General features: G+C 57.5%; 212 protein-coding genes and 27 pseudogenes (1 of these 239 running past the window's edge). 133 read left to right on the plus strand and 106 right to left on the minus strand.

Going from position 1 to position 229,106, the window contains the following annotated elements:
• From BLR13_RS28805 to BLR13_RS28815, 3 genes and pseudogenes are all read right to left on the minus strand, one after another.
• Positions 1-1,561, minus strand: the 5' portion of a protein-coding gene (locus BLR13_RS28805) for a putative bifunctional diguanylate cyclase/phosphodiesterase (RefSeq protein ID WP_143039628.1). It extends 50 nt beyond the left edge of the window; 1,561 of the gene's 1,611 nt are visible here — the first part of the coding sequence; its start codon is at positions 1,559-1,561; its stop codon lies beyond the left edge, outside the window.
• Between the two features lie 243 nt (positions 1,562-1,804).
• Positions 1,805-2,032 (minus strand): annotated as a pseudogene (locus tag BLR13_RS28810) (transposase domain-containing protein); the annotation flags it as partial.
• 669 nt (positions 2,033-2,701) lie between these two features.
• Positions 2,702-3,628, minus strand: a complete 927-nt coding sequence (locus BLR13_RS28815; protein WP_079585649.1) for a PEPxxWA-CTERM sorting domain-containing protein — start codon at positions 3,626-3,628, stop codon at positions 2,702-2,704.
• Positions 3,629-4,390: 762 nt separating this feature from the next.
• On the opposite strand from BLR13_RS28815, the gene istA (BLR13_RS28820) reads away from it, so the two are divergent.
• The 10 genes and pseudogenes from istA (BLR13_RS28820) (at position 4,391) to ligD (ending at position 12,397) form a co-directional block, all read left to right on the plus strand.
• A complete protein-coding gene (istA, locus tag BLR13_RS28820) occupies positions 4,391-5,929 on the plus strand; it encodes an IS21 family transposase (RefSeq protein ID WP_079587813.1) in 1,539 nt (512 codons plus the stop codon).
• Positions 5,930-5,940: 11 nt separating this feature from the next.
• A pseudogene (locus BLR13_RS28825) lies at positions 5,941-6,408 on the plus strand (ATP-binding protein); the annotation flags it as partial.
• 67 nt (positions 6,409-6,475) lie between these two features.
• A complete protein-coding gene (locus BLR13_RS28830) occupies positions 6,476-7,546 on the plus strand; it encodes a hypothetical protein (protein ID WP_157793735.1) in 1,071 nt (356 codons plus the stop codon).
• 163 nt (positions 7,547-7,709) lie between these two features.
• Complete coding sequence (locus BLR13_RS28835) at positions 7,710-8,243, plus strand: hypothetical protein (protein WP_143039627.1); 534 nt, start codon at positions 7,710-7,712, stop codon at positions 8,241-8,243.
• Positions 8,244-8,245: 2 nt separating this feature from the next.
• Entirely contained in the window at positions 8,246-8,776 is a 531-nt protein-coding gene (locus tag BLR13_RS28840; RefSeq protein ID WP_074816857.1) for a hypothetical protein, read from the plus strand.
• On the plus strand, positions 8,773-9,432 hold the full coding sequence (locus tag BLR13_RS28845; protein WP_197679489.1) for a hypothetical protein: 660 nt from the start codon (positions 8,773-8,775) through the stop codon (positions 9,430-9,432). The genes BLR13_RS28840 and BLR13_RS28845 overlap by 4 nt, the downstream gene beginning before the upstream one ends.
• Positions 9,356-9,526 (plus strand): annotated as a pseudogene (locus tag BLR13_RS42305) (hypothetical protein); the annotation flags it as partial. The gene BLR13_RS28845 and the pseudogene BLR13_RS42305, both read left to right, overlap by 77 nt.
• Before the next feature lie 60 nt (positions 9,527-9,586).
• Positions 9,587-10,333 (plus strand): hypothetical protein, encoded by a 747-nt coding sequence (locus tag BLR13_RS28855; RefSeq protein ID WP_143039626.1) that lies wholly within the window; start codon positions 9,587-9,589, stop codon positions 10,331-10,333.
• Between the two features lie 74 nt (positions 10,334-10,407).
• Positions 10,408-10,674 (plus strand): hypothetical protein, encoded by a 267-nt coding sequence (locus BLR13_RS28860; RefSeq protein ID WP_244524955.1) that lies wholly within the window; start codon positions 10,408-10,410, stop codon positions 10,672-10,674.
• Positions 10,675-11,521: 847 nt separating this feature from the next.
• Entirely contained in the window at positions 11,522-12,397 is an 876-nt protein-coding gene (gene ligD / locus BLR13_RS28875; protein WP_074816846.1) for a non-homologous end-joining DNA ligase, read from the plus strand.
• Between the two features lie 83 nt (positions 12,398-12,480).
• Here the strand turns inward: ligD and BLR13_RS28880 are convergent, their stop codons facing one another.
• Complete coding sequence (locus BLR13_RS28880; RefSeq protein ID WP_074816843.1) at positions 12,481-13,455, minus strand: helix-turn-helix domain-containing protein; 975 nt, start codon at positions 13,453-13,455, stop codon at positions 12,481-12,483.
• A 603-nt stretch (positions 13,456-14,058) separates the two neighbouring features.
• On the opposite strand from BLR13_RS28880, the gene BLR13_RS28890 reads away from it, so the two are divergent.
• The 5 genes from BLR13_RS28890 (at position 14,059) to BLR13_RS28910 (ending at position 19,892) form a co-directional block, all read left to right on the plus strand.
• Positions 14,059-14,664, plus strand: coding sequence for a TetR-like C-terminal domain-containing protein (locus tag BLR13_RS28890; protein ID WP_074816836.1), 606 nt, complete (start codon positions 14,059-14,061; stop codon positions 14,662-14,664).
• A gap of 28 nt (positions 14,665-14,692) precedes the next feature.
• Positions 14,693-14,908 (plus strand): hypothetical protein, encoded by a 216-nt coding sequence (locus BLR13_RS28895; RefSeq protein ID WP_074816832.1) that lies wholly within the window; start codon positions 14,693-14,695, stop codon positions 14,906-14,908.
• 833 nt (positions 14,909-15,741) lie between these two features.
• Positions 15,742-15,933 carry a hypothetical protein gene (locus BLR13_RS28900; protein ID WP_143039625.1) on the plus strand — a complete coding sequence of 64 codons (192 nt, stop codon included), beginning with the start codon at positions 15,742-15,744 and terminating at the stop codon, positions 15,931-15,933.
• A gap of 648 nt (positions 15,934-16,581) precedes the next feature.
• The gene (locus BLR13_RS40555; protein ID WP_143039624.1) at positions 16,582-17,499 is read left to right on the plus strand and encodes a hypothetical protein; all 918 of its coding nucleotides are present in this window, start codon (positions 16,582-16,584) and stop codon (positions 17,497-17,499) included.
• Complete coding sequence (locus tag BLR13_RS28910) at positions 17,496-19,892, plus strand: hypothetical protein (protein WP_143039623.1); 2,397 nt, start codon at positions 17,496-17,498, stop codon at positions 19,890-19,892. Before BLR13_RS40555 ends, BLR13_RS28910 begins: the two co-directional genes overlap by 4 nt.
• Positions 19,893-20,001: 109 nt before the next feature.
• Here the strand turns inward: BLR13_RS28910 and BLR13_RS28915 are convergent, their stop codons facing one another.
• The 6 genes from BLR13_RS28915 to BLR13_RS40570 form a co-directional block, all read right to left on the minus strand.
• Entirely contained in the window at positions 20,002-20,457 is a 456-nt protein-coding gene (locus tag BLR13_RS28915; protein ID WP_074816821.1) for a hypothetical protein, read from the minus strand.
• A gap of 586 nt (positions 20,458-21,043) precedes the next feature.
• Complete coding sequence (locus BLR13_RS40560) at positions 21,044-21,193, minus strand: hypothetical protein (protein ID WP_154070736.1); 150 nt, start codon at positions 21,191-21,193, stop codon at positions 21,044-21,046.
• Positions 21,194-21,244: 51 nt separating this feature from the next.
• Entirely contained in the window at positions 21,245-21,556 is a 312-nt protein-coding gene (locus BLR13_RS40565; protein WP_143039622.1) for a hypothetical protein, read from the minus strand.
• 283 nt (positions 21,557-21,839) lie between these two features.
• A complete protein-coding gene (locus tag BLR13_RS42470) occupies positions 21,840-22,259 on the minus strand; it encodes a DNA-directed RNA polymerase subunit alpha C-terminal domain-containing protein (protein WP_074816818.1) in 420 nt (139 codons plus the stop codon).
• Entirely contained in the window at positions 22,256-22,447 is a 192-nt protein-coding gene (locus BLR13_RS28925) for a hypothetical protein (RefSeq protein WP_074816815.1), read from the minus strand. Before BLR13_RS28925 ends, BLR13_RS42470 begins: the two co-directional genes overlap by 4 nt.
• 43 nt (positions 22,448-22,490) lie before the next feature.
• Entirely contained in the window at positions 22,491-22,661 is a 171-nt protein-coding gene (locus BLR13_RS40570; RefSeq protein ID WP_154070735.1) for a hypothetical protein, read from the minus strand.
• A 233-nt stretch (positions 22,662-22,894) separates the two neighbouring features.
• Here BLR13_RS40570 and BLR13_RS28930 point away from each other — a divergent pair, with 233 nt between their 5' ends.
• Positions 22,895-23,848 carry a hypothetical protein gene (locus BLR13_RS28930; RefSeq protein WP_074816812.1) on the plus strand — a complete coding sequence of 318 codons (954 nt, stop codon included), beginning with the start codon at positions 22,895-22,897 and terminating at the stop codon, positions 23,846-23,848.
• 48 nt (positions 23,849-23,896) lie between these two features.
• On the opposite strand, the gene BLR13_RS28935 is transcribed toward BLR13_RS28930, so the two are convergent.
• A complete protein-coding gene (locus tag BLR13_RS28935) occupies positions 23,897-24,175 on the minus strand; it encodes a hypothetical protein (RefSeq protein WP_074816809.1) in 279 nt (92 codons plus the stop codon).
• Positions 24,172-24,345 carry a hypothetical protein gene (locus BLR13_RS40575; protein WP_154070734.1) on the minus strand — a complete coding sequence of 58 codons (174 nt, stop codon included), beginning with the start codon at positions 24,343-24,345 and terminating at the stop codon, positions 24,172-24,174. The genes BLR13_RS28935 and BLR13_RS40575 overlap by 4 nt, the downstream gene beginning before the upstream one ends.
• A 563-nt stretch (positions 24,346-24,908) precedes the next feature.
• Here BLR13_RS40575 and BLR13_RS28940 point away from each other — a divergent pair.
• On the plus strand, positions 24,909-25,838 hold the full coding sequence (locus tag BLR13_RS28940) for a hypothetical protein (RefSeq protein ID WP_074816806.1): 930 nt from the start codon (positions 24,909-24,911) through the stop codon (positions 25,836-25,838).
• A 211-nt stretch (positions 25,839-26,049) separates the two neighbouring features.
• Here the strand turns inward: BLR13_RS28940 and BLR13_RS42700 are convergent.
• From BLR13_RS42700 to BLR13_RS28960, 3 genes and pseudogenes are all read right to left on the minus strand, one after another.
• Positions 26,050-26,157, minus strand: a pseudogene (locus BLR13_RS42700) (PEPxxWA-CTERM sorting domain-containing protein); the annotation flags it as partial.
• A gap of 59 nt (positions 26,158-26,216) precedes the next feature.
• The gene (locus BLR13_RS28950; protein ID WP_074816804.1) at positions 26,217-26,756 is read right to left on the minus strand and encodes a hypothetical protein; all 540 of its coding nucleotides are present in this window, start codon (positions 26,754-26,756) and stop codon (positions 26,217-26,219) included.
• Between the two features lie 2,153 nt (positions 26,757-28,909).
• Positions 28,910-29,152, minus strand: coding sequence for a hypothetical protein (locus tag BLR13_RS28960; RefSeq protein WP_074816801.1), 243 nt, complete (start codon positions 29,150-29,152; stop codon positions 28,910-28,912).
• Positions 29,153-29,506: 354 nt separating this feature from the next.
• On the opposite strand from BLR13_RS28960, the gene BLR13_RS28965 reads away from it, so the two are divergent.
• From BLR13_RS28965 to BLR13_RS28975, 4 genes are all read left to right on the plus strand, one after another.
• Positions 29,507-29,689 carry a hypothetical protein gene (locus BLR13_RS28965; protein WP_074816799.1) on the plus strand — a complete coding sequence of 61 codons (183 nt, stop codon included), beginning with the start codon at positions 29,507-29,509 and terminating at the stop codon, positions 29,687-29,689.
• 83 nt (positions 29,690-29,772) lie between these two features.
• Positions 29,773-30,024 carry a hypothetical protein gene (locus BLR13_RS40585; protein WP_143039621.1) on the plus strand — a complete coding sequence of 84 codons (252 nt, stop codon included), beginning with the start codon at positions 29,773-29,775 and terminating at the stop codon, positions 30,022-30,024.
• 678 nt (positions 30,025-30,702) lie between these two features.
• A complete protein-coding gene (locus BLR13_RS28970; protein WP_074816797.1) occupies positions 30,703-30,960 on the plus strand; it encodes a PilZ domain-containing protein in 258 nt (85 codons plus the stop codon).
• An 11-nt stretch (positions 30,961-30,971) separates the two neighbouring features.
• Positions 30,972-31,268 carry a PilZ domain-containing protein gene (locus tag BLR13_RS28975; RefSeq protein ID WP_074816795.1) on the plus strand — a complete coding sequence of 99 codons (297 nt, stop codon included), beginning with the start codon at positions 30,972-30,974 and terminating at the stop codon, positions 31,266-31,268.
• Here the strand turns inward: BLR13_RS28975 and BLR13_RS41160 are convergent.
• The 3 genes from BLR13_RS41160 to BLR13_RS28985 all read right to left on the minus strand — a co-directional run bounded on the left by BLR13_RS41160 (position 31,220) and on the right by BLR13_RS28985 (position 35,207).
• Entirely contained in the window at positions 31,220-31,426 is a 207-nt protein-coding gene (locus BLR13_RS41160) for a hypothetical protein (RefSeq protein ID WP_171944900.1), read from the minus strand. The two genes, BLR13_RS28975 and BLR13_RS41160, sit on opposite strands and share 49 nt — an antisense overlap.
• A gap of 1,506 nt (positions 31,427-32,932) precedes the next feature.
• The gene (locus BLR13_RS40590) at positions 32,933-33,127 is read right to left on the minus strand and encodes a hypothetical protein (RefSeq protein ID WP_143039620.1); all 195 of its coding nucleotides are present in this window, start codon (positions 33,125-33,127) and stop codon (positions 32,933-32,935) included.
• A gap of 247 nt (positions 33,128-33,374) precedes the next feature.
• On the minus strand, positions 33,375-35,207 hold the full coding sequence (locus BLR13_RS28985; RefSeq protein ID WP_074816786.1) for a hypothetical protein: 1,833 nt from the start codon (positions 35,205-35,207) through the stop codon (positions 33,375-33,377).
• Between the two features lie 309 nt (positions 35,208-35,516).
• Between BLR13_RS28985 and gspG the strand changes: the two genes are divergently transcribed.
• A complete protein-coding gene (gene gspG, locus BLR13_RS28990; RefSeq protein ID WP_074830988.1) occupies positions 35,517-36,005 on the plus strand; it encodes a type II secretion system major pseudopilin GspG in 489 nt (162 codons plus the stop codon).
• 176 nt (positions 36,006-36,181) lie between these two features.
• Here gspG and BLR13_RS28995 read toward each other — a convergent pair whose 3' ends face one another.
• Genes BLR13_RS28995 through rfbF form a run of 4 tightly spaced genes read right to left on the minus strand, consistent with a single transcriptional unit; the run spans position 36,182 to position 39,528 of the window.
• Positions 36,182-37,117: an NAD-dependent epimerase/dehydratase family protein gene (locus tag BLR13_RS28995; RefSeq protein WP_074816781.1), complete on the minus strand. Its 936-nt coding sequence runs from the start codon at positions 37,115-37,117 to the stop codon at positions 36,182-36,184.
• The gene (rfbC, locus tag BLR13_RS29000) at positions 37,114-37,680 is read right to left on the minus strand and encodes a dTDP-4-dehydrorhamnose 3,5-epimerase (protein WP_074816779.1); all 567 of its coding nucleotides are present in this window, start codon (positions 37,678-37,680) and stop codon (positions 37,114-37,116) included. The genes BLR13_RS28995 and rfbC overlap by 4 nt, the downstream gene beginning before the upstream one ends.
• 16 nt (positions 37,681-37,696) lie before the next feature.
• A complete protein-coding gene (locus BLR13_RS29005) occupies positions 37,697-38,740 on the minus strand; it encodes an NAD-dependent epimerase/dehydratase family protein (RefSeq protein ID WP_074816776.1) in 1,044 nt (347 codons plus the stop codon).
• Between the two features lie 17 nt (positions 38,741-38,757).
• Positions 38,758-39,528: a glucose-1-phosphate cytidylyltransferase gene (gene rfbF, locus BLR13_RS29010; RefSeq protein WP_074816773.1), complete on the minus strand. Its 771-nt coding sequence runs from the start codon at positions 39,526-39,528 to the stop codon at positions 38,758-38,760.
• A 403-nt stretch (positions 39,529-39,931) separates the two neighbouring features.
• On the opposite strand from rfbF, the gene BLR13_RS41165 reads away from it, so the two are divergent.
• Positions 39,932-40,234: a hypothetical protein gene (locus tag BLR13_RS41165; protein WP_171944899.1), complete on the plus strand. Its 303-nt coding sequence runs from the start codon at positions 39,932-39,934 to the stop codon at positions 40,232-40,234.
• An 18-nt stretch (positions 40,235-40,252) separates the two neighbouring features.
• On the opposite strand, the pseudogene BLR13_RS42705 reads toward BLR13_RS41165, so the two are convergent.
• Both BLR13_RS42705 and BLR13_RS42710 read right to left on the minus strand, forming a co-directional pair.
• Positions 40,253-40,366 (minus strand): annotated as a pseudogene (locus BLR13_RS42705) (PEPxxWA-CTERM sorting domain-containing protein); the annotation flags it as partial.
• A gap of 831 nt (positions 40,367-41,197) precedes the next feature.
• Positions 41,198-41,311: pseudogene (locus tag BLR13_RS42710) on the minus strand (PEPxxWA-CTERM sorting domain-containing protein); the annotation flags it as partial.
• Between the two features lie 1,145 nt (positions 41,312-42,456).
• Here BLR13_RS42710 and tnpA point away from each other — a divergent pair.
• From tnpA to tnpC, 3 genes are all read left to right on the plus strand, one after another.
• On the plus strand, positions 42,457-42,885 hold the full coding sequence (gene tnpA, locus BLR13_RS29025) for an IS66-like element accessory protein TnpA (RefSeq protein WP_074816761.1): 429 nt from the start codon (positions 42,457-42,459) through the stop codon (positions 42,883-42,885).
• Positions 42,882-43,238 (plus strand): IS66 family insertion sequence element accessory protein TnpB, encoded by a 357-nt coding sequence (tnpB, locus tag BLR13_RS29030; RefSeq protein WP_083387555.1) that lies wholly within the window; start codon positions 42,882-42,884, stop codon positions 43,236-43,238. Before tnpA ends, tnpB (BLR13_RS29030) begins: the two co-directional genes overlap by 4 nt.
• 78 nt (positions 43,239-43,316) lie before the next feature.
• Positions 43,317-44,840, plus strand: coding sequence for an IS66 family transposase (gene tnpC / locus BLR13_RS29035; protein WP_074816759.1), 1,524 nt, complete (start codon positions 43,317-43,319; stop codon positions 44,838-44,840).
• A 281-nt stretch (positions 44,841-45,121) separates the two neighbouring features.
• Here tnpC and BLR13_RS29040 read toward each other — a convergent pair whose 3' ends face one another.
• From BLR13_RS29040 to BLR13_RS40610, 3 genes are all read right to left on the minus strand, one after another.
• A complete protein-coding gene (locus tag BLR13_RS29040) occupies positions 45,122-46,150 on the minus strand; it encodes an IS110 family transposase (protein WP_074816757.1) in 1,029 nt (342 codons plus the stop codon).
• 398 nt (positions 46,151-46,548) lie between these two features.
• A complete protein-coding gene (locus BLR13_RS40605) occupies positions 46,549-46,941 on the minus strand; it encodes an outer membrane protein (protein WP_074816754.1) in 393 nt (130 codons plus the stop codon).
• Positions 46,942-47,236: 295 nt separating this feature from the next.
• Positions 47,237-47,578, minus strand: coding sequence for a hypothetical protein (locus tag BLR13_RS40610; RefSeq protein ID WP_143039617.1), 342 nt, complete (start codon positions 47,576-47,578; stop codon positions 47,237-47,239).
• Positions 47,579-47,943: 365 nt separating this feature from the next.
• Between BLR13_RS40610 and BLR13_RS40615 the strand changes: the two genes are divergently transcribed.
• The 3 genes and pseudogenes from BLR13_RS40615 to BLR13_RS29055 all read left to right on the plus strand — a co-directional run.
• Positions 47,944-48,168: a hypothetical protein gene (locus BLR13_RS40615; RefSeq protein ID WP_143039616.1), complete on the plus strand. Its 225-nt coding sequence runs from the start codon at positions 47,944-47,946 to the stop codon at positions 48,166-48,168.
• A 540-nt stretch (positions 48,169-48,708) separates the two neighbouring features.
• The gene (locus BLR13_RS29050; protein WP_244524956.1) at positions 48,709-48,915 is read left to right on the plus strand and encodes a PilZ domain-containing protein; all 207 of its coding nucleotides are present in this window, start codon (positions 48,709-48,711) and stop codon (positions 48,913-48,915) included.
• A 7-nt stretch (positions 48,916-48,922) separates the two neighbouring features.
• Positions 48,923-49,156, plus strand: a pseudogene (locus tag BLR13_RS29055) (transposase domain-containing protein); the annotation flags it as partial.
• A gap of 89 nt (positions 49,157-49,245) precedes the next feature.
• On the opposite strand, the gene BLR13_RS41975 reads toward BLR13_RS29055, so the two are convergent.
• The 8 genes and pseudogenes from BLR13_RS41975 to BLR13_RS29095 form a co-directional block, all read right to left on the minus strand.
• The gene (locus BLR13_RS41975) at positions 49,246-49,527 is read right to left on the minus strand and encodes a hypothetical protein (protein WP_244524957.1); all 282 of its coding nucleotides are present in this window, start codon (positions 49,525-49,527) and stop codon (positions 49,246-49,248) included.
• 32 nt (positions 49,528-49,559) lie between these two features.
• Positions 49,560-49,682 (minus strand): hypothetical protein, encoded by a 123-nt coding sequence (locus BLR13_RS42310; RefSeq protein ID WP_283808256.1) that lies wholly within the window; start codon positions 49,680-49,682, stop codon positions 49,560-49,562.
• A 436-nt stretch (positions 49,683-50,118) separates the two neighbouring features.
• Positions 50,119-50,235, minus strand: a pseudogene (locus BLR13_RS42715) (PEPxxWA-CTERM sorting domain-containing protein); the annotation flags it as partial.
• A 2,250-nt stretch (positions 50,236-52,485) separates the two neighbouring features.
• On the minus strand, positions 52,486-53,478 hold the full coding sequence (locus BLR13_RS29075) for an SGNH/GDSL hydrolase family protein (protein WP_083387553.1): 993 nt from the start codon (positions 53,476-53,478) through the stop codon (positions 52,486-52,488).
• Positions 53,479-53,948: 470 nt separating this feature from the next.
• A complete protein-coding gene (locus BLR13_RS29080) occupies positions 53,949-54,188 on the minus strand; it encodes a hypothetical protein (RefSeq protein ID WP_074816742.1) in 240 nt (79 codons plus the stop codon).
• Positions 54,189-54,581: 393 nt separating this feature from the next.
• Positions 54,582-54,689, minus strand: a pseudogene (locus BLR13_RS42720) (PEPxxWA-CTERM sorting domain-containing protein); the annotation flags it as partial.
• Positions 54,690-55,494: 805 nt separating this feature from the next.
• On the minus strand, positions 55,495-56,250 hold the full coding sequence (locus BLR13_RS29090; protein WP_074816737.1) for a hypothetical protein: 756 nt from the start codon (positions 56,248-56,250) through the stop codon (positions 55,495-55,497).
• Between the two features lie 347 nt (positions 56,251-56,597).
• Positions 56,598-57,221, minus strand: coding sequence for a PEP-CTERM sorting domain-containing protein (locus BLR13_RS29095; RefSeq protein ID WP_074816734.1), 624 nt, complete (start codon positions 57,219-57,221; stop codon positions 56,598-56,600).
• A gap of 713 nt (positions 57,222-57,934) precedes the next feature.
• Here BLR13_RS29095 and BLR13_RS29100 point away from each other — a divergent pair.
• Entirely contained in the window at positions 57,935-58,891 is a 957-nt protein-coding gene (locus BLR13_RS29100; protein WP_074830238.1) for an IS481 family transposase, read from the plus strand.
• Between the two features lie 286 nt (positions 58,892-59,177).
• On the opposite strand, the gene BLR13_RS29105 is transcribed toward BLR13_RS29100, so the two are convergent.
• From BLR13_RS29105 to BLR13_RS29140, 8 genes are all read right to left on the minus strand, one after another.
• The gene (locus BLR13_RS29105) at positions 59,178-59,477 is read right to left on the minus strand and encodes a hypothetical protein (protein WP_074816731.1); all 300 of its coding nucleotides are present in this window, start codon (positions 59,475-59,477) and stop codon (positions 59,178-59,180) included.
• Positions 59,477-59,686 carry a hypothetical protein gene (locus BLR13_RS29110; protein WP_433994234.1) on the minus strand — a complete coding sequence of 70 codons (210 nt, stop codon included), beginning with the start codon at positions 59,684-59,686 and terminating at the stop codon, positions 59,477-59,479. Before BLR13_RS29110 ends, BLR13_RS29105 begins: the two co-directional genes overlap by 1 nt.
• A gap of 1,105 nt (positions 59,687-60,791) precedes the next feature.
• Positions 60,792-61,061: a hypothetical protein gene (locus BLR13_RS29115; RefSeq protein ID WP_074816726.1), complete on the minus strand. Its 270-nt coding sequence runs from the start codon at positions 61,059-61,061 to the stop codon at positions 60,792-60,794.
• Between the two features lie 885 nt (positions 61,062-61,946).
• Positions 61,947-62,711, minus strand: coding sequence for a PEP-CTERM sorting domain-containing protein (locus BLR13_RS29125; protein WP_083387552.1), 765 nt, complete (start codon positions 62,709-62,711; stop codon positions 61,947-61,949).
• A 297-nt stretch (positions 62,712-63,008) separates the two neighbouring features.
• On the minus strand, positions 63,009-64,001 hold the full coding sequence (locus BLR13_RS29130) for a glycosyltransferase family 2 protein (protein WP_074816710.1): 993 nt from the start codon (positions 63,999-64,001) through the stop codon (positions 63,009-63,011).
• A gap of 510 nt (positions 64,002-64,511) precedes the next feature.
• A complete protein-coding gene (locus tag BLR13_RS29135; RefSeq protein ID WP_143039614.1) occupies positions 64,512-64,895 on the minus strand; it encodes a hypothetical protein in 384 nt (127 codons plus the stop codon).
• A 22-nt stretch (positions 64,896-64,917) separates the two neighbouring features.
• Positions 64,918-65,040: a hypothetical protein gene (locus BLR13_RS42315; protein WP_283808257.1), complete on the minus strand. Its 123-nt coding sequence runs from the start codon at positions 65,038-65,040 to the stop codon at positions 64,918-64,920.
• Positions 65,041-65,162: 122 nt separating this feature from the next.
• Positions 65,163-65,414 (minus strand): transcriptional regulator, encoded by a 252-nt coding sequence (locus BLR13_RS29140; protein WP_074830985.1) that lies wholly within the window; start codon positions 65,412-65,414, stop codon positions 65,163-65,165.
• An 87-nt stretch (positions 65,415-65,501) separates the two neighbouring features.
• Here BLR13_RS29140 and BLR13_RS29145 point away from each other — a divergent pair.
• The 4 genes and pseudogenes from BLR13_RS29145 to BLR13_RS41980 all read left to right on the plus strand — a co-directional run.
• Positions 65,502-66,333 (plus strand): annotated as a pseudogene (locus tag BLR13_RS29145) (YqaJ viral recombinase family protein).
• Entirely contained in the window at positions 66,317-67,513 is a 1,197-nt protein-coding gene (locus BLR13_RS29150) for an ERF family protein (protein WP_074816702.1), read from the plus strand. The pseudogene BLR13_RS29145 and the gene BLR13_RS29150 overlap by 17 nt, the downstream one beginning before the upstream one ends.
• 736 nt (positions 67,514-68,249) lie before the next feature.
• Complete coding sequence (locus BLR13_RS29160) at positions 68,250-68,444, plus strand: hypothetical protein (protein WP_433994295.1); 195 nt, start codon at positions 68,250-68,252, stop codon at positions 68,442-68,444.
• Positions 68,428-68,723 (plus strand): annotated as a pseudogene (locus BLR13_RS41980) (ERF family protein); the annotation flags it as partial. The gene BLR13_RS29160 and the pseudogene BLR13_RS41980, both read left to right, overlap by 17 nt.
• Positions 68,724-69,040: 317 nt before the next feature.
• On the opposite strand, the pseudogene BLR13_RS42725 reads toward BLR13_RS41980, so the two are convergent.
• Both BLR13_RS42725 and BLR13_RS29175 read right to left on the minus strand, forming a co-directional pair.
• Positions 69,041-69,154: pseudogene (locus BLR13_RS42725) on the minus strand (PEPxxWA-CTERM sorting domain-containing protein); the annotation flags it as partial.
• Positions 69,155-69,842: 688 nt separating this feature from the next.
• Positions 69,843-70,334: a hypothetical protein gene (locus BLR13_RS29175; RefSeq protein WP_143039613.1), complete on the minus strand. Its 492-nt coding sequence runs from the start codon at positions 70,332-70,334 to the stop codon at positions 69,843-69,845.
• Positions 70,335-71,177: 843 nt separating this feature from the next.
• Between BLR13_RS29175 and BLR13_RS29185 the strand changes: the two genes are divergently transcribed.
• The 4 genes from BLR13_RS29185 (at position 71,178) to BLR13_RS29195 (ending at position 77,173) form a co-directional block, all read left to right on the plus strand.
• The gene (locus tag BLR13_RS29185) at positions 71,178-73,238 is read left to right on the plus strand and encodes a hypothetical protein (protein ID WP_143039612.1); all 2,061 of its coding nucleotides are present in this window, start codon (positions 71,178-71,180) and stop codon (positions 73,236-73,238) included.
• 196 nt (positions 73,239-73,434) lie between these two features.
• Entirely contained in the window at positions 73,435-74,862 is a 1,428-nt protein-coding gene (locus tag BLR13_RS29190; RefSeq protein WP_074816684.1) for a hypothetical protein, read from the plus strand.
• A 119-nt stretch (positions 74,863-74,981) separates the two neighbouring features.
• Positions 74,982-75,722 (plus strand): glycosyltransferase family 25 protein, encoded by a 741-nt coding sequence (locus BLR13_RS40620; protein ID WP_074816681.1) that lies wholly within the window; start codon positions 74,982-74,984, stop codon positions 75,720-75,722.
• A 77-nt stretch (positions 75,723-75,799) separates the two neighbouring features.
• Positions 75,800-77,173: an oligosaccharide flippase family protein gene (locus BLR13_RS29195; protein WP_074816677.1), complete on the plus strand. Its 1,374-nt coding sequence runs from the start codon at positions 75,800-75,802 to the stop codon at positions 77,171-77,173.
• Positions 77,174-77,201: 28 nt separating this feature from the next.
• Here BLR13_RS29195 and BLR13_RS29200 read toward each other — a convergent pair.
• The 4 genes and pseudogenes from BLR13_RS29200 to BLR13_RS29215 all read right to left on the minus strand — a co-directional run.
• Positions 77,202-77,538, minus strand: a pseudogene (locus BLR13_RS29200) (transposase domain-containing protein); the annotation flags it as partial.
• A gap of 1 nt (position 77,539) precedes the next feature.
• Positions 77,540-78,571, minus strand: a complete 1,032-nt coding sequence (locus BLR13_RS29205; protein ID WP_074816674.1) for an acyltransferase family protein — start codon at positions 78,569-78,571, stop codon at positions 77,540-77,542.
• A 585-nt stretch (positions 78,572-79,156) separates the two neighbouring features.
• Positions 79,157-79,395 (minus strand): annotated as a pseudogene (gene tnpB, locus BLR13_RS29210) (IS66 family insertion sequence element accessory protein TnpB).
• 48 nt (positions 79,396-79,443) lie between these two features.
• Positions 79,444-79,680 (minus strand): annotated as a pseudogene (locus BLR13_RS29215) (transposase); the annotation flags it as partial.
• Positions 79,681-79,779: 99 nt separating this feature from the next.
• Here BLR13_RS29215 and BLR13_RS29220 point away from each other — a divergent pair.
• A protein-coding gene (locus tag BLR13_RS29220; RefSeq protein ID WP_091976806.1) for an IS3 family transposase occupies positions 79,780-80,879 on the plus strand; the annotation gives its coding sequence in 2 pieces (ribosomal slippage) (positions 79,780-80,032 and positions 80,032-80,879; 1,101 coding nt in all).
• 108 nt (positions 80,880-80,987) lie between these two features.
• Here BLR13_RS29220 and BLR13_RS29225 read toward each other — a convergent pair.
• The 5 genes from BLR13_RS29225 to BLR13_RS29245 all read right to left on the minus strand — a co-directional run bounded on the left by BLR13_RS29225 (position 80,988) and on the right by BLR13_RS29245 (position 87,494).
• Positions 80,988-81,698, minus strand: coding sequence for an FkbM family methyltransferase (locus tag BLR13_RS29225; protein WP_074816665.1), 711 nt, complete (start codon positions 81,696-81,698; stop codon positions 80,988-80,990).
• A 242-nt stretch (positions 81,699-81,940) separates the two neighbouring features.
• A complete protein-coding gene (locus BLR13_RS29230) occupies positions 81,941-83,002 on the minus strand; it encodes a glycosyltransferase 61 family protein (protein WP_074816662.1) in 1,062 nt (353 codons plus the stop codon).
• A 69-nt stretch (positions 83,003-83,071) separates the two neighbouring features.
• Positions 83,072-84,286 (minus strand): glycosyltransferase family 4 protein, encoded by a 1,215-nt coding sequence (locus tag BLR13_RS29235; protein WP_083387550.1) that lies wholly within the window; start codon positions 84,284-84,286, stop codon positions 83,072-83,074.
• Positions 84,283-86,460: a Gfo/Idh/MocA family oxidoreductase gene (locus BLR13_RS29240; RefSeq protein WP_074816656.1), complete on the minus strand. Its 2,178-nt coding sequence runs from the start codon at positions 86,458-86,460 to the stop codon at positions 84,283-84,285. Before BLR13_RS29240 ends, BLR13_RS29235 begins: the two co-directional genes overlap by 4 nt.
• A complete protein-coding gene (locus BLR13_RS29245) occupies positions 86,457-87,494 on the minus strand; it encodes a glycosyltransferase (RefSeq protein WP_083387549.1) in 1,038 nt (345 codons plus the stop codon). Before BLR13_RS29245 ends, BLR13_RS29240 begins: the two co-directional genes overlap by 4 nt.
• Positions 87,495-87,806: 312 nt before the next feature.
• On the opposite strand from BLR13_RS29245, the gene BLR13_RS41985 reads away from it, so the two are divergent.
• From BLR13_RS41985 to BLR13_RS29260, 3 genes are all read left to right on the plus strand, one after another.
• Positions 87,807-88,262 (plus strand): hypothetical protein, encoded by a 456-nt coding sequence (locus BLR13_RS41985; RefSeq protein ID WP_244524958.1) that lies wholly within the window; start codon positions 87,807-87,809, stop codon positions 88,260-88,262.
• A 284-nt stretch (positions 88,263-88,546) separates the two neighbouring features.
• Entirely contained in the window at positions 88,547-89,716 is a 1,170-nt protein-coding gene (locus tag BLR13_RS29255) for a WecB/TagA/CpsF family glycosyltransferase (protein WP_074816650.1), read from the plus strand.
• Positions 89,717-89,777: 61 nt separating this feature from the next.
• Entirely contained in the window at positions 89,778-92,162 is a 2,385-nt protein-coding gene (locus BLR13_RS29260) for a tetratricopeptide repeat protein (protein WP_074816647.1), read from the plus strand.
• 3 nt (positions 92,163-92,165) lie between these two features.
• On the opposite strand, the gene BLR13_RS29265 is transcribed toward BLR13_RS29260, so the two are convergent.
• From BLR13_RS29265 to BLR13_RS29275, 3 genes are all read right to left on the minus strand, one after another.
• Positions 92,166-93,401: a hypothetical protein gene (locus BLR13_RS29265; RefSeq protein ID WP_083387548.1), complete on the minus strand. Its 1,236-nt coding sequence runs from the start codon at positions 93,399-93,401 to the stop codon at positions 92,166-92,168.
• A 31-nt stretch (positions 93,402-93,432) separates the two neighbouring features.
• Positions 93,433-94,017 carry a polysaccharide biosynthesis/export family protein gene (locus tag BLR13_RS29270; protein WP_074816644.1) on the minus strand — a complete coding sequence of 195 codons (585 nt, stop codon included), beginning with the start codon at positions 94,015-94,017 and terminating at the stop codon, positions 93,433-93,435.
• A gap of 108 nt (positions 94,018-94,125) precedes the next feature.
• The gene (locus tag BLR13_RS29275) at positions 94,126-94,962 is read right to left on the minus strand and encodes an ExeA family protein (protein WP_074816641.1); all 837 of its coding nucleotides are present in this window, start codon (positions 94,960-94,962) and stop codon (positions 94,126-94,128) included.
• 266 nt (positions 94,963-95,228) lie between these two features.
• Here BLR13_RS29275 and BLR13_RS29280 point away from each other — a divergent pair, with 266 nt between their 5' ends.
• Together BLR13_RS29280 and BLR13_RS29285 are read left to right on the plus strand one after the other, a co-directional pair.
• On the plus strand, positions 95,229-96,575 hold the full coding sequence (locus tag BLR13_RS29280; RefSeq protein WP_074816639.1) for a GumC family protein: 1,347 nt from the start codon (positions 95,229-95,231) through the stop codon (positions 96,573-96,575).
• A gap of 16 nt (positions 96,576-96,591) precedes the next feature.
• Entirely contained in the window at positions 96,592-97,404 is an 813-nt protein-coding gene (locus tag BLR13_RS29285; RefSeq protein WP_074816636.1) for a CpsD/CapB family tyrosine-protein kinase, read from the plus strand.
• A gap of 6 nt (positions 97,405-97,410) precedes the next feature.
• Here the strand turns inward: BLR13_RS29285 and BLR13_RS29290 are convergent, their stop codons facing one another.
• Together BLR13_RS29290 and epsI are read right to left on the minus strand one after the other, a co-directional pair.
• Positions 97,411-98,073: a serine protease gene (locus tag BLR13_RS29290; RefSeq protein ID WP_244524959.1), complete on the minus strand. Its 663-nt coding sequence runs from the start codon at positions 98,071-98,073 to the stop codon at positions 97,411-97,413.
• Positions 98,074-98,203: 130 nt separating this feature from the next.
• Positions 98,204-98,908 (minus strand): exosortase-associated protein EpsI, V-type, encoded by a 705-nt coding sequence (epsI, locus tag BLR13_RS29295; protein ID WP_074830979.1) that lies wholly within the window; start codon positions 98,906-98,908, stop codon positions 98,204-98,206.
• A 261-nt stretch (positions 98,909-99,169) separates the two neighbouring features.
• Here epsI and BLR13_RS29300 point away from each other — a divergent pair, with 261 nt between their 5' ends.
• From BLR13_RS29300 to fcl, 5 genes are all read left to right on the plus strand, one after another.
• Positions 99,170-100,060 carry a SurA N-terminal domain-containing protein gene (locus BLR13_RS29300; protein WP_244524960.1) on the plus strand — a complete coding sequence of 297 codons (891 nt, stop codon included), beginning with the start codon at positions 99,170-99,172 and terminating at the stop codon, positions 100,058-100,060.
• A gap of 44 nt (positions 100,061-100,104) precedes the next feature.
• Complete coding sequence (locus tag BLR13_RS29305) at positions 100,105-100,335, plus strand: XrtV sorting system accessory protein (protein WP_074816631.1); 231 nt, start codon at positions 100,105-100,107, stop codon at positions 100,333-100,335.
• Positions 100,336-100,386: 51 nt separating this feature from the next.
• Positions 100,387-101,307: an exosortase V gene (gene xrtV / locus BLR13_RS29310; protein WP_074816628.1), complete on the plus strand. Its 921-nt coding sequence runs from the start codon at positions 100,387-100,389 to the stop codon at positions 101,305-101,307.
• A gap of 169 nt (positions 101,308-101,476) precedes the next feature.
• Positions 101,477-102,562, plus strand: coding sequence for a GDP-mannose 4,6-dehydratase (gene gmd, locus BLR13_RS29315; protein ID WP_074816626.1), 1,086 nt, complete (start codon positions 101,477-101,479; stop codon positions 102,560-102,562).
• On the plus strand, positions 102,543-103,499 hold the full coding sequence (gene fcl, locus BLR13_RS29320; RefSeq protein WP_074816624.1) for a GDP-L-fucose synthase: 957 nt from the start codon (positions 102,543-102,545) through the stop codon (positions 103,497-103,499). The genes gmd and fcl overlap by 20 nt, the downstream gene beginning before the upstream one ends.
• An 841-nt stretch (positions 103,500-104,340) precedes the next feature.
• Here the strand turns inward: fcl and BLR13_RS29325 are convergent.
• Positions 104,341-104,532 (minus strand): annotated as a pseudogene (locus BLR13_RS29325) (integrase core domain-containing protein); the annotation flags it as partial.
• A gap of 49 nt (positions 104,533-104,581) precedes the next feature.
• Between BLR13_RS29325 and BLR13_RS29330 the strand changes: the two are divergent.
• Positions 104,582-105,307 carry a metallophosphoesterase gene (locus BLR13_RS29330; RefSeq protein WP_074816621.1) on the plus strand — a complete coding sequence of 242 codons (726 nt, stop codon included), beginning with the start codon at positions 104,582-104,584 and terminating at the stop codon, positions 105,305-105,307.
• Positions 105,308-105,371: 64 nt separating this feature from the next.
• On the opposite strand, the gene BLR13_RS29335 is transcribed toward BLR13_RS29330, so the two are convergent.
• Both BLR13_RS29335 and BLR13_RS29340 read right to left on the minus strand, forming a co-directional pair.
• Positions 105,372-106,478 carry a glycoside hydrolase family 5 protein gene (locus BLR13_RS29335; RefSeq protein ID WP_083387546.1) on the minus strand — a complete coding sequence of 369 codons (1,107 nt, stop codon included), beginning with the start codon at positions 106,476-106,478 and terminating at the stop codon, positions 105,372-105,374.
• Positions 106,479-106,626: 148 nt separating this feature from the next.
• The gene (locus BLR13_RS29340) at positions 106,627-107,826 is read right to left on the minus strand and encodes a glycosyltransferase (protein ID WP_074816619.1); all 1,200 of its coding nucleotides are present in this window, start codon (positions 107,824-107,826) and stop codon (positions 106,627-106,629) included.
• Between the two features lie 197 nt (positions 107,827-108,023).
• Between BLR13_RS29340 and BLR13_RS29345 the strand changes: the two genes are divergently transcribed.
• The 5 genes and pseudogenes from BLR13_RS29345 to BLR13_RS29365 all read left to right on the plus strand — a co-directional run bounded on the left by BLR13_RS29345 (position 108,024) and on the right by BLR13_RS29365 (position 113,024).
• Positions 108,024-108,962, plus strand: a complete 939-nt coding sequence (locus BLR13_RS29345) for a polysaccharide deacetylase family protein (RefSeq protein ID WP_074816616.1) — start codon at positions 108,024-108,026, stop codon at positions 108,960-108,962.
• 76 nt (positions 108,963-109,038) lie between these two features.
• Positions 109,039-110,241 (plus strand): glycosyltransferase family 2 protein, encoded by a 1,203-nt coding sequence (locus tag BLR13_RS29350; RefSeq protein WP_074816613.1) that lies wholly within the window; start codon positions 109,039-109,041, stop codon positions 110,239-110,241.
• A gap of 127 nt (positions 110,242-110,368) precedes the next feature.
• Positions 110,369-110,920, plus strand: coding sequence for a DUF4118 domain-containing protein (locus tag BLR13_RS29355; protein ID WP_157793737.1), 552 nt, complete (start codon positions 110,369-110,371; stop codon positions 110,918-110,920).
• Positions 110,921-111,974: 1,054 nt separating this feature from the next.
• Positions 111,975-112,079, plus strand: a pseudogene (locus BLR13_RS42730) (PEPxxWA-CTERM sorting domain-containing protein); the annotation flags it as partial.
• Between the two features lie 276 nt (positions 112,080-112,355).
• Positions 112,356-113,024 carry a PEP-CTERM sorting domain-containing protein gene (locus BLR13_RS29365; RefSeq protein ID WP_074816607.1) on the plus strand — a complete coding sequence of 223 codons (669 nt, stop codon included), beginning with the start codon at positions 112,356-112,358 and terminating at the stop codon, positions 113,022-113,024.
• A 207-nt stretch (positions 113,025-113,231) separates the two neighbouring features.
• Here BLR13_RS29365 and BLR13_RS29370 read toward each other — a convergent pair whose 3' ends face one another.
• The gene (locus BLR13_RS29370) at positions 113,232-113,414 is read right to left on the minus strand and encodes a hypothetical protein (RefSeq protein WP_074816604.1); all 183 of its coding nucleotides are present in this window, start codon (positions 113,412-113,414) and stop codon (positions 113,232-113,234) included.
• 1,333 nt (positions 113,415-114,747) lie between these two features.
• Here BLR13_RS29370 and BLR13_RS40625 point away from each other — a divergent pair.
• The 15 genes and pseudogenes from BLR13_RS40625 (at position 114,748) to BLR13_RS29445 (ending at position 126,149) form a co-directional block, all read left to right on the plus strand.
• The gene (locus BLR13_RS40625; protein WP_143039611.1) at positions 114,748-114,954 is read left to right on the plus strand and encodes a hypothetical protein; all 207 of its coding nucleotides are present in this window, start codon (positions 114,748-114,750) and stop codon (positions 114,952-114,954) included.
• A 686-nt stretch (positions 114,955-115,640) separates the two neighbouring features.
• Positions 115,641-115,916, plus strand: a complete 276-nt coding sequence (locus tag BLR13_RS29380) for a hypothetical protein (protein ID WP_143039610.1) — start codon at positions 115,641-115,643, stop codon at positions 115,914-115,916.
• A 219-nt stretch (positions 115,917-116,135) separates the two neighbouring features.
• Positions 116,136-116,807, plus strand: coding sequence for an Npun_F0296 family exosortase-dependent surface protein (locus tag BLR13_RS29385; protein WP_143039609.1), 672 nt, complete (start codon positions 116,136-116,138; stop codon positions 116,805-116,807).
• Positions 116,808-117,033: 226 nt separating this feature from the next.
• Positions 117,034-117,663 (plus strand): PEP-CTERM sorting domain-containing protein, encoded by a 630-nt coding sequence (locus tag BLR13_RS29390; RefSeq protein WP_074816593.1) that lies wholly within the window; start codon positions 117,034-117,036, stop codon positions 117,661-117,663.
• 688 nt (positions 117,664-118,351) lie between these two features.
• Positions 118,352-118,465: pseudogene (locus BLR13_RS42735) on the plus strand (PEP-CTERM sorting domain-containing protein); the annotation flags it as partial.
• 226 nt (positions 118,466-118,691) lie between these two features.
• On the plus strand, positions 118,692-119,360 hold the full coding sequence (locus tag BLR13_RS29400; protein WP_074816586.1) for a hypothetical protein: 669 nt from the start codon (positions 118,692-118,694) through the stop codon (positions 119,358-119,360).
• Positions 119,361-119,992: 632 nt separating this feature from the next.
• Positions 119,993-120,118 (plus strand): annotated as a pseudogene (locus tag BLR13_RS42740) (PEPxxWA-CTERM sorting domain-containing protein); the annotation flags it as partial.
• A gap of 862 nt (positions 120,119-120,980) precedes the next feature.
• A pseudogene (locus BLR13_RS42745) lies at positions 120,981-121,115 on the plus strand (PEP-CTERM sorting domain-containing protein); the annotation flags it as partial.
• 27 nt (positions 121,116-121,142) lie between these two features.
• Positions 121,143-121,820: a choice-of-anchor C family PEP-CTERM protein gene (locus BLR13_RS29415; protein WP_074816578.1), complete on the plus strand. Its 678-nt coding sequence runs from the start codon at positions 121,143-121,145 to the stop codon at positions 121,818-121,820.
• 180 nt (positions 121,821-122,000) lie between these two features.
• Entirely contained in the window at positions 122,001-122,645 is a 645-nt protein-coding gene (locus tag BLR13_RS29420; RefSeq protein ID WP_143039607.1) for a choice-of-anchor C family protein, read from the plus strand.
• A 660-nt stretch (positions 122,646-123,305) separates the two neighbouring features.
• Positions 123,306-123,416: pseudogene (locus tag BLR13_RS42750) on the plus strand (PEP-CTERM sorting domain-containing protein); the annotation flags it as partial.
• 113 nt (positions 123,417-123,529) lie between these two features.
• Positions 123,530-124,195: a PEP-CTERM sorting domain-containing protein gene (locus BLR13_RS40635; protein WP_143039606.1), complete on the plus strand. Its 666-nt coding sequence runs from the start codon at positions 123,530-123,532 to the stop codon at positions 124,193-124,195.
• A gap of 212 nt (positions 124,196-124,407) precedes the next feature.
• Positions 124,408-124,671, plus strand: coding sequence for a hypothetical protein (locus BLR13_RS29435; RefSeq protein ID WP_349532566.1), 264 nt, complete (start codon positions 124,408-124,410; stop codon positions 124,669-124,671).
• Between the two features lie 175 nt (positions 124,672-124,846).
• Complete coding sequence (locus BLR13_RS41415; protein ID WP_074816571.1) at positions 124,847-125,662, plus strand: PEPxxWA-CTERM sorting domain-containing protein; 816 nt, start codon at positions 124,847-124,849, stop codon at positions 125,660-125,662.
• Positions 125,663-125,861: 199 nt separating this feature from the next.
• On the plus strand, positions 125,862-126,149 hold the full coding sequence (locus BLR13_RS29445) for a hypothetical protein (protein WP_074816568.1): 288 nt from the start codon (positions 125,862-125,864) through the stop codon (positions 126,147-126,149).
• Positions 126,150-126,323: 174 nt separating this feature from the next.
• Here the strand turns inward: BLR13_RS29445 and istB are convergent, their stop codons facing one another.
• Together istB and istA (BLR13_RS29455) are read right to left on the minus strand one after the other, a co-directional pair.
• The gene (istB, locus tag BLR13_RS29450; protein WP_074816565.1) at positions 126,324-127,133 is read right to left on the minus strand and encodes an IS21-like element helper ATPase IstB; all 810 of its coding nucleotides are present in this window, start codon (positions 127,131-127,133) and stop codon (positions 126,324-126,326) included.
• Positions 127,130-128,638, minus strand: coding sequence for an IS21 family transposase (gene istA, locus BLR13_RS29455; protein WP_074816562.1), 1,509 nt, complete (start codon positions 128,636-128,638; stop codon positions 127,130-127,132). The genes istB and istA (BLR13_RS29455) overlap by 4 nt, the downstream gene beginning before the upstream one ends.
• 1,273 nt (positions 128,639-129,911) lie before the next feature.
• On the opposite strand from istA (BLR13_RS29455), the gene BLR13_RS41170 reads away from it, so the two are divergent.
• The 3 genes from BLR13_RS41170 (at position 129,912) to BLR13_RS29465 (ending at position 131,389) form a co-directional block, all read left to right on the plus strand.
• Positions 129,912-130,100: a hypothetical protein gene (locus BLR13_RS41170; RefSeq protein WP_074816556.1), complete on the plus strand. Its 189-nt coding sequence runs from the start codon at positions 129,912-129,914 to the stop codon at positions 130,098-130,100.
• A 207-nt stretch (positions 130,101-130,307) separates the two neighbouring features.
• Positions 130,308-130,598 (plus strand): pilus assembly protein PilZ, encoded by a 291-nt coding sequence (locus BLR13_RS29460; protein ID WP_074830971.1) that lies wholly within the window; start codon positions 130,308-130,310, stop codon positions 130,596-130,598.
• 323 nt (positions 130,599-130,921) lie between these two features.
• Positions 130,922-131,389 (plus strand): hypothetical protein, encoded by a 468-nt coding sequence (locus BLR13_RS29465; RefSeq protein WP_074816553.1) that lies wholly within the window; start codon positions 130,922-130,924, stop codon positions 131,387-131,389.
• Here the strand turns inward: BLR13_RS29465 and BLR13_RS29470 are convergent.
• Positions 131,371-131,790, minus strand: coding sequence for a hypothetical protein (locus BLR13_RS29470; protein ID WP_143039605.1), 420 nt, complete (start codon positions 131,788-131,790; stop codon positions 131,371-131,373). The genes BLR13_RS29465 and BLR13_RS29470 overlap by 19 nt on opposite strands.
• Before the next feature lie 640 nt (positions 131,791-132,430).
• Between BLR13_RS29470 and BLR13_RS40645 the strand changes: the two genes are divergently transcribed.
• Entirely contained in the window at positions 132,431-132,628 is a 198-nt protein-coding gene (locus BLR13_RS40645) for a hypothetical protein (RefSeq protein ID WP_143039604.1), read from the plus strand.
• A gap of 1,904 nt (positions 132,629-134,532) precedes the next feature.
• A complete protein-coding gene (locus BLR13_RS29485; protein WP_074816542.1) occupies positions 134,533-134,790 on the plus strand; it encodes a hypothetical protein in 258 nt (85 codons plus the stop codon).
• A 550-nt stretch (positions 134,791-135,340) separates the two neighbouring features.
• Here BLR13_RS29485 and BLR13_RS29490 read toward each other — a convergent pair.
• On the minus strand, positions 135,341-135,586 hold the full coding sequence (locus tag BLR13_RS29490; RefSeq protein ID WP_244524961.1) for a helix-turn-helix domain-containing protein: 246 nt from the start codon (positions 135,584-135,586) through the stop codon (positions 135,341-135,343).
• 135 nt (positions 135,587-135,721) lie between these two features.
• On the opposite strand from BLR13_RS29490, the gene BLR13_RS29495 reads away from it, so the two are divergent.
• The 4 genes from BLR13_RS29495 (at position 135,722) to BLR13_RS29510 (ending at position 137,359) form a co-directional block, all read left to right on the plus strand.
• Positions 135,722-135,994, plus strand: a complete 273-nt coding sequence (locus BLR13_RS29495) for a DUF2285 domain-containing protein (RefSeq protein ID WP_074816536.1) — start codon at positions 135,722-135,724, stop codon at positions 135,992-135,994.
• 164 nt (positions 135,995-136,158) lie between these two features.
• The gene (locus BLR13_RS29500; RefSeq protein ID WP_074816532.1) at positions 136,159-136,353 is read left to right on the plus strand and encodes a transcriptional regulator domain-containing protein; all 195 of its coding nucleotides are present in this window, start codon (positions 136,159-136,161) and stop codon (positions 136,351-136,353) included.
• A gap of 136 nt (positions 136,354-136,489) precedes the next feature.
• The gene (locus BLR13_RS29505; RefSeq protein ID WP_244524962.1) at positions 136,490-136,930 is read left to right on the plus strand and encodes a DUF2285 domain-containing protein; all 441 of its coding nucleotides are present in this window, start codon (positions 136,490-136,492) and stop codon (positions 136,928-136,930) included.
• 129 nt (positions 136,931-137,059) lie between these two features.
• Positions 137,060-137,359 (plus strand): helix-turn-helix transcriptional regulator, encoded by a 300-nt coding sequence (locus BLR13_RS29510; RefSeq protein WP_074816529.1) that lies wholly within the window; start codon positions 137,060-137,062, stop codon positions 137,357-137,359.
• Here BLR13_RS29510 and BLR13_RS41990 read toward each other — a convergent pair.
• Together BLR13_RS41990 and BLR13_RS40650 are read right to left on the minus strand one after the other, a co-directional pair.
• Positions 137,277-137,633, minus strand: a pseudogene (locus tag BLR13_RS41990) (transposase); the annotation flags it as partial. The gene BLR13_RS29510 and the pseudogene BLR13_RS41990 sit on opposite strands and share 83 nt — an antisense overlap.
• Before the next feature lie 150 nt (positions 137,634-137,783).
• On the minus strand, positions 137,784-138,113 hold the full coding sequence (locus BLR13_RS40650) for a hypothetical protein (RefSeq protein ID WP_143039603.1): 330 nt from the start codon (positions 138,111-138,113) through the stop codon (positions 137,784-137,786).
• A gap of 1,691 nt (positions 138,114-139,804) precedes the next feature.
• On the opposite strand from BLR13_RS40650, the gene BLR13_RS29515 reads away from it, so the two are divergent.
• The gene (locus tag BLR13_RS29515) at positions 139,805-140,008 is read left to right on the plus strand and encodes a cold-shock protein (protein ID WP_074830967.1); all 204 of its coding nucleotides are present in this window, start codon (positions 139,805-139,807) and stop codon (positions 140,006-140,008) included.
• Positions 140,009-140,333: 325 nt separating this feature from the next.
• Positions 140,334-140,798 carry an addiction module antidote protein gene (locus BLR13_RS40655; RefSeq protein WP_157793738.1) on the plus strand — a complete coding sequence of 155 codons (465 nt, stop codon included), beginning with the start codon at positions 140,334-140,336 and terminating at the stop codon, positions 140,796-140,798.
• Positions 140,799-141,249: 451 nt separating this feature from the next.
• Here the strand turns inward: BLR13_RS40655 and BLR13_RS42755 are convergent.
• The 6 genes and pseudogenes from BLR13_RS42755 to BLR13_RS29545 all read right to left on the minus strand — a co-directional run.
• A pseudogene (locus BLR13_RS42755) lies at positions 141,250-141,345 on the minus strand (PEPxxWA-CTERM sorting domain-containing protein); the annotation flags it as partial.
• 72 nt (positions 141,346-141,417) lie between these two features.
• Positions 141,418-142,392 carry a UDP-glucose 4-epimerase GalE gene (galE, locus tag BLR13_RS29525; protein WP_074816522.1) on the minus strand — a complete coding sequence of 325 codons (975 nt, stop codon included), beginning with the start codon at positions 142,390-142,392 and terminating at the stop codon, positions 141,418-141,420.
• A gap of 312 nt (positions 142,393-142,704) precedes the next feature.
• Positions 142,705-143,064: a VanZ family protein gene (locus BLR13_RS40660; RefSeq protein WP_074816518.1), complete on the minus strand. Its 360-nt coding sequence runs from the start codon at positions 143,062-143,064 to the stop codon at positions 142,705-142,707.
• 140 nt (positions 143,065-143,204) lie between these two features.
• Complete coding sequence (locus BLR13_RS29530; protein WP_074816515.1) at positions 143,205-143,372, minus strand: RNA polymerase sigma factor region1.1 domain-containing protein; 168 nt, start codon at positions 143,370-143,372, stop codon at positions 143,205-143,207.
• Positions 143,373-144,409: 1,037 nt separating this feature from the next.
• Entirely contained in the window at positions 144,410-144,739 is a 330-nt protein-coding gene (locus BLR13_RS29540; protein WP_083387691.1) for an H-NS family nucleoid-associated regulatory protein, read from the minus strand.
• Between the two features lie 874 nt (positions 144,740-145,613).
• Complete coding sequence (locus BLR13_RS29545) at positions 145,614-147,179, minus strand: winged helix-turn-helix domain-containing tetratricopeptide repeat protein (protein ID WP_074830962.1); 1,566 nt, start codon at positions 147,177-147,179, stop codon at positions 145,614-145,616.
• Positions 147,180-147,349: 170 nt separating this feature from the next.
• On the opposite strand from BLR13_RS29545, the gene mddA reads away from it, so the two are divergent.
• The 3 genes from mddA to BLR13_RS29560 all read left to right on the plus strand — a co-directional run bounded on the left by mddA (position 147,350) and on the right by BLR13_RS29560 (position 150,122).
• Positions 147,350-148,081: a methanethiol S-methyltransferase gene (gene mddA / locus BLR13_RS29550; protein ID WP_433994236.1), complete on the plus strand. Its 732-nt coding sequence runs from the start codon at positions 147,350-147,352 to the stop codon at positions 148,079-148,081.
• A 36-nt stretch (positions 148,082-148,117) separates the two neighbouring features.
• Positions 148,118-148,540, plus strand: coding sequence for a GFA family protein (locus BLR13_RS29555; RefSeq protein WP_074816504.1), 423 nt, complete (start codon positions 148,118-148,120; stop codon positions 148,538-148,540).
• Positions 148,541-148,859: 319 nt separating this feature from the next.
• Positions 148,860-150,122 (plus strand): CaiB/BaiF CoA transferase family protein, encoded by a 1,263-nt coding sequence (locus BLR13_RS29560; RefSeq protein ID WP_074830960.1) that lies wholly within the window; start codon positions 148,860-148,862, stop codon positions 150,120-150,122.
• A gap of 122 nt (positions 150,123-150,244) precedes the next feature.
• Here BLR13_RS29560 and BLR13_RS41175 read toward each other — a convergent pair whose 3' ends face one another.
• Positions 150,245-150,676 (minus strand): hypothetical protein, encoded by a 432-nt coding sequence (locus BLR13_RS41175; protein WP_172805573.1) that lies wholly within the window; start codon positions 150,674-150,676, stop codon positions 150,245-150,247.
• Here BLR13_RS41175 and BLR13_RS29565 point away from each other — a divergent pair.
• A complete protein-coding gene (locus BLR13_RS29565; protein ID WP_074816501.1) occupies positions 150,675-151,808 on the plus strand; it encodes an alpha-hydroxy acid oxidase in 1,134 nt (377 codons plus the stop codon). The genes BLR13_RS41175 and BLR13_RS29565 overlap by 2 nt on opposite strands.
• 166 nt (positions 151,809-151,974) lie before the next feature.
• Positions 151,975-152,178: a hypothetical protein gene (locus BLR13_RS29570; protein ID WP_074816499.1), complete on the plus strand. Its 204-nt coding sequence runs from the start codon at positions 151,975-151,977 to the stop codon at positions 152,176-152,178.
• Positions 152,179-152,244: 66 nt separating this feature from the next.
• On the opposite strand, the gene BLR13_RS40665 is transcribed toward BLR13_RS29570, so the two are convergent.
• Positions 152,245-152,430, minus strand: a complete 186-nt coding sequence (locus tag BLR13_RS40665; RefSeq protein WP_143039601.1) for a hypothetical protein — start codon at positions 152,428-152,430, stop codon at positions 152,245-152,247.
• Between the two features lie 262 nt (positions 152,431-152,692).
• Here BLR13_RS40665 and BLR13_RS29575 point away from each other — a divergent pair, with 262 nt between their 5' ends.
• On the plus strand, positions 152,693-153,046 hold the full coding sequence (locus tag BLR13_RS29575) for a phasin (RefSeq protein WP_074830959.1): 354 nt from the start codon (positions 152,693-152,695) through the stop codon (positions 153,044-153,046).
• A 3-nt stretch (positions 153,047-153,049) separates the two neighbouring features.
• On the opposite strand, the gene BLR13_RS29580 is transcribed toward BLR13_RS29575, so the two are convergent.
• Entirely contained in the window at positions 153,050-153,271 is a 222-nt protein-coding gene (locus BLR13_RS29580; RefSeq protein ID WP_244524963.1) for a hypothetical protein, read from the minus strand.
• Between the two features lie 260 nt (positions 153,272-153,531).
• Between BLR13_RS29580 and BLR13_RS29585 the strand changes: the two genes are divergently transcribed.
• Complete coding sequence (locus BLR13_RS29585) at positions 153,532-153,771, plus strand: hypothetical protein (protein ID WP_244524964.1); 240 nt, start codon at positions 153,532-153,534, stop codon at positions 153,769-153,771.
• A 406-nt stretch (positions 153,772-154,177) separates the two neighbouring features.
• Here BLR13_RS29585 and BLR13_RS29595 read toward each other — a convergent pair whose 3' ends face one another.
• Both BLR13_RS29595 and BLR13_RS29600 read right to left on the minus strand, forming a co-directional pair.
• A complete protein-coding gene (locus tag BLR13_RS29595; protein WP_074816494.1) occupies positions 154,178-154,363 on the minus strand; it encodes a hypothetical protein in 186 nt (61 codons plus the stop codon).
• An 830-nt stretch (positions 154,364-155,193) separates the two neighbouring features.
• Positions 155,194-156,786, minus strand: coding sequence for an NAD-dependent malic enzyme (locus tag BLR13_RS29600; RefSeq protein WP_074830955.1), 1,593 nt, complete (start codon positions 156,784-156,786; stop codon positions 155,194-155,196).
• A 300-nt stretch (positions 156,787-157,086) separates the two neighbouring features.
• On the opposite strand from BLR13_RS29600, the gene BLR13_RS29605 reads away from it, so the two are divergent.
• On the plus strand, positions 157,087-157,458 hold the full coding sequence (locus BLR13_RS29605) for a hypothetical protein (protein WP_244549396.1): 372 nt from the start codon (positions 157,087-157,089) through the stop codon (positions 157,456-157,458).
• Between the two features lie 7 nt (positions 157,459-157,465).
• On the opposite strand, the gene BLR13_RS29610 is transcribed toward BLR13_RS29605, so the two are convergent.
• Positions 157,466-157,930, minus strand: a complete 465-nt coding sequence (locus BLR13_RS29610) for a GNAT family N-acetyltransferase (protein ID WP_074816492.1) — start codon at positions 157,928-157,930, stop codon at positions 157,466-157,468.
• A 61-nt stretch (positions 157,931-157,991) separates the two neighbouring features.
• On the opposite strand from BLR13_RS29610, the gene BLR13_RS29615 reads away from it, so the two are divergent.
• From BLR13_RS29615 to BLR13_RS29655, 9 genes are all read left to right on the plus strand, one after another.
• On the plus strand, positions 157,992-158,420 hold the full coding sequence (locus BLR13_RS29615; RefSeq protein ID WP_074816489.1) for a GNAT family N-acetyltransferase: 429 nt from the start codon (positions 157,992-157,994) through the stop codon (positions 158,418-158,420).
• 273 nt (positions 158,421-158,693) lie between these two features.
• Positions 158,694-160,082: a 3-isopropylmalate dehydratase large subunit gene (leuC, locus tag BLR13_RS29620; protein ID WP_091977635.1), complete on the plus strand. Its 1,389-nt coding sequence runs from the start codon at positions 158,694-158,696 to the stop codon at positions 160,080-160,082.
• Position 160,083: 1 nt separating this feature from the next.
• Positions 160,084-160,719 (plus strand): 3-isopropylmalate dehydratase small subunit, encoded by a 636-nt coding sequence (gene leuD / locus BLR13_RS29625; RefSeq protein WP_074816483.1) that lies wholly within the window; start codon positions 160,084-160,086, stop codon positions 160,717-160,719.
• The gene (leuB, locus tag BLR13_RS29630; protein ID WP_074816480.1) at positions 160,716-161,855 is read left to right on the plus strand and encodes a 3-isopropylmalate dehydrogenase; all 1,140 of its coding nucleotides are present in this window, start codon (positions 160,716-160,718) and stop codon (positions 161,853-161,855) included. The genes leuD and leuB overlap by 4 nt, the downstream gene beginning before the upstream one ends.
• Positions 161,855-162,901, plus strand: a complete 1,047-nt coding sequence (locus BLR13_RS29635) for an ABC transporter substrate-binding protein (RefSeq protein ID WP_074816478.1) — start codon at positions 161,855-161,857, stop codon at positions 162,899-162,901. Before leuB ends, BLR13_RS29635 begins: the two co-directional genes overlap by 1 nt.
• Positions 162,898-163,731, plus strand: coding sequence for an ABC transporter ATP-binding protein (locus BLR13_RS29640; RefSeq protein WP_074816475.1), 834 nt, complete (start codon positions 162,898-162,900; stop codon positions 163,729-163,731). The genes BLR13_RS29635 and BLR13_RS29640 overlap by 4 nt, the downstream gene beginning before the upstream one ends.
• The gene (locus BLR13_RS29645) at positions 163,728-164,603 is read left to right on the plus strand and encodes an ABC transporter permease (RefSeq protein ID WP_074816473.1); all 876 of its coding nucleotides are present in this window, start codon (positions 163,728-163,730) and stop codon (positions 164,601-164,603) included. Before BLR13_RS29640 ends, BLR13_RS29645 begins: the two co-directional genes overlap by 4 nt.
• Before the next feature lie 112 nt (positions 164,604-164,715).
• A complete protein-coding gene (locus tag BLR13_RS29650) occupies positions 164,716-165,942 on the plus strand; it encodes an acyl-CoA dehydrogenase family protein (RefSeq protein ID WP_083387540.1) in 1,227 nt (408 codons plus the stop codon).
• Positions 165,943-165,952: 10 nt separating this feature from the next.
• Entirely contained in the window at positions 165,953-166,501 is a 549-nt protein-coding gene (locus BLR13_RS29655) for a flavin reductase family protein (protein ID WP_074816467.1), read from the plus strand.
• Positions 166,502-166,554: 53 nt separating this feature from the next.
• On the opposite strand, the gene BLR13_RS29660 is transcribed toward BLR13_RS29655, so the two are convergent.
• Together BLR13_RS29660 and BLR13_RS29665 are read right to left on the minus strand one after the other, a co-directional pair.
• A complete protein-coding gene (locus tag BLR13_RS29660; RefSeq protein WP_074816464.1) occupies positions 166,555-167,430 on the minus strand; it encodes a polysaccharide deacetylase family protein in 876 nt (291 codons plus the stop codon).
• A 25-nt stretch (positions 167,431-167,455) separates the two neighbouring features.
• Positions 167,456-168,562, minus strand: coding sequence for an LLM class flavin-dependent oxidoreductase (locus tag BLR13_RS29665; RefSeq protein ID WP_074816462.1), 1,107 nt, complete (start codon positions 168,560-168,562; stop codon positions 167,456-167,458).
• A 169-nt stretch (positions 168,563-168,731) separates the two neighbouring features.
• Here BLR13_RS29665 and BLR13_RS29670 point away from each other — a divergent pair, with 169 nt between their 5' ends.
• From BLR13_RS29670 to BLR13_RS29685, 4 genes are read left to right on the plus strand one after another with little or no spacing between them, the layout of a single operon-like run.
• Positions 168,732-169,613 carry an FAD binding domain-containing protein gene (locus BLR13_RS29670; protein WP_074816459.1) on the plus strand — a complete coding sequence of 294 codons (882 nt, stop codon included), beginning with the start codon at positions 168,732-168,734 and terminating at the stop codon, positions 169,611-169,613.
• Complete coding sequence (locus tag BLR13_RS29675) at positions 169,610-170,095, plus strand: (2Fe-2S)-binding protein (RefSeq protein WP_074816457.1); 486 nt, start codon at positions 169,610-169,612, stop codon at positions 170,093-170,095. Before BLR13_RS29670 ends, BLR13_RS29675 begins: the two co-directional genes overlap by 4 nt.
• Positions 170,092-172,485 carry a xanthine dehydrogenase family protein molybdopterin-binding subunit gene (locus BLR13_RS29680; protein ID WP_074816454.1) on the plus strand — a complete coding sequence of 798 codons (2,394 nt, stop codon included), beginning with the start codon at positions 170,092-170,094 and terminating at the stop codon, positions 172,483-172,485. Before BLR13_RS29675 ends, BLR13_RS29680 begins: the two co-directional genes overlap by 4 nt.
• A 46-nt stretch (positions 172,486-172,531) precedes the next feature.
• Positions 172,532-173,347 carry an enoyl-CoA hydratase/isomerase family protein gene (locus tag BLR13_RS29685; RefSeq protein ID WP_074816452.1) on the plus strand — a complete coding sequence of 272 codons (816 nt, stop codon included), beginning with the start codon at positions 172,532-172,534 and terminating at the stop codon, positions 173,345-173,347.
• Between the two features lie 6 nt (positions 173,348-173,353).
• Here BLR13_RS29685 and BLR13_RS29690 read toward each other — a convergent pair whose 3' ends face one another.
• On the minus strand, positions 173,354-174,508 hold the full coding sequence (locus BLR13_RS29690) for a zinc-dependent alcohol dehydrogenase (protein WP_074816448.1): 1,155 nt from the start codon (positions 174,506-174,508) through the stop codon (positions 173,354-173,356).
• Positions 174,509-174,697: 189 nt separating this feature from the next.
• Between BLR13_RS29690 and BLR13_RS29695 the strand changes: the two genes are divergently transcribed.
• From BLR13_RS29695 to BLR13_RS29715, 5 genes are all read left to right on the plus strand, one after another.
• The gene (locus BLR13_RS29695) at positions 174,698-175,705 is read left to right on the plus strand and encodes an ABC transporter substrate-binding protein (protein ID WP_074816446.1); all 1,008 of its coding nucleotides are present in this window, start codon (positions 174,698-174,700) and stop codon (positions 175,703-175,705) included.
• Positions 175,706-175,861: 156 nt separating this feature from the next.
• Positions 175,862-176,677: an ABC transporter permease gene (locus BLR13_RS29700; RefSeq protein ID WP_074816444.1), complete on the plus strand. Its 816-nt coding sequence runs from the start codon at positions 175,862-175,864 to the stop codon at positions 176,675-176,677.
• 4 nt (positions 176,678-176,681) lie between these two features.
• Complete coding sequence (locus tag BLR13_RS29705; protein WP_074830953.1) at positions 176,682-177,467, plus strand: ABC transporter permease; 786 nt, start codon at positions 176,682-176,684, stop codon at positions 177,465-177,467.
• Positions 177,464-178,525 (plus strand): ABC transporter ATP-binding protein, encoded by a 1,062-nt coding sequence (locus tag BLR13_RS29710; RefSeq protein WP_074816441.1) that lies wholly within the window; start codon positions 177,464-177,466, stop codon positions 178,523-178,525. The genes BLR13_RS29705 and BLR13_RS29710 overlap by 4 nt, the downstream gene beginning before the upstream one ends.
• An 8-nt stretch (positions 178,526-178,533) precedes the next feature.
• The gene (locus tag BLR13_RS29715) at positions 178,534-179,373 is read left to right on the plus strand and encodes a phosphodiesterase (protein ID WP_074816438.1); all 840 of its coding nucleotides are present in this window, start codon (positions 178,534-178,536) and stop codon (positions 179,371-179,373) included.
• Between the two features lie 9 nt (positions 179,374-179,382).
• Here BLR13_RS29715 and BLR13_RS29720 read toward each other — a convergent pair whose 3' ends face one another.
• A complete protein-coding gene (locus BLR13_RS29720) occupies positions 179,383-180,468 on the minus strand; it encodes an amidohydrolase family protein (protein ID WP_074816433.1) in 1,086 nt (361 codons plus the stop codon).
• Positions 180,469-180,645: 177 nt separating this feature from the next.
• On the opposite strand from BLR13_RS29720, the gene BLR13_RS29725 reads away from it, so the two are divergent.
• Together BLR13_RS29725 and BLR13_RS29730 are read left to right on the plus strand one after the other, a co-directional pair.
• Positions 180,646-181,614, plus strand: coding sequence for a Bug family tripartite tricarboxylate transporter substrate binding protein (locus BLR13_RS29725; protein ID WP_074816429.1), 969 nt, complete (start codon positions 180,646-180,648; stop codon positions 181,612-181,614).
• A gap of 542 nt (positions 181,615-182,156) precedes the next feature.
• Complete coding sequence (locus BLR13_RS29730; RefSeq protein WP_074816427.1) at positions 182,157-182,891, plus strand: Crp/Fnr family transcriptional regulator; 735 nt, start codon at positions 182,157-182,159, stop codon at positions 182,889-182,891.
• A gap of 266 nt (positions 182,892-183,157) precedes the next feature.
• Here the strand turns inward: BLR13_RS29730 and BLR13_RS29735 are convergent.
• The 3 genes and pseudogenes from BLR13_RS29735 to BLR13_RS29745 all read right to left on the minus strand — a co-directional run bounded on the left by BLR13_RS29735 (position 183,158) and on the right by BLR13_RS29745 (position 186,793).
• Positions 183,158-184,182 (minus strand): annotated as a pseudogene (locus BLR13_RS29735) (IS110 family transposase).
• A 135-nt stretch (positions 184,183-184,317) separates the two neighbouring features.
• Positions 184,318-185,052: a hypothetical protein gene (locus tag BLR13_RS29740; protein ID WP_143039600.1), complete on the minus strand. Its 735-nt coding sequence runs from the start codon at positions 185,050-185,052 to the stop codon at positions 184,318-184,320.
• Between the two features lie 268 nt (positions 185,053-185,320).
• Positions 185,321-186,793, minus strand: coding sequence for an ABC transporter substrate-binding protein (locus tag BLR13_RS29745; protein WP_244525292.1), 1,473 nt, complete (start codon positions 186,791-186,793; stop codon positions 185,321-185,323).
• 910 nt (positions 186,794-187,703) lie between these two features.
• On the opposite strand from BLR13_RS29745, the gene ltrA reads away from it, so the two are divergent.
• On the plus strand, positions 187,704-189,035 hold the full coding sequence (gene ltrA, locus BLR13_RS29750) for a group II intron reverse transcriptase/maturase (protein ID WP_143039567.1): 1,332 nt from the start codon (positions 187,704-187,706) through the stop codon (positions 189,033-189,035).
• A 264-nt stretch (positions 189,036-189,299) separates the two neighbouring features.
• Here the strand turns inward: ltrA and BLR13_RS29755 are convergent, their stop codons facing one another.
• A complete protein-coding gene (locus tag BLR13_RS29755) occupies positions 189,300-189,548 on the minus strand; it encodes a hypothetical protein (protein ID WP_074816423.1) in 249 nt (82 codons plus the stop codon).
• Between the two features lie 372 nt (positions 189,549-189,920).
• Here BLR13_RS29755 and BLR13_RS29760 point away from each other — a divergent pair, with 372 nt between their 5' ends.
• From BLR13_RS29760 to BLR13_RS29780, 5 genes are all read left to right on the plus strand, one after another.
• The gene (locus BLR13_RS29760) at positions 189,921-190,382 is read left to right on the plus strand and encodes a hypothetical protein (RefSeq protein WP_244524965.1); all 462 of its coding nucleotides are present in this window, start codon (positions 189,921-189,923) and stop codon (positions 190,380-190,382) included.
• A gap of 270 nt (positions 190,383-190,652) precedes the next feature.
• Positions 190,653-191,336 carry an SOS response-associated peptidase gene (locus BLR13_RS29765; RefSeq protein WP_074816419.1) on the plus strand — a complete coding sequence of 228 codons (684 nt, stop codon included), beginning with the start codon at positions 190,653-190,655 and terminating at the stop codon, positions 191,334-191,336.
• On the plus strand, positions 191,333-192,004 hold the full coding sequence (locus BLR13_RS29770) for a hypothetical protein (protein WP_074816416.1): 672 nt from the start codon (positions 191,333-191,335) through the stop codon (positions 192,002-192,004). Before BLR13_RS29765 ends, BLR13_RS29770 begins: the two co-directional genes overlap by 4 nt.
• A 148-nt stretch (positions 192,005-192,152) precedes the next feature.
• Positions 192,153-192,689, plus strand: a complete 537-nt coding sequence (locus tag BLR13_RS29775) for a hypothetical protein (protein ID WP_074816413.1) — start codon at positions 192,153-192,155, stop codon at positions 192,687-192,689.
• Between the two features lie 52 nt (positions 192,690-192,741).
• Positions 192,742-193,218, plus strand: coding sequence for a thermonuclease family protein (locus BLR13_RS29780; RefSeq protein ID WP_074830952.1), 477 nt, complete (start codon positions 192,742-192,744; stop codon positions 193,216-193,218).
• Between the two features lie 753 nt (positions 193,219-193,971).
• On the opposite strand, the gene BLR13_RS29785 is transcribed toward BLR13_RS29780, so the two are convergent.
• The 5 genes from BLR13_RS29785 to BLR13_RS41180 form a co-directional block, all read right to left on the minus strand.
• Positions 193,972-195,189 (minus strand): IS91 family transposase, encoded by a 1,218-nt coding sequence (locus BLR13_RS29785; protein ID WP_074814607.1) that lies wholly within the window; start codon positions 195,187-195,189, stop codon positions 193,972-193,974.
• A gap of 10 nt (positions 195,190-195,199) precedes the next feature.
• Positions 195,200-196,078: a tyrosine-type recombinase/integrase gene (locus BLR13_RS29790; RefSeq protein WP_074816409.1), complete on the minus strand. Its 879-nt coding sequence runs from the start codon at positions 196,076-196,078 to the stop codon at positions 195,200-195,202.
• Between the two features lie 221 nt (positions 196,079-196,299).
• A complete protein-coding gene (locus tag BLR13_RS29795; RefSeq protein ID WP_074830951.1) occupies positions 196,300-196,494 on the minus strand; it encodes a hypothetical protein in 195 nt (64 codons plus the stop codon).
• A gap of 89 nt (positions 196,495-196,583) precedes the next feature.
• Positions 196,584-196,985, minus strand: coding sequence for a hypothetical protein (locus BLR13_RS29800; RefSeq protein WP_079587730.1), 402 nt, complete (start codon positions 196,983-196,985; stop codon positions 196,584-196,586).
• Between the two features lie 55 nt (positions 196,986-197,040).
• Positions 197,041-197,286: a hypothetical protein gene (locus BLR13_RS41180; RefSeq protein WP_172805574.1), complete on the minus strand. Its 246-nt coding sequence runs from the start codon at positions 197,284-197,286 to the stop codon at positions 197,041-197,043.
• On the opposite strand from BLR13_RS41180, the gene BLR13_RS29805 reads away from it, so the two are divergent.
• The 3 genes and pseudogenes from BLR13_RS29805 to BLR13_RS29815 form a co-directional block, all read left to right on the plus strand.
• Positions 197,285-197,533, plus strand: coding sequence for a hypothetical protein (locus BLR13_RS29805; protein WP_074816405.1), 249 nt, complete (start codon positions 197,285-197,287; stop codon positions 197,531-197,533). The two genes, BLR13_RS41180 and BLR13_RS29805, sit on opposite strands and share 2 nt — an antisense overlap.
• A 399-nt stretch (positions 197,534-197,932) precedes the next feature.
• Positions 197,933-198,577 carry a DedA family protein gene (locus BLR13_RS29810; RefSeq protein WP_074816403.1) on the plus strand — a complete coding sequence of 215 codons (645 nt, stop codon included), beginning with the start codon at positions 197,933-197,935 and terminating at the stop codon, positions 198,575-198,577.
• Between the two features lie 203 nt (positions 198,578-198,780).
• Positions 198,781-199,842 (plus strand): annotated as a pseudogene (locus BLR13_RS29815) (IS110 family transposase); the annotation flags it as partial.
• Positions 199,843-200,512: 670 nt separating this feature from the next.
• Here the strand turns inward: BLR13_RS29815 and BLR13_RS29820 are convergent.
• On the minus strand, positions 200,513-200,740 hold the full coding sequence (locus tag BLR13_RS29820) for a hypothetical protein (protein ID WP_074816401.1): 228 nt from the start codon (positions 200,738-200,740) through the stop codon (positions 200,513-200,515).
• A 279-nt stretch (positions 200,741-201,019) separates the two neighbouring features.
• Here BLR13_RS29820 and BLR13_RS29825 point away from each other — a divergent pair.
• Together BLR13_RS29825 and BLR13_RS29830 are read left to right on the plus strand one after the other, a co-directional pair.
• Positions 201,020-201,261 (plus strand): annotated as a pseudogene (locus BLR13_RS29825) (transposase); the annotation flags it as partial.
• A gap of 188 nt (positions 201,262-201,449) precedes the next feature.
• Positions 201,450-201,704: a hypothetical protein gene (locus BLR13_RS29830; protein ID WP_143039598.1), complete on the plus strand. Its 255-nt coding sequence runs from the start codon at positions 201,450-201,452 to the stop codon at positions 201,702-201,704.
• A gap of 51 nt (positions 201,705-201,755) precedes the next feature.
• Here BLR13_RS29830 and BLR13_RS29835 read toward each other — a convergent pair whose 3' ends face one another.
• The 9 genes from BLR13_RS29835 to BLR13_RS29875 form a co-directional block, all read right to left on the minus strand.
• On the minus strand, positions 201,756-202,442 hold the full coding sequence (locus BLR13_RS29835) for a cyclase family protein (RefSeq protein WP_074816395.1): 687 nt from the start codon (positions 202,440-202,442) through the stop codon (positions 201,756-201,758).
• Between the two features lie 74 nt (positions 202,443-202,516).
• Positions 202,517-203,806 (minus strand): TRAP transporter large permease, encoded by a 1,290-nt coding sequence (locus tag BLR13_RS29840; RefSeq protein ID WP_074816393.1) that lies wholly within the window; start codon positions 203,804-203,806, stop codon positions 202,517-202,519.
• Positions 203,807-203,821: 15 nt separating this feature from the next.
• Positions 203,822-204,346 (minus strand): TRAP transporter small permease, encoded by a 525-nt coding sequence (locus tag BLR13_RS29845; RefSeq protein ID WP_074816390.1) that lies wholly within the window; start codon positions 204,344-204,346, stop codon positions 203,822-203,824.
• A 29-nt stretch (positions 204,347-204,375) separates the two neighbouring features.
• Complete coding sequence (locus BLR13_RS29850) at positions 204,376-205,389, minus strand: TRAP transporter substrate-binding protein (RefSeq protein ID WP_074816388.1); 1,014 nt, start codon at positions 205,387-205,389, stop codon at positions 204,376-204,378.
• 46 nt (positions 205,390-205,435) lie between these two features.
• Positions 205,436-206,179 (minus strand): GntR family transcriptional regulator, encoded by a 744-nt coding sequence (locus BLR13_RS29855; RefSeq protein ID WP_074816385.1) that lies wholly within the window; start codon positions 206,177-206,179, stop codon positions 205,436-205,438.
• 144 nt (positions 206,180-206,323) lie between these two features.
• Positions 206,324-207,031: a molybdate ABC transporter substrate-binding protein gene (locus BLR13_RS29860; protein ID WP_074816383.1), complete on the minus strand. Its 708-nt coding sequence runs from the start codon at positions 207,029-207,031 to the stop codon at positions 206,324-206,326.
• The gene (locus BLR13_RS29865) at positions 207,028-209,169 is read right to left on the minus strand and encodes a xanthine dehydrogenase family protein molybdopterin-binding subunit (protein ID WP_074816378.1); all 2,142 of its coding nucleotides are present in this window, start codon (positions 209,167-209,169) and stop codon (positions 207,028-207,030) included. Before BLR13_RS29865 ends, BLR13_RS29860 begins: the two co-directional genes overlap by 4 nt.
• On the minus strand, positions 209,166-209,636 hold the full coding sequence (locus BLR13_RS29870) for a (2Fe-2S)-binding protein (RefSeq protein WP_074816372.1): 471 nt from the start codon (positions 209,634-209,636) through the stop codon (positions 209,166-209,168). The genes BLR13_RS29865 and BLR13_RS29870 overlap by 4 nt, the downstream gene beginning before the upstream one ends.
• 24 nt (positions 209,637-209,660) lie before the next feature.
• On the minus strand, positions 209,661-210,638 hold the full coding sequence (locus BLR13_RS29875) for a Bug family tripartite tricarboxylate transporter substrate binding protein (protein WP_091977638.1): 978 nt from the start codon (positions 210,636-210,638) through the stop codon (positions 209,661-209,663).
• Positions 210,639-210,966: 328 nt separating this feature from the next.
• Here BLR13_RS29875 and BLR13_RS29880 point away from each other — a divergent pair, with 328 nt between their 5' ends.
• The 13 genes and pseudogenes from BLR13_RS29880 (at position 210,967) to BLR13_RS29940 (ending at position 226,673) form a co-directional block, all read left to right on the plus strand.
• Complete coding sequence (locus tag BLR13_RS29880) at positions 210,967-212,055, plus strand: hypothetical protein (protein ID WP_074816369.1); 1,089 nt, start codon at positions 210,967-210,969, stop codon at positions 212,053-212,055.
• Positions 212,056-212,082: 27 nt separating this feature from the next.
• Positions 212,083-214,857, plus strand: coding sequence for a xanthine dehydrogenase family protein molybdopterin-binding subunit (locus tag BLR13_RS29885; RefSeq protein WP_074816366.1), 2,775 nt, complete (start codon positions 212,083-212,085; stop codon positions 214,855-214,857).
• On the plus strand, positions 214,854-215,378 hold the full coding sequence (locus BLR13_RS29890; RefSeq protein ID WP_074816363.1) for a (2Fe-2S)-binding protein: 525 nt from the start codon (positions 214,854-214,856) through the stop codon (positions 215,376-215,378). Before BLR13_RS29885 ends, BLR13_RS29890 begins: the two co-directional genes overlap by 4 nt.
• Positions 215,379-215,400: 22 nt before the next feature.
• Positions 215,401-216,018, plus strand: a complete 618-nt coding sequence (locus BLR13_RS29895) for an Isoquinoline 1-oxidoreductase subunit (protein WP_074816361.1) — start codon at positions 215,401-215,403, stop codon at positions 216,016-216,018.
• A 34-nt stretch (positions 216,019-216,052) separates the two neighbouring features.
• Positions 216,053-217,045, plus strand: coding sequence for an ABC transporter substrate-binding protein (locus BLR13_RS29900; RefSeq protein ID WP_074816358.1), 993 nt, complete (start codon positions 216,053-216,055; stop codon positions 217,043-217,045).
• Positions 217,046-217,151: 106 nt separating this feature from the next.
• Positions 217,152-218,182: pseudogene (locus BLR13_RS29905) on the plus strand (IS110 family transposase).
• A gap of 321 nt (positions 218,183-218,503) precedes the next feature.
• Positions 218,504-219,535, plus strand: coding sequence for an IS110 family transposase (locus tag BLR13_RS29910; protein ID WP_074816356.1), 1,032 nt, complete (start codon positions 218,504-218,506; stop codon positions 219,533-219,535).
• A gap of 478 nt (positions 219,536-220,013) precedes the next feature.
• The gene (locus BLR13_RS29915; protein ID WP_244524966.1) at positions 220,014-221,108 is read left to right on the plus strand and encodes an ABC transporter substrate-binding protein; all 1,095 of its coding nucleotides are present in this window, start codon (positions 220,014-220,016) and stop codon (positions 221,106-221,108) included.
• A gap of 5 nt (positions 221,109-221,113) precedes the next feature.
• On the plus strand, positions 221,114-222,487 hold the full coding sequence (locus BLR13_RS29920; RefSeq protein WP_074816354.1) for an MmgE/PrpD family protein: 1,374 nt from the start codon (positions 221,114-221,116) through the stop codon (positions 222,485-222,487).
• Positions 222,488-222,493: 6 nt separating this feature from the next.
• A complete protein-coding gene (locus BLR13_RS29925; RefSeq protein ID WP_074816351.1) occupies positions 222,494-223,246 on the plus strand; it encodes a 3-oxoacyl-ACP reductase family protein in 753 nt (250 codons plus the stop codon).
• An 85-nt stretch (positions 223,247-223,331) separates the two neighbouring features.
• Positions 223,332-225,422, plus strand: a complete 2,091-nt coding sequence (locus tag BLR13_RS29930; RefSeq protein ID WP_074816348.1) for a molybdopterin-containing oxidoreductase family protein — start codon at positions 223,332-223,334, stop codon at positions 225,420-225,422.
• A gap of 116 nt (positions 225,423-225,538) precedes the next feature.
• A complete protein-coding gene (locus tag BLR13_RS29935; RefSeq protein WP_074816346.1) occupies positions 225,539-225,736 on the plus strand; it encodes a hypothetical protein in 198 nt (65 codons plus the stop codon).
• 154 nt (positions 225,737-225,890) lie between these two features.
• Positions 225,891-226,673, plus strand: coding sequence for an enoyl-CoA hydratase/isomerase family protein (locus BLR13_RS29940; RefSeq protein ID WP_074816343.1), 783 nt, complete (start codon positions 225,891-225,893; stop codon positions 226,671-226,673).
• A gap of 50 nt (positions 226,674-226,723) precedes the next feature.
• Here the strand turns inward: BLR13_RS29940 and BLR13_RS29945 are convergent, their stop codons facing one another.
• Positions 226,724-228,019, minus strand: a complete 1,296-nt coding sequence (locus BLR13_RS29945; RefSeq protein WP_074816340.1) for a hypothetical protein — start codon at positions 228,017-228,019, stop codon at positions 226,724-226,726.
• On the minus strand, positions 228,016-228,297 hold the full coding sequence (locus BLR13_RS29950; RefSeq protein ID WP_143039597.1) for a hypothetical protein: 282 nt from the start codon (positions 228,295-228,297) through the stop codon (positions 228,016-228,018). Before BLR13_RS29950 ends, BLR13_RS29945 begins: the two co-directional genes overlap by 4 nt.
• Positions 228,298-229,106 lie beyond the last annotated feature (809 nt).

The following is a 229,106-nucleotide window of genomic DNA, read 5'->3' on the forward strand; positions in this document are numbered from 1 at the left end:
CCTGAGCTGGCATGGCTTTGCCAAACAGGTAGCCCTGACCCTCCGTGCACCCATTTGCCTTGAGGTATGCGAGCTGTTCGGCGTCTTCGATGCCCTCGGCGGTCGTGATCAAACCGAGACCGCTTGCGAGCCCGAGGATCGCCCTGACGATCACCATGCTTTCATTGTCGCCGCTGACGCGATCCACAAAGCTGCGGTCGATCTTGATCTTGTCGAGGTGCAGCGTTTGCAATTGCCGCAGCGTCGCGTAGCCGGTGCCGAAGTCATCGAGCGCGATTCGAATCCCGGTCTGCCTTAACTGGTCGATGACGCGCTGCGCAACCTCGAGATTGTCCACCAGCGCGCTCTCGGTGATCTCGATTTCAAGTCGATGGGGATCAAACCCGGTATTTTCAAGGATGTTTAGAATGCGCAGCCCCAAAGAGGCGTTGCGCAGCTGAACTGGTGAAATGTTAAACGCAAGCTTTATGTCGGCGGTCCAGGTCGCGGCATCCATGCAGGCGCGGCGCAACAGTTGATCCCCCAGTTCGCCAATGAGCCCGCATTCTTCGGCAATCGGGATGAATACCCCGGGCGCTATGACACCCAGTTCCTCGCTCTGCCATCGGGCCAGCGCCTCGAAGCCAATGATGCGGTTTTCGGCCATCGAAACCAGCGGCTGATAGTACGGAACGATGGTCTGAGCCGCGAGAGCGTTGCGCAGTTCTCGCTCGATCCGCATCCGCTGTTCGACGTGTGCGTCCATCTCTTGTTCGAAAAACCGGACGGTCGATTGGCCCTCAGCCTTGGCACGATAGAGGGCGAGATCGGCGCGGCGCACGAGCGCGTCGTGGTCCGTTCCATCATCAGGGGAGACCGCGATGCCAATACCGATCCCCAGCGCTGTCGCCGTGCTTCCAATCATGAAGGGTTCGGCAACGGTGCTGATGATGCGTCGCGCGAGCCCGGCCGGGTCGTCGAGTGAGGTTACATTCGGTAATACAATTCCGAACTCGTCGCCGCCTAACCGGGCCAGCAGGGTGTCCGCGCGCATCACGTTGGACATCCGTTCGCCCACCTCGAGCAGCGTGCGGTCGCCGACCGCATGACCGTAAGTATCGTTGATCGCCTTGAAGCCGTCGAGGTCGAGCATCATCACGACCGTCCGGCACCCCTCGGACGTCGTTCGCTGCAGGGCGTCATCGAGTTTTTCGGTGAAGAGACGCCGGTTGGGCAGACCAGTGAGCGGATCAAGGCGTGCAAGCTTGCGTGCCTGATCCTCGGCGGCAGCGCGCCCCTTCATCTCTTTGGCAAGATCCTGCAGCCGGCGAAAGCTGTAGACGATCAGGCTTATGCACAGCATGAACGACATCAGGACGAGGTCATCCGCTCCCCAGTCTTCGTACTCCTTGGCGAAATCCGCGACTTTCAGGAAAAGATCGCCTGTGTCGAAAAACACAAATTGGGCGGCTAGAATAATAACGATAATAATGGCATCTCTGACATCACGCCGACGCCAGGCAGTTCGGCGCAGGCGCGAAAACAGGATTCCTCGCGGGGACAGCGATATCAACCACTTCACTTGGTGCTTCCTCGGAGGGGGGCAACCGGTGTTGCAAGCCGCGCCATCATGGGAGTGGCACCTTAACCGGAAGACAACTTCAAGTACCGGGGAAATACGGGCGTCGTGCTATGTCCTTAAGGAAGCCTTACCTTTGAACGCTCATTTGCCTGGATATGAAGGCTCGATAGCAACGATCTATACGAAGTCGAATGGTTAGCATCCGGTGAGGACCGCGGCTGGATTGCTCGCAGGATGTAACGGTCAAGCCGCCTGACGGTTTCTGACATTGAGCTGGCACCAAATCCAGGGCAGGAGCTCATCTAGTTTTTGGACGGGATGCTCGGCGATGCGAGCGAGAACGTCGGCGAGCCACGCCTGCGGATCAATATCGTTCATTTTGGCCGTGACGATCAGGCTGTACATCACCGCGGCCCGCTCGCCGCCACGATCGGATCCGCAGAACAACCAGGATTTTCTGCCCAGAGCGATCTCGCAGTTAGGCAATGACAACGAATAGCGGCAGATAAAGACCGTCCGAAGGGGTGACATGAAAGCGGGGCCATCTCACCAAACTGTGAGGGAGAAGCCCCCTGTAAACGGCCCGCCGGCTGCCGACGTTTCTACTTTGTGTCGTGGCGCGAAGTGGATGCAAAAATGAGAGTGATAAGATTACTGCTAGCAATCACGCTAACGGCATTGCTCGTTAGTCCAGCTGGGGCGCAGGATGTAGGCCGTGCCCAGGATGGCTTCTATTCCGGCCAATCAAATGGCCAGTACAGTGGTCAATGGTACGGACAAGTTAACCCAAGAGTAGATGGGCGACCGAACCGAAACGAGGGCCTTCCACCAAGTGCCGGGGATAAGGATAACCGACGATTCGATAACCCCATCGATCCTGGAGATTGCGCAGAGGCCCAAATGCTAAAGCCGGACGCTCGCCCCGGATGGCAAAGGCGGGTAGCTAGAGCGTGCGAATAACCCCGTTCGTCGCAGGCGGTCTTTATGATGTTTTTCGTTCAATTAATGCTGCGAAGATCTACGGCGCTGATAACGATGACAGTCAGCACCGCAAGGATTCCAACTCCAATCATCATGACTTCGCCAGCACAAACTAAAAGACCGCCCGAAGGCGGTCTCCGTGCAGATACTGATAGGTGATCAGGCTGCGCTAGGTTCTGCGCTCTGCTTGCGACGACGGTAGGCCATGAATCCGACGCCCGCGAACCCGAGGATCATCATCGCCCAGGTTGAGGGTTCGGGGACGTCCGAGACGTTCGGCGACGAACGATAGTCGGTACCGCTCAAGAAAGTCAGGGAGCCACCGCCGGGTGTGAGCACGTCTATTGTAAGCCGGCCGGTATGACTGAGATCGGCGCTCGAGGACGGAAGCGCGCTGTATTCACTGCTGCCCGAATCAGCTTCGGCTTCCATCGTCCAGTTAAACAGGAATGTGTGCCCTGCCGGCAAAAGAACGTTCATTGTATAACTTGAGGAGGGACTGTTCTTGTAGGTGAATAGCTCGGAGTCATAGACCGCTAAACTGTTGGTCGTTAGGTCATCAAGATTGAAGGCTGTAGCGCCGGTGCCTCCGCCCGTATAGGACCCTGATATTGAGGAAACAAAGCTAACCAAGAGGTCGGTGGCTCCTACCTTAAAACCATCGACAAAGCCTATGTCCGCTCTCGAACTTGCCCCACTTTGCGAGTTAAAACCGGCAGGATAGGAGGTAAACGAAGAAACGGATATGTGCGCGGTTCCGTAATTTCCTGTGGCTGTGGCAAAAGTGCCGACCCCTGTTCCTGCACCGGCTCCGCCGACGCTCACAGCAGTGCTGTTGATTTGATTCAACGCCGGAGTGGCCGTAACCGTAAATGGCTGTGCAGTGGGATTATAGCCAACTGCAGAAACTGCGCCACAAACAGCAGGAGCGGCCGCGAACCAACCTTGGCATCCACCGACAAGTGACGCGTGGCTTGCTGAAGAGGCTAGAACTGTAATTGCCGTGGCGAAAAAAACAGATTTGGTCATTATCCGTCGCTGGTTATTCCAAGCTGCGCCGGTCTCTCGCTCGAATAAAACACCCATTTCCCCCCCTTTCAATTATTTCCTTCCAATATTCCAATCATTAGATCTTCGAAGCGAATTGGAGGTCAAGGCCATTCTTGGTGCGCAACTATTCCCCGGCAGACGGACGTCATGGAGCCTATACGATGCGCAAGCTTTTCACGCACTGGATTGCACTAGCGGCCATCGCTCTGGCGAGTGTGAAACCACAGCTTATTTTGGCCCAAGTGGAAAGGCCTCACCGTCGAAGAAAATTTGGCCGGATTACGAACTGTTCGCCTTCCCTTGGCATCAGCCGTTCGGCTGAGGCAGGCAAATAATCTGCGCTGGATCCGCGCTGCACCGCATCCAGCCCGGTGACTAGCAGGGAGAGCACGACAAACAAAAGACCGCCCGGAGGCGGTCTCTAATTCTCAATTCAGACCTGGATCAGGCCGTTCTATAAATCGCCAGAAACAGTCCGGAGACCGCGCAACACAACTGTTAGCGCCAGGCTTGACTGAGCCGCCAAGCAATTGATGCAAGTGCTGACGATTTCCATTCGATCAAGCCGCAAACATTGCTGGCTTTGACTTCCGGCTGCTGATTCCGCTCGATGTCGCCCACCATTCCGGAATGATCTCGCCCACCGTTCCGATTTGATGTCGCCCGCCATTCCGAGATGATCTCGCCCACCATTCCGGGATGATGTCGCCCGGGGTGACGCGGCCTCTTCTGGCTCCGCTACGGTCCCGCCTTTCGGCTTTGCGAAGGGGGACCTGGATGCCGACGGAGAGGCTTGCGATGCGCCATGTGCGCGATGTGATCAGATTGAAGTCGGCCGGGATGCCGACCCGCGAGATAGCGCGGCGGGTGGGGACGGCCCCTTCGACGGTGCGGTTGACGATCCGCCGGTTCGAGGCATCGGGGCTAACCTGGCCGTTGCCCGACGACATCACCGACACTGAGCTGGAGGCCCGGCTGTTCGCCAGCGCGGGAGCCGGTCCCGGCACCCGGCGGGGCCATCGCCGGCAGGCCGAGCCGGACTGGGCGGCGGTGCATCGCGAACTCCGGCGCAAGCACGTGACGCTGTCGATCTTGTGGGAGGAATACATCGCGGGCGAACCCGGCGGGTATCGCTATTCGCGCTTCTGCGAGCTTTACCGCGCCTGGGAAGGCCGGCTGTCGGTGACGATGCGCCAGTCGCATACGGCCGGCGACAAGCTGTTCGTCGACTATGCGGGCGACGGGGTGCCGGTGGTGATCGACCGGTTCACCGGCGAGCGGCGCGCCGCGCAAATCTTCGTCGCGGTGCTCGGCGCATCGAGCTTTACCTACGCGCAGGCGACCTGGACGCAGGGGCTCGCCGACTGGATCAGCGGCCATGTCGGCGCCTTCGAGGCGATCGCCGGCGCGCCCGCGCTGCTGGTGCCGGACAACACCAAGGTCGCGGTGATCAAGGCCTGCCTCTACGATCCGCAGATCAACCGCAGCTACGCTGACATGGCGGCGCATTACGGCACCGCCATTCTGCCGGCCAGGCCGCGACGGCCACGGGACAAGGCCAAGGTCGAGCAGGCGGTCCTCATGGTCGAGCGCTGGCTGCTCGGGCGGCTGCGCCACCGCACTTTCCACAGCCTCGCCGAGGTCAACGCGGCGATCGCCGAGTTAATGACCCGGCTCAACGAGGAGCGGCCGATCCGGCGGCTCGGCGTGACCCGCCGCAAGCTGTTGGAGGAGATCGACCGGCCGGCACTCAAAGCCTTGCCGGAAAGCCCTTACGTGTTTGCCGAGTGGCGGATCTGCCGGGTCAGCATCGACTATCACGTCGAGGTCGAGGCGCATTACTACAGCGTCCCGCATCGCTTCGTCCGCGCCGAGGTCGAGGTGCGCTTCACCGCCCGCACCGTCGAGATTTTCCACAAGGGCGAGCGGATCGCCGCGCATCAACGCATGAGCGGCAACCACAAGCACACGACCGTGCCGGAACACATGGCGTCCAGTCATCGGCGCTACGCCGGCTGGACCATCGAGCGCATCCGCCAGGATGCCGCCACGATCGGGCCGGCCACCGCGGCGCTGTGCGATCTGATCCTCGACGAGCGCGCGCATCCGGAACAGGGCTTCCGCGCCTGTCTCGGCATCATCCGGCTCGCCCGATCCTACGGGCACGAGCGGCTCGATGCCGCCGCCACGCGGGCGATCGACATCGGCGCGCGCACCTACGGCTCAGTCAAATCGATCCTCGCCAACAATCTCGATCGGCGCCCTTCACCCCAGCGCTCCGCGGACGACGCGCCGATCCTCCATTCCAACATCCGCGGGCCGCGCTACTACAATTAGGAGATCGTGTCTTGCTCACTCATCCGACCCTCGATCAACTCCACGCGCTCGGCCTTCACGGCATGGCCAAGGCCTTCGCCGACATCGAAGCCGGCGGCGACGCCGCGAGCCTCGGCCACGCCGAATGGCTTGCACTGCTGCTCGAACGCGAAGCGACACTGCGACGCGACAAGCGGCTGTCGAAGCGGCTGCAATACGCCAAGCTGCGCCAGCAGGCCTGTGTCGAGGACATCGACTATCGCACCCCGCGCGGCCTCGACCGCAGCCTGCTGACGATGCTGGTCGAAGGCCAATGGATCGACGACCACGCCAACCTGCTGATCTGCGGGCCCTCCGGCGTTGGCAAGAGCTGGCTTGCGTCTGCGCTCGGCAACAAGGCCTGCCGCGACAATCGCTCGGCGCTCTACCAGCGCGTCCCACGGCTGTTCACCGATCTCGCTTTGGCGCGCGGCGACGGCCGCCACCGCCGCAATTCCCGCGGCGGCAGGAGCCACGGGCGCTACCATAAACCGTTTGCTCGGCACCGTGGACCCGCACACTGCGCTGTTGGCGCAGACTGCGCGCAACAATTTCGGAATCCCCGTTGGGGCTGGCGAGATATCATCAAATCCAACCGTTCGGTTTGCCAATTCCGTCATCAATAAGCTGCCCGGTAGTGGCGGCTCAGCAGCCCGAGAGGCTGGCCAGACCGCGTTCAATCGATCGGTTGCGGAAACCTTCGGAGAAAATGCGGAGCGCATCACGCCGCAAGTCATGGCTCGCGCTCGTGACCGGATTGGCAACGTCTTCGAGGATGTCGCGAACCGTACCCCGGTGATCCAGGCTGATCCGCAGTTCGCATGGGAATTGCGGCGGACCATCCGCGATGCTCAATCCACCATGTCCGCTGGCGAAGTGGAGCCGCTGATCCGTCAGGTGCAGAATATCGCGGGGCTGGTCGATCCGCGGACCAATACCATTACGGGCGAAATCTACCAAAATCTGACCAAGCGCGGGACGCCGCTCGATCGCGCGATGCAGTCTGAGAATCCGAATATCAGAAACGCAGCGCGGGATATCAGGGAGGCTCTTGACGATGTCATGGAGCGTTCGGCATCCCCCGATGTCATCGCGGATTTGCGGCAGGCGCGGGGCCAATGGCGCAATCTGCGTACCGTTGAACCGCTAGTAGCCAAGGCGCCGACCGGAGATATCAGCCCCGCTCTGCTTCAGGGGCGCGTGAACACCAGTTTCAAGGGCACGCACGGCAGCGCCTACGGCGGCGGCGGCGACCTCAAGCAATTGTCAGACATCGGGCAGCGGTTCATGAAAGAGCCGCCCAGTTCGGGCACGGCAGAACGGGGGCTGATTATGCACTTGCTCGGCGGTGCAAGCGCAGCTGGGGCGGGCATGGCATCTGGCGAGTTGCCCCTAACGACGGCTCTCATGGGGCTCGGTGCGACCGCAGGTTCAGCCGCTCTTGCCCGTGGTGTCGGTGGTGCGCTGAGAAGCGATACTCTTACGAACCGGCTGATCAATAACAGCCTCGGGAATCCGACGCAGACCGCTTTCGGGAATTATCTCCTGAACTCCACGCTGCCGGCGACGGTGCAGGGGAACAACCTTCTCCGGCCATAAGAGGCCGTGCAGAAAAAAAAGGAAAACTATCATCCCGAGCAGTGCCCAAGTGTTGTTTTCCAACTCCGTCCAAGCTGCCAAGTACCAACAGACCGCCAGCGCAGTCGTAAACCAAAGCCCTCTGCGACTAACTTTCGCCCAAGTGGAAACGAGGAACGAACCCATGACTGCGGCCTCTCCGTTGCCGATGACTCCTTTAGGCGAACTCCCGTCCTTTGTGAAGGATGTGAGGGCCGCCGGCTCACCCTTTCCGGCCGTCCATTACTGGGTGCCGGAGCGGACCGGGGATGCCGCGACCGATTATGAACGCGGCCGGCTGCATTTCGGTGACGCGGTTGCATTCTCTCTTCGGCCGAACGCGCCGCTATTCTTGGCGTACGTAGTGGTGGCGATGTTCGCAAATATCGGCCCCATGGAGCGCGGGTTTCTGGAAGCGATGATTCAGGCGGCCCAGGTCGGCAGGGCAGCGCCTCGCCTGACCGACGAGGAAGTGGCCGTGATTGAGGTTGAACCAAGCGATCAGGCGCGCCTACGGGAAATTGAAGCCGAAATGGCCGAAGCACTGGCAGCGAGGTGTTGGCTCCCAGATTTGCTGTTTTTCACAGTCTTCAACCATCTCGGCGGCGCGGAGGGTGAATTTGTCGGTGGCTCGATGACAATGTTTGCGCGCACTGCACTCAACGGAAAAAGGAACTAGAGATGTACGCCAATCGAGAGAAGAACGAATACGACGCCATGGTTGCGCGCGTACGGAAGTATTACGGCCATGGCGTTGAGATCGGCGGCTACAATAGCCACGACCTCATAAAGCTGCGGGCGCTCGATGCGAAGCGGGAAGCAGATGAGGTGCGAGCCGAAGCGGCCAGACCCATGAACGAGGCTGCGGGGCGGCTCAATGCCACTTACATGCGAATCATGAATGCCTGGCGAACTATCACCGATGCTCAGGAGCAAATTGCCAAACAGCGGCGCCTGCACCTCTTGAATGGCATAAACCCGGAGTTCTTGACGCCTGTCGAGATGCCGGCCGCAATGCAATCTCACCCGACCGTCGAAGAATACGACGCGGCGAACACGGAAGCGGCGGCGCTGGCAACCGAACTAGAAACCCGGGCCCAGAAAATGGCGAGCTACGTAAACGGCTGGGAGCGATCCACCCCCGATCAGCGGAACCTGTCGCTCATCCTCGCGCTGGCTGCCCGCCTGGAGCAATTGGAGACCGGGGTGTGACGAGGAAGGACACGCCGCCCAAACAGGCTGTAACGGTCGACGTCGCGGCGATGAAAGGCGCTTTGAAGCCTATCGGGGGCTCGCAGTCCGACGACTGGAACGATGTGATCGCCTCGCAGGCGAGCAACTCGATCTGGAAGAGTTCGAACCCGGAGGTTGCGGAAAATCAGCTCAACGCCGTGGTCGCCGGCCTGTACTTCATCAGCCCGAAGGACGAGTTAGAGGGAATGCTGGCGGCCCAGCTGATGGCTTCCCATAACGCGGCAATGAAGTGCTACCGCCGCGCCATGATTGAGGGCCAGACATTCGTGGGACGATCTGAATCCCTTACCCAAGCCAACAAGCTATCCCGCACCTATGCCGGCCTCCTCGATGCCCTGAACCGCCATCGTGGCAAGGGTCAGCAGAAGGTCACCGTAGAGCATGTCCACGTCTACGACGGCGGGCAGGCCATTGTGGGAGCAGTAGGAGGGGGCGGGGGACCTGACAAAATGGAGCATCAACCTCATGCTATTAGACATGCAGAAGGCGCCCCGTTGCGGTGCCAAGACCCGAAGCGGGAAGCCGTGCCGATCGCCCGGGATGCCGAACGGCCGATGTTGGATGCACGGCGGTCCGTCAACCGGAGCACCCAAGGGAAATCAAAACGCGTTTAAGCACGGGTACTATTCGAGGGCTTCCAAGATGCATCGTCGGGAGGTCTCGGCGCTATTGTCCGCCGCTCGCGATCTGATTTGCAAAGAACAGTAGACGAATAAGTTGATGCGCCTTATCTCCAGCAAAGCGAACTTTCGGAGATTGTCATCAGCAATGAAGAAGCTCCCGCCGCCGAGATATCGACGCAAGCCAATGGACGGACAAGATCCGGCTCCTCAGGCAAAAGCGCGTTATCCCAAACCCCCGATCGGTGCTGAAATGTCGAATGCAGTAGCCAAAATCTGTGCCGAGCTTGGTGTCGAGATATGCAAACCCAATGAGCACCAGGCCGTACCGGGAAAAACTACCGCCAAGGCCACCTTGGAGCGCATCTATCGCGACCACGGGGAGGGGCATCTTATCCTCGTGCTTCGAACCATCACCGAGACCGAGAACGCCTATATCCGGATGGACGCGTTCATTTTGCACGCCATTAGCGACCTCATTGCCGCGCATCCTGAATGGTCTAATACCGGGCTTCGCTGGCTCGAGGTCTTCGACAAGATTGACCTGGCCGAAATGCAGGCCCACGCGAAGTTCAATCGCAACGTGGTGTCGCAGCGGAGCGCCATTGCGACCATGCTGTATCAGGAACTGTCCAGGGCCTTTGAAGAGGACACTGGCCCACAAACCCCGGAGGAGGGTGGAATGCCGATCGACAACGACTTGCTGTACGGGACGCGGGCGATTGCCAACTATCTCGAGCTTCCGGTTCAGAAGTGCCGGGACCTGATCAATCTGGCCGGCATTCCAACCTTCACGATGCCGGGCTCCACAACGCGCTGCGCCCGGAAGTCGTCCCTGAACGCCACCTGGCAGAAATACGAACAGGCGGCCCAACCGCGCGCCGTGGCGGGGTGATCTGGATGACCGGGGCCTCGGCACTTGGGGTGACACGATTGCCAAGGCTCTCGGAGTCGCCGGGGCGCCAAGTCTTGGTTCCTTTCGACAAGCGCGAATGCATCAGCTTAAAGGAAGCCGCGGGCGTCGCCGGCAAGTCGGAATCGACAATGCGGGCCTGGGTTGAAGAACATGGGCTGGGCCGCCGTATTGGGGGAGGGACCTGGTCCGTCAGCCGGGTCGCATTGGCGATGTTCCTGGATGGCGACGATAGGGCGCTGCGGGCGTATCATGCTGGCGACCGCAGCAGTGAGATCGTGATGGGCTATTACGAGCGGAGCGGCTGTCCGCTGGTAGCTTGATGAACCGCAGCGAGTAGCCCTGGCATCGTCGGTTCGGCCTACGCCGCCATTCCAATCCGAGTTCTTGCTTCGGCTTGTTGGCGTCGAATTGCGAGTGTGAGGACCAAAAGTCCAGGCATTGCAAGCGCGTCGTGTTCGTCAACGAGGCCCCTCGCCCGTAGCGCTTGTACGACTTCGGGGTGGTCGAAGCGCAGACTGCCACCGCCAAATAGCTTGATCAGCGCGCGTCGCTCGAACTTGGTGAGTCCGTCCCAAAGCAAGGTCTCAGACATCGGTGAGAATCTCCTTGGCCATCGGCACCTGAGCATCGCGCCAAGGAGGTTAATGAAAGGTTAATTGCCGCTTCACGGGCGCCTGGCGCGGATTTGCGACCGGCATGAAGCACCAACGGTGGAACTAACTAAGATGGATCTGGGAGGTGGGCGTTTGGTGATGGCTGCTTGCGATGGCGATCCGTTCTGCCTGCTCCCGGCATTCTCGCGCATACTCCATCAGAGCGTTACTCGCATAAGCGTCCATGATGGACTTCGCCAAACGGTCGGCTCGGACGGCTTGCTCTAATAGTTGCTTGGCTGTCATCGCTGCACCTCATGGGCACAAGTTGATACAAATGCCATCGTTCCGACCGACCTCCCTTCAGGGTTAAGGCTATGTAAATCAGGTCACTGAGCGTCCCACTTGGGTGGATCGACCGGCTTCGATTGGCGGCAGCCGTAGGAACTCCGACGTTCCCTAGCCGTTAGACTCTCACTACTGAGTGGTAAACTGTACCCTATCGTCCGCTTTCCTCCCCGGGGCGGTCGGCGGGGTCTTTTTTGTGAGTAGCGTTGTGCGTAGCAAAAATGAGATGCCGGGGTTCATTAAACCCCAGCTCGCCACCTTGAAGGCCAGGGCGCCTCAAGGTCAGCAATGGATTCACGAAATCAAATTGGACGGCTACCGCGTCCAGGTTCACGTCAACAAGGGAAAGCGCAAGGTCTTCACCCGCAATGGGCTGGACTGGACCAAACGCTTTTCCCAGTTTGCGGGCGCCCTGGACATCTCGGGCCAAGCCATCCTCGATGGGGAGGTGGTCGTCATCCACGAGGGCCGGACCAACTTCTCTGAACTCCAGGCGGACCTGGCGGCCGGCAGGCAGGACAGGCTCGTCTATTATGCTTTCGACCTTCTCTGGCGGGACGGCGACCTCCGCAAGCTGCCGCAGATTGAGCGCAAGCAAGCCCTGCGCGGCCTGATGGGCGAGAACGGCATTGAGCCACCCATCGTCTACAGCGAACACCTCATTGGCGACGGGCAGGAGATGTTCGAGCACGCCGCCAAACTCAACTGGGAAGGCATCATCTCCAAACGTGCAGACGCCCCGTATCGATCGGAGCGGACCGAAGCCTGGCAGAAAATCAAAACCGTCCAGAAGGGGAAATTCCCGGTCATCGGGTTCGTAAAGGATCCCACGGGCGTTGCCGCACTCTATCTCGGCAAGCGGGAAGGCAAAGATCTGGTCTACATGGGGAAGGTCGGCACCGGTTGGACTCGTACGGTCTCCAGCCAAATCCGCAAACAGCTCGATACGGTCGTGAGCCCGAAGTCGAAGCTCACCAAGCCGATCAAAAAAACCAAGGCCGTTTGGGTCGAGCCATCATTTACGGCTGAGGTTGAGTACCGGGATATCACCTCGGAAGGCCTGCTTCGGCAGAGCTCGTTCAAAGGCCTCGAACCAAAATAGGCGCCCCGGCGGCAGCCCCACTTGCCCCATATCAAGCCCAGCATTAGGTTGCCCGCTGGTAGAGGGCGAAAGCGCGCCCAGGGTCAGAGCCGATTACCTCGCCGGGATTGCGCCGCCGCTTTCCGATACTCGCGGGGGGAAACCCCAAACGCCGCTCTAAAGCAGCGGCCAAAATGCGTCATGTCCGAAAACCCCCATCCCTGTGCAATTTCGGCTATGGTTCGAGGGACTTGGTTGGGCTCTTCAAGAGCAAACCGGCAACGCGAGAGCCGTCGGGACAGAATGAGACGGTGAAGCGAGGTATCCTGTTCGGCAAGAAGCGCATTGGCGTATCGGACGCTTATTCCAACGATATCGGCGACCTTCTGTCCATCGAGCTCGGAATCGGTGAGCCTCGCTTCCACCACTGAACGAATCTGTCCCAGCAATAACGCTTTTGCATTCGAGACGCGAACGGTAGCGCTCCCAATTGTTCTCGCAATGGATAGTCCGATTAAGTCGAGCATGTGATTGCCGACCATTTCTTCCGTTATAGAAGCTGTTCTCCCAGCGAGCGATGGCAGTTTTGCGGCGACCGAAAGCGCCAGATCATCGTCCGCCCGCTCGGCCGTCACGCGACGCCCGATCAACTCGCGGTTTCCACCGATTCGTGCGCGTAGCTCACGACGCGGAACCTTGATAAGGAGGGTTTTCGAGTCTCGCGAAAACCTGGCATCATAAGGCAACACCGGCTCAAGCAGCATCAGCGAACCGACGTCCAGGTTAACCTCACGCGCGTTCTGGACGATAAGGACGCTGCCCGACAACTGGTAACACAGGAACACCGTGTCGGATCTGGTGCGCTCGACGTGGGCCAAGGTGTGAGAGACCTGCATCGGCGAGTTGCTGAACTCAACAAGGTCCAGGTTGCCGAAGTTCGCGGCTTTGATCTCAGCTTGAAACGTCTGCCGATTTTCCGGCACAGAGTCATGACCTACGATCTTCTTGCAGGCGAGGCTGTGCCAATAATCAAATCGGTCCCGGGGGTGAACCGAGGAGGTCGAGAAGATCGTTTCCACGTGTTTGCCGTTCCTTAACCGTAGGTAAGCCGACGAATTGGTCCATGGCGGCCGATTGAAAGCACAGAGCGTCTGCTAGAAACAGACTAAGTCGAAACTGCGTTGTTGCACGTTCACTTTAAGGGAACTTTGTAGCTTTTTCGCCGGAATCCGCAAAAACACGGGGCTGCAGATGCGACGACCCACGATGCATCACCGTCAGGCGACTCGACAGACAGAAGCACTGCCAGTAGAGCCCGGAAACGTTTCGCTCCCGCGAGCCATTGTCCTCCACAGCAAGGATGGGAACAAGCAAACGCTGGGGTTCCCGCCCGTTAATCTAGCGGAGCCGAAGCGCGTAATTTTCTCCACCCCACTTTACGCGACATGCATGTCGGTCGATGGTTTGTGGTCGACAAACTGCTTGGTCTTGAGCGTTTGGGACACCGGCGCCCAACTTGAGGTAAGTCTTCCGGGTGACCTCACCGAATTTTATCTTTTATTCACGTCCCCTCCAAGGTCGGTCTCCAGGCAATGTAGAAGAGTCAGCACACGCGGCAAAGTGATCGAAGTCGCGTATCTGCGGAAGCAACCGGCCTTCCAGCTGAATGCGGGGTTGGTGTTATGAACCACGAACGTAGCTTTGACGTCGATAATATGTTGTCGGCATCCTGGGATCAGCTGCTTGCAATAGATCTCGCCTCAGAGGTAGAATATTTCTCCTCCGACAAGCGTTGTACGATTCAGGAATTGCGAAGATTCTTCGCCATCAAGTGCTATCGCGACCTGCTCGTTAGGTTGAAGACAGCACGCGAGGGCAAAACGTCTTTTGACGCCCTGAGGTCAGTTGCCCGAGAAATGCGACAATATGCGTTGGAGCGTCCCGCCTTGTGGGCTGCCGCATCGAGAACGCTCACAAGCGATTGCGCCGAGTGGCGGGCGGGCCACAAAGAACTTTGCGACCTCATCAAATCGGTTTTCGCCGAATGTGGGGTGCATGGACAACACGCAGAAGACGCCTTGTATATGCTTCGGAGCTTGGTGCGCGGCTTTGCCGTGCATCAGATCCTGGGCTCATTCCTGCACGTCCATTCCTATGACGAGAGCTTCGAAAGAGTGCTCGAGATATACGTGGCTGGGGTACGCTCGGTCGGGGCTGCTGCTGCTAAGGCTGCCGTCGAAGGGCCTGGCCTCATCAGCCCGGGCCTTAGGAACCTTTCGAAACCATGAGGGTTGGACCGTTTGGGAGGAGACTCCGATGCCCAATCGCCTATGGACCCATAGTGAGATCGACAAATTGAAGAGCCTCGCAGGTACGATCCCCACCGCCCAAATTGCAAGTGAGATTGGGCGCCCCACTTCAGGTGTTATAATGAAGGCTTTCGAGCTGAAGCTATCCCTGAAGTTGAAGCCTAATCAGGCGCGCTCGCCGGCAAACGATCCCGGCCCTGCGGGTATGGACCTTACCATCTGAATGTTTGGTTAGGTAAGCGGCTGCCGAGTGATGGAGATGTAATGTCGGCTCAGATTATCAAGCTATCCGACCGCCGCAAGACGCGCCCTATATCGTCTTCAAGCCTCATTGGCTTGTCGGTCGCGATTTTCGTAGCGTACGCTGATTTGGGCCTCATGATTTATAGGTCGATATTCGATGCTGCGAAGCAAGGTGTGAAGTCTAATTCTGAGTAGTTGTTCAGCGATCACTTGAAATACGACGATGATAGCGCACTCGAATGATGATCGAAGCCCTCTGCCGAATCTAATAACCTGCGTCGAATGTCAGCAAGCGATGAAGATTGAAGGGGCGTCCCCGGACGGTAACGGCAGTGACCTTGTTCGGTATAGATGTAAGATTTGCGGGGCCCTTGAAATCGTCCGGCTTAATCGCCGTACCTACTGACGTCGTGCAAGTGTTAGCGCAGGACCTCGCACACAGTAGGGCCGAAACGGTTAGGAAGTGGGCTCCCGCCGATTTCCTGTGCGTGCGCGCTTAAGTAACGGTGCCCCCTCGGCCGATGACAGCCTGCACCTGAACGTGAGTCCAGACCCCACCCCGAGCTGTGGGCACTCGGCGTTCATTCAGCTTGGTGACAATGGCGGCATTGCTCTTGGTGCCAGTTTGCCTGGATCTCGCGAATGACCGGCAGCACATTGGCTGCAAACTTCCCGGCGGTGCGTTCTTTCAAGTAACAGAATGTATTCCTATATGCCCTCCATGCGATGCGCTGGGCGTGGCAGACAAGGCGGGGCGGCGTGCCGTGCCAATGCACGCGCAGGAACTTTCAGCGTCACAAACCGTTGGTGGTCATGGATTACGAAGTTCCAGAGAAACGGCTGCCCACAAAGGAAGAACGTGAGGCAAAGAAAGCGAAGGCCCGCTGGGATGCGGAGCAGAACCTTGCCGTGCGAAAGAAGTCGGATGATGCATTCCACGAAAACTTCGAGCGGTTGAAGGCTGAGCGGCTCGCCCGGGAAAACAATTCATTGAAGTGTCGCTGAGGGCGGATGTACCCCTCGTGACAGTGAAGACCTCCAGCTTCGGCTCGGAGGTCTTTTGCGTTTGAGCTACTAATCCAGGATCACGATACGCTGCGCCTTTCCGAAAACCCGAGCTGCTCAGCGTGCGCCCTTTAACGTGCATGACGTCGAGCAGGTGGTCGCGGTCCCATGATCACACTTAATGCAAACATCAACGCACTGAACCATAGCCTTGGGATTGTATGAGCGATATAGGTCAGTTGCACACTTGCTGACTGATCCCGTCGCCTGCTCTTCGGGCGAGCAGGAGGTCACAAGGGCCGCGACGGTGAGCAAAATGGCCAGGTGTCGCATGAGCCCTCCCTTTGAGTATTGATGTTCGAATTTGCAAAAGTGAGCAATAAACAACCCGATTATCAAGCAAGAGTTTTAACGATCTCCGGTTCGCGCCGAAGGGCGTTGACGCAAGAATCTTCGCAGAACCAGCAACCTCCGCAACATCAACAGCCTTGCTGTAGCGGTCTCCACATCGCGCTTTCATGATCCCCGCATTGTTCGCCCGGAAGCGAACGACGCGGATGCCTAATCTCAAATCCATGGCGTCCGGCGATCTAACGATCACCCTTAGCCGCGTCGGGTCTTTCCGGGCCGGGCGCCATGGAGACCTAGATGCGTATTCTCAAGCTTTCGATCTTGCTGGCGGTGTGGCTCGGGGCGGTGGGGCCTGTGTCGGGGCAGATGTCGCCAATCCCCGGATTCCCGCCGGGGGCGTTTCAGAGTAGGGCGGCGTTGGATGCTGGTTCGGCAGGCGGCTGTTCCCAAGCAACGACGTTTCTCGCTCGGACGTCTGGTTTGAGTGGTACAGAAACAACAGCGTACACCAACCTCATTTGCGGGTTGGTAACTGATGGCATTATCACTGGCACGCTCTCGGGTGCGGCAGCGTGCGGGACAAAGCTCGATGCGTTGTGGATTTTTGCGACGAATACGACAACCACAGCCAATCTCAACCTTTGCGGCACCAGCGCTACCGTCACGATAAACGGTGCCCCAACCTTCAGTACAGACCTTGGCTATACGACCGATGCCGCAGGAAACAATACGCTCAATTCTAATTTTACCGCATCGACTGCCGGTGGGAATATGGCGCTTAATTCTGCGCACGTCTCGGCATGGAATATAACGGGCGGTGCTGGGTCGTCTGATCGACTAATCGGAAATAATGTCGCTACATCAAACAGGGTCACATTGCGTCCTCTGGACGGGACAAGCAACACAGGCTTCACCATAAATAACAACACACAGGATGCTGTGGCGGGCAGCGTCAGGAACGGGCATTTTCTAAGCAATAGGTCTGGTGCATCGGCGCTGCAGATTTACCTCAACGGAGCTTCTCTTGGCACAGGAAGCTCGGCCTCCGTGGCGCTGACAGATCAAGCGTTGCAATTTGGTGGGGATTCTACTGGTGGAAACGGCTGCGCTTGCCAAATCGCATCCGCTTCAGCAGGCGCGTCTTTGAGCTCGACAGACGCTGCTAATTTATACAGCCGCCTTAGAACCTACATGACCGCTGTTGGTGTACCGTGAACGATTGGGCGAACATACGCATCCTCCAAATTGCCGCTCTGGTCGTATCGCTTGTCGCATCCGCTGATGCGCGCTCCATTCATGGCGGAGGCGGCGGCTTTAATGGCGGCAGGTCGCAGGTAAATCTGAATTTCGTCCAGACCGGGGGCGACTTTGTTTTCGCCAACGGGCTTTTAACAGCGCAAGGCTGGTCCCTCGGTGACAATAGCGGCTCTCCGGCAGCGAACGAGTTGGACAGCAATGGGTATCCGCTCCCTGGCGCTGGTTTATTCAGCCACGGCGGCGTCTCCACGGTCTTTTTCGAGCCCGCTATCGTCAACGGTGGCAGCCAGTATGTTATTCCGGTAACCGGGAAGTGCACCTTCTCCAGCGAAGGAACGGTCGTTACCAAGACCATCTCTACCGCCACAGGCGGAGCTACCACAGCCGTCATTGATTTTGGATCGGCGCACAATTTCACGTCTGGGATGGAAGCGCCGATTTCCGGCGTGAGCGGGACGATCGCGGGGTCGCTCAACGGGAACAAATTTGTGGTCGCCTCGACCACCACCAACACAATCACGATCACCGTTGGCAGCAGCACGACGGGACTGTCGGGGACGGGCGGAACCGCTGCGTATGGCAGTAAAACGGTTGGTGTCGCCACCGGGGGGCGTGTGATTGTCGACATCACGGCAGCCGCGATCCCCCACAATGCTGGGTATTTGCAAGTTGGGTTTGGCATCTCGGCGACCGACGCTACCACACCTTGCACCAAGATGGCGTTCGTGGCGTTGCGCGACGAGGCCCGGTACAATGCCGACAGCAACGCGCGCGGCTCCGATTTCCTTGCAAAAATGCGAGAGGGAAACCAAGGCGTTTTTCGTGACCTGAATATCGCCAACACCAATATCTCGACCGAGACGACGTGGGCGACACGCAAGCCGCAGACCTATTGTTCATTCCAGTCGGGCCACTATTATGCTCCGATCTACGCAGGCACCGCGACCGGATCGGGGAACGACTACTCGGTCACGCTGGGCAGCGGGCCGCCCGTCGACAAGACGCAAGTCAACATGGCCATGCCTGCACACGCGCTCGCGTGTTCGACAGGGGCGGCATCGCAGCTAACTTTCACCGGCAATCACGGGATGTCGGCGGGGGACCCGTTCAACATCTTCGCATCGGCCACCGGCAGTCTGCCGGTCGACAGCGGGACCGGCAGCGCCATCAACCTATGGACCGGCACGAGCGGCACGATTATCTACTACGTCAAAACGGTCATCAGCCCGACTGTCGTCACCTTTGCCCTGACGCAGGGAGGTATAGCGCTCAATCTTTCCAGCTGCGGGACAGCAACGCTGTTTGCCCAGCCGACCGTTGTCGATCAGGCGGTGACGTTCACGAACGGATCATCCACGGTTTTGTGGACGGGCCACCCATCCCTGCACGTCAACGATCCGATCTCGTGCACCGGAACCTCGTTGCCGAGCAACATTTCCGATTATGCCTCATCCTACTATGTAAAGAGCGTCATCGACGCCAACAACATCACCATTTCGGCCACGCCGGGCGGGACTGCGATCACCAGCAGTGGCAGTGGTTCGGCCACAAACTGCATTCGTCAGCCGACGCTGGCGCTCAATGGGGGCACGGCCTACCCGATCAAAACCCCTGGGGCTAAAGGCTTGAGCGTCGCCGGGAACCGCATCCCGCACGCGCGCTGTTTTGGCATCAATGTTTGCCACGGCACCGCGACGTTTGACGCGACGCTTTCGGTCTGGCTGTTCGATGGAGCTCAGGATGCGGCGGAGGACCGCGTCATCCTCGCTGGCTGGCCGCCTGAAGTAGTATTGGCCACCGCCAAAGAGCTCGGGATGCACGTCTACTATACGTTGCCGCCCTATACGCTGGACAGCGTGACGGACTATCTGCCGTCGCTTGTCGCCTACACCAAAAGCTATATCGCAACCAACGCGGCATGGATGATCCCTCGGTTTGAGGGCTCCCCGAACGAGTGTTGGAATGGCAATTTTTACGGCACTGCGATCGGTCTTGCCAAATCCTTCGTGCTGTGGGGCGCAGCGGATTACGACCAGTGGTGCGGAAAAGTCGCCTCAACATCCGGGCAGGTCGTCAAAGCGGTCTATGGCGGCACGCCGGGGGTAAGCTACCAGACCCTGCAAGGCGTGCAGACGGGACCATTCTCGTCACCTACAAATAATCCGGCCACGCGGCTCTCGGCGGCGGCGTATGTCTCTGCCGCCGCCGTGCAGTCGCCGCTCTCTGGCAGTTGGGGGACGATTACCTTTACCGCGACTGAGGCCTATAAGTGGGTAACCACGGTCGTCGCCGCCCAGTATTACAGTACTGCCGCAGAAAACACGTCAATTCCACCTTCCCGCGCCGGTTGAGTCAATCGGGCAGGGGCGAAAGATGGGGATTGACTCGCGGCGCGAGCCTTGGGTGCTATAGCCGTATTTAATCCAAGTGCGGTGTGTAGGCGCAAGTCCAATTTCCACGTTAGAAAAGCGTCGGCAATAGGCCGTTCAAAAGATTGACTGCGTCCGAGAGATTTTCCTTAGCCACTAACGCATTCGAGCCCGGCTTGTGAGCCACGTTGTCAAACGTATCCTTCTGCCCACCGGTTAGAAAGCGTTTGAGTAGCCGTTCTTCGGCGCCATCAAAGATCTTTGGATGACCACTACCAAGCGATTTTTTTATACTAGGTTCGAGCGACAGATCGGTCGCGGTGGCTAGTGAATCGGTGGGCGCTTTAATTTTGGCTCTTTCCTGTAAGACAAGTGCGAGAATCGTTCGAAACAGCACCGCGGCAGCGTTCGGGGCCGCTTCCTTAATTGCATTGAACTCATTCAGCAGCGCAGCGAGCTTTGTGTCTTTTACCTTCTTGATATTCGCCTCATAGATCGTCTCTACAATTTGGGTTGAGTCGATTCCCCGAATATTTTCGTCCAGCATTCCGACTACTCTCGCGCGCAAGTCTTGTACGACCGGCAGCGGAGCCTGCTGGGGAACTGCCTGGATGACAAAAACAAAACGAGTTGCAAAAATGGACGTGACCGGGCAATCGGCTTGCAGGAACTAGCGCCAACTCCCAGTACTTTGTCTTCCATTCAGTTATGCGCTCATAGGTCAATTCGTCGTTCGCGATTGCGAGTAACTCCTCGCGCGAGGCGCGCAGCTGCTCGATCACGTAAGCAGTCAGTACCTTCATTGGAAAAATCCGGCGCCATAAGAAAGGAGCAATGAAGCGACTTTGCAACCCGGAGTCAATCGGCGTGCCGGGATCGGGCGAAAGGCCGTTCGTTCGCTAGCTTCAACGCGATCCTCCGATGCTGTGACCCTGCGCGTGCAGCGCGCGCCGATCTCCGGTCAGCTTCTCGGCATAGTCGTCGATCGCATCGATCAAGTCGCGGCGACCCATCGCTTGTAAATATCATGGTTCGTGAATCGGCTTAGATCAAATGCCGCTACGATGAGTTGACTGACCATCGATGCAGAGGGCGTATTGTTCATTGGGCTCACTCAACTCATGGGTTTCGGTTCAATCCTGCCCTTTGGCAGGGCCACAGGGCTTCACACCCGGCCCCATGATTTCGCGCATGCCACCCGGCTGGATCTTCGGGTGCAGCTTCCACGACCATCTGCCGTCCGCTTCGCCGAACAACGAATAATCGATCTCACGATATTGCATTGTGCGATCCCCCATTGCTGTAGCGGACTCACAGAGAAATCACCTGATTGCTCAGCACAACCGTCCATTTTGGGCACAGTTGAATTTCTTGGCCGCATCGTTGAAACGATCGATGATCGCGCTGTTCTCACTCTTTAGGCAATCGACGTAGGCGCGAACCTCGATCTGGTAGAGATCCATGAGGGGCTGGCAAATCTCGATTGATACTCGGTCAACGAGATAATCCAGGCATGGCGGTCGCGCAGGCTGCACCAAATCGCCTTGAGGAAAACTCGTGAAGCCGCGGCACGCCGACGGATATTCCCCGGCCTGACTGGCTGCCGAGACCAACGCGAGAAGCGCTGCAATTGCTGGAATACGCATTTCACAGCCTCCGACCCGCGAGAGAAATTGCTGTACTGCAACCGCATCCAAGCCGATGACTAGCGGGGAGAGCAGGGACGCAGCAAAAAAGCCGCAGGCATTCGCGCGCCGCGGCTCGCCGGGTTCGAAAATTGATGCTTATGAAATTGTCCAGCCCCGGTGAGCAGAGCTAAGGCCACATATTACTAAGGGTAAATTAAAATGCGCTGTTCCCGAACAGGAACAAAAAATCTGTTGCTGAGTGGTCACTGCGCCCCGAAAGGGGATGGATTTTTAACGCAAATTAGGTCGGCTTTTTGGTATGGGGTCGAACGCCGTCAGTCGATGGCAGGCCCAACGTGTCTCTTAAGTGGGACACGGATCCTTTTCCTAGATCCTGTAGGCTCAACAGCGTTTCGTCGGAAGCCTCGCGGATCTCGCCGACTGTTCTCCACCCAGCCGCCGATATCGCCTTCCGAATCCGGGTAGAGAATTTGACTTTGTCGAGCGGCGTATCATCCGGCAATTCGGGCGCGGGGTAGAGCATTGGTCCTTCTGCAGCCTCTCGCTCTAAGCGCTCTGCCCGCAATCGTTTGCGGTTTTCGTGGAACGACTGCTGCGCGTCCTCATGTTCGGTCATCGCGTCTTTTGCTTCGGCTCCCCTAAGAACCTTCCGTTCTGCGGTGGAGAGACCAGGATCGGTGCTTTTCTCTTTGCGGATCATTTCCCCTTCGCCTTCTTAGATGGATCGACCGGTGACCGCTCGCCGTCCAACCAATCTTGCTCTTCAGCCAAAGCGCGCCAGGCATCTTCCATCCGCTTGAACCGATTCCTGTCCGGTTCATTTTCAGCCGTTTCCGCCATCTGAGCGCAGTTGGCAGCATTCAAACGGTATTGGTCAGCCGTCGTCATTTCTTCACCCTCAGCGCCAGCCCTACAAGGCCGGGGGCATTGGCTAATATGTCAGCGGCAGCACTCGTTGCACAATCGCGCCAAGGCAAACGAGCACCACGAGCAACTTGAGCAAATTTGCTAGCCGACCGTCGGTGGCGAACTTGTCGATGGCCCAAAAGCAGATTGCGCCGATGACGACGATGATCAAAACCCCAATCAAAACTGAGATCATGGCAACCTCGTTGTGCTGTCGATCTTCATTTCCCCTTCGCCTTCAGCCCGAGTCGACCAGCCGGCGGTCATTCTGCACCGCATCTCAGCCCGTGACCAGCGCGGTTGAGTAAGGAGCCGACTCAAAATCGGTCCTCTTCGACTATGGAAAGGCAATGGCGTAGGCCGCCACCGGCCCGCCGCGACTCGGGTTCTGCATCTGTCGGCGCAATTCCGCGCTGATGGAGCGGAGACATGGAGAACGAACGCTTATCTTATGGGCAGTCACGCGCTGAGAAAATGCGGGCGGCCCACTACAAATGGGTAGGTATGCCGCCAGGGCTCACGCCAGAGTTGGCCAGCAAGTTCATGCTCGGACTTTACGGTGGCAAAACGATCACAAACATGACCAGCGCGGGCGAGCATTACATTTGCTCGTTCGATCGATTCAACAAGCATTGCGAGTTAAACCCGCAGTGGGGATCTGAAGCGCGCAAAGCCAGCAGAGCTAGCTTCATCGCTAAAGAAAAAGCTTCCAATCCAAAGAAGCGTGCAACACAGATAATGTGTCTGAAGGGCTTGCACGCGATGATGCCAGACAATGTGATGATGCACAAAGGCCGCCGAAATTGTCTGGCGTGCTGGCGTCACGCATTCAAAAACCCACCGACGCATACGATATTGCCTGTACTCGACCAGATCAAAGAGAAGTTGAGCCGAGGTGTTTCTCTAGGCGAGATTACCAATGGCAAGGTGACCGGCGGCGGGAAGGTAGACCGGTCATTGGTCCTTGTGCGGTCGAACGTGCTATATCGCTATAGAGAATTAAATCCGGACTTCGACGAATTCGTCAGGCGGGCGACCAGCAAAAGTAATAGTCGCGGCCAGCGCATTCGACAGACGCGCGTTCGCACGGCCGCACGACGCAACTCGAACAACGACTATCAGGCGATCCGCAGTCTGATCCCGGCAGGCAACCCGCACAGAGACGATATCGTGGCACGCATTTTCGAAGATCTGCTCGGCGGTACTCTGAAGCGCGAGGAAGTTCCTGCGCGCGTCAAAGGCTATATCGCAGAGCTAAATAGGCTGTACCCAACGAAATACGTTAAGTTCGGTGATGCCACCTTGGTATCACTGGACGAGGTTCTATTTGACGACGGGTCGATGACCAGGGGTGACACGGTCACCTGCGGGCTTTGGGACTAGACGCGCCGAGGCGCGCCCCAAAAGGGGGATAACCAAATCAGCGCTGCGTCAGAGAAAATCCCGAAGCCGCGCGAGTTCAGCGACGATCTCACCCGACAAGACGGCATCCACCAACGGGGGCTGTGGTGAAGTATGAATCTCATATAGGTGTCGCATGGGAGCCGGCTTGGCCACGAGCTCCCGGATGCACTCATCCAGCGTGCCGTCGAACAGCAAATACGGGCCGGTGCGTGCGGTGCGCCGCTGATTGTTGAGTGAAGGCCATTTCCGAAGGATGGCCGGCGCATCGAAATTGACGTGCGCGTCGGGACTCGCGGGCCTTGTCATGTGCGGGCCTCCAGAGTGAGGCCATGCGACCACGTTTTCCCCGGGGTGGGGAATTGCTTTTTTAACCAAATCAGCGCTCGAACCTCGGCTTTTTTGACCGCGGCTTCCCGGCTCTCCCGTCGCAGTGTGATGCCGCCCGCAGCATCCCGGGCATGGATGAAATACGCCATTTGCCACCCCCCGAAAGATGCGAAAAGTAGGCGCCACTTCCGGTTCCGACAATAGGAACTGGGGGGCTAGGTTGGGGCCGGTGAGCGCTTGCCTCTGCTCGGCCTGTACCGCGCCGTTGACTCGCCCATCGGATTAGACCGACGGCGTGGCTATCCCCTCGGGCAAGGCGCTAAACGCACTAAAGCCAGCACAGCGCGGCGCGGGGCTAATGTTGAGCCGCGGAGTGGCTGGTTCGCCCTTACGTAAAGAACAGTGCCAATAGGCCCGACGCCAGCAGGGCGATGCCCGCCACCGTCACGGCAAGAAATCCGTATGAAGTAAATTCGTCGCGCATAATGACCACCTAGGACCGCAGAGGCCGGTCATCATAGGCAGCCGGCCCAGCGGACAATTTAGCCTTGTGGCGTGTCCGGACGACTTCAACTTGGTGGTAAAATGGCTTCAGGACTGTTTCGTTCGAACGACAGTCCGCCCATTTGTCGGAAAAACCCGACCTTGGTTGTCTTGCCGGAGAGAGATCAACTGGATGATGCTCCCCCGTTGACCTGACAGGAGGCTCCGGATGGGTTTGGGAGTACGTTTCTATCTCTTCGTGGAGGATGGTCTCCAACGTATCTCGCACCGCCTCATGGAAGGACTCGCGCACGGCAAGGACGCGATGCCGCAGTTCGCCGGCACGAAACAGAAGGTCGCCAATGTCCTCGTGGCAATGGAGGCCGGGAAGCCGGTCAAGGTTGAGAGGGCCGACGGCTCTTTCCTGACGTTCGATGAGAACGGTGAGGTGCACAAAGACCTCATAGCCTCCGGCTTTGCTGCCATGGAGACGTACCGCGCGCTTGAACGGGCGCAGCGCAACCCAGAGCCCGGGAAGGTCGTTGATCTTTCGCCAAAGCTCAATCGCGAAAAGTGGGAGCGGGAGAACCGGTGGACGCTTTCAAAGGAAGACCTGGACCTGATTGCCGACGATATTTGGAATAGGAAGCGCGCGGGTGCGCCCAAGGTTCAGCGAGCAACTGGAATCGCCCCGAAGCCTCCGTCCATGACGTGGGAGGCGAAGGAGGCGGTCAAGGAAATCCAAAGCAAGGTTTGGAGCATAGGTGGCCAGTTAGAACGCCTTGCGGAACCATCTCTCAAGGGAGTTTCATTCGAAGCGCTTCAGATGGCGAAGGCCGATCAGAATAGCCCCCTCTGGCGCGCCGTAAGCGAAACCGCCGAGCTGCGGCGGGAGATCCTGAAGCGGCATCGCACCGGCGCGGGCATATGGCATGCGACCGTTGAAATCCTGCGCTGGGACGTGACCCACCACAGCGGCGAGTCCGTAAGCAGCTTTCACGAAAAGTGTAATTCCAAGAAAGAAGCAGAAGAGGCCGCCCGTCGAATGCTGGCAGAGAATGCCAAGCACTTCAGCGCTGAGTTTTCAGTGGAAGCGAGCGTGGTTTGTGAGCTTGAGTGGTACGAGGCCGCCTCAGATGACCTGCAGCCGGGTAGCTAGGGCTTCAGCGACTAAGGAGAGGGGTACCGACAAAGCCGCCAGGCGTAATATGATCGCCTGACGGCTTCGCTGGTGTGGGCCCGGACGCTTGGGGAAAATGTCCGGTGCGTTGATCGTAGATAATTTTACCGGAGCCGCCACTAGACTCGTTTGTTAAGCTGAATGTCAAGCGCGCGGGCGGTCCCCGTGCAGATACTGATCGGGCTGGTGATCAGGCGGCGCTAGGTGCGGCGCTCTGGTTACGCCGGCGATACCTGATAAAGCCCACGCCAAAGAAGCCAAGGATCATCATTGCCCAGGTCGACGGCTCGGGAACGCCGGATCCAATTTGAACGAAAGATTCGATCTTCAGAGAAGTGGCCCCAAGGTCACCCCCGCTCAGGTAAAGTCGAACTTGAAGGTGTCGTTGACATTCGGGTTGTAGCCGATTGGACCACCAAAGGCCGCGAAGATGAGATTTTCGCTGTTTTGATAACCGCCGGGGGCGCCAAGTGAATGAGCGTTGTCAATAATCCCAGCCGGATCGAAGGACATCGAGAGGCCGGTGCGAAGGTCTTCGATAGTGATCAGGGCCGTGGCGCCGCTCAGTGAGTGACCGCCGGGGTTGACCGAAAAGTCGAAATTCCAGGCAGCCCGGGTTGATTTCAGCGGAGAGACACCGACAGGGGCGAAGTACACATTATTGCTCGGTGTGAGAATGCCGGTCGGATCGACGACACCGTACAATTTCGCGCGAAAGCCGATTTCAATGCCGCCTTCGGTATCGGTGATAAAGCCACCATTGACGTTGCCCGCTCCGTAATAAACACCGGGAGCGGCCAAATTTGTGTTGTTGACGACATCTGCGCTGGCAGGCGCGATGGCAAGCGCCAACGCCGCCGCGGTGATCGATACGGCTAAGAACGACTTCAATTTCACGGAAACTCCCCACGTTGATCGAGCGACCTGCTCTTTTTTGTTCTAGTCAAGGTAGTTGCTACCGAAACATTCAACCTTTCACAATGAAAATGTACCCACCGGCGATTTCACCCACACCTAAACCACCGTCTTTTGCTGCGCAGGTGCGGAGGGCTTCACGCCTTGACCAAGCAGAACGAGCGTGGGTGATGTCCACTCTCGCGCGCGAAAGCCGCCCTGAGGGGCAATCGTTGACGGCCGCGGTCGCGCGGGTTCGGGCTGACGGCGCGGGAAGGCGGCACTGCGGGTCGTTCCAAATGATGTCCGGCCGACACCGTGAATCTGGAAAAAAGTCGGGAACAGAATGAGAATTAATGAGCGTCCCCACTTAACTTGGAATGGACCAAACGGGCACTATCGTGATCGGGCGGCGACGTCCTCACAGATTGCACTAAAGGCAAGGCGTATGGACCAAATCGGGCCGGGTGCAGACCGGCGCACCATCAAGGCACAGCAGCGCGCGAAGTTGACGACCGAGCCCTACGACGCGGGCTATCTCGCGCACAAGCACAGCATCAGTCTGGAGCAGGCGCGGGAGCTCATTCGCGGATCGGCAAAGATCGCGAAAAGCTCAACACTGCTGGAGCGAAGTTGTTCTGGAAATCGAAGAGGCCGCCAACTAAGGCGCCCTTACTCGTCCCAAATACGCTCACCGCAATCGCATTCGAACGCCCGAATGACTGCTTGCCTGTCCGGGAAGTGCACGACTCTGATTAGCTTCAGCGTTGCGCCGCAAGCGCGGCATTCCCGGCTTGAATTGCCTGCAGTCTCTCCAATTTTCTCAGCTCTGAATATCTCCATCGGTCATCCCCCAGTGCCCATTCCTGAGTTTCGGGGAAAAGTGGTAATTGTCAAATTAGGCCACTGCCAAAATCAAAATAAATCACAGAGGGTCGAACTAGGCCAGTACCCGGCCGTTGCCGTGGTGGGGGGCACCACGCATTAGAAGGGGGGGCTAGGTGTATTTTGGGGCAAAAAAACCAGGCCGTTCCCTATTCCAGCGACCGGAGCCCCAAGATGCGGTGTCTATCTGCCTGATCTTCTTGTCTAGGGCGTCCGTCTCGGGGCCAGGTTTCAGCGTGGCAATCTGGGCTCCCAGCCTGGCTTTCTCGGGCGCTATATTCTCTTCAAAGGTGTGAGAAGCGGATCGGCGACGCTGCTTGACACGCCTCCTGCTACGGGTCCTGACCGTCGGGTTTGCAGGCCGGTGATAATTTGCCGAAGGGCCTTCTTCGGTTCCGAAGTGAACAGTTCAAAGTAGGCCACTGTGGAGACGAGGCCACCGCGGGTCGAAACAGGCCAGTCCCGCTTCCTCCGGTATTAGCCGAATAGGTCACTCGCTGAATCAAATTAGGTCACTGAAAAGGGCAGCGCCGCTCAAGCGGAATATGTTCGCTTGGGCGGCGCGGGTCAGTCACCGAGAACCCTGAAATACCCTCAGCCAGACTGGATGAGCCATACGATCTTTTGGAAGTCATCCCCCAAATGGGGTACGATTTATCGGTACCGGCTCCAGATTCCCTCCTGAGGATAGGGCCGTTTCTTTGCCACTCGCAGATTCAAAACAGTTACTCGATGGAACCCGCTGGCGAGCAGCAAATTGAGCTAGTGTGCGTTGGTTGATAGCTCCGCAACACCTGCCGCCCACGCTTCCTTCCTGAAGCTTGGACCGTTTTCTTGCGGTTCCTGCAGTCGCGCGAGGGCCGCCGATCGCGCCGATCGTCGGACTGGCGGGCGCTTACGTCGATTGAACGACGTCCCCGTTCAGCTATGCCATCAATTCGAACACCGTTGATTGGACGGGTCGACCCTGAAGCTCCGAGCACTGCTTGCACCGCAAATATCGCTCCAGTTCATGGATCGGCGTGGTCTTCGGCCGGCGAATGATGTCCAGCGCCACAGTCTGATGAGTGCCGCAGCCGAGGCATCGCACCTCGAGATAGCCGTAGCAGCGCCGTAGCGCTGGCACGCCACGACTTAATCGCGACCGATGGGGCCGGCGGAACAGGAGGCGCGGCAGTATTCGGATCGGCATCGCGTAATCGAAGTGTGGTCTGACGACCATCGGTACGAGGCGCGGGTCGCGCGGAAAGGTCGAACTGAAAGGCCGGCTATCATTCTTCGCCTTCCGAATAATTGGAATTGGTTCGCAGTTCGAACGTCCCCAGTCTAAATTCTTCGGCTTCGGTCTGTCCGTTCAGGTTCGTACCGACCAGGGTGAAAGCTGCGTTTGGGTATCTCTCCCAAATATAGAGATCGTCAGCCGCAATCGTCAGCAAGCCGAACTTGAACATGTAGCGGCCAGGTTCTGTAACGCGCCCAACTTGAGCCCAGGCGAGCTTATTGATGTCTGCCATTCAACCTTTGCTTTCGTGAAGCGCGTCTCAACGGGCGGGGAATTGTTTGGTTCCCTGACCAGATTCGTGGGAGGCGTTGGTAGCCTAGTGCGCGTCGTGGCTGTGGGAGGACCAGCGGCGTGCTGCACGAATATTGAAGAAGTCCGACTAGCGGGGGATTGACTCCCGGCTCACTGCGGGGCCGTAATTGGGTCAGTGCCGGTTGAATAAATGGGCGCGCGTATGGGCCCACGCTTCGTGTTTTCGGTTATGTCGATCGCCTTTGGCGTCGCCGTGATTTTCGCGACGATCACCACCGTCAGACACTTGTCGCACCGTGCGGATGCGACCATCGTCAGAAATGGCTAGTCGATCATGGAAGACATATTCCCCCAATTCGGACCCGAGAAGAATACAAGCGGCCGCTGGTTCGTGGCGGTAAAAACCGGAAAGGGTCCGGATTCTCATATCGGCGACTTCGGCACGGAAGCAGAGGCGAAGGATTGGATTTCGACCAAAGCGAAGTACTGGCCTCGCGCCCCTAAATCGGCGCCCTGATTGTCATCACTTGAGCTGGTTAAGGAATCTTTAGGAATCAGGATTATGGATTAAGCCCGCTGACAATCGAGCGGGGCGAAACCATGACTGACATGGATATTCTAAGTCGCAAAATAAGTGACTTAAAGGATTGGCAAACACAAGCATGGCGTCGGATTGCAGATCCGGCGGTCACTACTTTTGAACGCCGCGAGGTTCGAAATCATCTTAAAGATAGTGACGCGGAGCTGCGGCGCTGCTTGGGCATGATGTCCGATCGCTTCCGTTTCAATGTTCGGCCTGAAAAAAGTGTAGGCAATTCCCTGGCAAATATTAAATTCAAAATTCTCGCCTGAGACGAGTGTGACGTCAGCCGAGGCAAGCGGCTACCGGGAGTTGGAAGGCGAATTGATGCCCGAGGCGCGACTCTCCAAAAAGCGGCTCAACGCATTGCGGTCGTGAACGCGAGAGGCGCCGCTTCAGGCACGTGCAATAGCATTCACTCTTGGAGTGATGGGGCGCGGCGCTAGCGAGCGCAAACAACTCCACGGCAGCTAAGAAAAGGCCGACGGGCGCGACGCCGTCGGCTCCTTCCTTGCGACTGCCGGCCCCGGCGTCCGGTTCCGTCGCAATTCCGAGACGAAGGGTGCACCCGGATGGTTAATCAAAGATTAACGCGGCTTAAAGCTGGTTCGGGTGCCTGCATGAGCCGAGCAAATATTCGCGAGATTTGGTGCCCATCAGCCTCATGAAAGCGTGGTTTGGCGCCTACCGCAAGTTATCAATGCCTTGGAACGGGACTGGCCGCAAGGCACAGGCCGTCGTTGGTGGTGATAAGCTGCGCGCCGCTCAAGCTGCTACGCGGGATCTTGGTGTACCCTCAAAATTACCAACTCGTTAGGCTTAAACGGGTCGTCCCGATATAGATTTAAGCAGCGGTTCACATACTCAGGGCAGCGTTCGTGATGCCAAGAAAGCCGACGGGCCCCGTCTCACTTTTGCTTTGCATCGGACGGTCGTCATAGGTGCCTTCAATGACAGTAGTTGAAGTAAAAGAGATCCGAAAAACCAAGCGGCAGCGTGTGCTCGTAATGGCACTAATAAGATTTGGCGATATGTCGATAAGCTGTACGCTTCGCAACATATCGGAAGAGGGCGCGGCGCTTGATGTCAGCACGCAGGTTGGCATTCCAGATTGCTTTACGCTGATAGCTGCCTCGCAGAAGAGGAAGGTGTATTCATGCAAGGTGGTTTGGCGCGATAAACGCCACATCGGCGTGGCGTTCCATTAGCAGGACAGCCGATGGAAGAGCGACGAAAGCACGTACGCACAAAGATCGAGGAAACGGCATATATTTCCGTTTCCGGATCGAGCATTTGCTGTCAGGTGAGCGATATTTCCCGACAGGGTGCCGCCATCGACGTTCCCGACGTGGCCTATATCCCAGAGCACTTCGACCTGATGTTCAAGAGCGATCGCATAGTCCGGAACTGTAGGATCGTATGGATCATGAAAAATCGGATCGGCGTCGTATTCAAGGATGACGCCGGCTATCTTAAATCGTTCGCGACCAGCACCACATCCGCTCCTTCACAGTAGGCCTGATCATACTTCGCGCTCGCGGCGGCTTCTATCTCATCGCGATAGAAATTGTAAAGTAGCCGCTGGTCAGCGTTGTTCCGACCGTCACGCTCAGCGCGCTTCTTCACCCAGTAAGTTGCAATATGCACCGTAACGTATTTCGTACCGTCTTCCATCGGAAATCGAATGTAGTGGGAGTTCGCGACGGGTACGGTCAGGCTCGTTGGCATCAACGGCAATCGACGGCCCCTGAAGCTGCGGCTTCCGAGCGCTTGCTCAACGATGCGCTCGCGGAATATTCATTGATCAACGATTGTAGCATGCGTAACGCGCCGGGGTTCGTTGTGTGCCGAGCCAGGCTGCGGCACGTCTCGATCTTATCCAAAAGGGCGCGAGCGTTCTGAGTTGCCATGCTTCAAAGTCGGTCAAACCCCTGAACGAAATGGTAACGACGCCTCCCAGGCGCGAAGATGGTTAAGTGAGTTTTAATTCAATTGCGCTGCGGCCAGACGGCAAGGTGTTAGCGCCGGGTCGTCCTCACGTAAACATCAGGGCCAATAGCCTCGACGCGAACAGGGCGATCGCTACGACCGTTACGGCAAGAATCCGCATGAAGCAAATTTCGTCGCGCATGGTGCGCACCTGTGATCGCAGAGTCCGGTCTTCATGGGCGACCCGCTCTGGAAACAAGTTAGCTTGGCCTCGTGTCTGGACAGTTTCGACCCAGCGGCAAAACGGCTTCAGGACTGTTTCGTTAAATCGCCCAAGATGAGCCTGTGGCCGCTATATTCAACAGCGATCAAACATGCGAATCGTGAAAGCCGCGATCATGAGGTAGGCAGGTGACTGGCGTTTGCTGTTCAGCCAAGCATATTGCGGTCCGGCCTTAGCCGCCAGACGTGGAATGGCAACGTCGTTAGGTGCGCTCCCAGCTGGTCAAATAACTCGAGCTTGGCCTGATCCGTGGCAAGATGGCTGATCAGCCGGTACTCGGCGGCGTCGAGAAATGCGTCGCCCGTTGCTTGGTAAACAAGGCGACAAGCAAGCGCCAACATTGCGACACGTGCGATTAGACTGTTCCCAATCAATTTCCGCTAGAAAGGCTATACGCGGGAAGCCAAAGAGATTTTGTCGACGGCCCCGACGTTCTAAGACCGATAACTGCGGGATCAAATTGATGCTTTTATCAGCGATGCGTCTTGGAATTTCAACCCTTTGCGCTCTACTGTTGGCTGGGTCGTTCCTACCAAACGCAGTGTTAGCGAGAGGCGGGCTCTATTCGACAACTAGATACAGTTACGGATTATTCCGGCCGGCTTATGGACCTGTCGCGATCGGGATTGGTTACAGATATTACGGCTATCCGCTGGACGACTCCTTCGACTATCCGCGTGGATACGGTGAGTATGCCGAATATGGCCCGTGGGCCTCGCAGGGATATTCCGGTGGCTGCCAGTTAACGTGGCGACGCGTACGCACCCATTATCGCCTGAGTTGGCGAGCGGTCCGGTTTTGTTACTAAGCATCTCCGGTGCGGGCGCCAGGAATTGTGCCGCCTCATGCGGGACGAATGCGCTGCTGTTTGACGCTTGGCCTCTCAGCCGAACGCCCAGCCCAATCCCAACATAAGCATCCAGGACCAACCCAGTGTCGCGATAGCTATCGCGACGAGGTAGATCAATCTAATGATATGAGAGCGCACGATTTGCCTTCGCGCCAGCGCTTTTTACATTCGCTGAATGCCTCATCAACTCGGACTGGCTTCTCGAGACAGCTTCGCGCAGCTTTAAAAGTTCTGCATAGCGATCGCGCAGCGATTTCGTCTTTTCCGGCGTGTTGCCGTTAGGCTTTGTATTGGCTGATTTCTGACGTCTCACGCGTCACTCCTGCCGACATAAATTAAAAATGACCAACCTGCTATTCAAAGTTGAACGCCAAAAAAACCTATCTGGTTTCAGCCAATTCGCAACAAAACGTAGATATTAAGCTTGATAGCGCTGCAAAAGGTTAAATCTGGAACACATATGTCTGTTCCGCGCTGCTTTGATGACAAAGGGTTCACATCCCGGGCCTGGCGGAGGTTTAATAAGGCCGAAGTAACAGTGAATGGAGCCTGAATGGAGTTCACTTGGCCGCAGGGCCTGACGTGGTTCCGGTAGCGGGATGCCATGGCCAAGTCGACAGGATACGCATGGCATCGGCCTCAAGCATCTGCTTTCTGGCTTTTACTTCCTCGGTTACCACTCTTAGATCCTCGTCCAGAAAATAGAAATTGGAGCAACGGGAATTATAGTCGTTTGCAAACATATTATAAGCCTGGATATCCAGAGGTCCCTGAACATATTGCTTGAGTACACGCAACCGTTCTTCCTGAAAATGACAGTAGCGAACAAACTCTCGCTTAAATCGCTCGCCCTTGCTGGCTGGGGGAACGGCTTCCTGCTCCTCCTTAAAATTCGCCTGGAGCACTGGGGCGTTTGAAGGGAAAAGCAGATTGTGATTTCGGTAGGCAAGGAATGTGCAGATCGTCGCAATGAGCACCAGACCTATGAACAGGGCGGCCTTCGCGTATGAAATCGGGCGGCTCCGTCCGGTCTGTATCGGTCCGTTGGTTGCCTCCAATCTATTCAAGTCCTCGCGCAGGGCATCCAGGGTGGTAGGGGTAGCCGGCAGGGTCTCGCCAAATCGCAGCAGATCCGAGGCCAGCCTGCTGGCAGCTCCCTTTGATTCCGGTCGGGCATCAAGTCTAAAAGCGAAATCGCGGATCAATATCCAGGGTTGCTCGTGCAGGTCGGTCGCGTGGGTGTCGGAAACCGCCTTTGAAAAGGTCTCCCAAAGAGCGCGGCCGTCGCTGTCGGCAAATCCCTTCTTCTCAATCGGCAGAGCGATCAGCTTGGGCTCGCGATCCAATTGTTCAATCAGAGTCTCTAATGGCTTGATCCTGGCTTCCAGCGACAGTTTCCGAAGAGCCGTCGCGGCTCCCTTGAAAGGTTCTATGTCATCGGGCAGCAGGCTCAACGCATCGAGATAGATGGCGGCGATCGTTTGTGCCGTCTCATATTTGCCAATTGCAATGAGGTCTGCTGGCAGCCGACGCAGGTCGGCGATTATTCTATTGACCCCTTCATTGCGCAGCTTCTGATGGGCATCGAACACGATCAAAGGTGCGTTTATTGATATCCAATCCGAAAATGTGTTTTTGAGTTGCGCAACGGCGGACACATCGTCGGGCTGGAGTTTGATCGCGTCACAGGCGGCGTCGATCTCCTGCAGCGCTGGTTTCAGTTTGGCCAAAGACTGGCGATAGGCATCCAGAAAATTGGTCAAGGCCTCGCGGTGATGTCGATCGTTGCTCACCAGAACTTTGCGGATACATTGCTCGAGCGGCACCGCTGCGTCCTGGATTGCGCCATACGCAGCAACGACGGCTTCGGCATGTACCGTAAAAAGCTCCTGCAAGCCCTGACGGATGCCGAGCAATGGTGGCATCGGAAAGCCTGCACAGGTTAGCTGGTCTTTCAGAATCTCGAAAATGGTCGCGGCATCGACCGAGGCATGGGCGCCAACGAGCGCGAACATCAGACTGGCATCGGCGGGCTCTCTGGTAGCGAGATGAGCCAAAAAGTTGGCTCTCGATAGAGGGGGTAGATCATTTGCGGCGGCCATCATTTCGGACATGGGCGCGTTGCCGGACAGGCCATCATAGAATGCGGTGAGCTGTTCTGCGCTACAATCCAAGGGATACGTGAGTTCGCACAACAAGCGTCGCGCGGGGTCGAGGATGGCGCTGCGCGCCTCGGTCAGCTTGTGCTCCGGTGCTCCGCGCTGCTGCCGTGAGGCAGCATAGGCTTGTTCGACCTCTGCAAGCGTTGCGGTTGGGTCGATACCAAGCAAGCGGAAATGGCCTGCGAATTGATCGCACGACGCAGCGCTAGTGCTCGTGGGCTGATCCTGCATGCTGTGTCGTGCCCCGCGTCAACTTAATTTCCGGCTGGCACCCCGCTTTAGCCAATCCTCAACCAACATCCCATGCCGGCGGGAGGGCCGGCAACAAAGCGTTAATCAACCGATCTCGATCAATCAAGCGTTTGGCACGGCAAAAGGGCTCACAAGCGTGAAAGGGTCAAACATTATGTGCAATCCTCCGGAATACGTTACCTCGTATTTACCGCCTCCCGAGGGGGATAGATCCGTCAACTGTTTGGATAGGACTGGCCGACAATATCGCAAGTGAAATTCACGAAGATGAATTCAGAGGCGATCAAAATGTCCACGAACACCGCCGAGAATCTTACCAAGCGTCTCCCAAGCCAGCGACGGTCACTCCGGCGCCGCGGCCGAAGAGACGCGGGCTATACGCTGCTCGAGCTACTGGTCGTCATGGGCATTTTGGCCGTGCTGACTGCGGTCGCCACGCCACAGCTGATGGGTTATTTCGGCAAAGCCAAAACCCAGTCGGCTCAGCTGCAGATCGAGAATATCGGCACCGCGCTCGAGCTTTATTACATGGAGAACGGCTCCTATCCGAGTGCAAGCGTCGGCCTCAAGGCATTGGTCGAAGCGACACCCGAAGCGCCAAGGTGGAACGGCCCCTATCTGAAGAAAGCCAAGAATTTGCTCGACCCGTGGGGGCGTCCCTACCAGTACAACTATCCAGGTTCAAACGGGGAATATGAAGTCTATTCGCTCGGTCCGACCGGAAAGTCGACCACTGCGTCCGCTGCCCCCTCATCATTTCGAAGCTCAGGAAGCTAGGCCGCTTTCACTATAAATGGTCATTTGCGCAAGTGGCCGCGCTGGCGCGATTTGCTTGTGAACTGCCTGCGGATCCGGAACAGGTAGCAGAATTAAGAGGCCGGTACGGGAATTGCGAGCTTACCTGCGTCCCCCGCCATCCTGACAACCGTCCGGTGAAGCCTGTTACGATCGTGTCAGCGCCGAGCACGCGCCATGTAGAATTCCGCTTCCGCATCCCAGGCCGCTGCTTCCTTCCAGCCGAGCGCCTCACCATCGATCCGGTCGGTATTGAGCCGCACCATGGGTTCTGTGAATTCGCTCTGCTGGAGCGGCGTAACGGGGCAGGCGATCCCGAGGCGGGGCGCCATTTCTGCTGCGAACCGATTTGCAAATGCCCCCTGACTTTCGACGTAGAAGCTCGGATTAAGCTTGATCACGCCGTTCTGGGCCGGGACTATGCTGGCGAAGGCTGCATAGGAGGCCGCCAGCAGATCGACGTGAATGTTATCACGTACGTAAAGCGGGGTGCGGACGGTCGGCACCTCGCCCTTGAACCAGGTCTGAATCAGATAGTTGCAGAAGCGCGGCTCCTCGAACGGCCCGAACGGGTTCGGGATAACGAACTTGCCGAGCGGGAAGCCCCTGGTTTGGCTGAGATAGCGGTAGTACTGCCAGGTCAGTCCCTTTGACAGCCCATAGGGCGAAAACGCACGCAAGGGCGCATCGCCGGCGCCTTCATCCTGCTCGAAAACGGTGCCCGTCAGCACCACGCCTGCTAGCCCTCGGGTCAAAAGCGTCTCGAGCACCTCGACCAGCTGCTGCGTGTTATCAGCGACCGCGCCCAGAATGTCGAACTCGGGGTTGCGATAGTCGCCAGTACGGGCGGCATGCTGGCACAACAGGTCGAAGGAACCCTGCGAGGCGATATTCATAAAAGCGGCCGAGCCGAATGGGCAGCCTTCAGCTACTTCCGCGACAGACTTTAACGCCGCTACGCGTTCGCCGCGCAGGCCGGAATAGTCGGCGATCATTCCCTTTAACGGGGCGACCACGCTATGACCTGCCGCTGCGAGGCTACGGGCGAACCAAAGACCCGTGAAAGAGCTGCCGCCGGTAAGAAGGATTTTCACACCAGGTCCCGCAGCTGTTCGGCGCCATGGAATTGCGGATTGTAGTCAGGCCAGGTTTTATCCTTTGGCGAAACATCAATAGGGGCTATCGGCCAGACCACGCCGAAGCGGGGGTCGTCAAAGCGGATACCACGTTCTTGCTCCGGGCTGTAGAAGGCACTCGACAAATAGAACGCCTCGGTGTCATCGGTGAGCGTTATGAACCCGTGTGCACAGCCCTGCGGCGCATACATCATGAGACGGTTCTCGGCCGTGAGTTCGGCGCCGAACCATTGCCCAAACGTCGGAGAATCCGGCCGCAGATCGATAATCACATCGTACAATGCGCCGCGAATGCAACGTACCACCTTGGTCTCGGCCGCCGGCGGCAACTGGTAGTGCATTCCGCGCAGCGTGCCGGCCTTGGCGGTCAGCGAATTGTTGATTTGAACGATCGGCATCGCAAGGCCGGCCGCTTCGAATTCACGCTCGCAGTAGAAGCGGGCAAAGAAGCCGCGATCATCGCCGCGCTTTTCCAGCTCGATGGTGTGGGCGCCCTTAAGCGGTGTGGCGTGGAATTTCATGCGATGTCCCTGTAGCTTACTGCCAACGCAGGTCGAGCGACAACCGACCCTGCTGGATATGGTGTTTAAGCGTGCGAAGCCGCATCAAGGGGGAGGCACGGAAGTCGCCGTCGGCAAATCCCATTCCGCGCAGACCCGACGCCAGGTTCTGGACCGACGTCTTGAGCGGTACGGCCGGTATGTGCTCGGGCGCCAGCGAGGCGAACATGGAGAAGTCGACCTGGTAGGATCGCTTGTCGGGGGGAGCATCGCGGTTGATGCTAACCTTGGTACCCGGCAGTTCAGTGGCGACGACTTCCGCGAGCTCCCGCACCTGGTAGTTGGCGGCCTTGTTGCCGGCATTGACGACCAGGAAGCGTCCGCCGTGGTCGGGGGATCGGCCGATCGCCCATTCGATGGCGCGAGCCATATCGGAAACATCGATCAGGGGTCGCCAGGGGGTTCCGTCGCTGAGCACGGTGATCTCACCGGTCGCGAGCGCACTGGCCACGAAATCATTGAGAACGAGATCAAGCCGCAACCGGTCCGACATGCCGCAGGCGGTGGCAAAACGCAGGCAAGTCACCGTCATCCGTCCAGCATTGCTGGAGCGAAGCGCGTTTTCCATCGCGACCTTGGATCTTGCATAGGCCGTTAACGGATTGAGTGCATCGGTCTCGCGCCGGGGGTTACCTTCTGCCGCGCCGTAGATGCTGCAGCTGGAGGCAAAAACGAACGTGGTGACGCCGCGTTCCTGCGCCATCTGCGCCAGGGCAATACTGGCTTTCTCGTTGATGGCCTCCGTGACGGCTTCAAACTCCTTGCCCATCGGGTCGTTGGAGATGGCCGCGAGGTGTACGACGGCATCGACGCCATCGAGTAGGTCGGGCGGAAAGTCGCGGATGTCACCGAAATGCAGACGGTCCAGCAGTGCTTCGGGAAGCCGCGACGCGCCAGTCAGATTGTGGGCAAAGTATCCGCTGTCGAAACCGATCAGCTCGGCGTCCGGATAGCGCGCGCGCAACTGGCGGATGACGCCGGGGCCGACATAGCCCATCGGGCCGGTAACGAGAATGCGCATAGGGGGATTGATCCTGTCTACCATTTTTTCCAGGGGGCCTTGCCGCTTGACCAGAGGTCCTCGAGGTAGCGCTTGTCACGCAGCGTATCCATCGGATGCCAGAAGCCTTCGTGAAAGAAGACGCTCAATTGGCTATCCTTGGCCAGGTTGATCATGGGCTCTTGTTCCCAGACGGTCTGGTTGCCTTCAATGTAGCTGCCGACCTTGGGGGAAAGTACGAAGAAGCCGCCATTGATGAAGCCGCCGTCGCCGCTCGGTTTTTCCTGAAAGCTAGTGACGCGGTTGCCTTCGAAATTGATGGCGCCGAACCGGCCCGGCGGTTGCGTTGCGGTCACGGTCGCAAGTCGACCCTCGCGGCGATGGAAAGCGATGCTTTCGGTGATGTTGATATCGCCCACACCGTCGCCGTAAGTCAGGCAGAAGTCCTGGTCGTCGCCGAGATAGGGAAGGATCTGCTTGATGCGGCCACCGATCATGGTGCTTTCGCCGGTATCGATCAGGGTGACCGTCCAGGGTTCGGCATCCTTGCGCAGCACGTGCATCTTGTTTTCGCGCATGTCAAAGGTGACGTTGGACTGGTGCAGGAAGTAATTCGAGAAATACTCCTTGATCACATAGCCCTTGTAGCCGAGGCATACGATGAAATCATTGATGCCGTGGCTCGCGTAGATCTTCATGATGTGCCACAGGATCGGCTTGCCGCCGATCTCGATCATTGGCTTGGGGCGCGTATCGGTCTCTTCGGAGAAACGGGTTCCAAGACCCCCGGCCAACAAAACCGCCTTCATATAAACCTGCCGTCGTTTAAGGATTGCGCCGCGAACTTGCCCACGGCCTATTGAAAAAATTGCTATCAGCTTGTCCCTACAACAACATGCGTTGCTTCGCGAGTGCACCGGCGCGGGTTCATAACAATTTGGTTTATTCATCGACTGCTCGGCGTTTGCCTTGCGGTCCCAATGATTGATATTGCGCCGCACCAAACGGCTTCGTTCTGCAGAAATTAAAAGGCTGCAGTATCATAATACCATCACAGAATAAATAGGCGTCCGTTTAACAGGTCTCTGAGTAATTGACCGGTTGTATTTTTTCGGCTGCGGCGGCATTCCCGCACGAGTGCTCGGATCCGAGGCATTGGAGCAAGCGGCGCGGCGACAAGCGGGAGTTGCTGCTGGCCGAGAGCCCCCGTGGGTGGCGCACGAAACCGGCGCGTGCCGCGGCCAGTATCAACTCCACGGTGCAGCCCAAGGGCATCACCTTTGGACCGATGCCTCAGCGCGGCTGGAAGCTTCATTCTTTCCGTGCCCCGGAGTGGAGTGCAACTGCGAGGGCACCCTGATCGGCACGAAGGTTGATCAGATCATCGCCAGCACCATCACCGCCCGGTCGATTGCGGCGGAAGGTCAGCGTCGGCGAGACTGGGCGCAGCGTGAGTGTAATGCCGCGGCGTTCCGGAGTTACCAAAATAAAGAGCCGCCCGAAGGCGGCTTCTAAATTCAATCGCTTTTTGGATCAGGCCGTCATTAACGCTGGCTTTGACTTGCGGCGATAGGCCATGAAGCCGAGCCCGCAGAAGCCGAGGATCATCATCGCCCATGTGCTAGGTTCGGGGACACCACCAACGGTCGGGGGCGGTGGAGTGTACGATTGCTCATTTGTTAAAGGTCCGCTGACAAAGCCATTGACCAAATGCTGGAATGTCGGGAATCCATTGACGATTGGTACGATGTCCAAAGAGCCTCCTTGAATCTGCAGCTCATAAGGATTTCCCAAGTAATTGAAATCTGAAATATAGAACAGCCCAGCAAAGACGCCGTTATTATATTGAATTGCAGCCTCACCGAACTGCGCATCAGCTAGAGTGAACGCTGGCAAACCGCTGAACGTTAAGCTAAGCGCGGTCGCAGGTGGGATCGCACCGATATCTGCGAAACTCGAAAAGAAGACGTTCTGTAAACCCGATCCGCCACCCGGTACCAGATTGTTGTCAAATACCAAGCTGCCAGTGAATGTACCACCGGCAGGCCAAGGTGCAATCACTCCCCGAAATGGTGGCTTCGAATTGGCATTACCGCCATTTACACCAAAAGAAAAATTTGCAGTGGTGTAGGTATCTGCCATCGCACAGGTGGCGCTCAGGCCCAAAACGAGAATCGCTGCGGCGAGACTGGAATTAACTCTCATTAAACTCTCCACTGTTTTAACCGCTCCATTATTCTTATTCTCAACTTGCGACCATCGCATGACGCGAGTGGATGAATAATAAGAGAGCACCCTTATTTCACGGGTACGTCAATATGTCAGGAATGCTGTCATGTCTGGCGCGCGTCGCAATAGTTTAGTTTCGCGTTTGCTCAAACATTATTCCCCATACCCATCAGCGGCATCGCGCCTGCAATTCATGACAAAGAGAAAGCTGCCCGGAGGCGGCTCTCGATTTCAATTCTGATTATTAGATCAGGCCGCCATCAATGCTGGCTTCGACTTCCGCCGATAGGCCATGAAGCCGACGCCAGCGAAGCCGAGGATCATCATAGCCCATGTTGAGGATTCGGGGACGGCCGTAGCGACGTCGAAGACGCCGGGGCTATAGATGAAATGTCCACCAACTATGTCCGTCGAGAACACAGGATCTATTGAACCGCTGATCTGTACTCCGCTCGACGTAGGATCGAGCAACACAGTTAGTTGGACAAGATACGGTGTATTGGCGACCATCTGAACTTCATTGTTCGGTATAAATGCCCCGGTAGGATTGGGCGCAGCGGACGGGCAGCCATTTACGCATTGCGTCTCCTGAAAGGTCAAAGATGCAAAGTTATTGAAATAAGCCGTCGAAGTTCCCGCCTGCCCAAAAAGCAAAGAAGCGGATACTGCCGAGTGATCCGGCGCAAAAATGCTGTCCGTAGCGTGCAGGTTTACGGCGTAACTTCCCGCTACTGGATTCACATATTCCACGTAGTAGGCAAGTTTAGCTTGAACCTCTCCGCCACCAGTATGAAAGATATCGAAGTACACCTGATTGACTGTCGCTGAGACTGACGGGCTTGAACCAAGCTGGGTCGTCGCGCTACACGTGCCGCCACAGCCTTGTCGGCCCGAGTAATCAAGCGTTCCTAGCGTATCGCTAGTCAGGATTGCACTTGCGTATCCGATCCCAAAGTATTCGTAAGAGATCGCGTTGGGTAGAACCTCAGCACTAGCTGGCGCAACGCCTGTTGCCAAAAGCAATGGGGGAATGACAAGCATCATGAATTTTTTCATCAAAACCTCCACCTTGGTAAATCGCCCATCTAATCGCTTAAATAGGTCGGGGACGGGAGATACGAAATTAACAACATACTGCTCGTTACGTTCATCGGACTTCCAAAGAGCCCCGAACGCTGAAATTAAGTTGAGCTTAGATAACTGGGCAACCGATACAAGCCCTCTTTAAAGCAAAAGTCGCGATATTTTTCGTTTGCGTCATTTAATTGAGAGCGGCGCTCGCGATCTTAAATATTCAATTTAAATGCCAGCGCGCCGAGGGCTGGTTAGCGATGCCATGTCCGTTGCGGTCGCGTCGTTTTGGACGTTGGCCGGCGACTTCCGCTCTTCCTTCGCGAACAGACATCGTTAGCGGCGATCTGTATGTCGTAAGCGGTGTTCCGCGACCACCTTCCGGATGATGTCGTGATCTGCGAGTCTGCGGTCCGGTTTTGACCGTTAGGCTTAGAATGGACACTGAACATATTGCTATCACGGAGCCAGTCCGCCGGCTGGAAGTGTTCACCGGCGCCGGGCGGCGGCGGACATGGCGCGATGAAGACAAGGCCCGGATTGTCGCTGAGATCGCGACGAGCGGAGACTCGGTCTGTGCCGTGGCTCGACGCCATGGATTATCACCGCAGCAGTTATTTGGCTGGCGACGTCAATTGCGAGATTCCGAAGCTGAACGTTCAGAGGCTGACGGGCTGCAGTTCGTGCCGGCGGTTGTGGATGGGGGATCGTCTCCTGTTCCGCAACGGAGGACACCGCGGAGCAAGGCTGAGGCCAGTGCCGGAACGATCGAGGTCGAGATCAGCGGCGTGACGGTCCGGGTCGGCCGTGGTGCGGACGCAAAGACTTTGATGGCGGTGCTGCGTGCATTGATGGCCGGCGCGTGATCGGCCCGACCGGCGCGGTCCGGGTGATGGTGGCGACCAAGCCTGTCGACTTCCGCAAGGGGGCGGAGGGACTTGCGGCGCTGGTGCGCGAAATCATGACGGCGGATCCATTCTCGGGCGCGGTTTACGTGTTCCGAGCCAAGCGGGCGGACCGGATCAAGCTGATCTTCTGGGACGGTACGGGCCTGTGCCTGTTCGCAAAACGGCTGGAGGACGGCATCTTCCGCTGGCCGAAGATCGAGGATGGTGTGATGCGTTTGTCGGCTGCGCAATTGTCGGCGTTGCTCGAGGGGCTGGACTGGCGGCGCGTTCATGAAGCCCGAGAGACGGTAACGCCGACGCAGCCTGGCTGACGATTTGTTCCTGCGGCGAAGTGAATCACGTGCAACGGGATCGTCGCAAAATGCGACTGAATATGATCTGATTTGGTGATGCCGAGCGACGCACTGCCTGACGATCCCGAGATGCTGAAAGCGATGCTGCTCGCCGAGCGGATGCAGAACGAGCGGCTGCGCCAGATCATCAAGGAACTGCAGCGGCATCGTTTTGGCCGCAGGGCTGAGACGCTGCCCGAAGATCAAATGCTGCTCGGCCTCGAAGACGTCGAGCAGACGGCGGCGAGCGATGAGGCGGCAGCGGATCAGTCGGCTCCGGCCTCAAGAGCTGCACGGGCCGAGAAGCGACGTATCAACCGGGGCTCGCTGCCAGCGCATCTGCCGCGGATCGAGTTCGTCGTCGACATCGACGACCAGGCCTGTCCCTGCTGCCAGGGCGAACTCCACCGGATCGGCGAAGACAAGAGCGAGCGGCTGGACATTGTGCCAGCGCAGTTCAGGGTGCTCGTCACCATCAGGCCGAAATATGCTTGCCGGCGTTGCGAGGACGGTGTCGTGCAGGCCCCTGCGCCAGCGCGCCTGATTGAGGGCGGCATGCCGACCGAGGCCACCATCGCCCAGGTTCTGGTGTCCAAATATGCCGACCATCTTCCGCTGTATCGCCAGGCCCAGATTTACGCCCGGCAACAGATTGTTCTGGATCGATCGACGCTGGCGGACTGGGTAGGCCACGCCGCCTGGCACCTGCGTCCGCTGCACGAACGGCTTCTCACGAGACTAAAGGAATTACCCCGGCTGTTTGCGGACGAGACGACGGCGCCCGTGCTCGATCCCGGCCGGGGCCGCACCAAGACCGGTCAGCTTTGGGCCTATGCCGCCGATGACCGGCCATGGGGCGGCTCTGATCCACCGGGCGTGGCCTATGTCTACGCACCCGATCGCAAAGCGGAGCGGCCGATTGTCCATCTGGAAGGCTTCAAGGGCGTCTTGCAGGTCGACGGCTATGCCGGCTACCGCAAGCTGGCCGATCGTGGCGACGTCCGCCTTGCGTTCTGCTGGTCGCATGTACGCCGCTACTTCTATGAGCTCGCCGTCCCCGGTCCGTCGCCCATCGCCAGCGAAGCGCTCGAACGTATCGCCGCGCTCTATGCTGTCGAGAAAGACATCCGCGGTCGTCATGCTGACGAGCGTCGAACAGCCCGGCAACAGAGAAGCCGTCCGCTGATCGACGCGTTCGAGCCTTGGCTACACGCAAAGCTTGGCCTGATCAGTCAGAAGAGCAAGCTTGCCGAGGCCATCCGCTACGCCCTGTCTCGCTGGGAAGGGCTGACGCGCTTCATCGACGACGGCCGCATCGAGCTCGACAACAACACCGTCGAGCGATCGATCCGCCCGATCGCGCTCAACCGAAAGAATGCGTTGTTCGCAGGTTCGGACGGTGGTGCCGAGCATTGGGCCACCATCGCCTCACTGATCGAAACTTGTAAGTTGAACGACGTCGATCCGCTCGCCTACCTGACCGACGTCCTCACAAGGATCGCCAACGGTCATCCCAATCGCGATATCGATCAGCTGCTGCCGTGGGCATACCGAAAGCAAGACCTCAAAGCCGTGGCCTGAAAACACCGCTTACTGTATGTCGCAAAAGTGCCGATTTTGTTCTCTAATTCCGGGTCTTGGTGTCAAGCTCTCCGACGATCGTCCTTTGCCGGGCCCACTGTTCTCTCCGCGGTAGGGGTGAACCCTCCGCATGATGGCGTAAGGTGACGCTGGCGGTTCAATGTTGCAATCGCGGTCGGCCTTTCGGACGCTCGCAAAAAATCGGGCGAACTCACCATCGCCATCGTCCCGGCAGGGACGTCTTTTCCCGCCCGTTCGGCAGGAACTCGGTAATGCCCTCGCTAGGCAGCAATCTCCTTCGACCAGTTGAACTCGGTTCCATCGATCCACATGCGATGCAGAATGACCGCGAGCTTACGCGCGACTGCAACCTTTGCCTTGCGGAGCCCGTTGCGCTTGGCGAGCCTTACTCCCCAGGCCTTCACGGCGGACCATTTTGGGACGCGCGTCAGCAGAACCCCGGCTGCTTCAAATAGATAACTTCGCAGCATAGCGTCGCCGCACTTCGAGATGCGGCCTGACCAATCGACCTCCCCGGAGGCGTAGCGTCTACTGGTTAACCCGACATAAGCACCTACGCTTCTCGACCGCGCAAACCGTGCCGGGTCGTCAATCGTTGCCTTGAAGGCGAGCGCGGTGATCGGACCGATCCCAGGCACGGTCATGAACCGGCGGACCTGCGCATCATGGCGAGCCAGTTTCATAACCTTGCGGTCAAGCTCGCTGACCTGCTGCCCGACGGCATTGCGCGCTTCGAGCAGCGGTCTGATCACAGCTATCAGCTCAGGACGGCCCTCGATCAACTCCTCGGCTCGCACGGCAAAGACATTGAACTTGGCACGGCCGATGACGAGACCGAGGTTCTTCAGAAGGCCGCGAACATGGTTCTCGAGATCGCGTTTGATCTTGACCAGCAGCGCCCGGCTGGCCAGTAGCGCCCTGACCGAGTGGCTATCGAGATCCTTGACGTGCACCTCTTTGAACCAGCCGGTCTGCATGATGCGGGCTATCCCGATTGCATCGTTGCGGTCGCTTTTGTTGATCTGCATCCTGAGCACGGCTTTGGCATGGCGCGCGTCGATACAGATCACTGGGAGGCCGAGCTGCTTAAGCTCGGTCCATAGCCAGGTTGACGTCGGTCCGGTCTCGAGGCCGATGCGTACTGCATCCGGCGCCTTTGACCTCACGTAAACTGAGATAGCCTCAGGATCTGAATCGACCACGCTCTCTCGCACGACCGACCCCGTCTGATCCACCACGCAGATCGATGTCTGCTTCAACGATACGTCCAGTCCGACATAGTATTCCATTGCCGCTCTCCATCGCTGCGAGGCCACATGAGGCGGGCCTCATACGTTCCTGGAGAGCTGATTCCCTTGCCTTTTTCTGGCTCGATCCCGGAATTACCCCATGTTGCAAAAGTCCCAAAAGGCCCCGCGGCTAATTTTCCGCCAAAGAACGAAACAAGCGACAATCGCCGATCAGTGCAGCCTCAAACCGTTATCGGAGTCGTCCGTACGTTTGGCGCACGACGGCGCGGTCCCCCACGTTGTTATTCGATCGTCGCGCCTATGGCTCTGAGAATTTGAGTCCCATGCCGCAAAAATACTTTTGCAACAAAATCTGCCAGGAACGGAAGTCGATATTTCTCGACGCAAAAAGCCGCCGAACCTTCAAAAGGCCGGCGGCTTCAAAAGTAGTCCGGGTATCAGAAGCGATAATAACCTGCAATTTTGTAGTTATTCGAATCCTCACCGTACTGTTCGAACCCGCCCCCAAAATCATAGGTCTTTTTGGGGAGGCTGATGCGTGCATAGCGGAAATCGACGCTCCAGTGTTGAGCGACACGGTATTCGAGGCCAACTCCGATGACCGAGCCGACGTGTTCATTTGAAGGCGACGGCCCGAACGGGGAAGTAGCCTCGATTTTCGAATAGGCAACGCCGCCGAATACATAAGGCAGGAAGTTGTTGACGGCGTAACCCAGCCGCACGGCCCCGATGACCGCCGATTGAGGACGCAAATTGAAGACGACGCCCGGGACAAGCGTAAAATCCGCCTTGAGACGGGTGATTGGTACCGTGACGAAGGCGCCTAGCACGATATTATTTGCGAACTGATAGTCCGCACCAAGTTTCAGAAGCGAAACGTCGCATCGATAGATCCGAAGGTTGAGGGCCGGGATTGCGTGCTGTATTCGCGGGATCGTCGTACGACGGTAAATCCGAAGCGAAAACCCGACTGGGTGAAGATTTCCGCTCCGGTTAGCAAATCGAGCACTGCAACATTCCTTAGCTTGACGAGGGCGGCTCAGTCTCTTCGGGCGGCGTTCTTATGTTCGACGTGGATAGTGTCCAACAGCACGCGTTGCGCTAAACTGCCGCATTACAAGCAGCCTACGTTATGGCGGCCTTACGCAGCGTAGGTTTTGCAGATGCTGTTCCCAACTCTGCTTCTGAGCCTGCCGTATGCTCGATCCAATCGATAAGTCGAACGACGTCCGAGTAATAGGTGAAGTGGTCTTCCCCAGATGCAACGCCAAAAAAGCCCCGGCTCTTTTCATCGCGCATTGCACGCTTGAGGCGCCGAGCAAACAGTACCAACTGGTCGTTCGAAGGCATTAGCCCTGTAGAAGGCAAGCGAGATCGTCGTTCAGTACTGGACCGTCTCTCGCCGAAACTCTGCTTTTCGCTTTCGGAACGGCTGTCTATCCCCGAACGTCTTTCGATTGATGACATTGCTTTTCCCCAATAAATGTTTCCCGGAGCCACCATGCAATTCGACACAGGCGCGCTAATCTATCGACCAATATGAATGTCGGGAGCGCTTAACCAGCACCGGCAGAGCCGATGCCAACTCTCTATACGAGCAAAAATATAAGGTTTCCCTAAATTGGTATGATTCGAAGCCCGGACACTAGCTCCGACCGATACCTTCGCCTGATTGCAGGACTTTTTAAGTATCTTGGTCGTGGTGTTAATGAGGCCTTAATCAGGTATGCATTAAGTTTTGTCTGTTTTTCCAAGCTTTGAGTCTCTGGTCGGATCGATAATTTTGAAGCTAACGTTCAGTTTCCTGTCTAATTTTAGATCATGGAGCTCGAATGCAAATGATCAGTTTGCGGAATGTACCGTTCATAGACACTGAATCGCTCGCGGCAGCTGAGGGCCGAGAAGCCCTATTTCGTGATGATCAGGGCTTTGTTCTTTATCTTTCCACTGACATTTCAACTCCTTTGGGCGAAGAAAGAATTGTTCGGCTTGGAGCACGTGAAGCGTTGATTTGGCTTAATGAGGATTCGCAGGAACAAGGATCATTCTGGATTTAGTCGGCACGTTCGGTGATTGCGACTGATCGACTGAAGAGCTTGGATTGCTTCAATGACAACAGACCAGATCGCTTATCTTACTCAGTCTCTGCCCAACTGTCCGAAATGCAAATCAGGAATGGTGATGTCTTGTCGCGAAGCGTATTCGTCTGAACCGCTCGTTTTAATTTTCGAATGCCTCAGCTGCCGTTTCGTGATGCGGCGGGCAAAAGAGAAAAGTACCTATTAACGACCTAAGAGAATCGAGCTTAACATGCCAATCCGTCGCCGACTGTCAAGCGCACTTCCGGTCGGACCCGCTCCTGTTCCGACATGTGTTTCATGCGGAGTCGATAGAAGGAAGACCTACGCCGAAGCTGCAACTCGAATATACGATGTCTGTTCTTCGGTGCCCAGTCTGCCGAACGACATTGCGTCTTGTGGAGCGCCGTTTGTCAAAGAAGCGATCCAAGAGAACCCTGCGTTTACTAGTGCTCCGTGACAAAATGGACAGGTAAGCCTGTTATGGTCGAGACTCGGGCTGCGCCCCGCTTCCGTGTCATGAAGGCCGCCAAAATCGAATACGGCGGAATCAAAACTCCTTGCATGATTCGCGACCTATCGGTTACTGGAGCAGCGCTGGAAATTTCCGAGCTAAGCGGAAAAATCCCTGCAACGTTCAACCTGCTTTTGCCCGACGATGGATTGAAGCTGCCGTGTCAGGTCGTCTGGCGCAGTAAGTTTAAAATCGGCGTTGCGTTCGATTAGATCGTCTGGCCGCATCTGCCTGTCCAACAATGCCGCTGAACGCGGTGTGCGCGGTATCGCCCTGGGGAGAAAATCCTGGTTGTTCTGCGGCTCTGACCGTGGCGGCGAGCGGGCCGCGGTGATGTACAGCCTGATCGTCACGGCCAAGATGAACGACATTGATCCGCAGGCCTGGCTCTCCGACGTTCTCGCGCGCATCGCCGAGCATCCGGTTCAAAGGCTCGACGAGCTGCTGCCATGAAATTGGCATAGGCCCGGCGCGCAGGCCAGTCAGGCCGCCTGACCATGGCCGGAATCAACTACGCCTTCACGATCAGCCGAAATCTGCCATCAGTTCGGTGGCAGCGCCTCGGAAATCTCCTGCGCCTCGCTTGCATCGGCGAAGACCTCCTCGCGGATCACGCGCATCGTCACCTGATGAAGGTAGGCTTGCAGAGCTTGGTCAAGTTCGGAAAACTCGGGCCACAGGACTTGGTCGAGAAACCGCTTCGGCGCCCTGATCATGACCGTGTTGCGCCGCTGCCGATAATATCGGTAGGGCTTCATGCCATAGCGTCGGCACAGTGCAAGAAACAAATGGCGCGACCATTGATCAGGCATCGAGAACTGCATCTCAATCGACGGATCCTGCCGGCTGAGTTCGCCTAGACGCGCCCGGACACGTTCCAGCGCGGCCTCAGCAGCGAGGCGTTCACCGGCCGTCCCGGCCCAGCGAACAGGGCCTCGATCTTCCGCAACTTCTCGCGCAACTGGGATTCGGTCGACATCGGTAGTCTCAGGCTTTGTCCTGAGTGAAGCCCAACATCCGCATTGCGCGCGGTCAACCGACCATCGTCGATATCCACGTCATTCATTAGCCACGTGGGGTCAAAACACCGCTATCGTCCAAATCCATAAAGCAGACTCTGGTCTACTTCCGCGCCGCAATAAGCCGCACGAGTGAACTCGCCGCGGTACTGACCGGATGCTAACCGAATCTCTGACGCAAGCCTGCGGCCCATTGCACGTGTCGGAAGGATAGTTCGAACTGAAACCTAGGAAAAATACTTGGGTTCTTTGGTCGGCCCCATTTTCAGTCCACCGAAACTTTCCTTTTTTGCAGATGACCGTTATCCGTTATGTGCCCACGAACGAAAGTCTCGACACAAGAAAAAGCCGCCGCCCTTAAGGCGGCTTCCTAATTTCAAAGCTGACGATCGGGGATTAGGCGGTCATCAATGCGGCCCTTGATTTGCGGCGATAGGCCATGAAGCCAATGCCAGCGAAGCCGAAGATAATCATTGCCCATGTTGATGGCTCGGGGACTGCGGTAATGGCTGTCATTGTACCTGTAAATGCGCCGTCTCCTGTGAACGTAACTTGGGTGACGAACGCGGTTGAATTGGCGGGATCAAGGCCCAAGCTCGGATCAATTCCCAGAATTTCGAACTTGCTGATGCCGCCCTGACCAAAGTTGTACAATGTATCAGCTGCAAGGTCCTGCTTGAATTCGAAAGACGTGCCATTCCATACATAGAGTTCGTAGGGATGAGACATACCTAAGTTCGGGAGCTCGACGGTCGCGAAGTTTGGATTGCCGACACCAATCGAGAAAATATAACCGAGGGCAGCTGCAGGATCTAAGTTCACAGACTGACCATGGCTAACGTCAATGTTGAAGCTATAGACCGTTTGTCCGACGGTATTGACCGATGAGACGGGTACCTGCACAGGACCGCTAAATTGCGTTACTGCGTTGGGATGAAAATCGAAAAAGCTCTGAGAGCTTGCTCCAGTTGTGGCGTTGTCATTCAGCCGAAAGTCGTCTCGGATGAGAACGCCATAATGACCGTTTGGATTGAGTGGTCCAAAATGAGGAAGGTTCGCCGGAATGGTTATACTGGTTTGGCCGCTTGGCAAATCTTGTCTGAAAATTTCTTGCTTGTTGTTGTTCAGGTCGAAGATGAAGACTTTTGTGTTCTGAGTAAAACCTGTTGGCAGAGCGACAGCGGCCGGCGCATTCCACGTAATTGTCGGTGTCGTCACTGTCGCTGATGTGCCGCTGATCGCCGCTCCGGTTATGAACGGAGGCGGTGGCAGGTTCGCAATAGCGGCGGTGTTGACGACAAGAGAGTTATAATTCGGATTGCTGACGGTTAGTTGCCAAGGTCCGAGCAGGTTCGGGTTGTACCTGATCGACGTCTGAAAGAGATTGGGATCCGGCACTGCGTTAGAGTAGGGAACATTAAAGGTGGCGCCATTCTGAGTTGCCGTCACGGTTGTCTGTGATGCGAACGTCTGCTCATTTGAGCCTGACTCGAGATGGAAGCGTCCGCCAAACGACAGGAACTGCGTAGCTACGGGTTGTCCGAAGGCTACATTCGAGGAATTGTATCCCACGTAAGCAAACGTCCCGGGGAAGCCAGGCGTCAGCGTATTTTGCACAATGGTGTCAACAGGAGCAGCTTTGGCTACCGATGGGACCAAAAACAAAGTCGCCAGAAAAATCGCTCTGCGCATTTTAAATACTCCGCAAGCGTTGAAATTTAATATGATAACCCAATTGTGAATAATTGTGTTGACTATGGAAGATATGTCAACTCATTTTTTTTCAACTTGAGAGGTCTCTCGGGGATCGTGGCAACATAAAGCCGTTTCCTGACGCCTAGAGTAAGCGAAATTAACTTAGCCGCCTGGCCCTGGGAGGCGACCGCAAGATTTTTCACGATCGACGAGCTATCCCGCGTTCCATCTGTGCGCCGATGAGAGCCTCCGGGTGACGACCAACAGAGCAAGATGAGTTCGGTTGGGTCGGTGGTTCCAACACGGCGATGGCCAGGAAACAACCCATCACCGTCGCTCGAATTGTTGCTTCAATTTCCTTGGCGGGCGTTCGTAAACGGTTGGCCCTCCAACCGATATTCGCCCCGACGTCGTCATCGATTGGCCAAACGCTTTAACCGGCGCTCAAGTCGCTAACAAGTTGCCGTAGCCGGCATCCGAATTGGCTTCAGGCTCGGGTTGATTATCGATGAGGATATGGCAAGCTTGCGCAAGCACAAGGTCGTCATATCAAGTGTTAAAATAAATGCGGCGTGAGGAATTCCAATGTCGCGCATGATCTTGGTCCTATGTGTGTTCGCGATTGTTTGGATAGTGCTCGCAGTTGCAGCGTTTATCCTCGACATCGGTCGCACCGGATATACGATCTCAGATAACCGTAATCTCGCGTCGAAAATTCTCCGTTCTGATGAATTGCCAATCACTGGGTTAGCTTTCATCATTACCAGCGCTATTTTCTTTTGGTTCGGGTAGCGCACCTGCGACGCGACTGAGCGGGGCGATTGAAAAGCGCGGCGACTTATTTTCAGATGCGTTCTGGTTTTTGCTCGGCGGTACGCTGTCGACGGATCGGCGTGATTCCAGTCACCGCAAGAACCAAACGGCCGGGAAGTTTTATAGCCGCACGACAGGTGGCGCGGATCAAATGGGATCGGGTCTGTCTCAAGCGTTTCATGAACCGACATGGCTGGTGCGGTCCTGAAGAAAGAGCCGCCCGATGGCGGCTCTCCCTCAGTCTTACAACGCGGATCAGGCCGACATCAACGCCAGCTTTGATTTACGGCGATAGGTCATGTAGCCAACACCAGCGAAGCCGATCAACAGCATGGCCCAGGTCGAGGCTTCGGGCACGGCCTGCGCGATGAACGCATCGGCGATTACGTGATGGGCCGCGGCGGTTGGGTGAATACCGTCCCAATACTCGTAGTTATTGCAATTGGTGCCAATGGGGGCGGCGCCGCAGGCATCCGTCACATTAGTCAATCCATACGCTGATGGATTGTTTGCGATCGACGTGCCGAGGTGAAAGATGTCAAAGATCGATACGCGGGTGTCGCCGGCGAGTATATTTGCAAGTGCCAGGTTCATGTCAGCTGCAAGCAAGGATGCCAACGCTGCTGCTCCCTGTGCTGCGACGGCGGGCGCAAGGCCGAGATTGGGCGTGTCCCAGACAATAATATGCTGAGCCCCGCCGACCTCGAGGGCGTTTACGATCGAGGCGATGTTGGCTGCAAACGAAAGCGCGGTCGCCTGAATCGTCGCCGTGCCTCCGACGATCGCGCCGAGCGCAGCTCGTGCGTCGTTGCCGCCGCCCTCGACCACATAGAGCGCAGTAGGCGAAGCCACGTGACCGGTTGAGGCGAGATAGATGCCGGCCTGCGTGATCAGATTGGGGCTTGGGCCGGGCCCCCCGGTGGTCGCACCGCCGAACGCGAAGTTGGTACCGCCTATGACTGAAGGCTGTAACGGAAGACCGAGCGCGGCGGCGACATCCGAAGCCCACACCGGTCCATTGCTGAAATTTGCCGAGGGGGCGTAGGCTTGGCTGGGAATGTAAGTATTACCCGTTATGTTCGGCGCAGACGTGCCGCCCAGAAGCGCGGCGTTGCCACTGTCTGAAAGACTATCGCCGAACACCACCAATGAACTATAGGGACTAGCCGCGGCCGGCAGGATAGTAATCGCCGTGCCTAGGGCAGCGGCGAAAGCGCTCGCGCAAATAGCTCTAAAAAAAACTCGCATACGCAACTCCCTTCAAAACGGACCCACTTGAGCTGTGGGTACCGTCCGCTTATCCAAACCTAACAAGCGCCCGCAGGCAATGGCCATTGCACCGCAATATCTAGTCAGCCTTCCGATCCACGAAAATCAGAATGGCTCACGGTCGCAAAGCGCCAAAGGATTCGGTTCCGAAACAACCCAACTAGTCTCGTGTCGGCGGCGTCAGCGACCAAGGCGCCAGCGTTGGGAGGGATGCTTGTTAAATCGCTTAGGGGAGGGGAAAGACAACCGAATTTTTTCAGCGGATTACGGATGTGGCTCACGACAGCAGGGTCGGCAAAGATGACCCCTGCTTATCATTCAAAAGGATTCCGCTGACGCGTTATGCACGCCCCATGAGGGGCCCGAAGACATGAGGGCTCTTTGGACGTGATGGGATAGGCGCGTCCGATGCGGGTTTGGCTGAAGGAGTGGACTGGATCGCGGACCGCCTATGGCCAGTCAATTGGCTGACCCGGTGTTTGATCTTGAAATCTCGATAGCGCGGCCTCGACGATGCTGATCTCATCCTCAAGATCAGCTGTAATCCGGTCCAGATTGAATCCAGAAGAAGCAGCGCTCATCCGATTCTCCATCAATAATCGCTTGCGATGCTCGCGTATTTCTTCCAGCGCCTTTCGGTTCTTGAGCGTCGAATAGCCTGCCACGATATGTTCAATCGCCTTGGTCATAAAAATCTACTCCGGCCGACACTAGCCTAAACTCCATTGAACCGTTGCTTTTCGCAAAGCGCAATGGTGCTCAAGCGAATTAATTAGCCTTTAAGCGAAGAAAAGCCCGCCGGGTTGAGTCGGCGGGCTTCCTACGCATTACTCCCGCCAGCCTGAGGCTCGCGATTATTCAGATCATAGCAGGGCGGCGGTTAATGAACTCTCGCTGCAGCCGGGCTGCCTGTCGTGCCCTAGGAAGCCATGAAAACTTTGGTTCGGCACTTACGCCCGTCCTTGTCTGCAAGGTTGGGCGGGGCAGGGCTCTTAGGCACGCACAGCTTAAGCTTGGCTCGGCGGAGCGTCCTTCACGAAGAAGGCCCCCGGGCGCCGGCTCTAGTAACCGAAAATAGTGGGTCAGGCGGCCATCAATGCTGCCCCTGATTTGCGGCGATAGGCCATGAAGCCGACGCCAGCGAAGCCGAGAAGCAGCATGGCCCACGTCGCGGGTTCGGGGACGGCAGCTACCTGCCACGTGCCGGCCGTGTCTGTGTTCACGTATGTTTCAGCTGAGTCACAGGTTCCTCTGAGCCCATAGTCCATGGTCGGAAAGCCAGCAGCGTTTCCGATCGTATAGATCAAAGGAGCATCGGCACCATTTCCGTTCAGGTACAGAAACCAACTAGTGACCTGCCCCAGTTCGTTTAGTCTCAAATAATCAACCCAGCCGTCCAATGTCACGCCAGGCGTGTTGGACGACACGGATTCAAGTAATTCGGTCGTCTTTGAATGGACGCTAAGCGAAAATGCGGTGATATCCGAAGAATAAAGGTAGTCGCCGGCAGCGCAGGGGCCGACGCAGTTTAACTCAGCCGTCGCAGTCACATAGCTTTCATTACCAAAGCTCGGAGTGCCGGTATAAGTGTAAGTCGCGGCGGAGGCATGTGTTGCCGATGCGCCGAACGCCAGCCCGATAAACAACGACACTGATTTAATATTCATTCGATTAACCCTTAATATGTATTATGTATTAACTGTTTTATTATATCGTACGTCAACCCGCAAAGTGCCGGTCGCGAGGCTCTTTCGCGTCTTGGTTAACGGCAGAATCCGTGAAGCGGTCCATTGGCCCTGCAAGACTATTCGGGGATCGTCCGATTGTGGTGCCGGGCGAATGAGGTGTTATTCTCGCCAGCTAACGTCAAGCGGAGGCAGTGTGCACCAGAGAAGCCCACGATGGTCGCCGTTAGCCCGTTGCGCGCGTTTCGATCCGGCCACCAACAAAAAGCCGCCCGAAGGCGGCTCTTCAACTTAATCCTTCTGACGCAAATTACGCCGTCACTAGTGCTTGCTTCGACTTCCGGCGATAAGACATAAAACTAAGGCCAACGAAGCCGAGGAGCATCATCGCCCAGGTTGATACCTCGGGCACAGACCCCGCAATCGCTGAAAAGCTTTCAGGTCCGCCGTCGGCGTCGCCAAGCGTCGCTTCTAGCGCAATTCGGAAATTACCGAACCCGACTTGGTTGAAGACAGTGTTGTTCAGGTAGGTTTGCTCAGGCCCATCTACGTCAAATACGAACCCACCGTTGCCGTGACCATGATCATCAGGCAGGCCCAAGAAGTTCTGCTGTCCATCGATTGCGGCGATGACGGTGTTGCCATTGTAAAACTTCAAGGTGATATCACGGACGTTAATGTGATTGTCGCTCTCATTCGGATTGAACAGGATCTGAACTTGCGATGCTCCTGACCAATGCAACGACGACAGGGTGGGGATGCCGAATTTCTGATTATCGCCGAACGGATTGACTTCCTGGCCACCTGCGTTGGTAATGCCATTGCTGTCGTGGACGTTTGCGCTGGCGATCGCACCGCCCTTCGTTATAACTCCCCCCACTATGCTGACGACGCCGGACTCCACGCCATGGTCGGAGTTCTTCGCCTGCACCGTGAGAAGACTGTGAACATTTCCAAAGCCTAGCGCACCCACGTCTACGTGGCTGTCATAAACCAGGCTAGCGAATGCAGGCGAGCAAGAGAGCACAGAAAAGACGACTCCAGCCGCAATTATATAACGGGCCATCAAATCCTCGCAGAGCAATTAAAAAAGTGCCACCTTTTATAACGTTCATAGTTATCTTAATCAAGCCCTCGTTTCATGAGGTTCATTAAATGGGCGGCCGGCGGCGTATCGGTTAATTCAATAGCCCGGAATGGGTGGCCAAGACCTGTTCACTCATCAACGGATTTAAACTTTAGTGGGCAACCGCGTGGCATGTCTTGAACGTTGTCGCGCCGGACCATGTCGCCGCTGAATTTCAAATGCTGAAATAGCTCGGCCCGTTGCGCGTCGGGCGCTCAAAATGAATGAGGTCGACGAAAAAAGCCGCCCGTAGGCGGCTCTTCTTACCCAAACACGTGAATCCTGGATCAGGCGGCCATCAATGCTGGCTTCGCCCTCCGATGATAGGTCATGAAGCCCATGCCAGCGAAGCCGAGGATTATCATGGCCCACGTAGACGGCTCGGGGACGGCCGTCACTAGCGTCGCCGATATTCCCGTCGTGTCGTAGTAGAACGGCCCACTTCCGCGCGGGTTGGGCACGTTGAAACTCACTTCAAAAAGCAACTGATCTCCAGCTGTCATTGATAGAGTGTTGCTAGCGAAAGAGGGTCCGGCGCCGAACCCGCCCACGTTGCCCAAAAACAATGAGACGCCATCAAGCAAGATTTGCACATTGGTATTCGTCGGACCGACAAAATCGAGACCGCCAAAACTTGCATTCAACGCATAAACGGCTGTGATCGGAGCAATAAAAGAATAATAGGCGATTTCGCCGTTTTGTCCGGGATGAAACGAGGCTTGCCCAGGAGCCCATTGAACGGTTCCCGCAGTCAACGTGGAGTTCGAAGTGTTTATCGCTACGCTGGGTGTCGTGTAGGTAGCCGTCTGCGTCAAGCTCGGATCGGTCCAATACTCCAGCGTGCCCGAGGTATTGAAGGTTGAAAATTGGGTCTGCGGGCCGGTCGGGGAGCCATTCGCGATATAGGTCATCGACCGTCGCGGCCACGCCATTTTTGTTTTGTCAGGTTAACACGATGCCAGCCGGTGTAGTCGTAAACGCCAGACCACCGGTGAACCTCGCTCCTACACTCGCCGCAGTGAAAGTATCCTGCAACAGCTTGGACAAACGCGGCCTGGTTGGCTTGGTAGAGTGATCCGCACCCGTTGCAGACAAATATGACTCTAGCCGCGTGAATACCGGTCATTTTGGACCTCGGGCGTGACCTCGATGATCTCTGCGCATGGAACGCATCTGTAATAGTAGATCAAGGCAGAAGGCCGATCTTGGGCAGCTTCGTCGATCTTGGTATTCGGCAGCGATCCGCAGCAGCATAGGGGATGCGTGGCTAAAATGGCTTTAATTCTTTCCAATCGAAGCCCGACGGTCCCGGATCACGGCCGTCGGATGGACACAAACGCTGAGAAGGGCGGGGCTTGGAGGAAGCGCTTAATCTGAATTGAATTACGTTCGCGCGTGCGGGTTTGCGGTCTGCGGCCTTTGGTTTGACAGGATCAACTGCCATCGTCCTACGACGTTTTGGCATCTCAAATCCTCCGGCGAAAGTGCTTCACCTCATGGGGAAGTCGCGAAATAGAAAATTCAAAATTGAACGCCCTAAGTGTGGTCTTTCAGGAGGTTGTCCATCTGGTCTGAACCGAGGAAGCTGAGGTTGCGAAGCTTCAGTGTTCCAAGGAGAGACCAGATAAACGTCCACAAGAATGCGCCTTTGACGCCCAAAGGTCGAGAGGCGATGGTGCGAAGCGTCGTCGAGGGCAGGCTGTGCCAAGCCGCCGCGGCTGACCTGTTCAACACGACACCGAAGACCGTCGCCAAATGGGTCAAGCGGTTCCGTGCAGAAGGTGTTGAAGGGTTGCGCGATCGCTCCTCCAGACCCCATTCATCGCCGAGCCAAACCCCGCCCGCCACATGCAAGGCCGTCGAGACGTTGCGCCGGCAGCGCCACACCGGCAAGCAGATCGCGGCTGAGGTCAAGGTATCGCCGGCCACCGTCAGCCGCATCCTTCGCCGCTTGGGACTGAACCGGATACGGGATCTGGAGCCAGCCGAGCCGGAACGCCGCTATGAGCGCGAGAGCCCAGGCGAGATCATTCACATCGATATCAAAAAGCTCGGGCGTTTCCAGCGTGTCGGGCACCGCATTACTGGCGATCCGAGTGGTCCGAACAAGAGCCGGGGCGCTGGCTGGGATTTCGTCCACGTCTGCATTGACGACCATTCCCGCGTCGCCTTCTCCCAAATCAAGCCCGACGAGACGGCGGACAGTGCTGTTCCCTTTCTCAAGGCCGCCGTGGCGTATTACAAAAGCCTCGGCGTCACCGTCACGCGCGTCATGACCGACAATGGGAGTTGCTACCAGTCCTTTGCCTTCCGCGACGCTTGCCGGGACCTAGGCATCAAACACATCCGCACCAAGCCCTACACGCCGAGAACTAACGGCAAGGCCGAGCGCTTCATCCAGACCGCACTTCGGGAATGGGCTTACGCCAAAGCCTATCCAACATCAGATCGGCGCGCCCAAGAGCTGCCGATCTGGCTGCATCAATACAACTGGCACAGACCCCATGGTGGTATAGACTCACAAACGCCGATCAGCAGACTCGGTTTGTCCAAGGACAACCTCTTGAGGCTCCACACCTAAGGCGCGTGTTGAATACAATCAGACTATCACTTTCAGTACGCCGGCCCGGACGGTTCGCAGTGGAGCCCATAGGACTGGGTCGGGGAAACGCCGAAAAGGTTCAACAACGGCAAGGGGATGACGAACTTAACAAAGGTCAGCGTCACTAACCTCTCGTCACGAACCTCTGACGCAAGCCTGCGGCCCACTGCACGTGTCGGACATGCCGACCGGCGGTGTCCTGCATCGTCCGTCGCGGTCGATGGCGTCGAGACTAAGCTGCGCATGCGGATCTGCGTCGTTTTGCTTAGGGGAGCCCGACCGCGTCCAGTGTGACCAAGTAAACCATGAAAATATCGTCAGAGACTTCCATCTTTGGCGACGCTTCCCGGTACTTAGCTCCCTCCGCCTCATTGGCAATGCGAGCCTTTAACTTCGCGCCGATTTTGTAAACCGGTTCGCCATTCGACGAGAGGGCGTTCAGATCAGATCGAAACCACTCCTCGTGGCAAAGCTCGGATGCTTCCCGGAGTTGCCGGGCCTCAAAGGAAACCGTTGGCCTGCCGGCGACCTCGATGGTGAAAATCAGTCCCAATGGGTTGGGCATTATTTGCCTTTCGCCTTCAGCCCCCGCATCGACACATATTTTCCTGATTGCGCATCAATCGTAATCCCCAATTTTAACGCCATTTTTCGGACGGAATCTGGCTTTCGTCCGGTGCGTTTTACTATCTCCTCAAACGATTTCGATGACTTGGAAACTTCCATTAATCGACGCTGCTCCGCAAAAGACCACCGCTTAAGCATCGCCTTCACTTTCTTGCCTTCAACCCGAGCTCGATAAGCCGGTGGCTTAGTTTCGGGAGACTAATCTCGGCGTCCTGCATGGCGATACAGGCATCGATCGAAGCGATCTTCTCTCATGCGTCCGACAATTTGGGGGTATCTATCCGGCCCCCGTGGTTTTCAGCTAGCCAATTCCAGTTTTTTTAATTTTTAGACTTGGGATTGTGGTTTCTATCACGAAATCAGGTTGGAGGGGAACTGCGAGGTTGAATGAGGCTCGCTATCAGGTGGAAGGGTCCGGGCTATTCGTGAAGGAAGGCGCCCGCAGGGGAGAGGGTGCGGGCAGCGCTAGGATAAGGATTTAGAGAGAATCCGGTGGCTGCGCGCGCTGGATCGCTAGCAAAGAGAGTCTTTTCAATTTTGGGCCACCATCCCAAGTCCGACAAGCCGGCAGGTGGTTTCCCTTCGTCGTGCTGTATGATTGGTTATCGCTTCGCAGCAGGTTCAATGGGGAAGGGAGATTTCAATCGCTCCATTGACCTTTCGCCACATTCCAACTTCTACCTGCCCTGAAATTCTTTCGCATTACTGAAAGACGATTTTTGTTCAATCGGCGTTGAGACCACTCTTCATAAAAAGAATAGAGCAAAAAGGCCAATGATAGGCCGGCGAACAATTCCAGCACGACGCGCCTTTCGCGTCGCTCTGCCTTTCAACCGATTGCTCGATGACCTTCGGCGGTCAGCGAGAGGGCATTATCGTTGATTTCAACCAAGCCCATTTCCATCAAGAGCTTCAGATCTGCCAGACTGACCGGCGAAAATTTGGTTCGCTTGCGATCGATGTCCCGGAGGCTTCATCGCAGAGCGATCGCGTTCTCGCGTGGCAGGCTTGCAAGCTCCGGCGCCGGAGGTGTTTTAATTTTGCTTGGCTTTTGGGGCACCGGCTCAAGTACTGCTGGCGACGTCGGCGGCCGGCTTGGCAGCAAAGGGATTAGAACCCGCGGGTTTGGTGCGGGGAGCGGTCCGCTGAATCTCTTGCACAGCAAGTTCGATAGGATCTGGATCGGTCATGGCTTGCGCTCCTTTAGCTCGCTCTCTAGCAGCCGGCGGAGGGGTTTGCGAACGCACATTCTTTAGTGCAACGATTCTGATGGACGATCTTCGGCAAAGCTATGAATGCCCTCCAGCTCAAGCGTCCGGTAAAATTCCTCGCGAGCTTCTTGATCGGTCGCAAACAAATCTTCCCAGACTGTCGAGCCATTTTTGTGATCAACGACCTCAAGCGACCAGCCTTCAGCGCTTCCCTTCAGCCGATAGATTTGGAGCTTGACCGTGGTTCCTTGTCGGCTGACCTCTTCGCAGAGTGAGGAATATTCGATCTCAGGATCCTCATCGATCGTCATGGAGATACCCTCGCTTTTACCTTTTTGGCTGGCTTCTCTCCCGGGTCCTTGGGCAGGATGTGCAGGATGGTTTCCATCATGGCCCGAATTGCCTCAGGGCTGGTCAGGGGCGCGCTTTGCTTGGCTATCTGAACCGGAGGGCCCTTTGCCGGTCGGAGCGGGCCGCGTTTCTTAGTTGCAGATTTTTATTTGCCATAGTCATGATACCATAGATGCGGCCTGGCAAAAAGGTAGAAGCTCCCGAGCGGGCCAACCCCATAGCTGAGCGGAATTCGATGGATCGGGCTGACAGCGTGCTTCGCACGCCACCGACAAAGACGCCGATAGCTACCTTATAGAATCCGCTGGCGCTGCCTAATTCGGGCCGCCTGCAAGCCGGCGCGAGCAACCCGCTCCATTTTGTTTTCCTGAGCAGCTTCAACCGAACGGAGGCGGTAAGGCTTAATGCTTGAGCTTAATATTCACGAGCTTTGTGCTGACTGATCGACGCGATAGGTTTGGCCACCGGGCAATTCCCCCGCCCGGACATGACCCCAGCAAGCCGTCGAGCATCATACTCGCTTGGCGGCTTTGTTTGAGTGCGGAGCCGCGTATGAGTCTAAGTCACGACGACGTGCAGCGTATCGTTCAATCACACAAATCTAAGCCTGAGTGGGCAACCGCTTGGCATGTCTGGACCGTCGTGGTGCCGCGCCGCACGATCACGGGCCGACTTACCTGGGGCCGGGTCTGGCGTCGTCACGACGGTCGCCGCTGGATTTACAAGAAACTGCTGAAATAGCTCGTCCCATTACGCAGGGGACGTGATGAGGTTGGAAATCAATGAGCCGCCACTAAAAAGCCGCCCGTAGGCGGCGTTTACTCTTCAACGCCGAACACCGCGTATCAGACGGCCATCAATGTTGGATTCCGCTTCCGACGATAGATCATGAAGCCAATGCCAGCGAATCCGAGGATCATCATTGCCCATGTCGAGGATTCTGGCACTCCATGCACAGACACGAGTTGACCCTCGATCAACTCAAGCAGGACATTGGTACCTCCAGTGGAGTGACCATAGCCGTGAACCGGGTCGAACTTGAAGGAGTAAAAACTGTACGCGTTGGCGTTATTTACGCTACTGAGCGTTTGAAGGCCTTCCGAGTAGCCAGAATCTACTAAACTACCTAATGCGTTCGCTGAGTTGGAACCGTAAACCAGCCAGTGTTCGCCACCAGTAGAGCTATTCATTTCGAACGAGAAACCCGTCACGTGCGCGGTCCGCGCAGCGCGAAAGTCAATTTGAATCAGATTGGGGCCGCTAATCTCGTGGTCCCCGCTTCTATCGTCGACCAAGCCGATCCCTTGCTCGTCCCCCGTCGGTCCGCCGATGTTTTTGAGATACAAGCGTGCGTCGGGCGTGTCGTGGCTCAATGGCATTCCGGAGCTTGTGAATCCGGCAGCCCCGATCGTCACCCCGCCGGAAGTGAAGGATGTCGTCGTGCCAATGTTATCGTGGTTTGCCGAGCCAGACGACGGAGCAATCGTGGCAAAATCCCAGACAATCGTTGAGGCTTTTGCGGGCGCCAATCCAAGTAGGGTTGCCCCAAACAGTGTCGCTGCGACAGCCGAAAGTCTTTTGTACGTCGAGGCGGAGACGGCTTTATTCATTTAATGACCTATGCTGCAACAATTTAAAAAACAGGTTATTTATTAAAAATTATGTCGCCCTTTTATGGAAATTGCAAGCCCCCCGCCACGCCGGAGCGCAATAATAACACCTGAGAGTTTCGCGGCGCTCTGCAACGCAATCATATGATTAACTGGCCGTGTGATCTTCGAAATATGCCAAACTCGACACGGCGAGACAACGCGTGGGCTAAGCAAAAGCCGCCCGAAGGCGGCTCCTCAAAGCGCTAGCATAAAGCGAGAGACACGAAGCATTGACGGCGGACGCTCTGGATTGGGTTATCCACGATTGCCTGCAAGCGCGGGGTTCTCGACATCTTGAAGCGCAAAGCCCTTTAAAAAGACGCTGTGCCTGATCGAATCGGCAAGGGCGTGGGGGGCGGCAGTGTCCCTTTTGCCGGTTAGCACAACCCGCAGGCGCCAGAGCGACAGCCCAAGGATCATGCAGGCATCGGCGGCGGCCGCGTATAGCGGGCCGTAGTTTTTCAGAAAGTGCCTTCGGCGTGCGTCAAGCATGTAGGGCGGCAGCCGCTTAGGCTTGCTATTCACTCCGGTGGATTGACCGACCAGATGCACCACCCGGCTCGCCGGGACGTACCAAGTTGGCCAGCCCTTTTTCTTCGCGTTGAAGCAGTAGTCGATGTCGTCAAAATAGGTGAAGTAACCTTCGTCGAGCAGGCCGACATCCAGCAGGACCTGACGGCGGATGAAAATGCTGGCGCCGGAGACCCAGTCGGTCTCGAAGGTATCGTTGACGACCGGGGGAGCCACGATCCAACGGCTCAGGAGGCGGCTTACCAATCCGAGCTTGAAGTTGCCTTCAAACTCGCCCAACGGAGATTGGAACCGGAACGCGGATCGCTGCGGGGTGCCGTCAGGGTCTTCGAGACGGCTGCCGGCGATACCGACTTTGGGATTCTTGTCCATAAAGTCGACCAGCGCTTTGAAGGCGTTCGGCCGCACGATGGTATCCGCGTTCAAGAGCAAGACGTATTCCGGCGGATCGTCCGCTTGCAGCGCCGGGCGAATGACGGCGTTGTTGCCGCCGGTAAAGCCAAGGTTGACCTCAAGCGGCGTCAGCGTGCACCAGGACGCCCAACCGTTTTCGTCGATGGCTTTTTGGATGCGTTGCGCGGAATCATCGCCTGTCCCGTTCTCGCATACAGCGACATGTATGCCCGGGACGCTTGCAATTTCATTGGCGACGGAATGCAGGCAGTCGATCGTGAGGTCGACGACGCGGTAGCTGACGATGACAACGAGGAGCTTCACTGGGACGAGACCGCTCTTGGCAAATTAAACTGTGAACTCGACCGTGCCGGTGCGGGCGAGGCTATGTAACTGCGCAAGCGTTCCGCGAACTGCATCGCAACGGCCGCAGCGGACGATCGGGTTGGAGCCGATCTGCGTCAGATCAGCAGCTTTGATCGTGAGGCTACCACAGGATTCGCAGATGACGCTAAAGCGGGCTAGATTAGCCGGTGTTTCTTGGGCCACGTGCATCGTCTCTGGTCCCTTATTGCAGATCGCAAAAACTCTAGAATCCAATAGACAGTCCCTCCAAGGTCAACCGCCCTATAGCATACAGCCTGGAACCGGGCGGCGGTTTGTGGAGCTTTGGTTAAGCTGCCCCAGTGGCGGGGTCTTTTTTGGAACTGTACCCGCATCGGCATGCGACGCGAATAAAAAACGTTATGGCCTGTTCGCGTTGAAATCGTCGCCGGACGTTTGGCTGGAGTAAATTGGGCTCGTTCTGGCAAATAGCTAAAAGCCCATTCGGGTTCAAAGTTTTTGGGCCGCCCGGCGGCGCTTGGTGTGCGCATAGCGCTCGTAACGGTCCAATGCCTGCAACCGGAAGAGGCCTGGGGTACCGCCGGCTTTGATGTCGATTGCCGCCAGAATTTCCGCCCGCACCGAGCGGATCGCCAACAGCTCGAGTTGTGCTGTGACCAATTCAGTTGCCACGGAAAGGCGCAGGTCAGTTGCTGCGCCGTCGAGCAGCATCTGGGCCAGCGCGTCTACCTTCACGGGGTCCGGGTGCGTCGGACATGACAAGCCATGCCGGAACGCGTTGCGGCCGGACTTCATCTTGCCAACAAGAGTTTTTGGCCCGGTGCTGCGTTGCGCATTGGCACGGTTGGCCGCGATCTGCTTTTCTGTAGCCATTATGTTCTCGACTCGAAATTGGTCACTCTGGTTCATCGCCATCGGTGACAACGTGGTCATTATTTTTGACCGAGCGGCGGCGGTCGCTTTCCTTTTGAAGAATTCGGAGCGAAGCCTCGAAGTTCGCTGCCATGCGGTTGAACATTGCCAGATCGGCTCCACAAATCTGCATCGCTTTAGCGCGGATGTGTGCCTCTGATATTCCCAGTCGCGAGCCCCACCATGATTCCGAGCGGAGCCCGTATTTGCGACGTTTAAAACGCCATTCTATTTTTTGCTTCGTAATTTGAACCGTACGCCTGGCCCGCCGCCATTCTCGTCGATGAATTCGACGCCGGCTGCTTCCAACGCCCTGCGGATTGCGAGCTCATTTGCAAGCGTCAGCGAAGTAGCTTCGTCTGATGCTTCAGCCCGTCTGACCGTATTTGCGCCCAACGCTGACTCGCGAGCGAGATCTGTTGCACTCCATTTCAATAGCGCGCGTGCTGCCCGAATTTGAGCACCCGATAAAGCTGTCAAACTCATCTTGACAATAACTCCATGTGGGCTATATTTACCCATACGGGTAATAAATAACCTTGAGGTTTAGCGCTGGGAAGGCGTCCGATGAAATCATTCGCCGATACAAACTCGCATGTAAACCGCCGTGGCTTCGTAGGCGGTTCGGACGCTCGAATTATCATGGGCGGTGACGATGTCAGACTGGTTCGCCTTTGGCGCGAGAAGAGAGGGGAGGTCAATCCGGAGAATCTCTCTGAAAATTTGATTGTCCAGCTGGGGACCGTAACCGAAGACCTCAACCGACTCTGGTACGAGCGCAACAGCGGCTATGCCATCAAGGACGTGCAGCGACGAATTCATCACCCCGTCCACAAATGGATGGCTGCCACCCTGGATGGTCGGGTGGACCCTGGCGGTGCGGTGTTCGAAGCCAAGTTCATGCTGCCCTGGACATTCTCAGAAGAAGCCGCCGCCGAAAAGCACATGGCGCAGCTCCAACATAATATGTGGGTTGCGAATTCGAGGTCCGCGATTCTTTCAATAATCACGGGTGGAGGCAAATGGGTGGAGCTCACCATTCATGCCGATCCGCTGTATCAGCACCTACTTCTGACCGCAGAAAAGAAGTTTTGGCGCTGCGTCATGGATGGCGAGGAGCCCCGGCTATTCGGAGTCGAAACGCCGAGGCCGCGGCTGGAAGCGGTACGGATTGTCGACATGAGCTGTTCGAACAGCTGGGCTGAGTTTGCAACGATGTTCCGCCGAACTAAATCTGCCGCTCAAGAGCACGAGGGCGCTAAAGCCGACCTTAAGAAACTGGTGCCCGGAAGACGCTAAGGAAGCTGTTGGGCATGGGCTTCGCGCCAAGAGATCGAAGTCAGGAGCAATTAGCTTTGATCTGATCGACGGGGAGGTGGCCAATGCACAGCTCCAGTGAATCCATTGGTGCCATAGCTGCGGCACTAGCTAAAGCGCAGGGCGAGCTGACGAATCCAGAGAAATCCCTGGTCGCTACGATCCGCTCGCCGTTCCCGCGAGAGAGCGCCCGTACTTTTCGTTATGCCTCCCTGGCAACCGGGCTCGAGATCGTGCGCAAGGCACTTGGGCAGCATGAGATTGCTACCATCCAGACAACTCAGATCGACGAGGCCGCCGGCCAAATCCGCCTGACTACACTTTTGGCGCATGGGTCAGGAGAATGGATTTCGTCGGACTGGCCGATCTGTCCAACCAGCGAAACCGCTAACCCGCATCGGATGGGTGCCGCTCTAAGCTATGCGCGTCGGTATGCTCTGTTTGCCTTGGTTGGGATCGCCGGCGAAGACGACCTGGATGCTCCGGATCTACTAGTCGAGCCTTCTCCCGCGATCAATCTTCCTGTTGGTGTCATCCGCGCCGGTGAAAGTAGCCGAAATCCGCCGAGCGGGTCCCTCCATAAGCCGTCGAAAGCCGCCGTGCTCGCATCCGAGGCGTCGGCAGCGCTACGCGAACGGCTGATTACTGAAATCAATGCCCTTAAAGACGAGGACGACCTTGCGCTGTGGGCGCATCGGCGATTGCCCGCGAAAAACACTCTGACGACAGTGGACGCGGGTGCCGTAGAAATCGCCTATCTATCTGTTCTGCGTGCTTCGCGTCTTGATGTACTCGAAACCGCTTCCGAGCCGATTAGCAAGGTGGCTGAGCTGCCGTCGACGAATGTCGAGGCTGTAAACAAGATCGAAGTTCCGGGTCGCTCGTTACAGATCGCCCCTCAATTGGTTTCGCCTTTGCGCAAACCAGTCAGAGCTCGCAACAAAGCACATTTGAATTTCGTAGCAGCCCATCCATGCTTGGTCTGTCGGCGCTCTCCTAGTGACGCTCACCATCTTAAGTTTGCCGAACCTCGAGCGCTTGGACGAAAAGTGAGCGACGAATTTACGGTTCCGTTGTGTCGCGAGCATCATATGGAACTTCATCGTCACGGCAATGAGATCGCATGGTGGGCCAATATTCCCTTTGCGCCGCTTGAGACGGCAAGAAGCCTTTGGGAGTCCACCCTATCTGGCCGCAACAAAATGAGTTGTGATATTCCAGTCGAAATCCGCGAACCTTCATCGGATGCAGAGCAGTTATGAATGGGCCTGCTCACATGCAATCCATTCCTCTGGACTTAAGAACATTTGAGGGGCCTTCATGTCTCTTGCCGGGGGAAAGCAAACATGAATTCGAAATCATCCGCGGAATGATGATCGAGGACATTCGGCCCAAAACAAACATGGAGTGGCTTTGGATCTTGGATTTAATCGAATTGTCGTGGGAGATCTTACGCTATAGGCGTCTTAAGGAGAAGATCCTCCAAGTCTACCGTGCCAACGCAATTGCATCAATTTTACAAGATTAGACGGCGCGGGCATGCCTCCGCAGAGCAAGATGCTCGTGCAAGCACGCAGTGAGGGCACGCCAACAGAATGGAGCAACGACTCGACTGCTGCATCCGAAATCGAAGCCCGCCTGCAGAGAGGTGGATTTGACTTATGCGCTATCAATGCAGAGGTCTTCTTGCTGGCGAGAGAGCCATTGAATCTGTTCGACGGATTGATGCAATCAGCTCAACACCGCCGCAATACACTGTTACGAGAAATCACACTTCGCCGTGAATTTGACAAACGAGCGCAGAGCGTGCGTTCATGCTGCAAGTAAATCGGAAGATAAATCCAGTAAATGATGATTAAGAGTATAGTGTCGATGCTTAGGCGATCGTGGGAGTAGGACTGGGCAAAGCCCGCGCAAGTTGCGTTTGCTTTCGTGAGGCTGCCTTCGTCGTCATCGCGTTACACCTCTCGAAGAGGGCGATCGAACAGCTGGGTCGAAATGGCAGGCACTTTAAAAATTACCAGGGCGGCTCACCAGGAGCATGAAGCCGCCAAGGCTGATCTGAAGAAGGTAGTGCCGGAGGACGCCAGGGAGGCCACCACAGGGCATGGGCTCCGGGCCAAGCGCTCCAAGTCAGGGGCCATCAGCTTCGACCTGATTGAGGTGGAGGTCGAACATGCACCGTTCCAGTGAAACGATCGGGGCGATCGCTGCGGCGCTTGCCAAGGCCCAAGCCGAACTGACCAACCCCGAGAAGTCCCTGATCGCGACCTTCGCTGGCCGTTCCCGCGGGAGAGCGACCGGACCTTCCGCTATGCCTCGCTTGCCAGCCGATTGGATATCGTCCGCAAGGCGCTGGGACAGCATGAGATCGCCCCCCTCCAGACCACCGCGATCGACCAGGCGCAGATCCGGCTGACGACCCCACTCGCGCATGCGTCAGGTGAATGGATTGCATCCGATCTGCCGGTCTCTCCATTACAGTAAGTGAAGCTGCCAAGCCGAAGCTCGGCGGGGCATCCAAGATGGGCGAACCCAGGCTTAGATTCCTCCTCATCATCAGGAAGAGCGCCCAGACGATCCGCTCAATTTGTTAGCCACCGTGACAGTTAGAACATGCATGGCTTGCGCGAGTTTCCTCGCCTATTGCACGATGGAGCCGCGGCGAAACGAATTGCCGCCATGAGGCGCCACGGTCAACAAGATCTACGAGCAACAGACGTTGCGACAAAAGAAAGGGGCCGCCTAAAGAGGCGGCCCCTTAAACGAACTGAGAGAGGAGCGGGTGCTTAAGCGGCGTTAACCGCCACGTTGTTCTTGCGGCGGTAGGCCAAGAAGCCCAGCCCAAAAAAGCCCAAGATCATCATCGCCCAGGTTGAGGGTTCGGGGACGGCAGCCACAGAGAAGCTAACAGGCGTATCAGGGCCCGCTGGATCGGTAGAGCTACAGTAGGACCCCGCAGAGCAAAAACCGCTGCTTGCGTTATAATATAGGTTATAAGAAATCGCATTCGCGACATAGGAAAGGCCGCCAAACTCTAATGCCGGGCTGCCAGGATATGTCAGGAGATTGTCGTTGCCTTGATATCCGCCGGGAATAATCAACGTCATCGCATCGCCGTTGAGCGTGCCGTTGATTGCGGTGACCGTGTAAGTCCCGTTACCGTTGCTGTCGGCCGTAAAGACACCTGATGCGGAAATTCCGGCGCCAGTTTCGGTAAAACTGAAAAGCACCGAAGCATCAGCGGGCGAGAAGCTCGCCAAGCTGGCCAGCAAAGCCAGCGCAGCTCCACCTTTAACGAAAGTCGATATAACGCTCATTTAAATCCCCATTTAATTGATATGCAATGGTTTCAGAGTCGTTAATAGCTGTCAATACTCCGACAAATTTTGCGGACTTGGCGCCATGCAGGGCTCTCTTATTCTCGCGGTTCCAGACCCAATCCGCCTCGGCAATGGCGGTCGTAGAGCTGTAATTGCGGGGGGCCGTCTCAACTAAGAGCATGAAGTGGTCAAGGCTGATCTGAAGAAGCTGGTGCCGGAGGACGCCAGGGAGGCCAGCGGCCACGGGCTTCGGGCCAAGGGCTCCAAGTCAGGGGCCATCAGCTTCGATCTGCTTGAGGTAGAGGCCGAACAACCCTTCTTTTTTGCACTCGAGCAATAGTCGATGTCGTCGAAATAGGTGTAATAGCCCTCTTCGAGCAGGCCGACGTCGCGCAGTCATGCTGGCGCCCGAGACCCAGTCCGTTTCAAAAGGTTCATTGACGACCGGCGGTGCCACGACCCAGCGGCTGAGGAGGCGGCTGACGGGCCCGAGCTTCAGGTTGCCCTCGAATTCCCCCCAGGGGCGATTGGAACCGGAACGCAGACCGCTGCGGGTGCCGTCGGGATCCTCCAAGCGGCTGCCCGCGATCCCCACCTTCGAATTTTGATCCATGAAATCAACCCGCGCCTCGAAGGCGTTCGGCCACACGATCGTGTCCGCATTCAGCAGCAGGACATATTCCGGCGGGTCTTCCGACTCCAGCGCCAGCCGGGTGATGGCGTTGTTGCCGCCGGTGAAGCCGAGATCGTAAGTGTGCACCACGGCGATCAGCCGTTGGCGTCGATGGCTTGCCGGATCAGCTCGGCTGAATTGTCCCCCGTTCCGTCTCCCAGACGGCGACGCGGGCGCCCGAAAGGCGCGCAATTTCCAAAGCAACCGAATGCGGGCAATCGATCGTGAGATGGACGACACGGTAGATGATGATGACGACGAGAAGATTTACGCGGGCGGCTAGTCATATTTGCAATGACGGCGTCATACGGCATCGCCGCGATGATATCCAGAGCGCGTGCCCTGGTAACCACGTCTGTTGCCGGGGTAGCATTAATTCTCTGGTTCGGCGGACCGAACGGCACATGGGGGCCTGAAATCGTCCCCGGCCGGCGCAATGCGTTCGGCACCCCGTGGCACGGCCTGCGGCGGCGTCTGGCGTCGGGATCGGGTGACCATTGCGGGCGCTCGAATTCGCGATCGCAATCCGGTTGCATGCGACCGGCGTTCCCTGCAGTTCAGGAGTCCTTAACGCTTGCTCGGCTCCTCAACTTTTACCAATAAATCGGGTTCGAGTTTTCCGGCATGTACTACCGAACATTCACCGTCTTTTTAGCCGGTTCCACTCATCAACGTTTTGGATACCATTTGATTGGCACCATCCGGTGCGAATTCACGGAAGGATTTCCGGAGGTGATGTGTTGAAGGAAGCGATGTCCTGGTGGCCGTTTGGCTGCGCTCCGCGATCCCCTAAAAACCGGGGAACGTTCGTTTTCGATGCACCATGAGCGGTCCGATATTCCGGCAAGGAACGACTCGCCGGCCTTGCGCTCGCCGATCCTGAAAATTAACCTTTTAATTTAGATGTAGGCCAAACCGATGACATCTCGCATGAACCGTAGAAGCTTCCTGCAAGGCACCAGCCTCACCGCTCTAGCGTCTATGGCGGCACTCGCCATGATTCCGACGGCAGTTTCGGCAAAGATGCCTCTCCCTGCGCCGTCTCCAACGCCAACGCCAACACCGACAACGACGTCGGGCTTTACAGCGGCAACATTCAACGGCGGTCGATCACAGGTGAATTTGAATTTCCTGCAGATTGGCGGGGATTATCCGTTCTTGAATTGCTTGAAGACTGCCCAATCATGGGCCCTTCTAGACAATAGCGGTTATCCTGACCCAGCCACCCTCGATAGCGATGGTTATCCGACCTCCATCACGAATGGCGGTGTCTACACGGTGTTCTTCATACCCCCTCAGATTCAGCGCCCGGGTAACTACGTCGTAACATGGGACGGCACCGGAACAATCGCGTGTAACAACGGGGCGACAGTCAGCGGAAGCACGACGAGCACTAATGGAAGAGGCAGGTATGTATTTTCAACAACGTTGACCAGACTGGTTATCGGCATCTCAGCGATCGGGAATCCCCGTATCACGAATATGAAGGTTTTCCACGAGCTGGATGAGGCAGCGATAATCGCCGGTCAGGTCTTCGGAATAAAGTTCAAGCAACGATTGATGGAAGCAAACTTTGGCGTAATTCGCTTTCTCAATTGGCAAGCAGGTAACATGACCAACGTTACGACGTGGGCAACGCGAAAGCCCGTTAGTTATGTCTACTATCAAGGCTCTGAATTTCGCAGCGGTCTTTACGCAGGAACTACGAATAATAACGGTTCTGTCTATACCGCCACACTACCGAATTTTAGCTTGGTGGACAAAGCGACCATTATTGTCAAATTCAATGCCAGCAATAGCACCGCAAGCACGCTAAATGTAAACGGAACCGGCGATATCAACATTCTGAGCGAGTATTCGGGTCCTTTGTCAAGCGGTGGCAATTCGTTTCCCGTCGCCGGCACAACGGGCACGTTGGTATATGATGCGACTCTGAACGCCTGGATCAAGCAAGGTGGAGATCTTGCTGGCCGCAACGCTGGACTGAATAACGGATGCCCGCCGGAACTGATGGTTCGCTTGTGTGCCGAAATAGGTGCGCACCCGTATTTTGTAACGCCACCGCTCGCTATCGATCCGGCAACGGACTTCATGCCGAGTCTGGCGGCCTATTGCCGTGACAATAGTCCGTCGTGGATGATACCGCGTTTTGAAGGGCCAAACGAAACGTGGAATAATTCCGGTGGCTTTTTTCAGACAGGCTACGCGAATGCGAAGGCTCAAGCCTACGGATGGGGTGCAGATTATCAAAATTGGTACGGCAAGGCGATGTCGGTATTGGGGCAGATCGTCAGCATTGCTTACGGAGGAAATAGAACTCGGTACCAAGTCATTTGCGGAGTCCAAACGGCAGGAGGAGCACAGGCGGGCGGTACATCGGGGAGCAATCCAAGATTGGCATCGACCAAGTACCTGGTGCAGTCTACGCCCGCCCAGTCGCCTTATGTCAAAAGCGCGGCATCGAACTGGGTAACGCATATTGCGGTCGCCAACTATATTATTCCGTCGGAATACAAGACCGCCCAGGAAACTTCGGATGCTGCCGCTTACGCTGCAGCGTCTGGAAACCCAACGCTCCAGCAACAAATCGCGAGCAACTACACCGGTACCCTGAATAGCGGCACAACAGGGTTCACCCTCTACGGCTGCGCGCAGATGTATGCCAACTGGAAAGCTTGGGCCAAGGGATTCGGAGTCAAAAAAATGTGCTGTTACGAGGGAGGATACTCACCTGACTACACTGGAGGGGGAACATCACAGGTAGATCTCCTCCGCGCTGCCTCAAAGCAGTCACTGTCCCTTAGTGGATTTACGACTACTAACTACAACAATTTTGTTGGATTGTCAGATGCCGATTTCGTGGCTGAATTTCCGTCCTGCTTTCAGCTTTCTGGCATGACTCCATCGAACGGAGCTTGGGCGGTATTGGAAAACATTTACCAGGCACCGAATCCGCCTCAGTGGAATGCCATTGTGGCCTTCAACCACTGAGGAATGCGACGTGTGAAGGGTGCCTTTTTTCTGCCCTGGGGGATGACGGTCTTGTGCGTATCCGATATATCTTGCAGCCCGAGCTTCGTTGATGTCGCTCGGGTTCGCAGGAGTTCGTAGCATTGCGCTTGACTACTGATCAACGCGTATTTGCGACCCTAAGAATCGATTGTTCTTCTAATGCTGCGCATTGGTGATGCCAAATCTCTTCGCATATTTTGCTCTCTGCATTTGGCCGATCGTTGGGCTATGGTTATATCTAAGTCGCCCAATTACTCAGGCGACCATCTGGACATTTCTGGGCGCCTATTTGCTGTTGCCGGTTGGTGCGGTAATCAAAATCGAAATGATTCCTCAGTTCGACAAGAGTTCCATACCGAATATCTGCGGCTTGATCGGATGTATCTTTGCTTCACCTAGTTCATTCCGAATTTGGAGAAAATTCGGTCTCGTAGAATGCCTAGTTGTCATTTACGTCTTGAGCCCATTCATTACGTCATCGCTCAATAACGATCCAATTGTGGTTGGCGACAAAGTACTGCCGGGTGTTGGCAACTACGATGCAGTATCCGCTTCACTTTCGCAGCTTATTTCGATACTTCCGCTGTTGATTGGACGGCAGCTGTTCAGGCAAGCAGAAACAACCACCCTCATTTTTCGTGCTTTAGTGGTTTCGGGATTACTTTACTCGGTTCCATTGCTTTTTGAGATTCGTATGAGTCCTCAACTGCATGCTTGGATTTACGGAATTCGCCCAAGCGAGTTCTTGCAAGGCATACGAGGCGGAGGCTACAGGCCCATGGCGTTCCTGGGGCACGGACTTATCGCGTCGCTTTTCATGATGACGACGATGGTTGCTGGATGCGCACTCTGGCGAATGAGGATCAAGGTATTCGGCCTCCCGGCGGCTGGGACCACGGTCTACCTGGCTGGAATCTTGATATTGTGTAAGAGCCTCGGTGCGCTGGTTTATGGCTTAATCAGCGGCCCATTAGTGTATTTTGGGTCTTTGCGACTACAGCATCGCATTGCCGTGTTGCTTGTTACGGTTGCATTGACATTTCCAATTCTTCGTATCGTTGACATTTTTCCCACGACTACCTTGTCAGGTATTTTCGCGGGCGTGAGCGAACTGCGCGCCGATTCGCTCCAATATCGCTTTGACAACGAGGACAAATTGTTGGCGCACGCGAACGAGCGCTTTTGGTTTGGCTGGGGGCGATTTGGGCGCAACCGGGTCTACACCGAAGAGGGCGATGACCGTACCGTCACCGACGGACGATGGATTATCACAATGGGTCAGTTTGGATTCGTGGGGTTTCTTGCGGAGTTCTTGTTGCTGACGTTGCCAGTTTTCCTGGCTAGCGTGGTCAGTCGATCTGCAATGACCGTCCGAGAGGCGTTGTCATTAGGAGCCTTGTCGCTAATCGTAGCCATGGGCGTTATTGATCAACTGCCCAATGCGTCGGTTGCCTCATGGCCCTGGTTATTAACGGGAGCCCTTTTGGGACGTGCTGATCTCTTAAGGGCCCGCGGTCTCTCGGGGGCTGGGCTGTTAGCGGGCAAGAATCCCGGCCAAGGTCGCCTCGCAATTTCCAATTCATTGAGCAACAGAAAATCGTAAGGTTTTTGAGCGCCAATGTGAATATTAATTCCAGATTAATTTCGGTAAGGCACACCAATTTGCCGGTAGGCCGCTGAGTTTAGTGATTTACAACGTTCGACTAACTCAGGAGAGTTTCGATGGACCGCACGCTATTTGATTACGTTGACCGAATTGCAATTATTCATTTGCCCGACCGGCTTGACCGCTATCGAGCCTTGGGCGAGGAATTATTGCGCGCAGGTATCGAGATCGACAATCCAAAGATCATGTTCCCAGCGCCGCCCATGCCAGATGATGCAAACGGCTTTCATTCTCGTGGGGTTCACGGAAATTTCTTGAGCCATCTCGAAATTATCGAAAGTGCTTACCACGACGGCCTTGAGACTTTGCTAGTGCTAGAAGACGATGCGATTTTCAGTGATCGCTTTCGCGCCACTCAATCGAATCTCGTTGACGCGTTAAGTAGCGACGCTTGGGATATGTGTTTCGTCGGTCATTCTATATCAACAGGTCTTCAGGACTCTACTTCCGGCCTCGTTAGGTATTCCGGCCCTTTCATTTGGGCTCATTGCTATTTGCTTCATCGCAGGGTCATGCCTCGACTGATACAATACATGCGGGACACCCTTCTTCATCCGGCGGGACATCCTGACGGCGGCAGGATGTATATCGATGCTACTTTCACCCTGTTTCGAAAGCGTTATCCTGACATGATTTGCCTTATTTCGTCTCCGTGTCTTTCAGTGCAAAGGGGATCTCAGAGCAGTTTGAATAGCCAGTTGTGGTACGATAAGAGCTCGATCACACGCTATGCTGTAAGAGGAGCTAGGGTGATAAGAGATGAGTTGTGGCGTAAAGGTTGGCTTCCACAAAAGTAACTTGAAGTAGAGAGAATGTGGTCGTGTCACCGTTGCAAATTAAAAGTCAAGTGAGCGGCAAAAAAGCGAGCTACTGAGTGAAATATAGCTCCCCTCACAATCCGCGCGCTTCATTGAAGAGACGCTTTGCCAAGGCGGCAAGCTGGGTTCTAATTGGCCAATTTACAGGAAATCTATTCCGGCTAGGTGGTAACTTAATACTCGCTCGCTTAATGGCTCCGGATGCATTCGGAATCATGGCGGTTGCGGGCGTGATTCACGTAATCGTGGCGCTCTTGGCGGACATCGGGTTACGACAAGCAGTTATACAGAGTCCTAACGGTGAGAGACATTCCTTTCTAGACACTGCATGGACGCTTCAAATTTTGCGCGGCCTTCTAATTTGGGCTGCTTGCATAATTGCTTCGCTAGGATTGCGCGTTGCAGAAGCTTGGACGCTGTTTTCTCCAAATTCGGTTTATGCAAACTCTATCCTGCCTGCAATGGTTTTCGCGGTATCTTTCTCGGCTGTTATTAATGGATTTCAATCCATGAAGGGCGTCAGTGCAAATCGCGCAATTGATCTGAAGCACATTACAATTATTGAGATGATAGCACAAATCTCTAGCTTATGCCTCGCTATTGGTTTGAGTTGGCTAACAGGTTCTGTTTGGTCGTTCGTTGCGAGTGGTCTTTTCTCGTCTCTGACGTCGACAACTTTGAGTCACGCTTGGTTGAAAGGGCGTCGCGATCGTATCGCTTGGGATAGAGAGGCTCTTTCAGAGTTTGCGCGTTTTGGAAGATGGGTTTTTGTTTCTTCTTTGTTTTATGTCCTGGCGACGAATGGCGATCGATTGCTCTTGGGCGCATGGGCAACGCCGGCGATGCTTGGCTATTATTCGATTGCGTTCGCTCTTACCAATGTCTTTGATAGTGTTGCAGCGCGACTGTTTGGAAGCGTGTCTATGCCGGCCTTGAGCGAAATCGCTCGGTCTGAACCTCAGAGGTTACCTCGTCTCTTTTGGCGCATGCGCGCGCCATTTGACGTTGTTTTTATAGCGTTGGCGGGCTTCCTCTTCGCAGCAGGCCCTTCGATTGTCGCGTTCTTATATGACGCTCGGTATTCCTCGGCTGGAAGTGTACTCAGTTTGTTGTCACTTGGCCTTCTATTTTCTCGATACAATATTGTGATTTATGTCTATTTAGCCCTAGGCTTCCCCAAGTATCAGTCAATTGTCAATGCTGTTCGGGCAGCATCGTTGTTTCTATTGGTGCCGATGCTCTACTCGTTCTTTGGTTTTAATGGAGCGGTGCTCGGTGTTGCTTGCCATCCGCTCCTAACTTTGCCGCTAATTTTCTGGTTCAATAGTAAGCATGGATTGAACAATCTCTTTTTAGAAGTGTCAGTTCTAGCTGCGTGGCCGATAGGATGGGGGTTCGGTTATTGTCTGACGAATTTGCTTCAGGCGTGATTAGGCGGCGTGTTGCTTTGTGAAGAGGTTAGCACCCGGTGAGGACCGCGGGTGGATTGCTCGCGACATATAACCGTCGAGCCGCCTGACGGTTTCTGACGTTGAGCTGGCGCCAATTCCAGTGTAGGAGCTCTTCTAATTTTTGGACGGGATGCTCGGCGATGCGAGCCAGGACATCGGCGAGCCAGGCCTGCGGATCAATATCGTTCATTTTGGCTGTGACGGATCAGGCTGTACATCACCGCGGCCCGCTCGCCGCCTCGGTCGGAACCGCAGAACAAAGATTTTCTTCCCAGGGCGATACCGCGCACGCCGCGCTCTACGGCGTTGTTGGACAGACAGTAATTGTGAAAACGTAAGAACGCGTCAAGTGGTGGCTGCCTGAGACGCATGAAGTTTGGTTTTTAGAAAATGCTTTTCTATCAGATGCCAGCTTAAAAAACCCGCCATAAACGACAACGGTAGGGCGATAGAGAACAGCAAAAGCGGCGACCCGATCGAGAAGAAATAAATTAGATATCCCGAGATCGGCCACGCATACAGATAAGTTCCGTAGGAAATGTCGTTCTCATTGTTGATCCGAGACAGTGTCTCCGATTGAAAACATAGAGCAAACCAGAATATCAGATAGCCGCCAAAAATTGCGAAGACGGACTCCTGAAATGGGAGAAAAACAGATCCAACAAGGCCAATCGTCGCCGCGATGGCGAACCATTTGTTGAATCTGATATCGTCTCTAAATACATAGAAGCAACTGCCTACACAAAACATGCCAGCCATTCGTATGAAGAGCTGGGGGTACCCGATCAGCTTGGCAAGAGGCCCGACATACGTTGGCCATGACGCCTCGTGGCTAACCAGCAGTGCCGCCGTGAAAAGTGCAAAGAATAGTCGCCATCGGTAGAGGCTGGCCAGCCCCAGAAAAATCACCATAAGATAGCAGCGGAACTCGTAGGTGATCGACCATGCAGATCCGTTGAGAGAATGGAAGGGGAGCTGAGGATATGCCTCCGTCGATCCAGGCAAGCTCAACGTCGAGATGCTGATCAAGGCACGAACGTAATCCTTCCACGACCATTGAAGAACAAGCGATCCGACCAGCGGGCTAAACGCTGTTATGATAACTGCGCAAAAAATAAACCCGGGATATATTCGTAAAGCTCGCTTCCGCAAATAGCTAAAAACTGAAGCAGAATTCTCAAAGCTTTTGAGGACGAGGTAGCCGCTTACAATAAAGAAGCCATCGACGGCCCACTCCCCAAACGTCATCCGCCCGCCGAATTGCATCAGCAATTCGCGCGAGCGGTTACCATCGATCATTTCTGAGGAGTGTGATACGAGGACGAGGGTGGCGAGAATTAACCTCAATAGACCGAAGTTGTTATTGTGTTTCATCATCCCCAATGCGACGCGCCTTTCGATTTGGCGCTTCCGGTTGTCTTTTTAACGGCAGCATCTAAAAAATAAAAAGAAGAATACTGCTGTGCCTAAATATTGTTGCCGAATTCCTCCACGCTACCCGACGTTGTCTCCCCCCTTCAAGGGGCTACGGCACCCCTAAGAGAAGAAGCCCTCGGTATCGTAAATGACCCAGGCGTGAACGGCGAAAACCATAGCCACAAAGACTGATAGCAAAATCATGTCAAGTAGCTTCATCTTAGTTAGAGTCGTGACTCATGGTGTGACCGAACGGTGAGAAGCACTAGATGTCAAAAGACGTGATAAGTCTACGGAATGGACGCTCGACTGATAGATATGAGACGTGCCCTAAGAAAATAAATAGCGCGGCGATGGTGAGGGCGATGCCCACCTGCACAGGCGCTGGAAGGGATGACGGGATAATAGCGATCGCGATCATCCCTCATGGCCTTCCACGCTGATGGAATCATAAAATCAGCGATTTGCGTTGACTTTCTTCTGCTGCTCAGAACATCTTTTGTGCCTATCCGGCGCTCTGCAGCCGCCAGGTGTGTACGGATTTCTTCAGTCGATCGCCTCCAGCAAATAGCTCATCTGCGCCGCACTCAGCGCGACCACACCATCCACCGTCGCCGGCCAGACAAACCGTCCACGGTCGAACCGCTTGGGTAAAGCGACAGTCCGATCCCGTCATGCCACAGGGCTTTAATCAACGAACCAGCGCGACCGCGGAACACGAAGACGTCGCCTGCGAACGGATCGCGGCCAAGTCCCTCCTGCACCAATAACGACAAGCCCTGCATGCCTTGCGCATGTCAGTGTGGCCGCTCGCAATCCAGACCCGTACAGCGTCGATACATTGATTCATCCAGCGTCGATTCCGCCAGCAACTTTAGCTTCCGGTTCTCTTCTTCCAGGCCCTTCAGCTGCGGGCATCGGATTCTCCATCCCGCCATAGCGCGACCGCCACTTGTAGAACGTCGCGTCGCTGATGCCATGCTTCCGGCACGGATCGCTTGCCGACATCCCGGCAGCGTGTTCCTTCAAGACCTTAATGATCTGCCCTTTGTGAACCGGCCTTTACGTATCGTCTGTCTCTTCGTGGAGTGACGTGCCCCCGCCAAATTAGGCCAGTTTGAACTGGAATTTTCCAATTATGATCCCCTGACGGGGACGAGGAGAGTTCCATGAAGGCATCGAAGTTTTCAGAGGCGCAGATCGCATTCGTTTTGAAGCAGGCTGAAGCTGGCTCGGCAGTGGCGGAGGTCTGCCGCAAGGCCGGGATCAGCGAGGCGACGTTTTACAACTGGCGGAAGAAGTATGCGGGCTTGTTGCCCTCAGAGATGAAGCGGCTGCGTCAGCTCGAGGAGGAGAACAGCAAGCTGAAGCGGATTGTCGCCGACCTGTCGTTGGACAAGGCCATGCTGCAGGATGTGCTCTCAAAAAAGCTCTGAGGCCTGGCCGCAAGCGCGAGCTTGTCGACAAGGTGCGAAGTGACTGGAAGGTCTCGATCAGGCGGGCCTGCTCGGCCCTTCGGATCGATCGCGCACTTTACGTCTACAAGTCGAAGCGCGGCGACCAGGCCGCTCTCAAAGGTCGGATCAAGGACATCTGCGAGACGCGGGTGAGATACGGATATCGCCGGGTCCATGTCCTGCTGCAACGTGACGGCTGGGCCATCAACGTCAAGCGTGTCTATCGTCTTTATCGGGAGTTAAGCCTGCAATTGCGCAACAAAACGCCGAAGCGTCGCGTCAAGGCCAAGCTGCGCGAGGATAGGACGGAAGCACGCCAGATCAACGAGACCTGGGCAATGGACTTTGTTCATGACCAGCTCGCCACCGGCCGCAAGATCCGTGTGCTCACGATCCTGGACACCTTCAGTCGCTTCTCGCCAGCCGTCGATCCGCGCTTCAGCTATCGAGGCGAGGATGTCGTGCTGACCTTGGAGCGCATCTGCAATACCGTTGGTTATCCCAAGACGATCAGCGTCGATCAGGGATCGGAGTTTATCTCCCGCGATCTCGATATCTGGGCTTACCAGAAGGGTGTCGTGCTGGATTTTTCGCGGCCGGGCAAGCCGACCGACAACAGCTTCATCGAATCCTTCAACGGCAAGTTCAGAAGCGAATGTCTGAACACGCACTGGTTCCTGAGCCTTGACGACGCACGGCAGAAAATGGAGGATTGGCGTAGAGACTACAACGAAGTCCGGCCCCACAGCGCGATCGGCAACAAGGCGCCGATATCGCTGTTGAATGGCTCATCGGCGCCCCCGCCGGCATGAGCCTAACCCCGGAAAATTCCAGTTCAAACTGGCCGAGTTTTGGGGAGCACTTCAGGAGAACAGAACCCTAACTTCAAAACCGGGCGCGTTTCGGGGAGCATGTCAAGCTCAATAGAGCTTATTGGACTTCCAAACCTTAGGGGCAATGTAGACAACATTTGATCGCCTCAGATAGGGAGCATTCTTTCCCCACTCAAAAACTTGCTCGTAAATCCCGAACAAGCGATAGCCAAACTGCTCCATTTCTTTATGTACACAAACAAATGGAACGTGAAATGTATTGTCCGAGTTCATTGAAACTTCGGCCTGGATAATATCGACATTGAAGGCCTCGAACATCCTAGATGCTCCACGGATCACATTCAGGTCATAGCCTTCAGTATCGATTTTCAAAAAATCGATGTGCTCAATGCCGTTCTTGCTTACGAAATTATCGAGCGTGTCGAGTTCAACTTGCTCGCTCGCCGGCCCTTCGGTCACTGTGTACATTTCCGATTGTGAATTGCTGCGATCAAATCCTATCCGCCCAGTCTCGTTACCCAGAGCGATCTGATGGACGTTTAATTTGGGATCCATTGATTCAAGCGTCCGGCAACAATCCGGATTTGGTTCAAAGCAGTGTATTTCAGCGGTTGGAAACTTCCGTCTGAACTCGGCGGCCGATTGTCCTTGGTTAGCGCCGACATCGAAAACTGTTCCTAGCCGTTGACCGGGGAGTCTGATCCGGACGTCGTCGAAAAAATTGGAGCCGAAATACATCGGGCGGAGGTTTGTAGCATGGAGGGCGGTTTTGATCGCTATTTTGAACCGTTCAAGCATGAGTCTTACGCTTCGATCGCCGAAAGCCAACAGTGCGTGTTATAGAATTTTGAACAAACCGAAAACGACTGTGCATAGTTCGGTTCTCCTTAGGGGCTATCCAACGCTACCCCGCGTTGCGCCTTCCTTCAACCCTCTTCGTGGAATCATAAACCAGGTTCGCAATATGCTCGGCGGCGAGTGTTTCGCGCGGTCTAATTCAAAATCGGGGCGTTTCAGGGGAGCAGGTCACAGGCAATAAGCTATCCCACGATTGTTTCAAGAAGGTCTAAAGTACGAAGCAAGCGCTCTGGCGCAAGGGTGAACCCACCAAGTGCGCGCTCTCCAACAACATATCCAAATCTAATGTTGTTAAAATCCAGCAGGACCTTGTGGAATGCATTAAAACGTTCGGGTGGTTGAATTACGAGCACGCCTGATTTTTCAGGAACGGCGTAGTGGGCATGATTTAACGCCGATCCTTCGACAGACACAACGATCTTAGCGCTCGCTAATGCCTTAACAATCTCCCGCGGTGAGAGTTTCTCGGGTTCAACGATAGAAAATCCGCGAGCGACCAAATATTCCATCAATGTTGACGTATTCACAAGTTCTCGTGAGGTGCCCGTGGTCCCTCGAGCTAAAAACACGTGACTTGGACCGTCAAGCCCTGTCGAACGTTGAACGCGTCGTCGGAGCTCTTGAAAACGAGCGACCCAGCTTGCATTGAGCCCTAGATCGTCGACTATCCAGAGGCGTCGTACATGCGCAAAAGTCACTGGTGAACCGGGAAGGCTCACCATCTCACGGTAGCCCGGTTCGTGGAGCCACGGCTTGCGTCGAAAACTTAGTGGTGGCAGGCCTCGAGTTTCAGCAAGCAATTCCATTGCCAGTGCGTCGCGCAGCCAATGACCAAAATATATATTTGAAGGGGCATAGGAGCATAGTTGCCCTTCGTCCACCTGTTCATATGGCTCCGCTAATATCGGACGCTTCTTGGCCTTACGGTAAACCGAATAACTGCCAGCACAATAAAGTGTGTGATCGGCCAAAATCGCGTCGGCAAGTTTGTAAGCTATTGTCGGGCCGTGGGCTAGGCGGGTAGAGCTGATATAGCCGTTCTCGCGATCGAAGGTTGAATTTGGTTCGACATCCAGCACGCGGCTGAATTCATTGGGTAGAGCGACAGCCGGCAGAGTGGGACTTTCGTCTGCAGCGGCAAGCTGAACCTTCTCGATTGCTCTGTCTTGAACTGAGATCGATGCTCCAAAAATTGCCTTTAGTCGTGCACTGATCGGCAAAAAACTGTATCGGGAGAGTCTCATCCCACCGTTTCTCCTTGAGCTCTAAGTCCCGTTTCTGTCAGTCGTTGCCTGGGGGCTGCCAACCAAGACCTATAAAAGTTCATATCTATCGATGCGATCATCGTTTGCGAGAATGCTCCGGAGTAAGCGATCGACGGCTGCCGGATATGACTGGGTCGGATCGAGAAACTGCTGTGACAGTTGGGAACATGCGTTTCTTAGATTGGCATAGAGTAACGGGTCGTTGATCAATGATAGGATCGATTTAACATAACTTTCGGTGTCGTCTGGTTCGGCGCGCACCGTAGCAGGTCCGATTACGTCGAAAGCATTTGCTAGTTGACTGGTGATCACGGGGAGGCCCGATAATATAGCTTCGGCGCACACCTGCGGCATCCCCTCCGTGAAATTGCTTCGGGTAGGAACGATAGCGGCATGGGATGCAGTATAGACCGCGAGCAGGGCGTCCCGCTCGAGCCGACCGTGAACCTTTACCACATCGCTCAATCGATCTTTCTCTATCATTTTATTGAGCTCGGGAATTGCCGGCCCGTCCCCACAGACATCGAAGACGACTTTGACCGGTGAGCTCGTCCGCAATGCGGCGGCGATCCGTGTGATGTCCAACAAGCCCTTATTTTCCTCAGCCCGACCAGCAAAGACGATCCGAAATGTTCCGGATTGGTAGGGTCGCGATAGCACGAAACCATCGCGACTGAACTGGCAGCGGTATTGATAAAAAGGTATCGCATTCCGTGATTCAGCGAGAACTTGTCGTTCACATTCCGGAGAAACGCCAACGGCCCCCGAAGCCGCGTAACGAAAGAATAGACCATTAAGCTGTTGGATGGTCCGCGCGGTGAAGCTCTTAGGTGGAAATCCACAAGGCCACAGCACATTGTGCAGGTTGACAGCAACTCGGATGCCGAGAAGTCGAAATATGCTGAGAACAAAATAGTGGGTCGTTCCCGAATCTATGAGCGCGATATCTGCTTTGAATCGGTGAGCACTTAAAGCGAGAGAGACGCCATAAAAAAGCTGGGACAGGTGGAAGCGAAATCCCCCTCGACCTTGAAATGGTTTGGGTCTATTTTCCAGAGTAATTGTTTCATCATCTAGCCGGTCGGCTTGCCCGTTGGACGAAATTGCAAGCGTTCTGATGTTTCGGCTTCGGCAGTACGCTAATAATTGCTCTGAAAATGCTATGCTCGTTTCGTTGATAATGGTACCGTTCAGCTGCTTCCTGCGCGCGCCAACAATGTCGCCCGGCCCTAGCGCTGTGAACAGTCGTAACTCTCGGTTCATCTAGTCGCCTCCAACCACGGCTCCAAAGCCACGCGAATGCCCTCGTCGAACATCCGCTTACGATCGGATGCCGGGTTCCAATCGAGTTCGGTCCGTGTGCGCGCGCAGTCGAAATAGGCTTTCTGCGTCCGTGATTCCCAGTCGGCGTAGCTCGGCTTGCGGAACCGATCTGGATGCTTCACCAGAACCTTGATCGCCCATTTCGCCAAATCAGCGAGGTAGAACTTCCAGATCGGCTGATAGATGACCGAAAGCGTCAGGTCGCCGCGCTGCTCCAGCTCCTGCAAATAGTCTCGTGCTGAGAGTAGTGGTTCATCGATCAAATTGTAGCTCTTGCCTTCAATGCCGGGGACCTGGATGGACTTGACGAGCGCCGCGGCGACGTCCGTCACCAGCACGAACGGGAGCTTGTTGCGCCCATCTCCCCATACTTCGCACACATTTTCGGAAAAGCGCCCGACGCCCCAGTGAAAGGGATTGCCGCCGCGGCCGATCACTATACCAGGCCGGAGAATGACGAGCGGCAACTGTCGGTTCCGGCTCATATCGGCCAGGATGTCCTCGGCCACGGCCTTAGCGCGAGCGTAGTAGTTGCGCCGTCGAATTTCGGGATCGAGCGGCATTGCCTCGGTGATAGTGCCGGCCTTGGCGCCGGCATAATAGGAATCGATCGTGCCGGTGTAGATCAGCCGTTTGACGCCTGCAGCGAGACAAACCTCGCCGACCAGCCTGGTTGGCTCGACATCCTTGGCGAGATATTCATCCCACGTCTTACATTGCGCATGTGCCAGATGATAGACGAATTCAATTCCCGGCATTGCGCGCTCGAGGTCGGCCCGGGTGCCGATGTCGCCGCGAACGACCTCGAAGTGGTCGGACCGGAATTCATCCAGCGGCAATGGCGAGCCGCGCACCATGGCCCGGACGCAGTAACCGGCAGCAAGAAGATGCCGTATCAGCTCCTTGCCGATGAAGCCGGCGCCGCCGAGAACCAGGACCGTCGGTTTGGCGGCGAGGGCGGGGCGATCGGCACGCAGTTGGTCACATATGGTCGCAGACTTATCGATGGCGGACGCCTCGATGATTCCCACGCAATGTTCGATGACATCGCGGCCGGTGCTGCCGGCAATGCGGCCATCGAGCGGCTGTCCGTTTCGGATGGTCGCATAAAATGCGGCAGTACTGTCCTGGATCGAATTCTGGTACGGATTGCCGCGCCGCATCAGCTTCAGTTTGCCAAGCCCATAGCGGGCCAGGACCGAGAGGGCCTGCGTGCGCATCTGGCGCGCGATAGCGCGGCTACGCTTGAAACGGTCGAAATCCACATCCAGCGGCGTCCGCTGGTCGATCACGCAGGTGTCGGCGTCAAAATCCAGCAGCGCCGATCCGAACAGTCCCCGGACATAGATGGTTCGTTGCGGGAAGCCCGGCGCGAAGTTGACGTTGAGATCGATCGCCGTACGGCCCGCCGTCGTCCGCACGCGCCAGCGCCGATAGATTTCGGCGCCGTTCGGCAAGGCTATCTTGCGGTCGGCCCTAACGGAAAGCGCCTCGGGGGGGCCTGCAAGATCCAAGAGCGCGGACACCAGATGGGGGCCGGTTTCGAGAATGACATTTCCCGGGTTGCGCAGCATCCAATTATCGAAGGGACCAAAGCGGATCTGACCCAACTCATAGAAATGATTGATAGTAATGTGATCAATCAGTCCGAGCTTTCCCGAGTGTACGGCTTCGCGCAGGCGCTGAAATGCCGCCGAAAACAAGAAATTGTGGCTGACCCCGACATAGAGGCCGCGTTCCGCCGCGAGCCTTACCAGCTCGTCCGCCTCCGCGGTGGACGTGCACATCGGCTTTTCCAAAAAGACGTGAACGCCGGCCTCCAGGGCGGTCTTGGCGAGCGAGAAATGCAGATCGGGCGGGGTCAGGATGTGTACGCAATCAATCCGCGTCTCCTGCAGCATTTTCGAAAGCGAATCAAACGCAAGCGGAATGTTCCAGCCTCCGGCAAAGGCCTTGGCGCGTCCGAGATTGGCGTCGCATGTCGCAACGAGTTGCACATCGGCGACCTCGCGGATCGCACGTGCATGAAATTCTGCGATATATCCGGTTCCGACGATGGCAGTTCGGATGGGACCGCTAATGGCTGGTCCCCGATTGACTAAATTATCGGTCATGCATTCCTGCTTCTTGTAATCTGCTTGTGTTCGATGAGCTCGGGGCGGCGATGCAACAGCCGATTACGCCAGAACCCCGCAAGGCCAAGTCCTTCCGGAAAACGTGCAAGAATCTGGAAGAAGGCCAGTCGCACGCGGTCCGCGAGAGACCCCGGGTTATTGATGCTAAGTCTCGCAAATTGCATCGGATAGACCAGCCAAGCAATCCATCCGAAGCGCGGAAACGCAATCATCGCAAGGAAACAGATGAGGGGCAGCAACAGTCCCCATACCATGGCTCGCCGCGCCTCTCGAACGAAGTGACGCTCGGGCAGTGATCCATGGAGATGGCTGCCTTGCGCAAAAGCGTATCCGGCGCGGCGCGCTCTTTTCCACCATTGTCCGAAGTGCAGCATCGCGGCATCGTGCAGGGCCATTTCGTCCGCTAGCCGCCAAATCCGCCAGTTCGCCTGTCGAAGACGCACGCATAACTCGTCTTCTTCAGCTGCGATGACATCTTCTCGGTAACCGCCTACGGCCTTCAGCACCTGAGCGCGCACCATCACGTTGCCGGCAAAGGCACGCACTTCACCGGTCGGGCGATCCCACTCAATGTCGCAAAGCCAGTTGTAAACCGATTGATCGGGGTATCGCTCCCTGAGCCTACCGCACACGGCCGCGACGTCTGTCTGACGATCGAGGAATGCGGTGGCAGCGTTTGGCCATCCGGCCGCGAGTTCGCAGTCGCCGTCCACAAACTGAATGTAACTGAGATCGGGACCGATCGTCAGAAGGCGGGAAAAGCCAGCATTGCGCGCGCGTGCGGCGGTGAAGGGAATGCTAAGATCGAGCTCGACGACGTCGGCGCCCAGTTCTTGCGCCGCCTGCACTGATCCATCCGTTGAGTTCGAATCGACGTAAACCACCATCGCTGCCGTTGACATCGAGCGCAGGCAGGTGATTAGCCGCTGGCCCTCGTTGCGTCCGATGACCACAACGCCGAACTTTCCAGACTTTGAGCCGGACCTCTGGTTGATACTCTCGCTCGTCTGCAAAATGCTCTCTTATAACAGCTGGATACGGCGGCTTGGCACGCCGCTATACAACCACCAATTCGATCCGGAAATGCAACGGCAGAAACACTTGATCAGTGAGCGAATTTGCCGGCTCAGATGGATCAAAGCCATAGCTATCACGAACAAAAGCGAGCGAACGCACTACCGGTGAGCGTGGTGAATTCCACCGGGATATCCCCTCGCAACCCCATTCGGCTCGACGTTGGTGATCACCACCGCGTTAGCTCCGATCCTAGCATGGGCCCCAATTGTTATTGGTCCCAGGATCTTTGCTCCCGCGCCAATGTCGACGTGGCCTCCAATCTCGGGAACTCCACCCGCGTTACGGCTGCCGAGCGTCACCTGGTGGAAGATAAGGCAATTTACACCGATTTTCGCGCTAGGATGAATGACGATGCCGTTCGGATGGGGGATAAGAAGCCCCCCCCCAATTTGGCAAGTAAGCGGGATATCCGCACCCGTAACGATGCTCCAGAACCGGTGACGAACAACCAGAATTTTGCAGTACCACAGGCCAAGAATCCCGCCACGGCTTTGCCAGAATTGATACTTTCGGATGGTAAGGAGAAGTTTTCGTCCGGGATCCCAAAAATGCTCCGGGATCTCTCTCGTCCAATCGGGGACCTCGGCACTGATCTGGTTCAACTGTTGTTCCACTGTGTCTATTCGATCCGAAAGATGAGCAAAAATAGTAAAATTCTGTTCGCCCGATTCGTGCGGTCGGCACTAACCCAAAAATGGGGTTAATGCAGAAGGTAAATGCCGTGCCGACTGTCCCCCCCCCCCAATCTTGCCGTCGTTCTCCCGTCAAGTCGCTCTATTCGTGTGAGTCCGGGTCAGAACCGAGGTCAACCACTTGGAACCCCGTCAAAATGCCCGAAATTAATCACACGAATTAAATCAGTTTTACGCCTTAACGAATTCGTAGTAGATCGATAACGCCTCTTTATTCATGAGATTTCACGGACGTCTCCTGCGGAATGTAGTTTAAAACGAATTTGTAAGGAACAGAAGTGTCCAGAGCTTTGCGCATGCCCGATTTAGATTTAGTTCGAAACGACGTGGTCAAGTCGACCACCGCGCCCCACCGCGCGATGGATCCGGCTGATGACCTGTCGCGAAATGTCTTTGGGCTTTTAGGCGTGCCTTTGGACGCGATCGATTTTTCAACTTTGATCCATTTGATTGATGCCGCTGCACAAGGCGCCTCGCCATTTCTCATTTCGACTCCCAATGTAAACTTTTTGATCAAAAGTCAGACAAATGGCGAGTTCCGTGACTCTATGCTGCTCAGTGATCTCTGTCTCGCGGACGGCATGCCGCTGATTTGGATGGCGAAATTGCTGGGCATTCCAATCCATGAGAGAATTGCGGGAAGCGATTTGTTTGGCAGGCTTAAGTCGACAAGCGGCATTCGTCGCCGGCTCAAAGTCTTTTTGCTGGGTGGCGCCGAAGGATTGGCGGCTGCGGTTGGTGCGAAATTAAATGCTGAGAAAGGAGGGCTCGAATGCGTTGGCTTTCTGAACCCCGGCTTTGGCACCATCGACGAGATGAGTTCGCCTGAAATTATTGGGGCGATCAACGCCAGCCATGCCGATTTGATCGCAGTGTTCTTTGGTGCCGAAAAGGCCCAAGGGTGGCTGCTGCACAATCATCTAAGTCTTGATGTTCCCATTCGCGCTCAGTTTGGCGCGACGATCAACTTCGAGGCTGGAACGGTTCGGAGAGCGCCACTGATACTTAGAAGCACCGGCTTTGAATGGCTATGGCGCATCAAAGAAGAGCCCTATCTTTGGCGCCGCTATTGGAACGACGGGAAGGCGCTGCTGAAACTCTTCGTCAGCAGCGTGTTGCCCTTGATGGTCCGCGGATGGCGGATGCGAAGCGTGGCTAGATTGTTTCTTGATAGCCAGCAGAGTGACGAGTCCGTCACGATCCACCTGGTCGGTGGAGCAGTTGCGGCCGATGTCGAAGGCGCAATCAAGCCCTTCCGTAATGCTCTGAATAGCGGTAAGCAGATAATTCTCGATCTCTCAAGGACGGGGCACGTCGACGCGAGATTTTTCGGCTTGTTCTTGATGCTATCCAAGGAGCTTGGTCGTCGTGGGCAGAGACTGCGGTTTATAGGCGTCACTCCCCTGGTGCGACGAATATTCCGCCTCAACAGATTTGAGTTCTTGCTATCGCAGGAAATAGGATAGCGCGGAGTTTCCTCAGCACTTGCCAAACGCATATCGAGTTAGCTTAAACAGGGTTGAAAAGATGAAGCCGTGGATTAAATTCTTCCGAGCGGATCTCGCGTTTGCGCTTGGGCTGGTGACACTTGTAGCCGGCTGCGGCTCGCCCGATCAAAACGCGCAGAAGTACTATGGGAGGGGTATGGCTCTCATTGAAAAGAAAGACGACCTGGAAGCACGCAAAGAGCTCCTGCAGGCTGTAAAATACAAGAGTGACAAGGTCGAAGTGTGGAAAGCGCTGGCCGGCATTGATGAGCGCACAAAAGCCCAATCGCTTTTCCTGGATTTGCGACGGATCGTCGAGCTCGACCCCAAAGATTTGGACGCAAGGCTGAAGCTTGCCCGTATCATGATTGGCGGCGGCGCTGCGGAAGCCGCGCTTAAGGTCCTTGAGGCTGCGAACGAAGACAAGCCCAACGCTGAGCTACATGCACTGCGTGCGGTTGTTTTTCTGAAGGATAAAGACGCTGCCAGCGCGGTACGAGAGGCTCAGCGGGCCTTTGAGATAGACCCAGCCAATGTGGACGCCGTCAGCTTGCTCGCATCAAAGAAGTTGGCGGATGGTGACGCTGACGGCGCTTTAAAGCTTTTGGATTCAATAACCATTGAGCCCAAGGACGAAGCTCGAATTTCGCTGCAGAAGATGCAGGCCTACGCCAAAAAAGGCGACTTGGCGAAAGCTGAAAGCCTCCTCCGAAAAGTAATAGCTCTCAATCCAAAAGAGCCAGCCTACCGGACGCAGCTCATTCAGCTTCTGATTGCGCAGCGGCGATTTGACGAGGCTGAGAAGGAGTTCAGGGGAAGGGTTTCGGCTGATCCGACGAACACAAAACTGGGACTTGATCTGGTTCGTTTTCTCAATCTAGCGAAAGGCCCCGATGTTGCCCGAACCGAGCTTGAAAATCGCATCAAGGCCGGTGGAGACATATTCGAATACCAGGTCGCTTTGTCGGAACTCAATATTCGGCAAAACAAGATCGACGAGGCTACGGAGCTGTTGAAGACGCTTGCTAACGGTGCGGCGACGCCTGACCGTAAGTCGATTGCTCAGCTCAAGCTCGCTGAACTCTACATGAGTAAAGCAAACGTTGCAGCGGCCGAGCCGCTCATAGCGGAAGTGATCAAGCAAGATCGCAGAAATGCGGGTGCTCTGAGGCTTCGCGCTGCCATTAAGATTGACAAGTCTGATGTCGATGGCGCGGTGTCCGATCTGCGCGAAGCGCTCAATGATCAACCGAAATCCCCTGAACTTCTTATGCTGCTCGCCGTAGCCTATGAGCGCGGCGGGAAAAACGAGTTGGCTGATCGGCAGTATGCGGACGCATTGAAGTCGTCCAACTCGAATCCCGACGTTGCTCTTCGATATGTTGGTTTCTTGCAGCGCCGGGGCGACGCCTCGCATGCGGAAGACGTCTTGACGGATGTGTCTGGTCGTTACCCCAACAATCTTCAAGTTCTGTCTTCGTTGGCGCAGCTGAGGTTGTCTCGCCAGAACTGGACGGGTGCGCTGACGGTTGCTGATACGATTGGAAAGTTGAGCGACGGCCGCGCGCTGTCGGACCAAATCCGCGCATCAGCTCTGGCCGGACAGAATAAAATCGATGAGAGCATTGTGGCATTGGAAGATGCCCATCAGGCCGCGCCGGATGCCGTTCAACCAGTTGTCTCGCTGGTGTCCGCATATGTCAAACAGGGCAAGCCTGACAAAGCAGTCACGCTCTTGCAGGATATGAACAATAAATTTCCGACTAACTCGCAGATCCTTGTGATGCTGGGGCAGGCCAAGCTCACGCAAAACAAGGACCAAGACGCGATTCAAAATTTCAAGGACGCGATCACAAAGCAACCGAAGGACCCCGTGGGCTATGCGGCGTTGTCGGACCTGTATATTCGTCAGAAAAACTATGATGCTGCTGACAACGTTTTGCAGGCGGGGCTGAAGGAGCTTCCGACCAATGTGAACTTGAAACTCTCTTCGGCAGGAATCCAAATTCAGAAGGGCAATCACGACGCCGCGATTTCGCAGTATGAGTCTATTTTGAAGGACCAGCCGAACTCAGCCGTTGCGGTCAATAACCTGGTGAGCCTGTTGCTGGACTATCGCTCTGACAAAGAAAGCCTGGACCGGGCTTTTTCGTTGGCAGATTTGCTGAAGAACGCGACTGTCCCGCAGTTTCAGGATACGTGGGGTTGGGCTCAATATAGAAAAGGTGATTACAAAGGCGCGATTGGGACGCTGGAAGCTGCCGCGGCCAAACTGCCTGATCTCGCGGCGCTCCATTATCATCTCGGCATGAGTTACAAGGCTGCGGGCGAGCCCGAAAAGGCTGCAGAGCAACTTAAGACTGCTTTGAGCCTCGAGCCGGATGGAACTGCTCTGAAGGAAAGCATCAGTGCAGCAATGAAATAGCTGCTAATTTCCGCGCGGTAGGATCGTAAAGCTATTTGAAACCACGACCATGATGCTGTTGGAGTCTGCAGGACCTATTCCGGAAACAGTGGGAAAACCGGTGGTGGGATCGATGATCGTCGTGCCTCCCGTGCTCGCGAACCGATGCTGATAACGGTAGGTAAGCGAAGCAGTCCAATCGCGAATGAAATTATAACTATAGGTCATCGACGCCGATGCATAATCAGTCGTAGTCGTTCCGATCTGTCTGCTGACGCTTGCTGACATGGATAGCGACGATTGCGCGTTTATTGTTTGGCTAAGAGTTGCGTCGACCGTATCTCGTTTGAAAAGCGAGCCTACTACGCTTGGCCCAATCGATTGGCTCGCAGTGACGGCCAAGGTAGTATTTTTGAGAACCTTATACGTGAGGACGGCGTCGCCAATCCAGTCTGTAACGGCAGCGTTAGAGGCCCCAGAGCCGCCGATCAAGGGTGACCCTGTTACGGCGCCCTGCGTGGTGAGATAAGCCGCACCTGCGTTAATCCGAAACGAAAGCACGGCGGACAGTGTCGCATCCACGCCGACCTGATTGCGATAGATCTGAACATGGGTTTTAGATGCATTATCATAATCTAGCAGTTCCGCTTCGGACGATGCGGTCAGGGTTGTGATGGAGCTTACATTGTGCCTCCAGCTTCCGCGGGCCAACGTGTCGGTGAAGGGTAAGCCGCCGCTGGAAGGTTCATAAGAGGTGCGGGTAGAAGTGGCGAACAAGCTGATGGTATCGCGTGCCGTGACCGATCGGTCGATCCCGCCGGCGACCCTTAGGGTATCAATATATCCGGTGGCCCGGGTTGCTACGCCGAAATCATTCAGCAAAGCGAGGGAAGTGCTTTGTTGTCTCCATGCACTCTCTACAAACTCTTTATCGAATCTACCCTTTTCCGTTGCCTCATAGCGACCCCTGAAGCCATAATTCAACGATTCTGAAGCGACGCCTTCTACACCGGGTCCCCAGTATTTTCGGTAGCTTCCGTCGGCGTCAAAATCAAACTTCGATGTCGGGGTTCGCGCCTCCGCGTTTGTCGTAATCGTGGAATAAGACCCGACGGAACCTGCGGGTGAAGATTTCAGGAACTGGTTGCTATTGAGCTCGACCGTTTCGCTTTCGGTCGCCTTGATTGACCAGTCAAACGCCGACGCTGCTGATGGCGCGAGGCCAAAGCATACCGAGACTGCTATAGCAGTTCTCTTCACAGCGTCTTTGCCTCTAATGATCTGCTAATTTCTAGTCGAACAAGCCCCGCTCTGGAACCATGATGACGTCGCCGGCGCGCAATCTGATGTTGCCTTCGAGGCCATCGCCTTTTTCGTATGCACGATAGTCGAACATGAAGATGGTCTCGTCCCCGCCCGGGGCGCGGCGCCTGACCTGGATTTTGCGCTTTGCCGCAAACGGGCCGATGCCGCCGGCCAGCGCAATTGCCTGCATCAGGGTGGTAGGCTGCCGAACCACATATGACCCGGGCCTTATGACCTCACCGGTGATGAAGATCTTTGGCTTGAGATCCTCCTCTGGAATGTCCTTGGGCGAGTTGGCGACCGCAACGGTGACATCCAGGTTGTCGTCCTTGTAGTTGCCCTTCAGCTTATCTTTCAGAATGTTCTCTAGCGCCTGCGGGGTCAGACCGCGCGCGCGAATATGGCCCGCTAGGGGAAAAGCAATCTCGCCGCTGGGATCGACAACTACGTTACGGTCGAGCTTGGAATCCTGCAGGACCGAGATGCTCAAATTATCGCCCGACTTCAGGGTTTGGGCATTAGCTCCGGACATGCAGATGCACAGGCAAAATAAAATAAACAGGATCCGCATCGCTCATCCCCCATCGAACATAGGCTTGTGGTCACGCAGCCGTGACAGCTGGCTTTCAGCTCGGACAAGGCTTTAGGCCTGCCGACTCTATTAATAGGTTACAATAACTTAAGGAACTCGGGCGACCTGCTTAACTGGAAAAATACTGTACTGTTGCTTGTCTGCAATTACATCTCTAACTATCTGATCGGAAATGACTTTCTGGTCGTTAGCAAAGCCATAGACGAGGGCAGTGTCGCACAGAACGTTAATCATGCGTGGAATCCCGCCGCTGGCCGACGCAATCAGCGCGCAGGCTTCCTTGGTAAACAGCGGGCGAGGTGACCCAACAGCCTTCAGGCGGAAGGCGATGTAGTTGGCGACCTCTCGTTCATCCAGCGGCCGAAGATGAAAGTCGGACGATATCCGTTGCGCGAACTGATGCAGCTTGGGGGCAAGAAGCAGGTCCCGCAGCTGCGGCTGTCCGACGAGAATGAGTTGCAGGATTTGGAATTTATCGGCGTTGATGTTGGAAATCATCCGCAAATGTTCGAGTGCCTCGGGCTCGAGGTTTTGGGCTTCGTCGATAATTAGAATCGTCCTGCGCCCATTGGCGTACTGGCCATACAAATAGTCTTGTAACTGCTTGAAAAGACGTGGGTAATCACCTTCAAATGATTGACCTAGAGACATCAGAATCCATTGCAGCAGCTCCTGGCGTCCCTGCGGGGAATTTGAGATCAGTCCGACCGTAATCTGTGGGCTGATCTTTTTGAGCAAATGCCGGACGAGCGTTGTTTTTCCCGACCCGATTTCGCCCGTGATAACGGTGAACCCCGCATTATTCATGACGCCGAATTCCAGCATCGTGAACGCCATCGAGTGCATTTTCCCCCAGTAGATCAAATCAGGGTCTGGCAGGATCGAAAATGGCTTCTCCCGCAGCTGATAAAATGCCTCGTACATCGATATTCCTTAATCGGGCGACCACTGAACTATATCGCAACTTCAGGGACATACTTAGTGTCCCGGCGGAGTTTCTTCCATCTATGTAAACGGAACCGGAGCCTTGGAACCATTAAGATTGAAATCCAATTCTGCGTCTGTTCATAAAAAATCATTAAATCGAATTTCAACGGGATGCTAAGATCGCTGCGAATTGAGGCGACCATTCGCAGTCAAATCGCAATGGTACGGACCTTGCAAGCCTTGAGCGGAGATGCGTGGTCAACATGCTGCAAAAAGTAGACTTTGAAGATAGTTTTGAGGTGCACGAGGATCGCAGCCACCTTCTGCGGCCAGCTTTCTATTGGCAATTGTTCAAACGGCGTTGGCCCTATTTCGTTATTCCCTTCGTCACAATTTCTGCCGCCGGCGTTGCCGCGGCCCTGTTATGGCCTCCGACCTACTTGTCCGAAGGCAAGATCCTGGTTCAGTCGCAGCAGATCCCCTCAGAGCTGGTGCGTCCAACGGTGACCAACGCCGCGCAAGAGCGCATTCAGGTCATCCAGCAAAGGACGATGACCAGGGATAATTTGATCGCGATAGCCGACAAGTATCAGTTGTTTCCCGATAAGCGAACGTTGATGTCGGTGACCGAGCTTGTCGAGCTTTTCAAGAATCAGATCAAAATTGCGCCAGTCGAGCTTCAGTTGGACTTCAAACAGCGCACGCGGGCTGCACTCGAAAATCCCACGATCGTTTTTTCTGTTGGATTTGAGTACGAGGATGCTGCTGTTGCGGCGCGTGTCGCAAACGAGTTGATGACGCGCATTTTAAACGAGGATTTGCGAGACCGTACCAGTCGGGCGACCGACACCACCAAGTTTCTGTCGCGTGAGGTGCAAAAGCTTCAGGCTGACAACGCGGCCCTGGACGCTCGGATTGCTCAACTGCGGCTATCTCAGGGTAAGCCAGCTTCGAGTGGCGGTACCGACCAGCCAACAACAATGCTCGGTCAGCTCAAGGCGGAGCTTGTACAAAAGGGAGCGCTTTATTCGGAAAAGCATCCCCTGATCCAATCGTTGAAAAGACAAATCGAAGCAATGGAGAAGTCGGTCGCGCCTCCCGTGGTCAGTGCCGATCCCAACGCTTCAGCCAGCATTGAAGCACTTTTGGCGCAGCAAGAAGCTTTGCAGAAGAACCTCGAGGTGGCCACGACCAAACTTGCCGCGGCGCGCGTTGGCGAAAATCTCGAAAGGGATCAGCAGTCCGAAAAGCTCGAAATTATCGAGCAGCCGACAGTTCCTCAGGAACCGATTAAACCCAAGCGACCCAAGGTAGCAGCCATTGCAATCCTGCTTGCTCTCGCTGCGGGGGCTGGTTTGACTTTTGTGGCTGAAATTGCGGACAAGGGAATTCGACGAAGCAGCGATATTTTCAGCATCGTTGACAGTAAGCTTGTCGTCTCAATCCCCTACATCATCACGTCAGCCGAGGTACGTCGGCGCAAGCGGCGCATGCTGCTTTTCGTTCTTGTATCGGTGATTTTGTTCGGCTGCGTGCTGGCTGGCGCGTATTTTTTCCTGCCGCCACTTGATCTGATGATCGCCAAGGCTCGGGTTGGTCTGTTTCGGTAATTCTGGGAGAACTTGAGTGGATTCGATCAAACAGGCCGTCGAACTTGCACGTGCGGCGGAAAGCGCGCCGCGGAACGACACCGGATTAGCGGGTGCTTTCGGAATTTCGCGCCAAACAACTTCCGATACGCAAATTAGGGATGTCCGGCTCAACGCGGCTCATTTGCAGGCCGCACGCATCATCGCCTATGGTACTTCAAGCGAGCACGGTCGCTACTACGACATGCTGCGGACCCAGGTCCTGCAGGAGATGGACAAGAAGAGCTGGCAATTTCTAGCGGTGACTTCTCCGACCGCAGGGTGCGGAAAAACGGTAACCGCCTGTAACCTTGCGATCAGCATTGCGCGCCTGCCGGGCCGGTCGGTGTTGCTGGTGGATCTCGACCTTCGTAAGCCCATGGTGGCAAACTATCTGGGACTTGGCGCAACGGACGGGGTTCTCAGTGTTCTGGAAGGCCGATCGACCCTTTCGTCGGCCATGCTGAAGGCCAGTATTGGCCCTGCTAGTTTTTTGGTACTCCCGGGTTCTGAGTCTTCCCCTGGTTCTTCGGAATGGATGGCTTCCCAGACCATGGCAAATGTCCTGCAGACCATCCAAAGGGATTTCAGGTCGTGTGTTGTGATATTCGACTTGCCACCGATGCTGCTCGGCGATGATGTAATCTCCATTCTGCCTCGAATGGATGCGGCTTTATTGGTCGCGGGAGTTGGCAGCACGTCCGTTTCCGATATCAAAGAGTGCCAGAAGCATCTGCAGCGAACCCCTGTCGTCCGTGTCGTTGTCAACAAGGCCACGGAATTGGCAGGCTCCTACTATGGCTACTACTGATTTCGGCTAGAGCGCAAAACCGGCCGGCAGGAAGGCGGCAATTTCTGCAGCCGGAACAAAATATTTTGCAATATCGCGGGTTTCAGTCTTTCCGGTGCCAGGCCGGTTGACCGATTGCGAAATCTTGCGGCTCATAATCCCGAGCAAACAACGTTGTTGCGCATCGAACACCCCGGAGCCTGAGTTTCCCGTGCGCGCCACGTCAGCGATTGCGGTGCTGAATCGCCGAGCGCCAACGGGAATGCGGTCGGGAGGAATGACGTAGGAGCGGACTGCGCCTTCGGGAATAACCGTAACGATCGGCTCTCCTGGCCATGGAGCCACATTACAGAGAGTAGTTCGGCGTAACCGCAAGCGCATCGGAAGCAGCGCCTCGTCGATCGCGAGCAACGTCAGATCGGTGCCTTCAAAACTTCCCTCCTTGACGACGCGGGTCGGGTATTCTTGACCAGCTATGACGACCTTTGGTCGTGTCATCCAGGCCCTGCCGGCGACGTGGGCAGCTGTAATGAACATGCCCTTTCCAAGAAAGATGCCGTATCCGGGCCAGGGCTGAAGCGGCGTGCGATGAACATTAACCGCATAGGCGCGCAGTGAATCGTCCGCGTTATCTGTCCATCCAGGGGAGGCTAAGAAAACGAGGAAGATGGCGCCAAATATGAGCCGCATGGCGCGAGCCACTCCGAGTTTACGATGGGTTAGGATCGCTGAGTAGCTTGATCTACACAAGCAAATCCGTTCAACCGCCACAATTGAATTACCCTTAGATCAGCGTGCAACGAGAGACTGAAAGGACAGCTCAGCCGGGTGTACCTATGAAGAACTTCAGTTCCTCAGGCGGAATGGCTGCGAGCAAATCACGGATAAACTTATCTTGCAGCGCGAATGAGGCTTCTGGCGAAAGACCTATCGTTGAGACCCTGACGAGAGCACCGTCCGGTATCATGCCATGCAGGCCATATTTCAGTCTGATGATCTGGCTTTCAACAGGGCCGGTCGCGATATCATTGCCAACCCGCATCCAGTAACTAACAGGCTCAAGCCTTGTTTCTCGCTGTGTCGTCAAGCGTGTCAGTTTGATCGGTTCCGCGCCGTCCCGATACGATATCTGCGACTTATATTTGTCGGAGACCCGAAAGCCATTGGCGGTATAGCAAATCTCCGGACGATGGGACTTTAACCGGTAATTTTGAACGGGCCCATAGGCTACCAGAAGCATCACTATGTTGCCGCGACCGTCAGAATAGCCCCGCGCCACCTCCTGGCTGTAGATTTTGGCCGAAAATCGATCCGGCTGTACGTACCCTTCGGGTTCTGTCGGGGTTACAGGGGAAATACTTGGCACCAGTGTCCAGGTCCCGAAATTCTGGGGGATGATTTTTTGCAGGTCCATCGATGCCGCTGTTCTTGCCATCAGCTCCCGCGGTGTCAGAACCTGCGCCAGCACTGCAGCCGCAATCATGGCAACGCAGGCCAAAACAACTTGAATTCGGTTTAATTTCATTAATTTACCCGACATTAGCGGCTAAGACTAAATTCCAACCCCTATCTGGCACAATATACCGTTCAAGTAGAACATTTGCCAATCAAGTGTTGGTGGACACGGTCAAAGTTCTGAGAATTAAGCTAAATGCCCGATTCCGGATCTCAGGCATTCCCGCAACTCGACTGCTCTTTAAGATGTCGCTACTGATACATCAAATCGACTATTCTCAAATTTTGCTTTGTCCGGAACCTGCCGGAATAGCGTGATCTGGAGTTTTTCATGAAGTACCCTAACTTGGCTCTGACGAGCTTCTGTCGTACGGCGGTGGCCTTGGGACTTTGCGGAATCTTGGTCGCGGGTTGCGGCAAGAAGAGCGGGGAACAGGCAGCTATTTCGAATAGTCAGGTTGTCGCGCATGTCGGGGACCAGGTCATTACCGCTCAAGAATTTGAAAACGAGCTGCGCCTCCTGAATATTCCGCCTGACAAACAGAAAGAGCCCGAGGTCGTCAAGCGCGTTTTAAACGAGATGGTCACGCGTAAGTATCTGCTGGCACAGGCCCTCGGCGCGAAGCTTGACCGCGAGCCCAACGTCCTCTTGGATATTCTTCGCTCTCGCGAGCAGGTGTTGGCGAATGCGCTCCTCTCACGCACCGTAGCCAAGAAGCTTTCGGCGATCAGCAAGGCGGACATTGACAAATACATCGCGGACAATCCGCTCAAGTTTGCCGGCAGGAAACTCATGACGGTTGACCAGATTGCTTTTCCGCTTGGCGCCAATGCCCAGTCGATTATCGAGTCGGCCAAGGACGCAAATTCGCTGGAGGACGTCGATCAAAAGTTGACAGCGATGGGAATTCCGCACGGTCGATCGACCGGAACGCTCAATAGCAGTGAAATACCGGACGAACTCATCAGCAGTATGCGCGCCAAAAAACCCGACGACGTGTTCTTCGTTCGCTCCGGCCAGAATGGCGTATTTTTGAAAGTGAAGAGCGAAGAAGTGCGGCCGTTGGAAGGTGAAGCTGCAGTAAACACGGCCCGTCAATTGATGAGAAACGATTTCCTCAAAGCTGAAGCCGGTATGGTCTCTGTTTCGGCAAATCTTGAGGCCAAATACGAGGGCGTGTACTCGAAGATTATGACTTCCGACGAGGGCCAGAAAAATTGAGACTTGGACCTCGCATTTAATCCATATGACCAAATGGTTTGACAATGGCTACATTCTTTGACGTCGTTACAGTAAGTTGCTTTGCAGGTTTGGTGCTGGCGTTCTTTCAGTTTACCGACCGAGAAATGCGAACATTGCTGCATTTCCTTTTTGCGGGAATTGTCTTTGCGGTCGCGAACCAGGTTGGAAACGCTGGCGTAACTATCTTGGCGCTGATTTTGATTTTGGCAGGAGCGGGTTATGCTTTTCTTGTGGTCCGAAATAGTCGCGCATAGTTGTTGGCCCGTGTTTCTTGCTACCAGATGATCTTGCTGGCGTAGGGTGAAATGGCATACTCTGAGACGGTGAAAGCGGAAAAGCTGTTGTCGTTACGAGGTCTTCTTTGGCCGGCTCTGTTGGCCGCTTCGTGCGTTGCCGCATATGTCCCCACGATTCGGGGACTAATCGATGGACCATGGCAGACTGAGCAGGAGGGCCACGGTCCACTGATCATTGCAGCTTCGCTTTGGTTGGTTTGGCAATCGCGCGAACAGCTGAGAACGGTAAAGTTGTCGCCCGCGCCAATCGTTGGTTGGGTGTGCCTCGCGCTTGGCCTCTTTTTGATGTTTTTGGCTAGAACCCAGGACATTCTACCGGTCGAGGCTTTCTCAATCATCCCGGTGATCACGGGATGCGTTTTGCTTTCGGCAGGCTGGCCAATGCTTCGCCTACTCGTATTTCCGATCGGATTTCTCATCTTTGCGGTTCCGGTGCCCGATTGGATGATCGACGCTGCAACGGTGCCATTAAAGGTTTTCATTTCGGATTCGGTTACACGGATCCTCTATGCTGCAGGCTTTCCGATCGCCCAGAATGGGGTCATGATCATGATCGGCTCGTATCAGCTCCTGGTAAAGGACGCTTGCTCGGGGATGAATTCGATCTTCGCCCTGTCTGCGATTGGAGTCTTTTATGCCTATGCTTTTCGTTGGCACGAACGAGTTCGCAGTCTGATTTTGTTGATCTCGATTATCCCCATTACGATTCTGGCAAACTTTATCCGAGTTATTGCACTGGTTTTGATCGCGTATTACGGGGGCCCCGATCTGCTTGAGGGCGTCGTGCATGATCTGACGGGGATAGGCCTCTTTATCGTTGCCGTTTTGCTGTTGTTCTTGTTTGATGCGTTACTTGGTCTTTGCAGGAAGTTCTTGTTACCAACTAAGCGTCAGGATCGTTCGTTGGCTGCGTCCGACCCGGCGGGCTAATAAGGGTATAGAGATCTAGATGTCCAGCTCCCCTCGATGAGCGGTGCTCTTCGTGCGGAGCATTTTCGCCGGTTTTTTTGTTTAGCTGCCTTTCATAGCCATCGCGGGATTCCGCGTTAATCCCTCTCAGTCTTTATTCGGTTGTAAATCGCGTATTGGTGGATATTTGATGATTGTTCAAGATTCGAAGCGGCGCGTTGCGTTGATTACCGGTGTCACCGGGCAGGACGGCGCCTATCTGTCTGAATACTTGCTCGGTCTCGGCTATACCGTTCATGGCATCAAACGGCGGGCATCGTCATTCAATACCTCGCGCATCGATCATCTGTACAAGGATCCCCATGCCGGCGACGTGCCGTTTCTGTTGCATTACGGCGACATGACTGATTCTACTAACCTTATACGTTTAATGCAGCAGATCAGGCCCACGGAGATCTATAATCTCGCGGCTCAGAGCCACGTTGGCGTAAGTTTCGAGAGCCCGGAATATACTGCAAATGCCGATGCTATAGGTGTCTTACGTCTCCTGGAAGCTATCCGGATTCTCGGCATGGAAAAGGAGACGCGCTTCTATCAGGCATCGACCTCAGAGCTCTATGGTCTAGTTCAGGAAGTGCCGCAGAAGGAATCCACGCCATTCTATCCGCGTTCGCCCTATGGTGTGGCGAAGCTATATGGTTACTGGATTACGGTGAACTACCGCGAGGCCTACGGCATGTTCGCCTCCAACGGCATTCTATTTAATCACGAAAGCCCGATCCGTGGCGAAACTTTTGTGACGCGAAAAATCACGCGAAGTGTTGCCCGCATCGAGACTGGTCTCGAGGAAATAATTTATCTCGGAAATCTCGAGGCAAAGCGCGACTGGGGGCATGCGCGAGATTATGTGGAAGGCATGCACCGGATCTTGCAAGCGGATAAACCCGACGATTTCGTGCTTGCGACCGGGGAGACCCGCTCGGTGCGCGAATTTGTCGAACTTGCCTTTGCTGAAGTTGCCCGGTCCATAGAATGGCGCGGCAAAGGAGTTGATGAAATTGGTGTCGACCAAAAGTCCGGCAAGACTTTGGTTCGCGTCGATCCTTTGTATTTCCGGCCAACCGAAGTCGACCTTCTGATTGGAGACGCCAGTAAGGCGCGTGAGAGATTAGGTTGGACGCCGAAGACCTCGTTTGCGGAGCTTGTCAAGGAGATGGTTTCGGGCGACCTTGAAATCGCAAGACGGGAGGTGGCCAATGGCCAGCACCGCGTTTGAGTTAAAACGCAAGAAGGTCTTTGTTGCAGGGCATCGCGGTATGGTCGGGGCGGCACTTATGCGTCGGCTCGAGAAGGAAGATGTCGAGTTGTTGACGATCAATCGCGCCGACGTGGATCTGCGCAATCAGGCTGCCGTGAACATGTGGTTCGCTGACAAGCGCCCTCACGTCGTGTTCCTGGCTGCCGCCAAGGTCGGTGGCATTGTTGCTAACAATACGCTACGGGCGGAATTCCTTTATGATAATTTGTTGATTGCGGCGAACGTGATTCACGCTTCGCACGTCAATGAAACTGAGAAATTGATGTTTCTTGGCTCTTCATGCATTTATCCCAAAATGGCGCCGCAGCCGTTAACCGAGGATTCTATGCTGACGGGGCCATTAGAAATAACCAACGAGCCCTATGCTATTGCCAAGATTGCTGGAATCAAGTTGGTGGAAGCCTATCGCAGCCAATACGGATCGGACTTCATCAGTGTGATGCCGACCAATCTATATGGGAGTGGCGACAACTATCATCCGGAATACAGTCACGTGGTGGCAGCCTTGATCCGACGCTTTCATGAAGCGAAGGTGATGGGGGCTCAGAATATCGTGGTCTGGGGGACCGGATTGCCGCGGCGGGAGTTTCTCTATGTTGATGATCTCGCCGACGCCTGTGTTCATCTAATGAAGGTCTATTCCAGCTCCGAATTGGTAAATATTGGGACGGGCGAAGACATTACTATCGCCGAATTTGCCCGCTTAGTTGCAGCGATCGTTGGGTACGATGGGAAGATCAGCTTCGACGCCGCACGACCGGACGGTACGCCACGCAAATTGCTCGATATCCGCAAGCTCGAAAAGCTTGGGTGGCGGGCGACGACGCCACTGAAGAATGGTTTAAAGCTCGCTTATCAAGCGTATTTAAGCGAATCGAAGTCGGCGTTCGGGTGACCTTCTAGAATGCGTTCGCTTCCGTGCTGTGTGAGAGGTTAATTCGCTATTAAAAGTTCAAGCATTTTGCGATCGAGTCAATGTCCGCGAAAATATTCACGAGGAATGTCGCGTCAATCGCTGTCTAGTATGCCAAACGAACCACGTAAGTTCCACATCGACCATCCCCAACCGGCTTCGTTCCAGAGGGCAGGCAGATCGTCCATCCAGCAAGAGCAGATCGTCCATCCAGCAAGACAGGTGTCGTGAGGAGTCTTATTATAACAACCCCATTCTCCAACGTGGATAGGTACACTCATTTTTATGAGAGGTTCCTACTTCGAGATTAATTCCTCACGATGCTTTTCGCAATTCCATTCAGTGCCCCGACTGTCGGTCATCGGCCAAGACGGGTGGGCGCCTTCTTTGGAAGATATCCACGAGTGCTCTGTACAATACCTTCGGCGACCAAGCTCAAAACCGGCATTTGGCCGATATCCGCGCCGTCAGCTAAAATGAGATGATGCGGACTCACTGCCCGTATAGCAGCAATGAGTACGCGAGCGATCTCAACGTACCACGATTGATCAGCCATAAATGGCGGCTCTCTTAGCAGATCAAAGCTCAACCAGCTGCTCCGGACATCCCTGTATCGCTTTGCAAGATAAAGGGCTCAAACCCCGTCAATTTACGCAATAGCCACGGAGACGGTGGAGGCAGAGATTTATATGTATTCCATACTGTTGACCAAGCGCGATCGCTCGATCGAGCGGCTCTAGGGCCGTTTCTTCGATTGTCATCTGAGCTGGTCCCGGTTGTCTGAACAGATTCTCCGCTTCGATAAGTGGAGCGTCTGCCGGGGTTAGGCTGCCAAGCGGTCTGGCGGTTGGTTGAAGTAGGCTTGATCCGGAGTGGCGTCGTCAAGGCTTTAGTGCGGTCGACGGCCATTGTAGAAGTCGAGATACCGGCCGATCGAGGCGCGGGCCTCGCTGACGTTGTCGTAGGCTCGCAGGTACACTTCCTCGTATTTGAGGCTTTCGGACATTCTTGATACCGTTTTCGCAGAAGCGTATTTTCACTTGGAGACCATAGGCTGAGGAGCAATGACGCTAACATTTGCCATACCCGACATACATGGCCGCCTCGATCTCCTTGATGCAGCTATTGAAAGAATAACCGAGCGTTCAGCGGGCAACCGAGCGACGATCATTACATTAGGTGACTATGTCGACCGCGGACCGAATAGTTGTCAGGTACTCGAACGACTGATGGGATGGAAATCAGAAAGCGCCACACTTGTGAGCTTGAAGGGCAATCATGAGGCAATGATGTGGGAAACCTGCAACCATTTAGCAGAGCTTGGTCGGTGGGTCGAGAACGGCGGCGACCGGACCTTAGCGTCCTATGGAGCTTGTACGCAGACGAATCCCGATTTGCGGTTAGTGCCACAAGAGCATTTAGAATGGATAGCCAACCTCGCTCTGATGCACGTCGATCGGCACAGAGTGTTCGTCCATGCCGGAGTGGATCCAAGAATTCCGTTGGATCGGCAAAGCGAGCAAACACTGCTATGGAAGCGATACGCGGTGGGATTTGATCGCGGCCACGGCAATAGGCACGTCGTCCATGGACATCATGCGGATCCAAAAGCGCCGATTGCTACGGGAGGCAAGACCAATCTTGATGGATTGGCGTGGAAAACAGGCCGCCTCGTAATCGGGGTGTTTGACGATGATCGTCCCGGCGGTGCTGTGGAGTACCTGGCGGTCAACTCGGATCCCGGCTGGTCTGGTAGCCTTTCGGATTTGCAGCGGGACGATCCGATCTGACAGCACACAAGGCAGATCTAACAGTGAACCTTCCGGCTCAATGCCGCTTCCTTAGACTGGCACTTTAATTCGAGCGCAGCAGTTCGAGCATTGCGCGATCAAGGCGATGACCGCGGAAGGTCTCATATGTGACGTCGGATCGGCCGCTATCGAGAATTCCGAAAGTGCCGCGGAGATTCCACATCGACCATCCCCAGCCCGCTTCTTTCCACAATCCGAGAAGATCTCTCATCCAGGCCAAACAGACATCATGAGGGGTTTTATTGAAACACCCCCATTCCCCAACATGGATCGGCACGCCCAGTCTTTCGAGCGGCTGCCATTTTTCAATTAGCTCAACTCGCAGCCGTTGCCTGTCCCAAGTCGACCCCCGTGTGTCGATCAATGGCCACGTCGGTTGGCCTAACGACTCAAACTCGTTCGGCGGTACCCATGTTGCCGTATAGTGACTGATAGCCTTTGGCAGGTATCCCCGAGTGCTCTGAACGATACTCCGGTTCGCCAATCCAACGACGGGAGTTTGACCAAGATCGGCTCCGTCCGCGAAGATCAGTCTGTGCGGATCGACCGCTCTGATCGCATCAATGAGCCTGTCAGCGATAGTCACGTATCTCGACTGATCGGTCATGAAGGGAGGTTCATTTAGTAGATCAAAGCTTAACACGTCGCTGGAAACGTCCTTGTAGCGTTTGGCGAGATACTTCCAGTGGTATGCTGCCGCAGAAAGTGCACGTTCCATTGAGTCAGGAGGGCTGTCGAAGAGACGGTCTGGCTCAACGGCACCATTATTGACGCAATATCCGGGAATGCGATGCAGGCACAGATTAATGTGAACACCGTACCGGCGACCTAGAATGATGGCGCGGTCGAGGGGCTGCAAGGCCGCTTCGCTAATCGTCATCCAGTGCTCTTTGGTAGACCAAGCCCAGTACGAGCAGGGCAGTCGCGCAAAATTAAATCCCCACTCCGCCATCCAGGCAAAGTCCGCTTCCTCATACCGCTGGCGCCGCTCGCCGCCGGCCAATTCCGTTAGGTTAAATCCTCGCCAACGTGGAATTTTTGGCTGCGACTGACCATCCGATGCCTGCGCAGGCTTAATTAGCGGATAGGCCACGGTGGAAACAATCGCGCCCACTGATCTTTGCAAGAAGCCGCGTCGATTTTGTTCCATTTTAGAGGCCTACCTGGATGTCTACGATGTCGATACCTATCTTGGTTTATGACCCGAAGCGCATAGCCTTGGTTGAAAGCATCGGCACATCCCGAAATGAAGGCGGTAGCCATCCCGAAATTAGCTGCGTAGAGGTGGTGCTATCAATTTAGCTATTTCGAAACAGCTCAATCAGTTTTCCCGCTTCCTGGTCAACGTGGTGCCGTTCCAGTACGCGCGAATGCGCTGCTTCTCCCATTAGTGCGATAGATTCTGGCGAGCTGTCGAGGCAGCTCTGTATCGCAGAAGCCAGTGTTTCGACGTCGCCGGCGGGTACCAACCAGCCGTGTTGACCCGGTTCGATCAACTCGGGAATGCCTGCGACATAGGTGCTGATGACGGGCCGTTTCAATGCCATCGCTTCCATAATGACAACGGGCAAGCCTTCAGCGAAGCTCGGCAGCACCAGGGCGCGAGCAGCGAGAAGCTCGTCGCGGACCTGATCACTGCTGATCCAGCCCGTGATGCGCACCATGTCCTTGAGGTTGTAACTCGAAATGACGGCTTCGAGCTCTTCCCGCATTTCGCCGTCACCGGCCAGCACCAGTTCGAAATTTGTGCCGCGCTCCCTGAGCTGAAGGGCAGCGTCGATCAACAACAGCTGTCCCTTTTGTTCACAGAGCCTGCCAACACATACCAAGCGTATTGGAGAGCCTGGTTGTTCCGACGCTGTTTGGTAAAACGCAGGTTCAATCCCGCAATGCACCACCTTCACTTTTTGCCAATCTTGATGGGCGGTGTTGCGAAACAGTTGGCTGCGCCCGAATGAACTGACCCCGGCCACGAACGCGGCGCGTCGGATCTTTTCAGGCAATGCGACAAATTCGGGCTTGTCGAACTCTTCGGGACCGTGCGCAGTAAAACTCCATTTTGGGCCGCCGAGTTCATGGGCGAGCATGGCGACTTCCGCCGAGTTGGTTCCAAAATGTGCGTGCAAATGTTCGATCTTTTCGGCTTGCAGCCACAGTGCAACCTGGCAAGCCTCAAGCAAATAGATCATGTGAAGCGCCAGGGACCGGTCAGACCTACGACTGACGCGCCAGGTCAGTTTGAGAGCTTCGAGAAATTGCAGAGGGCGCGTGAGTACGACATGCATGAACGCAAACAACAGCGGAACTGGACCTCCTTGCAGAACATAGCGAGTTCGCGTCCGCTCTAATTCGTCTTCCTTGCCCTGTATGGCCTCGTTCCATCCGCGGACCGATATTCGCAGTACCTCATGCCCCTGGCGCTCGAGGGCTAAAATCTCACGGCGAATGAAGCTGTGGCTGACCGCAGGATAGCGGTTGATCAGATATCCAATGCGCATTTCAACCACTCGAAAGGTTAATTCCTGACACCACCCACCCGATTGCGGCAAGCGAGGAGCCAGGAACATAATTCTGGATTAAACTGCACGCACATTAACCGCCTTGTCAACGAGTTGCCCTGTTTCCTTGCATCCATCGTTCCGTCGATTAGAGTAAACGGTGCTCCCAACCCCACTCATAAAATTTGCGGTCGCAATTGTTTGGTCTGGCTCGCGATAAACTGACGACAATCCTGTTTCACAGGTTCTTCTTTGCAGAGGAGCCCGACGTCCGCTCGCTCGATCGGTTAAAGCGACAATGCGAATGGCTGCGCCGTCACTTTACTGCCTTGAGCCTGGATGCGGCGACCGATGCTCTGCAAACCGGGCGGTTGCCAAATAGGCCTCTGCTGATCACCATTGACGACGCCAAAGTCGAACTTCTGCGGGTCGCCGATATTTTTGCAGAGTTTGAACTTCCGATTGCGATTTTCGCCTGTGTAGGATGGTGCGCCAAAGAAAGTCCAGATCAAGACAGTCTCCTGGCTCGGTTGGTCAACGAATTGGAGTGGTACCGAGGGCCCGTCAGGACCATCAAAACCCGGAAAGGTAGCATCACGGTCGGGGCAGGGGCGCTTGAAACAGCAAAGGCCGTTGATCTTATCTTGGCCGATAGGGATGGATCAGAATTAGAAGCCGTCCTGGCCGGGATTGCGGATAGTTTTTCCCATCCCCGCATTAGTTGCTCGTGGTCTGAATTGGCTGGGCTGAAGGCTTCGGGTGTCGCTATCGGCGGACATTCGGTCAGTCACGTCAATCTGGCGGCGGCAAGCCAATTGCGGTTGGAATTTGAAATCTCCGAAACCAGGCGATTACTCGAAAGCAAAGTTGGTCGTTCTGACTCTTTTGCGTATCCGTACGGAATGAGCAATACATTCAGCGCGTCGACCACGTCTCAATTATCAAAACAGGGATTTCGCTATGCGTTTTTGACGCATTCAGATTTTGCAAGCCATCGGACCAATCCCCTGCAGATCCCAAGAATAGCGATGCCTGACCGCCCCATGTCAAAGGCAGAATTTCAGATCAGGGTTGCTGGTGCAGGGGTGATCTATCGAAAGCTCAAGCAATCGAAGTTTTCATTGGGTAGGCAGTGATTTCGTAGCTTGATGCTATCACTGAAAAAAGCACAGCACGGCTGTTCGGCCGCTTCGAATTGATTGGTTGTGATACATGCTGACCTTTGCCTCCGTCTTCCTGGTCGCGCTAGTGGGCCTACTCAGCGTTCCCATTACGCTCTTTTTCATCGAGGTGCTTGCGTCGCTCTATTCCGTGACTGAACCATCGTCAGACATATCGGGTCTCGACAAGCTAAAACGGGCGACAGTTATTGTACCAGCACATAACGAGAGCGTTGGGATTATTCCCACGATCGAGGATATAAAGTCGCAATTGGGACCGCGCGATCGCTTGATTGTCGTTGCCGATAATTGCTCTGACGATACGGGGGCAATTGCCGCAGCAGCAGGAGCGCAAGTTATCACGCGAAACGATCAGACCAAAATCGGAAAGGGATATGCCCTAGGATTTGGAATAAATCACGCCAGCCTCGATCCTCCTGACTTTGTCGTTTTCATCGACGCAGACTGCAGAATTCAAGCCGACATGATTAGAAGGCTGAAGAATGCCTGCGGCAAACTTCGGCGACCCGTGCAAGCTTGCTTTCTGATGAAGTCGCCAGAAAACTCGCCTATTGATCATAGCTTGGCTGAATTCGCTTGGATCATAAAAAACTGGGCTCGCCCGCTCGGGATGAGGTATCTCAATTGGCCCGTCCAACTGATGGGCACGGGCATGATCTTTCCTTGGGACGTCATACGTTCCGCGCCATTGGCAAGCGGCGATCTGGTAGAGGATATGAAACTCGGCCTCCATTTGGCTGCGATTGGCAAAGCGGCGCATTTTTTTCCCTTTGTGATCGGCTCAAGTGATTTTCCGACGTCGAACAAGGGTGTCGAGAGCCAGCGTCAGCGATGGGTTCAAGGTCACCTCGGTATGATCTTCAGAGGCGTGCCTAGACTTCTGTTTCAGGCAGTTGCTCGCCGTAATCTGGAATTGCTAGTACTCACGCTGGATCTAGCGATCCCGCCCTTATCACTACTTGGGCTCTTGGTTATTGGAACGTTTTTGCTCGCTTCGGTTCTATGCTGCTTCGGCGCTTCCCCGGCGCTCATTCTAGTTGCAGCAGCTAATCTTGCGGCATTCGCGCTCGCCATTCTGTTCGCGTGGCTTAAGTTCGGCAGGACCATCCTGCCTGCTCGCGCATTATGGTCGATCGGTTCGTTGCTTCTGAAGAGGATCTGGCTTTACAGCCAGATCTTGATGGGGCGAACCGCTACAACTTGGGTGAGAACAGATCGCAGCAAATCGGACTGAGCCAAGCCGCTGTCGCAAAGGTTAAGAGAGTGCTATCAACAACCTGCGCTCGCTTGCTTGCAAGCCACCTCAAGATGGCGACAACTGAATTGCTCGAGCAATGAAGATCAGACGAGTTCAGGAATCCATGTTCAGTGCTCCAGATCCCCTGATCTTTAGGAGTCTGGCCTATATTTTAGCTGCTGCAGTTGTGGGCAGCGAAAAAATCTTAGGCGGCACCGCTTTAGCGCTTTTTGCAACGATAATATCTGTGATGGTCGGCGGCTACCTTTTCCCGGCGAATAGACCGCGCAACAATCTGCGCAAGGCGATCTACGGACGTCTAAGCCGGATTAGTAGCATACGTTGGCGCAGGCGGCTCGTGTGGGCAATTTTGATGATAGCGGGAGTTGCTTTCCTTAATGGCTATGTGGGAGGAGATTCGCTGGGGCTGGAATACAGTTTCTTCCTGATCGCAATCTTCATTGCGTCGCTTCTGTTCGGAATGCCAATCGCGATTGCCGCCTGGTTGCTCAGTTTTTTGTTGGTTTACTATTTTGTTGTGCCGCCCAAGAGCAGTTTTGAAATTGGGTCCATCAAAGAATTCGCGGATTTGATCGGCTATTTCTATCTCGGGTTGGCAATGCTGGCGATTGCAGTCCTTTTTCGTGCGTCGTCTTCACCCGAAAAGACGCCTTAGTTGGGCAGCTAGACCTCTTAAAGTCGCATCGACGAAGAGCAAGATCGCATTGGCCCTGGCTAGTCGAAGTAGCTGCACGGATGAAGAGGCCGTCGATGCCGGGCCTGGGCTTATGGGGCCGGCCAATCTACAGAATGAATCCTCGCAGCAAGAACCAGGTAGGCGGCCAGTCTTGCCGAGGTGGCAGCTACAAGAGCTGCGGGGGCATCCTGGCTTCTTCTGTCGGGCCCAGTCCCACCAAACACCGGACGGGTTGTTGGCCCGATGATGCGAGTTCGCTGTCAAATGAAGAGTATTTAATTGGATCACGCGGCTCGCTAAATTAACCGCCTGGATCATGGTTAATAACTCGCAACAAAGTTATTGCGGGCCTGAAATCCGACTGCTAATATAAAAGCGATATTTCCGGCGCATATCGCTGTTGTTGTTGGAGGGATTTGTCATGCGAAATAAATTGATTGGTTCCGCAGTCGCTTTTTTTTCGATGTGCGCCATGGCTCATGCGAGCACAATGACGATCGATTACTATTCGGTCCCGAATAACGGTCTGAACGGTGATTTCGGCATTTGCTGTTCTTCCCCTCCGGCGACCTTGCCAAACATCGCAGTCGGAGATGCCCTCGGTCCTAACGGATTGCCTGTATCGGTCGGAGGTCCAAACCCCGTTCAAACCGTTAATCCGGTGACCCACGAAATTATGTGGTGGACCAATTTCACCGGATCCGCCACGGCCACGCTTCCCTATTTTGACCCCACCGTATACGCCCCGAACGGGGGTGGTTCAGATAATAGCCTTCTATTTCAAACCGCGATTTTGTCGGGAACCGTTCACGGCACGGGTGGCCCCGCCTCTTTGACGGTCACTGGCGACGACGATGTGCTGGTTTATCTTGACGGCAAGTACGTGGGCGGAATTCCGGGCGTTCATGGCTCGGAAACAACGACCGTGTCCCTCGGCTCCTTCTCGGGAGATGAGGCCCTTAAGGTCTTCTTTGCCGACCGCGCCCGCGTTGACGCTGTGCTCGGTTTGAGCATCGACGGTGCAACGGTCACCGGCGTTCCCGAGCCGTCAACCTGGGCCATGATGATCCTTGGTTTCTTTGGCGTCGGCTTCATGGCGTATCGCCGCAAGAACCAGCACGCGGTCCGCCTCGCCTGAGTGGGTATCTGCATGTCTTTGGAAAGCCGCCTGCGGGCGGCTTTTCTTTTGTGTGGTGCTTGCTTGTACACACCTGGCGAAGGCCTCGGTGGCGCGGTTTTATTGCTTGTGCTCAGGCGACGTGGCGTTGGGGCTCGGCCCACAACTGACCGTGTTGATATTAAATGCCGGAAATTATCTTTAATTCGTGTAAGAGCTGTTGCAGACCAGAAATCCGATCGATAACGTAAATTCTCGATATTTGTTTTACGACGGTGGAATTTAGAAGGAATTGAAATGCGAAGGATTCTGGTTTCGGGCTTCAGTGCCTTGGTACTTGCTCTCAGCGCGTCCGCCGCATCGGCAGCCACGGTAACGTGGACGACGTGGGACAGCATCTCATCCGGTACCGCGGGTCCGATTACCGTGGCGTTCAACGGTCCGGCAAATGACATCATCCACGGGTATCCGAGCTATGGCCCCGCGGGGACCTTTGCCGACGGGGTGATTGTTTCGAATGGGCCTTCGTCGAGCAATAACATTCTGCAACTTGTAGGTGGCAATAGCACCACCCAGACCCTTACGTTTTCGCAGGCGGTTGTTAATCCGGTTTTCGCGATTTGGAGCTTGGGCCAGGCCAGAGGGCCAGCGGCGTTCGTATTCGATCAAACACCGACATTCGTTGCCGGCGGGCCGTCCAACGAATACGGTGGCCAGGCTATTTCGGTCGTTGGCAATGCGGTCGTCGGCGTGGAAGGCAATGGCACGGTTGAATTTCTCGGAACCTTCTCCCAACTGACGTGGACCAATCCGCTGTACGAAAACTGGTATGGATTCGATGTTGGCTTCCAATCTGTCGCAGCCGTTCCGGAGCCGTCCACGTGGGCGATTCTGATGCTGGGCTTTGCTGGCCTGGGCGTTATGGCTTATCGGCGCAAGAACACGATGGCTTTGGCAGCCGCCTGAATAAGTTCGTAGCATGCAATTGAAAAGCCGCCGAAAGGCGGCTTTTCTTTTGGTCGGTTGTCAGATGAAATCGGTCGGATAACCTTTGCGCCTTCCGGACGCGCGTAGCGGATGGCCAGCGTTTGATTCGTGCAAGGCAATCGGGAGCAGGCAAAGCGGCTTCCGGTCTTGATGCGGTGCTCGCGACCAGCGCCTTTGCGCTGAAGCCTAAACCCGCGTCGACAATGACACTCCAAGCTTCGCTGCCATGACCGCAGTTGCACCGGGTGTTCTTTTCAGCGCCTTCGCGATTTTGCCGACGCCTACCTTTGTCTTCGCCATTGTCTTCATCTGGCGTACATCGGCTTTGGTCCACTCGCGACGGACAATCTTCTTCTTGGTCTTGGCCATCTTTACTCCGTTTTTTGGGAGTGGCCTTGTATCATGAGCAAGCGCGATAACAATGACCCGGCGTTTGATCACTCGTCGCGAATGTAACGGGGTCACATTCCGCCGTTCGCAGCGTTTCTTGACAATATGAAGGACGCCGTCGTGATTTGCGCAGATGAAGAGGAAGAATTTGCCTTTTGTTCTTACGGCTTGCCAACATGACATCGGTCAAATGGTTGTTCTAGAGTAGCTCATGGTTTGTTCGATGGAGGGCTCGAAAATGAAACTCGCTGCTGCAGCCGCCGTCTTAATGTGCCTTTCAACGTGTGGCGCGTCATTCGCCGACAACGATGCCAGCCGGTTCAAAATTGAAAAGGGCAAGATTATCGTCGCACAAAGCTACTGCAGGATGTGTGATGACAGCGCGACATCCTGCCGCCTGGCTTGTAACGGCTCCGGAACTTGTCTCCAGGCTTGCGATGATAAACTGAGGGATTGTCGCGAGCAGAATTGCGGCGCGCGGTATCGCCGATAAGCCAAACTAGTTTTGCCCTGCAAGTTCTAACGGAGCGGGGCAGCATAGTCGGAGGCCGGCAGGACGCTGCGCTTGTCCTAAATCAAGGCGTCGTGCCTTGCCTTCAGTACCATTTAGTTTTGCAGATCCCCAATGTCGAATAGCACGCGCTGTTCGATAAGGACGTTAGTCGAGTTTTCAGTCACGTGACCGTTATCGAACCTTGTTACGAGATTGCACGACGTACTCCACGTGTGGTCGAACTTCCGTGGCACACCGCTTGCTTGACCAATTTGATGGCGCAGTAGGGGGGTCCTATGAAAACCAAGTACCGTTCGAACGTTACCAGTCGGCAGAAATCAAAGGGCCAGAAGAAGGTCGTGAAGTCTTATTCGCTTCCCAGCATTGCCGAACGGTACCTGGAGTTGCGTCGCCTTCGGGAACGCATTTCAGAAGCCGAGTCGAGGCTTTACGCGCGATGAGCGACCTTCGGCCGACCTTAGCCCGGTCCGCCTACCTCGTGGCTCTGGCCGCCTCCATGGTGGGGTGGGTTTGGATGATTTTGGCAGGGGTGGGATGGGTGTTAGGTGTCTAAAAAACGGACACAAACGCTACCAAAATAGCCATTATGAAGATGAAAAGTTGCCTCGGAAGGGCAGCTTTTGTTTTTGACCGCTTCTCGTGGCTGCTCACAACTGTGGAAGCGCCTCCCCAACGATTGCGAATCGAGCGCGGCCCACGCAAGATCATCCCGCGGACCCGAGACCGCAGGATTGTTGACTTCTGGACGGGCGGCAAACGCCTTTCCTTGGCTCGCTGCTAAGGGATGGGGCCAAGAACATGTCGGATCGAATTACCAGCGAGTTGTTATTTGCATTGAATAACTCAATCGAAATCAAGGAAAACGATTGGAATTCAATCGAGGACGTCTTGCGTCGCCGTGTCGTTCCAACCGCTTCCCGCCCTTCTTCGGATGTTGTCGTTCCTGAAAACCGGTTTGCGGCGACGGTTAGCTCCGGCATGGCAAAGCTTCGATCGGCTCGATAACATCGGATCGTCGCTTCGCCGCCAATGGTTCCTGTTCAATGTTCGAGCCAACGGAAGTACCTTTACCGGCAAGGTCAAACAGCCTTGACACAACCGCTTCCCGGTTTTTTAATCAGAACTTCTGATCGCCATTTAAAAGCAACGTCTTTGCCAGCGGAAACTTGATTTCAGTCAGGCTTGGGTCATGCACGTGCGGAATTCGCGAAGTGAGGAGTTGGAGCACCTGAAGCTTCAACTCGAGAGCGTCAACCGTATGCTTGACGAAATTGAAGGACGCTCCCTTCGCCGCCGGGCAGCGGTCACAGAGCGGCTTCCCAAACAAAGCTGCGAAAACCCAGAAACGAGATTTGCTGCTTGTGTGGCTTCTGGCATGTCCAAGATCCTGTCGCCCGATAAGGGGAAATAATGCAAAGCGTGGCAGGGTGCGGTTCGCCTTTAAGGTAGAGCGATTATGCTTGTCAGGCGTACAATGATTTCAATCCCTGGCGGAAAGCGTTTACAGCAATCGCAGATGCGGCAATTCGCAGGGTTTTCGAAGAAAGTTCGCTAAAACAAAAACTTCAGCCTTCTTCGAATGTCGAAAACGAGCGAACTTGCGCAAGGCCTCGCTCCGTTATTGATTGGCTCGCCATGCTGCCGTAGACTTATGACGTCGATTCCGAAAGCCGGCGTCTGGGGAGTTCGTCGTGAAAAAAACCTCTTTTATCGTGATGGCGATCGCATTTATCGCCTCAAGCGCTTCTGCGATGCCCATGGGTGGGCTTCACAAAGCGTCGGTGATCCCGTTCCAGGCCGTTGAGGTTAAGATCATCTGCGAACAAGACGGGTTGTGCATTAAGCGCGGTCGCAAGCCGGTTGCGCGCTGGGTGTACGGGGAGGGCGCATTTTATGGACCCTACAATGGGCCCCGTTATTATGGTAATCCGCGCTATCGCTATAGCTGGCTGCCACAGTGGTGGTGACGGCTGATTAGTTTTTGCGATATTCAAGCGACGCCGGTTCGTTTTCGTAGGTATTTTTTCGCAGGTCGGAGATAAGTCCCGGGCCAGAAGCTTCTGGGTCAGGTTCAATTATCCGATCCGGCTATTAACTTAAGTATGAAGAATTTAATCAGAAAGTGTTTGACTCGCAGTTAACGACCTGTTAATGTTTGATTAACTTGTATGTGTTGTGGAGGTTTTATGCGATCCGTATTTCCAGTAGCGGCCTTGTTTGCGGCCTTGATAGTTTCACCGGTTAGCGCTGCAGTTATTACGCCTACCGCTCTTGGCATTCATGTTGGCGAGGGCAGCCCGGGCTTTACTCAGGGGGTCGGTGACGTTTCGACCTTCACTTTTAATGGCGTCACTTACACGAATCTCGGACCTGCCGATGGCGTCCAGATCAAGACGCAACCCAACGATGGTAATGGTGCTGTTCCGTTCAACACCAACCCGGCCGGCGAATACATGTCTGTCTTGGCAATAGGCACGTTGCAAATGACATTCGCTGCGACCAATACGTTTGGATTTTATTGGGGGTCGATTGATCCCAGCAATCAAATCCAGTTCTATTCGGGATCCACGCTTCTCGATACCCTTACCGGTTCAAACGTAGCCTTGCTGGCCTCTCTTGCTGCGACCGGAAATCAGGGCGACTACAATGCCAACAGGTATGTTCAGTTTGCCGATGCGACCGGTACTTTCGACAAGGTTGTGCTGACGTCGGGTCAGAATTCGTTTGAATTCACGAATGTTAACGGCGTACCCGAAGCCTCCACTTGGGCCATGATGATCTTGGGCTTCCTTGGTTTGGGCTTCTTCGGTTATCGGAAGTCATCCAAATCCTCTGGATCTGCGTTCCGGATGGTTTGATCGTTTCAACAATCTAATCGTCAAAGGCCGCCGCTGGGCGGCCTTTCTTGTTGTGATCCTAAGAGCGGAGTAACCAGCTAGCGCCCATCACCGGTTGCAAACCGCAAAAATCGTTGATTTCGGCCTACATTACGATTTCGTACTTTTTCAGCTTGCATTGCAACAAAGCTGTGGCATCTTATAATTGGACAACTTGAATATTTAATTGTCTGGGAGATATATTAAAATGCGTTTTTGGGTGTCTTTAATCGCCGCACTCTCTTTCGGAGCCTCGGCACACGCCTCCAACCTCATCGTCAATGGTGACTTTTCAACGCCCAATCAATCCGGTGGCTGGAGCATCTACTCGCCCGGAACGTCGGGCTGGACCAACGCAAATGGTGACGGTGTCGAGATCGGCACCAGTCCGATCTACGGATTGTCCTGTATCAGTGCAGGCTGCCAAAACCTTGAAGTGAACGCCAACACGTTTGATAGGGATTATCAAACGATCACAGGTCTGACGGCGGGTGCAACTTACACCTTGTCCTGGCTCTACGGCGGGCGAACTTCCGGTGGGCCCGATGCTCTTGAAGTTTATTGGGGTAACACCTTGCTGACGACAAATTCCGGCTCGGTCGGTGTTTGGACGCCCAATTCTTTTTCAGTGGTGGCAGACGGGACCTCTGAAACGCTGACGTTCCTAGCAATCGTGACGAATGGGCTTCCTTCGTACGGCAATGAAGTTACCAATGTCAGCCTGACAGCCGCCGTGCCAGAGGCCTCCACCTGGGCGATGATGTTGCTCGGTTTCCTCGGACTGGGCTTCTTAGGTTTCCGCAGATCGCCAAAGGCGGCCGCTTTCCGTCTGGCTTGATATTGGGCAAATGCGAAAAGCCGCCTTTTAGGGCGGCTTTTTTTGCGCCAAGACCGGAGAGGTAATTTCAAGAATACCTGTGCTGGCAACGAGCGCGCGGATCGGCCGCAGTCGCTTGACTTGATTGGACGAGTCTGTGAAAGCCCGGCGAGTAACTTTAAACCTAACAGTTTGATGGATTCGGAGGTCCTCCTTGAAGTTTAAATTGGCCGCGCTCGGCCTGCTGCTTGTCGCTGGTTCTGCTGTCGCCCCGGCTCATGCGGCCATCGTCGGTGTCAGCGAAATCGTTATCAGCAACGCCTTTGACACTTGGCTTCAGGTAGGTGAGGTGGAGGCATTCAATCAGTCCACAGTGAATGTTATCCAGGCCTTTGGCGCAACTGCGAGCGCAAACGTTGTTGGAACGTGGGACCCAAATTCAACGCCAGACAAGGCGATCGACGGCATCGAGAGCACTACTTTTCCAAACATCTATCATCCTGATCCGTCGCATGAGCAGGGTGTGCAACTGATCATTGATCTCAATCTCCCGGCAACCATCGGGAAGTTGACGATCTTCGGTCGCACCGATTGCTGCACTTATCGCGATCTGTACAACGTGTCTTTCTACGACAGCTTCCACAACCTTTTGCAGACGGCCCAGGTTGACGCGACCAACAGCCCGTCTGGCTCGGTAGATTTTGCGAATGCCGTCCCCGAGGCCTCAACCTGGGCGATGATGATCCTGGGTTTCCTCGGCCTCGGCTTCCTGGGTTATAGGAAATTGCCAAAGTCCTCGGCGTCTGCTTTTCGGCTGGCCTGATATTTCGACGAATAAGACGCGCAAAGGCCGCCGAAAGGCGGCCTTTTTTGTTTACGTTCAACTCGCTCGATTAACGGCTGCTCAACCGGCGTGCACGGATTAACGATTTAATTATTAGCTTAGGCGGATTCCCAAGGAGACTTGACACTTAGTAAGGGGATTGCGACTGTTTAATTATTATCGGCATGGCGCGTTTTAGATTCGCGCGGTCTCTTGGAGTTCAAAAATGAAATTGGTTTCGGCCGTCGCAGCTATTGCGCTAGCTGCTAGTGTTGCGTCGGCGAACGCGGCAATCCTGGATTTGCATCTCACCGCCGACAATCAGTTTTCGGTCTATCTGTCGACGAGTGACTCAACGCTTGGCGCGCCCATCGGCGGCGGTGCTGATTGGCAAACCACGTATTCTTACACGGCAAATCTGGTCGCTGGTACGAACTACTACATTCACGTCGTCGGGACGAACTGGACGTCGGCGAACGGCTTTCCGTATGGTCCTCCCGGCGATCCCAGCAACCCGGATGCCTTTATCGGTAGCTTTAACATTTCTGGCGGCGGGTTTCAGTTCTCCAATGGAACGTCTTCGCTCGTGACCAATACGACGGATTGGAAGGCGTCTGCAGTATCTGATCCGGCCGTCTGGTCCGCTCCAACCGGCACGCCTCAGGCCTTCGCGTTCAATGGCGGCGGAATCTGGGGATCGGTTCATGGTTCGACGGCGGGAGTCGGCCCAACGGCACAATGGATTTGGTCGCAGCCGGATAACGGCCTTTATGCTGAGTTCTCCGCTCAGATCACGGCTGTGCCGGAAGCTTCAACCTGGGCCATGATGATTTTGGGATTTTTGGGTTTAGGTTTTCTCGCCTACCGGAAAGCCCCAGTCGTTCGCGCGGCTTAGTCGCCCGACCATTTATCTGTTCCGAAGGGCCGCCCATTTTGTGGGCGGCCCTTCGTAGTTTTTGACCTCCGGCCGTGCATTTCGCATCACATCAACAGCTGTTTTTTCACTTTAGGCAAAATTTGACGCAGATCTCACGCTGTGGCATTAAATATTGCGGTTGATTAATTTTTTTGAATGGAAGCATGATGACTCATTCGATCGCTTGCCGCGCGTTTGGCACATTCGCGGTTTTGGCCGCCGTTATGTTTTTGTCTTTGGGATCACCGACTTCCGCCAAGGCGGATGTCGTATGGAGCATCAACGCTTCTTTTGAAGATGGCGGCAGCCTCTCAGGCAATTTTACGATCAATGTGTATGGGTACCTTTCCGACTGGGACCTCACGACACAGACCATCGGTCCGTTTGGCGGATTCGAGTACAAACCCGGAAATAGCTACATTTCTAATGGAGCATTCTATGCCGACTTTCAGCCCGGTTATGTGAGAGATTTACACCTGGCTTTCACAACCGATTTGGGCGTGGCGTCAGCGGACAATCCAATCGTTGGTGGGTCGCCAGGTCCTTCCTACGAATGTGTGGGATCCTATAGCTGTTACGTTCCGCTGGGCGGTACGACACGTTACCTCACCGAAGGCGTAGCTGTTGCGGCAGTTCCTGAACCCTCGACTTGGACGATGCTGATCCTCGGTTTCTTCGGAATCGGCTTCATGGCATATCGGCGGAAGTTGTCAGCGTCGGGTCTACGCCTCGCGTGACCTGATCTTCAGTTTTAGAAAGCCGCCTTCGGGCGGCTTTTTTTGTGACCTAACAAGACGACCATTGCGCGCCAAGCGATCTGGGCAATGGCAATCTCGAGAGCGTCTCGTTCACGGGTTTCCGCAATCCTTGGACAACGCCGAGGGACAAATCGTCGTGTTCTGCGACGATACCCAAACGACGTTTACGTCGCGGGCGGCCAGCATCCTGCGCGCACCTGTTCCTTGGTAAAAGGGACGGGTTCGGTAACCCGATTTCCGGGAGCAACTTCCTGATTGCTACTCCTCGATTGACTCTGGCTGGTTAAGTGCGTTATTAACGTTAGATTAAGCGTAGCGTCCCTTAAATAAGGAGATTGAATTGCGGCTTTCATCACTAATTCGCGGGTTTGCTGCTCTGGGCTTTCTAACCGCAGTATGCGCCGCGACCGGTGCGCAAGCCTCGGTGACCCTCTTCAATACGGGCGTGGACGGCCCAAATACTGGGGCTATCGATCCAAATTATTCTCTCGTGGGTGGGGGATCCGCGGTTACCTATTATAATCCCGCATACATCGCGGACACTTCGACATCCCGATGGGTGTCGTACAGCGTCGACGGATATCCCGGCAACAGCACGGTTGAATTCGTAACATCGTTCACGGCCGACAGCATCGCTCTGGTCAGTGGACTTTGGGGAGCCGACAATTTCGGAAAGATTTTGGTGAACGGGGTCCAGGTTGCGGAGCTCGACGGCACCGTCTACGAAAATTTCAACCAACTTCACCCGTTCTCCTTTAGCCCGCATCTTGGACTAAATACGCTTGTCGTGCAGCTGACGGATACTGGTCCGCCCACCGCGTTCCGGATCGATGGTTTTGCCGGTGCAGTTCCGGAAGCGTCTACCTGGGCGATGATGATCCTCGGTTTCTTCGGAATCGGCTTCGTTGCCTATCGGCGGAAAATCATCGGCATCGGGGCTGCGTCTGGCCTAGCAGTCAATATTGGCTTGTCTTAAATTAACTTGGTAGGATCGGATTTAATTATGCGCCCTAATTTGCTTGCCGTAACTGCTGTTGGATTCTCTCTTTTTGCGGTCAGCGCTCAGGCGTCTCCTTTTACAAACGGAAGTTTCGAAACTGGCTCGGCTCCCGGATCATTCATTACGCTGGATGGTGGCGATGCGACGTCGATCACTGGGTGGACTGTGGGCGGCGGCTCGAATGCCGTTGATTATATCGGAAGCTATTGGAAAGCATCCGATGGGACCAGAAGCCTCGATCTCAATGGCCTAGTGCCAGGATCTATTTCGCAAACTTTCGATGTGATCTCGGGGCAGACCTATCGGGTAAGCTTCGATCTGGCCGGCAATCCTGCCGGCGGGCCGCAATTTAAGACGCTCGATAGCACCGCGAATTTGACGCTATATTCGCCGCCGCCGTTTGACGTGAATGGCAATAGCCTGTCGAATATGGGTTGGCTAAATTACTCGTTCTTATTCACTGCAACCAGCAGCAGCGAAACTTTGACCTTTACCAGCACCACGAGCGGTTATTCAGGGAATAGTTCCTATCCAACCGCCTTTGGGCCGGCTTTGGACAATGTAAGTGTGACTGCCGTTCCCGAGCCTTCTACTTGGGCGATGATGATCCTTGGTTTCTTTGGGATCGGCTTCGTTGCCTATCGGCGGAAATCATCGGCATCGGGAATGCGCCTCGCTTGAGCTGATGCGCACAAAAAAAGAAACCGCCTTCGGGCGGTTTTTTTGCATCACTTTCAGTGCAACTTTCAAATGGCCGTTTCGAGCTCTTGACGACTCGGTGTCGTCGCGACAATATGATACATGCATTAACTATGACTACTATATAGCGACAGTTACAAGTTATTTAATTTGGGGACGATCTTGAAAATCAATCGGTTATTGGCTTGCGCTGCATTCTTAGGCTTGATGACTGCGACTGCACAAGCTTCATCGCTCATTAGCAACGGTAGCTTTGAGGCCGGCTCGTTTGACGGAGCGAGCTTTGACACAATTCATGCTGGAAACCCCGCGATCTCGGGCTGGACGGTCGGTGGCGATAGCGTCGACTGGATCGGTTCATACTGGCAGCCGCAGGACGGAAACCGCAGCATTGATCTGGCTGGTAACGCCCCTGGGACTATCTCTCAGTCATTCGCGACGGCCTTGGGTCAGACTTATCTCGTTCAATACTGGATGGCTGGTAATCCGGACGGAGCGCCTACGGTCAAGAACCTCAACGCCGATGTCATCGTCGATGTCTCCGCAGCCTCGTTCAATGACACGGGCTTTACCAAGTCGAATATGGGTTGGACTTTGAAATCCTTCTCCTTCGTGGCCAACGGCACAACGTCGACGCTTACCTTTGTCGACACCGATACCGGTCCATACGGACCTGCCCTTGATAACGTCAGTGTGACCGCAGTTCCCGAAGCCTCTACCTGGGCGATGATGATCCTCGGCTTCTTGGGGATTGGTTTCATGGCGTATCGGCGGAAGTCATCGGCGTCGGTTTTACGCTTCGCCTGAAGTTGACCGGCGAACGATCGTTTTTCGAATTCTCGTGGCTAATATCCTTGCTGCCTTTCGACGATATCTTCTTGTGAAGGAAAGCGAAAGCGGTTCTGCCAGACGTTTTAATTTGCAACTAAGATAACCAGATTAATTCTGTAAGTTCAGGGGCTGGCGAGAATGTTCGTACTGCAAGTCAAACGGCTATTGTTGGCGTGCGCACTCATTTCCGGTGCTGCGGGCTTCTCCGCCACTGCGGCACAAGCCGTTATTGTTGACGCCTATATGAACAGCAGTTCAGGCGGCACCGGCGATCTTACCGGCGTGTTTTTGACGGCGGGCCAAAGCTTTACGGTAACGGTCGATCCCGGTGATCTTTGGAGCGCCGGCGCGTTACCGCGCTGGTCCAATGCTGACGGTTTGACCGGCAATCGATACGCAACAGGCTCCGACGACAGCGGCCAGTTGGCGGGAACACTAATCGGAATAGATTTCGGATTGTGGACTCAGGATGGACTCAGCCTTCCTTATGGTACCTTGGTCGGCAAGATTGGCGCCGGCAATTTTTTTGGAATAGGTACCTCATTTTCTGGCTTGGCCAACGCAACAGGTGAACTCAAGCTATATTATTGGGACTCCAACTATGGAGACAACACGCAGTTCGTAAGTGCGGAAATAAGCGCAGTTCCCGAAGCGTCGACTTGGGCGATGATGATCCTTGGCTTCTTCGGAGTCGGCTTGATCGCGTATAGGCGAAAATTATCGGCGTCGGCGTTACGCCTCGCCTGACCCGATCTTCAGAATTTAAAAGCCGCCCTGGCTTAATGAGGCAATCGTTCACAATTGACCTGCCGCCACTTTTCTGCGTTAATGAGTTAAGAATTGGTTAAATGGAGGATGGAATGCGGCATTTTATAATAAAGTCGATTGCAGCTGTTATCGCCTTGGGAGCCACCATCGCGAGCGCGAATGCCAATACCATCGATTGGACGCACTGGACCACCGTTAACTCGGGAACAGCAGGCGGCGTTGGAATCACATTCTCAACTGGCGGCGTAGCTGATCTCTATCCAGGTTCCTATCCATCTTGGACTCCCGCGGCAACTTGGGCAGATGGCACAGTCATTAGCAATGCCCCTGACCCGGCCGGTCACATTATCCAGCTTTTTGGGGGATCGGACGCGACCAATACAATCACCTTCGCGACGGCTGTGACCAATCCGGTGTTTGCGATCTGGAGTTTGGGTCAAGGTGGTATCGACGCGAAATTTGACTTCAATCAGCCCGCCGTTCTTCTCGCTGGCGGTGTAAGTGCTGAATACGGCGGCAACCCGATTGTCGTTGCATCGAATGTCGTTTCCGGGGTCGAAGGCAACGGAAGCATCGAATTTTTGGGCACCTTTAATTCAATCTCTTGGACCAATCCGGTGTTTGAGAATTGGTATGGCTTCACTGTCGGCGTATCGGCCGTTCCCGAAGCGTCGACTTGGATGATGATGATTTTGGGCTTTGCGGCAGTTGGTTTTGTAACTTATCGCCGTCGCAGCGGCGCAATGCTCGCGGTCTGATCGTATCATCGTTCCAAAGCGAAAGGCCGCCGCGAGGCGGCTTTTTTATGCGCGTTTCGTGTAAATTAAAATTCTTTGGCTGACAGACTGACGTTGCCCCCAAATCCAGTTCTGAGTTCGCCCTGGCCGCTTGATTTACCCTGTTGGGCTGCGGGAGCGACAGGAGCTGGCGCGGACCCCTTGGCGTAGCGCAGCGCAAGATCCCGGCGCGGGTGGCAGGTCATGGCGAACTCGGATGCACGTCAACAAGGTTCATCACCACCATCAACCGTGTTACCGAAGACCTTGGCGAAGACGAAGACTGGCTGCGCGATGTCGCCAATGAAATGGAGATCGAAGACGGCGCCATCTGGGTCTATGGCGTCGGAGAACATGGGAGCCAAGCCTTCACCGACTTCGGAATCGAAAGCCTGATCGAACTCGTCCGGATGTATAAGGAAAGTCCGAAGCTGCTGAAGCGCTGTCCGCCAGAATAATCGATGGTCCTGCGGCCTACACCGGATGCGTACTCATCCGGTGCGTGTGCACCAGGACAATGGTCCCAGCTTAACCCGCTGGCCGCTGCGCTTCGCTCGCTGTGATACGTCCAAACCTAGACTAAGGCGAGAAATACCCCCGTCGGCTTCCCGCGAGCGTCGCGCGAAGAATTAAATGGCGCCGGCCCATTTAAAATTTAACTTGACTCCGCTATTTATTAAATTAAAATGGTATAATAGTTTTTTAGTGGAGGGTATTATGAAGCGAACTGCTTTGGCGAGCTGTGTGCTTGGCCCTATCGTTGCTATGTCCATATCTTCCGTAGCGAGTGCGACGGTCTACACCACAGACAGCAATATTAACGATTTTATTTCCCCGGGAATGCAGATCGCTACGTTCACGCAATTCGGTTCCGTACAATTTGGCTACGGGGACAAGGGTCCTCCGAGCTATACGCCGCAGGTCACTGATATCCAAAACGGCTATCGAGTAATCGGCGATGGAAACACGACGATGATTATCGCCGCGTTTTCCGCGCCAGTATCCAGCATCCGGGTATTCAATAACGAGGACCACCTCGGCGCCCCCTATGACGGATATCAGTACACAGTGTGGGGCTACAACAGTAACTCAGCGCCTGTCCTGCTCTATAATCCGACTGCGGTCAGCGGTTCCGGCGAGCCATTCTTTCTTTCCGCTAATGCCGGTTCGACAGATCCAACCCGAGTGAATGTCGTCCAGACGCCCGGGGCCGGTCCTGCCGGCGTAGTGGACTACATCACTGACTTTACATTCTCCCAAGCGTACCAGTATTACGCATTTGGGGCGAGCGATGTCGCCGTGGCGAGCGGCAACAACGATCAGGAACTAACCGCCGTAGCTGCGATACCCGAGCCGTCCACATGGGCAATGATGATCCTTGGCTTTTTCGGGGTTGGCTTCTTGGCCTACCGCCGCAAGTCGACGACATCGGGTCTGCGGCTTGCCTGATCAGAAGTCCACGGGTTCAAAAAGCCGCCTTCGGGCGGCTTTTTCTTTTCCATATGTGGGTGAGAAAGGCAGGAAGTCGGGCTGGTTTGAGATTGAAAGCAAACCTGACGTCGCGAGGAGATTATTGTACGATTAGCGGCCCGTTTGATGACGCTCGCGGGGCCGACGGAAGAGTTCGGGTGTCGATCCGAGGGGCTGCATGGGCCGAACGAAACTCCTTCTGGCGATCGCGCTGACGGCGTCCGTGAGCGCTTTAAACGTCGCTGTCTCCGCTGAGACCGGCCGCATCAAGCGCAACCCTCCAGACGCCGCTGAGGCCGAGCGCATTGCCTCGGATATCGCCATGAACGACGGTTTGCTCCGAAAGGGCGATATCGTCGTCACTGACCGTGGGTTCTTCGTTTTTCGCGGTGTAGCCGCCGATGGCTATACGTTTGAGTTTTCCCCGGTGCCTAATCCCGTCTCTGTTCCAAAATCCATCCGCTAGGCCGTTGCGGAGCCGGCGACTTGGGTTGACTGTAGCGCGACAATCTGGATGGGAACACAGCGACAATCAGGATGGCCATTTCGGCGGTCGCGGCGGGAGGATGATTGTCGCGGCGCGACGATAACGCAAGCGATATTTGCGTGACCGGAGAGTTTGATTGTCGTGGAGCGACACTCAGGATGAGGTTTTGATTGTCGCGCGCGTTGGTGGGCGCCCGGCTCCACGGGCCTTGTCGACAGCTTCTTTCCGGCGATAGCTGTCGACATTCATTTCGAGGATTGTGGCGTGATGGACGAGGCGGTCGATTGCCGCGAGCGTCATGGCTTGATCCGGGAAGATTTTACCCCATTCGCCGAATGGCTGATTGGCGGTGATGAGCATTGATCGTCGTTCGTAGCGGGCGCTGATAAGCTCGAACAGAACGCTGGTCTCGGCCTGATCCTTGGTGACATAGGCGAGATCGTCGAGGATGAGCAGATGATATTTGTCGAGTTTCGCGATCGCCGCTTCGAGCACGAGATCGCGGCGCGCGATCTGGAGTTTTTGCACGAGGTCGGTGGTTCTGGTGAACAACACACGCCAGCCTTTTTCGATCAGGGCCATGCCGAGTGCCGCAGCCAGATGCGAGTTGCCGCCGCCAGGCGGACCAAAACACAAGAGATTGGCGCCCTTTTCGAGCCAGGCGTCGCCGGCGGCGAGCGCCTGCACCTGCGCCTTTGAGACCATCGGCACGGCATCGAAGTCGAACGCATCGAGGGTCTTTCCTGGCGGCAGGCGGGCTTCTTCCAGGTGACGTTCGAAGCGGCGCCGGCTTCGCTCCACCATCTCCTGTTCGGCGAGGGCGGCCAGGAAGCGTGCGGCGGGCCAGCCTTCCTTGTCGGCGGTCTCGGCCAAGGCGGCCCAGATCAGCTTGATACCGGGCAAGCGCAGCTCGCTGAGCAGCAGCTCGACACGGGCGGCGTCGATCTTGACGGTCGCGTTCATGCGGCTTCTCCCACGGTCGCGGCGATCTGGTCGTAGATGGCGAGCGAGGGCAGCGTAACGACGACGATCGGCAATGCCATGCCCTTCGGACGGAAGCGTTCGATCAGCGCCTTGAGATCCGGCAGAACGCCGTCGTCGAGAGTGGTTTGCAGCACAATACCGAGTTCCGCGTCGCAGGCACGTTCGTGTGCGAGCGCCAGAAGCCCGACCATGGCGCGGCAGGCTGGTCTTTCGCCGATTCCGGCGAGCAAGGCGTCGAACGCAAGGGCGTAGGCGCGGCGTGGGAAGAGCTGCTCGCGATAGACCAGATTAAGCAGCGCCATCGGTTTGCGGCGCAGGGAGTGGATGACATGGCGATAGTCGATGACATGGCCATGCTTGCCGTTTGGCTGCGCTCGCCCGCGCCGCAAGGTAATGATGTGCGTGGCTCCCTGGAAGCATTCGAGCCGGTCGTCATAAAGACGCACGCGCAGTCGGTGACCGATCAGGCGGGATGGGACCGAGTAAAATACCTTGCGCAACGTGAAGGCGCTGGATGTTGTGACGTCGACATTGACCTCCTCATAATCGGCGGTCTTGCGGACCGGCAGTTTCTTCAGCGCCATCCGCTCCTGATCGATGCGCTTGGCATTGCGCGCGTTGCCGCGGCCAACGATCTCGTCGACAAAACCCCGCCAGGCCGGAAGATCGTCGAAGTCGCGCGAGGCACGCAGCAGCAGGGCATCTGCCAGCGCTCTTTTGAGATGGCCATGCGCGCTTTCGATCGAGCCGTTCTCATGCGACACGCCGGCATTGTTGCGGGTCGGCGTCATGCCGTAATGGCCGCAGAACGCCTCGTAGCGTGTCGTCAAATCCTCTTTGGCGTCGGCGCCGAGATTGCGGAACGCGGCCGAGAGGCTGTCGCTTCGGTGCTGCTCGGGAACCCCGCCCAGCGACCACAGGGCGTTTTGCAACCCTTCCGCCAGTGCGACAAAACTTTCGCCGCCGAGCACGACGTGGGCGTGTTCGAAGCCGGAGAAGGGCAGACGGAAGTGATAGAGCCGGCAGTCAAGCAACTGGCCAGCAACGGTGACGCCGAGATCGGCGACCTCGGTGAAGTCCGACAACCCCATGCGGCCCGGCGGATGTTCCTGGCGGAAGATCACCTCCCGATCCGGGCCGTTCACTGCTCGCCACGCCCTGATCCGCCGTTCAAGCGTCCGCCGCGTCCCGGAGCCCAGTTCCGGATGCCGACGGCATAGTTCCTCGAACACGGCGATCGGCCGTAATCCGGGAGCAGCCTTCAGCATCGGGAGGACTTCGTTCTCCCAGACGTCGACGAATGGATCGGCTCGGCGACGTTCGCGGGGCGCCTGTTTTTGGGTTGGAAGTCGGGGATCCTTCTCGAACCGGTAGGCGGCAGAGGTGCTGAATCCGGCCTTCGCAGCGGCAATGGCTGGCGAATGGTTGCGGCGCAAGTTCATGAAAAGCCTCATTTGTTGATCGGTGACGTGTCGGCCAGCCAAGGGAATTGGGGTCCTCTCGAAAGAGAAAACCGATCCTTGACCAGCCGCCGTTACCGCCAAATGAGGCCCTTCGGGCGTCAACGCCGCTGCTGGGGTAACTCCGGTCGGGCTACGCCCTCCCTTCGTCACCCCAGCAGCGGCGCATTCTCATCCTGATTGTCGCGGGATTCCCATCTTGATTGTCGCGCCGCAGGTTGACCTTGCTCGTCGGGTTTAATCCAGTTTGAAGTTCGTTCTAACATTGGTGCGGTCGACGGAAATTGGAGCGCCGCTTCGCAACGTTCACTCGATCTGTTCATAAACACGCCGGTATGAAGCTAAATGTAAAGGTTGCGTGCATTGATGCTCTGGATGCCGTGAAGGGAAAATCATCGCGTGTCTGTCCGCTAATCTGCGGGCACGGCTTTAGAGCTGATGGTGACCGATGTATCAAGATTGCGTGCCAACAAGGTTATGAGGTTGGCGACGATAACACTTGCGAAAAGATGGAAGTGAAAAAGTCTACGGCTAAGCGCGAAGAGCCTAAGCGAGGGCACCTTGGGAGAGCAAAGGAAGCTTTGCCGGCAAACCCTCAGCCATCTGGACAGTATGTTTGCAATCAGCAGGGTTGCCGAACTGTTCGAAGAGGATGTCGCCTTGAATATCACGTTGGGGCACAATCACTCGACGCAAATCGGTCCAGCAGCCTGCAAAGCGTTGAAGTTTGTAATTGATCTAAAATCATTTTCGTCAACGCGCAGAAGCGGCAATCGCAGCGAACCCGGGGAAGTCTGACCGGACTATTGCGGCTGAGATAGGAGTAAGCCCGACGACGGTTGGCAAGGCCCGCGGCAAACAACTGTCCACCGCTGGACAGTCGAAGCACGTCGGCAAGGATGGTAAGGCGCGCGAGGTGCCGGCAACGACGTGACGTCGGCCTGGGCGCTCAATCGATCGCCGAATCGGGCGATCCAGCAGGACGGCCAACGGAAAAGGCCCGGCGCAAGGCCGGGTCAGAAAGCGAAGTATCATCCTAGATTGGCATGTCGGTACTGTATTTTCAGCCCTGATTGTGTCGGTGCAAAAGGTAACACTGGAACTAAAAAAAGCAGGAAAAAGTGGCAATGACCGCCGTTATCGGTAACGGACAATGACACGATCACGCCCCTTAACGGCCTGAGCACCATCTCGCGGTCGTCGCCGGCAATGCGAGGGCGGCGCGGGTTAGTCGGGAAACACGCCCGGCATGGGGGCGAGGTTGTGCAACTAGTAGGGATTGTTGCATTGTGCCGACATGATCAAAAGTGCCGCCACCATCGTTGTGTTTGTCTGCTCAAAATGCGGGGCCGGATATCAAGCAAAACAGCAGCGATTTCCCGGCGGAAGCACTGGTAGCTACGAATGCTCGGTGTGCCGTTCTGAGGTGTATTTTTGGGAAGGTGATTTCCATTTTTTTGACTGGAAGCCCGTCGAGACGGGCTGACGCAAGTTTACGACGTACGACCGTAGGCGAACGAAATATGCCCAGAATGGCCCGCCGAATTTACGTCGGCGACCAGGCACAGCATTTTTTAACGACCTACGGCCTATGATCGATGCAATCGCGAAACCTCCCCGGCCGCCGCGGGGAGCGCATAGCCGGCGGGCGTTTCGCTTATTGAATTTCCTTCATGATGCAGCGAAGCAGTTCATGACAGAGCAACGCAAGGCAAATCGCGTCGTATTTGAGAAGGGATTTGCGGCCAACATGATGGCGATCGACGGTACTTGGCGCCGCCCCTGTACAATGTTGGACGCATCGGATACCGGCGCCAGACTTTCAATAGATGGCTCGATGGAAGGTCTTGCTTTGAAGGAGTTCTTTCTGGTGCTTTCCACTGTTGGAAAAGCTTATCGGCGCTGCGAACTCGCGTGGGTCAATGGCAATCAAGCCGGGGTCTATTTTATCAAAGCGGGCGCAAAGAAGAAAAAATCAGAATAGCGCGCGACTTAAACGATGTTTTGACACTTCGCGAGTATTCGGGGGAACGAGCGAGCCGTCGCTGGGGCCATCAGCGGCGGCTTTTTTTGTGCGCCGGTGCCGTATCGCGACGCATTTGTGAAGGCGCGATCGGCTAGGTGCTTGTTGATGCTTCGGTGAGAGTGGCGGGTCTGAGACCGACCTACCAAGCGCGAACCGTCGTTTAGTCCGATGGTGTCCTTTGTGCTTCCATCAACTTGCCGATCCGGCGTTCCGCACGAAAACGGATTCCTGAGGCGTCGACCTCAAGCTGTTTATTTTCGTCTGTCGGGGCATATGCGCGCATGGCCTCGAGATCGGTCTCAGATATCCTTTACGTCGTCGACCGTCTTGGCCTCGGCAACTGCGCGGCATGCAGCGTCGTATCGAAGCTCAAGGCCGTCACCGTGATTTGGAGAGCTCATTTCTGCGTGAAGGGCTTGAGCCTGATTATCGTGATCGGGGCGAGGACCGCCGGGTGGGTCTTCGGAAAAACGAAATCAGCGCCGATCGTTCTGGTCCGCCCCGATGATAGGCACTTTTTCAAGTGCTTCCCCCCCGGCGGTCATGCCCACGCCAGCTATTCCTGCGCAAAGCCGATCGTCATGCTGAGCGGCGCCAATGCGCCGGCGATCAGGCGTCGGTTTACGCCAGCCTTAGCTCCAGTTAGTCGAACCAGCGCTTTCCCTGATCGGGCTGTGCTGCGGACCATCGCGAAGCTTCATAAGGACATCATAAAATCGCCGAGCAAAGATCACTCGGCCACATCGTAAAGCCGCTTAAGTCGCTCGGTGATGAGGTCGCAAAATTCCTGCAGCTCAACTTTGTTGGGCAACGGACCGATCCTGGCGCCAAATGACAGCCATGAATTCCAGGGGTTGGACCCATAAACAGTAACGCTAATCCCGTGCGTCGGGCAGCCCGCCACTTTCCCCAAGTCAGCAAGAATCATCGCCGCTAGATCATCAGCGGCTTTCTTTTCTTTAACGGCGTGAGCCTGACCAAAGCTCGCGTATGGCGACGGATTTTCAGGTTGGCTGGACCGTTCGGGGCGCGGCTCAACTCGCTCGGTCACAACGTTGGCGGTTGGCGTGTCAGCAACTAACCCTTCGGGTTTTGGGGTTGCTTCCTGCGCTAGCCGCATCGCTAGTTCCAATAATTCTGGGTCGGTCACAGCGTTCCCATCGGTTATTAACCCCGGCCTCAATGCAGACCTATGACCGCGCAGCGTTCTTGATCAGGGTGAAAGCTGCATCCGTAAATTCCCCGTCGGCCAATATTTTATCGGCCCAGTAAAGAACAGGGAGGGCAATAGCGATGCTTCCCAAAAGCTTCATATTCGATGTGATTTCCGATAGTTGGCCGAGCGCGTTCCTGGACCGATCGAAAAACAAACACCTTCCTTCATCCTACTTAATGAAAAGTTGAACGCAATATCTGTTCACTTTTTAATTTGGGGGGTCCGCTCAGCCGTCGGCGGGTCTGGCATCGACGGATGCCAGGCGACTAATATGGTTACGAGGGGCGTTTCGGAGTTCGCGGACATTTCTTTAAAATGTCCTACCAAGGCCGTTCAATTCTAGGGCTGAGATTGGGTCAAAACCTTAAAATTTGAGGAGTATTAAAGGTCTTATTGAACTAAACGAGGTGGGAACTCAAATGGTCGAAGTATTTGCAATCGGGTGTTTCGTTGTCGTAGTCGCCGCACTCTCAGCGAGAATCTATGAGCGACGATTGGACGTTCTTTATGGCGGTTATGTTACACCGTCTTTTCGACAGCGTTGGTCTGCTATTGCTGGACTGGAAGAAGCATAATGCCCGTCTCTCAATTCTGTGAGTTCGGGGCAAAATACCATCCGATGGTAGATGCTGTCTGGTCTGTTCTTGAAGCTGCGAACGATCTCCGGGATACCGAGGTTGTTGAAGCATGTCGGCGGATTATCGACGCGAAGCTGCGCGGCGGTTCAGAAGCTCAATCCGATCTTTTTGTTGTGTCGAGCTTTTTCAGCTAGCATACTTAGTCCAGCCTCGAATGTACCGGGTACGCCCGCCGCTAAGGCGCAGTTGATCACTGGGCGGTTCTTCCTCGATCACAATGCGGACGCTGGTTCGCGCGCCCGGTTCTGCTGCCATTGTCGCGTTCGTAGCAACTATGGCCGGCACGAAGCCGGTTGGCTGTACGTAAGGGACGCCGTCGATGATATCGTGCGCGTCGCCCAACTCTCCAACACGATCCGAAGCTTCTAGTCGTCGAACTAGCACCGTCGCCGGACCGTCTCGACGACCTCTAACCGATCAGTCTGAGTACTGTGCTTATGAACGTCCATAAGGACTGTTACAGCGCAATCGACCTAACCCATGGCGATTCATAGCGAAGCGAATCAAGGAAAAACCGCCTACTTTTCGTCAAACGGCGACACTGGAACGGGGCCTATGCGTGTGCGCTTGATGCGCTTTATCTCCATAGGCAGCCCGTCAGACTGATACTCTAGTTCAAACTTGCTACCGTTCGAACTGGTTGCGCTACAAGAGATCGTGGACATTTGGCGCGTTATAAAGCTTCCGTTTTGTTTGCAGATACCGCCTGATGGCTCGATCAAGGGGACGGGTAGGCCATCGGCCTTCGGCCTGTCCTTGGATTTCAGCTGCATTCGATCGATCGGCAATTCGTATAATTCGCCTGCTCTGCGGCCGTTGTCGCCTGAGAACGTAATGGTGTGGCTATCGTCGACGGGGTCGTCTATTGCGACCGTATAGTTAGCGCGACCGTCCTCCGTCTGAAAGAATGCAACCGCCCTGCAATTGAAACTTTGCCCTGCGATCTTGAATGTTGTGCATTTTCCCGACATTAGCGCGAAAATTATGGCGTCGGGTTCTTGCGGGTTGGCTTCGTCCGCGACCAGCCTGTAGAGCGCAGACCTTACTCCATGAGAGGGCTGCCACATGGCATAACTACGAAATGGATCGGCGAGTGAGAGGGCCGCATAAATGGCCGTGGCAGCAGGTAACGTCTTCCAGCAGTAGTTCAATTTTGCAACCCACCCTGTAGACCACACTAATCCACGCCTGAACGGGCTTGTAATAGCCTTACTCGTTTAGGCGGCCAATCCGGTTTTCGTATTGCAAGGCGCTTGGCCACAGCGGAGGTCATCTGGGTACCGCGATAGCCTTTATGGCCCTGGGGGGATTCTTCAGCTTTGCGGGCTTCAGCCATTGTTGGCCAAACAACGACGTCTCTGTCCTTCCCCGATTACCGAAGATACGGCATCGACTCCGGGAGCAGGGCTCAGGCAAGCAAGAGTCGCTCAGCCTGGTCCGCCACGCTTTATGGCCCACAACGGTTTGTCATTCAAGAATTAACCCTCTCGATAAAATTGGCCTGAATTAAATCTGCTATAATTGACGAAATATTAAATTTTGGTTTAAAGGTGTGGAGAGATCTCTATTTTAACGCGGGGCAGAACTTGACGGGGCGCCGTCGTACCCGAATCGTCAACATGGACAATGATGCTTCTTGGCTTTGCCGGGATTGGATTCGAAGCCTTCCGTTGGAAATCAGAGCAAGCATGCCAGTGGGATCTTCGTCTCGCATCGATCACCGGCATTGATTGCTGAGAGAGGCGCTACAGCAATTTACCAGACGTCTATTTCGACCGTGGGCTTTGTTTCTTCTAGGGTGCAAGAGGTTACTATGTTTTGGCTCATGGCTTTTGTGATCACGAGTGTCGTGCTCGCTACAGTAATGTGGCGTTTCGAACGGCATTTGGAGAAGCTGAGCGGGCCCTGGATTCTGGAGTAGACGCGCCCTCGGCCAGGATTGAAATACACAAACGAAATCGAGCAGAAACTTGTTAGCACGCGTGCCTCCCTGGTCCGAACAGAAAACACAAGCCGTTTCACTAACGGGATTCAGTAAATGATCGAGTCAAGAACCAACGAGGTTAACGGTGATGTGGCAGAGATCATCGCGAACCTTGCGTCCAGCGGTATCGTCGCCGTCGTCGAGCTCATTACAATTTTGGTCGAAAGGCGGGCCGTCGATCCGAAGCACGCCCGTGATATTCTTTCGACGATGGCGAAGCATTCCAGTCTGCAGACGATGTTGCCAGCGATCGAGCGGAGAACCAGGTCATTTATGGTTCAGCCCAATCGCAAGGGGCCACGAAGGCGTTAACGGAGCCGCACTTCCTCCAATCGTTGTAGTTCAGATCGCATTGCGGAAGTACCCGGGCAGTAACAGCCGCTGGCGGACTGGATCTGAGCAAAACGAAGGACGGCACCAATCATTCGCCGAATTAATCCCTCACGGCTCGCCAGCTGTTTGGTCCCAGAGCCATCAGGACCGCGGTGCAACGTAACTAACCTGATCGATTAGAAGGGCATCTCACCGCGAGTTACGCCAGACGCGAGTCGACGTTCAAATCCAAGAATCGAAATCATCGAAATCGTTCTGGGCGGGGAAAACCGCAAGCCGGATAGCATCTTCGATTTCGCACAGGGCATCACACCGCTTACCTGGACCGAATCTCATCAGGACGCGAGGCTTGAACTGGAGAGAACGGTAAAGCGCTTGATGGAGCGCACAATCTGAGGCTTGGGCCGCGCAATCGGGATCGGTTGCGCGACTATTTCCCTGTCGCCAATGCCTCGCCGCTGGGCCGGAAAGCCGGTCCGGCTCTCGAAAAATAAGGGCCTACTGCTATAGAGATAAGCCTCAGATCCAACTATTTCCGTTTGGCAGGTTTAGTTCGTTCGGTCCGCGCCTCTTCATCCGGAAGAATAAGATCGACGTGACTAACGCCCAACGTGCTGGCGAGCTCAAATAGGGTTACGACCGTTGGGTTACGGTGGCCGCGTTCCAAATCGCTGATGTATTGTTGGGTGAAGCCGGACATTTCGGCGAACTTTTCCTGCGTGAAGCGTTTCTGCTTCCGCAGTCTTGCGAAATTCCGACCGACTAACTTGCGCATGTCCATCCGCGCAAATTGCGGCTTTACATACTATGAGGTTTATCCCCTATAATATGTATCTTGGTCCCTCGCTGGTCACCGGGTCGGACTGGCGCCTCAAGGGATTAGAATCGTTCACTGTTTGCCGGGGTATTCATGAAGAAGCCGGAGCTGGACCCGATCGTCGCGGATATTGCGCCCACCGATTCGGCGCTGACGCCCTATGATGAGCAGCATGTCGTGACCTACACGCGCCTTTTGCAGGCTGAGAGCGAGGGGGCCGACTGGCGAGAAGTTACACGAATAGTGTTACGTATCGATCCAGAGCGAGAACCCGACCGCGCGCACAATGCATACCTGACTCATCTTGCGCGCGCTAAGTGGGTTACAGAGCAGGGCCGTCTCTTCCGGGATGCTGGCTCGAAGTAGAAGAAATCTACCGACCCTATATCCATCGTCAGCACGATTTTCTTCGGCTGATTGGTGGTCATCCCGGAGCACCACGTGGTGCCAAAATAGGGGCTTCCTACAACCCAATCGATCAGAATTATTGCGCTGCAATCCTCGTTAGCTGTGTGAATGGGGCGGAAGCAATGCCTGAGTTCGACTGGCGGTCGCCGGAATCCTACAAGAGCCTGCAAAATGCTGACATCACCGACATTGCCTGGGAATGTCTTCGTCGCAACGTGGATTACCGACGCGACTACGAAGCGATGATCGCCAACAGTTGTGATGGCGAGGCAACCCCGGAATTCCGGAGGAGGTGGGGCATCTGCTTTCGCTCATGACCCGCAAGAGTCCTGTGGCAAGCAAGTTATCTTTTGGGCGCCAGAGGTTCTGCCGACTGTCGTTCCAGTTGCAGCAACCACGTCGCGCCTTAAGGGTGACACGCCTCAGCCACTGCTCGATCTTGCGGCCGGTCAGGTGCGGCGCGCCTCCGATGGATGGCACGCCATCCTTCGTGTGGGCACGCTTGAGCATCGTGTCTGGCTAAAAGAGCCGCCCGCTATCGGTACCAACTATGTGGCGGAGTTGCCGTTTGACAGCGATTTCGACGCACGCGCTTATGCTGCCCGAAGGCTTTGGCGCGCAATCAATGGGCGCCCTCCAGGACCTGCTTTTCACCAGCTATCCAAACAGAGACGCGAACGGCTCAGCGCCGCCATTCGCGCGCTCGATGCGCGCGGGGCTGGTAGCACTTATCGTGCGATCGCCGAGGTCTACTACGGCAAAAAGCGTATCCCGGATCGCGCCTGGAAAACGCACGATCTGCGCAATCGAACCATCCGTCTCGTGCAAGGCGGTCTCGCATTGATGCGCGGCGGCTATCGCGAACTTCTGCGCCCCAAGCGCAGAGACAAGTAGTGCCTCTTCGGGGATATCGAAAATCACCCCCCGATTATCGGCATCCCCCTGCGCGGGCCTGCTCCTCCATGATGACCGCACGCCCGCCGACACCACCGCCGGTACGCGTCGTCATCAAAGAGTTTTCAAATGCCCGATCCAATGGCCGGCTTACCGCCGCGATTCCTGCGCACGCCAGAGGCTGCACGACATCTGAGCCGTTTCGGCTGCACCCTTGAGAAGCACCGTGCGTACGGCACAGGACCGATCTATCGGAAGATCGGCGGTCGCGTCGTCTACGGGCTGGATGATCTGAAGGCTTGGGCTGATCTCGGCGCCAAGACATCGACCTCCGATCCAGGCAAGGCCAGCCATGGAAGCCGTACCGGCATAGGCTCAACGCATTGCACAGCCGTGCCGCCGGCCAGACGCACCGGTGCTTCGCGATGAACACGAACTCCATGTCGCTTCCCTCGCGAAGAAAGCTGCGGACTTTTTTTAGGATACCCGCTCAGCTAGCTGTTGACCTCGCGCCGGAGCTGCTCGATCTCCAGATCGACCTTCTGCCCATGGCCGGTGAACGAGTGAGCCCGGTCGAAACCGAACTCCTTCACCATTTGCGTAGAACGTTATCATGAACGTCCAGGTCCCACGAAGACCCGCGGTCCCTGATCAGCTTGACCGCCTCGACCTTGAACTCTCGACTGAATGTGCATCTCTGCAGGACCCGCCTCTGGCTTCATGAAACACCTGAACTTGGTGTCCATCGAACCGCCAGCAGCTCAATCAGCTGTCCACGCGCCCCCAAGCCCGATCAAAATCATAGCGAGCGTTACGCTTAAGTTACCCGGGCGAAGCAATTGATGCAGCGCGTTTAATCGCGTCTCGATTGAGGCTTTGGGCCGGTTTCGCCATCTAACGTCGTTTTGCCCAGTATCGGACCGGGTCTATCAGGTAACGCTCCAGCCAATTGTCGCCGGACAAAACGACCAAGATCATCCAACGGCAGACCTTGTTCGGATGACTTGCTTCGGATGTTGACCGATCGGGTAGGTCGAGCGACGATTTGCTTGGCTCTGGCTGCTGCTTCTGCCAGGCAAACCTGCTTTCGCAATTCGTGTACTTCCGACATGACTTTGGGAAGATTTAGATCCGTCCGCCCATACTGAAAATGACGTTTTTGAAGATTTACTTTCTGTCCCATTGCAACCCTCCAGCAGGACGAAACAGGTGCAGCCTACATGGAGGATGTCTTCTGCACAACGTTCGACATAAGTCGAAGACAAAGTGTTCCAAAAATGGAACCTCAGCGCAAAATCAGGATCGCTATGCTGCAGTTGTAAAGTTGATCGACCGCGACTTTGGATGGCTTCTGCGGCCAACTTAATCCGGTACCAACGATAGAAGACCATCATGAGATCGAAGGCTGGGGAGCCGCAGCCGCGAGAATCCGTTCAAGGTGGACGAAGTCACATCCGCTCGCTTGCGTATCCTAACTTTTCGCAACGCTCCATCAGCAGGGATCCTGGGGGAGGCGGATAAGCGGTGACATTCCTTTCGTTTCGAGCAGGCGGTGCGCGGTTTTCCCATGCGTTACGCACCTCTCTGTTAGCCGTCCGTAGCAGATTTATCCCACTCGCGCTTCCTTCCGACAGGCTGACCTCGGTGACGCTCCGCGGTCCTCCGCGCTCAAGCATTTTGGTCGGGCATAGTTGCTACGATCGCAAGGTCGCAGTCCCGAAGCGCCATGTCGTATTCGCCGGTGTGCCTGCGCTTTGTCAGCGCTTCGTTTTCGCGCGAGCCAGCCTCAGCGCACGACAGTTCCAGAATTAAGCGGCGGTCGCCCCATCAAGCTTAACACGCGAGTTCAATTGCGCTCGCGTCAAGTTGCAGGAAGTTAACTCGGCGACAGAGGTAGGGGCAAGCGGACAGACGATGGGCTCAAAATCGAAACAAAAATCGATGGACCGATCGACCGTGACTACGGCGTCAACACTGACATCACGAGTTAAGGAATTGAGGACGTTGCGAAAGCATGTCCGCGAGTTGGAGATATCGCGCGGTTTGAAGAGCCGCTCGACGAGACTGTCGAATGCCGTTCAAGGATAACGATTATGAATAAACGCGAACGGGGCGACATAATCTATTCAATTACTGCAAGCGCATTGGTCTTCGGATTTATCGTAATGAGGATTTTATCCCGTTAGCCACGAGTGACCCTTCGTCTCAGCTGATCAGCCCTGCAAGAAGTTCTTTTTGCGGCCGACGGGCGCGATGGGATCCTATGGTAGGCGCTCAATTGCGATGAGCGAGAAAACATGGTGCAGCAGGCGGCCTCATCGACGACGCATCGAAAAAGTCTTCTTGGTGCTTGCGCAAAAGCGGGATTAGTTGGCGTGCTCTGACAATCCAGATACGACTAGCTTTCAAGCCAACTCGATGCTGGGCGAGGGAAGGACCTGACGAGGCGGGCCATGGTCATCTTATTCCCGTTGATCGCCTTCTTCGTCTGCCGGCTCGCGCTTTTCGCCGCGCTGGAGTCTTTCGCGCATCCAAGGTCTTGTTGCTTTGGGCGCGGCGCCAGTCCTGCCGGTAAGGCGCTGCCCGGCTCGATGACTGGTATCGCAATTGGGCGGTCAATTTCGATAAGTCGCGCGCCGCCCGGTTTGACCCACCGGCGATTACTGGGGTGCCCGGGCCCCCGAACGTATCGAGAGCGATCTAGCCACGGTGAGAGCAGTCCATCAAGGCCTCCTTGACCCTGGCAACCGGCTTCCAGCCGGATGCCAGGGGATGGTTTCGTCGCGATCACTTTCAAAACAGTTGGGTTTTCCTTGCAGGATGCAGCAAGACCGAACTAGGCTGTCTTACGTGACTAAAGCGGGAGTGACGGCATTGGCGACTGGCATAGTAAAATGGTTCAATTCGACTAAGGGATACGGATTTATTCAACCAGACGGGGGCGGCAAGGATGTGTTCGTCCATATCTCCGCGGTCGAAAAGGCTGGCCTTAGCGGTCTCAATGAGGGTGCCAAGGTGAGTTACGAAGTCGTTTCGAATCGCGGCAAGGAAGCGGCTGAAAACCTTCGCGTCGGTTGAGGCCTGTCTGGCTTACACTTTCGGAGCCGACCTGTGATGCGGGTGATATCCGCTGAGCACGGGAGGATCGGCTGACGTGCCGGTCTGCGATCCATTAAGGCGGACCGCTTGATAGGGAGTTGCCTAAAACGCCGGTCCCGTCCGTTTGCATTTGCGGTTCCGCACCATGGCGGCATGAACTTGAAGCGCGACAGCCATTGCACCACAAAGCCCTATTGTTCGAGATGATGGCTGACTTTATCACATTCGTATGGACCGGTTATCATTCAACCGTCTTTTAGATCGACAATTTTGGCTGCGTTTAAAAAGATGTAATTGGATTTGGATGAGTAGAAATATTCGAAACTCGCAATCGACTTCAAACGATACTTCAGAATTAGACGGGTCTATTTTGCCGGCTCCTGGTGAAGCTGGCCTATGCGACCCGCTCGACATTGCAGATTTCTTGAATCGGGCCTTTCAGACGTCTGATCTTCAGATCATCCTGCAGGCGTTTAGCTCCGTGGTTAGAGCGCAAAATGTCCTCGCTTTGGCGGAGCTTACGGGATTGCGCCGCGAGGGCCTTTATCGAACATTTGATGGTGACAACGATCCGCGATTCGGCCGGGTCTTCCGGTTGCTCGCAGCAATGGACATTCAACTCATCGTCAAGGCGCTCCCACCAAAACCAAAGCCACCTCGTCCAAAACGCGGACCGCCGTTTCAGAAGAAATCTGGCGCCACTGTCAGGAAACGCGCGATATCCAGTTCGTCCATATTTGATCAGATGAAAGGGCGAACTCCGCGATGAATGCGACCGTTGAGGCGCCGGATTGGATCAGTGCCTTCGTTGTAACCATAGTTGCAACCAACTCGACCACACGCCCGTTGCGGGTGCTGGCACTTTTAAACGAATAAAAGACGCGACCCTTTCGTGATTGCACTGCCAGCGCCAGTCGTTGCTTCGGTCCAGCTTCCAAATTAGGCGTGAAGATCCGCATTGGTCGGGAGATGCCGTGACGCCGACGATGGTGCTGCGGGCGCTGAAGGCCGGCGCGTGACTGGCCCGTCTGGCGCGACGCGCGTGATGGTTGCGACGCGGCCGGTCGACGTCGCAAGGGGGCCGAGGGTCTGTGGTGCTGGTCCGCGAAATCATGGCGGCCGATCCGTTCTCGGGCACGATTTACGTGTCCCGTGCAAGTTGACCCTACGCTCAACAAAAAAGCCGCCCGAAGACGGCTTGATCGCTGTTTGATCGGCACCTAACCGAATGCGGTATTGCGTCGGCGGTAAGTCATAAAGCCTACGCCAGCGAAGCCAAGGATCATCATCGCCCAAGTTGAAGGTTCGGGGACCGCGCCCACTCCGACGCTTGAGTAATCGTGACCGCTAGCCGATGCTTCGATCTGGTTCGAGCGACAGCGTTGAAGCTAGATCTCCGCTCGCGAATGCCACTGCCACGCGGAGTCAATGATTGACTTGAAGTCATGCTGGGGACTCCAGCCCAATATCTTGCCAGCGACAGAATTATCGGCGACTAGTTCGGGAGGATCACCGTCTCGCCGTAAGGCACGCTCGATCGGTAGGGGCTTTCCGGATACGCTTTCCACTGCCTCGATGAGTTCTTTGACGCTGGTTCCTTTTCCGGTTCCCAAGTTGAGCGAAATGCTTTTGCCTCCCGATAGCAGATATTTTACTGCGCGAACGTGGGCGTCCGCCAGATCCATCACATGGACGTAATCGCGAATGCATGTGCCGTCCGAGGTGGGGTAGTCTGATCCAAATATTTTGAAGTGAGACCTCATGCCTTTGGCGGCCTCGATCGCCAGCGGAATTACGTGTGTTTCGGGATCGTGCCATTCTCCCAGGGCATTTTTTGGCTCCGCCCCGGCGGCATTGAAGTATCTGAGGCAAACCGATCTGAACTCCTTATACTTGCTGAGTTCTGCCAGTATCTGTTCGACAATCAGCTTGCTTCGGCCATAGGGGCTGATCGGAAGTTGTGGGTGCGATTCCGACATAGGAGTGTGAGCGGGGATGCCATAGGTTGCGCAGGTCGACGAAAAAACCAGCGCGTCGACGCCGGCACTGAGGGCGGCCGCCAGAAGTGTCAGTGATCCCGAGATGTTATTGTCAAAAAATGCGATGGGATTTGAGATTGAGTCGCTGACTTCGATTAGTCCTGCAAAGTGAATGATTGCCGCGGGACGATACGCAAGGAAAATTTCATCGAGGCGTCGTCGATCACGTACATCACCCTTTTCAAATGGCCCCCATCGCACAAATTCGAGGTGCCCGTTTGTGAGGTTGTCGAGGACGATCGGTGTAAAACCCTCACGGGACAAGGCCAAACAGGTGTGAGACCCGATATATCCGGCACCCCCAGTTACAAGGATGTTATGCATTGCTGGCTTCCTTCAAGGATCGGTCCTGCCGAACTGCAACAGCGCAGCGAGCTCGCGCCTGATAGGCGCGATCTTGGAAATTGGAGTCCCGGTGTTCGGCTAAAGCTGAAGCAGGACGAGCCCTACTGAAAATAGCAACCAAACCAAGGTTCCGAAAACAAGCTCAAAGGTCTCATCATCTAATGCCATTGCTTATGTCTTTTCGTGTATCCGGTTCATCGGTCAATTCATATCAGAAGCGGCTCGCCTTGGAAGATTGAGCGTGGCCAAGCTGCAAACTCAAACGATGCGACGCGCAGACGAGCGGTCGGCCTAACTGGTTCGACCAGGTTTTGATTGCAAGATGATTGTTCCAATCTGGCTAACCCAGACGCCGACGCAGCCACCCAGCGCTTTGACCATGGCATCGAGAATACGACCGTGACGGTCCGGCGTTAACAGTTGCATCGCTTCCAAACCGAATGAGGATCCAACAATTACAGCCGCAATCACCCATAGGCGCTTGGGATACCCCACTCCAAGAGCTAGTCCTGCCAATCCAAAGGCGACAAAATGCTCTAACTGAGCATTGTTAACAGCAACCACGGGGCGAGCTTCAATGGGTGATAATGTTGCATATGCGATAAATGCGAGTGTCAGCCAACCAATAATGCTCGATATCTGCCTAATCATCGAAGATAACTAGACTAAAATCACAGAGATCTCAACGCCTGCTTCTCTTCCAATACCCGGCGGCGTGACCTCGAAACATGCCTTAACCCAATTCCCCCCAAAATCGATCCGTTCGCAAAGACGGTCCCGATCGACGGATATCACTCGTCCAGAATCCAGATTCCCTTGGCATTTAGTGCTTCGATCAGCCGCTCAATATCTGCCTGGTTCGCTGTGGGCGGCACCAATTCGTCGATCTGCACAAATGTAATTTGCCCACTTTCCTGGGCGAGAATAACCATCTTTCGAACGATTTCCGACCAATCCATCTGCTCCCCTTGGACGAGGCAACCGAATTAAAGCGGCGGTCAGCAACAGTATTATCGGTGACACGAAGTTGAGGTCGCTTCCGCCACCCCGTCAATCTAAAGTCAATTGTGGCTGTCCCTACGATACGCGAAAGCTCGAGAGAATTACAGGGGCGGGCTGGAGTTTAATGACCGAGGCCGGAGCGTGCCCACAAGCGCTGCTCACGTTGCTGGGCGCAGACCAATCCGGCAGTGAATGCTGCCTGAGCGCCTTTCACGACTGCATAACATTCTTCGAACGGTTTATTTTCGTATGATGATATTGGCGCGTCTGGAGGTGGTTCTCGAATCTGCTTTCAACCTGCTCTATTGCGAGAGCTTCTTGTAAATCCATCGGCGGCCATCATGACGGCGCCAAACGCGACCCCAAGCTAGTCGCCCCGTAATCGTCCGCCGCGGCATGAGAACAGTCCAGACGTGCCAAGTGGTTGCCCATTCCGGCTTGGATCCGTTTACGATACGCAGCACGTCGTCCTGGCCAAAACTCATCTTCGATTCCACTAATCAGGCAAAACCGCAAAGCGTAATATGATCGTCTGACGGCCGTGCTGGGGCAGCGCCGTGCCGAGAAATTGTCTGTGACCTATCTTATCGTGTCGACCTGCCGTCGCCACCACTCTCGAATGTTAAGCTAAAGCGTTAAGCCTACCGGGCGGCCAGCTATGTCCGTCGAGAGAATGCAAGTTCTTCTGAGAAGAACAAGACGTTTGGTTAAAGGTCGAGACGGTCGGGCCTGTAACAAGCAGGCAGTGCAAGATCGATCGAGAAACAGCATGGACAAGTTGGCTGCAGGGCGGGCCAAATTGGACTGTTTTGAACTTGCCAAATCACCGCTTCGGAGAAAGCAGTTTCGGGACATCAAGCGAGTCTAGGTCCCTAAAAGCAGGCAGCGCGTCAGAGCTTTGTCTGATTCACAATGATAAGTCGGAAAATTGAGAAGAAGCCGCTTTTGAGCGGCTTCTTCTCTTTCGAGATCGGCTTGCGATTTCCCAGATGGCTTAAGCTGCTGCCTTGGATGGGCGGATTCGAAAATCTTCGATTCGCTTTCCCGACTTTAGCTGCGTGCTTAGCCAGCGCGGCCGTTTACCGCGTCCCGCCCACGTCTGTGTCGGTTCTTTTGGATTCCTGAATTTTGGAATAACCGGTGGGTATGGTCTTCGCTCAGGTGCGGGGGTTGACTGCTCTGGATGCGCCTTCCTGAGTGCATTCAGGCGCAGTTCAAGCATTTGCGTCTCTGCAGCCAACTTCTGCGCCAATTTTGCAGCGATGCTTTCGTGAAGCAACCACAGTCGGTCGGTTGATAGTGATTTAAGGTAAGCCTGCTTCATGAAGATCCCCAATCATGATTGCGAATGGAGCTGTCATGAAATATGTGCGGAGTGGTCAAATAAGGCCTCCGATGTGCAAATTTGAAGGCAGAATGTGGCGAGCATTGGTTTTGCGCGTTGCGTCGTTTTCCGACGCGGGGCGCTCTATGCGTCCAGCTGGTCGGTATCGCTACACCGGCGACTGCTCGCAGACTGTAGCCTGAAGGCGCAACTGTTTTTCAAGCATTTTGGAAACGGGTTTAATCCGTAATCCAGGGTCCGGTCCGCTTCTTCAAGTGCCGTTCAAAACACCACATGAAGCCAGCAAGCGTGACAAAGACGATAGCAAAAGCAAAGAACCAGAGCATACTGACCTCTTACCGGTCGTAAAGGCGCAGATCCGCCAAGCAGATGACCGTCCGAGATGTTGTCGCGGCCGACGCAGCGGGCGTCGCGGAACCTCCCGGCGCAAGAGAGGTAACGAATAACGGCTCCAAGGCCACAGGATTCGCACGTTAAGCTTGACGTGGCCGCAGGCCACTTCGAATCTGCAAGTTGATTGCCTGCGATGCACGTCAGATCGGCTACCCTAACCAAGGCGGGCCGCCTTCACGAGGGAAGCGACCTGAAGTTTGTCTTCATCGCGAACCATCGGGCCAGCGGCGCGACCATGCTATGCGATGGAGGTCCCGGTCTGTTTCCATGCCTGCCCGATCGCTCCGCGCCAGATCCCGAAGCGATGAAGCGGTTTGCCACGTCGACTTGATCGAACTTAGTCGCTATCCGCTACGTCCAGGCTTACTGCTTGCGATGACCGCAGCGCTGACGTGCGATCAACGCCAGGTCATCGAAACGTTGCTCGCAAAACCTGAGCGGGCCAGCAGCCGCGCCGCAGCTAATGCAGTCCCGCGCGGCGAAAACCTTCCAGATAATGCTCGCGATCGGCGTCAAGCTTCCACGGCAGTTGGGTCGCGATCCAGGCCAGCGAAATATTCGGCTGGGTCCGGCGCAATTCCGCCAACGCCGCCTTGGCGACGTCGATCTGACCGGCCATGCCGGCCGCGACCGTCAGCACGCGGTAGGCGCCGGTGAGATCGCCACGTTGCCGGGTCGCCTCACGCGCCAGCGTCATCGCTTCACTATAATTCTTTCCGACGAACTGGGCGTAGGCAGCGACGCCGTGATAGATCGCCGAAGACGGGTCGCGCGGGCTCTGGCGAATGGCGCGTTGCGCGGCGGCATAGGCGTCCTGCCAGCGACCGCTATAGCACAGCGCCAAAGCGTAGTAGCCTTGCGCCAGCGAGAAATTGGGGTTGAGCTGCAGCGCCCGTTCAAACTCGGACAGCGAATCGTCGAGCCGCCGGGTCGAGAAATAGACGCTGCCGAGCGCGGTATGCGCCCAGGCGTCCTCGCTGTCGGCCGAGACGGCCGCCAACGCCGCCCGCTCGGCGGTGGGCGCGGCGGATGCGATATCGGTCCATCCCAGATGCACGCCGAACATCTGGTTGGTCGCGATCAAGGCCTGCGCCTGACCGTAGTTCGGATCGATCGCGATCGCGTTTTCCAGCAAGGCCTGCGCGGCGGCACTGTCCGTTCGCGTTACCCGCCAGTGATGCGACAGCGCCCGCATCACCAGATCCCAGGCGTCCACGTTGTTCGGGGGCTTGCGCCGGCTGCGAAAATTTTCCGCGGCATAGATCTGCGGCTCGATCGCCATCACGATGGCGTCGGTGATCTCGTCCTGCACGGCAAACACGTCGGTCAGGTTGCGGTCGTAATGCTCCGCCCAGATGTGGCTGCCGGTCGCGGTGTCGTTGAGCTGCGCGGTGATGCGTACCCGATCGCCGCTCTTTCGCACGCTGCCCTCGACGACGTAGCGCACGCCGAGTTCGGCGGCGATCTGCCGCATGTGCACCGCCTTGCCCTTGTAGGTGAACGACGAGTTGCGCGCGATCACGAAGAACCAGCGCAATTTCGACAGCGCGGTGATGATGTCCTCGCTGATGCCGTCGGAAAAATATTCCTGTTCCTGGTCGTCGCTCATGTTGTCGAACGGTAGTACGGCGATCGCCGGCCGGTCCGGCAGCGCTAACACCGGCCGCGGCTGTGCGGCGCCTTCCTGCAGTGCGGCGGCGGGCGGACCGCCGTCCGAATGCTTGTTCACGGCGCCGACGAAGCGAAGGCCCTTGCGTGGAAAGGTCCGGATCAGCTTCTGCTCCTTGCCGTTGTCGCCGACGGCGTTTCGGGCGGCGTTGATGCGGCTGTCGAGCGTCGAATCCGACACGATCCGGCCGCCCCACACCAGCGCAATGAGATCGTCCCTGCTGACGACCTGATCGCGGTGTTTCAAGAGATGGACGAGCAGATCGAACACCTGCGGCTGCGTCGCGACCAGCTCGCTGCCGCGCCGCAACTCGCGACGGCTGGTATCGAGGGTGTGATTATCAAAGCTGAATGTCACGTGCGTCATCGTATCTTTCTCAGGAAATAATCAAGTCAACCTCAAGCAACAGGCAAAGTCTTCCGGTCGTGTATCCCGCATAAACCGGGAGTTGCGATCCAATTGCCTGCAGCGGAGACATTTTTATGGCCGAAATCCACGCTCTTGGCCCGGCGGCGCCGGGAAATCGAATGCTCAAATTGACTGCATTTCTATTCGGCGCTGTGGCCTATCTCACATTTCTCTTCACGATTCTGTACGCCATCGGCTTCGTCGCGGGCCTTGTCGTGCCGAAAGCCATCGATACCGGCGCGAAATCGACCGTATTTGAAGCGCTCGCGATCAACCTCGCGCTGATGTCGTTGTTTGCCGTCCAACACAGCGTGATGGCGCGCAAATCCTTTAAACAATGGTGGACGCGGTTTATTCCCAAGCCGGTCGAGCGCAGCACCTATGTGCTGCTCGCAAGCCTGACGCTGCTCCTGCTGTTCTGGCAGTGGCGTCCGATGCCGGCGGTGATCTGGCACGTCGAGGAGCCGGAAATGGCCGCGGTGATTAGCGGATTGTCGTTCGTCGGCTGGGTGATCGTTTTCACCAGCACCTTCCTGATCAATCACTTCGAATTGTTCGGATTGCATCAGGTTGCCAACCATCTTGCCGGGCGGGAGATGTCGCCGCCGGTGTTCCGGACGCCGCTGCTCTACAATTTCGTGCGGCATCCGATTTACCTCGGCTTCATCATCGCGTTCTGGGCGGCGCCGACGATGACCGCGGGACACCTGCTGTTTGCGGCGGTGACCACGGCCTACATCTTCGTCGGAATTCTGCTAGAAGAACGCGATCTCACCGCGATGTTCGGTGACGACTACCGCCGTTACCGGGAGCGGGTTTCGATGCTGCTGCCGTGGCGGAAACTGATCTGAAAGGCTCTCAAATTGTCCCTAGGGAGATATGAAATCATGAAACATACTGGAAGCTGCTTTTGCGGCGCGGTCGAAGTGCAGGTCTCCGGTTCGCCGGAAGGCATGGGCTACTGCCACTGCCAGTCGTGCCGGTCGTGGTCCGGCGGGCCTGTGAATGCCTTTACCCTGTGGAAGCCGGAAGCGGTGCAGGTTACGTCCGGCGCGCAGCACGTTGCGACGTTCGAGAAGACGTCGATGAGTCAGCGCAAGTACTGCGCGAAGTGCGGCGGTCATCTGATGACCAATCATCCGACGCTCGGACTGGTCGACGTATTCGCGGCCACGCTTCCGACGCTGGCCTTTACGCCCGGCGTCCACGTCAATTATGCCGAGACGGTGCTGCCGATGCGCGACGGTCTGCCTAAACTGAAGGATTTTCCTGCAGAGCTTGGTGGCTCCGGCGAAATGGTTACCGAATAGGACCGGGTTCGCCGGCAACGGCGCGGCGAGCATTGACCGCTGCGCACTTATCGACGATCCGCACCGCCCGACTGCCTGGATAGACCCAGGGGTCGGGCGGCGGTGTTTTGGAGCGAACCTCACGGTTTGGCCCGGCGGCTGGCTGGGGCGGAGCGGTAAGTCGCGCGCCCGGTTTCGAGAGCTATGTCAGCGGCAACTCCCGCCCTGCAAAATCGGGGTTTGGCGTTGTCCGCAGGCTTCCGCTAAAAGGCCGGGAAGCCGTATTTGCGGCGCTGGCCGCCAGTTTCGCCATGCAAAACAATAAGAGGAAATGCCCGAAATGACTGCAGGACCGCAATTGCCCGAGCGAACGCCGCGCGCAAAGGGCGAACCGACCGCCCTGGATGGTCTGCTGGTCGTCGACTTTACCCGCGTCGTTGCCGGTCCGGCCTGTACGCAAACGCTGGCCGATTTTGGCGCTGAGGTGATCAAGATCGAAAACCCGGACGGGGGCGACGATACCCGCCACTACGAGCACGCGGAAATCGGCGGCGAGAGCGCGGCCTTTATCAGTCTCAATCGCAACAAGCGCGGCATTGCGCTCGATTTCACCAACCCGGCAGCGCTGGAGCTGGCGCGCCAGCTGATCGCGAAAGCCGATGTGGTGGTGGAGAATTTCTCCGGCGGCGTGATGAAGAAATACGGGCTCGACTACGCCTCGGTTGCGCCGACCAATCCGCGCCTGATCTATTGCTCGATCTCGGCCTATGGCCGCAAAGGCGAGTTCGCCCTGCGCCCGGGCTTCGACCCGATCACGCAAGCCGAAAGCGGCTTCATGTCGCTCAATGGCTTTCCGGATGGTGAGCCGGTCCGTACCGGATCGCCGATCGTCGACATGGCGACCGGCATGTCGGCCTGCAACGCGATCCTGCTGGCGTTGATTGCCCGCGACCGGCTCGGCCGTGGCCAGCAGGTCGAGGTCGCACTGATCGACACCGCCGTGGCGTTGACCGGTTTTTACGGCATGGCCTATCTGATCAGCGGCGAAAACCCGGGCCGTTTCGGCAATTCGCCGAACGGCTCGCCCACCGTTGGCGTTTACCAGGCATCCGACGGGCCGCTCTACATGGCCTGCGCCAATGATCGGCTCTACCGCCGTCTGGTGACGGACGTGCTCGATCGCCCCGACCTCGTCACCGATCCGGAATTCGCCCATCGGAAGAACCGAACCGCCAACAGGGAAAAGCTGCGGGGCATCATTGCCGGCATTTTTGCCAGCGACACGCTCGAGCACTGGATGGCGAAGATGAAAAAGGCCAACATTCCCGTCGGCTATCTCCGGACCGTGGAACAAGGCTTCAACTCGCCGGAAGTGCGCGGTCGCGATCGCCTCAGCCAGATCCCGCATCCGACCGCGGGTTCGGTGCCGAACATCGAGACGCCGCTGCATATGAGCTTGACGCCGTCGATCGATCCCGTGGCAGCGCCGCTGCTCGGTGAGCACACCAGGGAAGTGCTGCGCAACACCCTCGGCTACGACGACCGCAGTATCGCTGCTTTGGCCGAGGCGGGGGCTTTCGGCAAGGCCGGAAATACCGACTGAGCAGAAGCGATTTGCAGGCGAGGTAGGGGCAGTCAGACTCCGCCGAGCCTGCGCAACCATATTTTTTCCCGTTGAAGGGCGGCCGCGGTGCGGGGGGCGCGCGGTCACGAAGTTCCCTTGTGTTAGTCCTTAAAATGCGCCGAACTCTGACGTTTTTGGCCACAATCGAAATCGACGCTGGCGCCATGAAAACGCTGGCCTTCATCACGGTTCTTGCGCTGCTCACGATTTCCGGGGCGGCCTATACCGACCAGCTTTTCATGACCGATCAGCGCACGACACAAGGGGCGAACTGAATTCGCGCCTGAAGCACCTTGGGGACGACATTCATGCTTTCGATTGACCAATTTCTGCGGTTCATCAGCGTACCGGCCGTGATGGCGGCCTTCCTGATCGCTTCCCAGGTTTCGGGAGCGGGAATTTTCCACTCCTCGCCGATGCACTTCGCCAGCGAATAGCAGCCCTTCGTTCTCGCACCGGAATAACCCGTTCAAAGCAGTAGCTTTTCCCGTTTCTGCGGCTAATGTGCCGCCAAAACGGGAGAGAAACAGCATGAACGACGGGACCCCCATCCGGCCGACGAGAAATGTCGAGCTCGGTGCCAGTGGCGAAGAATTCCAGAACCTCCACGAATTCGTCAACAAGGCGCGCGCCCGGCTGAACCAGAACGCCTGGGACTACATCGTCGGCGCCTCGGAGACCGAGACGACCATGCGGCGCAACCGGATGGCGCTCGACGAGATCGCGTTCCGGCCGCGGGTTCTGCGCAATGTTGCCAAGGTCGACGCTTCCACTGAGGTCTTCGGCCGCAAATTGCGCATCCCGGTCATGATTGCGCCGGTCGGTGCTCTGGAAATCTTCGATCCTGCCTCTGGCGCCGCCGTGGCGCGCGGAGCCGGTCATTTCGGCGCCGCCCATATGCTGAGTTCAGTTTCCGAGCCGGGACTTGAGGCGACCGCAAAGGCTGCGCCCGACGCGTTGCGCATCTACCAGCTTTATGTCCGCGGCGACGATGCCTTTGTCGAGGACGTCGTCAGCCGCACCATCGAAAATGGTTATGCGGCGTTCTGCCTGACCGTCGACACCGCGCATTACAGCCGGCGCGAACGCGATATCGCCAAGCGCTATGTCCGCGAAAGCCGGATCCGCGCCACCGGCGGCGATTTCCAGAAGGGACTGGAATGGCGCACCGTCAAGCTGATCAAGGACAAGTATAAAATCCCGCTCGTGCTCAAGGGCATTGCCACCGCGGAGGATGCGAAGATCGCGGTCGATCACGGCGTGGACTGGATTTATGTGTCGAACCATGGCGGACGCCAGCTCGACCACGGCCGCGGTTCGATGCATGTTCTGCCGGAAATCGTCGACGCCGTCGCCGGCCGCGCCAAGATCATGGTCGATGGTTCGATCTGCCGCGGTACCGACATTGTAAAGGCGATCGCCTCCGGTGCCGATCTAGTCGGCATCGGCCGCCTGCAGTGCTGGGCGCTCGCTGCCGCCGGCGAGGCCGGCATCGTGCGAATGCTGGAGCTGCTGGAAGATGAAATGATCCGGTGCCTCGGGTTGCTCGGCCTCACCAGCCTCGGTGAGCTGAACAAATCCTGCCTGCATGCGGCGACGCCGACCAATCCGCCTGATGTGCTCAGCGCTTTCCCGTTGCTGGATATCGAACCCTATCGGTACTGAGGACGGCAAGTACCGGAGATCGGTCGGGACGGTGGCTTCATGTGAAGCCGCCGCCTCTCAGGACGCCGAGCGGAATCCGGTCACTCCCGCCGTAATATCATGTGCGTACCAGAAGACGCCGCAGCGAAGACAAAATCTGATCCAAATGTTCCAATAGCTGAAGCGAATGGTGGACAATCCCTTCGCTGAACTCAGCCTTGAAAGAGCTATCGGACTTCGCTGGACGCTGCGAGACATTCAGGCCCGCCGGCTGAAGATGTCGCCCGTCAGCGACGAGGATCTGCGCGTCCTGACCGAGTTCGGCATGATCGAGGTTCGCGACGAGGGGCCGGTGCTGACAGAGGCAGGGACCGCCGTATTGAACGGGTAGCGGTCCGGTTCGCGCCCAAACAAACGACCGGCGCCCGGTTCTGATTCAATCTGAACCGAAAGGCCTCTAGCGTGCTTTCAGAAAGCTCTCCCCGGAGTCACAGGGCGCGCACCGATAGGTCAGCACGTCATAGGTCTGATCGCGCGGCTCGATCGTGGCCAGTCGCATCTGCGCGCCGCACTTGATGCACGGCATCTCTATGCTGGTCTGAAATCGCGTGCAGGTCGGTGTCGGTCGGAAAGCTTGCAGCATCCTATCTCCATGTCCCAAGAGAGACGTAACAAGAGACGCAACGCCACCGACAGTTGAGCCCTAGCCCCGAATCACTATGCCACACTGTTGACTCGATTGGAATCAGGCGGGACGCCCGTATGGTTACGGGCGCTGCAGGAAATAATTCCTTGGTGCCGGAGGCTGCTGGCTGCCTCATGGCGGCCCCCCTTTGGACCATTACGGCGGCAGACGCGGCCCGGAATTATGCTAGCCTCCTAAAGGCGACATTGGAGAAGTGATCATGATCGAACCGAAAATCGAAGTTCCGGCCGAACTGCGCGATCTGGCCGAAAAAACCATTGATCAGGCAGAAAAGGCGTTTGGCATGTTCTTCGATGCCGCCGGCAAGTCGATGACCTCGATGCCGGGTGCGGGCACGGAGATTTCAAAGCAGGCGCTGTCCTTCACCGAGCAGAACATGAAGGCTGCGTTTGACCACGCCCGGAAACTGGTTCATGCGACCGACCTCCAGGAAGCGATGCGGATCCAGTCGGAATTCCTGCGGAGCCAGTTCACCAACGCCGGCGAGCACATGCGGCAGATCACCGGCGGCGTGATGTCGGCCGCAAAGGATGTGACGAAAATCAAACTCTGAGAGCTAGCGCCGTCGCGCGATTGCCACACCGAACAGGAAGGCGACGAACAAGCTCGCAAGCGGTGCTTCGCGGGTAATTGCGCTGACGGTGGAGAGCGGCTTTCCAGGCTGGCGCGCCGTGGCGATCGCCTCGCCGAGGCGATTGACTGCGGCCTGAAGCGCGGCGGACACTTCGGTAATCGTGCGTGACACGTCGGTCGCGGTGTCGATGGCCCGTTCCGCCATGCCGGGTTCCGACGGCCCTGATGATTCGATGTTCACGTTCCTGCTCGCTGAATTGGTTCGCATCTGCGGAAGGCCGTCAAATGACGGCATCATCCAGCAATTCCCGAGAGCGAATTTTGTTCCCTGGCAGCACCCCCGCCCGACGTTCTTTGAGCGGAACCTTCGTCGTCGACGGGATTTGGTGTTCAGAGGAAATCAACCCTGGACCTAAAATGACGAACGATAAATCGAGAGAAAATCATTCGAAGCGGAGAGGCGGGATGCCGCTGCTGGTCGCGATCGCGATCGCTGTTCTGGGCGTGCTCGGAATTCTGATCGTCGATCACGGATCATGGAACAAACCCAAGGTCCAAACCGCTGCGATGGCGCACTACGGCACCACCGGTGAGGCCGCGCGCGCCGTCGGCGCGACCGTCGTGCCGACCGAACCGAAGTCGCAACTGGAGCCGGATGCCCCCGGGCCAAAGCCGGTTCATCCCGCCAATCCGCAGACGCCTTAAGCTTGCAGTCTGCCGTTCTGCGCCGCCGGGTCGGGCGACCGGAGGGCAGCGTCCATTCTCATGTGAACGCGACGCGCGGCCATGTAGACCAGCTTTGTCCTCGTCATATCACCGATCCGGAATCGCCAGTGCCAGATGTCGGGTTCGCTGGAGGCCGCAACGCTGTATTCGATGCCTCTGTAGATCACGAGCCATCTCGCGTTGGGTCAATCCTTACGAAGGACGATTCTTTTTAGCTGCAGGCAATCCGGGCAATTACGAGAAGGGGCGTCACCCCCGGCATGATCCCTATGCCCGCCCTATGCAAAGCCGACGGCAAGCCGGTACTGCGGCGTTTGACACGTCGGGCAAACCAGGGGCATAGCGGCATCATCGCGAAAATTCGAAAAAGGCAGTGTCGGCCGCGTCAGCGGACGCTGACGAACGCGCCCCAGCATGCAGCCAGACCGGCCCCGGTGAGGACGAGCAGCGGGTTGTCGCAGAACGGGCTGCCGTACTGGCACATCGTGACACCCAGCAAGCCGATCTCATGATGGCTTGCCGCATAGAACAGGCCCGACAGGATTGCGAGCACGGTAGCAACGAAAAACATCGATGGCCTCCTTGCGCTCTGGTGGGCGCCCGGTTTTCCAACCGGCGTCCAAATGATTTCGCCTGAATGTCGATCGGCCGAACCAAATCACATCGCGCTTGACGCGTCGGGCAAATCAGGGGCATATCGACATCATCGCAGATATCGTAAAGCCCGCGCTGGGAAACCGGCCGCGGGTTTTTCGTTTGCGCCAAATCATTGGCTAAAGAAGTTTCAATCTGTCGAAGCCGTTTCGTTGCATTTTCAGCAATTTGTTGACGGCTCGAAAATAGTTTGACACGTCGGGCAAATCAGGGGCAAAACGACACCATCACAGAATTCATAAAGCCCGCGCGGAGAAATCCGCCGCGGGCTTTTTCTATGCCTTTTCCCGAATCGGACGGCGGTCGCTTATCGCGACGCCATGTCTCCCAACGCCTGTCGCACGGGCGTCGCCAGCGTGCCGCCGTCCGAGCCTCAACTATCAGCGTTATTGGCCGGCATGCGCGAACGTGCCGGCGCGCGGCGTGGGCCTGAAATCCACGGGCGCACGCGGCCCCGGTGGGGATAGGGTTCGCGCCCGAAATGATCAGCCTTGCGATCATGCCGCACACTTTATTTCAAGCGAGAAGCCAATGACCGCGTACCTGATATCGCTCGCGCTTGTCGGATTGATTGTCATCGCGGTCTGGGAGAGTTGTTCGTGAGTGCCGAGATCATTCGACCCATGCCGAGGCCCGGACACGGCGAGCCGACGGATTTTCCGGCCATTGCCTACCGCACCGTGGTCCCAGCTATCGCCACGGATCCGCGTACCCCGCCGGACGGTATCGATCCGGAGCCCCGCATCCTCAATACTGAGGATCGTACATCTTCGAATGAATGAACGCCGCCATGTCGTTCGGAGCGTGTCCGGTCGCAAGACCGCTATTGTAGGCGACGACGGCGACCGCCTCGGCGATGCGAGCGGAGACTTCACGGATCCGCGGCAGCGCCGGATAAAGGCTGCCTTGCGCCAGGTCTTCCTGGCTGACGAGCTGCGCCAGCGCGTGGGCAGCAACCATGAACATTTCGTCGGTGACCAGCCTTGCCCCGCACGCCGTTGCGCCAAGGCCAACCCCGGGGAAGATGTAGGAATTGTTGCCCTGGCGCGGCACGAACGTCTTGCCGTCGAGCTTTACCGGATCAAACGGGCTGCCGCATGCGAATAGCGCGCGACCGCCGGTGTGGCGATAGGCCTCCTCGGCGGAGCATTCCGCCTTCGAGGTCGGATTGGAAAGTGCAAACACGATCGGCCGCTCGTTGAGCCCGGCCATGGTCTGCAGCACTTCGGGCGTGAACGCGCCGCCGACCGCCGCGACGCCGATGATCGCGGTGGGCTTGAGCGTATTGATGGCGGCGAGGAAATGCTCGATCGGCGCCTGGTCGTGCGCATAGCGAAGCTTGTGCTCGGTGAGGCCGGCGCGATCCTTGACGACGAGGCCGCGCGAATCCACCAGCCAGTTGCGCCTGACGGCCTCCGCTTCGGTCAGACCTTCGGCCATCATGGCTGAGACGATGAGGTCGGCGATCCCTGTTGCGGCTTCTCCCGCGCCGAGGAAAAGCACGGTCTGGTCCGCGAGCTTGCCGCCGGTGACCCGTAACGCCGAGAACAGGCCGGCGAGCGCAACCGCGGCCGTGCCCTGGATGTCGTCGTTGAAGACCGGAATGATGTCGCGGTATTTGTGCAGCAGACGGAAGGCCGAGTGATTGGCGAAATCCTCGAACTGGATCATGACGCCGGGAAACGTCTCGCGCGCCGCGGTGACGAATTCGTCGACGAATTCATCATAGGCAGCACCACTCAGGCGCCGCTGGCGCATGCCGATATAATAGGGATCGTTCAGCAACGCCTCGTTATTGGTGCCGACATCAAGCACCACCGGCAAGCAGAGCTCCGGATGAATGCCGGCGCAGGCGGAATAGAGCGACAGCTTGCCGACCGGAATGCCCATGCCATTGGCGCCGAGGTCGCCGAGGCCCAGGATGCGCTCGCCGTCGGTGACGACGATGAGTTTGGTCGAATAGGGCCAGTTGGCCAAAAGCTCGGCGATGCGGCCGCGATCGCAGGCTGCGATGAACAGGCCGCGCGGCCGCTGGAAGATATAGCCGAAGCGCTGGCAGGCGAGACCTACCGTCGGGGTGTAGATCAGCGGCTGGATTTCGTCGATGTTGTCGCACACGACGCGGAAGAACAGGGCTTCGTTGCGGTCGTGCAACTCGTTGAGCGCCACGTATTTGGCAAGGTCATTGGGCAATTCGCGCAAATTAGCCATCACGCGCTCGACCTGGGTCTGCATCGAAAATACGTGCGCGGGCAGGAAACCGCGCAATCCGAGCGCGTCCCGTTCCTGCTCGGTGAATGCCGTGCCCTTGTTGAGCAGCGGATCGCGCAACAGCGCCAGGCCGCGCGGCATTTCGGAAGGCTGAGGGCGGGGATTCGCGCGGGCCGGCACGTTCATCGTATTCCTCCAAAAGCCGCGCGATTGGCCGGCTCGTATTGTTGGTCGTTCTAAAGCAGAGAACGCGGATCCGGATCAAGGCCGAAGAAAGAGCATCTCTTCGCGCGAAGGCATCGAACGACGTTTCGATCCTAGCATCTTTCGGACTCGCCGCGATGCCCGACATGACATCATAGTGCACTGCAAAAAATCGAAGCTGACGGGCCGGTGTCGCCGCACTCTAACGGATGAAAATGCGTTGCCATGACCAAATCCGTCTCCGCTATCCGCTCGCTGGCCCCGGCACGCACAGTTTCGACAACGTCGCGAGGATCATCCAGCGATAGCCTCGGCGAAATCAAAAGCATCGTTCTTGCGGTCTTGGCGGAACAACGTGAGGGCGCCCTCGCAATCCCTGACGAAACGATGGTCAAGACCGTCGTGGCCATTCTCACGTCGTTCGGCATCTACGACGATGACTGTAAGGAAATGCGGGCTGATTTCCAACACCTGCGGCGTTGGCGCAAGAGCGTGGAACAGGTGCAGAGTTACACATTTAAGGTGGTTATCACTTTGATAGTCACGGGCTTCGTCGGGGCGGTCTGGCTCGGGATCAAGGCGACACTCGGCAAATGATTCTGCGTCATTTGACTCGTCTTGACATCGGATAGCCGGAACTGGTGCCGAACTTGAGGCCGGCCGGTCCGTCCTCGGAATATCCTCTGGCCCGGTAAAATCGGCGCGCAGTTTCGGTGCTCTCGAGTCGGCACATTGTATTGCCATGTTCGACTGCACGCTTTTCGAGTGCTGCGAGGAGCGTCGTGCTTATGCCACTGAACCGCGCATCAGGTGAGACATAGTTGAGCGTGATCTCTCCATCGTCGTTTACGCAGCCGACGCCCAAGATGCGATGATCGTCGACGGCCACCAGAATCGAATTCCCGGGCCGGATCCATGACCGGAATATTTCGGGCGCCTTGTTGCTCAGCCATCGCCCCAGAATGACGGGGTCGTTGCCGTGATCGGGGGCGCAGAGCTCGGTAATGGAGCGTCGCATCACCTCGCACGCAGCCGAGGCGTCTTCCGGGACAGCGTCACGAATTCTCATCGATGGCTCGTCGGCTTAGTAGGCTCAAACAACAACATGTCAGCTCTGTAGAATCTCGCCAATGTACCGAATTCGTGAGGTTGATGGGCAGGACGATGACGTTGTGGATACACTCACCGAACTTCATCGCCTGACATTCTTCAACACGGCTTCCGTCCCGGCGTTTGATTACAGCCATTGGTGGCTCGCGCTTCACGGGACCGAACCGGTGGCTTTTGCCGGGGTTATCGCTTCTACCCATGCCTGCAATGCAGGCTATTTTTGTCGGGTAGGGGTGTTGAGGAAACATGGCGGGAACCGAATTCGGCTACGATTGATGCGAGCCTTGGAGGCACGCGCCCGGCTCAACGGCCGATATTCGGTCGTCTCGGACACGACTGATAATCTGCCATCCGCCAACAACTTTATCTGCGCAGGCTACGGGCTCTACCGGCCGCAGCGTCCATGGGCCTGGCCTCATACACTGTATTGGCGCAAATCGATCAATTAGCGGCCCATTTGTACCGCGTCTCGCACATGATCGTTCTATTCGCCCGGTGGCCTGACGGCCGCCGGGCTCGTTTTGAGGAACTGCACGCGGGCGCGGGTGTCGGCGGCCTGCCAAGCCGTCTCTTTTGACGCTGACCCTAGCCGAGGTGCGGTGGATTATGCTTTGATGTGGGTGGGCTGATGCCTGAACAACAAGCCGTGCAAAACGGCGACCGGCGTTCATTCCGCCGGCGGAAATCAAGGGAGGCGTGCCTTGGCAAGCTCCAGCCGTACCATGCTGGCCAAGATCTGGGACCAGCATGTCATCGCACGACTAAGCGATGATACTGACCTGCTCCATGTCGACCGTCATTTGTTGCACGATCTGGGTGGCTCGCGAGGGCTCCTGGACCTCAAGAGCCGGGGTCTTTCCGTTCACAACCCGGAACTCACCTTTGCAACGCCCGATCACGCCATTTCGACGGCGCGTGGTCGTGCCGGCACCATCAAGATCGGGTTGGAATTGCTGGCCGCCCTGCGGGTCGAGACTTCAGCCAGCGGCATCCGGATGTTCGACATCGACGAGCCCGGGCAAGGTATCGTTCACGTCATCGGGCCCGAGTTGGGGCTCAGCCTGCCGGGTTGCGTCATTGTGTGTGGCGACAGTCATACCTGCACCCATGGCGGGCTAGGGGCGCTGGCATTTGGCATCGGCTCAAGTGAGCTCACGCATGTGTTGGCGACGCAGGCGCTGATTCAGCGCCGGCCGAAAACCATGCGCGTGAAGTTTGAGGGCAAGCTGTCGCTTGGCGTTACTGCCAAAGATCTGATCCTCGCTCTGATAGGTCACATCGGCGCCGCGGGCGGTACCGGGTATGCCGTCGAATATGCCGGCAGCGCCATCCGCGAGATGCCGGTTGAGGGGCGACTCACGATCTGCAACTTGTCGATCGAGCTCGGCGCCAAGATGGGAATGGTGGCGCCGGACGAGAAAACCTTTGAGTACCTACGCGGGCGTCCCTATGCGCCCGAGGGCGAGATGTGGGATCAGGCGGTCAACGCCTGGCGCGAACTTCCGAGCGATTCCGACGCCAGCTTCGATCAGGAGGTCCTGATCGACGTCACCAAAATCATCCCGCAGGTGACCTGGGGGATCAGCCCGGAGCACGTTATCGGCGTCGATGGCCGCATTCCCGATCCCCAGGAAATTGCTGATCCAGCGCGCCGCGCCGCGTTTGAGGCCGCACTCGATTATATGGGGTTGCAAGCGGGCGCGGCGATTGCCGGCACGCCGGTCGACTGGGTCTTCATCGGCTCCTGCACCAATAGTCGCCTGAGCGACCTGCGGGCGGCCGCTGAGGTTGCGCGGGGCCGAAAGGTTGCGCCGGGTGTGCGGGCCTGGATTGTGCCGGGCTCCGAGACGGTCAAGCGCGACGCAGTGGCTGAGGGCCTTGACAAGGTTTTCCTCGATGCTGGCTTCGAATGGCGCGAGCCCGGGTGCTCGATGTGCCTTGCGGCGAATGGCGAGACGGTGGCGCCGGGGCAGCGCTCGGTCTCCACGTCCAATCGCAATTTTGTCGGCCGTCAGGGACCGCGCGCCAGGACCCATCTGGCGAGCCCGGCGACGGCCGCCGCCGCTGCGATTGCGGGCGCCATTGCCGACGTGCGGACGATGGAGCGCTGACATGCCAAAATCCTTCAACAAGCTGACGGCGATTGCAGCCCCGATCATGCGCAGCAACATCGATACCGATGTCATTATCCGGATCGAGCGGCTGGTCGGAAACTCCATTCGCGGAACGCTCGGTAAATGGGCGTTCGGCGCGCTGCGTTATCTGCCTGACGGTTCCGAAAACCCCGAATTCATCCTGAACCGGGAGCCCTACCGGCGGGCGGAAATCCTCATCACCGGACCGAATTTCGGTTGTGGTTCCTCCCGCGAAGGAGCGGTGTGGTCCCTGCAGGAGATGGGTATCCGCGCCGTCATCGGCTCGAGCTTCGGCGATATCTTCTTCGCCAACTGCTTCCAGAACGGCATTCTACCGATCATCGTCGACAAGGCCACCGTCGATGGCCTCGCGGCTGAGATCGAGATCACGCAAGGCGCGGGACGCGTCGGCATCGATCTCGAGGAGCAGACGATTATCTCGCCGACCGGAAAGCAGCTGCGTTTCGAGATCGATCCGCGCCGGCGTGATGGCCTGCTGCAGGGGCTCGACGAAGTCGCCTTGACGCTGCAGCGCGACGAAGAAATCCGGGCCTTCCAGGTCTCCGACCGCGCCGCGCGGCCATGGATCCATTTTGCAGGGAAATCGGCATGAATACGCGTTCCAATATGGTCAAGGTCGCCGTGGTCGGTGGCGAGGGCATCGGCCCCGAGGTGACGGCTCAGTCGCAGCGTATCCTCAACTGGTTTGCCGCCAAGCGTGGCGTTCCCATGACGTTGCGCGAGGCGCAATATGGCATCATTCCCTATCTTGCGACGGGCAAGGTGCTGCCTGACGATACGGTCGAGGCGATGGAAGAGGCCGACGCGATTGTGTGGGGGGCGACCGGCGGTCCCGAAACCAAGGAGGTGCCAGCGGCTGCGCGCAAGGCGGGCAGCTTGTTGGGACTACGAAGCAAATACGATCTCTACGCCAATTTGAGGCCGATCGTTGCCAACCCGGCCCTGGCCGATTCTGCCCCGCTGAAGGCGCATGTGCTGAAGGGCGTCGATTTCGTCATCATCCGCGAGCTGACGAGCGGCATCTATTTCGGCGAGCCACGTGGCATCGAAATGCTGGCCGATGGGCAGCGCCGCGGCTTCAACACCGAGCAATATACCACCAACCAGATCCGCCGCGTGGCGCGGTCGGCTTTCGAACTGGCACGGACGCGCAGGAGCAAGGTCTGCTCGGTCGACAAGGCCAACGTGCTTGAGACCAGCGTGTTGTGGCGCGAGGAGGTTATCGCCCTGCACAGGGAAGAGTTTTCCGACGTCGACCTCACCCATCTCTACGTCGACAATGCCGCGATGCAGATCGTCCGCGAACCGGCACAGTTCGACGTGATGGTGACCGGCAACATTTTCGGCGACATCCTGTCCGATTGCGCGGCAATGGCGTCGGGCTCGCTCGGCATGCTGCCATCGGCATCATTGGGGCCGGTCGACAAGTTTGGCCGCCGCAAGGCGCTGTACGAGCCGGTCCACGGTAGCGCCCCGGACATCGCGGGCAAGGGTATCGCCAATCCGCTGGGCTCGATCCTCAGCATCGCGATGATGTTGCGCATGACGCTAAATCGACCCGAGGATGCCGATTTGCTCGAGAAGGCCGTTGATGCCGCGTTGGCGACAGGCGCCCGGACCGCAGACATCGCCGAGCCGGGCGCGAAAAAGCTTTCCACGACGGAAATGGGGGATGCGGTCCTCAGCGCCCTGGAGAAGATCGCCGCCAAGGAGAAGGAGCGAGCGTGATGGCCTACGTCTCAAGACGTTCTGCGCTGACGATCATTGCGGGCGGCACAGCTTCCTTGGCTGCGGGAAGGGCGCGGGCTGAAGATAGACCGGGGCGCGTGATCTATCCCGTCGCAGTGCCGGTCTATCAGACGCAATTCATTGCCGACCGGATCGGGTATTTCAAGGAGGCCGGCCTCGACTGCAAACTGGTTCAGGGCGGCAGCGGCGTCAAGACGCGAGAGATCATCGCTTCGTCGCAGGGCGATATCGGCATCGGGGATATCACCCATCCGATGCAGCTCAGCAACCACGGCCGCGCAGGACGGGTGCTGATGCCGGTCGATACTCGTTCCAGCTCGGTGATGTTCATTATCCGAAAGGATTTGTTCGACCAGGGCATTAATACGCTAGAAGCGTTGACCGCCTGGAAACGGCCGGATGGCCGCAAGCCGATCGTCTCGGTCTCGTCGCTGGGCGGCACCAACCATGTCTGGGCCTCCTATTATATGGAGACGATGGGGCTTGACCAGAAAGTGACGTGGATCGGGACCGGCAATGTCGAGACCATGCTGGGGTCGCTGAAGACCAAACAGGTCGATGTGCTCGTGAGTTCGCTATCGCTGCTGAATGACTCGAAAGAGCAGGGCTGGGGCGCTCTGCTATTCGACGGAACGGACGAGACGATCTGGAACAAATATATCGGCGGCAAGGTACCGGTGACGTCGCATTTCACGCTGCAGTCGACGATCGACAAGGACCCGGCCAAGATGCAGGCCTTCGTTACGGCGCTCTGGCGGGCGACGCAGTGGGTCAAGACCCATACGCCAGAGCAAATCTACGATGCGATCGAACCCTATGTCGGCAGCACCTCGCGGGCGGCCAATATCCTTGAGATCACGGCGCTGCAAAAAGTTTCCGACTACGAAGCCACGATCGATGCGGCCGGCTTCGCGCGGGGCGAAAAGGTCTGGTTTCGGGAAATGACCGGCATCAAACCGCTCACGATTGCCGAGGTCGTCAGCCCCACTTTTGTTGAAGTGGCGAGAAAGGCCTATCCCGCTTGAACGCACCGACGCGATCGCCGACGCCTCCTGCCCGGACCAGCGACGCCGATCGCATCGACGTCAAAGGGCTGAGCAAATCGTTCCAGCTCGCCGGCACCTCGATCGAGGCCGTGCGCGATGTTTCCTTCAGTGTACGGCGCGGCGAGTTCGTGGCATTGCTGGGGCCATCTGGATCCGGCAAGAGCACGGTTCTCAACATGATAGCGACCTTGGTGAAGCCGAGTAGCGGTCAGATCCTGATCGATGGCAAGCCGGTTATCGCCGGCAAGGCGACGCCCGGTGTTGGCTATGTCTTTCAGCGCGATACGCTGTTTCCATGGCGCACCGTCGCCGACAATATCGGCTATGGCTTGCAACTGGCGGGAGTCGGGGATGCCGAGCGCAAGGAACGGGTCGCCACCTGCCTTGCGCAGGCCGGCTTGCAGGGGTTCGGAGACGCCTATCCGTCGGCCCTGTCCGGCGGCATGCGTCAACGAGCGGCGCTGATGCGCACGCTCGTGGTTGAACCGCAGGTTCTGCTGATGGACGAGCCATTCGGCGCGCTCGACACCCACACCAAGATCGATATGCATGAAGTCCTGCTGAGGATCTGGGATCGCGAGCAGCAAACCGTCCTGTTCGTGACACATGATCTCGGCGAAGCCTTGACGCTGGCTGACCGCATCATCCTGTTCTCGGCGCGTCCGGGCCAGATCAAGGACATGTTCGACGTGGACTTCGCGCGGCCGCGGGATGCGGTCAAGGTTCGCGAGACACCGCGCTATGCAGAATTATTCCAGCACATCTGGCATTCGCTCGGGGAAGAATTCATCAAGGGGCGCAGCCGATGAGGACGCCACGGCACCGGGCAAATACGCTTTCGTGGCAGATCGCGATTTGCGTTACCGTGCTTTCGATCTGGCAGTGGGGCTACGATCTGCATGCCCGATTTCCGTCGCTGGTTCCGGATCTGCTCGATCCTTATTTTGTGTCGAAACCCTCTGAAATCTTCGAGCACTTTCTGATCCTGAGCTGCCTGAAATCCAAAATGGGCGTCTTCAATGGCTGGTTCAATGGCGACTTTGCCAAGTGCATGGTGCGGAATGAAAACAATCTATGGGTCGCAACCGCGATCACGCTAAAGAACACATTCTTCGGGTTTATCATCGGCGTGTCGTCGGGTTTCGCGGTGGGTCTGCTGCTGGGGCGGTCGGATCGGCTCAGCGACATCTTCCAGCCCTTCATTACCGCCGTAAATTCCATCCCCCGCATCGCGCTCGCGCCGATCATCGTCTTGGCGTTCGGGATCGGTGATACGTCGAAGATCGTGACATCCTGGATCGTGGTCGTGTTCCTGGTGTTCTTCAACACGTTTGAGGGCGCGCGCTCGATCGATGAGGGCTTCGTCAGCGCCGCGCGGCTGTTGGGCGCCAGCGAATGGCAGATCACACGGACAGTCGTGATTCCGTCGACCATGGCATGGGTGTTTGCCTCGCTGTCCCCGGCGATATCCTTTGCGTTGATCGGGGTCATCGTCGGCGAATTCATCGGGGCTGAGCGCGGTATTGGCCGGCTGATCATCGAGTCGGAGGCGCGAGCGGAAGCTTCCGGGATGATGGTTGCCGTTATCGTACTGATGCTGGTTGGCGTTGCGCTGTCGGCGGTCATCTGGCGCTTGCAGGCATACCTGTTGCGCTGGCAGCAACATAATATGGCGGAGTAGCCATGTTCGCCGCGTGCCTTGATCATTGGTGACCAGACGATAGACTGGCCAAGCTCGACCGCATCAAAATGCCCAACACGCAGCGGGCGGGGAAATGTCCGAGGAAACGTCAATGGCAGGAGACGGCCGCAGGCCAGATGCTGGTTCACCCGCTGGGGCGGGTCCGGACAACTGTGCCGCCATGGTCGCTCGCGCCAGGGCGCTGATTCCGGAGTTGCGCGACCGCGCCCCGAGAACCGAAGAACTGCGACGCTTGCCGCCAGAGACCGAGCGAGATTTGCACGATACCGGCCTGTTCCGGATTTTGCAGCCTAAACGTGTCGGCGGATCCGAGCTTGACTATGTCGCGCTGGTCGATTGCGCGGATGCGCTGGGGCAGGGCGATGCTTCCGTGTCGTGGAATTTTGCCAACCTCGCCAGCCATCACTGGATGCTGGGAATGTTTGACCCGCGTGCGCAGGCGGCGGTCTGGGACAAAGACGTCAACACGCTGATCGCATCGTCCTTCATTTTTCCGGCCGGTCGCGCCAGGAAGGTCGACGGTGGATATGTGCTGAATGGCCACTGGCCATTCTCTTCCGGCGTCGAATCCTGCGACTGGAATATGCTTGCCAGCGTGGTCTCGTCCGACGATGAAGCCGACGGTATCGAATACCGGATATTCCTCCTCAACAGGCGTGACTACAAGATCAACGACACCTGGAACGCGACCGGCCTTTGCGGTACCGGGTCGAACGACGTCAGGGTCGTGGACGCCTTTGTTGCGGAGCCGATGACGATTTCCGTGAGCGATCTGACCGGTGGACCGACGCCGGGGAGCGTGGTCAACCCAAATCCGCTCTATGCACTGCCGGTATTTTCTCTGTTTCCGTACGTGCTGTCGGGTGTCGGCCTCGGCAACGCGCAGGCTTGCCTGAACGATTATGTCGATTTCGCGCGGCACCGGGCTTCGACCTATAATCGCGCCAAAGTCAGCGATATGCAGACCACGCAAATCAAGATCGCGGAAGCCTCTGCCAAGATCGACGCGGCGCGCCTGGTCATGCGCACCAATTGCATTGACGCCATGGCGGATGCACGGCGTGGTCACGTGCCTGATATCGCAGCCAAGACGAGACTGCGGCGTGACGGCGCCTTTTCGGTCAACCTGTGTACCGAGGCGGTGTCGCTTCTGTTCGCGGCAAGCGGCGCACGCAGCCTGTTCACATCGGGCGCGTTGCAGCGGCAGTTCCGCGATGCCCATGCGGTGAATTCGCACCTCGCATTCAATTTCGATGCGGCGGGAACCAATTATGGACGTGTGGCGCTTGGCTTGCCGTCCGAAAACCTGACGCTTTGAGGCCAGGCGGATGTCCGACGCACCCAAACATCCGGCCGATCCGGCCAATGAATTCGCCACCGACAACTCGGCGATCGATCCCCGGGACTTTCGCAATGCGTTGGGCACGTTTGCGACTGGAGTCACGATCGTTACTGCGATGGCGGCTGACGGAAAGCCTTACGGCGTGACCTGCAACTCCTTTGCCTCGGTGTCCCTGAACCCGCCCCTGGTGTTGTGGAGTCTCGGCATGTTTTCGCAAGGCCTGACAATCTTCCAGAATGCCAGTCATTTCACCGTCAATATTCTCGGGGCCTCCCAGCAGGCGCTGGCGTCGAAATTTGCAAAATCCTCCGGCGACAAATTCGCAGGCGTGAGCTGGACGCCGGGGCTCGGCAACGCGCCGGTGCTGGCTGACAGTGTGGCCAATTTCCAGTGCCGTGCCGCGAACCGTTACTATGGCGGCGACCACATCATCTTTCTCGGCGCGGTCGAGGCCTATGCCTATAACCGGCAGGAGCCGCTGTTGTTTGCGCGCGGCGGTTTCGGCGGGTTTGTTGCTGACGAGGGCAAGTCGTAAGCTGGTCAGTCGCATCGGAGCGGACGAAGCCGGGTACGACGGAATTGTGCCGCTTATACCCTGGCCATTTCGGCCCGGTACCAATCTCCGATTTCGCTGGCGGTCATCAGTGCGACGCCATCATGGCCGATGACGTAGTCGAGCAGCGCTTCCAGATATTTGATCCGGTGCGGCACGCCCGTAATATACGGGTGAATCGAGATCGCCATGATCCGGGCGTTCGATGCGCCTTCGAGATAGAGCCGGTCGAACTGGTCGGTGCAGCGCTTCAGGAACTGCTCGGAGGGCAGGTGCTGCAGGGCGTGGATAACGATATCGTTGGTTTCGACCGAATATGGGATCGTCGTGATCGTGCCGTGAGGCGTGGCGATATCCTGCGGCAGGTCGTCGATTACCCAGTCCGCCAGATATTCGATGCCATTGAGGCGCAGGAGATCGATCGTCTCTTCGGTCTCGGTAAGGCCTGGACTCTCCCATGATCGCGGTGGTTTTCCCGAAAATTTTGCGATGGTGTCGACGGCGCGTTTGATCGCATCGGCCTGGTTGTCGAGCTTGTGCATCGGGCCTTGCATGAATCCGTGGCCCATGAATTCGAAGCCGGCTTCAAGCGCCGCAGACGCGACCCGAGGGTAGCTGTTGCAGACGTTGCCATTGATCGCGAGGGTCACCGGCATCTTGCGGTCGGTCAACGCCTTGAACTGTCGCCAGAACCCAGCGCGCATGCCGTATTCATGCCATGACCAGTTCGGCACGTCAGGCAACAGTGGCTGGCCCATCGGCGGGCTCAGTACCGTACGCGGCATCGCATTCTCGATGCGCCACTCTTCGACATTTAGAATGACCCAAACCGCGAGCTTCTTGCCGCCGGGCAATGTCAGCCTGGGCCGGTCGATTTGAGCCTGATAGGGGATGCGATCGCTGAGAGCCAAGGTCGGTTTTCCCTGAGTGAGCGGACTATTCGGCGGCCTTTGCACGGCCGGCCGTGCCGGCGTTGATCCGTGGCATGACTTTTTCGGCCATCAGGATCATCGATTGGCGTCCGAGTTCACGATCTTTCCAGTCCTTGCCCGCATAGAGCAGCGTGCCGAAGGGGCCGGTCTGTTCCTCAAACGCCAAAATCTGATCCGCGACGCTCTCGGGCGTGCCGTAAATGACAAGCTTGTCGCAGATCTGTTCCAGCGTCACCTCGTCGTCCGGCTGGTCGCGGCGTGTCTTGAACAGTTCGATGCGGCCGTTGCGCTTCAGTTTGGTGAACAGCGAGCGGTAATAGTAGACATAGGGCCCGTCCGGATCGCAGGCATACGCCTTTGCTGTCGCGGCGTCCTTGGCGACAAACACGCTCTTGGCGACACGCCAGTTCGCGGCATCGGCAGGACGGCCGGCACGTTCGCAACCTTCGACGTATTTCGGCCAGTGGCTCTTCACCCAGGCCGGCATCAGGAAGTTTGCCGAGATCGGATCCCAGCCGCGCGCTGCGGCTTCCGTCACCCCCTTTGAGAACGGCGCCACCGCCGTCACCACGATCGGCGGATGCGGCCTTTGCAGGGGCCGTGGGATGAAACCCTGACCAATATCCTCGATCAGGGTCTTTTGAACCGATACGTTCCAGTATTTGCCTTGCAGATTATACGGCGGCTCGCTCGCCCAGATCTGAAGCACCTGATTGATCGCTTCCAGGAACATCGCGTTCCGGTCCGCTTCGAGATTGCCGAAGACCTCTGCATCCGAGAGCAGCCCGCCGGGGCTGATGCCGAAGATCAGGCGGCCGTCGAGCATGTGATCGAGCATCGCAATCGAGGCAGCTATCGCAGCCGGATGCGCGTTCGGCATATTGATAGTGCCGGTGCCGAGTCTGATCTGTTTCGTCGCGGCGGCGAGCCAGGCGATGAAGGCGATGCAGGAGGTGATGTTCTCGGCCTTGTCGGTGATGTGCTCGCCGACATAGGCCTCGGTGAAGCCCAGTTCGTCCGCCAGCAGGAAAGCTTCGCGGTCCTCCTTCAGGGACAGCCGCCAATCCTTGTCGAGAGGATGGATCGGCATGGTAAAGAACCCGAGCTTCATAGTTGTTCCCAATGGCAGGTTTTTGGTTGGCCGCGAACGTGCTTCGTCCGCGGCAGCATGACAAGTCCTAAGTCTAAAGAATCGCTCCGGAAACCGCCTTGACCTTTAGTAGGGGCCGCCGTCTAATCTTACGAAAATATCAATATCCGGCCGGGGAGGTCACGTCGAAATGAAGGCCTCGGCTTTCGCTTATGCCCGTGCGACCAGCGTCGAAAATGCGCTGGAATTGCTGGCCGATCAGGGCGACAGGGCCAAGGTCTTGTCGGGCGGCCAGAGCCTGATGCCGGCGATGAACCTGCGGCTGATCTCTCCCGAACTCGTTGTCGACATTGGCGGTCTTGCCGAGTTGCGCGGGATTGCGGTGAAGGAGGGGATCCTCACCATCGGAGCCCTGACCCGCCATGTTGATCTGCTGAAATCCACCGAAATTGCGGTCCACGCGCCGCTGCTGGCGGACGCGGTCACTCACGTTGCGCATCCGGCGATTCGCAACCGCGGCACGATCGGGGGAAGCCTGGCGCACGCGGATCCAGCCTCGGAATTGCCGGCCTGTATGATCGCGCTGGCGGCCACCATCATCGTCCGCGGTCCCGGCGGCGAGCGGCGAATTGCCGCAAAGGAATTCTTCACCGGAATATACGCGACGGCGATGTCGCCGCAGGAATTACTGGTCGCGGTCGAACTGCCGGTCGCACCAAAGGGATCCACCCATTTTTTCCATGAATTCGCACGCCGGCATGGTGACTACGCCATCGTCGGTCTGGCGGCGCAGGCGGTCATCATTGATGGTCGATTTGCCGATCTTCGCCTCGGCTTTTTTGCCGTCGGCGATCGCCCGTTGCTCGCCGGAGCCGCCGGCAAGCTGGTCAATGTCGCTATCACGCCAGCCGTGTTGTCCGTGGCCTTGTCTGCATTGGCTGACGAACTTGATCCGCAAGAGGATCATCAGGCAACACCTGCCATGCGCCGGCATCTGGCAAAGGTCCTGCTGACGCGCTGCGTGGCCGCGCTGCTTTGCCGTCCCGAACTCGATGCGGGAGCGCTCGTTTGACGGCTCCCATATCCATTTCGCTCGACGTCAATGGCGAGCGTGTCGATACCTCGGTGCTGCCGCGGCTCAATCTGGCGGATTTTCTGCGCGAGCATCTGAAATTGACCGGCACACATGTCGGTTGCGAGCATGGAGTTTGCGGCGCGTGCACGGTCCGCGTTGACGGCGAGATCGTGCGCGCCTGCCTGATGCTCGCGGTGCAGGCAAACAATGCGTCGGTCGAGACTATTGAGGGCCTGTCCGACAGTGGCGAGATCGCCGATCTGCAGGCGGCGTTCCGGGACCGCAACGCGCTGCAATGCGGCTTTTGCACGCCGGCAATGCTGATGGCGGCACAGGATCTGCTAAAGCAAAACTCAACCCCCAATCGCGAGCAGATTCGCGAGCACCTTTCCGGCAACTATTGCCGCTGCACCGGCTATCAGGCGATTGTCGATGCCGTCGAAACGACGGCGCGTGCACGCGTCGGGCGCACGGCATGACGTCGGGGCCTGAAAAGCGAGACCCGCTTTCGGTGCTCGACCGGCCGAATTCCTATATCGGCAAGATCGTGCCGCGCCCGAACCTCGATCGCCTGATGCAGGGGCGCGGGCTCTATGTCAGCGACATCGAATTGCCGCGCATGGTGCACGTCGTGTTCCTGCGCTCGCCGTACGCACATGCAAAGATCACGGGTATCGACGCGTCGGTGGCAAAACGTATGCCCGGCGTGGTCGCTGTCGTTACCGGGCAGGAACTTGCCGCTGTCATCACGCCATGGGTCGGCGTGCTCTCGCATTTGAAGGGCCTCAAATCTGCGCCGCAAAGCGCCATTGCCGTCGACCGCGTGTGTTGGCAGGGCGAAGCGGTCGCGGCCGTGGTGGCCAGCAGCCGCAGTGCGGCCGAAGACGCCGCGGAACATGTTTTGGTCGAGTACCAGGAGCTTGAGCCCGTCACGGACATGAGCACCGCGCTGGATCCGAGTACGCCTGTGATCCATGCTCTGCTCGGTGACAACCTGGCCTTTGAACGGAATCACGACGCCGGCGCCGTCGACCAGGCCTTTGCCGACTCTGACGAGGTCGTAGAGGCGGAGTTCATCTTTGGAAGGCATACCGGCGTGACGCTGGAGCCACGCTCGGTGGTGGCTGACTGGAATGCTGCGGAAGCGCGGCTAACCATTTATCAAGGCACCCAGGCGCCGCACATGGTGCAGAATATCGCCGCGCTGCATCTGGGCCTCAGGGAGGCGCAGGTTCGCGTGATATGCAAGGACGTTGGCGGCTCCTTCGGTATCAAGGTGCATATCTATGCCGACGAGATGGCGACCTATGCGCTGTCGAAACTGCTGCGGCGGCCGATTAAATTCGTCGCCGACCGGGTCGAGAGCTTCAACACCGACATCCATGCCCGCGACCACAGGTGCAAGGGAAAGATCGGCGTCCAGCGTGACGGCACCATCACGGCCTTCGAGATCGACGATCTCACGGGCATCGGGCCGTATTCGATGTATCCGCGCACCAGCGCGATCGAGGCCAATCAGGTCGTCAACCTCGTCGGCGGTCCCTATGTGACCAAAAATTACCGCGCCCGTGCCCGCGTCGTGTTCCAGAATAAAAATGTGATGTGCCAGTACCGCGCGGTCGGTCACCCGATCGCCTGTTCGGTGACCGAAGGACTGGTCGATCTGGCAGCGATGAAGATCGGCATGGACCCGGTCGAAATCCGTCGTCGCAATTTGATTGCGGATGACGCATATCCCTGCGCTTCGCCATCGGATTTGCGCTTCGAACAACTGTCGCATCATGCCGCGCTGACCAAGCTCATCCGCATGATGGATTACGACGCGCTGCGCACCGAACAGGCGGCCCTGCGACCCCGGAACATCCATCGCGGTATTGGCATCGCCAGTTTTATCGAAGTTACCAACCCCAGCGCGGCATTCTATGGCGTGGGCGGCGCGAAGATTTCATCGCAGGACGGCGTCGCCGTGCGGCTGGACGCGCAGGGCTCGGTGATCTGCCAGACCAGCATTACCGAACAGGGGCAGGGATCGGAATCGCTCACCGCGCAGATTGTCGGCAGCGTGCTCGGCGTTTCGATGGACCGTGTCCGTGTCATTCTCGGCGATACTGACAATACGCCCTATGGCGGCGGTACCTGGGCCTCGCGCGGCGCCGGCATCGGCGGCGAAGCAGCACTTCAAGCCGCGAAAGTGTTGCGCCGGAATATTCTCGATGTTGCCGCCGCTATCCTGCAGTCGACGGCCGGTGAGCTCGACATCGTCAGCAACAATGTCGTGAATGCCGGCGATGGTGCGCCGCGCATCGAATTGAATGAGCTCGCGCGCATCGTCTATTTCCGTCCCGACACGCTGCCGCCGGGTATTCAACCCGAGTTGATGGCGACCCGCCATTTTGTCCCGCGCGAATATCCGTTCGCTTTTACGAACGGTGTTCAGGCCTCGTGGCTGGAGGTCGATACCGAAACCGGCTTCGTCAAGTTGTTGAAGCATTGGGTGGTCGAGGATTGCGGCACCATCATCAATCCGCAGCTGGTCGATGAGCAGATCAGGGGCGGGGTGGTGCAGGGCCTGGGCGCCGCGCTGTTCGAAAAATGTATCTATGACGAGCGCGGCCAGCTCACCAACGCCAATATGGCCGACTATCTGGTTCCGATGTCCGGCGAGATGCCGGACATCGATGTCGGACATGTGGTTTCGCCGACGCTGGAAACCGAATTGGGCGCGAAGGGCGCGGGCGAGGCCGGTACGGCAGGTGCGGCGGCGGCTGTGACCAATGCCGTCAACGACGCGCTGCGGCCGTTTGGTGCTGTTATCACCGAGATTCCGCTGACGCCTCAGGTTATCCTGACGGCGTTGGGACGGATCTGAAGCGGCAGCGCCGCCGATAAACACGAACACAAGAAGAGATGTCGATATGGAACAAGCCCCACGCGCCACGCAGACCGAATCCACTGAAGTGCTCTACGACGTCGCGGACCATATCGCCGTCATCACGCTGAATGCGCCGGAACGCATGAACACGATTTCAGGCCCGATGCTCAATGACCTGACGCGGCTGCTGATCCGGGCAAATGAAGATCGGGACGTCCGTTGTGTCATCCTCACCGGCAATGGCCGCGCGTTCTGTGCCGGCCTCGATCTGCGGAAGGAACGAAGTGGCGACGGCCTCAGCTCGGCATCGTCTCCGACGTCGCTGGACCTGCGCAACACGCCGCCGACCGTTCTGCAATCCATGGACAAGCCGACCATTTGCGCCGTCAATGGCGGGGCCGCCGGCTACGGCATGGATACGGCGCTCGGCTGCGACATCCGCATCATGGCGGAATCGGCGAAGCTCGCGGCCGCTTTCGTCAAGCGAGGCGTGGTGCCGGAATCGGGCGGCACGTGGTTTCTGCCGCGGATGATCGGCTGGGCCAAGGCATCCGAGCTGATCTTTACCGGCCGTACGCTCTCGGCGAGGGAAGCGCTGGAATGGGGACTTGCCAATGAGGTTGTGCCGGACGCGGCCCTGATGGGGCGGGCGCGCGAAGTAGCGCGGGAAATCGCGGCCAATGCGCCGCTGGCGGTTCAGGCCGCCAAGCGCATGATGCGGATGGGACTCAACGAGACCTTCCCCGACCATGTCCATCACGTCTATCTGCAGCTCCTGCCGCTGTTCAAGACGCACGACATGCAGGAAGGCATCAAGGCCTTCATGGAGAAGCGTGAAGCGAAGTTCGAGGGGCGTTGATTGGCCTTATTCGGCCGCGGCATTCGCTATCGAAACGACCCGGCGGTTAGTGACGACCACCTTGATGGCGTCTTCAACCCGCTCGCGTGCATATCTTAGCGCGGTCGGCAGATCGGCGAGCGGAAACGTGTGGGTGTGAATTCGGGTCGCATCGAAGCGCTTTTCCGCCATCAGCGCCATGGCGCGGCGGGTGGCGCTACGGCCTTCGCCGCGGATGCCGTAGGCGTAGATATTGTTCTTCACGAGATGCGCGAGATCCATCGTCACCGGATGGTGCGGAAACGCGGCAAGGCAGATTTTCCCGCCGCGATTGGTCATGTGAATGGCCTGGTTGATGGTCGCTTCTGTCCCAGCGCATTCCACGACATAGTCGGCGCCGATGCCGCCGGTGAGTTGCCTGACGACCTCGACGGCGTCTTCGTCGTTGATATTTATGACGCGATCGGCGCCGAGCTCCTGGCCGATCGCGAGCCGCTTGTTGCGAGTCCCCGTCAGGATGACCGGGCTGGCGCCGAGCGCCTTGGCCACGGCCACCGCGAGCAGCCCGATCGGCCCTGGGCCGATCACCACCACGCTCTCGCCCGCGACTAACCCTCCCAACTCAGTCAAGCCATACATCGACGTGCCGGCGGTGACGACCAACGTCGCCTCCGCGTCGCTCATGGTGTCGGGCACACGCGCCAGCGTGTTGATGTGGTTCACGGCGTATTCGGCAAATCCACCGTCGGTGGTAAAGCCGTTGGCGCGATGACCCTTCTCCGGCTTCCCGTAGTTCAGGCATGACGTGTACATGCCTTGCCGGCAGCGCTTGCACTGGCCGCACCCGGCATGAATCTCGACGCTGATCCGCTCGCCGATCGCGAACTCGTCGACATCGGGTCCGAGCGCCGCGACCGTACCCATATATTCATGGCCCGGCGTGAAATTCTTGTTGAAGGGCAGGCCACCCAGAATGCTCGCCGGTGAGCCCGAGTGAATGATCTCGAGATCGGTCGCGCAGATCGCGACCGCGTCGATCCGAACCAGGACCTCAGCGCGTGCCGGAACGAGCACCGGCTTCTCGCGCAGCATGAGCTGGTCCGGATCTCCTAGCACCCAGGCCGTCATGCGGTCCGGAATCGGAAAGTCGGGCGACGTCTTGACGCCGTCGGGCTGGTACATGGCGCGGATCCTCCCGCGTTCGAGCTTAGCGGAAATCACAGGTTGACCAAATTCGGTGATGCCAGCAGCGGCGCCATCGGCGTTTGCTGCACGGCAACATGCCATGTCGCAAAACCTTCATACGCGGCCTATACTTGCTCTTCGGTTGGTGCTGAAGTCCTCAATCTCCACGCTAAGTCGGGGTATTCCATGAAAACCGTCCGTTTTGTTCTCGCCTTGCTGGCGCTGTCACTGATCGCGCCCTTGCAATCGGCCAAAGCGGCCGACGTGATCTGCTACAATTGCCCGCCGGAATGGGCCGACTGGGCCTCGATGCTCAAGGCGATCAAGGCCGACCTCAACTACGACATTCCGCACGACAACAAGAACTCCGGTCAGGCGCTGGCGCAGATCCTCGCCGAGAAGGCCAATCCGGTCGGCGATATCGGCTATTTCGGCGTCACCTTCGGCATGAAGGCGAAAGCCCAGGATGCGCTGGAGCCCTACAAGCCGGTGAACTGGGATCAGGTCCCCGCCGGGCTAAAGGATGCCGACGGCTACTGGACCACGATTCATTCCGGCACCCTCGGCCTGTTCGTGAACAAGGATGCGCTCGGCGGCAAGCCGGTGCCGGCCTGCTGGAAGGATCTCCTCAAGCCCGACTATAAAGGCATGGTGGGCTATCTCGATCCGTCGTCGGCTGCGGTAGGCTATGTCGGCGCGGTCGCGATCAATCTGGCGCTCGGTGGATCCGACAAGAATTTCGATCCCGCGATCAACTTCTTCAAGGATCTGCGCAAGAACGACCCGATCGTTCCCAAGCAGACGTCCTACGCCCGCGTCGTGTCCGGCGAGATGCCGATCCTGCTGGATTATGATTTCAATGCCTATCGCGCGAAGTATTCCGAGAAGGGCAATTTCGAATTCGTGATCCCCTGCGAGGGATCGGTGGTGTTTCCTTACGTCGTTGGCCTGGTCAAGAACGCCCCCGACAAGGACAAGGCCAAGAAGGTGATGGACTATCTGCTGTCCGACAAGGGCCAGGCGATCTGGACCAATGCCTATCTCCGGCCCGCCCGCCCGATCGAATTGCCTGAGGCCGTGAAGAAGAAGTTCCTGCCCGACAGCGATTACGCGCGCGCGAAAAGCGTCGACTGGGGCCAGATGGAAAACGTGCAAAAAGGCTTTGTCGACCGCTATCTCGCCGAGGTCCGCTGAGGCAATATGGTCCCGTCATAGCGTTTTCGAGCGAAGCATGCCCTCGGACTTGATCCGTGGGTGGGCACCGGTTCGCGTGAAGAAAACGCGTCAAAACAAAAGATGGAGCTATGGTTCTGATTCATCAGAACCATAGGTCTGGGACCACTATTCTTGATGTCACATAGATCATTCGTCTGGCTGTGCCTGCTGCCGCTTGCGGCGGTAACGGCGGCATTCTTCCTGCTGCCGATGGCCCGACTCGTCGTGACCGGCGCGGAAGGCCCGCAAGGCCTTGCGGGCTATCTGGCGATCCTGACCGAGCCGCGTTATCGGGCGACCCTCATCAACACCGTGCTGCTGGCGGCCGCGACCACCGTGGCTACGCTCATCATAGCGACGATCGCCGGAATGTTTCTGCAGCGACATCGCTTTCCCGGCCGCGCCGTGCTGATCGCGATGCTGACATTTCCGCTGGCGTTTCCCGGCGTGGTGGTCGGCTTCCTGATCATTCTGCTCGCCGGGCGTCAGGGCCTGATCGGCGATCTCTCTAACCGCGTGTTGGGCGAAAAGCTGGTGTTTGCCTATTCGATCTACGGGCTGTTCCTTGGCTATCTCTATTTCTCGATTCCCCGCGTCATCCTCACCATCATGGCGGCGGTGCAGAAGCTCGATGTCGGCCTGGAAGAGGCGGCGCGTTCCCTTGGCGCCAGCCCGTGGGCGGTGCAGCGCGACGTCGTGCTGCCGGCGCTGGCGCCGGCCTTCGTTGCGTCAGGTGCGATTGCCTTCGCGACCGCGATGGGCGCGTTCGGCACCGCGTTTACGCTGGCGACGAATATCGATGTGCTGCCGATGCTGATCTACACCGAGTTTACGCTGGCCGCCAATTTCTCGACCTCGGCCGCCTTATCGGTCGGGCTCGGCATTATCACCTGGTTCATTCTGGCGCTGGCCCGCTCCTTCAGCGGCAGTGCCGTCGCCGCGGCTGGATGAAACCATGCGCGACCGCCTGATTTTTACCGGTCAGTTCATCTTCACGCTGCTCGTCGCCGCGTTCCTGGTGGTGCCGGCGATCCTGTCGATTTCCGCCGGCGTCACGGTGAATTACTTTCGCGGTATCCAGTCCGGCGTGACGCTGAAATGGGTAGCGCAGGTGTGGGAGCTCTACGCCGGCACGATCCTGCTGTCTTTCGTGATCGCGCTGGCAACCCTAATCGTGACACTCGCCGCGGGGGTACCCGCCGCTTACGCCTTGCATGTACGGGGAGGGCGGCTGTCGCGGATCGTCGAAGAAATCATCACGCTGCCGCTGGCAATCCCAGGGCTGGCGATTGCCCTGGCGCTGCTCCTGACCTATGGCAGTTTCGGCGATTTCCGGCGTTCCTGGCTCTTCATCCTCGTCGGTCACGTCATTTTCACCATGCCGTTCATGGTTCGCTCTGTCATGGCCGTGTTCGCGACCGTCGACATCAAGACGCTGGATGAAGGCGCGGCATCGCTCGGCGCATCGCCATGGCGGCGATTTCGCGATGTGATCGTCCCCAATGCCGTGCCGGGGATACTGGCAGGCAGCCTGATGGTGGTGACGTTGTCGCTCGGCGAGTTCAACCTCACCTGGATGCTGCACACGCCGCTTACCAAGACATTGCCGATCGGGCTCGCCGACAGCTACGCCTCGATGCGGCTGGAGGTGGCCTCAGCCTATACGCTGATCTTTTTCGTGATGATCATCCCGCTTCTGGTCGCGATGCAATTGTTTGCCGAGAAGGACCAGAAGCGATGACGGTACAGGCCGGACATGGCGCCTCGGTGCGTATCGAGGCCTGCGGCAAGACATTTTCCGACGGAACCCACGCGCTCGAACCCGCGACGCTAGACATCGCGCGCGGCGAAACGCTGGTGCTGCTCGGTCCCTCCGGCTGCGGCAAGACCACCATGCTGCGCATCATCGCCGGCCTCGAACCGCCCGACGCCGGCGGCAGGGTGCTGTTCGATGGCAAGGACATGACGCCGGTGCCGATCGAGCGGCGCAATGTCGGCATGGTGTTTCAGTCCTACGCGCTGTTTCCCAACATGAGCGTGGCCGACAATATCGGCTACGGCCTGAAGATTCGCGGCGTCCCGGACAAGGAACGTGCGTCGCGGGTCGCCGAACTGGTTGCGCTGACCAACATCTCCGGGCTGGAAAACCGTCGCATCGATCAGCTTTCCGGCGGCCAGCGCCAGCGCGTGGCGCTGGCGCGCGCGGTCGCAATCCGGCCGGGCATTCTGCTGCTCGACGAGCCCTTGACCGCGCTCGACGCGGCATTGCGCGACCGGCTGCGCGGCGAGCTCAATCGTCTGTTGCGCGCGCTCGGGATCACCACGATCTATGTGACGCACGATCAGGCCGAGGCAATGGAACTCGGCGACCGCGTGGTCGTGATGCGGAAGGGATCGATTGCCCAGATCGGTACGCCGCGGGAGATCTACTTCACGCCGAAGAACCGCTTCGTCGCCGAATTCATCGGTGCGGCGAATATCGTCGAGGCGGCGATCGAGAACGGTCATCTCGCGTTGCCGGGAGGGCGTCAGCCGGTTGCCGGCGCGGCAGATATGCCGGCCGCGGTCGCCATGATCCGTCCCGAAACCATCCGCGTCACGGAGGCCGGCGGTGCGACGCTCTCAGGCCTCATCGACAGCGTCAGTTTCATCGGGGACCGGCAACGGCTGGTCGTCAGCGGCGCATCCGATAAACTGCTCACCGTCGATGCGCCGAATACGGTCCGGGCCAGCGCCGGGGATCGGGTCGGACTGTCGATTTCGCCGGACGCCGTCCGTTTGCTGCCGCCAGAGGAGTGAGAGGGCATATGTCGTCAAGACCGGTCCGTATTGCCCAGATTTCCGACCTGCATATCAAGCCGCCGGGTTCGCTGGCGTATGGCCGGGTCGATACCGCCAAGGCGCTCGAGCGCTGTGTCGCCGCGCTCAACGAATTCGATCCGGCACCTGACTTCGTGGTGATCTCGGGCGACCTCGCCGACACCCCGTCGGCCGAGGAATATCAATATCTCAAGCGGCTGCTGGCGCCGCTCAAACTGCCGTTCGCGGGTATTCCCGGCAATCACGACTCGCGCGAATTGATGCGCGCAGCACTTCCTTCGGCGTCCTATGCCTTTGCCGCCGGCGCGCTCAACCAGAAGATCGAGGTCGATGGACTGGATCTGCTGCTGTTGGACTCCAGCGTGAACGGCAAGCCGCATGGTCAGCTCGATGGGCCGACGCTGCAATGGCTCGACACGACGCTGGCGGCAGCACCTGACCGTCCCGCGCTGCTGTTCCTGCACCATCCGCCGTTCAAGGCCGGCATCTGGCACATGGACCGCCAGAATCTGCTCAACGCGAACGAGCTTGCAGCTGTCATCCGGCGTTATCCGCGCGTGCAACTGATCGCGACCGGTCATATCCACCGCGCCACGCTGACGATGTTTGCGGGCGTGCCGACCACGATCTGCCCGGCGCCAAACCATGCCGTCGATCTCGATCTGGCCAAACTGCGTGAGCCTTCCTTCAAGGTCGAGCCGCCGGCCTTCCACCTCCACACCTGGTTTCCGGGCGAGGGGTTCGGTACCGTCGTCACCCATCACGTCCCAATCGGGACATTTGACGGGCCGCACCCGTTCTTCGGGGCGGATGGGAAGTTGCTCTGAGAAGGTGGCTTACGCCTCCTTCATCCCGAACAACTTCGCCGCGTTACCGCCGAGAATCGCGATTTTCTGCTTGTCCGAAAGCGTCGTGGTCGCGAAGACATGGTCGACCGGGTGCTGCTCCCACGGGATCGGGTGGTCGGTCCCGAGCATCACCTGGCTCGCGCCGACCTGCGCCACCAGATGCCGCAGGCCTTCCGGCGTGAACACCATGGCGTCGAAATAGAGCTGGTTGAGATATTCCGACGGCTGCTTCTTCAGCGTGATGTTGGCATTGCAGTTTTGCGGCGAGACGAAGCAGGCATGGTCGCCGCGCGCGGCATAGGAGCCGAGATAGCCGCCGCCGTGAGCTGCGATGATCTTGAGACCGGGGAAGCGATCGAGCGTTCCCTCGAAGATCAGATGCTGCAGAGCGATCGTGGTGTCGAGCGGATTGCCGATGGTGTTCGACAGCCAGCCATTGCCCTTGAAGCGTTTTGCGAGTTCGGGCGTGCTCTGCGGATGGATGAACAGAACCGCTCCCAATTCTTCCGCCTTGGCCCAGACGGGATGGAATTCCGGCTCGGAAAAATCCTCGCCCAGCACGCTGGCGCCGATCGCAGCACCTCGCAGGCCCTGCTTTTTGACCGCGGTTTCCAGTTGCTGCACGGCGAGGTCGGGATATTGCAGCGTCAAGGAGGCGAAGGCGGCAAACCGCTCCGGCCGGGCGGCACAGAGCTCCGCCAGCTTCTCGTTCTGCAGCTTGACGATTTGGGCGGCCGTATCGCGGTCCTTGCCGTACCAGAACGGATTGATCGACAGCACCTCCATGTCGATTGCCATCGCGTCCATTTCCTTCAGGCGCTGCTCGATGACGATGAAATGCTCGGGCACGCCCTTGACCGGTGGCAGGACCTTCTCGGCCCCGTCGCCCATCAGGATGGCCTCACGAAAATAGCAGTGCGAATGCACGTCTACCGTCAGGACGCGCTTGCCGTTGACCCTGACCGGCAGGCGAGGGGACTTTGGCTGCGCATGAGCGGCATCCAGCATGCCGCAACTGCAAAACGCGATTCCGCTTGCGGCCGCGCCTTTCAGAAAATTCCGGCGGGTGGTCATCGATAGCCTCCCTTGATTTTTTGGTAGCGTTTCCCCGGCCGGACACTTGTTGCGCCGGCTCATTCTTTAGTTTTGGCATCGGCCACATTGCCAAGTTGAACGCGGGAGGGCAATCATTCCCGGAAAGATCGCGGCCGATATCGGCAAAACGCGATTGCGTGCAAGGAGACACCAGACATGCGCCTGTTCCATTTGCTGATCCCGGCGCTTGCGCTGCTCCCTGGCTCCCATGCGGTCGCGCAGGGCGCCTATCCCGACCGGCCGATCAAGATGATCGTGCCGCTGGCTGCCGCGAGCGCGGTCGATGTTGCGGCGCGGATCGTGACGCAAAAGATGGCCGACAACATGGGCCAGCAATTCGTGATCCTGAACCAGCCGGGCGCGTCGGGTTTGATCGGCGCCGAAGCGGTCGCGCGCGCCGAGCCGGACGGCTACACGATCGGCGGCTTCAACGACAGCATCATGACCATGGTGCCCAACCTGCAGTCCAAGATGCGCTGGGACATTCTGAAGGATTTCGAGCCGGTATCCCTGGTGGCGACGGTGGAGTGGGGGCTGATCGCCAACAACAACACCAGTTTCAACAGCGCGGCGGATCTGATCGCCGCTGCGAAGGCCGCGCCCGGCAAGATCGACTACGGTTCGGGCGGTCCGGGCAGCCCGCAGCATCTCGCGATGGCGATGTTTGCTTCCGCCGCGGGCATCTCGCTGACCCATGTGCCCTACAAGGGCGCCACACAAGCCGCGACCGACGTCGCGGCCGGTCAGATTCCGGTCGCCTTCCAGGGCCTCGGCACGGTCGCGGCGCTGGTGCGCGGCGGTCAGGTCAAGCTGCTCGGGGTGACGACCGAGAAGAGGTTGGCGCAATTCCCCGACGTGCCGACCGTCTCCGAATCCGGCCTGCCAGGCTTCCTGTTCAATTCGTGGTTTGCGATTCTGGCGCCCGCCGGCACACCAAAGGACATCATCGCCCGGCTCAATGCCGAAGCGCTGAAGGCGGTCGGCGACCCCGATGTCCGCCGCAGGTTGGAGGAGTTGGGCTTCGCGGTGCGCGGCAGTTCGCCGGAGGAACTGCGGATCCTGACGCGAGATCAACTCGCCAAATATGCGCGCGTGATCAAGGAAATGGGTATCGCCAACGAATAGACCGCCGGCGACGACGCTGACGGCCGGCGGTCGGTCTCGCCATCAATCCGGAAAGGCCCACCTCGGGTTGCATCGCGACATGACAGGGCTGTTAGCCGCTCTTGGAATGACGCACTCGGCATTGAAAGAGATGCGGCTGCCGCATCCAGACCAGCGTTGTTTCGTTATCCCGATCTTGCTGCCATGGGGCGGTCTCGAAGGTTGATGCCGAGAAAGCGGTCGCAACGGAGGCCGGCTATTTTCCGCGTGGCGGGACTCGTTTCTGCCTACACGGCCGTTCCGGGGGGCGGGCGGGTCGCCCCCAATGCAGCTATCGGTTTGATCGGGGACGAATGTTGCTGCGGCAACCGGTACGGTGTCCGGCTGGTGGCCGTATGAATTGAGCCCGGGTTCCGCCGTTACCCAGGCGTTAAATAACGGGCATCATTTTATGCATTAGCCGCCAAATCGACGTAGTCGCGTGCTTTCCGGTTGAAAAGCGGACCGGCGTTCATTACGGAAGGGCTGCATCCCCTTCAGTTTTGCCCTGGAGTTTGACTGGCGTGCCTCAACAAAGGACAGGCGAAGCTCACGGCTTCACGAGCAGCAAGCTGTCGGTCTTGCGCAAGCATCCGATCTTTGCCGATCTCGAGCCGGATGCATTCGATCAGCTCTGCCGCTATGCCAGGCACTCGACGCTGAAACGGGGCAGCACGCTGTTCTCCAAGGGAGATCCCGGCAACAGCCTGTATGCGGTTATCTCGGGCACGGTGAAGATGAGCATCTCCTCGCCCGATGGCCGCAACGCCATCCTGAATATCATCGAGCCCGGCGAGATTTTCGGCGAAATGGCGCTGCTCGACGGGCGGGCACGATCCGCCGACGCGATCGCCAATAGCAATTGCGAGCTGTTCGTCATCGACCGGCGCGAGTTCATCCCGTTCGTGAAAAGTCAGCCGACGCTGGCGATGAAGTTCATCGAGCTGCTCTGCGATCGCTTGCGTCGGACCAGCGATCAGGTCGAACAGATCATCCTTCAGGATCTGCCAGGGCGACTGGCCAGCGCGCTGCTTCGCCTGACCGAGAAGCACAAGCTCGAACCGCAAGGCCGAACCATCGCGATTACCCAGCAGGAAATCAGCGAAATGGTCGGCATGACGCGGGAGAGCATCAACAAGCAGCTGCGCGCCTGGGCCTCACGCGACTGGGTTCGCCTGGAGCATGGCGCCATCGTGGTGCTGAATGCCGAGATGATTCGCGAACTGGCCGAAGCCGGTCCAGGCGGCGACGGCGATTAGGGCGTGAACCCATCTGTGGACGCCCCGCCAGATGCAAGCGGTATTTGAAGAATATCGGCACGTAGTCGGATGCTGCCATCTGTCCGGCCTCTGATGCAGCGATGGAGCTGCAGGCCCGTATGGGAGTTCGCGGACCGGAACCAAATCATAAATGCGTGCTCTGGGCACGATGGGTTCATCTGGTTCTTCCGGCCCCGTCTCGCCGACTGTTGTGCCATACCCTCCTTCGACCGACTACATCTGCGACGACCTCAGGCCTGCCAGGCTCACACCTTGGCTGCGACCGGAGCTCTGTAGTTTTCCTGCTTTACAAGCAGCGCCCAGATGATCCGCGCCATCTTGTTGGCGAGCGCGACGGTTACCAGCATGCGCGGTTTGCGAGCCAGCATCTGTTCGAGCCACGAACCCTTTGGCGCGCCGCGTTTGCTCGCCTGCTGCACGACGGCGCTGCTGCCGATGATGAGGAGGCGCCTGAGCGTGCGTTCGCCCATTTTGGACGTCACGCCGAGCTTTTGCTTGCCACCTGTAGATCTTTGAAGAGGCGCCAGACCGAGCCAAGCCGCGAAGTCGCGGCAAAGGTCTCGGCCGGCGGCGCCAGGGCGGCGATCGCGGTGGCAGAGATCGGGCCGACGCCTGGAACGGTCATCAGCCTGCGCGATACTTCATCCTCGCGAGCTCGGCGCGCGATCTCCTTGTCGAGATCCGCGATCTTGCCCTCGAGACCGCTGAGCAGGTCCAACATCAATCGGAACATGGCGCGGGCCGCTTCGGGAAGCGAACGGGCCATCTCTTCCTCGAGTAGGTCGGCAAGCATCGCCACATGCGACGGCCCCTTGGGTGCGATCCAACCATATTCGGTGAGATGCCCCCGGATCGCGTTGATGAGCTGGGTTCGCTGCCGCACCAATAGGTCACGGGTCCGGAACACTAGACCCGCCGCCTGTTGCTGTTCGCTCTTCACGGCCCCGAACCGCATGCTCGGACGCTGTGCTGCTTCGCAGATCGCCTCGGCATCGATCGCGTCATTCTTTTGCCGCTTCACGAACGGCTTTACATAGGCAGGCGGGATCAGCCGAACTTCATGGCCAAGCTGGGTGAGCTGACGGGCCCAGTGATGTGCTCCGCCACATGCCTCCAGCGCTACCGTGCAACTCGGCTGGGCCGTGAAGAAATCCAGCAGTTTTCCTCGGCTGATCCTCTTGCTGAATACCGCTCGACCCCGCTCATCCGCTCCGTGAACGTGAAAAACGTGCTTGGCGATGTCCAGACCAATTATGATAACCTCTGACACGGACGCCTCCCTTAAGTGGTGCTCAACACCTCCACTTTGGCACATTGATGCCGTCGGCGGGGCGTCCACCCCATCATAAATCCAGAGTGGTCGGCGGACGTCGGCTTTGTGCGCATTTCGGACTCACGTCGGACATCATGTCACTTCCGAAAAGTGACAACAGCGGAAGTCATACGCGCGGTTGTTATAGCGGCTCCTGGAAATGCCACTCATTATCCCGGCGCTCGATGGAAGTCGTGGCGTTTCGTTGGGGTGCTCCCAGTGATGACGCAAGAAGTTTGACGCGAGTATTTCCCTCCCAGCCAGCAATTCATAGAGCCATTTTTCGTCATCGGGGATGCGATAGTGCCACTCTTTGAGAGAGGCCGCGCGCCTGCTTGGGACTATATCCATCCCGTTCGGAGGTCCGGACGGCCCCTCGGCCGAAGTGACGGATGCCAGCCAGCGCTTGTCTGGCGAATAGTGTGGCGGCGCGACAATTGCTATGCTGTCACCCGTGTTGGCCCACACCAGCAGCCAGCTCACGCCTTCCCAGTAATCGACCTCGATCAAGATAATATTGTGCTCGGGGAAATAACCCGTCAGTTGATATTTCACGCAGTCATCCACGGTGTCACTCTGACACTTAGCGTCTTCGTTGAGATATATTTTCGTATAACCGTTTCCGAACTTCAGCTGCAGGCCGGGTCCAATACGCTGTGCCGTCCCGCCGATCTGGGCGCTCTCTGATCGATCAATATCGCCGACACCGTTGTCGCCAATACATCGGCCATCTTGCGATGGATGATCCGAAAAGGAATAGGGAGTGGCGGCTGCGGACGTCGTACCCACAACTAGTGCGGCGGCGGTTACGATTACGAAACGTGCCACGGAACTGTCCTTGCCATCCAAGCCGGTCCGACGATGGGTCCTAGAGATAAAGATCGAGCTCTATAGAGCAGTTAGTATCTTGGATCAAAAGCGACGAACTACGGAATGTTCGTTCCCGGTCAATTTCAGAAGTCGGACCGCCTAAACGCCATGACCGCTTTCTCCCGATAGAGACCGAACTGCCGACATCGAGGGAGGTCCGTTTCGTGACAGACTCGGACATCGCGCCTCTCCGCGCCCCCGCTCGCGAAAAATCCCAGCGTGGGGTTTATTCCAGCCAGGCGTTGGAGACGTCGATCACTCCGCTATGGAGCTTTGGAAGGCCCTTCAGCCTGCTCGTTGAAATAGCGTAGTAAGTGTTCTGGAAAGCCCAGAACCAGATCGCCTCCTTGTTGACCAGCCGGCTGATCGCACAATAGTCCTCGGTACGCGTTTCCAACTCGGCAGTGGACCGTGCGTGTTCGAGCAATCGGTCCAGTTCCGGATCGGAATAATTTGCGAGCGCGACCGGGCTGCCGGTGTGGAAATTGGCAAACATCTGAGGATCGGGATCGGGGAAATCGACGATGCGCCACGGCGTTAGCTGGAACTGGCGCATGAAAGCGCGCGGAGGGATGGTGGCCTGGTCGACCTGCTCAATCTCCATATTAGCGCCAACCTGCTTCCAGAATTGCTGTAGCACCTGCCCATTGGTGCGGCCGCGCGGAGTTGCGGAAATGATCATCTTGAAATCGACCGGCTTGCCGTAGTCCTTGATGAACGCCTTCGCCTTCTCGACGTCGTAAGGCAATGCACCGTCATCCTTGCACTTGACCCAGGAGCCGTCGCCGTAGGGATTGGTCGCGGGTCGGCTAAGACCATTGGTCGCCACCTGCGACCACTTCTTGCGGTCGAGCGCCATGACGAGGGCCTGTCGCACGCGCGCGTCGTCGAATGGCGCGACCTTGGTGTTAAAGGCCCACACCTGCGCACCGGACCCGGTATAGGTGTGCACGGTCAGCTTCGGATCTTTCTGCGCCTTCAGGATATTGTCGGCGTCGTACTCGTCATCCCAGATGATATCGGCTTCGCCTGACTGCACGCTGGCAAAGCGCGATTGCGCATCGGGTAGCGGTTTCAGGGCGATGCGGTCCAAATAGGGACGGCCCTTGTTCCAGTAGTCCGGGTTCTTTTCGAGCACGATGCGGTCGCCGGCGCTCCATGATTTCAGGATGTAGGGACCGGTGCCGACGGGATTGCGGTTGTAGTCGTCGCCCTTGGTCTTAAAGGCAGTCGGCGAATGGGTGACGTTGGTGGGGCCTGGAAAGCTGAAATTGGCTGGCAGGGTCACCGCCGGATCATTCAGATTAAAGACGACCGTCAGTTCATCGGGCGCCTGCACGTCGTGGATGCCGGATATGTAGAATGCGCAGCGGCATTTGTTGGCGGGATCCTTCCAGCGGCCGTAATTGTCCTTCACCGCTTGCGCATTGAACGGCGTGCCGTCATGGAATTTCACGCCCGGCCGGAGCTTGAAAGTCCATGTCTTGAAATCCTCTGAATGGGTCCACGTCAGCGCAAGCTTCGGTTGTGGCTCGCCCTTATCATCGAGGTAGGTTAGAGTATCGTAGATCAACGCCGCCGCGGATTGCGCGGATGTATCGTACACGCCGACCTTCAAGGGATCGAAGCCGGGAATTTCCAATTCCTGGCCCACCGTAATGCTGCCACCCTGCTTCTGTGCTTGAGCCGTTCCCGTCACTACCAGCAAGCTCGCTCCGGCAGCAAGCGCGGTCCGAAGAGCTACGCGCAAACAGATTCGCCTTGTCATGGAAAGTCCTCCCTTGGAGCAAGGATATCCAGCGCGCTGCTGCGCTCCTTTCGCTGCAGGCGCCCGCCCGATGCAAAAGGACTCCGAAAAAGAGGGGTCCGAAAAAATAGTTAAAATCGAAAGCGCGGTCGCCTAGGAGGCGGCTCCGTCTCTTGTCCCGCGAGGCTTCGGCGGGCCGCGAGGGAAGCAAAAAACTACCTCAATCCAGGGACGAAGTCACTCCTTCCGACGGTGCACCGCGGGGTCACCACGGTTGTCGCCGCGTTCGGGTTCGCTCGTAAGCTCGGAGGTGACATAAGCTTAGCTTAGTACGGATATTGGAAGGCCTCGCCGATGCCCGCTTTGGGTGTGCGCCGTGGAAAGGCGGCGCTTTCCAGTGGGTGTAAGTCCCACCCGGCAACCGCTCCAGCCGGAAGCAACCGGAGCAGTCATGGAGGTAACAAAGTGGCTGAAGCCTTCGGTATGCGTGTCACGAATTGGTGACAGCGCGAGTGTGCAGGCCGTAACGCGAGTAAACGCCGAGCAAACCTCGAAAAGGACGATGCGCAGGCCGACCCGACCACTCTTTCGGGGAAGGCTGATACGGTTGGGTGCAAGAGCGAATTAATACTCCCAGCCGCTGCGCCGGGGTAGTGGCGACGGCATGTACACAAGGAAAGCGTACGCAACACGGGAAGCCCCATGGCGTGGCCAGCGATGACCAACCGAACGCCCGCGAGGGACAGGTCGGGCGCCTTGGGGTGGCGGAGAGGTTCGCAGTACCGCTGAAGCCGGGTAACGCCGGTGGAGGGAAGGGACCTCAGTTCAAGACAGACGCAACAAGTAGTGAGGGATTTGGAGATTGGGTAACCTATCAACTCCGAAAACTGTTCAGAAACTGCAGAAGGCGTTGCACGCGAAAGCGAAGGCAGAAGCCGGCTATCGGTTCTATGCCCTGTACGACAAGATCAGCCGCGAGGACATTCTGGCCCATGCCTATGCCCAGTGCCGCTCCAACAAGGGCGCACCGGGTGTGGACGGTCAAGACTTTGCGGATATCGATGCGTATGGCGTAGGGCGATGGCTTGGCGAACTGGCGCTTGCGCTCCGGGAGGAAAGCTACCGACCGGATCCTATCAGAAGAGTGTTCATCCCGAAGGCCAACGGCAAGCTCAGGCCGCTGGGCATCTCGACCGTGCGGGATCGGGTCTGCATGACGGCAGCGATGCTGGTGCTGGAACCGATCTTCGAAGCCGACCTTCCACCCGAACAGTACGCGTACCGTCCTGGGCGAAATGCCCAGCAGGCGGTAATTGAGGTGGACCGGCTGCTGTTCCGCGGCCATCCGGAAGTCGTTGACGCCGACCTCGCGGACTACTTCGGGAGCATCCCCCATGCCGAACTACTAAAGTCGGTAGCGCGCCGGATTGTTGATCGGCGCGTGCTGCATCTGATCAAGATGTGGCTGGAATGCCCCGTAGAAGAAACCGATGATCGAGGAAGGAAGACACGCACGACCGAAGCCCGGGACAACCGGCGAGGCATCCCGCAAGGGTCACCCATCTCCCCACTACTGGCGAATATTTACATGCGCCGGTTTGTGCTGGGATGGAATATGCTCGGGTTGGAGCAAAGCCTCGGCTCTCGTATCGTGACCTACGCCGACGATCTCGTGATCCTGTGTCGGAGAGGCAAAGCCGAAGAAGCCTTGCAGCAACTGCGCAAGATCATGAGCAAGCTGAAGCTCACGGTCAACGAGGAGAAGACACGAATCTGCAGGGTTCCGGAAGGTGAGTTCGACTTCTTGGGCTACACGTTCGGACGGATGTTCTCAGAGAGAACCGGCCAGGCGCGCCTGGGATACCGGCCATCGAAGAAGAGCATCAAGCGCATGGTTGAGAAAATCCACGCACTGACAGACCGAACGGGGACATGGCAAGAAACCACAAAGCTGGTGGGCAAGGTGAACCGCACGCTGCGCGGATGGTCGAACTACTTCCAAGTAGGCACTGTCAGCAAGGCGTATCGGGCACTCGATAGCTACACCGCGATGCGGTTGCGCCGGTGGTTGCGCATCAAGCACAAGGTCAGGCGACGCAAGGGCGGGACCTATCCACTCCCGCATCTCTACGGGCACTTCGGGCTCGTACGGCTGAGCATGCTTGGGCACGACGTGCCGTGGGTGAAGGCGTGACGTTTTGTCCGAGAGCCGGATGCGGGAAATCCGCCTGTCCGGTTCGATGAGCGGAGTGTGAAAACGGGGCCATGGTCGAACCAGTAAGGCACCGCCAAACGAAAGGGGCGGAAACAGATATGTTCGAACCTAAAACTACCGCGTCACACTTCGACTCTACCATTCGTGTCGATCCCGCGCTGCACCCCACGAGTCCGGTCCTCCCCTGAAAACGGACATCACCAAAGGCCAATAAGGGCGGTCGTCACCATTATCATCGGCTAATCACAGCGCACTCAAATCCTCCGGCACATTGCCGAACTTTCGCAGCACCGTGGCATCGCTGAAATCGCCGGTGGCAGGGTCACCCGTGCGGCTGAACGCAACCGCGCCTGTATGACCTAAAATTTTCCAAAGACCTTGCGCACGCTCTATCGCGGCGGCAGGGCTTAGACATTCAATCGGTTCACCAACAACGACGCTGCCGTCAGCAACATCGAAAGGCAACGCCACGAAATATGTCATTCCGGCCATGATATTCTCACCCGGTGTAAGCCTTGAATCTTCCCCGCACGTAGGTATGCGAAACAGCCTGCATCAATTCGCAGACCTCTGATCAAGATATTCGTTCGCTACGATCAGGGCCTTGAGCGCGTCGCGCACGTCACCGCCGCTCGCCGCAATCGCTGGTCCGCTGCCAAAAGCCTGGCCGCGTCCGCCTGTGGATTGGGCGCAGCATTCCACGACATGAACGGTTCAGAGTTGACTGGACGCCCGAGATGTTCTCATTCTGTTCTCATGATGTCAAGCGACCAAAAACGTCGATTTCCGGCCCCGTGGCGCGTCGAACAATCCGGTGCCGACTGTTACGAAGTCCGGGATGCTAACGGCCTCCGGCTTGCCTCCGTGCACTTCCGCGACGATCTACAGAAATGGTCGTTCGGCCACAGTCACCTGACCTCCGACGAAGCGCGACGCATCGCGAAGGCCATCGCTCGTTTGCCCGAATTCTTGATGCAGCGGCAAGGCTTTTATCCAAGGGGCGGCGGTGATCGATGGAAACCGAGCCGCCCGTACCACGTCGCGTTAGAGGACAGCTATGTGCGGGCGCACTACGACCGCATCAACGCGCTCTGTAGGCTGAACAGCATTCCATTCAACGCAACGGGTGAGAACATTCGAGACGAAGGTTTGTGGTGTGTTTATGAATTCACTTGGCAGACGGACGCAATCTTGTTTTGGGATACATTTGAAGGACGTTGGTTGCGCGGCACTGAGTTTCATTTCCCGGAGCGCCCAAACGATTTACCTGCAATAAAGCCACTCAAGAATTGGCCGAAGTTTGATCCGAAGAACGCGAGAGGCTAATCAACATGGCGGATGTCGGTAGTGACAATGTACGGCGACTTCTTTGGATCAACGAAGCTCACACAGAATATTGGGCGAGATATCCGCGCAGAGATTGGAGCAAAGGGGGCGTGCCCGTCGTCCGGCATCTTGAAGGGGATGCCTTGCGTATTATCGATGCTGTATTCAACCAAGTCAGAGGCGCGCCGATGATGCGCATGTGGGATTAACGATTGAGGCACGTGTGGCCCATTTGCAAAGGCGCACGTGAGCAAAATTGGAGGCTGACTTGTGTGCAATCTCTACAGCATCACCACAAACCAAGAGGCAATCATTCGCCTCTTCAAAATCATGAATCGATACGTCGGCAACCTGCCGCCGATGCCCGGCGTGTTCCCCGACTATCCGGCCCCGGTAGTGCGTAACGCTGGCGACGAGCGCGAGCTGACCACGATGCGTTGGGGAATGCCGCCACCGCTACGCACGGGCGGGCCACCGGTCACCAACATCCGCAATACGTCGTCACCGCACTGGCGCGGCTGGCTCAAGCCGGAGAACCGATGCCTTGTCCCGGCCAATAGCTTCGCGGAATATGCTCCAGAGCCTAACCCGGAAACCAAGAAAAAGGACGTGGTGTGGTTCGCCCTCAACGAGGGCCGACCGCTATTCGCTTTCGCTGGCATCTGGACCGAGTTCAAGGGCGACCGGGGCACCAAGTCGAGGCCGATACCAGGGCCGCACCTCGTCTATGGCTTCCTGACGACGGCAGCGAATGCGGTTGTCGAACCGATCCATCCCAAGGCGATGCCGGTTATCCTGACCACCGATGAAGAGTGCGACGTATGGATGCGCGGGCCGTGGGATGAGGCGAAGGCGTTACAGCGACCGTTGCTGGATGATGCGCTGAAGATCGTCATGCGGGGTGCAGAGAAGGAAGATCGGGCCGCGGCCCAGGCTGGAGAAGTCGGGGCATGAAAGACGCTTTGGAGGCCGAGAGAACACAACTTCTTGACCAATGGAGAAAGCGGCTCAGGCTCAACCCTGATTTGGAATTCCTGCAAGCAAGGCGAATAATGGCGGCGAGCAACGGCGATGAGCACGCCACAAGCTCACTGCCCGATGACCTACGGAAGTTTCATGACAAATTTGGATACAAGGCCAAAGGAAACGTCAGTAATGGCGGACTCTGTGCTGGAGCGATATTTCGCACGGATACCTTCATCAAGACGAAACAGAGAAGCGGATCAAAGAAAACCCAATCAGTCCACATAGAGCACACGTTTCCAATCAAAGAGCTTCGTGCCGAAATCGCGAACCGGCAGTTCGGAGACTATCTCGCGACGATAACATGGCTCTTAAAGCACTCTGTCACTACCGCTTTCCATGAAAGCGAGAAGGAGCATCTTATCGGGAAGACGAGCAATTCTGGCGCTCTAAATCTCGCTTCACCGGAGTATCTGAAGCCGTTCGCGCGATATGAGAAGCTTCATAGCGTGGCCGGTATTGTTTGGAATGTTTTCGACGGCGAGAGAGTCGACCCCGAGCAATTTACCTTTGATGACCACCTCAGCGTTATCGTGAGGATCCTTGATACAGCAGGCGCTTCGAAGTCGATGGTGTCTGCTATTCGCAGCCTTGCCTAAATAGGGGCTAACGTGGCTCCCAACGATCTAATCCCGCTACCGGCGGCGGCGAATCGGGTCACGACTCTTTGTCTAAGAGACGGAGGAAATCTGGCTTGGCGATCTAGACTTTCCCGCCACTTCAAAGTTTGCAATATGGCCGAAAATATTGGACCAAATCACCATGCCTCGGATCACACTCGTACTGTTTGTCTTCTTAATGCTACCGTCAAATGCTTCCGCGCAAATGATTGGCGATCAGCGTTGCAAAGAGCAACAATTCACCATGGGTCAAGTTGACAACTTGCTTCGCAACGCCCGTTCAATAGTAGACATGGTCGAAACAGTCCCCCCAGATGAAGCGGAATACATTCATAACGAAGCTAAAATCGCCTTGGAGCAGCAAAGCAGAGCGCGCTTCAATGCTGTCGCGGGCCGTCGCTACTATGCAGCATTGCAGTTCCATGACCAAGCAAAGGTTGTCGTTCAAAACCTGACTGCTGCTCGCTCGGCATCCGGGCGCGACTTGGCTCGCTATCTCGTCGTTGTCCTCGCAGGTTTGGTCGACCTGAACGACGCGACAAAATCCTATATTGATGCTGATCGGAAGCGAAGTACGCCAGTGCTAACCGAAGAAAGCCGAAGCGCAATTTACGATCGGCTACCTACGGCTAAAAGCCAACTGTTAGTCTTTTGCAATGCATAATCAGCGGTCTCTAGCGCATTTTCTGTGGCGGGCGATCTTCGTTGCTGCCATTATGCTCGCCTCGACCGCCGCCGCCGCCGACCTTACCGGCCAAGCCACAGTGATCGACGGCGACACAATAGAAATTCATGGCCAGCGTGTTCGCCTTTGGGGAATTGACGCACCGGAATCCGATCAGCTTTGCCGGAATGACGACAGCGAACAGTATCGCTGCGGGCAGAAGGCCGCGAACGATCTTGATACCTTCATTGCCCACCGCCCGGTCGAGTGCGTTGAAGTTGACCGTGTCCGATACAGGCGCGCCGTAGCAGTCTGCGCCGTTGCTGGCGTCGACCTGGCGGAATGGTTGGTCAAGAACGGCCTCGCGCTCGACTGGCCGCAGTACTCGAAGGGCGCATATGCTGCGGTGCATGATAAGGCGGAGCAGCTAGACCGTGGGATGTGGGGCGGCAGTTTTGTTGAGCCTTGGAGATACCGCGCTTGCAGACGAACAGGCGGATCGCCTGTTACTTGTTCTGATCAGCAATAGGAGGGTTCCGAACATGAACGGAAATCGTTACTACGGAGTCCGCGTCGAGGGGGCAAAATACGGAGTGGGCTTTGGGTCCGCCCTTGCTATGGCGATATCCTACCCCGAGAACCATTCGATACTTTGGGCAATTGTCCACGGTATTTTGGGCTGGCTGTACGTGATTTACTTCGCGCTTGCTCGGTCATAATCAGGTTGTCTTGGGGCCAACGGTTCTTCGATCCAATCGAGCCGTCCAACGGGCGCACGCTGGTCGCGGAGCATGACGGCGATTATCCGATGTTGGCCGGATTGGCGTGATGCGGGCGCTGCATCGGCGTGAACCGGAAGCGGCACAGGCTTAGCGCATAAAAGGGCCAAGGCTTAAATGATCGTTCGATAGAGGATGTCCACTATTGTGAAGGTTTGCGGATGGCGGCCCATGAAGGTGGCGCGGTGGTCACGGGGGCCGGCGTACGCAAACCTCCAGGGGAGGAAACCGCGGGAGGCGTGGCGAGGTGGTGCGTCAGGCGCTATGGGGATTTAGCTGCTGCCGGTCTTTTTCCGAGGTGGGTTGGGAGCTTTCTCGGCAGGCGATCGCGGGCGCTACGAAGCGGGTCGGCCGGTTGCAAGGAGCAGAATCGGAGTTGCGCGGCGGTGATGGAATGAGACGGCGACTATCGTGAGCAGCGCGACGGCGAGCATGGTCATTGCCGACCGATAGCCGGCGCAGCGGAACTGCAGCACTGGGATGTTGCATCGAACGTGATCTGATCATGATGTGTCGATTCTGATCGTGGCAGGGGCTGCGGCGGGACGGGTGCGCGGTGAGCATCCGCGCTGGAACCTCTCGATGATAATCATGCGACCGCCGCAGCACGGGCACGGCTGCGATAGCGGCTTGGGTTCCTCAGTCTCGGCGCGCCTTGTATCCGCGGCCTCGGGCTGTGCCGTTGATGGGTCGAGCAATCGGCGCGCTCGGACGATGTTACCGGCGCGCGTGCCGCTGGCGAGCAGGCCGTAGTGGCGGATGCGGTGGAAGCCGTGCGGCAGGACGTGGGTCAGGAATCTGCGGATGAACTCGGCGGTACCGAGTGTCATGACCTTCTGGCGATCACGACCTTCGGTGCGATAGTCCTTCCATCGGAAGGTGACGCCGTTGCGGTCGCAGGCAATCAATCTGCTGTTGGCGATGGCGACACGGTGGGTATAGCGCGACAGATAGGCCAAAACGGCCTGTGGCCCGCCGAACGGACGCTTGGCATAGACCACCCATTCGACACGGCGCAATGGGGCGAGATACGCGACGAACGCCTGTGCGTCAGCGAGGGCGGCGTGGCCGCCGAAGAACTTCAGGTGGCCGGCTTTGTGGGCCGCGATCAGCTTCTCCAGGAACAGTCGGCGGAACAGGCGAGAGAGCACGCGCACCGGCAGGAAAAAGCCGGGCCGGCACGCCACCCAGCGCTCGCCGTCGAATGAGATTCCGCCGCCCGGCACGATCATGTGCACGTGCGGATGATGGGTCATGGCGGAGCCCCAGGTATGGAGGACCGAGGTGATGCCGACGCGGGCGCCGAGGTGCTTGGGGTCGGCTGCGATGGTGATCAGGGTCTCGGCGGATGCCTTGAACAGCAAATCATAAATGACAGCCTTGTTCTGGTAGGCGATGTCGGCGACGGCCGCCGGCAGTGTGAACACGACATGATAGTACGGCACCGGCAGCAGGTCGGTCTCGCGCGCGGCCAGCCAGTCCTTTGCTGCCGCGCCCTGGCACTTCGGGCAGTGCCGGTTGCGGCAAGAGTTGTACGAGATCTGGCTGTGCGCGCACTGCTCGCAGCGCGCGACATGGCCGCCGAGGGCCGCCGTGCGGCAGTTCTCGATCGCCGACATCACCTTGAGTTGGCCGAGGCTGACATGGCCGGCATTGGCCCGGCGCCATGCCGGGCCGTGGCCGCGGAAGATATCCGCGACCTCCAGCGATGGACGCGACACGCGCCGCGCTTCAGGCGGGCGGTTCGGCGCCCTCCCTGAGCTTGGTTGTAATGCGATCGAACGGGCTCACGATCTCCCGGATGGTCTTGGTGGCGACACGCGTATAGAGCGCGGTGGTGTCGAGCTTGGCATGTCCCAACAAGACCTGGATCACCCTGATATCGGTGTTCTGCTCCAGAAGATGCGTCGCAAAGCTGTGTCGCAGGGTGTGCGGGGACACCTGCTTGCCGATCTCGGCCATCTGGGCCGCGGTATCGCAGGCGCGCCTGAGCTGGCGCGCTGACATCGGGTTGACCGGGTTCATTCCGGGAAACAGCCACCCCTGTGGACGTGCCGCGTTGTACCAGGCGCGCAACAGCTCGAGCAGATGCGGCGAAAGCATAACGTAGCGGTCTTTGTGGCCCTTGCCCTGTTCGATCCGGATCACCATGCGCTTGCTGTCGATGTCGGATACCTTCAGCGCGACCACCTCGGACACGCGCAATCCGGCTCCATAGGCTACACTCAATGCCGCCTTGTATTTGAGCTCCGGTGCCGCATCGAGAAAGCGGGCGACTTCTTCCGGGCTCAGGACCACCGGCAGCTTGCGGGGCACGTGGATAAACTGGGTGTGGTTCACGATGTCGGCGCGCCCGAGCGTGATCTTGAAAAAGAACCGCAGTGTCGAGACGCTTTGGTTGAGGGTCGGAACGCCGGCACCGCTCGTCGCCAGATGGAGCTGATAGCGGCGTACGTCTTCAAAACTCGCCGTGTCGGGCGAGCGGCCGAGGAAGGCAGCGAAGTGCTTGACCCTCTGCACGTAGTCATGTTGGGTCTTCGGCGCGAACTTGCGGATCGTCATGTCTTCGATCATGCGCTGCCGCAGCGGGCTTATGGCCTTATCGGTCATGAGGGATGCTCCTGTCTTGATGGAGGTTGCGAACCCCTCATCTCAAGACAGGACGCCCCGCCGCGCTATCGTGTTGGCTGTGCTGCCAGCCGCAGGCGCCCTACCGCGCGAGCGGTTTAGTCCGTTGGACCCAAAGCGGAAATCGCGCTTACAGATGAATAGCCAATGTCACGGCGGTCACGGCGCTTTACAGGAACGCGCTAGGGCTAATGCCTGTATGATTATCTGTGACTCTTGAGGGTTAAGGCGAAGTAGGCCAAGCCACCCGCAACAATGAGGCCAATCCAACTTACCCACATTGGCGCGCTCCAGCCGCCAACCACAACTGGCCAACCCATATAGATTCGCAAGACATGAAGCAGCGCAACAAGTGCGAAAATTGTGCCAGCTATCAGATGGAATAATTTGTCATTCATGGCACTCTCCATTCAATCCGATGGATATCTTGGTATCGACGCGACCTATTCCTGTCATTTGCAGCGCGAGTAGTGCCTCAGTTCGAAATTTATAACCTGCGCGAAGTTGGCGCAGTGAAGCCAGCCCAGATTAGATAAAGGCCGAGCACGAGGGTGGGCGCGAGATATAGATAAATATGTTCGCCATATTGCATCCGCTCGAATTGCCGGATTAACGCTTCGGGCGTCAGAAACAAGAGTAGCAGACCTTTCGCGAGGATCAACCATCCGACTAGAGTTACTACCACCGGTAACGCACCACCCGACCAGACATTGTGCCCGAGTACCATCGCGAGGCCCAATGCGATGCTGATGATGGCGTAGGTAAACATCAGTGGCTTGTCGGAAATCGCGGTTTCGACGATTGCGCTCCCGCGCACTAGCAAAGCGGCAATGAGCAAGACGGTGAAAAGGCCAATAAACCTTGCAAGGAAAACAGTGAGTCGGGACATGCAAACCTCCGCTATGGGACCACCGAAGATGTCGGCAAGCGATCGCTTCGGCGGACTAAGCAAGCGTTCCGCAATCATCATAGGCGCGGTGATCCTTATAGGACTCATCCATCATACAGACCACGTTCTGCGTGTCGATCACAGCGGCTGGCCGTTCCGGGCGGACGTAAATCCTTTCACTTTTAGTCTTCTCGCTTATCCAATCTCGCTGTTTGCCCTGCTCGGGCCGGCGCGATTGTTCTGGCTGCGCTGGCTCGTTCTTTTGGTGGGAGCCGGTTTCACCCCTTTCGGCGCATTTCATGATCGAAACCCCCGGCATGCAATACGCAATGTGGGCTCACAATCACAGCTTAGAGCCGCAGCAACCGGACACTCATAACCTTCTTGGGCTCCAATCGACCGCTTTGGGACTCGTGGCCGTCGGCGTCTCAATGACACTCAACCTGCTCGTTGTAGCCGGAGTGCTATCGATGCTGTGGGATGGCAAGCAGCGGCCGGGCACGCCGATTGCAATCCTGCCGCTGCCCGGCCTTATCAGTGAAGCGTAATCGAGAGCCTTACTGCCGCGAATGAGACCAGCTCCAAGGCTTAGAACGGCGCCGGCGAGAAACAGCGCGCCGACATGGGCGAGATTGACGAGGCCATTGGGCCCACAGCGCTCGGAGACGTGACTGCCTGATCGAAACACCTGATCGAATTTCGGAGAGGCCGCCGCTCGGCGATCTTTCTTTTTGCGCCGATCACGCTGCGGCGCATGAGTCTGCTTCTGTGAAGGTTTGCGGATGGCGGCCCATGAAGGTGGCGCGGTGGTCACGGGGGCCGGCGTACGCAAACCTTCACAGAAGCAGAAGCCACGTGTAGCGCGCAATGATCGTAGCCATCGACAACAAGGAGGTTTTGGCTTAACAGGAATGCCTAATCGTTGCCATCAGATTTGAACGTGAAGCATGTCATTTCTGAATCAAACAACCGTCGACGAACTCATTGCGTCTTATGGGTATATTGCGATCTTCGGGATTATCTTGCTCGAGAGCGCCGGCATCCCCTTGCCGGGAGAAACCATTCTCATTGGCGCGGCTATTTACGCAGGCTCGCATGATACGCTGGACATACGGTTGATCATTGCGATGGCGGCAGCCGCGGCAATTCTTGGCGACAATATCGGCTACTGGCTCGGGCTCAAACTTGGGCGAAAAGCGTTGCTCAGGTGGGGACACTTGTTAGGTTTGGACCAGCGGAAGCTCGATCTGGGCGAATATCTCTTCCTCCGGCATGGCGGCAAAATTGTCTTTCTAGGACGCTTCGTCGCGGTACTGCGCGTATTTGCTGCCGTGCTCGCCGGCGTTAATCGTTTCCCACCGTTGCAGTTCCTGCTTTTCAACGCACTGGGCGGGATTGCATGGGCAGTTACATTCGGGACCGGTGGGTATTTGCTGGGCCACGCCTTTGATAGCGTTGCGGGACCGTTCGGATGGCTGACGCTCGCAGCGGCAGTCATCACTCTCTTCTTGATTTGGCGCTACTACAAACATCACGAGGAGCAACTGCTCAGGGATGCGGAACGCGAGCTGGCCTTACTACGACAAAGGTAACCTCGTCGGCGGAGGTAGGGGACCCCGACCCGAAGGCAGAGATCATCAAACCCGGCCCAGATGAGGTCCTCACAAGCTGAGACATGTTTCCGCCGGACTGTTGGGGATGGGCTCACAATGTCCGATAATGGGATGGTCCGGCCGTGCTCCTGCCCCGCCAGCAAGCGAAGCTGGCAAGGGGCGCCAAAGACAAGGAGCACGCCATGTCTCAGATACCCAATACCGCGATCGCCGTGATCGGCATCGATATTGGCAAGAACTCGTTCCACGTCGTGGGCCACGATGCGCGCGGCGCCATCGCGCTGCGGCAAAAGTGGTCGCGAGGCCAAGTGGAAGCGCGGCTCGCCAATATGCCGCCCTGCCTGGTCGGCATGGAAGCCTGCGTCGGCGCACATCACCTGAGCCGCAAACTCGCATCGCTTGGTCACGATGCCAGGTTGATGCCGGCCAAATATGTCCGCCCCTATAGCAAGGGACAGAAGAACGACTACAATGATGCCGAAGCGATTGCCGAAGCCGTGCAGCGCCCGACGATGAAGTTCGTGGCGACCAAGACCGCGGAGCAACTGGATCTGCAGGCGCTGCATCGGGTGCGCGAGCGGCTGGTGTCGCAACGCACCGGCATCATCAACCAGATTCGCGCCTTCATGCTGGAACGCGGGATCGCCGTGCGCCAGGGTATCGGGTTCCTGCGCACGGAACTGCCCACCATCCTTGCGACGCGCACCGATGCCCTGTCGCCACGCATGTTGCGTGTCATCGAGGAGTTGGCAGGCGACTGGCGCCGACTGGATCAGCGTATCGATGGCCTATCCGGCGAGATCGAAGCACTGGCCCGTCAAGATCCGGCATGTTCGCGCCTGATGACGGTGCCCGGCATCGGGCCGATCATTTCGAGCGCCATGGTGGCCGCGATCGGCACTGGAGACGTATTCTCCAAAGGCCGCGACTTCGGCGCCTGGCTCGGACTGGTGCCCAAACAGATCTCGACGGGAGACCGCACGATCCTCGGCAAAATCTCCAGGCGCGGCAATCGCTACCTGCGCGTTCTGTTCGTGCAGGCGGCATGGGTTGTGCTGGTCAGGATCAAGGACTGGGAACGTTACGGGCTCAATTCCTGGATCGAAGCCGCCAAAAGGCGGTTGCACCACAACGTGCTCGCGATCGCGCTCGCCAACAAGCTTGCCCGGATCGCCTGGGCGGTGCTGGCCAAGGGACGCGCCTTCGAGCTGACGAGGACCGATGATGCAAGCGTCCGACCCGCTTGGGTCCTCGCGCCGTGCTCGGCGCGGTCAAGGCGCAGCCTGGCAACGCCGGCGCGAGCCGCAAGCCAAGCGCGACGGCCGGCCTTGACCACCCCTGCGCGCGACGCGATCGACGTTCTGCGGGCCGGGACGAAGGAACGGCGATTGGCTCGAACAAAGGAACTGCGCGATATGAGGAGCAAGCGATGACGTAACCCTATCAACAGTTTCCAGCCGAGGTCTGCGAGAGGATGAGACGAGATGGAGGTTCGGTCTTCCCGGCGCGTGCGAACACTGGTGACCCCGATGGCCCGGTTGAGGCCTGTCCGTTAATGAGAACGCACGCGCGCTGATATCCATGATGGCCCGGAGCACCACTGCTCCAATCCAGAGGCCGGATACATTGATGCAAGACCGCTCACCGCCAACTCGGCGAAATCTTCTTGCAACGCGCGGCCGGACCATACATGCGGGTCAATCGCGTCGGTTTGGCCTGCCGCCAGCTACTTCCGCTCTACCCCGAACAACGGACTCGCGAGACCGACCCCAGTCTGGTCCGTTTCGTGCCACAAACGGACTCATATGCTGCGGTGTCGCCTTGTCGTCCTCCAAATCGAGTTCGCCGGGATGGATCGCACATCGCTGCAGTCGATGGTTGCTATGAGTCGTTCAATCTCACCGCAATCGCGGATCAGCCGCAGACTCGCACCCGGCGGACCCGCCAGCCACGGCCGTCCCAGAAACGCTGTTGCACCCATTCGCAACTGCCATAATCGTCGTATGGCCCGGGACCTGCTCCGTAAGGGGCAGGCTGATAATAGCGGCCCGGAGCCGCGACGCCAGGCTGCGCGCTTGCGGGCGTCGCGGCGAGCGAGCCAATCGTTGCGACCGCGACAAAGGCAGCAAATGTCTTCTTCATTCCAGGCCCTCCTGTGCGTGCATGGCGTGCGGCCACGGCACCGCCGCACCACCGACAAGCGTGATGAAATCGCGCCGCCTCACGGGATTCCTTTGTGCCGGAGCACACCCTAGCGCATCGTGGACGAGAACGGTGTTTCGCAGCACAGCAAAATAGGCCGCCTTATGTCCGAGAAAGGGTCAATCGCGTCGATTTTGGCATGTCGGCAGCATGTCCGGTTCGCGGTTAATATCGGAAGTGCGGGATGTCCGAGTTTGCCAGTTGAAGGCATCGGTTTGGCGGGGCATTCCCCATGTTGGCGATCGACGCGTCGTGACCGGTACCTTTTGGGTTTCACGCTCGAGTGCTCCTGGCGCGATCCGCCCGAAACCTGTGGCCTCCACACCACTTGCTATAATCGTTTCGTTCGGTGGCGGCGGGCCGGCGTTTGGGACCGAATCACGGATGCGCTGGCCGCCGGTCATGACCCGACGGTGCAGATGATCGATACTTCCATTGTTCGCGTGCACCGGCACGGAGCCTGCGTCGCTGGCCTTCATCAAGCTCGCATCGATCCGCGTTTGGCTGCGCGCTAATCAGTCCGCGCCCTGGCAAGCATCCCGTCTCACAAAGCAAGGAATTTTGCAGACGTGTGAAGCATTTCACACGGCTCATGCGCGCCGGGCGATAAGGCAGGCTCCGGGGATCAATGCGTATGATGGAGGCGTCCATGCACGGCTCGCTCGACAAGCAGCCCCGCGAGGGCAAGAGCGCTTATCGTAACTGGAACATGAAGCTGATTGCCCTGCCCATCCTTGGCGTGGTCGCGCTGATCGCGTTTGTTGTCAGCCATCCGGGGGCATCGAAATGGATATCGGACGCGGCCCAGGCCGAATTTGCCGGCACGGACTTCGTTCCGGATATTGCCCCGCCGACGCAGCTGGCCCAGCCGGGTAACCAGATCCGGACCGTCAAGGCTTATTGAGGGGCCGGAGATCGGCGCCGCATTCGATCGTGAACTCGGCGCCGCGCGCTTCTACATCTCGAACACCGCCACGGCGCGGATCGGCGAGGCGGTGCCGCCGCGCCACTTCATCGGCAGGCCGATGAAGGTGAATTGGCCCTTGCCGAGCAGTGCCTCGAGATTGCACAGGCTTTCGATATGGGTGATGTCGAGGTCGAGGCAGGCCTTGTGAACCAGCGCATTGACGTCGCCCTCAGGGCCGGGCCGCATCGAATCGATGCCGAAATGCACGACGCCCTGCCTTGCCAGCCATTCCGTGGCGGCGACGTTCACGCCCGAATTGTCGCTGGAATATTCCTTGCGCGGGAAGGTGCGGGCGTGGTGGCCGGTGCAGAGCAGGACGGTGCCACCCTTGGGCACTGGCACGCCGGCCTTCGCCACCGCCGCCTCGAGATCAGCGGGCGCAATCTCGGCGCGCGGCGCGATGTGACTCAGGTCGATGCAGATGCCCGGCACGATGCACTTCTCCAGCGGATACTGATCGATCGATATGCCTGACTTGCCGAAGTGAAGGGGCGCGTCCATATGGGTGCCGGCATGGTCGACCATCGAGATGAACATCGACGCCAGTCCGTGCACGTTGCCGGACTCGGCAAAGGATTCCTCATGGCTCTTCCAGACACCGTGCATGACCGGGGGATGACCGGGGTAGCTCGGGGTGCGGTGATATAGTTCTCGGCTGAGATCGACGATCTTCACGGCGGGGACCCTTCTTGCAAAAGTTTCCCGTCATGCTGGCGTTTTTCTTAGCCGGCGGCAAGACGGCCGGCCGGTCAGCGCAGTACGTGCCGCGGCAGCCACAGCGAGATTTCGGGAATGTAGGTGACGAACATCAGCACCAGGAACATCACGCCGTAGAACGGCCAGATCTTCCGCATCACCTCCTCGATGGTGACCTTGCCGACCGCACACCCCACGAACAGGATCGCGCCGACCGGCGGGTGGCAGAGCCCGATGCCGAGGTTGAGCAGCATGATCATCCCGAAATGCACGGGGTCGACGCCAAAGTTCGCCATCACGGGCAGCAGGATCGGCGTCGCAATCAGGATCGACGGCGCCATGTCGATGAGGGTGCCGAGCACCAAGAGCAGGATGTTGATCAGGAACAGGATGACGTATTTATTGCTGGAGATCGACAGGAAGAACGCGGTCATCTTGGCCGGCATCTGCGTCAACGCCATGATGTAGCCGACGCTGGAAGCGCAGGCGATCAGTGTCAGCACCATCGCCACGGTGCGCAGCGTCCGATGCAGAAGAACCGGCAGGTCGCGCCAGCGATAGTCGCGATAAATGAACATCGTGACGAAGAACGCCCAGATGCAGGCCACCGCGCCGGCTTCGATCGCCGTGAAAATGCCTCCCAGAATGCCGCCGAGGATGATGACCAGCGTGATGAGGCCCCAGGCGGCGTCAATGGTGATCTTGATGGCGTCCTTTGCCGGCACGACCTGGCCTCGCGGATGGTCATTGCGGTAGGCGATAACGAGACAGAGAATGATCAAGGAGAAGCCGAGCAACAGCCCTGGAAAAACGCCGGCCATGAACAGCGCGCTGATCGAAATGGTGCCGCCGGTGGCGAGCGAATACAGCACCGCATTGTGGCTCGGCGGCACCAGCAGCGCCTGGACCGAGGACGCGATCGTCAGGTTGGTGGCGAATACCCGGGGATAGCCGTTTTTCTCCATCTGCGGGATCATGACCGAGCCGATCGCGGAAGTGTCGGCTACCGCCGAGCCGGAAATCCCGCTCAGGAACGTCGTTGCCAGCACGTTGACGATGGACAGGCCGCCGCGCAGGCGCGTCAACCCGACCAGAACGTCGGCAAAGGCGACCAGCCGACGTGCCATGCCACCCTCGGCCATGATCGCGCCCGCCAGCACGAAGAACGGAATGGTCAGCATCGCGACCTTGCTGACGCCGTCGGATATTTTCAGCATCACGGCTTCCAGCGGAATGCCGATCGACAGTGCACCGACGATCGCGGCCATCGCCAGCGAATAGGCGATCGGCATGCCGATCACAAAGCACACCAGCATCGTCGTGAGGAGAATGAGGATGTCCATGAGGGCTCTCCGCCGTCAGTCGATTGCGATTTCTTGCGCGATTTCGCTGACGTGGGCGATCGGGTCGGGCGGTACACCGAGGAAAATCCGCTCGATGATGAAAAGCAGCAGACAGACGCCGCCGATCGGAATCGGCAGGTAGGTGACGCCGACGGACAGGAACGGAAAATCGGCGATCGTGTTGTACCAGGTCACCTCGACCAGCCGGCCGCCCCAGACGATCATGAAGATCGCAATCAGCGCCATCAAAAGCTGAACGGCGAGTTCGAGCAGCTTGCGATAGGGATCCGGCAGCTTGTCGGCGAAGTAGCCGACGTTCATGTGCAGGTTGAGCCGGTAGCCGGCCGCCGCGCCGATGAAAGTCACCACGATCGTCAGCAGCACCGCAAGCGGTTCGGGCCACGAGGCGGCGCTGTTGAGTACATAGCGCGTGAACACCGCCCAGGGGATAATCGCCGAAATCAGCACCAGCGCCGTGCAGCCGATGACGACGCATACAAGGTACAGGTAGTCCATCGCCCGGCGAAATGATCCGGCCATTTCCAAAGCCCCCGGTTACCGGCGTTCGATCAGACCGCCTGGATACGCTTGATCATGTCCGCATATTTCGGGCCGTATTTTTCCCACACCGGCTTGACCGCATTCTGGAATGGCGCCTTGTCGGCGATTTCGACGATCTCGCAGCCGGCCGCCTTGGCCTTTTCCATCGCCTGCTGTTCGTACTTGTTCCAGAGGTCGCGCTCTTCCAGTTGCGCTTCGCCGGCAAATTTCTTCACCAGGTTCTGATCCTCGCCCGACAGCGCGGCCCAACTGCGCTTCGAAAACACCATGACTTCGGGAATGATCAGGTGTTCGGTCAGCGAGTAATATTTCGCCGCCGTAAAGTGGTTGCTGAAGACGTAGCTCGGCATGTTGTTTTCGGCGCCGTCGATGACGCCGGTCTGCAGGGCGCTGAACACCTGGTCGTAGCCCATCGCGACGCCGTTGCCGCCAAGGGCATTCATCATGTCGATGAAGATCGGGTTGCCGATGACGCGGAATTTGAGCCCCTTGAGGTCCTCGACCGACTTGATCGGGTGCTTGGCGTTGTAGAGGCTGCGCGAGCCGGAATTCATCCAGCACAGCGCCACCAGGCCGGCGTTGGTATTTGCGGTGATCTTGTCGAGCAGCTCCTGCCCGATCGGGCCGTCCATCATCCGTTCGGCCTGGGCCATGTTCTTGAACAGGAACGGCATGTTGACGACGTTGATCTCATCGACGATCGGACCGACGGTTCCGGCACTGACACGCAGCAGCTGGATCGCGCCGATCTGCGTCTGTTCGATGGTTTCCTTCTCGCCGCCCAGTTGCATCGACGGAAACATCTGCACCGAGAGCCGTCCGTTGGTGGCGGCCGCGAGTTTCTTGCCCATGTTCTCGGTCGCAACCACGGTCGGATAACCGGCCGGTTGCACGTCGGACGCCTTGAAGACCGATTTGGCCTGCGCGCGTGCGCCGGACAGCGGCGTCGCGGTCGCTACGGCAGCTCCAAGTCCTTCAATGCAAAGTCCTGCACCCATCTTGATGAAATCGCGGCGTTTCATGTGTTTCCTCCCGATGTTGCTGGTTGTTTTGATTGCCTTTGGAACTCTAGCGTCGTTCGTCGAAGAACTCCGGATTGATGTGCTGGGTGGCGGAGATGTTGTCGAGAAGACCAGCGAGATGGGCTTCCATCGCCCGCCGCGCGCGCTCGGGGTCGTGGGCCTCGATCGCGGCCAGGACGGCTTCGTGTTCGGTGATCACCTTTGGAATCCGGCCAAGCTGGGGCAAGGTCAGCCGGCGATAGCGATCGACGTGGACCTTCACCTGCTGGATGAATTTCCAGATTCCGGGGTAGCCGGCGACATCGGCGACGGTGGCGTGAAACAGTTCATCGGCCTGGTGGAATGTGTCGCTGTCGCCGGCGGCGCTGGCCTCGCGTTGTCGCTCCAGCACCGACCGCAGCGCCAGGATCTGGCTCGGCGTCGCCCGCTCCGCGGCCAGCCGGGCGGTGGTTTCCTCAAGCGCCTTGCGGATGATGATGGCTTCCGGCAGCGCGGCGATCGGAATGCGTGAGACGAAGATGCCTGACTGGGGATAGATCTCCAGCAGCCCCTCATCGGACAACTTCAGGATGGCTTCGCGGACGGGAGTTCGGCTGACGCCAAATGACAGCGCGATCTGGGCTTCGGAGATCGCCTCGCCGGGGCGGCGCTGCAGCGACACCAGTTCGCTGCGCAGATCCGAATAGATCCGTGACGCCGCGGTTGCCGAACGCGGCCTGCCGCTGCGGCGATTGCCGGTGGCCACTCGGCGAACCGAAGGCGCGGTCTTTTTCGACTTGGGGGCGGGCATGTTTGCTCTCTCAATTGATATATTAGTATATGAATTGGCTTTGACAAACCTAATATTGTCCCGCCCACCGGGTTAATGACTACTTTGCACGGGGTTGTTTTCGCGATTTTGGTCTCGCCCCTCCAGAACCTCCGGATGTCGACGTCACTTCCGAGCGCTGATGAAGCCCGCGCGTTCGCGCTGTTCCCGTTGCCCGGCGCTGGTCAACAGGCCGATCAGGGCCGAAGCCTGCGACGGGTGGGCGGCCTTTGTCGTGACCCCGGCCGTATACATGGTCGCGAGTTCGCACCCCGGCGGCAGCGATCCGGACAGGACGACGCCCTTGGTTACGATGATTTCGGTCGATTGCGTGCAGCCGATCGGACGCCGCGCGTCCGAGGCCGCCAGTTCGCGCATCGCGGTCGCGCCGTTCGGAAAGATTTTTAGCCGCGCGGCGACGGCGTCAGTGATGCCGAGCCGTGCCAGCACCGAGGCTACGTGAATTCCGGCCGTCGAGGCCCTGGTGTCCGGTACGAAGATCGCGTCCGAAGCCAGCAGCGCCTCGCGCAGCCCTGCTTCATCCGGCGCCACCACCTTGGGATCGCTGGCGCGGACGGCGAGGGCGGTCTCGACCACACCAACATCTGATATCGAGGCCGCGACGACCAGCTTCTCCTCCGCCAGCGTGGCGAGCAGTGCTGCGGTCAGGATAACGATGTCGGTCGGCATGCCCCCGCGCAACTTGTCGGCCATGGCGCCGACCGCGCCGAACTCGCCCGCAATATCGAACCCGGTCTGGGCCTTGAATGCGCCCGCCAGGCTTCCGACCAGGCCTTGCGCCGCGCCGCCGCTCAGGATGTTCAGTTTGTTCATGATGTTGCTTCCATGGCGGCGATGAGGCTGTCGCGCGTGATCGGCAGATGGCGCACCCTTACGCCGAGCGCATCGAACACGGCGTTGGCGATGGCGGCCGTGACCGGACCATGCGCGGCTTCCCCGGCGCCGAGCGGGTCCATCTCCGCGCGCTGGATCAATTCGACGTCCACCTCCGGCACCTCGCTGAAGCGCAGGATCGGATAGTCGGTCCAACTGGTACTGGTGATGCGTTGCCGGTCGAAGCGTACGCGCTCCTTCAATACCCAACTTGTCGCCTGAATGGCGCCGCCTTCGATCTGGTTGATCACGCCGTCGGGATTGATGGCTTCGCCGACATCGGCTGCCAGCGTCAGCTTCCTGACCCGGATGTCTTCAGCGCCCTCGATCTCGGCGATCACGGCACAATAGGCGCCGGTGTTCTTGTAACGGGCAAAGCCGATGCCATGCCCGATCCCGGGCTGTCTCGACGGTTTCCATTTCACACGTACCGCTACGGCGCGGATCACATCCCTGGCGCGCTCGTCGCGCAAATGCCGCAGCCGGAACGCGATCGGGTCCTCGTCGCGCCCGGTGGCGATCTCATCGAGAAACGACTCGATCGCAAACACGTTGCCCTGCGCGCCCAGCGTTCGCAGCGCGGACGTGCGGATCGGCATCGTCTTCAGGCGATGGCTTTCGATCAGCCAGGATGGAAAATCATAGAGCGGAATCGCGTTGCGGTCGGCGCCGCCGCCATTGGCCTGCGGCGGATTGGTTGAGACCATGCGCGGAAACGGTGTCGCCAGTTCGAACGCCGCCAGCAAAGCTGGCTGCGCCGCGCGCCCCGGTCGCGCCGCATGACCGTTGCTCCAGATCGAATGGCGCCAGTCGACGATGTCGCCCTCGGCATCCAGGTCGGCTTCGATCTCGATGGCCATTGCTGCGCCAAACGGTGCATCCGACATCTCGTCATCGCGCGACCACAACACCCGCACCGGCCGGCCGCCGGTGGCCCTCGCGAGCAATACGGCGTCGAGCGCCACGTCATCGGCGGCGTTGTGCCCATAGCAGCCGGCGCCTTCCATGTGCTCGACCGTGATGTTCTCGACCGGCAGTTTGAGCACCAGCGCCAGATCGGCGCGCAGCAGATAAACGCCCTGGCTGTGGGTCCAGACATGGACGCGGTCGCCGTTCCACTGCGCCATCGCGCAAGACGGCGCGATCGAGGCGTGCGCGAGATAGGGACGGGTGTATTGCCGCCGGATGGTTTGCGTTCCGGCTGCCGGTGCAGCGGCCGTTCGCTGGTCGATGACAGTCGATTCCGACGGTTGCGCCTTCAGGAATGAAGCCAGATCGTTTTCATCTGGCAGCGGTTCGCCGTCGGACCACGTCGCGCTTTTGCGCAACGCCAGAAGGGCTTTCTCCGCGCCGTGCTCGGTCTCGCAGACGACGCCGGCAAAATTGCCGTCGCGGACCACGGCGACGAGACCGGCGATCGCGCGGGCGCTGTCCTCCTTAAGCTCGAGGAGGTTTGCGCGGGCATGCTCCGGGCGCAGAACGCGGCCATGCAGCATGCCCGCCAGCGACTGATCGTGGATGAAGCGCGGCCGGGCAAACACCTTGTCGGGAATGTCGATCCGCTGGACCGAATGGCCCGCCAGCGCGCGCTGCGTCGCGGCCTTCGGCGTTGCGCCCGGCGTGGCGTCACGATCGAGCGAGATGGCGTCGGCCAATTCCCAATAACTGGTCCTGACATTGCCGGGTCCCGAAATGGTGCCGTCCTCGACGCCGAGCGCATCGACCTCAACGCCCAGCCGTTCCGAAGCCAGTTGAAGAAAGATCTGGCGTACCTCGGCGCAGGCATGCCGCAGCGCACGGCCGGATTGCTGGATGGAGAGGCTGCCCGACGTAACGCCCTCGTTGGGGCTCGTCGCGGTCGATGCGCGAACCATCCGCACGCGCGACAAATCGATATCGAGCTCGTCGGCCGCGATCTGGGCCAATGCGGTCACGATACCCTGGCCGATCTCCACCTTGCCGGGCGAAACCGTCACCTGTCCGGTGGCCGAGAATTTCAGCCATGATGACAGTTTCGGGTTCGCCGCGAGGCTGACCGGCAGTTTGGGCGAAGACGGAGAGGGCGCCTGCTGGTTCATTCCGCCACCATTTCGTTCGCGGCGCGCAATACCGCCCGCACGATACGGTTATGCGAGCCGCAACGGCAGAGGTTGCGGTCGAGCGCTTCCCTGACCTCGCGGTCGGTCGGTGACGGATTTCGCTTCAGCAGCGCTGCCGCGCTCATCAGGATGCCGGAGATACAATAGCCGCATTGCAGCGCCTGCTCGGCGATGAACGCGCGCTGCAGCGGGTGTGGCTGTTCGGCGGTGCCAAGGCCCTCGATGGTGGTGACGTCCTTGTCCGCCACCGACCACAGCGGCGCGTCGCAGGCCGATACCGCGCGGTCGCCAATGATGACGTTACAGGCGCCGCACTCGCCGGCACCGCAGCCGAAATGCGACCCGGTCATGCCAAGCTCTGCGCGCAAGATATCCAGCAGCGATCGATCGGGATCGGCGTCGATCTCGGTCTCGGCGCCATTGAGGCGAAATCGGACGCGTGGCATCGCGGATGGACCTTGGCGGGCGGCCTATTGGGGCGTCTTGTCGAATTTCTTGACGACTTCAGCCCATTTAACAATATCGCCGCGCAGGAATTTGTCGAACTCGTCCGGGGTCATCGACATCGGAACCGCACCCTGCTGGGTCCAGAGCTTCACGATATCCGGCCGTTTCACCGCGGCATTCACCGCGGCGTTGAGCTTGTCGATCACCGGCTTCGGTGTCCCCGCCGGCGCCATCAGGCCGAGCCAGATGGTGGCCTCGTAGCCGGGAACGCCCGCTTCGCTTGCGGTCGGCACATCAGCCAGCACGGCCGAGCGCGTCTTGCCCGTGGTGGCGAGTGCGCGCACCTGGTTTTCCGCGATGTTGGGGGCCATCGCCGGAACCGCGTCGATCATCATCTGCACCTGGCCGCCGATCACGCCGCTGCGCGCTTCGCCGCTATTGCGGTAGGGCACGTGCAGGATATCGATGCCGGCCATCGCCTTGAACAGTTCGCCGGCCATGTGATACGGCGTGCCCTGGCCGGACGACGCGTAATTCAGCTTGCCAGGCTGCGTTTTCGCCAGTGCAATGAATTCCTGAAGCGTCTTCGCCGCCACGGCGGGATAAACCACGATGACCAGGTCCGAATAGTTGATTGGGGCGATCGGCGCGAGATCGCGCATCAGCTCATATTTGCGTTGCGGCACCAGCGATTCGTTCGCGGTCTGGGTGTTCGACATCATCAACAGCGTATAGCCGTCGGGTGGCGACTTGGCCGCCTCCAGCGTGCCGATCACTCCGCCGGCGCCAGTACGGTTCTCGACCACGAAAGGCTGACCGAAATTTTCCTGCAGAATGCTGCCGATCTGGCGGGCGGTGACGTCGGCGGGTCCGCCGGCGCCAAAGGGCACGATCACCCGCACCGGCCGCGACGGATAGTCCTGCGCCTGACTGGAAGAAGTGAGAATAACCTGGCTTGCGAAAAGACCTGTCGCCAGCGCGAATGCCAGCCTTAGCCGCATCATGTTAACCTCCCGAACCCGGCCTTTTTCTGCGTCGGCCTGCTGACCGACGCTGATTGCCGGGTCTGCTTCTCTGCGGCCAAGTGTAGCGATCCGCGGCACGACCGCTAGCCCCCTCGAATCAGACAATGGTCGTGCCGATGCTGCAGTTGGCCGGCGATTTCGCTTATCTGGCAAACAGCCCCCGTCCTATTTGATGGATTGCATTAAGCAGGCTGCAATCATCGGCGCGAGCATTGCGCGCTTGCCATGGCAACGGCGCGCCGAATCCTTCAGAGTGCGGCAGTGAGTCGAACAAGGCTTTGAGCAAGGTCACGAGGAGCGCGCCATGAAACTCTATCCCTGCCTGGTGGCTGCCTCGATAGCCGTCTCCGGTAGTACCGCGATCCACGCCCAGTCCCTGCCATCGTATATGGCGCCTATTGCCGGCAAAACCGCTGCAACAGCAGCCGATATTGCGACCAAGGACATGTTGGCTCTCAACACTGGCATGTTCGAGCTCTACGGCGATGCCGCGAAGATTTTCCAGGGCAACATCCTGAGCAAGCATCCGGTGATCCTCGGCCTGTTCTCGGGCGCCGGGGGACGGATGATCCTTTACCGGCCGGGAATGGCGCCAATGGACGCGCCGCAGGTACCTGTCGTCTATCAACTGTTGAAGTCGGTCGGCCACAGCACGATGGCGTTGGCGGAGGTTGTCGGTCCCTACGTCGATAATTCCGACGACAAGTCCTGGCGCGGCTCGATGCTCGCCTACCGCAGCCGCATGCAGTCGGCGCTCGATGGGCTCGATGCGACCCCGATGGAGCCGGGATGGCGCGACAACAATCGCACCATCCTGCAAAACAATATCGCCTTCATGGACGAATGCGTCGCCAAGGGCGTGATTCCTTTCGCCACGCTGGAAGCCTTCGGCAAGAAGCAGGCGCCTTATCTGGCGAAGAACGTGGCATGGGCGGCGCAAACCCAGGTCGCGCACTGGATGACGGTGTTGGCCAGCTGGAAAACCCAGCTCGGCGCCGACTGGGACAAGACCTACGCCGCCAGCAACACGATCTACGTCGCGCGCCAGAACAACGTGCTGTTCAGCGTTCTGGCGCAGTTCTTCGGACCCGAAGCGATCAACAGCCGCCTGTTGTTGATCGAGACGGTGTCCTTCACGACCACGCCTGCGGACATGCTGGAATCGCTGACCCGCATTATCGCGGATCGCTCGGTCGGCGCGTTGTTCTTCGGCAATTACCACCTGATGGACTACGAGTTGATGGGCGGTGACGCGCGCGCCGCCATCGTCGCGGAAACCGGCAAACGCGGCATGACGCCGTTCCTGCCGCCCGTTGTGCCATTCGGTTCGAAGCAATGGCCGACATTGGTTACGCCGGGTCCGGGCCCGGCATCGATCGCGGACCTGAAGTAAGCCGGCAATCGGTCAACGGGTGAGAGCATGGGGCCTTCACGGCGCGAGTTTCTGAAATGGGTGTCGGCAAGCGGCATAGCGCTCAGCCTGTCGCGCTTGGGATCGGCGGAAGCTGCCGGTCTGCCGCCGCGTGCGTCGCTTCCGGGTAGCGGGAACTGGAATCCCGCAACCAATGGCGCAGGTCGGATTGACGGCGTTCCCAAAGTCACCGGCGCAAAACTCTACGCATCTGATTTCCGGGCGTCCGATCTACCGGGGTGGCCGGCGAAGACCTCGCACGCGATACTGGTTCGCGCGCCGGATGCCACCCATGTCTATATTGGAATGGACCTCGCGCGCCTGGGCGGCGCGGTAAAACCCTCGGTCGTCGTGACTGCGGACGATCTCGACAAAATCGGCACCAGCGTTCCTGAATTCTATACCGGCGACCTGTTCTGTCCGATCGGGAGAACGCCGATCTATATGGGGCAGCCGGTAGCGCTGTTGATCTTCGAGACGTTCGATGCCTTCGACCAGGCGCGTCTCGCGCTGCGCGACGGCACGTTCGTGAAATTCGGTGAAGAGACCGGTCCGGTCACGATCGCGGACTATGGCGCCTACCGCTTTACGCGCGTCGCCGGCGCAACGCCGGACGCGCCCGACGTCTATTCGCCGCTCCTGGCGGGCTGGGTCAGCCCTGGACGCTCGCAGAACTCGCCGCTGCCGGTGTGGTCTCCGGCTGCCAAGGACACGCAGGCTCCTTATGCCAAGGCCGCCGTCTATGGCGAGCAGATCCGCAGCCAGCTGGCGGCGAAGGATCCCAACCTGCTGGTGCTGGATCGTGAGTTCGAGACGCAGTCGGTCGATCCGATGTTCCTCGAACCGGAATCCGGGCTCGCCTGGTACAACAGAAAAACCGAAAGTCTCGAGCTCGTTCTTGGCGTGCAATCTCCGTATGAAGCGGCGGAGTCGATTGCGCATCTGCTCGGCAAGGCGCGGGGACCGTTCAAGCCGGCCCATATCAACACCCAGTTCACCTATGTCGGCGGCGGCTTCGGCGGGCGCGATCATACGCCGTTCGTGCTTTATGTGGCGCTGGCGGCGATGTTCTTTCCCAGTCATCCGGTACGGCTGGCGCATGACCGCTATCAGCAGTTTCAGGGCGGCATCAAGCGCCACGCCTTCAAGATGCGGTCGCGGATCGGAGTCGACCGGTCTACCGGCAAGATCCAGGCATTTGCGGCGGATCATGTCCTCGACGGCGGCGGGCTGGCCAATTTCTCGGCGAACGTGGCAACCGTCGGGGCCGCCGCCGCGATCGGTATATATGACGTTCCGAAGGTCGACGTGACCACGGTTGCGCTGCATTCGCGGGGGGTGACCGCGGGATCGATGCGCGGCTATGGCACGTTGCAGACGATGACGGCGCTGGAGGTGCTGGTCGATGAAGTCGCCGCCGCCCTGCCGCTCGACGCAATCGAGTTCCGGCGGCGAAATGCGCTTCGGCCCACCGGCCGGACCATGATGGGTAATCCCTACATCGTCTCGGTCCGTACCACGGAGATTCTCGACAAGCTCGAGAAGCATCCGATCTGGCAGCAGCGCGCGCAACGGAAATTGGATGGGCCGCAGGGCACGCTCGTCGGTACCGGCGTTGCCTGCGTCACCAAAGATTACGGCGCCGGTGCCGATTGCTCGCTCGGGCGGGTCGAACTCTCGCCGGAAGGCAAAGTCGCGATCTATTGCGATCACGTCGAAATGGGCAACGGCATCGGCACGGCGCTCGCGAACCGGGTCGCGATCCATCTTGGCGCCGTCGCCGACGAAGTTTCGGTGGCGCGGGTCGATAGCTATGACGCCCTCGGATTGGTCACATCGGGCGATCCCTACACGATCGACCAGAAAACGCAGGACGCCGCGGAGAAGAACCCACGCTGGGTTCCGGCGATCAGCTCGGCGACCAGCGCCTCGATCGGCGCGCATGTCGGTACCCATTCGGCCGCTGAGGCGGCGCGTGTGATCTTTCGTTTCGGCCTGTGGCCGGCGGCGCTGGAGCTTTGGCGCATCGCGCCAGGCGACCCGCGCGCGAAGGATTCGACCAAGGCGCAGTGGAAGGACGGGCGACTCGTCATGACCGGCCTTGACCCGCTGCCATTGCCGGCGCTGGCTGCGAAAGCGCATGCGCGCAATCTCGTGACCGGAGCGGTGGCGCATAGTTTCTCCCGCTGGGCGTGGTCGCGCGCGCGCTTCCCCCTCAATGGCGAACAATATCGCGCCGAGATCGACGCGCTGGCCGTGCGCAAGGGCAATGGCAAGTTCGCGCGTATCGATCGGGTCAGCGTCAAGTTTCCGCCGACCGACAACAACCGTATCGGCACCGCCTATACCTCGATGTGCGGCACGGTGGTTCGCGTCGAGATCGCGCGGGCAACCGGGGCTCTGCGCATCGCCAAGGCTTACAGCGTTTTTGAGTGCGGACAGGCGCTGGTGCCCGAGGTCGTGCTGGGCCAGGCCCAGGGCGGCTTCGCGATGGGGGTCGGCTATGCCTTGCTCGAGACGCTGCCGCTCTACGAGGGCGGACCTGGCAACGGTCAGTGGAATCTCGGACAGTACCTCGTCGCGCGCGGATCGGACCTGCCGCTGCATGACCTCGAGATCGAGATGCTGCCGCCGCTGACGCCGGACGAGCCGCCGAAGGGGATGGCCGAGGTCGTGACGGTTCCCGTCGTCCCTGCGATCCTGAACGCCATTTTCGACGCCACCGGCCACCGCTTTCAATCGCTGCCGGTGACGGCAAACCTGCTCAAGGGAGTGCTCGCGTGACCAAATTGAGCATCACGATCAACGGTCAGCCGCACGGGCCGACGGATGTGCGCGACGATCTCTCGATGAACGATTTCCTGCGCGAGTATCTCGGCATGACCGGTACCAAGTTCGGCTGCGGCGCCGCGCAGTGCCTGAGCTGCGCCATCATCGTCGATAATCCCGATGGCACGAGCTACACCAGCCCGACCTGCGTCACCTCGGCGGTGAGTTTCGACGGCAAGGCGATCCGTACCGTCGAGGGCCACGTGAAGAATGGCGAGCTCTCCGCGCTCCAGAAGGCCTTTATCGCGCACTTTGCGTTCCAGTGCGGCTATTGCACGGCCGGTTTCCTGAACGAGGGCCAGGTTCTGCTCGAACGTCTGGCCAGGACACCGGTCAACCGCGCCGAACTCGAGCAGACCGTCGCCGATGCGCTCGACGGTCACCTCTGCCGCTGCACCGGCTACGTCAAGTACCACGAGGCGGTGCGCGACGTGATCCTTGCGGATTCCAAGCGCTATCTCGTGGCGAACCAGTGAGCGGAGGCGAGGGGAGCGCGACATGAAGTCGGAACTGCGGTTTCAGCTGATGTTCTCCGTCGTCGTTGTCGCGACGAGCATGCTCGCGGGCTACGCCGTTTCTGAGACCGCACCGCCATCGCTTGCGAGCCCCGACAGCTTTGCATCGATATCGGATACGGATGCGCGCTCGGCCGCGATATTCACCGAACTTGGCAAGGTGCTGACCCATCCGCGCTGCACCAATTGCCATCCGGCGGGTGACCGCCCGCGGCAGGGCGACGAGAGCCGGCTGCATCAGCCGCCGATTGCCCGCGGTGCCGACGGTCATGGCCTGCCGGCGATGCGCTGCTCGATTTGTCACGGCAATGCCAATTTCGAGCCCGGCCACATGCCGGGGCATCCTGAATGGCACCTCGCCCCGCGGGAAATGGCGTGGGAGGGTAAAACGATCGCCGAAATTTGCGACCAACTCAGGGACCCCGCACGCAACGGCGGCCGCAAGGTCGAGGATCTCATCCATCACATCGGCGAAGACACGCTGGTGGGCTGGGCCTGGGCGCCAGGCGCCGGACGCAGCCCCGCGCCCGGTACGCAAAAGCAGGCCGGGGCGCTGGTCGAAGCCTGGGTGAAAACCGGCGCAGCCTGCCCCGCGAAGTAGGGCGTGGGCTCATAAGCGCCTAGCGGAGGTTGATATGGAACGGCGGAAGTTCATTGCGATTGCCGCAACAGGGGCAGCTTGGCCTTTGATGGCGCGCGCGCAGCAGAATGCAACGAGCGCAAAGATTACGAGGGTTGGTATCCTCTGGCACGCCAGCAATGCGGATGAAGAGAAGATCTACTTAGATGTTTTAACAAAATCGTTCAGCGATCTTGGCTATGTCGAAGGTAAGAACATTGAGTTCCTCCATCGATTTCCTGCCGAGCAACCGGAACGGTTTCGTACGTTCGCACGCGAGCTTGCCGAGGACAAAGTCGACGCGATTGTCGCGGTTACTGGATTGGGCGCAAAGGAGGCTAAACAAGCCACCAGCACCATTCCGATCGTATTTGTCATTGTATCCGATCCAGTCGGTGGCGGCCTTGTCGAGAGTCTTGCGCGACCCGGCGGCAATGCCACCGGTCTCTCACTGATGTCAATCGACCTGAGCGGGAAGCGTTTGGCGTTATTGAAGGAAGCGGTTCCGAACCTGTCGCGTGTAGCACTTCTGGTCGATCCGACGGACCCATTCACGCAGCGCGCGGTCAAGGCTAATCAGGCGGCGGCCGAGACGTTAGGCATTTCGTTGTGGCCGGCCACGGTATCGACGCCCGATGACATTGAGCCTGCGTTTTCCAAAATTGCTCAAGACCGCGCCGACGGCGTCATCCTGGGAGCCGGATCGATGCTGTTTAATGAGCGGGCACGTATTGGTTCGTCGGCTTTGGCACACAGGCTGCCAGCGCTGTCGTTTGTCGCGGAGATGGTCCCACATGGTCTTCTGCTGTCGTACGGACAGGATTTTCCCGATTTTTTCCGCCGCGCAGCGGCCGACGTCGACAAGATACTGAGAGGCGCAAAGCCCGCGGATATCCCGGTCGAACAGCCCACACGCTTCAAATTGGCGATCAGCCTGAAGACCGCCAATGCGCTTGGCCTCACCGTTCCGCCTTCCCTGTTGGCGACTGCCGACGAGTTGATTGAGTAGGGCGTGCTCACTTTCGATGTTGATGCTGTGGACGGCTCCTCCACCGGCACGAGAGTGCCACGGATGTGGGGGCTGTTAAGGCTCCCACGATTCAGAGGAGCGAGCCATGCAGACGGTTACGACAATCGGTTTAGACATCGCCAAGTCGGTTTTCCAGGTTCACGGCGTTGACGCTGGCGGCCAAGTAATTGTTCGCCAGCAATTGAAGCGTCGCTATGTCTTGACGTTCTTCCGGAAGCTGTCGCCGTGTCTGGTCGGTATTGAAGCCTGCGGCTCGGCGCACCATTGGTCACGCGAACTCCAGGCACTTGGTCACACCGTCCGGCTAATGCCGCCGGCCTACGTGAAACCCTACGTCAAGCGGCAGAAGAATGACGCGACTGACGCAGAGGCTATTTGTGAGGCAGTCACCAGGGCCAACATGCGGTTCGTGCCGACCAAACTCCCGAGCAGCAAAGCGGCTTGGTATTGCACCGCACGCGTCATCTGTTCATCCGTCAGCAGACCTCCGTAATCAATGCGATCCGGGCTCATCTTGCCGAGTACGGGATAGTTGCGCCGGTCGGGCGTCAAGGTGTCGTAGAACTGCTCACTGTCGTCGCCGATCCGAACGACAGAAGGGTTCCGGAGATCGCTCGTGCGTGTCTTGCGGCACTCGGGGCTCAACTGCGCAGGATGAAGGAGCAGATCCTGGAGTTCGACCGGTTGATCAGGGCATGGCATCGGTCCAACGAAATGAGCATGCGGCTCGAAGAAGCCCCCGGCGTCGGTCCAGTGCTGGCCACTGCTTTGGTCGCTGCCGTTGCTGATCCAAAGTCCTTCCGATCAGGGCGCAACTTCTCGGCCTGGATAGGTATGGTACCGAAACAGCACTCCAGTGGAGGCAAGAACAGGCTCGGCAATATAAGCAAGCAAGGTGACCGCTATTTGCGCGGCCTGTTTGTGGCCGGCGCGCTTTCTGTCATCCGTTACGCCAAGATCCACGGCGCCAAACACCGGCCCTGGCTCACGGCCTTGCTGGCCAGGCGGCCGACCAAGGTTGCGGCTATCGCGCTCGCCAACAAGATCGCGCGGATGGTCTGGGTCATGATGGCCAGGGGCGAGCGATACAACGAACCCGTCGCGCTTGCGCGATGAACGAGATCGCGCCGGGCAACTGGCGTGATGTGAAGGTTGGGGAGGGCGAACAGCACGTAATGCAGAGCCGGTCGATCCGGCGATCAGGACAACCCACATGTGCCAAGGCATTCTTGAATGCGAGTTGTTGGTCGGGACCTGATCCGCGGAGGGCATTATGGCCAGCGGTCATGTGAACCGCATCTAAAGGCCGAACACATGGCTGCACCGACCAATGCTGCAAAACGTGAAAAATCTCTTGCCAACACGGAGCCAATGGTATGGACCCCGCCCTCCAGGCGAGTGAAATCTCGAACGCCAACTGCAACGAAGGAGGATATCATGCAGATCGTTCGAATAGGTCTGGATCTTGCGAAGTATGTGTTCGAGGTTCATGGCGTCGACAGTCTCGGAAAAGCCGTGGTGCGAAAGACGTTGCGTCGCGATGCGGTAGCCCATTTTTTCGCCAATCTGCCGCGATGTCTGGTTGGCATGGAGGCCTCGAACGGAGCGCATTACTGGGCAAGGGTGCTTTCCGATCTCGGCCATGAGGTTCGGCTGATCAGCCCTCAGTTCGTGACACCATATGTCAAGTCGAACAAGAACGACCGGAACGATGCGGAAGCTATCTGCGAAGCGGTCGGCCGGCCATCAATGCGTTTTGTGCCGCCGAAGTCGACTGATCAACTGGCGGTTCAGGCAGTTCATCGAATTCGTCGGCGTCTGGTCGCCGACCGTGTCAGACTCGTCAATCAGATTCGTGGCCTCCTTTCCGAGCATGGGATTGTCATTGCGCGTGACATCTCGCAGCTGCGACGCAACCTTGCGGTAATCGTCGGGAATGGCGATGACGGCCTCAGCGGCATGGTCCGCTCGCTCATGAAAGAGTTGCAGGCGGAAATGGCCGAAATTGATGATCGCATTGCAACCTATGACCGGCGGATACGTGAAATCTTCCGGACCAGCGAGCAGTGCCAGCGGCTTGGAAAGATCGAAGGCATCGGCCCTGTGACGGCAACCGCCTTGATTGCTGCCGTGGGCGATAGAACCTGCTTCAAGAACGGCCGTCAGTTCGCGGCTTGGCTCGGCTTGGTGCCGAAACAACGATCCAGTGGGGGGCGAGCCCGCCTGTTCGGTATCAGCAAACGTGGCGATCGCTATCTGCGCACATTGATGATCCATGGCGCTCGCGCTGTGCTCGGCAAAGCAGCCGGCAAGCAGGATCCCCGAAGCCTCTGGCTTGGGAAGTTGCGGCAAAGGCGGCATCCCAATGTCGCGGCTGTCGCGCTCGCCAACAAGAATGCGAGGATCGTGTGGGCCATGCTCTCGGGCGGCACATTCTACGAGCACGCACCGTCGGTGAAAGCAGCTTGAGGTGAAACAGCAAACGAAAGAATAACAGAAGGAGGTCTCGCCCGGCAATTGCAGCAAAATGGCAGGAGATGATGAAACGGTCATTCCGTCGCTTCCCGAACCTGGTGTGTGGACCGGCATGGCTTCGGCCAATGTCTCGGGGCCGATGAGGTGGAAGCGCGCGAAAATCCATCGGGGCTCGCGGCGAAGACGTTGTCCAGCCGCATAAAGAAGCCGGATATACGTCAGCAGTTGTGACCGAGGATCTTGATCCAGCCGACCTGTTGCAATCGGGCGGGGTCCATATACGTCCACACATGGCACATCGCGTCGGCGGGCGCAGTGCAGCGACCGCGACTTGGGCATGGCTCCGACGGCGCAAGGCTGTTGGCCGTGGACCCCGCAGTCGACGAAAGACTTGCTGTGCGCCCCAGGTAAAAGCGATAATCTCGGATGTATCGGACCCTGCAAGAATAAGCCCCACAACCGGGCAAAAAACATGTCCAAGACCAATCCCATGGAAACGCTGATGAAGACTTCGATTTCGCGACGCACCCTGCTTAAAGGCACCGGCGCGGTGCTCGCAGGCGCAGCATTTTCCACCCGCGTGCTGGCGGATGCGCCGGCGCCGGAACCGGTGACGCCGGCGCTGATCGAGGCGGCGAGGAAGGAAGGCCAGGTGATCTACTACACCTCGACCGACCTGCCGGTCGCGGAGAAGCTGGCCAAGGCATTCGAGGCGAAATATTCAGGCATAGCGGTTCGTGTCGAGCGCACCGGCGCGGAGCGCGTGTTCCAGCGCATTGGCCAGGAATATTCCAGCAACATCCACGCTGTCGACGTCGTGAACTCGTCCGATGCTGCGCATTTCATCGTCTGGAAGCGCGACGGCATTCTGGCGCCCTATGTGCCGGAGGAAGTTGCCAAGTTTTATCCGGCCGAGCACAGGGATATCGACGGCCAGTTCGCCAGCTTCCGGGTCTGGCTTAGCATCATCGCCTACAACACCAATCTGGTGAAGGCGGAGGACGCGCCGAAAAGCTTTGCCGACCTGCTCGATCCCAAATGGAAAGGCAAGATCGTCAAGGCGCATCCCGGCTACAGCGGCACCATCATGACCGCGACCTACCAGATGCAGCGCGATCTCGGCTGGACGTTCTTCGAGCAGCTCGCCAAGCAGAACATCATGCAGGTGCAGTCGTCGGCCGATCCGCCCAAGAAGCTCGACCTCGGCGAACGCGCTGTGATGGCCGACGGCAACGAGTACAACATCTTCCAGATGAAGGAGGCCGGCCGCCCGGTCGCGCCGGTCTATGCCTCGGAGGGATCGCCGCTGATCATCGGGCCGAACGGCATCTTCAAGGACGCGCCGCATCCGAACGCAGCAAAGCTGTTCCAGTCATTCAGCCTCGGCCGCGAGGCCCAGCAGATGATCATCGATGTCGGAGGCCTCCGCTCGGTGCATGCGCAGGCCACAGAGAAGGCGGGGCGCAGACCGCTCAAGGAGATCAAGACGATGAAGGACGATGCCGCGGCGGTGGAGAAAGAAGGCGAGTCCATCAAGGCGCGCTACACCAAGATCTTCCGCGTCTGACCGGGATGACCTCCGGATTACCCAGGGTTTCGGTCGCGGAAACGCTTGCCGAAAAGATCGTCGCGTTGAAGCCGGGTGCGCTCCCGGCCGTGACCACGGGCAAATGCGAGGATCTGTTGATCGATGTCGTCGGTCTGTGCGTTACCGCGCGCAACGAGGACTATATCAAGAGCGCGCTCGCCGGTTGCGATGATGACGGCGCCTGCACGGCGATCGGGCATCGGCGCACGCTGAATGCCGCGGGCGCCGCCTTCGTCAACGGCACCGCGGCGCATGGCGAGGATTTCGACGACACCTTTGAGGGCGGCCCGGTGCATGCCGGCGCGGTGATCGTGCCGGCGGTGCTGGCGGCCTGCGAGCGGCACAATCCGGACGGGCGGATGGCGCTGATCGGGATCGCGGTCGGCACCGAAGTGTTGTGCCGTCTCAGTCTCGTGGTGCCGAAGGCCGTGCACAAGGCAGGCTTTCACCCCACCGCGGTGTTCGGCGCCATGGGCGCGGCCGCCGGGGTCGGCGCCGCCCTCGGCCTCAATGCGAGGCAAATCGTCGATGCGCTCGGTATCGCCGGCAGCATGGCCGGCGGCATCATCGAATATCTGGCCGAAGGCGCCTGGACCAAGCGGCTGCATGCCGGCTGGGCGGCGCAATCCGGCATTCGCGCAGCACTGCTGGCGCGGGGCGGGTTCGTAGGTCCCCGCACGGTGTTCGAGGGCGTCCACGGCCTGTTCCACGGCTTCGCGCACACCACGGAGGGCGATTACGAAGCCCTGACCGGCGATTTCGGTAGCCGCTGGGTGACGAACACGCTGGCGTTCAAGCCCTATCCCTGCGGGACCATGGCGCAGCCCTATATCGATTGCGCGCGGCGGCTGGGCGCACGCGGCATCAAGCCGGAGGACGTCGCCGAGATCGTCTGTGAAGTCGCGGAGGGCACGGTGCACCGGCTGTGGGAGCCGCTCGCCGACAAGCAACGCCCGCGCAACGGCTACGCCGCCAAATTCGCGACGCCTTATCTGCTCTCCACCGGCTTTGTGCATGGCGGCGTCGGGCTCGGCGCATTCACGGACAGCGCGATCAGCGATGCGCGCGTGCTGGCGCTGGCCGCGAAAGTGAAATTCGTGATCGACCCGGACAATCCCTATCCGAACAACTACACCGGCCATATCCGCGCCACGCTCCGCGATGGCAGCATGGTGGAAGACCGGCAGCCCTACCTTCGCGGCGGCGTGCAGGAGCCGCTAACGCGCCAGGACGTGACCGACAAGTTTACACTCAACGCGCAGCATGGTGGCTGGAGCGCAGCGCAGGGCGAAGCGGCGTTGAAGCTGATGGCGGGGTTGTATAATGGCCGCATCGATCTCTCATCATTGCGTGGATAACGGCTCATGACCAAAGAACTCACCGGCAAGGTCGCCATTGTCACCGGCGCAGGCCGCAATATTGGCCGCGCGATCGCGCTGACCTTGGCGGAAGGCGGTGCCTCCATTGTGGTGAACGCCCGCAGCAACCGCGCCGAGGCGGACGCGGTTGCGCGTGAGATCGAGGCCGCCGGCGGCAAGGCGCTGGTTCATATCGGCGACGTCGCCGATGCCAAATCGGTACAGGCGATGGCGGACGTCGCCGTGAAGCAGTTCGGGCGGATCGATGTCCTCGTCAACAATGCCGCGTTGCGGCGGGAAAAGTCGTTCGCCGAAATGAGCTATGCCGAGTGGCGCAAGATCATGGACGTCGCGCTCGACGGCACCTTCCACTGCGTCAAGGCCTGCCTGCCGGCGTTGCGACAATCGGGCAAAGGGGCGATCGTCAATATCGGTGGTCTCAGCGCGCATACCGGTGCGAAAAATCGCGCCCATGTGGTCACCGCGAAGGCCGGGATCATTGGCTTTACCCGCGCGCTGGCCCACGACCTCGCCGATGACGGCATCACGGTGAACTGCGTGATTCCCGGCCTGATCGGTACGCCGCGGCCGAAGGACAGACCGGAGCCGGCGCACCATCTGACCCACGGGACCATCACCGGCGAGCGGGGTCGGCCGGAAGACGTGGCGGCGGCCGTGCGATTCCTGTGCGGGCCGGGCGCGCGCTATATCAACGGGCAGGCGATCCACGCCAATGGCGGTGCCTATCTCGGCGCGTAATGCATGGTTTCAATGCCATTTTGGTTGGGGTGGGGCCGGATAAAGTGCCTCGGCGACCGCGGCATTTGATGTTACCTATGGTGACATGAACCAGCACGCCAAGGTCGATATCCGCCATTCCACCTGTCCGCATGATTGCCCGTCGGCCTGCGCGCTCGACATCGAGGTGATCGAAGGCCGCAGCATCGGCCGGGTGCGGGGCTCCAAGCAGCAGACCTATACCGCGGGCGTCGTCTGCGCCAAGGTCGCGCGCTACGCCGAGCGCATTCATCATCCCGACCGGCTGCTCTATCCGATGCGCCGTACCGGACCGAAAGGCTCCGGCCAGTTCGCGCGGATTTCCTGGGACGAGGCGCTGGACGAAATCGCCGCCCGCTTCGATTCTGCCGAGCGCGAATTCGGCGCTGAATCGGTCTGGCCTTATTATTACGCCGGCACCATGGGGCTGGTCATGCGCGACGGCATCAACCGTCTCGCCAACGTGAAGAAGTATTCGCGCTTCTACTCTACCATCTGCGCCAACATCGCGCGCGTTGGATTTGCCATCGGCACCGGCAAGATCGCTGGCGTCGATCCGCGCGAGATGGGCGTGTCCGACCTGATCGTGATCTGGGGCACCAATCCCGTGAACACCCAGGTCAACGTGATGACGCACGCGATGCGCGCCCGCAAGGAGCGGGGTGCGAAGATCGCGGCGATCGACGTCTACAACAACGAAACCATGAAGCAGGCCGATATCAAGATCCTGCTCAAGCCCGGCACCGACGGCGCCTTCGCCTGCGCCGTCATGCACGTGCTGTTTCGCGAAGGCTATGCCGACCGGGACTATCTTGCAAAGTACACCGACTGTCCCGACGAACTCGAAGCGCATCTGGCGACCCGCACGCCGGAATGGGCCTCGGCGATTTCGGGCGTGCCGGTGGAAGAGATCGAAGCGTTCGCACGCGCGGTCGGCCAGACCCAACGTACGTTCTTCCGTCTCGGCTATGGCTTTACCCGCAGCCGCAACGGCGCGGCGCAGATGCATTCCGCATTGTGCATCCCCGCGGTGACCGGTGCCTGGCAATACGAAGGCGGTGGCGCGTTCTTCAATAATTTTGCGATCTGGAAATTCAACGAATCGATCATCGAAGGCCATGATGCGCGCGACAACTCCGTCCGGGTGCTCGACCAGTCCCGGATCGGACGCATCCTGACCGGCGATGCCGTGGCGTTGAAAAATGGCCCGCCGGTCAAGGCGATGTTGATCCAGAACACCAATCCGATGACGGTGGCGCCGGAGCAGGCGCTGGTGCGCCAGGGCTTTGCGCGCGAAGACCTGTTCATGGTGGTGCACGAGCAGTTCATGACCGAGACCGCCCAAATGGCCGACATCGTGCTGCCTGCCACCATGTTCATGGAACACGACGATCTCTATTACGGCGGCGGCCACCAGCATATTTCGGTCGGCGCCAAGCTGATCGATCCGCCAGGCGAGTGCCGGTCCAACCACGAGGTGCTGCAGGGCCTCGGCCGCCGCCTCAAGGCCGTGCATCCCGGCTTCGAGATGACGCCGCGCGAACTGATCGACGCGACGCTGAAGGAGAGCGGCCACGGCGATATCGAAAGCCTGGAGAAGGATCTGTGGCGCGACATCCAGCCGGATTTTCGCAGCTCGCATTATCTCGACGGCTTCGCGCATGCCGACAAGAAATTCCACTTCAAGGCCGACTGGGCGCATCCGCCCTGGGGCATGTCGGGCATGGGACCCTGGGCGGAGATGCCCTCGCTGCCGGACCATTGGCGGATCATCGAGGAGGCGGACGAAGCGCATCCGTTCCGGCTTGCCACCAGCCCGTCGCGCAGCTTCCTCAACACCAGTTTCAATGAAACGCCGTCCTCGATTGCGCGTGAGGGCAACCCGTCGGTGATGATTCATCCCGCGGATGCCGCAGCGCTCGGGATCGCCGACGGCGAGGCCGTAACGCTCGGCAACACGCGCGGCGAAACGACGCTGACAGCAAAATTGTTCGACGGCGTGCGCCGCGGCGTGCTGATCGCGGAATCCATTCAGCCCAACAAGGCCCATATCGGCGGCCGCGGCATCAATATGTTGACCGGGGCCGAGGAAGTGGCGCCGGTGGGCGGCGCGGCGTTCCATGACAATAAGGTCTGGGTGAAGAAGGCGGAGGCCTGAATCTGGCCGACCGAGCCGGGTCACATGTTGCACCGCAGCGGTCAGCGACTGGAACCAAAGCGCGGCGATTTCCTTAGCTAAGCGATCAGGAATGCGTCGCAGCCGAGGAGATCAAAATGTCACGTCATAATGAAATGCCGCCGGTGCCACCCGCCAATCGCAGCCAAAAGGGTACCGGTGACCATGCCGAGGTGAATAAGGATGCGTCGAAGGGGCACGACGATATTCAGAATTCGGCAGAGCAGGGCGATACCGCCAATATCAAGCAGAACACGACGAATGCCGGATTCTTCAAGGGACGACGCGTGAAATAACGCCGATCCGGAGCGTCTCAAAGCTGACTGGCTGAGGCGATCAGAAACATCAATTGTGAAATTAACCGATCGCCCCAAACGTATTCGGCCTTGCAGTTCACCGCCATCCTGTCGCAAATGTTCGCCAACCAATAGCGAACAGGTGAGCGGTACAATGACCGATACCAACAGCGTGATACGCGAGAAGCGCGGGCAGGCGCTCTGGATAACCATCAACCGGCCGGACAAGCGCAACGCCATCAATGCCGACGTCGTCGCCGGCATCGCCCGCGGCTATCGCGAGGCGCATGACGACAAGGACATCCGCGTCATCGTGCTGACAGGCACGGGCGACAAGGCGTTCTGCGCCGGCGCCGACCTGCAGAACAGTGGCGCCGCCTTTGCGATGGATTTTTCCCGGCCGAATGTCGACTACGCCGATCTGTTGCGGCTGTCGCAAAATGCCACCAAACCCGCGATTGCGCGCGTCGGCGGCGTCTGCATGGCCGGCGGCATGGGCCTGCTGTGCATGACCGACATGGCGGTATCAGCCGATCATGTGATCTTTGGACTGCCCGAGGTCAAGGTCGGCGTATTCCCGATGCAGGTTCTCAGCCTGCTGCAAACGATCGCGCCGAAACGCCTCGTCAACGAATGGTCGCTGACCGGCGAGCCGTTCGACGCCCATGCAGCCAAGGCGGCCGGTCTTCTGAACTATGTGGTGCCCGCGGTTGAGCTCGATGCCAAGGTCGACTGGCTGATCGGCCGCATCGTCGACAAGTCGCCGACCGCGATCCGCCGCGGCAAATATGCTATGAGGGCCATCGCCTCGATGTCGTTTGACGAAAGCATCGCCTACACCGAAAGCCAGATCGCGTTGCTGGCGATGACGGAAGACGCCAAGGAAGGCCTCAAGGCATTCAGCGAAAAGCGAAAGCCTTCGTGGCCGGGCAAATAGCCAGCTGTTCGTAGCTGAGCATTTCAGGCCCCGCCAAGTGAACTAATCATTTAGGTCACGTTGGGCGGTCGTTCCAAGGTGCGACAAGGAGTTGCTTTTGTTCGTTCTTCACGGCGCTTCTTGGAGCCTGCGATCAATTGTTTGCGTGTGCGCTTGGCATAGGTTGGCAACTGGTGTGAGGAGCGATGCCGGGCTGCGGCGCGTAATTCGGCATCTGTAAGGTCGCTGTCCGCCCCTTCGGTAAAGCCGCCGTGACGGAAGGAAGTAAATGAGAGCACACTTCGTAGCTCCGCTGCTGCGACGATCTTTTTCACGACAGCCCGGAGGTAACGCAGATCCTTGCGTTCCGTAATCCAAGGGAGCTGGGTGCGTGACCTGCGATGCTCATGATCACGTCGAAAGACCAGACCCGAGACCTTCGTCGCCTTGATGGCGTCGAGCTCCGCCATTAATTCGGGAAATAAGGGTGTGCCGGCTTCGTCGAACAGAGGCCACCAGGCCTCTTCACCATTCTTCGGATGTACAATTCTCACGCTATTCGGCCGCTCATTTGGCCGATAATGCGAGATTTCGAAGGCTCCGAACACGTGTTCTTGCCGCTGCAACCACTCCCAAGTCAACAACGCGGCCGTTGCGACTGAGCCGTATCCGAGCTTGTTTGCGGCTATCCTGAATGCAACGAGTTCATCCCAAGTCGCTGTTGGCGTTTCGCGCGGAAGCTTGCCAAGCGTGCGGATTTTTAGGCCCATACGCGAGAATGGATTGCTCGCCGGCACCTCCGTTTCGTACGCGCGTTGACCAACAAACCAGGCGCGCCGGCAAGCTGTCATGGATGCATTTGCAGAGCGGCGACGCTCGCGCTTCACGACGTTTCCGTCCGCGTCTTTGTCCTCCACAACGAGCAGCTTCGCGTAAACTGCGTCGACGAATCGTTTCGTGAAGTCAGAAATCTGCTTGGAGCCCGCGCGGCTACCATCCTTCAGTTTTTGGTTGGCAAACAGCGCCAGGCCGTTTTCGTAGCCGCGCTGCGTTTTGTGATCTATCTCGTTCCATTTCTGATGTGCTTTGAAGACATTGACCAGCCAATCGAAACTGCCAGGCACAGGAGTCGCTGGAACCATGTCGGTCAATCCTCTTGAACGCCAGCTGTCGAAGGCGGGCAGCAGAACATTCTCGACTCGGTCTAAGGCAGCCGCATAATCCTCCCCTAACGCTTCGGCCTGGGCGTAGCAGGCCTGTTTGCGGGCCCAGGTCGGCGGCTCAAAGAAGTATGCCCATCGACCGCTCTTCAGTGGCTTTCGCCGGCAGTAGCGGGGAAGCTTCAACGCGGTGTGGGGTAGTTTCATACGAGAGAGGCCAAGTCTTGTTCTTCTAATCGATCCTGAACCATCGCCTTGCCTGGTGCGGTGATCCGATCGATAGTCGCCTTCGACCAAACTGGCTCTCGAGTACGACCAACTCCGTGATAGCCGATTGGCGGTGGGGCCTCGCCGCGGCCGACAGCGCGCGCGAGCTCGCCTGTATCGCGGTAATCCAGGTAGGCGGCGGCCATGTCCGCGCGCATGAGTGCGGGCCACGCGCTGATTGGCGGATAACGGGCAGGAAGGGCGATGCGTCGTGTCATGACTGTCGGCTCGCGCATCAATGGATCAGTCGTCCAATTTGCTCATTCATTCCACCGACGAAATCGCGGGATCTTTCAGAGCGCCATCGCCTGGTGCGCGACCCAAGAGAAATTGCAAATTTAGGTAACTCGGCTCGCTCTTGACCGTTTCGTGCCTCATGCTTGCACACTTCCTCACCTTTCGAATCAACCGGGCCTTCCAGATAGAGAACGACAAGCCTGTGGAAAAAGAGGCTGCCAAGTACCGGTGCGATAATTGAGTGATTTGGAGTGCAAATGGGACGGGTGATCCAAGCAGAAGGAAGCGATCAGGGTTCGCATGTTCGGTCGCACAGCCCGGTAGAATGCTTGCCGAAGGGTTGCGTTGGAGATGGCGGCGCGCCGCTGACTGCTAGGATCCGATCTGTCTGAATCGCACCTACCCGGAATGAAGGTCGTCGGGCACGATGCACAATCTCTTCGCTTCGCATGGGCCGCCGGAAGCGGCGAGAGGCGAGACTACTTGAGGCGCGCGGCGACGCTTATCGACTTCCGCTTTGGATAACAGCCGGTCGTCACGAGCGAAATCGAAAGATCGTAACGAAGCGAGGGCCGAAGGCTTGGTGGGCGCACCAGGGCTCGAACCTGGGACCCGATGATTAAGAGTCATCTGATTTGAGCAGGCTATCAATGGTCAAACCGACAGATCTGTCGCTCACCCAGCTCAAAAACCACGACTGGTCTTGTCGTTGTCGGAACAACAGCCCTCGCTAGATGTGGGTGCCACAGTGAGGTATCGACGGCGCGCAATCGTGCCGTTGATATGACTT

It is taken from the genome of Bradyrhizobium ottawaense, assembly GCF_900099825.1.
GTDB classification, from domain to species: domain Bacteria; phylum Pseudomonadota; class Alphaproteobacteria; order Rhizobiales; family Xanthobacteraceae; genus Bradyrhizobium; species Bradyrhizobium ottawaense_A.

Excerpts from the sequence above, each read along its gene's own strand:
- BLR13_RS29495 (WP_074816536.1), top strand. The coding sequence starts at position 135,722 with ATGAAGAAGCCGGAGCTGGACCCGATCGTCGCGGATATTGCGCCCACC.
- rfbC (WP_074816779.1), bottom strand. The coding sequence starts at position 37,680 with ATGAAATTCCACGCCACACCGCTTAAGGGCGCCCACACCATCGAGCTG.
- BLR13_RS29755 (WP_074816423.1), bottom strand. The coding sequence starts at position 189,548 with ATGGCCGGAATGACATATTTCGTGGCGTTGCCTTTCGATGTTGCTGAC.
- BLR13_RS29935 (WP_074816346.1), top strand. The coding sequence starts at position 225,539 with ATGTCACGTCATAATGAAATGCCGCCGGTGCCACCCGCCAATCGCAGC.
- BLR13_RS29950 (WP_143039597.1), bottom strand. The coding sequence starts at position 228,297 with ATGACACGACGCATCGCCCTTCCTGCCCGTTATCCGCCAATCAGCGCG.
- BLR13_RS29350 (WP_074816613.1), top strand. The coding sequence starts at position 109,039 with ATGCTGACCTTTGCCTCCGTCTTCCTGGTCGCGCTAGTGGGCCTACTC.
- BLR13_RS29840 (WP_074816393.1), bottom strand. The coding sequence starts at position 203,806 with ATGGACATCCTCATTCTCCTCACGACGATGCTGGTGTGCTTTGTGATC.
- BLR13_RS29340 (WP_074816619.1), bottom strand. The coding sequence starts at position 107,826 with ATGCGCATTGGATATCTGATCAACCGCTATCCTGCGGTCAGCCACAGC.
- BLR13_RS29885 (WP_074816366.1), top strand. The coding sequence starts at position 212,083 with ATGGGGCCTTCACGGCGCGAGTTTCTGAAATGGGTGTCGGCAAGCGGC.
- BLR13_RS28940 (WP_074816806.1), top strand. The coding sequence starts at position 24,909 with ATGGGTTTGGGAGTACGTTTCTATCTCTTCGTGGAGGATGGTCTCCAA.
- BLR13_RS28815 (WP_079585649.1), bottom strand. The coding sequence starts at position 3,628 with ATGGGTGTTTTATTCGAGCGAGAGACCGGCGCAGCTTGGAATAACCAG.
- BLR13_RS29580 (WP_244524963.1), bottom strand. The coding sequence starts at position 153,271 with ATGGCGGAACGGGCCATCGACACCGCGACCGACGTGTCACGCACGATT.
- BLR13_RS29485 (WP_074816542.1), top strand. The coding sequence starts at position 134,533 with ATGATCGAGTCAAGAACCAACGAGGTTAACGGTGATGTGGCAGAGATC.
- BLR13_RS29445 (WP_074816568.1), top strand. The coding sequence starts at position 125,862 with ATGGGCCGAACGAAACTCCTTCTGGCGATCGCGCTGACGGCGTCCGTG.
- BLR13_RS29240 (WP_074816656.1), bottom strand. The coding sequence starts at position 86,460 with ATGACCGATAATTTAGTCAATCGGGGACCAGCCATTAGCGGTCCCATC.
- BLR13_RS29665 (WP_074816462.1), bottom strand. The coding sequence starts at position 168,562 with ATGAAGCTCGGGTTCTTTACCATGCCGATCCATCCTCTCGACAAGGAT.
- BLR13_RS42310 (WP_283808256.1), bottom strand. The coding sequence starts at position 49,682 with ATGTCGACCGAATCCCAGTTGCGCGAGAAGTTGCGGAAGATCGAGGCC.
- BLR13_RS29260 (WP_074816647.1), top strand. The coding sequence starts at position 89,778 with ATGAAGCCGTGGATTAAATTCTTCCGAGCGGATCTCGCGTTTGCGCTT.
- BLR13_RS29390 (WP_074816593.1), top strand. The coding sequence starts at position 117,034 with ATGCGTTTTTGGGTGTCTTTAATCGCCGCACTCTCTTTCGGAGCCTCG.
- BLR13_RS28840 (WP_074816857.1), top strand. The coding sequence starts at position 8,246 with ATGTACGCCAATCGAGAGAAGAACGAATACGACGCCATGGTTGCGCGC.
- BLR13_RS40625 (WP_143039611.1), top strand. The coding sequence starts at position 114,748 with ATGTCGGATCGAATTACCAGCGAGTTGTTATTTGCATTGAATAACTCA.
- leuD (WP_074816483.1), top strand. The coding sequence starts at position 160,084 with ATGCCAAAATCCTTCAACAAGCTGACGGCGATTGCAGCCCCGATCATG.
- BLR13_RS40615 (WP_143039616.1), top strand. The coding sequence starts at position 47,944 with ATGCAAATGATCAGTTTGCGGAATGTACCGTTCATAGACACTGAATCG.
- BLR13_RS42470 (WP_074816818.1), bottom strand. The coding sequence starts at position 22,259 with ATGATCCGCAAAGAGAAAAGCACCGATCCTGGTCTCTCCACCGCAGAA.
- BLR13_RS29465 (WP_074816553.1), top strand. The coding sequence starts at position 130,922 with ATGGCCTCGAGATCGGTCTCAGATATCCTTTACGTCGTCGACCGTCTT.
- BLR13_RS29875 (WP_091977638.1), bottom strand. The coding sequence starts at position 210,638 with ATGCGGCTAAGGCTGGCATTCGCGCTGGCGACAGGTCTTTTCGCAAGC.
- BLR13_RS29710 (WP_074816441.1), top strand. The coding sequence starts at position 177,464 with ATGACGGTACAGGCCGGACATGGCGCCTCGGTGCGTATCGAGGCCTGC.
- BLR13_RS29555 (WP_074816504.1), top strand. The coding sequence starts at position 148,118 with ATGAAACATACTGGAAGCTGCTTTTGCGGCGCGGTCGAAGTGCAGGTC.
- BLR13_RS28900 (WP_143039625.1), top strand. The coding sequence starts at position 15,742 with ATGGATTACGAAGTTCCAGAGAAACGGCTGCCCACAAAGGAAGAACGT.
- BLR13_RS29880 (WP_074816369.1), top strand. The coding sequence starts at position 210,967 with ATGAAACTCTATCCCTGCCTGGTGGCTGCCTCGATAGCCGTCTCCGGT.
- BLR13_RS29275 (WP_074816641.1), bottom strand. The coding sequence starts at position 94,962 with ATGTACGAGGCATTTTATCAGCTGCGGGAGAAGCCATTTTCGATCCTG.
- BLR13_RS29400 (WP_074816586.1), top strand. The coding sequence starts at position 118,692 with ATGAAATTGGTTTCGGCCGTCGCAGCTATTGCGCTAGCTGCTAGTGTT.
- BLR13_RS29090 (WP_074816737.1), bottom strand. The coding sequence starts at position 56,250 with ATGGCCCGTTATATAATTGCGGCTGGAGTCGTCTTTTCTGTGCTCTCT.
- istA (WP_079587813.1), top strand. The coding sequence starts at position 4,391 with ATGCGCCATGTGCGCGATGTGATCAGATTGAAGTCGGCCGGGATGCCG.
- BLR13_RS29700 (WP_074816444.1), top strand. The coding sequence starts at position 175,862 with ATGTCACATAGATCATTCGTCTGGCTGTGCCTGCTGCCGCTTGCGGCG.
- BLR13_RS29655 (WP_074816467.1), top strand. The coding sequence starts at position 165,953 with ATGTCCGACGCACCCAAACATCCGGCCGATCCGGCCAATGAATTCGCC.
- BLR13_RS29160 (WP_433994295.1), top strand. The coding sequence starts at position 68,250 with ATGGCAGGCACTTTAAAAATTACCAGGGCGGCTCACCAGGAGCATGAA.
- BLR13_RS29795 (WP_074830951.1), bottom strand. The coding sequence starts at position 196,494 with ATGAATGACAAATTATTCCATCTGATAGCTGGCACAATTTTCGCACTT.
- BLR13_RS41170 (WP_074816556.1), top strand. The coding sequence starts at position 129,912 with ATGATCAAAAGTGCCGCCACCATCGTTGTGTTTGTCTGCTCAAAATGC.
- BLR13_RS29460 (WP_074830971.1), top strand. The coding sequence starts at position 130,308 with ATGACAGAGCAACGCAAGGCAAATCGCGTCGTATTTGAGAAGGGATTT.
- BLR13_RS28970 (WP_074816797.1), top strand. The coding sequence starts at position 30,703 with ATGACAGTAGTTGAAGTAAAAGAGATCCGAAAAACCAAGCGGCAGCGT.
- tnpA (WP_074816761.1), top strand. The coding sequence starts at position 42,457 with ATGGACACTGAACATATTGCTATCACGGAGCCAGTCCGCCGGCTGGAA.
- BLR13_RS29330 (WP_074816621.1), top strand. The coding sequence starts at position 104,582 with ATGACGCTAACATTTGCCATACCCGACATACATGGCCGCCTCGATCTC.
- BLR13_RS29670 (WP_074816459.1), top strand. The coding sequence starts at position 168,732 with ATGAAGGCCTCGGCTTTCGCTTATGCCCGTGCGACCAGCGTCGAAAAT.
- BLR13_RS29940 (WP_074816343.1), top strand. The coding sequence starts at position 225,891 with ATGACCGATACCAACAGCGTGATACGCGAGAAGCGCGGGCAGGCGCTC.
- BLR13_RS40610 (WP_143039617.1), bottom strand. The coding sequence starts at position 47,578 with ATGTCATCAATCGAAAGACGTTCGGGGATAGACAGCCGTTCCGAAAGC.
- BLR13_RS28965 (WP_074816799.1), top strand. The coding sequence starts at position 29,507 with ATGGAAGACATATTCCCCCAATTCGGACCCGAGAAGAATACAAGCGGC.
- BLR13_RS29725 (WP_074816429.1), top strand. The coding sequence starts at position 180,646 with ATGCGCCTGTTCCATTTGCTGATCCCGGCGCTTGCGCTGCTCCCTGGC.
- BLR13_RS29645 (WP_074816473.1), top strand. The coding sequence starts at position 163,728 with ATGAGGACGCCACGGCACCGGGCAAATACGCTTTCGTGGCAGATCGCG.
- BLR13_RS29365 (WP_074816607.1), top strand. The coding sequence starts at position 112,356 with ATGCGAAGGATTCTGGTTTCGGGCTTCAGTGCCTTGGTACTTGCTCTC.
- BLR13_RS29820 (WP_074816401.1), bottom strand. The coding sequence starts at position 200,740 with ATGAAGAAGACATTTGCTGCCTTTGTCGCGGTCGCAACGATTGGCTCG.
- BLR13_RS29695 (WP_074816446.1), top strand. The coding sequence starts at position 174,698 with ATGAAAACCGTCCGTTTTGTTCTCGCCTTGCTGGCGCTGTCACTGATC.
- BLR13_RS40665 (WP_143039601.1), bottom strand. The coding sequence starts at position 152,430 with ATGCTGCAAGCTTTCCGACCGACACCGACCTGCACGCGATTTCAGACC.
- BLR13_RS29770 (WP_074816416.1), top strand. The coding sequence starts at position 191,333 with ATGAAAGACGCTTTGGAGGCCGAGAGAACACAACTTCTTGACCAATGG.
- BLR13_RS29685 (WP_074816452.1), top strand. The coding sequence starts at position 172,532 with ATGGAACAAGCCCCACGCGCCACGCAGACCGAATCCACTGAAGTGCTC.
- BLR13_RS28890 (WP_074816836.1), top strand. The coding sequence starts at position 14,059 with ATGAACCACGAACGTAGCTTTGACGTCGATAATATGTTGTCGGCATCC.
- galE (WP_074816522.1), bottom strand. The coding sequence starts at position 142,392 with ATGCATAACATCCTTGTAACTGGGGGTGCCGGATATATCGGGTCTCAC.
- BLR13_RS29945 (WP_074816340.1), bottom strand. The coding sequence starts at position 228,019 with ATGAAACTACCCCACACCGCGTTGAAGCTTCCCCGCTACTGCCGGCGA.
- BLR13_RS29290 (WP_244524959.1), bottom strand. The coding sequence starts at position 98,073 with ATGCGGCTCATATTTGGCGCCATCTTCCTCGTTTTCTTAGCCTCCCCT.
- BLR13_RS28975 (WP_074816795.1), top strand. The coding sequence starts at position 30,972 with ATGGAAGAGCGACGAAAGCACGTACGCACAAAGATCGAGGAAACGGCA.
- BLR13_RS29605 (WP_244549396.1), top strand. The coding sequence starts at position 157,087 with ATGACCAAATCCGTCTCCGCTATCCGCTCGCTGGCCCCGGCACGCACA.
- BLR13_RS29800 (WP_079587730.1), bottom strand. The coding sequence starts at position 196,985 with ATGTCCCGACTCACTGTTTTCCTTGCAAGGTTTATTGGCCTTTTCACC.
- BLR13_RS41175 (WP_172805573.1), bottom strand. The coding sequence starts at position 150,676 with ATGCTGTTTCTCTCCCGTTTTGGCGGCACATTAGCCGCAGAAACGGGA.
- ligD (WP_074816846.1), top strand. The coding sequence starts at position 11,522 with ATGCCGGGGTTCATTAAACCCCAGCTCGCCACCTTGAAGGCCAGGGCG.
- BLR13_RS28895 (WP_074816832.1), top strand. The coding sequence starts at position 14,693 with ATGCCCAATCGCCTATGGACCCATAGTGAGATCGACAAATTGAAGAGC.
- BLR13_RS28985 (WP_074816786.1), bottom strand. The coding sequence starts at position 35,207 with ATGCAGGATCAGCCCACGAGCACTAGCGCTGCGTCGTGCGATCAATTC.
- BLR13_RS40645 (WP_143039604.1), top strand. The coding sequence starts at position 132,431 with ATGCCCGTCTCTCAATTCTGTGAGTTCGGGGCAAAATACCATCCGATG.
- BLR13_RS28960 (WP_074816801.1), bottom strand. The coding sequence starts at position 29,152 with ATGGCAGACATCAATAAGCTCGCCTGGGCTCAAGTTGGGCGCGTTACA.
- BLR13_RS29255 (WP_074816650.1), top strand. The coding sequence starts at position 88,547 with ATGCCCGATTTAGATTTAGTTCGAAACGACGTGGTCAAGTCGACCACC.
- leuC (WP_091977635.1), top strand. The coding sequence starts at position 158,694 with ATGCTGGCCAAGATCTGGGACCAGCATGTCATCGCACGACTAAGCGAT.
- BLR13_RS41415 (WP_074816571.1), top strand. The coding sequence starts at position 124,847 with ATGGCGCCGGCCCATTTAAAATTTAACTTGACTCCGCTATTTATTAAA.
- BLR13_RS28835 (WP_143039627.1), top strand. The coding sequence starts at position 7,710 with ATGACTGCGGCCTCTCCGTTGCCGATGACTCCTTTAGGCGAACTCCCG.
- gmd (WP_074816626.1), top strand. The coding sequence starts at position 101,477 with ATGATTGTTCAAGATTCGAAGCGGCGCGTTGCGTTGATTACCGGTGTC.
- BLR13_RS29080 (WP_074816742.1), bottom strand. The coding sequence starts at position 54,188 with ATGACCAAGGCGATTGAACATATCGTGGCAGGCTATTCGACGCTCAAG.
- BLR13_RS29570 (WP_074816499.1), top strand. The coding sequence starts at position 151,975 with ATGGTGGACAATCCCTTCGCTGAACTCAGCCTTGAAAGAGCTATCGGA.
- BLR13_RS29920 (WP_074816354.1), top strand. The coding sequence starts at position 221,114 with ATGACCTCCGGATTACCCAGGGTTTCGGTCGCGGAAACGCTTGCCGAA.
- BLR13_RS28855 (WP_143039626.1), top strand. The coding sequence starts at position 9,587 with ATGAAGAAGCTCCCGCCGCCGAGATATCGACGCAAGCCAATGGACGGA.
- BLR13_RS28935 (WP_074816809.1), bottom strand. The coding sequence starts at position 24,175 with ATGACAAGGCCCGCGAGTCCCGACGCGCACGTCAATTTCGATGCGCCG.
- BLR13_RS29845 (WP_074816390.1), bottom strand. The coding sequence starts at position 204,346 with ATGGCCGGATCATTTCGCCGGGCGATGGACTACCTGTACCTTGTATGC.
- BLR13_RS29385 (WP_143039609.1), top strand. The coding sequence starts at position 116,136 with ATGCGATCCGTATTTCCAGTAGCGGCCTTGTTTGCGGCCTTGATAGTT.
- BLR13_RS29715 (WP_074816438.1), top strand. The coding sequence starts at position 178,534 with ATGTCGTCAAGACCGGTCCGTATTGCCCAGATTTCCGACCTGCATATC.
- BLR13_RS29125 (WP_083387552.1), bottom strand. The coding sequence starts at position 62,711 with ATGAATAAAGCCGTCTCCGCCTCGACGTACAAAAGACTTTCGGCTGTC.
- BLR13_RS29490 (WP_244524961.1), bottom strand. The coding sequence starts at position 135,586 with ATGCGCAAGTTAGTCGGTCGGAATTTCGCAAGACTGCGGAAGCAGAAA.
- BLR13_RS29300 (WP_244524960.1), top strand. The coding sequence starts at position 99,170 with ATGAAGTACCCTAACTTGGCTCTGACGAGCTTCTGTCGTACGGCGGTG.
- BLR13_RS40660 (WP_074816518.1), bottom strand. The coding sequence starts at position 143,064 with ATGATTAGGCAGATATCGAGCATTATTGGTTGGCTGACACTCGCATTT.
- BLR13_RS29510 (WP_074816529.1), top strand. The coding sequence starts at position 137,060 with ATGCCCGATCCAATGGCCGGCTTACCGCCGCGATTCCTGCGCACGCCA.
- BLR13_RS41975 (WP_244524957.1), bottom strand. The coding sequence starts at position 49,527 with ATGCAGTTCTCGATGCCTGATCAATGGTCGCGCCATTTGTTTCTTGCA.
- BLR13_RS29860 (WP_074816383.1), bottom strand. The coding sequence starts at position 207,031 with ATGAACAAACTGAACATCCTGAGCGGCGGCGCGGCGCAAGGCCTGGTC.
- epsI (WP_074830979.1), bottom strand. The coding sequence starts at position 98,908 with ATGAAATTAAACCGAATTCAAGTTGTTTTGGCCTGCGTTGCCATGATT.
- BLR13_RS40570 (WP_154070735.1), bottom strand. The coding sequence starts at position 22,661 with ATGATCTCAGTTTTGATTGGGGTTTTGATCATCGTCGTCATCGGCGCA.
- BLR13_RS29650 (WP_083387540.1), top strand. The coding sequence starts at position 164,716 with ATGGCAGGAGACGGCCGCAGGCCAGATGCTGGTTCACCCGCTGGGGCG.
- BLR13_RS29075 (WP_083387553.1), bottom strand. The coding sequence starts at position 53,478 with ATGCGAGTTTTTTTTAGAGCTATTTGCGCGAGCGCTTTCGCCGCTGCC.
- BLR13_RS29810 (WP_074816403.1), top strand. The coding sequence starts at position 197,933 with ATGTCATTTCTGAATCAAACAACCGTCGACGAACTCATTGCGTCTTAT.
- istB (WP_074816565.1), bottom strand. The coding sequence starts at position 127,133 with ATGAACGCGACCGTCAAGATCGACGCCGCCCGTGTCGAGCTGCTGCTC.
- BLR13_RS29150 (WP_074816702.1), top strand. The coding sequence starts at position 66,317 with ATGCACAGCTCCAGTGAATCCATTGGTGCCATAGCTGCGGCACTAGCT.
- BLR13_RS29720 (WP_074816433.1), bottom strand. The coding sequence starts at position 180,468 with ATGACCACCCGCCGGAATTTTCTGAAAGGCGCGGCCGCAAGCGGAATC.
- BLR13_RS40560 (WP_154070736.1), bottom strand. The coding sequence starts at position 21,193 with ATGCAATATCGTGAGATCGATTATTCGTTGTTCGGCGAAGCGGACGGC.
- BLR13_RS29370 (WP_074816604.1), bottom strand. The coding sequence starts at position 113,414 with ATGGCCAAGACCAAGAAGAAGATTGTCCGTCGCGAGTGGACCAAAGCC.
- fcl (WP_074816624.1), top strand. The coding sequence starts at position 102,543 with ATGGCCAGCACCGCGTTTGAGTTAAAACGCAAGAAGGTCTTTGTTGCA.
- BLR13_RS40655 (WP_157793738.1), top strand. The coding sequence starts at position 140,334 with ATGAGTAGAAATATTCGAAACTCGCAATCGACTTCAAACGATACTTCA.
- BLR13_RS40565 (WP_143039622.1), bottom strand. The coding sequence starts at position 21,556 with ATGCGTATTCCAGCAATTGCAGCGCTTCTCGCGTTGGTCTCGGCAGCC.
- BLR13_RS29270 (WP_074816644.1), bottom strand. The coding sequence starts at position 94,017 with ATGCGGATCCTGTTTATTTTATTTTGCCTGTGCATCTGCATGTCCGGA.
- BLR13_RS41180 (WP_172805574.1), bottom strand. The coding sequence starts at position 197,286 with ATGAAATGCGCCGAAAGGGGTGAAACCGGCTCCCACCAAAAGAACGAG.
- BLR13_RS40575 (WP_154070734.1), bottom strand. The coding sequence starts at position 24,345 with ATGGCGTATTTCATCCATGCCCGGGATGCTGCGGGCGGCATCACACTG.
- leuB (WP_074816480.1), top strand. The coding sequence starts at position 160,716 with ATGAATACGCGTTCCAATATGGTCAAGGTCGCCGTGGTCGGTGGCGAG.
- BLR13_RS29575 (WP_074830959.1), top strand. The coding sequence starts at position 152,693 with ATGATCGAACCGAAAATCGAAGTTCCGGCCGAACTGCGCGATCTGGCC.
- BLR13_RS29005 (WP_074816776.1), bottom strand. The coding sequence starts at position 38,740 with ATGCGCATTCTCGTTACCGGCCCGATGGGCTATGTCGGCCCCGGCGTC.
- BLR13_RS29595 (WP_074816494.1), bottom strand. The coding sequence starts at position 154,363 with ATGTTTTTCGTTGCTACCGTGCTCGCAATCCTGTCGGGCCTGTTCTAT.
- BLR13_RS28925 (WP_074816815.1), bottom strand. The coding sequence starts at position 22,447 with ATGACGACGGCTGACCAATACCGTTTGAATGCTGCCAACTGCGCTCAG.
- BLR13_RS29230 (WP_074816662.1), bottom strand. The coding sequence starts at position 83,002 with ATGAGACTCTCCCGATACAGTTTTTTGCCGATCAGTGCACGACTAAAG.
- BLR13_RS29805 (WP_074816405.1), top strand. The coding sequence starts at position 197,285 with ATGATCGAAACCCCCGGCATGCAATACGCAATGTGGGCTCACAATCAC.
- BLR13_RS29225 (WP_074816665.1), bottom strand. The coding sequence starts at position 81,698 with ATGCTTGAACGGTTCAAAATAGCGATCAAAACCGCCCTCCATGCTACA.
- BLR13_RS29135 (WP_143039614.1), bottom strand. The coding sequence starts at position 64,895 with ATGGCTACAGAAAAGCAGATCGCGGCCAACCGTGCCAATGCGCAACGC.
- BLR13_RS29040 (WP_074816757.1), bottom strand. The coding sequence starts at position 46,150 with ATGGAATACTATGTCGGACTGGACGTATCGTTGAAGCAGACATCGATC.
- BLR13_RS29790 (WP_074816409.1), bottom strand. The coding sequence starts at position 196,078 with ATGACCGATAAGGCCATAAGCCCGCTGCGGCAGCGCATGATCGAAGAC.
- BLR13_RS40585 (WP_143039621.1), top strand. The coding sequence starts at position 29,773 with ATGACTGACATGGATATTCTAAGTCGCAAAATAAGTGACTTAAAGGAT.
- BLR13_RS29850 (WP_074816388.1), bottom strand. The coding sequence starts at position 205,389 with ATGAAACGCCGCGATTTCATCAAGATGGGTGCAGGACTTTGCATTGAA.
- BLR13_RS29115 (WP_074816726.1), bottom strand. The coding sequence starts at position 61,061 with ATGACGATCGATGAGGATCCTGAGATCGAATATTCCTCACTCTGCGAA.
- BLR13_RS29190 (WP_074816684.1), top strand. The coding sequence starts at position 73,435 with ATGCCAAATCTCTTCGCATATTTTGCTCTCTGCATTTGGCCGATCGTT.
- rfbF (WP_074816773.1), bottom strand. The coding sequence starts at position 39,528 with ATGAAGGCGGTTTTGTTGGCCGGGGGTCTTGGAACCCGTTTCTCCGAA.
- BLR13_RS29780 (WP_074830952.1), top strand. The coding sequence starts at position 192,742 with ATGCTCGCCTCGACCGCCGCCGCCGCCGACCTTACCGGCCAAGCCACA.
- BLR13_RS29355 (WP_157793737.1), top strand. The coding sequence starts at position 110,369 with ATGTTCAGTGCTCCAGATCCCCTGATCTTTAGGAGTCTGGCCTATATT.
- tnpC (WP_074816759.1), top strand. The coding sequence starts at position 43,317 with ATGCCGAGCGACGCACTGCCTGACGATCCCGAGATGCTGAAAGCGATG.
- BLR13_RS29925 (WP_074816351.1), top strand. The coding sequence starts at position 222,494 with ATGACCAAAGAACTCACCGGCAAGGTCGCCATTGTCACCGGCGCAGGC.
- BLR13_RS29050 (WP_244524956.1), top strand. The coding sequence starts at position 48,709 with ATGAAGGCCGCCAAAATCGAATACGGCGGAATCAAAACTCCTTGCATG.
- BLR13_RS29540 (WP_083387691.1), bottom strand. The coding sequence starts at position 144,739 with ATGAAGCAGGCTTACCTTAAATCACTATCAACCGACCGACTGTGGTTG.
- BLR13_RS29185 (WP_143039612.1), top strand. The coding sequence starts at position 71,178 with ATGAACCGTAGAAGCTTCCTGCAAGGCACCAGCCTCACCGCTCTAGCG.
- BLR13_RS40555 (WP_143039624.1), top strand. The coding sequence starts at position 16,582 with ATGCGTATTCTCAAGCTTTCGATCTTGCTGGCGGTGTGGCTCGGGGCG.
- BLR13_RS29565 (WP_074816501.1), top strand. The coding sequence starts at position 150,675 with ATGAACGACGGGACCCCCATCCGGCCGACGAGAAATGTCGAGCTCGGT.
- BLR13_RS29895 (WP_074816361.1), top strand. The coding sequence starts at position 215,401 with ATGAAGTCGGAACTGCGGTTTCAGCTGATGTTCTCCGTCGTCGTTGTC.
- BLR13_RS29930 (WP_074816348.1), top strand. The coding sequence starts at position 223,332 with ATGAACCAGCACGCCAAGGTCGATATCCGCCATTCCACCTGTCCGCAT.
- BLR13_RS29830 (WP_143039598.1), top strand. The coding sequence starts at position 201,450 with ATGCACGGCTCGCTCGACAAGCAGCCCCGCGAGGGCAAGAGCGCTTAT.
- BLR13_RS29095 (WP_074816734.1), bottom strand. The coding sequence starts at position 57,221 with ATGACCTATATCGCGAATGGCTCCCCGACCGGCCCGCAGACCCAATTT.
- BLR13_RS29305 (WP_074816631.1), top strand. The coding sequence starts at position 100,105 with ATGGCTACATTCTTTGACGTCGTTACAGTAAGTTGCTTTGCAGGTTTG.
- BLR13_RS29530 (WP_074816515.1), bottom strand. The coding sequence starts at position 143,372 with ATGGATTGGTCGGAAATCGTTCGAAAGATGGTTATTCTCGCCCAGGAA.
- BLR13_RS29560 (WP_074830960.1), top strand. The coding sequence starts at position 148,860 with ATGACTGCAGGACCGCAATTGCCCGAGCGAACGCCGCGCGCAAAGGGC.
- BLR13_RS40650 (WP_143039603.1), bottom strand. The coding sequence starts at position 138,113 with ATGGGACAGAAAGTAAATCTTCAAAAACGTCATTTTCAGTATGGGCGG.
- BLR13_RS41160 (WP_171944900.1), bottom strand. The coding sequence starts at position 31,426 with ATGGAAGACGGTACGAAATACGTTACGGTGCATATTGCAACTTACTGG.
- BLR13_RS29690 (WP_074816448.1), bottom strand. The coding sequence starts at position 174,508 with ATGTACCAGCCCGACGGCGTCAAGACGTCGCCCGACTTTCCGATTCCG.
- BLR13_RS29635 (WP_074816478.1), top strand. The coding sequence starts at position 161,855 with ATGGCCTACGTCTCAAGACGTTCTGCGCTGACGATCATTGCGGGCGGC.
- BLR13_RS29615 (WP_074816489.1), top strand. The coding sequence starts at position 157,992 with ATGTACCGAATTCGTGAGGTTGATGGGCAGGACGATGACGTTGTGGAT.
- BLR13_RS29235 (WP_083387550.1), bottom strand. The coding sequence starts at position 84,286 with ATGAACCGAGAGTTACGACTGTTCACAGCGCTAGGGCCGGGCGACATT.
- BLR13_RS29105 (WP_074816731.1), bottom strand. The coding sequence starts at position 59,477 with ATGCCCAACCCATTGGGACTGATTTTCACCATCGAGGTCGCCGGCAGG.
- BLR13_RS29705 (WP_074830953.1), top strand. The coding sequence starts at position 176,682 with ATGCGCGACCGCCTGATTTTTACCGGTCAGTTCATCTTCACGCTGCTC.
- BLR13_RS29280 (WP_074816639.1), top strand. The coding sequence starts at position 95,229 with ATGCTGCAAAAAGTAGACTTTGAAGATAGTTTTGAGGTGCACGAGGAT.
- mddA (WP_433994236.1), top strand. The coding sequence starts at position 147,350 with ATGCTCAAATTGACTGCATTTCTATTCGGCGCTGTGGCCTATCTCACA.
- BLR13_RS42315 (WP_283808257.1), bottom strand. The coding sequence starts at position 65,040 with ATGTTCAACCGCATGGCAGCGAACTTCGAGGCTTCGCTCCGAATTCTT.
- BLR13_RS40635 (WP_143039606.1), top strand. The coding sequence starts at position 123,530 with ATGCGGCATTTTATAATAAAGTCGATTGCAGCTGTTATCGCCTTGGGA.
- BLR13_RS29915 (WP_244524966.1), top strand. The coding sequence starts at position 220,014 with ATGTCCAAGACCAATCCCATGGAAACGCTGATGAAGACTTCGATTTCG.
- BLR13_RS29680 (WP_074816454.1), top strand. The coding sequence starts at position 170,092 with ATGACGTCGGGGCCTGAAAAGCGAGACCCGCTTTCGGTGCTCGACCGG.
- BLR13_RS29610 (WP_074816492.1), bottom strand. The coding sequence starts at position 157,930 with ATGAGAATTCGTGACGCTGTCCCGGAAGACGCCTCGGCTGCGTGCGAG.
- gspG (WP_074830988.1), top strand. The coding sequence starts at position 35,517 with ATGTCCACGAACACCGCCGAGAATCTTACCAAGCGTCTCCCAAGCCAG.
- xrtV (WP_074816628.1), top strand. The coding sequence starts at position 100,387 with ATGGCATACTCTGAGACGGTGAAAGCGGAAAAGCTGTTGTCGTTACGA.
- BLR13_RS40620 (WP_074816681.1), top strand. The coding sequence starts at position 74,982 with ATGGACCGCACGCTATTTGATTACGTTGACCGAATTGCAATTATTCAT.
- BLR13_RS29865 (WP_074816378.1), bottom strand. The coding sequence starts at position 209,169 with ATGAACCAGCAGGCGCCCTCTCCGTCTTCGCCCAAACTGCCGGTCAGC.
- BLR13_RS29855 (WP_074816385.1), bottom strand. The coding sequence starts at position 206,179 with ATGCCCGCCCCCAAGTCGAAAAAGACCGCGCCTTCGGTTCGCCGAGTG.
- BLR13_RS28930 (WP_074816812.1), top strand. The coding sequence starts at position 22,895 with ATGGAGAACGAACGCTTATCTTATGGGCAGTCACGCGCTGAGAAAATG.
- BLR13_RS29335 (WP_083387546.1), bottom strand. The coding sequence starts at position 106,478 with ATGGAACAAAATCGACGCGGCTTCTTGCAAAGATCAGTGGGCGCGATT.
- BLR13_RS29585 (WP_244524964.1), top strand. The coding sequence starts at position 153,532 with ATGCCGCTGCTGGTCGCGATCGCGATCGCTGTTCTGGGCGTGCTCGGA.
- BLR13_RS29900 (WP_074816358.1), top strand. The coding sequence starts at position 216,053 with ATGGAACGGCGGAAGTTCATTGCGATTGCCGCAACAGGGGCAGCTTGG.
- BLR13_RS28915 (WP_074816821.1), bottom strand. The coding sequence starts at position 20,457 with ATGCTGGACGAAAATATTCGGGGAATCGACTCAACCCAAATTGTAGAG.
- BLR13_RS29415 (WP_074816578.1), top strand. The coding sequence starts at position 121,143 with ATGCGCCCTAATTTGCTTGCCGTAACTGCTGTTGGATTCTCTCTTTTT.
- BLR13_RS29500 (WP_074816532.1), top strand. The coding sequence starts at position 136,159 with ATGCCTGAGTTCGACTGGCGGTCGCCGGAATCCTACAAGAGCCTGCAA.
- BLR13_RS29205 (WP_074816674.1), bottom strand. The coding sequence starts at position 78,571 with ATGATGAAACACAATAACAACTTCGGTCTATTGAGGTTAATTCTCGCC.
- BLR13_RS29870 (WP_074816372.1), bottom strand. The coding sequence starts at position 209,636 with ATGCCACGCGTCCGATTTCGCCTCAATGGCGCCGAGACCGAGATCGAC.
- BLR13_RS29910 (WP_074816356.1), top strand. The coding sequence starts at position 218,504 with ATGCAGATCGTTCGAATAGGTCTGGATCTTGCGAAGTATGTGTTCGAG.